This is a genomic window from Ruegeria sp. EL01, assembly GCF_900313035.1.
Lineage (GTDB): Bacteria > Pseudomonadota > Alphaproteobacteria > Rhodobacterales > Rhodobacteraceae > Ruegeria.
On sequence record NZ_OMPS01000046.1, the window covers coordinates 513,132 to 680,979 of the forward strand.

Genomic DNA, 167,848 nt, shown 5'->3' on the forward strand with positions numbered 1-167,848 from the left:
GACTTCGGCGTCAATGCGGCCACCGAGTCGACCACAACCATATTCACCGCGCCAGACCGTACCAGCGTGTCGGTGATCTCCAAAGCCTGCTCACCCGTGTCGGGCTGCGAGATCAGCAATTCATCCAGATCAACGCCCAACTTGCGCGCATATTGCGGGTCAAGCGCGTGCTCGGCGTCAACGAACGCACAGACACCGCCGCGCTTTTGCTGCTCGGCAATACAATGCAAGGTCAGCGTGGTTTTACCCGAGCTTTCCGGCCCATAAATCTCGACAATGCGGCCCATCGGCAATCCGCCGATACCCAGCGCTATGTCCAGACCCAGAGACCCGGTCGAGCTTGCCTCGATCTCTTGCTTGGTGTCGTCACCCAGCTTCATGATCGAGCCTTTACCGAACTGGCGTTCGATCTGGGCCAACGCGCTGTCGAGCGCCTTTTGCTTGTCCGCGTTTTTCTTGTCGCTCATCGTCAGAAGATCCGCCATTGTCCTGTCGCCTTCTCTTTTGTCACACCCTTGGCCGGGCGGCAATCGCTGCTTTGTTCGCCTCTTGTTCCTTATGGGACCAAAAAGAGAACATTTCAACTAAAACTTACAGACCTCACTGTTCTGCAATTGTGTTAAAGAGTCGTTTACGACAATCTGCGCATATGAGCTAAGTGATTGGGGAAGTGACAAATGCTTGTTTTCTATAAGGAACGTCTGGCTTTTTTGTCTGTCCCAAAAACCGGAAGTACCGCCTATCATTCTGCATTACGCGACCGCGCCGACCTTGTGCTGACAGGTCCGCCCGAATTGAAACATGCCCCGGTGCGTCGATATGATCGCTTCTTTCAAAACATGTTTCGCAAGATGTACGACACCGAGATGGAGATCATGGCCGTTGTCCGCGAACCTATCGATTGGCTTGGCAGCTGGTACAGGTTTCGCAGCCGGCAGGACCGCCTCGGGCACCCACATTCAACGCGCAACATAACTTTCGACGCGTTTGTCCGCGCTTACATGCAAAATCCGCGTCCTGAATTTGCAGATGTAGGCAGTCAAAGCCAGTTTTTCCGCACGCGCAGCAATGGCCTCGGGGCCAGCCATGTATTCAAGTACGAACATCAGGACAAAATCCTGAGTTTCCTGCAGGACCGCCTGAACATGGATATCACCCTGGCTCGGGAAAATGTCTCTCCTGCCCGAGACCTTTCTATAACTGATGAGACCATGCGCAGATTTCGAAACAAACACGCCGCAGAATTTGCCACGCACGACGCGGCTCAATAGCTGGATCAGCTCAGTTGTTGGAAAACCGCCTCGGTCAACTGATTGAGTGAAAATGGTTTCGGCAAGAACGTGGAATTCGCGATTTCCGGACCACTATCTCCGAATGCGCCCTCGGTATAGCCCGAAACAAAGACGACCCGCGTGTCCGGGCGCGTTTCCATTGCTTGGCGCACCCAGGTTGGCCCGTCCATGCCCGGCATGACAACATCGGTAACAAACACATCCACGTTCAAGCCCGGATCTTCCAACAGCCGCAAAGCATCTTCGGCTGACTCGGCCTCAAGCACAGTGTAGCCCTTCAATCTCAACGCGCGTGTCGCGAAAGCCCGCACCGGAGCCTCGTCCTCCACCAACAGAACAACGCCTTCGCCCTGGCCCGCGCCACGAGTATCGGGTTGTTCTTGTGCCATCGGCCCGGGTTCGGACGCAACAGCACTCACAGGAAGAAGGACAGTGAACACAGTCCCTCGGCCCGGTGCGCTATCCACAAAGATAAAGCCGCCTGTTTGTTTTACGATGCCATAGGCCGTCGACAACCCTAAACCGGTACCCTCACCTGTGCGTTTGGTCGTATAAAACGGCTCGAACACTTTTTGCAGCTTGTCCGTGGGGATCCCAATTCCTCGGTCAATCACTTTGACAGTCACATATTCCCCGGGCTGTACTGTCGCACGGTCGCGCCTGAATGGTTGTGTCAGGGTTAAAACCTCGGTTTCAATCCGAATCTCTCCCCCATCGGGCATTGCGTCACGCGCATTGACGACAAGGTTCATCAGCACTTGCTCAAGCTGGCGTTTGTCCGCCCTGACGGATTTCAGCACCGGGTCGTGGCTGAGCGTCAGTTGAACTTTTTCCCCGACCAAGCGGTTCAGCAGATGAATCAAATCCGAGATCGTATCCCTTAGATCCAGCACCTCGGGTCTGAGGGTTTGTTTGCGGGAAAAGGCCAACAGCTGACTGACCAGTGCAGCGGCCCGATTGGCGTTTTGATTGATCTGCACCAAATCACCGTAGTCCGGATCGTTTTGATCATGGCGCAGCAGCAGCAAGTCACAATGCCCGGAAATGGCCGTCAACAAATTGTTGAAATCATGCGCCACACCGCCCGCCAACTGCCCAACGGCCTGCATTTTTTGACCTTGGACAAATTGCGCCTCCAACGTTTTGAGCTCGGTTGCGTCATTCAAAACCGCAATCAGACACACCTTTCCGTCTTCAACGATCCGATTCAGGGTGACCTGAACAAAGACTTCCTTGTCATCCCGGCTGAGCCGCAGAAACTCGGAACGCTGAGTGTCTTCCTCGTTCGCCGTTCGCTTTAGCCAATCCAGTACCGGATGACCCAGGCCATGCATAATCTGGCTGATGTTCGCATCACCCAGGCGCGTGTCGCCCAACAACTTGTTTGCCAGCCGGTTGGCCTCGAGAATTGTGCCATCCGGCGCAAGACACATGATTGCAACCGGCAGGTCCGCAAAAGCTGTTCCGCCTTGTGTATTGGCGGTCTCACTCAGAGGTGACAGTGACAGGTTTTGCCCGAACCCGGATCGCGAGAATTGCGAAACCACAACTGGGACGGCGCCGTCGCGCGTTTGCACCTGGCAGATTTCACCGATTGCTGGCGCACTATCCGGAAAAATCTCTTCAACAGAGCCCGGTCTGAACCCCAACAAGCGTTCAGCCGCATCGTTCAACCCCAACACCAAGCCATTTCGACCTTTAGACAACACCGGCATCGTCAGATCTTCCCAGCTCGCTTGTTCATCCAATTGGAAACGCCAACAGAAAACGCCCTCGGCCAACATGAAGACAGAGACCGGGATTGTGTCATCACATGTCAGGATATCTTCACGTGCCCGCCCCTTTGACGCGGCCTGAGATTGCAGCCGCAACAGTATCGCTGCGGGATTGCCAAAAACTGAACGTAAGCACTGGGCCAGATTCAACCCGGTATCCGCGTGAAACCGACTGACGGCCTGAGAATTGGCAACCAGAATGTCACCATGCGAGTTTGCGATCAGGCACGGGAACTGATCCTGTTCGGCAAAAGCGGCCATGACCGCAGTGGCCTGGCGCGCAGATCGGTTGGCCAATTGCACCTGAATCACAATGCCGGCTGCGACCGCCAGCAATGACAAACTGGCGACAAGCAGCCCGCTGCTCCAATCCGGCGACAAAATCCCGGTTGCGGGGATAACGCTTAAGAAAACGGCCAGAAGAATAAGTGGCCCAAGTCGCGAAACCGGAGGGAATCTGGAAATGGACGGATTAGGAAAGAAATCTGCTGTGTCGGACATTAATGGCTCGGGACAAGGGCATCGGGATAAAACGATCTAAAAATAGTTAACACCCGCTTAAGGTATGTCAAAAATAAAAACTCTACCCTTGGTTGCTACTCACCAGATGGTTACCGCGTCAAGTGCGCGGTAAAGAATCCATCCGTCCCGTGTGTCAACAGCCACGATTTTCGAAAAACTTCCCACCAAACTGAATTGCGTTCCAGGATACCATCCACGACGGCTCTGTTTTCATCATCCAACATTGAGCAGGTCGCATATGCCAATGTCCCCTGTGCCCCGACCAACGGCATGATCTGTGTCAAAATACGTGCTTGAATTGCCGTCAGGTCCTGCAAGCGTTCTTCTGTTAATGCCCATTTGCCTGCGGGTGCACGTCTCCAAGCGCCACTCCCCGAACATGGAGCATCCCCAAGGACGATATCGAACGGGGGCGCATCGGTGACTTCTTGTGAGGTCAGGAGCGAGATTTTTGCACCGGCCCGCGCCGCCCTCGACGGCAGGTCCCGCATCCGACCCGCGTTCACGTCATGAGCATATACACTGACACCCTTTTGTGCGGCCAATGCCAGCGCTTTGCCGCCTCCACCTGCGCAATAGTCCAGAACTCGCATCCCGGACTTCAAATCAAGGGCAGCCACAACTGCCTGACTGGCTGCGTCCTGCAGTTCCACCAGACCATCGGCATAAGCGCGGCTTTGTGAAATTTTTCGCGCGCCTTCAGTCACTTCCAACGCGGTGTCGCAGGCCGGGTGTGGACAAGCCCTGATCCCGTCAGCCTCTAACGCCTGCATGGCCGCAGCCACGTCAGCCTTCAAAGAGTTCACGCGCAGATGAACCGCCGCACGGGTTTGTAGTGATTGTGCCGCCGGAATTGCCTCATCACCCAACGATGCCGAGAAACGGGGCCACAACCAGTCCGGAATATCGAAACGTTCCGCATCTGAGGTGAAATCTTCGGAGGTCTCAGACTCCTGAACAGGGGATGGTGCGTGTCGATCACCTGAAAACAGCGTCGCCAAATCCCCACGCACCGAACGAATCGCGCCGATCATCAGACCTCGCCCTGTGTTCGCGCCGCCAAGTGCAGCAAAGGAACGTTTGCAACGGACCGCATCAAAGACATGGTCGCGAACCGCCGCGCGGTCTTTTGACCCGGCAAAACGGCTGCGCCGCGCCCAACCTGTCAATGCCTTTTCAACCGGCATCCCGTCCAAAACATCATCCAGGATTTCGATCGAGGCTTGAACACGGGCTGCGGGGGTCATGTCAGTTGTCCTAGGCAGTCAGAGGCATGCAGAATAGCCCAATGAGAACGCATAACGGCGCCCCGCTGAGGGTGCCGCAAGATAAGATTCAAAAATCACATCACCCGGTAGTTTGGGCTTTCACGGGTGATCTGCACGTCGTGTACGTGGCTTTCTTTCAGGCCAGCGCCGGTGATTTTCACGAAGTTACAATTGCGACGCATCTCGTCCACGGTTGCGCAGCCGGTATAGCCCATGGCGGCACGCAATCCGCCAACCAACTGATGTACGACCGCACTGGCCGACCCCTTGTATGGCACCTGCCCTTCGATCCCCTCGGGTACCAGCTTGTCGCTGGCCGCATCCTTCTGGAAATAGCGATCTGCCGAACCACGCGCCATTGCGCCCAGGCTGCCCATGCCGCGATAGGATTTAAACGACCGGCCCTGATACAGGATGACCTCGCCCGGGCTTTCATCGGTACCCGCGATCATCGAACCGACCATGGCGCAAGACGCACCTGCCGCTATTGCCTTGGCGAAATCGCCGGAAAATTTGATGCCACCATCAGCAATCACCGGCACATCCTGCGCGGCAGAGGCGCAATCCATGATCGCCGTCAGCTGAGGTACCCCAACCCCCGCTACCATGCGCGTTGTGCAAATCGACCCCGGCCCGATGCCCACCTTGATCGCGTCTGCGCCCGCATCAATCAGCGCCCGGGTGGCTTCGCCGGTTGCGACGTTGCCTGCAATGATCTGCACTTCGTTCGAAAGGGTTTTGACCCGCGTCACGGCGTCCAACACGCCTTGTGAATGACCATGCGCAGTGTCGACGACAATGATATCGACGCCGGAATCCACGAGTTGTTCGGAGCGCTCAAACCCGGCATCCCCAACCGAGGTCGCAGCCGCAACGCGCAAACGGCCCAAACGGTCCTTGCAGGCTGTCGGGTTCAGAACAGCTTGTTCGGTATCCTTAAGCGTCAGCAGACCGGTCAGCTTGCCCTCGCCGTCTACGACCAGCAGCTTTTCGATCCGGCGTGCGCGCATCAGGCTTTTAGCCTCTTCCAGATCCGCCGGTTCCTGTAGCATGGCCAGATTGTCCGAGGTCATCATCGCCTTGACCGGCGTGTTGTCGGATGATGCAAACCGCATATCTCGGTTGGTCAGGATACCGACAACCCGGCCGTTTTCCTCGACCACCGGAAATCCCGTGAAATTGTAGCGTTCGACCAGCGCCTGCGCGTCGGCCAGCGTCTGATCCACTCGCAATGTGACAGGATTGTAGACGATGCCGGATTCAAACCGCTTCACGCGCCGTACTTCGCGCGCCTGTTCCTCGATGGTCAGGTTCTTGTGGACAACGCCAATCCCGCCCGCCTGCGCCATGGCGATGGCCATGCGCGCCTCGGTCACCGTATCCATCGCTGAGCTGAGCAACGGGATATTCATAGTGATCTCGCGCGTCACGCGCGTCGCCGTGTCAGCCGTCGCAGGCAGCACAGAAGATGCGCCTGGAACCAGGAGAACGTCGTCAAAGGTGAGTGCCTCACGAATCTGCATCATCTAACCCCATGCAAAAGCCCGTTTGGCGGTGACCCTATTACATGGATTTGACCCAAGGAAAAGCCCCCTACCCCAAGTTGTTGTTCTCTGCGGGCCAATGCCGCGCCCCAAAACGACGCAACATGTGCAAAACGTGCCGCTGAATGCCCTTTCCCTTTGGCCGCAAACTCATATGTTGCCCGGGATATGCGCGAATACAAAAGGCAGGCCGTTCATGACCACCGACCCCCTTGTTGTCTTTACCCCGTCGGGCAAACGCGGGCACTTTCCCGCTGGTACGCCGATTCTGACCGCCGCCCGCCAGTTGGGGGTCGATCTGGATTCGGTCTGTGGCGGACGCGGGATTTGCTCCAAATGCCAGATCACACCCAGCTATGGTGAGTTTCCCAAGCACGGCGTCACCGTGTCAGAAGGCGCGCTGAGCGAATGGAACGCCGTCGAACAGCGCTATGACGACAAGCGCGGCCTGAAACCCGGTCGCCGCCTAGGCTGCCAGGCTACCGTTCTGGGCGATGTGGTGATTGATGTGCCACCAGAAAGTCAGGTTCACCGGCAGGTCGTCCGCAAGGCTGCGACAGCTCGGGTAATCACCATGGATCCGGCGACCCGGCTTTACTTTGTTGTGGTTGAAGAGCCGGACATGCATTCCCCGACGGGTGATCTGGAGCGTTTGGAACGGGCCTTGCAAGAGCAATGGAAAATCGGCGCTGTGACCGCCGACCTGTCCCTGATGTCCAAGCTGCAACCAGCGCTACGCAAAGGCAAATGGGAGGTCACGGTCGCGGTTCACAAAGGTCACAAGGACACTAAGGGGCGAATCGTGGAAATCTGGCCGGGATTGCACGAAGGTGGCCTCTACGGGTTGGCGATTGACCTTGGCTCAACCACTATTGCTGCCCATCTGACCGATCTGGAAACCGGCGAGGTCAAAGCATCCTCTGGCCTGATGAACCCTCAGATCCGCTTTGGCGAAGACCTCATGAGCCGCGTTTCCTATGCCATGATGAACCCCGGCGGTGATCAGGAAATGACCAAAGCCGTGCGCCAGGCGATCAATGATCTAACCACATCCATCGCTGATGAGGCCGGGATCGACGCAGCGCTGATCGTCGAGACAGTGTTCGTTTGCAACCCGGTCATGCACCACTTGCTGTTGGGATTGGACCCGGTGGAACTGGGGCAAGCTCCGTTTGCGCTGGCCACGTCCGAAAGCATTTCCCTGCCCGCAAGTGAGATGGGCCTGACCAATATAAACCCGCGCGCGCAAGTGTACATCTTGCCTTGCATCGCCGGCCATGTCGGGGCGGATTGCGCCGCCGTGGCCCTGTCGGAGGAGCCCGGCAAGTCCGAGGATCTGGTGCTGATTGTCGACGTCGGCACCAACGCCGAAATCCTTTTGGGCAATACCACCCGCGTTTTGGCCTGTTCGTCACCCACAGGACCCGCTTTTGAGGGCGCCCAGATCAGTTCGGGCCAGCGCGCCGCCCCCGGCGCTATTGAGCGCCTGGAGATCGACCCAGTGACCAAGGAACCCCGTTTCCAGGTCATAGGGTCCGAGAAATGGTCGGATGAAGACGGCTTCGATCAGGATATCGCAACCACCGGTATCACCGGCATCTGCGGCTCAGGCATCATTGAAGCGGTGGCCGAAATGCGCATCGCGGGCCTGCTGGATGAAAGCGGCTTGATCGGTTCCGCCGAGCAAACCGGAACCACGCGCGCTGTCCCCGAAGGGCGCACGCATTCCTATCTGATCCACGACGCCAGCGCCGAAGGTGGCCCGCGCATCACGGTCACGCAGGGCGATATCCGAGCCATCCAACTGGCAAAATCGGCGCTCTATGCCGGTGCACGCCTGTTGATGGATGAGATGGAGGTCGACAAGGTTGACCGTGTCGTTCTGGCCGGCGCGTTTGGGGCGCATATTTCGACCAAACACGCCATGGTTCTGGGGATGATCCCGGACGCACCGTTGGACAAAGTCTCCAGCGCAGGAAATGCCGCCGGCACCGGGGCACGGATCGCGCTGTGTAACATTGCAGCACGATCAGAAATCGAGCAGGTCGTACGACATATCACAAAGGTCGAAACCGCCATCGAACCCAAGTTTCAGGACCATTTCGTCGCGGCAAATGCGATCCCGCACAAGACGGATACGTTCCCTGAACTATCTCAGATAGTTACGCTGCCATCGCCATCTTTCAATACCGGCGGCGACCCTGAAAAAGCTGGTCGAAGACGGCGGCGCAAAGCATAGTCTTGCCATCCGTAGGAGGACGATGTGCAGATCGCAAACGAAGAGCAGGCAGAGTTCTGGGGCAACTCACCTTCTGGCACCAAGTGGCTGACCTATGAGGACCAGCTTGACCATACGATGGCGCCGATCATTGATTTGATCCTGCAAAATGCAGACCTGAAGAGCGGCATGCGTGTTTTGGATATCGGCTGTGGAACCGGTGTCAGCAGCCTGGCCGCAGCGAGGCAAGTTGGAGCAGAAGGTCACATACTCGGGGCCGACATCTCACAGCCGTTTCTGGACCGGGCCGCGCAACGGGCCAAGGATAGCGGGCTGGACAACGTTGGTTTTCAGCGGGCAGATGCGCAAGTCACCCAATTTCCGGAAGCAGGCCGAGACGCGGCGATTTCGCGGTTCGGGGTTATGTTTTTTGAAGATGCCGTTGCGGCATTCAGAAACATTGCCCGAGCGCTGATACCGAATGGCCAGATGACATTTGCCGCCTGGGGGCCATTGGCAGACAATCCGTGGTTTCTGATACCGCATATCGCTGCCACTGATCGCTTGGGGCATCCACCCAAAGTTGACCGTTACGCACCGGGCCCGCTTGCCTTTCACGATCTGGACCATGTGACCGGGATGATGGCCACCGCCGGGTTGCAAGACGTTCGCGCGCGGGCGATCCCAATCGGGCTTAACTTCCTGGATACGATCGAAGAGACCGCCACTTTGTGCACGCGCGTCGGTCCGGCAGCGCGGGTGATCTCTCATTTCGACGGAACAAAGGAAGATGTTTCAGCAATTCAGCAGGCTGTTTGTGAAGAGTTTCAACCCTTCTTTTCCAACGCACCCGCCCTTCCGGCCGTGATCAACTTGTATCAAGCCCGTCGTGCGTCATGATGTGAAGATCAGAGTTGGAGCGGGTAGCGGGAATCGAACCCGCGCGTTCAGCTTGGGAAGCTGACAGGCTACCATTACATCATACCCGCCGCTTAGGTTTGGATATCATCGCCACCAGCCAAGGTTCAAGCCGGATCGTCTGGGTCGCGCCGCAAAATCGTCATTCAGTTCGCGCACGCAGACTGTTGATCAGGGATTGATCCAGATCCAACGCCTCGCAGGCCGCATCCAATGTGCGCGTATCCAAATGCTGAGGATCAAGGTCCACATCCTTCGAGAATGCCTTAACAACGGCGCTCATTGCGTTGATACGTCCGTATTTCTTGTTGTTTGCAGGAATGACATGCCACGGCGCTATGTTGGTCGACGTACGGGCCAACATCTCATCTACTGCAACCTCAGCCGTCTCCCATTTTTCGCGGTTGCGAAAGTCCTCATACGTCAGCTTCCACCGTTTCAGCGGATTGGTCAGTCTTTCGGTGAAGCGCCTCATCTGCTCCTCGGGGGAAATGTGAAAGTACAGCTTCACAATCCGTGTCCCGTCCTCCACCAGCATACGTTCGAAATCATTGATCTCTTGGTATGCGGCGCGCCATCGATTTTCGGGCGTAAGCTTTTCGATCCGCTCGACCAACACCCGACCATACCAACTGCGATCAAAAGCTGAAATCGCCCCGCTGGGCGGCAGACGTTCCCAGAACCGCAACAGGTAGTGGCGATTGAGATAGTAGTTTCTGGGTGCCCCAATGGGCCACACCTTGAAGCTGCGGGGGTCCAGCGCCTGGCTGATCCGGCGGATCGTACCACCCTTGCCTGCCGCGTCCCATCCTTCGAAAACGATCACGCCTTTTAGACCATGAAACAGAAAGGCCTGTTGAATGCGGGCAAGCTGCGCCTGCAGATCGGCAAGCTGGTCGAAGTATTCATGCTTTGGCAGCCGCTGTGACAGGTCGGCGTCCGACAGTTTGGGGGGGTGATGTCTTGCCATATTGGTGCCCGATCGTTGCGTATTGGATCAGGCTATTTTGCCCAAATCGGGAATCCGGGCATTGATCAGGGTCAAACGAAAAAGGCCGGGCTTGTGGCCCGGCCTCGCTTCATCATTTCAAGTAAATCAGGCGCGACGTCGACGTCCACCGCCACGACGTCCACCGCCGGTCCCTTCGGCCCCGGCTTCGCTGGGGGCTTTGTTGAATTTGATCCAAGCGCCCCCATGCGGGTCGTTGTTGGTCAACAGATTGGCGGCGCGAATGGCCTCCATCTCTTTCCCAGCACGCGGTAGGGTCGAGCCAAGACCGAACAGCTGGCAGAATGTTTCATCGTCCATATCGGCGGGCAGGATAATGCCTTTGGCTTCAACTTCGGCCTTCTTCTCGGCCAGTTTCTTGGGACCAACCGGCAAAGCCACCGGGTTCATAATAGCAGAGGTCATGCCTGCACCCATTGCCATCGGCAGGAAGGCGTTGTTGATGCCATGGCGGTTTGGCAGACCAAAGGACACGTTTGAGGCGCCGCAAGTGGTGTTTACGCCCAGTTCCTCGCGCAAGCGACGGACCAGGGCAAACACCTGCTGTCCTGCAGTTGCCATCGCACCAATGGGCATGACGAGGGGATCAACCACGATGTCATGCGCCGGGATACCAAAATCGGCGGCGCGCTCGACGATCTTCTTGGCCACTTCGAATCGAACATTAGGGTCTTCTGAAATACCCGTATCGTCGTTCGAGATCGCAACAACCGGCACGTTGTATTTCTTGACCAGCGGCAGAACCAGCTCCAGACGCTCTTCTTCGCCAGTTACCGAGTTCAGCAATGGACGGCCCTCGGCCGCCTCAAGACCCGCTTCCAGCGCACCTGGGACCGAGGAATCGACGCAGAGCGGAACGTCTACCAGCCCTTGCACCATTTCGATGATTTTGCGCATCAGCGGTGGCTCGGTCTCGTTCGGATTGGGGTTCGAGTTGTAGACAACGCCTGCGTTGATATCCAAAACGGTTGCGCCCGCTGCTACCTGGGCCAGTGCATCCTTCTCGACAGTCGAGAAATCGCCTGCTTCCAGTTCTGCGGCCAGTTTCTTACGACCTGTGGGGTTGATCCGCTCACCGATCACACAGAACGGCTCATCAAAGCCCAGAACGGCAGTTTTTGTTTTTGATTCTACGACTGTACGCGTCATGTCCGTTCCTTAAGAGTTTACAGGCTGTGCAGAGGCACCGCCGTTATTGATAGCCCAATTGGCGTTGGTCTTGATGCCGCCAAGCGGGAAGAAGTGTACTTTGGTGATGTTGAAATCCGGGTTAGCCGCTTTGTGGTTGGCCAGCTCGGTGATCACATCGGTCGGCTCGTAGGGCAGCAGCAGTTTAGAGACATCCATGGCACGCTTCTGCAGGACCTTCAGCGACGGACCAACACCACAGGCAATTGCGAATTTGATCAGCGTCTGCAGCTTGGCCGGACCCGCGATGCCGATATGGACCGGAATATCGATCCCTGCGTCCTTCAGGCTATCTGCCCATTTGATGATCGGCTTGGCCTCAAACGCAAACTGCGTGGCCAGAGCCATTTCTGCATCGGTGGTCTCAGAGAACTTTTGCTTCCAACGCAATGCGTCATCGACGTTTTTGGTCGAGCCATCCGGGTCGATGTCTTTGTTGCCTTCGGGATGTCCGGCAACATGCAGACGCTTGAAACCAGCCTTGTCAAAAAGACCTGTTTCCAGCAACTGCATTGAGCTGTCGAAATCACCATGCGGGTTTGTGACGCCGCCGGCCAGCAGCAAGGCCTGATCAACGCCCGCTTCGCCATTGTACATCGAGATCCAGTTTTCCAGCGTCGCCGCATCCTTGATGATCCGCGCCGGAAAGTGCGGCATGACCGGATAACCTTCGTCGGCGATCCGCTTGGCCGTTTTGACCATATCCTCGATCGGGGTGCCTTCGATATGGGCGATGTAGACACGCGTGCCTTCAGGCAGCAGCGCGCGGAAATCTTCGACCTTTTCAGCGGTCCGCGGCATCACCTCGATCGAATAGCCCTGCAAGAAGGCTTCGACGGTCGGGTTTACCGGGGCCTTTTCGGCCGCATCACGTTTCTTGAAGTTCAGCAAAGCCATCGCGGCCTCCCATAAAGATTTTGGGCTCATGCCCAACCGTCATTGGCAATCAGGGTCTTGATGCGATCCTGATCGTATTCCGTTTCCAGACGCACAGCTTCCGCCTCGGCAATCTCGGCGGGGTCGCCTTCAACTGCAAACGCGGCTGCCTTACGCCATTCGGCCAGATAGGCATCACTGTCCTTGGCGTTCACCTTCATTGCGGCCCGGTCGATGGCTTGCTCGAACCGTTCCTCCAGCTGCCGCTTGGCCCCACGTCGGCCTTTGCCGACGATGACCTGAGCGGGAATGTCGCGCCAGTATACGATAGTGACGTCGGGCATCGCCGTGATTCCTCCTAACCAGATGGGCTGGTTCTAAACTTCAATGTGGGCGTGGGTCGGTCGAATTTCGACACACGACGCTTATCCAGCGACGTTTTTTGCCCACGACCGGATATGGGGCTTTTAGCCAATTCCTGACAGAACACGCATATCAAAATTCTCAACGTGACTATGAAATCGGCACATAAACAAAGAAAACCCCGAACGGCATCCACCGTTCGGGGTCATTTCCTAGGGCAAAACGGCGTTAACCGAGCAGACCACCATCATCACGCGTCACTGTGATAATCGCCGAACGCGGCACTGCATCACCGCCTTCGGGCCAATGGCTGTTGCCGTCCTCGCCTGGGTGCTGAATGCCTACAAACATGGTGCGACGATCCGGGGACCAGCTTAGACCCGTGACCTCACATTCGTTCGGGCCAACCAGAAAACGCCTGATTTCACCAGTCACCGGGTCCCCTGCCAACATCTGGTTGTTGCCCTGCCCTTCAAAGTCGCCTTCGTTAGAGTACTTACCGTCCGTCTGGATCCACAGCAGGCCGTGGTTGTCGAACTTCAGCCCGTCGGGCGAGTTGAACATGTTTTCGGCATTGACGTTATCCGATCCACCATACGTATCCTGATGAACGGTTGGATTGCCAGCAAGCACATACAGATCCCAGCCGAAACCAGCGGCTGTGTGATCACCACCATCTGGACGCCAGCGCACGATCTGGCCATAGTTATTGGCTTCACGCGGGTTCGGTCCCCCTGCGGGTGTTTCATCACCGCCTGCGTTCGGCTTTAGGCCGCGGTTCTTGTTGTTGGTGAGGCAGCAATAGACCTCGGGTGCATTCGGGTTTGCCGCAACCCATTCGGGTCGATCCATGGTGGTTCCACCGACGGCCGAGGCGCCCTGACGTGTGTGCACACTGACTTCGGCTGCTGAAGCAAGGCCAGTTGTTTCGGGGGTCAGGTCCAGCCACTCACCCGTGCCATCATCGTTGAATTTGGCCACCGAAAGGGTGCCGTTTTCCAACAACGGGTTGGTATCCACACCAGGGGCATAAACACCGTCAGACACGAAGCGGTAAAGGAACTCGCCCCTCTCATCATCGCCCATGTAAACAACGATGCGACCATCGTTGTTTACGACCGATTCCGCGTTTTCGTGTTTGAAACGACCCAGTGCCGTCAGCTTACGCGGTGTAGAGTTCGGGTCTGTTGGGTCGATCTCGACAACGTAACCCGCACGGTTAGGTTCGTTGGGATCCTTGGACACATCAAAACGGTCATCGATCCTGGCCCAGCCGTAACCCCAGTCTTTGGAAGAGACGCCATACCGTTGTAGCTCAGGGCTGACCTCATGATTCTCGTCAGCGGCCGAAAAATAGCCGTTGAAGTTTTCTTCGCACGCCAAGTAGGTGCCCCAAGGCGTCATGCCATTTCCGCAGTTATTCCAAGTTCCTTTGCACGCTGTACCCGTGGGATCGGTCACCGTCTTCATCAGATCGTGACCCGCAGCGGGACCCGTTATGGTCATATCAGTTTGCGGTGTAACACGGCGGTTATAAGGGCTGTCTTTTACGATGGCCCACTTGCCATCGGTGTTGGCGATTTCGACGACGGTTACACCATGGGCCATCATGCCCTTGGCAACATCATCGTCAGATGCTGCCTTGGCATCAGGATTGTTACCCCAGAGAATATCGCGATTGGTGTATTCGTTGTTCACGACTAATAGAGTATGACCGTCATGATAGAACACATCCTGACCGTCTGTGTTGTCGCCAAACGCACGTTCCTGGCTGGCTGCGGTGCCACGGGTAGCATGGTCGAATTCAGGCGCATCAGACCACAGCGGATCCCCCCAACGCACCATGACTTCGGCTTTGTACCCCGGCGGTACAATCACTTCATCCGCAGTAGAGGTCGGAATCGCCTCAAACGAGAACCGATCCGATGCAGCGCTTGCGCCTGACGGCACAAGCGAGCCGCCAACAGCGGTGAAACTGCCCATGGCCAGAACGCCACCCAGAAAGCCGCGACGCGACAAGGCACGTTCGACTACGCGGTCAAATTCACATTCTTCGGGTCGTGGATTTACGGCTTCGTCGAATTCATCAAAGGAAAGAGGGCGCTCATCATTCATGGCAGACTCCGTATCTGGCTGTAAGCTGGTAGAGAATCCCGCAATGGGTTTCGACCAATCAGGTCGCATCCCAGTATGAACCGCATGTGACAGTTGCGTTAAATTCAAAATTGAAATCGCTTGCACGTCGGCGAAGCGCCGCCTAGGGTCGGGGTAACTTGAAAATCGGAGGGCGTGACGATGGCGCCCAAGCGTCCCAAAGGTGCGGGCGCGTTCCCGAAAGCGGTTGAAAGCCCCGCGCCGGCAAGACCCGATCCAGATGCACTGTATGCGGCGTTGGATTTGGGGACAAATAGCTGCCGCATGTTGATAGCCCAGCCCAAGGCAAGCGGGTTCCATGTGGTAGACAGCTTCTCCAAGTCCGTGCAGTTGGGTGCCGGGCTGGAACGCACCGGGCGACTGTCACGGGCGTCGATGGCGCGTACCGTACAGGCCCTTCGGATTTGCCAGCAAAAGCTAAAGCGCAACAAGGTCAAACGGATGCGTCTGGTCGCGACCGAGGCGTGCCGACGAGCGAAGAATTCGCGTGATTTCATCCGACAAGTGAAACGTGAAACCGGCCTGACACTTGAAATCATCCAGCCCGAGGAAGAAGCCCGTCTGGCCGTCATCTCATGCGCGCCGTTGGTTTCGACCAAGACCGAACAATTGCTGGTCGTGGACATTGGTGGCGGATCGACGGAGCTGGTGTGGATTGATATCTCATCTATCGCGCGCCGGGATCGCCCGGCAGCGATCATGCGGTTGCATAACGGGTTCCACACCGCCGATAGCCCCTTTCCTGCCGCCAAAGTCGTGGATTGGATCAGCGTGCCACTTGGTGTTGCAACCCTGCGGGATCAGTTCCATGACGTCGAGGATGACTCGGCCCGGTTTGCCTTGATGAGTTGGTTCTTTGAAGAAAACCTGGCCGATTTTGCACCGTACAAAGACGAGCAGGCCCGCGAAGGGTTTCAGATCGTTGGCACCAGCGGCACTGTGACGACGGTTGCGGCGTCGCATCTGGGTCTGAAACGCTATGACCGAACCAAAGTCGACGGGTTGCGCATGACCAGCGATCAGATTGACAAAGTCATACGTGGCTATCTAGAACTCGGTCCTCATGGGCGCCGCCGCGATCCGCGCATTGGTGATGACCGGCAGGCCCTGATCATGTCTGGCTCGGCCATTTTGCAGGCACTGCTGCGCTGCTGGCCCACCGACCGCCTTTCCGTGGCGGACCGGGGGCTGCGCGAAGGTCTGCTTTATGCGCAGATGAGTGCGGACGGCGTATTGGAAGACGGACCGTTTTGATGGCGAAGACACCAACTGGTAAGAACACCTCGGGTCGCGGACAACGCGATCTGAAGGTGCAAGTGAAAACGGCCCGCGGGCGCAAGCTCAGCTCGACCCGCTGGTTGCAGCGGCAGTTGAACGATCCCTATGTGAAGCGGGCGCAGACCGAAGGCTATCGGGGACGCGCAGCGTTCAAGATACTAGAACTGGATGAGAAATTTCGGTTTCTTGTGCCAGGCGCACGGGTGGTTGATCTGGGTTGTGCCCCCGGCGGCTGGTGTCAGGTTGCCGTCAAACGCGTCAACGCGCTGGGCGAGAAATCCGGCAAGAAAATCGGCACGGTTTTGGGTATCGACATGCAAGAAGTTGAGCCGGTCGCCGGGGCTGAGATTCATGTGTTGGATTTTTTGGAAGACGATGCCGATGAAAAAGTCAAAGAGTGGATGGGTGGCAAGGCCGATGTCGTGATATCCGACATGGCGGCGTCTTCATCGGGGCACAAGCAGACAGATCACTTACGGATCATGACCCTGTGCGAAACGGCAGCCTACTTTGCATTCGACGTTTTAGAAGAAGGCGGAACCTTTGTTGCAAAAGTTCTGGCCGGGGGCGCCGAAGGTGACCTGCAGAAACTGTTGAAACAGAAGTTTGACAAGGTGGCCAATGTGAAACCACCGGCATCCCGTTCGGACAGTTCGGAGAAATTTGTTGTCGCAACCGGGTTCCGTGGCTGAGATCAGTCTTCGAGAGCGATATGATCTTTGGCCAGGCGCGGTTCGCGCCATGACGCCGTGGCCATACCCTGCAACATCAGCGCCTCACCATGGTTCAGATAAACAGGTTTTCTATCGCGCAACTCGGCAATCCGCTGATCAAGCGAAACCTTCTGCTTCGTCGTTTTATCCGACATTGGTCACCTTTAAACACATTCAGAGCATCACCCTGCCCTGAAGCGTAACCATCAAATCTGCCGGGAAAATGGCCTAATACAGGCACCATGGTGCCGTGTCAGGGTTCAAGTTGCGTCGACAATTGCAGCAAGTTTGGGTCTTGTGGCAACCAGTCCAAGGCTTCCCGCAACACCTCGCGGGCAGCATCCGGCCCGCGATTTATCTGTGCCAGCTGCACCAACATGGGCCAGGCTCCGTCCCGTTGCGGGTCCAGTGTGACAACCTCGCGGAACGCCTGCTCGGCCGCCAGGGCATTCCGGAAGGTCAACGCCATACCCCCCAGCACCAGATGGGTTTCCGGGAAATCCAGCCGGTTTGAAATCGCATTTTGCCATTCGGCCATGCTCTGACCTGCCATTGCTTGCTGATCAGGTGACAGCACCTGCGTTGGAATGTTCAGGAACTCTTTAGCAGCCGAGATGCGTACATTTCGGATTGGGTCCGACAGCAATGGTTCGAGCCGCTGAACCTGCTCGGACAAATTTGCGGACCTTTGCAAAACCGCGGCATTGGCGCGAATCAACGGATCGCTTTCTTTCAGCAAAGGTGCGGTTGCCGTGGCGATCTCCGGCGAACCAAAGGGCTGCAAAAGGTAAGCCGCTGTTGCGCGAACTATTCCCGGCAGGGAAGGATCGATGGCCAGGGCAACAAGCCCCTCGGGGCTTTCAAGCTGTCCCGCCATGGCGGGGGCAAATACTGTCCCATAGTGCGCGCGCCGCTGTCGAGATTCAGGGAACCAGCCCTCAATGTAAGCGGCAGCCCAGACCTGATCTTCGCCTTGGTGGCAATCCGTGCACGCATCCTGCCCAAGGCCCAGATCGGGGCGCGGTATGCGGAAACTATGATCGCGCCGACCGTCGACGCCCATGTAGACCCGCTCGATCATGTGGCAGCTTTTGCACTGAGCACCGTCGCTCCCTTCCGGATGCTGGTGATGCGCCGTTGTGTCGTAGTCTTGAGTCGTCAAAGTAGGAAAGTCGGGGTTACCGACCGCGGAATGGCACTGCGTGCAAATGCCATTGCCTTCGGCTTTCAACGTGGCGCTGTGCGGTTCATGGCAATTCATGCACCCAACACCGCGGGCATACATCTTCGACTGCAGGAATGATCCGTAGACATAGACTTCATCCAGTATCTGCCCGTCCGGGTGATACAGACCTGGCCGAAGCAACGCGAGATTATAGGCATCATGGTAAGGCGTGCCGGGGAGCGGATTTCCACCCTCGTGCGCCTCACGGCGCGAATGACACCCGGCGCATTGTTGAATTTCGGCCTCTGTCTGCCCCCTGCCCCAACGCATCAAAAACCCCGTTTCACTCAGATCGTCAGCCGCGCCTTGCCCGCCCGCCCAGTCGATATGTGCTGAGCCCGGACCATGACAGGCCTCACACCCAACCCCAATTTCAGTTTGCTGAGATTGGTAGCTCCGCGTTTCTGGATCGTAGTTTTTCTCGTACCCTGTCGCATGGCATTCGGCGCAGCGCGCATTCCAGTTTTTGTACGGGCCCGTCCAATGCAACCCGTCATCTGGTGGCAGGTCTTCATCAGGATACAGGTGGAACCACCTTTTGGCTTCGGTATCCCAAACCACGTCGAAACTTTGCAATCGACCCGGTTTGGTTTCGAACAGGTATTGCTGCAACGGCGTGACACCGACAACTGAGTGAACAGTGTGCTCGGTAGTTGTTCCATCTTTCTCTGTAACCCGGGCGATATAGTCTTCTGCTTCGCGTGTGAACGCCACCGACATTCCGTCATGTTCAAACCGTGTGCCGTCGAAGTCAGCGACTATTGAGCCTTCATTGACCGTCGTCCAAGCCAGAGCATGATGAGACGTGGCCCAAGCCTCGGTTTCGGCCTGATGGCAGTCCGAGCATTGCTCCGATCCGACGTAATCTGGGGTCTGGGCGTTGGCGAAAGCGGGAATTTGTAAGCACAAGGCAAGCGCCACCCGCCTCATGAGGCATCTTCCTTGGCTTTGTCGCGCAATGCGATCAGGGCGCCGTTATATTCCGCCCCAAGGATCAGCATGGCGGCACAAAGGTAAAGAAAGATCAAAGCCGCCATGGCACCTGCCAGACCTGCGTAGGTGGCGCTGTAGGTGGCGAATTGGGCGATATAGATAGAGAAAACCCATCCTCCGGTCGCCCACAGGACCAAGGTCAAAAGGACCCCTGGGAGGATCTGTGTCAGTCGATGTCGCCGCGTTGGCAGGATCAAATGGGCCAGAAGAACGGTTCCCACCGGGACAGCCACGGTGAACGTCCATCGCAACCTGTCCACGGACAGCCAATCAGACACATTCACAGCCGTTTTGTCTGAAACCAGCTGAGTGTAGACTGGCAAGACGACTTCAAACGCTGCGATCGCAAGAATCGCGGCGCCGCCCATAATGACCAACGCCAAGCACAAAAGCCGCGTTTTCCAGAACGGCCAGTGGTCATAGTCGTGATAGGCTTGGTTTATTGCGACCCGCACCGCAGCAACCCCGTTTGAAGCAAAATAAACTGCCAGCAATCCCCCCAGCGTGATCACGCCAGACCCTGATCCAGCCAGAACTGCGCGTAGCTCGGAAATGATCGGGTCGGCGACATCCTTTGGCCAGGCGCCAAAGATCAGATCGATCAGTTCATCCGTCGCGTATCCCTGGGACAAGGCACCGGCCAAAGCCACCGTAAACAGGACAAAGGGAAACAGTGCCATCATCAGCGACATGGCGACATGGCTGCTCATGACGAAGCCGTTCTTGGCGTTAAAGCGACGAATGGCCATCCACAACGCTTGCACGGGAAGACCAACCGAGGGAATCACATTTCCGGTCATGATCTGACCCTATCGCGACACCCCAAAACACAGAACCCGTCAAACGCGTCACGCGGCAATAATCGACCCGACAAATATCTGACCGCATTGCATAAACTCAATTGCTTGTGCAGGATCAGGTAATCTACGCATCTTTTCACAGCGCAACGCCGCTCGCATTTCAGGGATCTGGATGACCTCGGATCAGCAAGACACATCGGATCGCACAGGGTTAAGACTTTCGGTTGTACGCGACACCTGCATTGTCGCCAGCCTTTTGGTCCTGGCCCTATATGCCGGGGCCGCCTTCCTGATCCCGCTGACTATGGCATTGTTGGTGAATGTTTTGATCATCGCCCTAAGCGACCGGGTTATTGCCCTCACCCGCGCGCCGGTGTGGTTGGCGAACATCGCCGGCGTGACAGTGGTTTTGGCCGGTTTGTTCATGATCATGTATATTCTGGGCAGTCAGGCCACCCAGTTTGCACGCTCGATCGGCACTTACGAAACACAATTTGACAGCGCGGTTGATCGCATCACCGGCTTGGTGGGCAACGATATCACCACATTCATCCGTGATAATCTGGTCAGCATTGACATGTCCTATCTGGCACGCCTGTTGCTGGGCAGCGCGACGTCCCTGCTCAACCAGTTCTTTCTGATCAGTCTTTACGTCGCGTTTTTGATGGCCGAGCGGCTGGCCTTTCGCAAGAAAATTCAGCTAGCCGCAGGCAGCCCACAAACCGGTGCCGAGTTTTCTTCGATGCTGGATGCGATATCCTTCAGCCTTCAGCGCTATGTCGGGGTTAAGACGCTCATCAGCCTGTTTACGGCCGGTATCAGTTATTCAATGTTCAAAGCTTTGGGGTTGGAATACGCCGAGACTTGGGCTGTTCTAACCTTTGCGTTGAACTTCATCCCATCAATCGGATCAATTATCGCCGTGATTTTCCCGGCAATGATCGCCCTTGTGCAATTCGACAGCATTGGCCCGTTTCTAATCATTGTTCTGGGTTGTGGTACATTGCAGTTCTTGATTGGCAACTTCTTGGATCCGGCCCTGCTGGGACGGTCGCTGAACATGTCCACGTTCCTTGTCATTCTGGCCCTGACATTCTGGACGACGGTCTGGGGGCTGATCGGCGCGTTTCTCAGCGTGCCTTTGACAGTCTGCATTCTGATCGTCTTCAGCCACGTTCCCGCATTGCGCCCCATTGCGATCCTGATGTCTTTAGATGGCAGTCTGGGCGAAGACGACAACAGGGCCTAAAGACATCGGTTGTTTGGCCAATAAATCATTCAGAAATTGTATATTTCGAATTTGACGTGTGTTAGCGTCAGGGGATCAGGCACCTCTATTTCTATTTTGAGGCTCTCGCGGACTTGAATTTTATCGCGGGGAATCGGCACCTTAGAGACGATACATAAAAATCTAATACCGCCGTCGACTAGATTTTGAACACAAGTCAGGGCCACAGGTCCGCCACTTGAGGAGCATCATATGTCACCAACAAAACCGCCCCATGACAACTGGACCAAAAAGCTGGCCACCGCAGCAATCGCAGCGTGTCTAGCCATTCCCGCGTGGGCGCAGGATCTGAAGCCCAATATCCTTGTCATCTGGGGCGATGATATCGGACAATCCAACATCTCGGCTTATACAATGGGTCTGATGGGATACCGGACCCCCAACATCGACCGCGTTGCCCGGGAAGGTATGATCTTTACCGACTATTATGGCGAACAATCCTGCACCGCAGGTCGATCGTCGTACATCATGGGTCAATCGGTGTTCCGCACGGGCCTGTCCAAAGTGGGTCTACCCGGTGCGAAAGAGGGCATGCAGATCGAGGATCCGACCATTGCTGGTCTGTTGAAAGACCACGGTTATGTCACGGGCCAATTCGGCAAAAATCATCTGGGAGATCGAGATGAACATCTACCGACAAACCACGGATTTGATGAATTTTTCGGAAATCTCTATCACCTAAACGCAGAGGAAGAACCCGAGCATGAGGATTATCCCGGCGAGGCCATTCTGCCGGATGGCAAGACCTTCCGCGAGGCCTATGGCCCGCGTGGCGTAATACGGTCTTCTGCTAGCGGCTTGATCCAAGACACCGGGCCGTTGACAAGAAAGCGGATGGAAACGGTAGACGAGGAAACGCTTGATGTCGCGATTGAGTTCATTCGCGAGGCCAACCAAAACGGAACCCCATTCTATGTCTGGTGGAATGGCACGCGGATGCACTTTCGCACGCATGTAAAAGATGAGATGCGTGCGCAGGCGAATGAAATGATCGGTCGCGTGGCGGATGAATACACTGCAGGTATGATCGAACATGACATACAGGTCGGGCAATTACTTGATTTGCTGGATGAATTGGGCATTTCGGACAACACCATCGTCCACTATTCGACGGACAATGGCCCGCATTACAACACCTGGCCGGATGCGGCCTCAACCCCGTTTTGGGGTGAGAAGAACACCAACTGGGAAGGCGGTTGGCGGGTGCCTTCAATGGTACGCTGGCCCGGTAAGATCGAGGCTGGTTCAGTCACCAACGAGATCGTGCACCACATGGATTGGTTACCAACCTATCTGGCAGTCGCTGGAGACCCGGACATCAAAGAGAAGCTGAAAACCGGATATGCCTCACCCGAAATGGGCCGGGACTACAAAGTGCATCTGGACGGGTACAACATACTGCCACTTCTGACCGGTGAAACCATCGAAAGCCCGCGTCGCGAGATTTTCTATTTCACCGATGATGGTGATCTGTCGGCACTTAGGTTTGACGATTGGAAACTAATCTTCCTGGAGCAGAAGGCCTGGGCCACACTGCGCGCTTGGATGGAACCTTTCACCGAGCTTCGCGTGCCGATCATCGTCAATCTGCGGCGTGATCCCTATGAACGCGGGTATCGCACATCGAACACCTATTATGACTGGATGATCGATCGTGTGTTCTTTCTGGTTCCGGCGCAGCAGTATGTAGGAAACTTCCTGGGCACCTTCCAGGAATTCCCGCCGCGCCAGAAAGCAGCCAGCTTCAGTCTGGATCAGGTGATGGAGAAGCTGACCACGCCCACTTCAAACTAGGGTCGCGTGATCAAGACATTCAAGGGCCGCAAGTTTAAGCGGCCCTTGGCGTATCAATAGGAGCTTGAACATGCTGCGTCTCGCCTGTGCTGTCATTGTTGCGACCGTCCCGCTGGCAACCTGGGCCGACCCGTTGCCAAGCTGGAACAACACCGAGGCCCGTAACCGGATCACGGCGTTTGTCGAGGCGGTCACGGATCCAACGAATTCCGACTATGTCACGCCGTCTGATCGGATTGCCGTGTTCGACAATGACGGGACGCTTTGGGCGGAACAGCCTGTCTATTTCCAGTTTATCTTTGCGGTGGACAGGTTGGCCGAACTGGCCCAACAGGACCCTGCGATCCTGACAACCCCGGCGCTACAAGCGGCGGCGGACGGCGATCTGGCAACGGTCTTGCAGGGCGGTCATGACGCCTTGATCGAAGTCGTGAATGCCTCACATTCCGGCACCAGCGTCGATGAGTTTCAGGCTGCGGTGGCCGACTGGCTGGACAAGTCCCAACACGCTGACACTGGTTTGCCCTACAATGAAATGACCTATCAGCCGATGGTCGAACTGTTGCGGTATCTACGCGACGAAGGGTTCAAAACCTATATCGTCTCCGGCGGTGGCATTCATTTCATGCGCGTCTTCGCCGAGGATGCCTATGGCATCCCCCCTGAACAGGTTCTGGGCACCTACGGAAACAGCGTGATCGAAGATGTTGACGGCGTTCCAACTGTCATCAAAGCCCCGGGGATAGCGTTCATCGACGACAAGGAAGGCAAGCCAATCAACATCGAACGCACGATCGGCAAGCGACCGATCTTGGCTGGTGGAAACTCCGACGGGGATTTTGCGATGATGGAATGGACAACGGCTGGCGAAGGTCCTCGATTGGGTGTTCTGATCCACCACACGGATGCAGACCGGGAATGGGCCTATGACCGCGACAGCCCGATTGGTCAACTGGTCGACGGTCTGGATAAGGGGCCCACGATGGGATGGGTCATCGTGGATATGGCGCAGGACTGGTCACGCATCTACACTGGGGCGAACTGAACGACCCCGGAGTCACCCAATCCTATGTGGACATTGCTCTTTTCCGTCTTCGTTTTTGCCCTGTATGCCACGGCGGTCGTGTTTTCCGTGCGTGCGGCACAGACCGCACGCACGCCACAGGGCGCCGTCGGTTGGGCGGTGTTTTTGTTATCAGCGCCCTTCTTTGCGGTGCCTATGTATCTGTTTCTGGGACATCACCGGTTTCGCGGCTACCGGATTGCCCGGCAGGAAAGTGAACGGGTTGTCGAAGGCATCAAGACCTTCGCCGACTATTCCAAGCCTGACCCTTCGTCGATGTCGATCAACCCTCGCCCATTTGAGTTTCTGGCTCATTTGCCCGTCTCACGTGGCAATGGCGCGCAGTTGCTGATTGATGGGCAGGCAACGTTTGACGCCATCTTTGACGCGATCGACGCCGCCAAAAGCTATGTCCTGATTCAGTTCTACATCATCCGTGACGATGCGCTGGGGCAAAAGCTGCAGGAAAAGCTGATCCAGGCCTCAAAGCGAGGCATTCACGTGCGGTTCATGACCGACGCTGTTGGAAGCTACGGCTTGCCGAAGCAATATCTGGAAACCATGCAGGAAGCCGGGATAGATGTTGCCGATCCGCGGCAACAACGCGGCCCCAATTTTCGCTTTCAGCTCAATTACCGCAATCACCGTAAAACTGTCATCATTGACGGCGAAACCGGCTTTATCGGCGGGCACAACGTAGGCGTCGAGTATCTGGGCGAAGACCCACATTTTGGTCACTGGCGTGATACTCATTTAAAGATGACCGGGCATGTGGTTCGACAACTGCAGCTCATTTTCTCTGAGGATTGGCACTGGGCCCATGACGAAGACCTGATCGACCATCTGGACTGGGCCGGCAGCGTGTCAGAGCAGGATATGAATGCCCTGCTGGTGGCGACCGGTCCCGGGGACGACACTGAAACCGGGGCGATGATGTTTTTTTCGGCCATTGCCGAGGCCAAAGAACGACTATGGATCGCATCGCCCTATTTTGTTCCGGACATCGACATCATGACGGCGCTGCAGCACGCTGCCATGCGCGGCGTAGATGTGCGTATTCTTGTCCCCGAGGTGATCGACCACCGCCTGCCCTGGTTGGCTGCTTTCGCCTACTTTGACGAAATTCGAGACTGTGGCGCACGGGTGTTTCGCTACACCGATGGCTTCATGCATCAGAAGGTTTTTGTGGTCGATGACACCTTGATGGCGGTCGGCACAACCAACCTCGACAACCGCTCTTTCCGTCTGAATTTTGAGGCGATGGCCCTGTTCTTCGACACCCGCGCCGCTCATGACGTGGAACAAATGCTGCTGGCCGATTTCGAAGCGAGTTACGAGCTGACACGGTCCCTGTCTCAGCAACCGGCCCATATCCGGTTCGGCGCCCCGTTGGCCCGTTTGTTCGCACCGATCCTCTAGGAAAAGAAGTTCTCCTGAAACACCCGTGTCATCAGCGCCACCATGTAAGCCGTCGACAATCCGAATGCCAAAAGCCCGGCCACAGCCGCAAATGAGCCAAAGATTCGCAAACCTTCCCCCAACACGATGTCGCCATAGCCAAGGGTTGTGAACGTCACCAACGAGAAATAAAGGGCCGAATTCCAATCCGCCAACACCTCAAGCAACACCCAAACAATGGCCCAGATCCAAACCTGGATCGTGTGTGTTGCGACAATGAAGGCCAGCGCAGTGGCAATCGGGCCGGCCGTGCCCATGAACAAGCCGCGTGCTGACCATTTTGCTTCCATTTTCATGATGGCCACAGTGCACCAGGTCAGCAAAAGGATCTCGATCACGATGCAAAGACCCAGAAAAGTACTGCCCCAAAAGATCTGATGCGGCAACGTCATGTTTTTACATCCTGAATTGCGGCTTCGGTTTGTCCGTGCAGAATGACCTTTGACGCCCCCAGGTACAAGCCCGACCCTGCATCAGTTTGCCTGCGGCGAATGGAACCGGATACGTGTCAGCACTGGACAGGTACGCAAACAGTTGCACATCCTACGCAGTAAGACAGGTCAGACCATGTTATTGAACATTGACAACATCCAGAAATCCTATCCGGGCGGGCGACCTGTTTTACGGGGCGTTTCGTTGACACTGGATCAGGGTCAAACGCTTGCGCTAACCGGGGAAAGTGGCAGCGGCAAAAGCACTTTGTTGAATCTGGCAGGCGCGCTGGACAGTTTTGATGAGGGCGAGATCACGCTCGATGGAAAGCAATTGTCACCATTAGATGATGCGGGTCGTGCGCAACTGCGTCGCAACAGCGTTTCGCTGGTGTTTCAGCAATTCAACCTGATACCGTCTTTGACAGTTCTCCAGAACCTGACGTTCCACGCGCGGCTCGCCGAATGTCATGATCCAGAGTGGACCCTGCACCTGGCGGACAGGCTGGGCGTGGCGGATGTGCTGGATCGGTACCCCGAAAACCTGTCTGGAGGGCAGCAACAACGGGTGGCGATCGGGCGCGCCATGGCCGTGCGCCCCAAGTTACTTTTGGCAGACGAACCCACCGGAAATCTGGACGAAACCGCCAGCGCAAACGTGCTGGACCTGATGTTGGCGCTGGTCGTAGACACCGGGGCTGCTTTGCTGCTGGTCACCCATTCGCTTGATATCGCCGCGCGGTTGGACCGTCGTGTTCATCTGGCTGGCGGGCATGTTCAGTGACGCAAACGGTCCTACAGGCCCTGCTGTCTCATTGGCGCGCGCATCGCCTACAACTTGGAACATTGCTGATCGGTATCGCGCTGGCCACGGGTCTTTGGTCGGCCGTTCAGGCCATCAACGCCGAAGCGCGGGCAAGCTATGCGCGGGCGAATGCCCAATTGGCGCTTGGACAGTTTGACGAATTGCGAAACCCCACCGGACCCATCCCTGTTTCACGCTATGTTGATCTTCGTCGCGCCGGATGGCAGGTCGCTGCTGTTTTGGAAGGTCCCTATCGGGTTGGTACGCGCCATGTGCACCTGATGGGTGTGGATATGGTGGCCTACCCGGCCCTGCCCGCCATCGTCGAAGCGGAACAGAGTGCCGTCCCCCCAAACCCAGCCGATATGCTGACCGCCCCGGGGCGCGTGCTGGCCTCGCCGGAACTGGCGCCGTTGCTGCGCGAACAGGGTGACTTGCCTCCGATACTGGAAAGCGCGGCCTTGCCGCCAGACGTTATATTGACGGATATTGGTGTCGCCGAAGTGTTGCTGGACCAGCGAGGGGAAATCTCGCGCTTGGTTATACTACCGGACCAGCCCCAGCTGGTTCCTGCCTTGTCTGACATCGCGCCGGACTTGCAGCGGTTTAGCCCCTCATCCCAAGTGGATACTGCCCAACTGACGGACAGCTTTCACTTGAACCTGTCCGCCTTTGGCATGCTGTCTTTTGCCGTCGGTTTATTCATCGTTCATGGAACCGTCGGGCTGGCATTTGCCCAGCGGCGCGGCATGATCAGAACGCTGCGCGCGCTTGGTGTGTCAATGCGCCGTTTGGTGGTGCTGATCCTGGCCGAACTGACGTTGCTTGCAGTGATCGGCGGGGCACTGGGTCTGGTACTAGGCTTCTTTATCGCTGGCGCACTGCTGCCGGATGTGGCCGCAACACTGCGCGGTTTATACGGCGCCTCGGTCAGCGGACAGATGTCCTTGCGCCCGGAATGGGCTGCAGCAGGTATTGCCATGGCGGTGGCCGGAACGCTGCTTGCCAGCGGCCAGGCGCTCTGGCGTTTGTCACACATGCCGATACTGGCCGGCCCGGGGTTGCGCGCATGGCAGGATAACGCCCCGGCGCGCCGCATGACCGCGCTGGCCGGCTTGGTTTTGATTGCGGGCGGAGTATTTGCATATCTAAGTGTCGGAGGTCTGATCGCAGGATTTGTTCTTCTTGCAGGTTTGCTCACCGGCACTGCTTTGTTACTGCCCCTGCTTTTGTCTGGTGTCCTTGCCCTGTTTGCGCGGCGCGCGCAGGGACCGGTTGCGCAATGGGTCTGGGCGGATATGCGAGCGCAATTGCCCGGCCTGTCCCTTGCGTTGATGGCGTTACTGCTGGCCCTCGCAACCAATATCGGCGTTGGAACAATGGTCTCAAGCTTTCGCCTGACCTTTGTCGGTTGGTTGGATCAGCGTTTGACCTCCGAGCTTTACGTCACAGCCGTCAACAACCAGCAAGGTCAGGAGATATCCGACTGGCTTCAGCCACGCGTCGACGCCATCCTACCGCTTCGCACTGTCGAACTGGCGCACGAAACAGGGCCGTTATTCTTGTACGGAATCGTCGATGACCCTGTATACCGGCTGCACTGGCCTTTGATCGCATCGTCAGCAGGCGTTTGGGATGATGTCATGGCCGGACGGGCTGCTTTGATCAACGAACAGCTGGCACGTCGCGCCGACCTCTGGCCCGGTGATACGCTTGAGCTTCGTCCCGGTCGCGTTCTGACCATTTCAGGCGTCTATTCCGACTATGGTAACCCAACCGGGCAAGCCATCGTTTCAATGGCACAGATGGATCAGATCGCACCGGGCACCGAAACACGTCGGTTTGGGATACGTATGCCGTCGGACAAGGCGACCGAGATGGCACAGGACTTACGAAACCAGTTTGATTTGCCCCGGCAAGCCGTGGTTCACCAGGCAGCGATGAAGGCGCAGTCACGGGCCATTTTCGAAAAAACCTTTGTTGTGACCTCAGCGCTGAATGTTCTGACCCTTGGCGTGGCCGGCTTTGCCATTCTCACCAGTCTGCTGACCTTGTGGACGCAGCGCCTGCCACACATCGCGCCTGTCTGGGCGCTGGGTCTGAACCGGACACAACTGGCCAAACTTGAACTGATGCGCAGTGTCACACTCGCCGCGCTTACGGCGTGCCTGGCCTTGCTGCTTGGGTTGGTTCTGTCCTGGGTTTTGTTGACCGTGATCAACGTACAGGCCTTTGGCTGGCGCCTGCCCATGTATGTTTTTCCGTGGGATTGGCTCTATCTGCTTGTCCTGACACTGTTGGCGGCACTTATCGCAGCAGCCCTGCCCGCGCTGCGATTACTGCGCCTGCCGCCTGCCGATTTGCTGAAGGTTTTTGCCAGTGAGCGTTAGAGCCATACTGATCGCCATTTTGTGCATGCTGCCGATTCCAAGCTGGGCGCAGGGCTATGCTGGTCTGGGCGGGTCAGCCGATGGGTTCGAAATCCCCCAGCGCGGCTATCAGTTCGAGTTTCCCAAGGACCATGGGCCACATCCCGCGTTTCGAATCGAATGGTGGTATCTCACTGCAACCCTGACGGGCGACGATGGTCGCGACTATGGTATTCAGTGGACGCTGTTCAGATCCGCATTGAAACCGTTCGAAACCGAAGGCTGGCAAAGCCCGCAAATTTGGATGGGCCATGCCGCGGTTACCACACCTGAAACCCACTACTTCGCAGAACGTTTGTCGCGTGGTGGCATTGGGCAGGCCGGGGCAACGGCACTGCCTTTTTCGGCATGGATTGATGAATGGCAGATGAGCGGGCCCAATTTTGACACCCTGACCCTCACCGCAAACGGTGAAGATTTTGGGTATGATTTGTCACTGAAAGCCCAAGGTCCATTGGTCTTTCACGGGGAAAATGGCTATTCTATAAAATCAGCCGATGGACAAGCCAGTCACTACTATTCCCAACCGTCGTACAGAGTCGAAGGCGTGCTGCACCTGCCTGAGGGAGACATGGCGGTCACTGGAAATGGATGGTTGGATCGGGAGTGGTCCTCGCAACCTCTGGCCGAGGATCAAAGCGGGTGGGATTGGTTCTCGCTCAGCTTCGATGACGGGGACAAGTTGATGGCATTTCGTCTGCGCGGAGACCGGGGTGATTTCACGTCAGCAACCTGGATCAGCACAGATGGGTCTGCCGTGGCTTTGCCGGATGGTTCCGCCAGTTTCACACCGCTGGAAACCGCACGTGTTGCAGGCCGCGACGTTCCGGTGGAGTGGCGCGTGACTGTGCCAGATCGTGGTGTCGATGTGGAAGTGTCCGCGTTGGTGCCAGATGCCTGGATGGCCACCCGTTTTGAGTATTGGGAAGGTCCTGTGGCTGTCACCGGCACCCATCAGGGGCGCGGGTATCTGGAGATGACGGGTTACTGACCGAAAGTGCCGCCGTCTGTTGTGCCAATCGGGCGCGTCCGATTTTGTTCAGAAAAAAATGCGAAGCCCAAGAGAGCTTCGCATATCAACAAAAACGTATTTGGCGGGTTTTCCCTAACGGACAACATAGACCGAGACAGTTGAATGCCGCACAACCCGTGCTGCGTTCGGTCCCAACAAATAATCCTTCAGATCTGGTTTATGAGCGCCAATCACGATCAGGTCTGAACCCGCACCTTCTGCCGTTTTCAGGATCTCTTGATACGCCGTGCCCGTCGCCACCACATGCCGTATCTTTTCATTGCGATCTGCACCCAGTGTGTTTGCGCACATCTTGGTCAGGTTGTTCTGCGCCTCTTCCAGTGCTTTGTCGTGAAAGTCAGGCTGGAAAAAGCCGGAAACCCAGCTTTCTCCAAAATCGGGAAGGACGGTGACGACATCCAACTGCGCGCCCTCAATGTCCGCCAGCGCAGCCGCCTTTTTCAGGACAGGTGCATCCAAATCTCCGTTGCTGATGTCGATGGCGCATAGAACAGAACTTGTCATGCTGGCACCTCTTGTCTGGCGGCACGGCCGCGTTGCAGGAAGGCGATCAGACCCAGCAATAGCATCGCCGGGATATAGATCAGCTGTTTCGGGGATTGGCTGGACGGCAAGCTGACCGAGGTCAGGCGCACCGCTTCATCGCCGTAGTAATCAAAGTTCCCCAGATTGTCGGCCACAGGTGTGCCAAACAAAGGTTCTTCGAGTTTGACCAACCCATCTTCGGGGACCAGCAGCAGACCCATGGCTTCGACCCGGGCAGAACCACCATCTTCGTCACCAACGGTAACGACAACAGTTGTATCGACCATTTCCAACGTATCAAAATCCGGGCCTTGGACCACCAGCCGGACCTCGGTTCCGGGCGGTGTTTCACCTATGGTTTCCTCGAACGCGGCTGGTTCAACAGTTGTAAACGGTGGTGAGATCCGGTCCATGAAGTAGTCCGGCCGGAACAGCGCAAAGGCCACAAAGATCAGGGCAATGCTTTCATAGATGCGGCTATGGGTGAGAAAGTACCCCATTGTTCCCGCCGTAAAGACAAGGATCGCTATTGTCGCAAATATGGCGACTGTTATGCCTTCCACCCACGTGACGTCGATCAACAGCAGGTCCGTGTTGAAGATAAACACAAACGGCAGCGCCACAGTTCGAAGCGAATAGAAGAAAGCGATAAACCCGGTTTTGATCGCATCCCCACCCGAGACGGCAGCCGCAGCGAAACTTGCTAAGCCCACCGGCGGCGTTACGTCCGCCATGATGCCGAAATAGAAGACGAACAAGTGCACCGCGATCAGTGGCACGATCAGGCCGCTTTGCGCCCCCAGTTCGACGACAACGCCGGCCATCAAGGAACTGACCACGATGTAGTTCGCTGTCGTTGGCAGCCCCATGCCCAGGATCAGGCTGAGTATACCAACCATTACCAGCATCAGGATCAGGTTACCTCCCGACAGGAACTCGACCAGATCGGCCATGACCTGCCCGACACCCGTCAGTGTCACCGTGCCCACAATCACGCCCGCGGTGGCCGTGGCCAATGCGATACCAATCATGTTGCGTGCGCCATCGATCATGCCCTGCCAAAGGTCGGCGACACCATCGATAAACGTGTCATACATGTTGCTCTGACCCCGGAAAATCGCCTTCAGGGGTTTCTGAGTCAACAGGATCACAAACAGCAACGCGGTGGCCCAGAAGGCCGACAAGCCCGGTGACTTCTGCTCGATCATCAGGAAGTAAACCAACACGATGATCGGCAGCAGGTAGTGCAGACCGGCTTTGTAGATATCCGCGATAACAGGCAAAGTTACTTCTTTTGCATTTGGGTCATCAGGCTCTAGATCCGGCACCTGAGCGGCCAGATACAGCAATGCCACATAGATGGCGCAGATGATAAGGCTCAGTATCAACCCCGCCGATGACGGCGCCCAACTGGTCACAGCTTCGACCGGGAATTGCGAGCCATAGCACAGCCCGGCGAAGACCAGGAAGAAGGACAGCATCCCGACAACGGTACGCGCCAGCTTTACGTCGCGGTCGCCCAGGGTGGGCATGTTCCGCTTCACCGCCTCAAGGTGCACGATATAGACCAGCGCGATGTAAGAAATCGCGGCAGGAAGGAAGGCATGCGTGATCACCTCGACATAGGAAATGCCGACATATTCCACCATCAGAAACGCCGCAGCGCCCATTACCGGCGGCATGATCTGACCGTTCACGGACGAGGCGACCTCGACCGAACCCGCCTGCTCACTGCTGAAACCAACGCGTTTCATCAGCGGGATGGTGAAGGTACCGGTGGTGACAACGTTGGCAATGGACGAACCCGAGATCAAACCGGTTGCAGCCGACCCTACGACGGCCGCTTTGGCGGGGCCGCCACGCAGGTGACCCAGCGCACCAAACGCCATCTTGATAAAGTAGTTCCCTGCCCCAGCCTTATCCAGCAAGGCCCCGAATAGAACGAAGAGGAACACGAATTTCGTCGAAACACCCAACGCAATCCCGAACACGCCCTCGGACGTGATCCACATATGGCTCATAGCCTTCTTCAGGCTGGCGCCTTTCCAGCGGATGACTTCCGGGACCCAATCGGAGGAGCCGAAGAATACATAAACCAGGAATATTGTAGCAATGATCGCCATCGCCGGGCCAAGCGCGCGGCGCGCGGCCTCGAACAGCAGGATCAAGCCACCTAAAGCAATCCATTTGTCCGTATCGTCGGCGAGACCACCAGCATCGACGATCTTGTTATAGAAAAAATAGCCATACAGCGCGACAAACGCGCCCAAAACGCCCATCATCCAGTCCTGAACGGGAATATGATCCCGCGGGCTGGATTTCAGAGCCGGATAAGCCGCAAAGGCCAGAAACATCGCAAAGGCCAGATGGAATTGACGCGCGTTGTTAACAACGCTTCCCGGCAAGACGTAATTGGAAATAGGTGAGGCCAAAACGACCTGAAAAATCGACCAGAGCGCTGCCACAATGGCCAGGAAAATCCCGACATTGCCGACCGGATTGCGTCCGCCTGCATCAGACGAGGCTACAAGTTCCTGCAGCTCTTCTTCGGATAGCGGACGATTGGATTGTGAATCGGAACTCATGACATGTCTCCCCGTCGCGGCCTTTTCGGCCTTCTAACTTGCCCGTTTGATACGGGTTTGGTGCAGGGCGCCCATGGGCACCCTGCTTCAAGTCCGGATTACTGGATCCAGCCTTTTTCTTTGTAGTACTTCTCGGCGCCCGGATGCAGCGGAGCCGACAGGCCGTCCGCGATCATTTCCTCGGGCTTGAGGTTGGCAAATGCGGGGTGCAGCTTTTTGAAGTCATCGAAGTTTTCGAAGACCGAGCTGACCACCGCGTAAACCGCATCATCCGACACGTCTGCCGACGTCACGAAGGTTGCGCCCACACCAAAGGTCTGGGTATCGCCATCAGAACCGCGATACATGCCGCCAGGAATGGTTGCGGTCCGGTAGAACGAATTGTCGTCGACCAGTTTGCTGACGGCATCGCCGCTGACGTTCACCAGAACCGAGTCACAGGCTGTGGTCGCTTCCTGGATCGAACCCGATGGGTGACCGACAGTGTAGACCATCGCGTCGATCTGGTTGTCGCACAGAGCTGCGGACTGTTCTGCCGCCTTCAGCTCGGTCGCCAGTTCGAAATCACCGGTGGTCCAACCCATTTCGCCCAACAGGACTTCCATGGTGCCGCGCTGACCGGAACCAGGGTTACCGATATTGACGCGTTTCCCCTTCAGATCCTCGAAATTGGTGACGCCGGAATCGGCACGGGCCACAACGGTAAAGGGCTCTGGGTGAACCGAGAACACGGCGCGCAGGTTTTCGAAAGGACCAGCCTCTTCGAATTTCGAGCTGCCGTTATAAGCGTGGTACTGCCAGTCGGACTGCGCCACGCCAAACTCCAGCTCGCCTTCGCGGATGGTGTTGATGTTGTAGACGGAACCGCCGGTCGATTCGACCGAGCAGCGTACGCCATGTTCCTTGCGTCCCTTGTTAACCAGGCGGCAAATCGCGCCGCCGGTCGGGTAGTAAACGCCGGTCACACCGCCGGTGCCGATAGTGATGAACTCTTCGGCATAAGCCGCCGGAGCCATCATGGCCGCGGTGACAAATGCGCCGAGGCTAAGCTTGCTGCTGTTTTTCATTTAAGAACTCCCATTTTTATTTTGCTGGTGGGGAAAAGGCTTAGACCCCTTATTCGGGGAACGCGCCGATAAGCCAGATCAGCCCGTCATGCAACGGCTGCACCTGAGTAAATTTTCCAATATCTCCCAACAATTTCGAGGTTTCATTCAGAGACACCAATTGTCAAGTCCAGCGCATCATTCATCTGCCCAAAGCAGCAAATCTGAGGAAGTTTTCAAAAGTTTCCCCGCTAATGGGCACGAGGGCGCCTTATCTGCCCTCTCACCAGCACAGGCAGCAAAGCGTCTTCGTTCAAGCGTCGGAATATTGAACCGCGCGTAGGTCCATATCAATCGCGAACAACACCCTACTACCGAAGATCCAGGGCGCCCGAACTGGTGTCAAAAAACCGAATCGAAACAATTGTTTCGAAACGCCTTTCAACGCCTGAGCTCAGGCGTTCGATGCACCCGAAATCGGTACTCTGCTCACTTATCCCGGGTTGGAATCTCGATGATTCCGAACAGGAACGCCGCAAATGCAGACTGGACCGAGATTGCTATCAAACTGAATCCTGCAGCGGTCAACCGTGTTGTCAGAGGGTTCGATATGTCGCCAAAACCAAGTAGAGCCCACTGCCCAAACGCGATGCCAAACAGAAGAAGGCCAAACAAAAGCAGCCAAAAAGCAAACAGGGCAATATTGTCGGTCGTTGCCCAGTTCCTAAGGATTTGGCTCGACCCCCCGACAGGCAACAGACCGCTGTTTGTCGCGATCATGCGTGCCAATGCTCCGAACGTCAGCAACTGGGTGCCAACGATTGTGATCAAGCAGGATGCCAGAAAGGTGTTCGTTCCAAGTTCGACAGATCCTGCTACGCGCACCGGGCCGAACATGAGAACGAGGGCTGTGATGCCGCCAATCAGTGTAAAGAACAGTCCTGGATACACAAAAAGCCATCTGGGGTTGTGCATCAGCAGGAACTTTAGGTGCCGCCACCCGTCTCGCCAGGTGCGCAAATGCGGCGGGCGACTTCTGCCATCAGGCTTGAGGGTTGTAGGTACCTCGGCAATTTTCAGGCGGCTCATCGCGGATCGGACCACCATCTCGGATGCAAATTCCATGCCGGATGTGTGCAGTTGAAGGTCCAGAATGGACTGACGCCGGAAACCGCGCATGCCACAATGAAAATCGCCGATACGGATATTAAAGAACAACCGACCGATAAAGCTCAGAACTGGATTGCCCAGATACCGGTGCAGAAACGGCATCGCGCCCTCGGCTATACCACCGCGGAATCGGTTTCCCATGACCAGATCATTTCCGGCCCGCAGTTCCTGAACAAATAACTCTAACTTGGAAAAATCATAGCTGTCGTCAGCGTCACCCATGATCACAAACGTTCCACGGGCTGCTTCGATACCGCCGGCCAATGCCGCGCCATACCCTTTTTGTTCGACATTCACGACCCTGGCCCCAAGACCTTCGGCAATCTCAATCGAACCGTCGGTGCTGCCATTGTCTGCGATCAGAACCTCGCCCCGAATGCCATCACGCGCGATGAAATCAAGCGCTTTTCGAACGCAGACCTCAATCGTTTCGGCCTCATTCAGGCACGGCATCAGGATCGTTAACTCGATCGCGTCAGACTCAACTGATGATTCTGTAACTTCTTGCTTCCCAACCAATGGAACCCACCTACTAAAAATAAAACAAATAACACTATCAGATTTACAGACAGGACATCGAAGTCAAGGACAGTCTGCAAAGGCGTAATTTTATTCACTCGGGATGAACATAAGCCAATCTACGGATACTTTGTTTAACAATTCGAAACAAGTTCGCGGAACACGATTTCCAGCAACGCCTCGCGTGTTTTGGCCGGTGGTCCCAGAGCTGGTAAACTTCGCCCTTTTGTAGATGTTGGGAAGAAGTCGATTCTGCGAAAAAGATCCGAATACAATCTCAAGAGAACAGCGCGTTGGCGTTAATCTCAAGGTTTGGTTTTGGATGAAAATGCGAATGACTCAGTGCCCAAGGAGAGGCGCGACCTCTCAAGATGCTACCACCGGGGGGCGTGAGTTCTATCACCTCTGTTTTGAACAGTATTTGCTTGTTTTCACTCACACAAACACATCAGGATCAGAACAAGAAAGTGTGGGTATGCGGAATACCGGTAAAGAAAAAACAGAGAGCAGGTTCCCCTAACTCTCTGTTTTTACCTTGGTACCCAAGGCCGGACTCGAACCGGCACGTCCGTTAGGACGGGGGATTTTGAATCCCCTGCGTCTACCATTCCGCCACTTGGGCCTCGGACACTGAATTAGCGTTCAACTCGACGAAGGTCCAGAGGCAAAAAACAACCAATACCCTGATTGTTTCTGCGACGGCGGTTGACGGTACTGCAGGTGCATGGTTTGGCTTGCACGGTCTGAGAATTGGATTTGAGTGCTTTATGTTGCGATCGTTGTACGACTGGACCATTCGGCTGGCAGAACACCCGCGTGCCCTGTGGGCACTGGCCGTCGTGGCTTTTGTCGAAAGTTCTTTTTTTCCAATTCCCCCTGACGTGCTGATGATTCCCATGATCCTGGCGCGCCCTTCGCGGGCCTGGCTGATCGCGTCGGTTGCCTTGGTGGCGTCTGTTCTGGGCGGCATGTTGGGTTATGCGATCGGGGCATTCTTCTATGACAGCATTGGCCAGCCCATTCTGGAATCCATGGGCAAAGCGCATGCCATGGAAGAGTTCAACACCCGCTTCAACGACTTTGGCTTCTGGGCTGTTCTTGCGGCCGGGATTACCCCTTTCCCCTACAAGGTCATCACCATCATGTCCGGCTGGACGGGGATGCCGCTGGGGACGTTTATCGCCACATCCATTCTGGCCCGAGCACTGCGATTCTTCTTGGTCGCTGGTTTGCTTTGGGGCTTTGGTGAACCGATCCGGGACTTTATCGAAAAGCGCCTGGGTCTGATGTTCACGTTGTTCATCATTCTGCTGTTTGGCGGATTCTTAGCGGTACGATACCTATGACAAAACGTGCGACTTACGTTGTTTTGGCTGCAGCCGGTTCTGCAGCATTGTTGCTGGCGGCCTGGAGCTTCCAGTATTTTGGCGGCTTGGCGCCCTGCAAAATGTGTATCTGGCAACGATACCCACATGGCGCGGCAGTTGCCGTCGGACTTGTTGCTCTGGCCTTGCCAAACGTTCGAATCTTGCCCCTGTTCGGCGCACTTGCTGCGGCAGTAACCTCCGGGATCGGAATCTATCATGCAGGGGTCGAGCGGGGATTCTGGGAAGGACCCAGCAGTTGTACTTCGGGCGACATCGGCGGGTTGTCTTCGCAAGAGTTGATGGAGCAGATTATGTCTGCCCCATTGGTGCGCTGCGATGATATCCCATGGGAAATGCTCGGCCTGTCGATGGCTGGATGGAATGCCCTGATTTCCGCCGGGCTGGTGCTGGTCTGGATCGCTGCCTGGCGCAGCCGCTGAACCTTACAGCTGATCCAATTCCGCGTCCCAATAGAGAAAATCGATCCAGCTCTCGTGCAAATGGTTCGGAGGGAACTTGCGGCCAATATTGCGCAACGCCTCGGCGTCGGGCTGTCGCGGTGGTTTGCGTAACGACATGCCTGCCTGACGCAAGGACTTTGACCCTTTGCGCAGGTTGCAGGGGCTGCAGGCCGCAACCACGTTTTGCCAGCTGGTCACCCCGCCTGCGGCGCGCGGCACCACGTGGTCAAACGTCAGGTCGCCTCGGCCACCGCAGTACTGACAGCAGAATTCGTCCCTCAGAAATAAATTAAAGCGCGTGAAGGCCACGCGCTTTCTGGGTTTTACATAGTCTTTCAACACAACGACCGAGGGTATTCGGATCTCGGTACTGGGACTGCGGACCACCTCGTCGTATTCGGCAACGATATCGACCCTGTCCAGCCAGGCTGCTTTGATCGCCTCCTGCCAGGGCCACAGAGACAGCGGATAATAGGACAAGGGGCGGTAATCGGCATTCAAAACCAATGCCGGGTGATGCTTGAGCGCACCTGGCTCCCTGACAAATTCGGTCCTGAAGTCTCCGTCCATGGTAGAATCGCCTCTCGCTCTCAGCTGCCCGTTTGTGACACCAGAGCGGAGAGCACCCGCCCCAGCCTTATGATGACTATATATCGTGTTAAATCTCTGACAAGCCCCGAGTTTCCACAATATGTCGAAGACTGGGTAAGCCTGTTCCGTAACAGAAGCATGACAGTTATCCACAGGTTGCATCCGATGCGGTGCTCGCGTTATGGCGGGCGCATGTCATGGTTCATTCGCTTCAACAAACCCTTTGATGTGCTGCCTCAGTTCACTGATCGCGCGAATGCCGACGCGCCACGCAGCACGCTTTCGGACTTCATAGATCTGCCCGGTGTCTATCCGGCGGGGCGGCTCGATCGCGACAGCGAAGGACTGATGTTGCTGACCGATGAAGGGCGCTTGCAAGCGCAGATTTCGGACCCGAAACACGAAATGGCCAAGACCTATTGGGTTCAGGTCGAAGGTGAGCCAGATGCCACCGCCCTCAAAGCATTGCGAGACGGGGTTGAATTGAAGGATGGCCAGACCCGCCCGGCCAAAGTGCGCGAGATAGACGAGCCGCCCATGCTGTGGCCCCGCACCCCACCGATCCGCGAACGCAAAACCGTTTCGGACAGCTGGATCGAGCTGACCTTGCGCGAAGGCAAGAACCGGCAGGTGCGCCGGATGACGGCTGCCGTTGGCCTGCCAACACTGCGGTTGATCCGATACCGGATCGGCGATTGGGCACTGGATGACCTTGCCCCCGGCCAGTGGGACAGTCTGCAAATGCCAGAACTAAAGGTCGCGCCGCAGCGCAAACGGGATCGCCGACCGCGCCGGTGACAGGTCATGGCCTGATCTGTTAGACTAACCCCATGAAACTGACGCCCGGCATACCTGCCCCAAGGGCCATTCTGGAAGCGGCGCTTTATGTCGATGATCTTGACGCGGCCGAACAGTTCTACGGAGAGGTCTTGGGCCTTGAACGCATCCAGCGTATCCCTGAACGGCATATATTTTACAAAATTGGCGACTCGGTTTTGCTGTTGTTCAACCCGGACCAAACCGAGCAACCTCCGACCAATCCGGATCTGCCAGTCCCACCGCATGGCGCCCGCGGCGCAGGCCATGTCTGCCTTGTACTGACCCGCCATGACATCGCCCTGATGCGCAAGCACCTGCTGGATTGGAACATTCCCGTGGATGCGGAGTTCGACTGGCCTGGCGGTGCACGATCCCTATATGTGCGCGACCCGGCAGGCAATTCCGTCGAATTTGCCGAAGGCTGGTTGTGGGATTGATCCGGCTTGCTTAGCCCAGGGGCTGCTTTTCACCGCCGACAACGCGGTGAATTTCGCTGGACACAATACCAACATCCGCCAGAACAGCCCGGAACGCCGCCATATGAGGCGTCGCAAAATGCGCCTCAAGCGCGGCCTGATCCTGCCATTCTTCATAAACCCGAAACCGGTTCGTATGGCCAAGAACCTGGCTGAATTCATAGGCAATGCAGCCCTGTTCCTTCAGCGTCTCAGCCACCATGATCAGCGCGGCATCACGCGCCTTTTCGACCCCGGCTTCAGCAACTTCGACAACACCAGTGACGATCAACATGGGCTCACTCCTTCAGGCTAAACCGTTTCGAGATTCTGTTCACCGGGGTGCCGTCGCGCAAGGGAACGCCATGAGCGATTGAAAAATCGCGGAATCCCATTTTTTCATAGTAACTTAACCCGGGAACATTATCTGCCCGTATCGTCGCATTGATGGTATGAAACCCCAGTGCACCTGCTGTTTTAGCCGTTTCACCAAACAACGCGCGCCCGGCGCCGCGCAACACCGGATCACGTCGGGTGAAGGTGGCAATATCGGCGCAGTCTTCGGGCAATGCCTCATTGCTGCCCAACCACTGAAACCCCGCCACGTCGCCCCGATCATCCAGCGCAACGTGACAGCAGATCTTGTCAACTCCATCCAGATAGCTTTGCACAAACAAAACCTCTGAAAACGGAATTTCATGCGCCGTAGTGCCCCCGGTGGCGATAATCTCATTGAGGATACGGCACGCCTCGGCCACGTCTTCACGCATCATTGGGCGGACGGTGATCATGGTCAGAGGCTCAGCTTGTCACGCATAAAGGCCAGCGCGACGCTCAACCCATCAGGCGCGATACCGTGACCGGTGCCTTTCATGACATGGGCGAAGACATCCTTGAATCCGGCCTCTTGCAAGGCTTCGGCGGCTTCGGGCAGCGACTGCGGCGGCACGACGTCGTCAGCGTCTCCGTGCACCAACAAAATCGGCATTCGGCTGACGACCTCATCTGCCAACATATCCGGTTCCAACAGACGGCCTGAGAAAGCGACGATCCCGGCAACCGGGTCTTCGCGCCGCGGGGCGACATGCAGGCTCATCATCGTACCTTGCGAAAAGCCGAACAAAACCACCTGCTCGGGCAATACATCTTCGTCCACCATCAAGGCATCGAGAAACGCGTCGAAATCCTCGGTCGCCATGTCCATACCACGGCGCGCCTCTTCCTCGGACGAGCCGTCGATCCATGGAATTGGAAACCACTGAAACCCATTGGGCATTCCGGGGATCTGTTCGGGTGCGTCAGGTGCCACAAACAACGTGTCGGGCAGATGCTCGCCCAACGGGTCTGCGAGCCCCAGCAGGTCGGCCCCGTTGGCGCCATAGCCGTGCACGAACACAACGACCGAGCGTGTGTCGCCCGAAACCGGCTCTTTCCGGAGCGCATTCAAAACCCGTGTCATCTGATCCCTTCTCTTTGTTTGGCCAGCCGGTAATAGGCCCACAAAACCCGGGCCGCAACCGACCGCCAGGGCGACCAGTCTTCAGCCATTTGCCGCAGTTCCTTGTCGGTGGGACGCTTGGGCAGGTCGTAAAGAACCCTGGCCGCTTCTTGCAGCGCCAGATCGCCTGGTGCGATCACATCAGCGCGGCCCAGTGAGAACATGGCGTATATCTCGGCTGTCCAAACCCCAATGCCGGGGACCTCGGTCAAAACAGCAATGACATCTGCATCAGGGAAATCCCGTAAGGCTTTGTAGTCAATTCGCGATTCGGCCAGCGCACGGGCATATCGAATCTTCTGACGGCTTAGGCCCACTGCACGCAAATCGTCATCTGTTGCCCACATAATCTTGCGCGGGCCCGTCAGCTTCGCGTCTTTCAACCGCTGCCAAATCGCGTTCGCCGACGCGACGCTGACCTGCTGACTGACAATGGCGCTGAGCAGTTGAGCGAACCCATCCGGGCGACGACGCAGGGGCAACGGGCCGGTCTGTTCCATTGCATAAGCCATGCGTGGACACGTATCAGCCAGCCATTCGGCCCCTTCGGTAACGCAATCCGGTGTTTCGATGATACGTCCGACTGTCATGCGTTCTCCGGCTTCAATGACAGCCTGCACGTTAGGCGGCTTTGTCGCATATGCAACCCGCTTGTGTGCAATCGTTTTCGCCGATACGGATATGCCCATGACAATGACCAGCTCCGCCCCGGACAATTCTCAGGCCAAGCGCAACGTCGCCGTTCTAGTGGCCGCGCAATCTGTTCTAGGTGCACAGATGCCGATGATTTTCATCGTTGGCGGGCTGGCTGGACAATCGCTGGCGACCAATCCCTGCCTCGCGACCCTGCCCATATCATTGATCGTTTTGGGATCAATGCTGGCGGCAACGCCAATCTCGGGCATTATGCAGAGATGGGGACGCAGGGTTGGGTTCCTGGTCGGCGCAACAGCGGGGGCTTTCGGCGGTTTGGTCGGTGCATATGGCCTGTTCCTCGGGTCTTTCCCGATCTTCCTTCTGGGCAGCCTGTTAACCGGCATTTACATGAGCGCACACGGGTTTTATCGATTTGCTGCAGCCGACACAGCATCGGATGAGTTTCGTCCCAAAGCGATTTCCTACGTCATGGCAGGTGGGTTGGCGGCTGCGATCATCGGACCTCAGATCGTCAAACTGACCTCAGAGGCCTATGTGATTCCCTTTTTGGGCACCTACATCGCGGTGATCGCATTGAACGTTGTCGGGTCGGGTCTGTTCTTCTTTCTCGACATCCCTACACCGCCGAAACCCACGGCAGATGCGCCCAAAGGACGGTCACGGCTGGAGCTGCTGAAGACCCCGCGTATCGCAGTGGCGATCATCTGCGCCATGGTTTCTTACGCGCTGATGAACCTTGTGATGACATCCACACCGCTGGCGGTTGTCGGGTGTGGTTTCACCGCGAATGACGCCGCCGACGTGGTGACCACCCATGTGTTGGCAATGTATGTGCCAAGCTTCTTCACCGGCCATCTGATCGCACGGTTTGGTGTCGAGAAAATCGTGGCGCTTGGCCTGGCCATCCTTGCCGGAGCCGGCGTGGTGGCCTTGCAAGGGGTCGAGCTGGCCAATTTCTTCGTGGCGCTGATCCTGTTGGGTATCGGTTGGAATTTCGGCTTTATCGGCGCAACCAGCATGTTGGCTGCCTCGCACGAAGTGCATGAGCGGGGACGGATGCAGGGTCTGAATGACCTGCTTGTGTTTGGCGGCGTCACCGTTGCGTCACTGGCCTCTGGTGGATTAATGAACTGCTCTGGCGGCTCACCGGTCGAAGGTTGGACCGCGGTGAACCTGGCGATGATTCCCCTGCTGACACTGGCAGGTGGCGCGCTGTTGTGGTTGATACTGCGCCCCGCTGATCCGGAAACCGTCTGATCACCAGCGACCGGACGCTGCCGTCCACATCAACGACAAGCGTCGACGCATCTCACCCTGTGTCAAAGCACCTGCAGCGACCCGTTCGGGCTGCGCGATAACGTGTTTCAAAATCCACTCCGCCTGCCAACCGACATATAACGCGGGCCGCGCCTGATCCGACACCGCAGCCCGGTTCGACCTGGCCTTTTCAATACGGTCCAGCGCGGATTCTGCCAATTGCTTCACGCCTGCGGACGTTCCATCGAGCAACGGAATACGTCCCCGCGCTTCGAGATCAGGGATGGCGCGGAACCAGTTCGCAACGCCTGCGCCATAACCAAAGTCCCGCACAACCTCTTCATCCGCCGCACCAAGGGCTTGCGCTGCGGCAACCAAAAGGGTGCCGCTGCTGTGATCGATATAAGCGTCAAAATGGGCCTGATCTTCGAACGGGTCGCGATAGATGTCCCATCGTCGCACGGCGACATATTCGTCCAGCTTTTCGGCCAGATGCGGCGAAAGAACCCGCGACAAGGGCGTCACCACCTCGTGCCGTCGCACCGTTGGACCTTGGGTAATTTCCTGTAACGCATCGCGCCACCACTGCAGGCGCATCTCGGCAATCATTGCCTCTTGTGTCACCCACGGGGCGCGCGCCACCTCGACATTCAGTGCGTAAATCGGGAACAGAACCGCACGCGCGGCGACCGGCGCCGCCATCGCCGCAAGAAACCGGTCCGGGTCGGCTTTGTGGACCAGAGCAGCACAGGCTTTGACGTCTTCGTCAAAGGAAACGCTCACTCTGCCGCTGCCTTCTGTGGCCCACAGTCCCGCACCAGTTTCCACTGGATCGCATCCAGCAACGCCTCGAACGAGGCATCGACTATGTTCGCACTGACGCCCACAGTAGACCAGCGCCGCCCCTGCCCGTCTTCGCTATCGATAATAACGCGCGTGACAGCTTCGGTGCCGCCCTGCGTTATCCGGACTTTGAAGTCGACCAGATGCATGTCATCCAGGATTGGGGAATACTGACCCAGATCCTTAGCCAAAGCCTTAGCCAATGCGTTCACTGGGCCCCTATCACTGCCATGCTCGTCATGAGATTCGCTGACCGACAGTTTCTTTTCCCCGTCGACCTTCACCACCACAACCGCCTCTGACAGGCTGACCATCTGGTTGTACTTGTTCTTGCGCCGCTCAACAGTGACCTTGTAGCGCTTGACCTCGAAGAACTCGGGCAGTTGGCCCAGCTCGTCCCGGGCCAGCAGTTCGAAACTGGCCTGCGCCGTGTCATAGGAATAGCCTTGGGATTCGCGCTGCTTGATCCGGTCCAGAATGCGCCCCAACGCCGGATCACCCGCTTCGACCGTCAGCCCCGCCTCGGTCAGGCGTTTGCGCAGATTTGACTGCCCGGCCTGATTAGACATCGGAATGATGCGCGCGTTGCCGACCGTGGCCGGATCGACATGTTCATAGGTTGACGGGTCCTTCAGGATCGCACTGGCATGCAACCCGGCTTTATGCGCAAAGGCCGAGGCCCCGACATAGGCTGTTTGCTTGCTCGGCACCCGGTTCAGGATATCATCCAACATCCGGCTGATCCGTGTCAGACTTGCCAGCGCTTCTTGGCTGACGCCAATGTCAAAAGTCGAGGCGTAGGGGTCTTTCAAGAGCAATGTCGGGATTAGTGAGGTCAGGTTGGCGTTGCCACAGCGTTCGCCCAACCCGTTCAATGTGCCTTGGATCTGTCGCGCCCCGGCATCAACCGCCGCCAGAGAACACGCCACCGCATTCTCAGTATCGTTATGGGTGTGGATGCCCAGCCGGCCCCCTGGAAAACCGGCGGCAACCAAGTCCGACACAATGCGCCCAACCTCGGCAGGCAAAGCGCCGCCGTTTGTGTCGCACAGCACGACCCAGCGCGCGCCCGCATCCAATGCGGCCCGGCACACCTGGACCGCGTATTCGGGATTGTCCTTGTAACCGTCAAAGAAATGCTCGGCATCAAACAGCGCCTCGCGCCCCTGCGCCACGATATGCGCGACCGAGGCGCGGACGTTCTCAACATTCTCTTCCAGCGGGATGCCAAGCGCGTGGGTGACATGGTAGTCATGCGACTTGCCCACCAGACACACGGCCTGCGTGCCAGCATTCATCACAGCGGCCAGAACATCGTCATTCTCTGCCGACCGGCCAGACCGTTTGGTCATCCCAAACGCCGTCAACCGTGCCGAGGACTTGGGCGCCGTGTCAAAAAACGCACTGTCCGTCGGGTTCGCCCCGGGCCAGCCGCCTTCGATGTAATCCACTCCCAACTCGTCCAAGGCTTGCGCGATTTGCACCTTTTCAGCAGTCGAGAACTGCACGCCCTGCGTTTGTTGCCCGTCGCGCAGGGTTGTGTCGTAAAGATAGAGGCGTTCTTTGGTCATCACACGTCTTCCAACTTGGCGGCGTCGAACCCCGCTCCGGGAACCAGTTCAACCGCATCTTTGCTCATCCGAACTTCAAGTCCAGCGGCAATATACGCGGCTTTCAGGCGATCAACCTCGGAAAAATCCTTGCTCTTCATCGCGTCAACACGTGCATTCGCCAGTATTGCGGCGTGAGATGCCAAATCCACGGCACCGGTTTCCGCCCACGCCCCCATCTCAGAAGACAACAAACCGAGGATTTGCGCGCCAGCCAAAAGCTCCGCCGCATCTCCGTTGGCGGCAAGTCGGTGCAATTCGGCAATGGCGCCTGCAGTGTTCAGGTCATCCGCCAGTGCACCGACAACCGAAGGCGCCGCGCTGGCGGCGGGCTCGATGCCCGCTGTCAGCGCCCGCCACTTGCGCAATGTCGCCTCAGCCTCGCGCGCCTTTTTCTCGGTCCAATCCATAGGCTTGCGGTAATGGGTTTGCAGGAAGACAAATCGGATCACTTCACCCGGCACGCCCTGCTCCAGCAAATCATGCACGGTGAAAAAGTTGCCCAAAGATTTGGACATCTTCTTACCCTCGACCTGCAACATCTCATTGTGCAGCCAGACATTGGCAAACTGACCCTCGGGATGGGCACATTTACTCTGGGCGATCTCGTTTTCATGGTGCGGAAACATCAGGTCGTTACCGCCGCCGTGAATATCAAAGCTGTCGCCTAACAATTCATAGCTCATGGCCGAGCATTCGATGTGCCAGCCGGGACGGCCCCGGCCCCAAGGCGACTCCCACCCAGGCAGGTCATCGGTCGACGGTTTCCAAAGCACGAAATCCATCGGGTTCTTTTTGTAGGGCGCGACTTCAACACGTGCACCGGCGATCATGTCATCGACCGAGCGACCCGACAGCTTGCCGTAATCCTCTTTCCAGGTATCGACCGCAAACAGCACATGACCTTCGGCGGCATAGGCGTGCCCTTTGGCGATCAAATCTTCGATCATGGCGACCATCTGCGCTATGTATTGCGTAGCGCGCGGCATCTCCTCCGGCTCTAAAGCGCCCAAAGCGCCCATGTCTTGCAGATACCAACCGATGGTTTCGTCCGAACGTTCCTGTACCAGTTGCTCCAAAGACCCCTCGGCCCCAGCCTGTTTCCGCGACAGCGCCGTAGCGTTGATCTTGTCGTCCACGTCGGTGAAATTGCGCACATAAGTGACGTGTTCTGCGCCGTAAACATAGCGCAACAAGCGGTAAAGCACATCGAACACCACCACTGGCCGGGCATTGCCCAGATGGGCCCGGTCATAGACGGTTGGCCCACAGACATACATCCGCACGTTATCAGGATCGATTGGCACGAAGTCTTCCTTCGTCCGTGTCCGCGTGTTGTGCAGCTTGATCGGTGTCATCGGTCGGGCTCCTAAGAAACGGCATGCGCTTCGCGCGTTGGCGCGGGCTTAGCAACTTGTCTCAGGGATGAAAACGAAAGAAACCGGCCCGCTTGAGAATTCAGCAGGTAATGCAGCAGATAATGATGCAGGTCATCGGGTTCATGGGTCTTCGAGTATCACGTGATCAATCCCAAGCCAAGACTTGAGTTCAAACACGCAGCGCGGCACTGTACCGGGCATGAGCCGAGATCACGTCAATTCTATCTGCCGCGACCTGCCGGGGGCCGAATGGTCCGACCCTTGGGGTGGCGGTCATGATGCCTGGAAAATCGGCGACAAAATGTTCGCCTGCATTGGCATCAAGAATGACGGGGTTTCAGTCAAAACACCCGATATCGAAACCGCTCAGATGCTGATTGATGCGGGTGTAGGCGTCAAAGCCCCCTATTTTCATCGCAGTTGGGTGCGCCTGCCCTTCGATGCAGACGTTGAAGAAATGCGCCATCGTCTCACCGCGTCTTATGATCTGGTACGGGCCTCGCTTACGAAAAAAGCTCAGGCAGCTTTACCGCCGCGAAGCTGATTGACAATTGCCCTTGGCTCTGCCCCATTCGCCTGAAAGATCTTCAAGGGCGTAGCAATGAAACTGTCTCAGCGCATCACTCATCTGACCGAAGGCGGCAGCGACGGGTGGGATGTCTTTTATCGTGCACGGCGCATGATCAGCGAAGGACATGCGGTGACCGAGCTGACGATTGGTGAGCATGATGTTCGAACCGATCCGTCAATTCTGGCGGCGATGGAAATCTCTGCCCGGGGCGGGCACACCGGTTATGCCATGGTGCCGGGCACAGATATGTTGCGCGACACTGTTGCTGCGCGTGTTCAGATGCGCACCGGCGTTCCGACAACCCGCAACAACGTCATGATCACACCCGGCGGTCAGGCAGCTTTGTTTGCGGCACATATGGCAGTCTGCGATCCAGGGGATGTCGGCCTGTATCTTGAACCCTATTACGCCACCTACCCTGGCACCATACGAGGCGCAGGCGCCATCGCGCGCGCGGTCCAGACCACTGCCGAAGACGCGTTCCAACCCCGCGTCGAGCCGATCGTGGCCGCAGCGGATGGGGCCGTGTCGCTGTTGATCAACTCGCCAAACAACCCAACCGGTGTGGTCTATTCCCGCCAAACGCTTGAGAATATTTCTGATCTGTGTAAGCGGCGAGATCTTTGGCTGATCTCGGACGAGGTGTATGACACTCAGGTCTGGCAAGGCGAGCACCTTTCGCCCCGCGCCCTACCCGGCATGGCTGATCGCACGTTGGTCGTCGGATCAATGTCCAAGTCCCACGCCATGACAGGCTCTCGCTGCGGGTGGATTGTTGGCCCGGAAGAGGTGATCGATCACCTAATCAATCTTGCCACGCACACCACCTATGGCGTGCCCGGTTTCATTCAGGATGCGGCAAGTTTCGCTCTGAATGCAGGCTCGATCCTGGAAGAAGACATTGCCGCCCCGTTCCAACGTCGCCGTGCTTTGGCAATGGACCTGTTGGCAACTCAGAACACTGTCGGTTTGGTCCCCGCCCAAGGCGCGATGTATTTGATGCTGGACGTCCGCGCCACCGGTCTGAGCGGTGAGGGATTTGCCAATGCCCTGTTGGATACGCATTCAATTGCCGTCATGCCGGGTGAAAGCTTTGGGAGTGCCGCTGCAGGCCACGTTCGGGTCGCAATGACCATCGATGATGATCGGTTTGCGTCTGCCTTGAAAATCTTGTGCGAATTTGCGTCAACCCTTGCTGATCGTCAGGCCGCCGAATGATCGGTCTTAGAACCGAAAGGTTGTTCGCAGGTTGAACACGTTCGAATCAAGGCCGCCATTCGTTCGGGTCACATCATTGAAGTTTTGGCGCAGTGCTTCACCGCTGATGACGAAGTTTTCACCAATCGGATAGGCAACACCAATTCCGTAAACTGCTGCTGTGTCACTGGTAACAGATGTTTCCGCGCGCGCGGCACCAACAACCACATACCCAAGCGCGCTGCCAAAATCATACCCACCGCGCAACTTCAGGCTTGTCATACTGTCCAGGCTGCCCTGACTCTCACTCAGGTTCAGGGACAAACGGTTGTATTCAAGCTCACCACCCAGAACAAAATTGCCAAAGTCCCGATCATAACCGATATGTGCGCCAAAGGCCGCGTCATCGCCGCTGGATCCACCTGGACCATCTGCATCTGCGTAACCAAAGCTGAAACCCGCATAGGCCCCTGTCCAGTCCTCTGCCAAAGCAGAACCAGCACAGAAGATCGTCACCGAGACAATCAGCGCTGAAAGAGGTTTTATGCACGTCATCAAGACAGGTCCACGCATGCTTTCGGCCGACTACCAGCCATCAGTTGAAACTTGGTTCGCAATTGTCAGATTTCAATTCAGGTCGCGCTCCGCTCCTCATTAAGTGATCGAAGTATAACAGATTTCTCCCATAGCGGGAGAAAATTTGAGTCATGTATTGCCATAAGCTTTATGCCTTCCAACGCACTGCAGGTTTTTTTGGCACTGGTCGCAAACAGGACAGATTGTGTCGTCCCCAACTGGAACAGTTTGATCCATGATTTGCGAGGTCGCATGCACAATGAAGTCTGGAAAATCCGCCTGATCAGCCGCACCATTGGTGCGGACCGTGGGCGTGCCGCGCGGGGTCGTCCGCACGTGTCGTGAAACCATCTTCTCACGACACAGTTTATCGACCGGACCTGATACATGAACAACCAAACCAGACATACCTCGCGCAGCGGCGGACGCTCTGCGCGCCGTGCAGCCCGCGCATCCGCCCTGCCCGAACACCTGCGCCCAGTGCGCCCGGGAATGGAAGGCGGAACGTACAAACCGCTGACTCAGGCACAGGTGGAACGCATCCACGAAGCCGCCCTACAAGCATTGGAAACGATTGGCCTGGCCGATGCCCCACCAAGCGGAATTGACTATCTGGTTGGTGCCGGGTGCATTTTGGGCGATGACGGTCGCATTCGGTTCCCCCGCGCCTTGGTTGAAGACACGATTGCCAAGGCCAACCGATCGATCACCTTATACAGCCGCGATGGCAAAACGGATCTAGAGCTATCGGGGCCAAAAGTGCACTATGGCACCGCCGGGGCGGCCGTCAGCATGGTCGATGTCCACGGTCGCGAGTATCGTCATTCGACTGTGCAGGATTTGCACGACGCCTCGCGGATTTGCCAGCAACTGGACAACATTCACTTTGTTCAGCGACCGATGGTCTGTCGCGATATCGCCGACAATCTCGAAATGGATTTGAACACGGTTTATGCATGTACATCAGGTACATACAAACACATCGGCACCTCGTTCACTGAACCTGATCACGTCGCACCGGCAATAGAAATGCTGCACATGATCGCTGGCGGAGAAGACAAATGGCGCGAAAGGCCGTTCATGTCGAACTCCAATTGCTTTGTGGTTCCCCCGATGAAATTCGCCACCGAAAGCTGTCAGGTGATGGAGGAATGCATCAAAGCCGGAATGCCGGTGCTGTTATTGTCTGCCGGTATGGCCGGTGCCACAGCCCCTCCCACCATCGCCGGCGCGATCACGCAAGCGACCGCTGAATGCCTTGCCGGTCTGGTTTATGTAAACGCCGTAAGTCCCGGGGCCCCGGCGGTTTTTGGCACTTGGCCCTTCGGTCTGGATCTGCGCACGGGTGCGATGTCAATCGGGTCAGGCGAGCAGGCGCTTCTCAGCGCTGGATGCGCCCAGATGCACAAGTTTTACAACCTTCCGGGCGGCGCTGCGGCCGGGGCCTCGGATTCCAAGCTGCCCGACATGCAGGCGGGTTGGGAACAAATGTGCTCGAATGTCATGGCTGGGTTAGCAGGTTTGAATATGGTCTACGAAGCAGCAGGTATGCATGCGTCGCTGTTGGGGTTCTGCTTCGAAAGCCTGATCCTCGGTGATGACCTGATCGGGCAAGCCCTGCGGTGTGTACGTGGAATTGAAGTGTCGGATGAGACTTTGGCCCTGGATCAGATCGCCGAAGTTTGCATCGGCGGTCCTGGCCACTATCTGGGCACCGATGCGACACTAAGCCGGATGCAGGCCGATTATGTCTATCCCACCTTTGGCGATCGTACATCGCCCAAAGAATGGGTTGAATTGGGCAAACCTGATTTGCTGGATAAGGCAACGGCGCGGAAGGAAGAAATCCTGTCGGCCCCTTCACCTGCGAAATTTGACCCACTGCTTGATGATGAATTGCGTCGTAGATTCAACATTCACTTACCGACGTAAGATATTGAAAAAGCGGCCCGAAAGAATTCGGGCCGCCATTCATTCTTAGCGATTACCCATTGCTGGGCGGCAGCAAGCCTGCCTCTTGCGCAACGGCGATCTCATCCGCATCCAATGCGCCATCACCGTTTGCGTCCATTGCCGAGAAGCCATCAGTATCGACTTCGGGCAATACAGCCTGAACTTCTTCGATGGTCAGAACACCGTCTCCGTTGGTGTCAGCGGTGGACTGCGCCAGTACCATTGCTGGCAGTCCAAGTACGATTGCTGAGATAACAGCCAGATTTTGCGGTTTCATTACGTTGCCTCCTGAGTGACTTTTTACGTGTTTGTGTCCGGACAGGCACCAGAGACACCTTTGATCGGCGCCACACCACCCGCCTTGATCAAATCCGCCGGTTTCGCGCCAAACTCCGCGTGTTTGGCCGAGTCGGGTCCGCAATCCCCCGCTGGACGAAATGCAGGATCGACGGTTCGGCGGTTCTTACCCGACATGTTTGCGATAATCCGGCAAGGCTCTGCTCAAATCTGCGACTCGGGCCGTACAAAAAAAGAAAGGGGGCCGAAGCCCCCTGTTAGTTTCGCCTTCCAGGCTCATTTCGTTGACCGCCCGGTATTTTTTTGCCTGCGGCCTGGACTGCGCATGGAACGAGCGCACCCGTTCCGTGAGAGAGTGGGAAAGAGCATGTATTCCGCCCCACCCTGTTCCCGACCAACACGGGCATGCCGGTCGAGTGGAGCAAAGCAATTAGGTAAGCCTCAGGCTTTGCCTTGCTCCGAGTTCGTCAGGACCGGTTTACCGAGGGATAATCCGGCCCCTACACCCCGCGTGGCAGGGTGTTTTCTTTAGCTACACCCGCTGGTAGACCCGCAGGTATTGCATTTCATGCAGGTGCCGTTGCGCACCAGCGTGTAGTTTCCGCATTCTCCGCAAGGATCGCCCTCGTAGCCCTGCATTTTGGCTTTGGTGCGCGCATCCATTCCGGTTGCAACCTCGGCCACGACAGTTGTTTCGCTTTGCACTTCGAACTGGCTTGCTGATTCTGCCATTCCGTTCACTTCGGCTTGGCCACCGTTGAACACCACCAGATCTTGCGGCAGGCGTTTACGCAGATAGCCGGTCGAACTGATTTGTTTCAGCACCTCCAAGGATTTGGTCGCCGCGCTGTCGCTTATCTCGGATACGTTTGATACGCCCTCTTCCTCACCCCGACCCAGGTCGTCGAAAGATGCCCCTTCGGGTTTCACATGGGCCAGATCGGTTCGATCCAGATACGACACCGCCAGTTCGCGGAAGATGTAATCCAGGATCGATGTCGCATTCTTGATCGAATCGTTGCCCTGCACCATCCCCGCCGGTTCGAACTTGGTGAAGGTGAAGGCGTCGACGAATTCTTCCAGCGGCACGCCATATTGCAGGCCGACCGACACAGCGATGGCAAAGTTGTTCATCATCGCCCGGAAGCCAGCGCCTTCCTTGTGCATATCGATGAAGATCTCGCCCAGCTTGCCATCTTCGAACTCACCGGTCCGCAGATACACCTTGTGACCGCCCACGATCGCCTTCTGGGTATACCCTTTGCGGCGATGGGGCAGTTTTTCGCGATGGCTGCGGATGATTTCCTTGACCACCACCTTTTCGATGACCTTTTCGGCCAGCACGACGGCTTTTTCCTGTGGCGAACCGCTTTCCAGCACTTCCGCCGCTTCGTCATCGTCCTCGACCAAAGCTGCAGCCAGTGGTTGGCTAAGTTTCGAGCCGTCGCGGTACAGCGCGTTGGCCTTCACACCCAGCGACCAGCTCAGCTCATAGGCTTTCTGACAGTCTTCGATGCTCGCGTCATTCGGCATGTTGATCGTTTTCGAGATCGCACCCGAGATGAAGCTTTGCGCCGCAGCCATCATGGTGATGTGGCTGTCAACGCCCAGGAAACGCTTGCCTTTCTTACCGCACGGGTTGGCGCAGTCGAAGATCGAATAGTGCTCTTCCTTCAGGTGCGGCGCACCTTCCAGAGTCATGGTCCCGCAGACATGGTCGTTGGCCGCGTCGATATCGGCTTTGGTAAAGCCCAAGTGGCGCAGCAGATCAAACGTCGGGTCATTCAGCTTGGTCGCCGGGATGCCCAGAACGCCAGTGCAGAAATCTTCACCCAGCGTCCACTGGTTAAAGACGAACCGAATGTCGAACGCGCTTGCCAGCGCGGCGTCCACCTTGGCCAGCTCATTCGCGCCAAAACCGTGACCAGTCAACGAGGTGTGGTTGATCCCCGGCGCGTTGCCGATGGTGCCGTGACCGACCGCGTAAGACACGATCTCTTCAATCTGAGATGAAGAATACCCCTGCTTTTCCAGCGCAGCAGGCACCGAACGGTTGATGATCTTAAAGTAACCGCCACCGGCCAGCTTCTTGAACTTCACCAGAGCAAAATCAGGCTCGATCCCGGTTGTGTCACAGTCCATCACCAGACCGATTGTGCCGGTTGGCGCGATAACGGTGGCTTGTGCGTTGCGATAGCCGTTCTTTTCACCGAGGCTCAGCGCCTCATCCCAGGCTGACATTGCCAGATCGATCAGCCGTTTGTCCGGGCAATTGCCGTGGTCCAAAGGCACGGGTTTCACAGCCAGCTTTTCGTATCCGTCAGTCACCCCTTGGGATGCCCGGCGATGGTTACGCATCACGCGCAGCATATGGTCGGCGTTGCGCTCGTAGCCTTTGAAGGGGCCCAGTTCACCGGAAATCTCAGCCGAGGTCGCATAGGCCACACCGGTCATGATCGCGGTCAGCGCACCACAGATCGCCCGGCCCTCGTCCGAGTCGTAGCTGTGCCCCATGTTCATCAACAGGCCGCCAATATTGGCATAACCCAGACCCAGGGTACGGAAATCATAAGACAATTGCGCGATTTCCTTGGACGGGAACTGCGCCATCGTCACCGAGATTTCCAGTGTCAGGGTCCACAGGCGCGAGGCGTGCATATAGTCGGCCGCCTGAAACTCATCATCCTTGAGGAAGGTCAGCAGGTTCATCGACGCCAGGTTACAGGCCGTGTCATCGAGGAACATGTATTCCGAGCAGGGGTTCGAGCCGCGAATAGCACCGTCTTCGGGGCACGTGTGCCATTCGTTGACCGTGTCGTGGAATTGAATGCCCGGATCGGCACAGGCCCATGCTGCATGGCCGACCTTTTCCCAAAGATCGCGGGCCTTGACGGTGCGGGCGACCTTGCCATTGGTGCGGTTGATCAATTCCCAATCGGCATCTTTTTTGACAGCCGTCAGGAAGGCGTTGGTCACGCGGATCGAGTTGTTCGAATTCTGACCCGAAACCGAGTTGTAGGCTTCCGAATCCCAGTCCGTATCGTAGGTCGGGAATTCGATGCTGTCGTGACCCTGCTTGGCATAATCCAGCACACGCTTGATGTAAGTCTCTGGGATCGCGACTTTTTTGGCCTCACGAATGGCGGATTTCAGCCCGTCGTTCTTCTTGGGAACATACGCATCGTCCTGCGTTCCGTCCCACGTGCGGATAGCCTCGAAAATACCGTTCAGCATCTTCTCGTGCATCTTAGATCCAGCAACAATCGAGGCTACTTTCTGCTCTTCGATCACCTTCCATTCGATGAATTTCTCGATGTCCGGGTGATCTGCATCGACGATCACCATCTTTGCGGCCCGACGGGTTGTTCCGCCGGATTTGATCGCGCCTGCAGCACGATCACCGATCTTGAGGAAACCCATCAACCCCGAAGACTTGCCACCGCCCGAAAGCGCCTCACCGTCTGCGCGCAGATGGCTGAAGTTGGTTCCAGTACCAGAGCCATATTTGAACAGGCGCGCCTCACGCACCCACAAATCCATAATACCGCCCTCATTTACCAGATCGTCGTTCACGGACTGGATGAAACACGCATGCGGCTGAGGGTGTTCGTAAGCGGATTTCGATTTGGTCAGCTTGCCGGTCTTGTAATCGACATAGTGGTGTCCCTGTGCCGGGCCGTCGATCCCATATGCCCAATGCAGACCGGTGTTGAACCACTGTGGGCTGTTCGGTGCGGCGCGTTGCGTCGCCAGCATATAGCGCATCTCATCAAAATAAGCGCGCGCGTCTTCCTCGGTCGAGAAATAGCCGCCCTTCCAGCCCCAATAGGCCCAGGCGCCCGCCAGACGATCGAACACTTGCTTGGAAGAGGTTTCGCCTTCGAATTCTGCGCCATCGACGGGAATCGAGCGCCACAGGAATTCGGGAACGTCTTTCTCTTTGACCTTCTTCAGGTTGGTCGGAACACCAGCCTTGCGAAAATACTTCTGGGCGATGACGTCGCTGGCAACCTGACTCCAGCTGGACGGAACTTCGATTTCATCTAGGCGGAAGACGATCGTGCCATCAGGATTTCGGATTTCAGAGGTCGCTGAAACAAAGTCCAGATCCTCGTATGCGTCCTGCCCCGCTTTAGTGAATTTTCTTTCAATCTTCATGTCCGCCGCCCTGGTTCTGTCAATTGTCTCGTCACGCTACTTGGGGCTTTGAAATCGCAAGCCACCCACCAGCCGAAGAAAAAGGGCGCAAAAGTCCAGTCGCTGCTGTGAACAGCGCGAAACCGACTTTACGGTTGCACTATACTTTGATGTGCTTTCCGACCCTCGCCCGATGCCTTCCCTGGTTTTTCATACCAGATGTAGTGGCAATCTCTTCGGCTCATACAATCTGGCGTAAATACCCATACAAGGTCAACGACCTTTTCAGTCATTTTTGAAATCTTTTTTGTTGACCAAACAGTCTGAGCTAGGTGCCAAATTCTGGAACCCGATTCCTCCACAGGGTCGCTCGTGGCGATTTTTCGCCGCTGACCCAAAGCTGCAACGGGAATTGCCGTTTTTACCAGCATAGTTATCAGCATTTGATCAACCGGTGTCAGACTGGCTAGGCTGGACAAGAATCATCCTGCAATGGATGCTGCGACACCCAAACTGCGCCCGAAGATGCGCAAATGATTGAGGGCTTACGAAAGGATGCAGTTGTTTCGCATTTTCCCCGCTATGGCCATGATCGTGGCCTGTACACCACAAGATGTGCCCGTTGCGTCACGCAGCGCACAGTTTGAAGAATATCCCCAAAGGCTGTTCGATACGTTTGAAATAAGTTGCTCGGGGCCTGGCGAAACATTTGAAAAGGTCGGAAGCCGAGCTTTTGAATGCAGAGAGTCCCTGCCGCCCGACGCCACGGCTTATCTGATTCTGACATATGACGGTTATCCACAAAAGCTACCGCAAAGCGTCATGCGATTGACGTCGACGAAAAACGACGCTGGCTATCGTGTCGATGCCAACCTGTTTTTTGAGGTGCCACAAAAAACCGGCCAAACCGTCAACATCCCGATAGAAAGCAAGACATTGGATGAAGCCATCAGCACCCTGTATCAGGTTGCTGGCGGTTCACCCAAATGACTTGGAGAAAGTGGTCGGGGCGGCAGGATTCGAACCTACGACCCCCTGTACCCAAAACAGGTGCGCTACCAGACTGCGCCACGCCCCGGACCGTGCGCCTTCCTAACGAGGCCGATCTGATTTGAAAAGCCCTAACAGGGCCAAATTGCCGGACCTTGCAAAAAAACTTCGTGTCGCATCTGCGTTCCCGGCTTTAATGAATATCGCGCAGCCAGTCCGGCATTGATTTCCAACACCGCAAAAACGGAATCACCCCCTTCAATCGGCGTCAGATCTCCGGGAATTGCACCTTCATGCACGTGAACCACAGTACCTGTTTTATCCAGGAAAATGATATCCAGAGGAATCAGTGTGTTCTTCATCCAAAACGCCACAGGTTGTGGAGGGCTGAACACAAACAACATGCCCGAACGGCTCGGCAATGATTCTCGGAACATCAAACCACGAGCGCGTTCTTGCGGTGTAACCGCGACTTCGACATCAAAGCGCACAAGGGCTGCATCATTTCGAAGCTCAACACGATCTGCACGACACGCCGCCAAGACATCCCCGGCCCACAGAATTGAAATCAGAGCCAGAAGTGTCAGATGTCTCGTCATGAGGAATCAGTCGTCCAGTGCGGATTCCCAGGCCAGCACTTGCGCTGCCATGCGCCCCCGCTTGCCGTTGATCACACGCATCGCCAGCGCCTCGCCAGGCTGTAGATCCGCCAGACCAGAGCGGCGCAGAACTTCGATATGCAGAAATACATCTTCGCCTCGGCCAAAGACATTGGCAAAGCCAAAGCCCTTGCCCTTGTCGAACCATTTGACCCGCGCAGCCTCGAGCGGCGCATCGGAAATAACGTCCGGATCCAGTTCGGCAAAATCCGTGAGCATCATGGTGTCGGCCTGTGCCGGAGGATCAACCGCAATCACTTCGACGGCCTGAACGCCGCGATCTGTGCGGTGCGTCATGATCTCAATGCCCGCGCCGTCGGCAACCGAACTTTGGCCAAAGTTCCGCAATACATTTACATGCAACAGAATATCTGGACCGCCATCGTCAGACACAACAAATCCGTACCCCTTTGCGGGATCGAACCATTTAACGTGTCCATGGACGCGATACATGTTGTTCAGATCTTCTGGCACGGTTTTCCCATCGCGAATATTAGCGCTTCGTTAAGGGTTTGTTGTTTATGGGAATGGCAGGCAAATTCAAGCTGAAAAAATCGTTTGATTTCTGTCTGTTGCAATTCGCGACACGTGAAAGTCATGGATTTAACCTTTCCACCTGCCATGCCGAACCCGGCTCCTTTCTTTGCCATCTGAACCGATCATGCAGACGAAATGCTCCATCGGCCCAGAATTCGATTTCCGTTGGGACCAATCTGTACCCTCCCCAAAACGGAGGGCGTGGTGGATTCGGTCCAAGTTTTGCCGTCACCTTTGCAACTTCGGCCATCAATGCGGCACGGCTGCTAAGGGGCTGCGATTGGCGAGAGGCCCACGCCCCCAATCGGCTTTTTATTGATCGTGACGCATAATATTCGTCGGCTTTGGGCCCGCTTTCACGCGTTACTATACCACGAACACGTAGCTGACGCCGCAAAGATTTCCAATGCATCACAAATGCAGCCTTGCCGGCGGCATCCAGTTCAGTTGCCTTGGTGCTCTCATAGTTGGTGTAAAAAACAAACGCTTCGGGTTCGATATCTTTCAGCAAAACCATTCGGGAATTGGGCATGCCTTCAGAATCAACGGTCGCCAACGCAATAGCATTTGGATCGTTCGATTCAGTCTCTTCGGCCTCGGCCAACCATCGGGCCGCTATTTCAAACGGATCGATGCCGGCAAAAATGCCATCGCGCTCGCTCATTTCCATCCCCTGGAACGTATTACCAAGGACCCTAAGGCGAGAACCCGCTGCGGGCAAGAGCACACGGCCTTGATGCAGCGCTACCAATGGCATAAACCAACTCAACATAACGCGAAGACAGGCGGAGAACCAAACATGGCAAATCAGTTGATGGCCGGCAAACGCGGCCTCATCATGGGACTGGCCAATGATAAATCAATCGCATGGGGTATTGCCCGCGCCTTGTCCGATGCTGGGGCCGAACTGGCCTTTTCTTACCAAGGCGACGCACTGAAGAAACGAGTCGATCCTTTGGCGGCACAATTGGGCAGCGAAATCGTCCTGCCCTGCGATGTCAGCAACGAAGAGTCGGTTGATGCGCTGTTCACCTCGCTTGAGGAAAAATGGGGTACGTTGGATTTTGTCGTTCATGCGATCGGGTTTTCCGACAAGAACGAACTTCGGGGTCGCTATGTCGACACCAGCCGCGCCAATTTCAACCTGACCATGGATGTGTCGGTCTATTCCTTCACTGCAGTGATGCAGCGGGCGGAAAAGATGATGTCGGAAGGCGGCAGCGCAATCACCCTGACCTATTATGGTGCCGAGCAGGTCATGCCACACTATAATGTCATGGGCATTGCAAAAGCAGCGCTCGAGGCGTCAGTGAAATACCTGGCCGAAGATCTGGGTAAAGACGGTATTCGCGTCAACTCGATTTCTGCCGGTCCGATCAAAACGCTGGCCGCCAGCGGCATTGGCGATTTCCGCTACATTATGAAGTGGAACGAATATAACTCGCCCCTGCGCCGCAACGTGACCATTGATGATGTGGGCAAGTCGGCGCTGTATCTGCTGTCTGACCTCAGCAGCGGCGTGACCGGTGAAAACCTGCACGTGGATTCGGGCTATCACATCGTCGGCATGAAAGCTGTCGACGCGCCGGACGTCGAGAAGGGTTGAATCCATGAGCGCCAACGACCGCCTGCCCCATGAAAAAGGCTTTCACATAAGCTGGGATCAGATTCACCGCGATTCTCGGGCTTTGGCCTGGCGCCTGGATGGGCAAGGCCCTGATGGTGGAGCGTGGCGCGCGGTAGTTGCGATCACCCGCGGCGGCATGGCCCCCGCCATGATCGTCAGTCGAGAACTGGACATTCGCACGGTCGATACGATCAGTGTTCGGTCTTATCACCATCAGGACCAAGGTCAGGCCGAAGTTCTCAAAGCGCCTGATGCAAAACTGATGGGCGATGGTGAAGGCATTCTGATCATTGACGATCTTGTCGACAGTGGAAGAACGCTGGAACTGGTTCGGGAAATGTACCCCAAAGCCCATTTCGCAACAGTTTACGCCAAACCCAAGGGCCGACCGATGGTCGACTCTTTCATTACCGAAGTCAGCCAGGACACATGGATCTTTTTCCCATGGGATATGGCCCTTCAGTATGTTCAACCGTTTCGCGGTACGGACTGACCGCTTCAAACAAAAAAAGCGTGCGGCAGGCCCGCGCTGAAATGCTCAGGGATGCCGCATGACACAAACCCGCACAGCCGCCACTTTTGCCCCTCCGGTGATGGAGGCGCGGCGTTGGTTGGACGGGGTTACCTTCCCTGCTGACCGCCCGTTGATCAATGTCAGCCAGGCCGCGCCGGTTGACCCTCCACCTTTGCCAATGCGTCAGGCCATCGCCGAATTTGCCGTCAATGAAGACAGCGCCCATCTCTATGGTCCGGTATTGGGGAACGACACATTGCGTGCCGAACTGGCAGCGCAGGTCAGCGCGCATTACGACGCGAAAATCTCAGCGGAGCAGGTTGCGATCACGTCAGGGTGCAATCAGGCTTTCTCGGCCGTGATTTCTGCCATCACGGATCAGGGGGATGAGGTCATCCTGCCAACCCCCTGGTATTTCAATCACAAAATGTGGCTGGACATGGCTGGCGTGACCGCGGCCGATCTGCCAACTGGCAATGATCTGTTGCCCGACCCGGATAAGGCGCGCGCGCTGATCACGGATAGAACGCGAGCTATTGCGTTGGTGACACCCAACAATCCGGGCGGCGTTGAATACCCGAGCGATCTGGTCCGAGCCTTCTACGATCTGTCGCGCGAGGCCGGGATTCGGCTTTTGGTGGACGAAACCTATCGCGATTTCGACAGCCGGAATGGTCCGCCTCATGATCTGTTTCAGAGCTCTGATTGGGACGAAACACTGGTTCATCTCTATTCCTTCTCGAAGGCCTACCGTCTGACCGGGCACCGCGTTGGTGCCATCGCCACCAGTACGGGGCTGCTCCGCGAAGTCGAAAAGTTCCTGGATACGGTGGCCATTTGCCCTGGTCAGATCGGCCAGTTTGCCGCCCTTTGGGGGATGCAAAACCTGTCCCAGTGGCTGGCGGGCGAGCGGGACGAGATTCTCGACCGCCGAGCAGCCATCTCAGACAGCATGCCGAAACTGACTGAAAAGGGCTGGCGCCTGTTGGGACTTGGGGCCTATTTCGCCTATCTGGAGCACCCGTTTGACATGCCATCGGACGAATTGGCGCGCCGATTGGTGGCTGATGCCGGGATTCTACTGTTGCCCGGCACCATGTTCATGCCCGATCACGACCCGGCTGGAAAACGTCAGGTGCGCATCGCTTTTGCCAATCTCGACAGGGACGGAATTGGCCTGTTGTTCGACCGTTTGCAGCAACTGTCCTTCTAAGCTTGCCCCCCGGCCACACGCATCGTATTCAGGGCCGCAACCAACGGGGCAGATACCTGCCGAAGTAAGCACGAAGAGGGCACCATGGCCGCAGGCGCGAAAAGTCTTTCGAAAACCTTTGTCTGGATTCTGATGGGCCTTTTGATGCTGGGTCTGGCCGGTTTCGGTGCCGTCAATCTTAGCGGTACGGTCCGCACCGTGGCGCAGGTTGGCAATGAAAGTGTCTCGGTCGACACCTATGTGCGCGAGTTGCAGCGTGAAATCCGCGCGGTCGAAGCGCAAACAGGCCAGCCATTGCAGATGTCGCAGGCTCGCGAACTCGGTCTGGAACAACTGGCACTGTCGCGGTTGACGGCGCTGGCTGCATTGGACAACGAAGTTGCCCAGCTTGGTATCTCGATCGGCGATGAGAACTTGCAGGAAGACATCGTTTCGATTCCCGCCTTTCAGGGCGTGAACGGAAGTTTTGATCGTGAAGCTTACCGTTTCCAACTGGAACAAGTCGGCATGACCGATTCTGAATTCGAATCCGATCTGCGCAAAGAATCCTCCAGGACGCTTGTGCAAGGCGCGGTGATCAGTGGCGTGAAGATGCCGGAAACGATGACATCCATACTGACCGACTACATTGGCGCCCGGCGCAGCTTTTCTGTCGCGACAGTCGGGGTTGATGCGCTGTCAGAGCCTGTTGCCGAACCAACAGATGCTCAGGTCCAAACTTTCTATGATGAAAACACCGACCAGTTCACCCTGCCCCGCACCAAGCGCTTGACCTATGCCATCCTGTCACCCGAAATGCTGGTGGACACGGTTGAAGTCGACGAAGAGTCTCTGCGTCGTTTGTATGATCAGCGCTCCGCAGAATTCCAGCAACCCGAACGCCGTCTGGTCGAGCGTCTGAACTTTCCAAACGAAGAGGCCGCAAATGACGCCAAGGCGCAACTTGAGGTGGGCGGCACCACGTTCGAAAAACTGGTCCAGGATCGCGAACTTGAGCTGAGCGATATCGACCTCGGCGATGTCACCCGTGACGATCTAGGCGACGCTGCAGACGTGGTGTTTGCCGCCGAAGTTGATGCCGTTGTGGGCCCGCTGCCTTCCGTGTTTGGCCCTGCCCTGTTCCGGATCAACGGAACTCTGGCCGCGAACAACGTCCCCTTTGAAGAGGCCGAACCTACCCTGCGCGAGGAACTGGCCTCGGACCGGGCCCGTCGTTTGATCGAGGCGCAGTCTGAAGACATCAACGACATGTTGGCTGGGGGTGCAACCCTCGAAGAACTGGCCAGCGAGACTGAAATGGAGCTGGGCCAAATCGACTGGACCCGCGACAGCGCCGAGCGCGTCGCAGCCTATGGCGGCTTCAGAACCGCAGCCGAAGCTGTCCGCGAGGGCGACTTCCCCGAGGTGGCCTTTTTGGAAGACGGATCGATTTTTGCCCTGCGCCTGAACGAAGAACTGCCGCAGCGTCCCGAACCGTTTGACAGCGCCCGCGACCGCGTTGCCGAAGCCTGGCGTCAATCCGAAACGAACAAAGCACTGCAAGCGCAGGCCAACGCCGCTGTGACACAGCTTGCCACAGATGGGGATTTTGCAGCAACCGGGCTGCCCTTCCGTGTGGAAAACGGTCTGACCCGTACTGCGTTTCTGGAAGACGTTCCTGCCAGCTTCATGGCTGACGTCTTTGCCATGGATCCCGGCGAGTTGCGCGTCATTGGCGGCAATGGCACTGCATTGATCGTGCGTCTGGACGATGTTCTGCCACCAGCAGAAACAGATGAATTGCGTCAGGTGCAACAGGCTTTGTCTGCTCAGATGGATCAGGCGCTGGCCCAGAACATTTTTGATGCCTATGTGCGCGATGCGCAGACCCGGGCCCGCCCGGTTATCGACCAGCAGGCGCTGAACGCCGTGCAGTCGAGCTATTAAACGAGACCGACATGGCCCTGACACCCGATTTCGACACGTTCGCGCGCGCATATGAAGCGGGCGAAAACCAGGTCGTGTACACGCGCCTTGCGGCGGATCTGGATACGCCGGTTTCGCTGATGCTCAAGCTGACGGGCGCACAGAAAGACGCCTTCATGCTGGAATCCGTCACCGGTGGCGAAGTTCGCGGGCGCTATTCGATTATCGGCATGAAGCCCGACCTGATCTGGCGTTGTGACGGCGATATCTCCGCCTTGAACCGCTCGGCCCGCTTCGACGCCGAGGCGTTTGTGCCACAAGACGGCAACCCGATGGACAATTTGCGGGCTTTGCTGGCCGAAAGCCGCATCGCCCTACCCGATGATCTACCTCAGGCAGCGGCAGGCCTGTTTGGTTACCTGGGCTATGACATGGTGCGGTTGGTGGAATATCTGCCGAATGTGAACCCGGACCCGCTGGGCTTACCAGACGCAATCATGCAGCGTCCGTCGGTCATTGCGGTTCTGGATGGCGTGAAAGGCGAAGTGACGGTTGTCTCTCCGGCGTGGGTCAGCGACGGACAGTCGGCCAAGGCTGCCTATGCCCAAGCAGCTGAACGCGTCATGGATGCAGTGCGCGATCTGGAGCGTGCAATGCCTGCCGAAACCCGCGATCTGGGCGATGCGTCCGAGGTCGCGCCTCCGGTGTCGAACTTCACCAAGTCCGGCTATATGGAAGCGGTCGAGAAGGCCAAAGAATACATTCGGGCGGGCGACATCTTTCAGGTTGTTCCGGCGCAGCGCTGGACACAGGATTTTCCACAACCGCCTTTTGCGCTTTATCGATCATTGCGACGCACCAACCCATCGCCGTTCATGTTCTATTTCAACTTCGGCGGCTTTCAGGTCGTGGGTGCAAGCCCCGAAATTCTGGTGCGCGTCTTTGGCGACGAGGTCACGATCCGTCCGATTGCAGGCACCCGTCCACGCGGTGCGACACCCGAAGAAGACAAGGCGAACGAGATTGATTTGCTGGCCGACAAAAAGGAACTGGCAGAGCATCTGATGTTGCTGGATCTGGGCCGCAACGACACTGGTCGTGTTGCCAAGATCGGTACAGTGCGCCCGACAGAAGAATTCATTATCGAGCGTTACAGCCATGTCATGCATATCGTGTCAAACGTTGTAGGCGAACTGGCCGAAGACAAAGACGCGCTGGACGCTTTCTTTGCCGGAATGCCTGCAGGCACGGTATCTGGTGCGCCGAAAGTGCGTGCGATGCAGATCATCGACGAGCTTGAACCCGAAAAGCGCGGCGTCTACGGCGGCGGTGTGGGTTATTTCAGCGCCGGTGGTGACATGGACATGTGTATCGCCCTGCGGACGGCCATTGTGAAGGATCACAAGCTGTACATTCAGGCCGGTGGTGGTGTCGTCTACGACAGTGATCCCGAGGCGGAGTATATGGAGACCGTGCATAAATCCAACGCCATCCGTCGTGCAGCAGCAGATGCGGCACGGTTCACCGGATCAGGTAACAGCTAACAAGGGGCGGCTGACCCTCAGATCGCCGCCCATTTGTTCAGTTGAAACGCGCCAGTTTTACTGAATTTCACGCATCATGACGGCCGAGATCGGTGCCATGGCCACCCGGTTTCCGCGGTCTTCTAGCCCCCATAGCAGCAAGGCCGAGATCGTTTCGGGACGCACGCGTCCCAACATGACAACTGTGCCCTCCTGACCAGCACGGAACGCCGCCTGATCAAGGAACCGGCGCATGATCTTGGGGTCCTGCCGGGCCCCGTCGATATCGCGGAACACCACGCCTGACGGGATCCCGTTACGTGCCGCCAATTTTTGGACCGTGTTCAGACCATTGTCTTGCGTAATCAGTCCACGGCCAGTCCCACCCGCGATGGCCGCAACCTGATCGGCCAGCTTTCGGTTGCCCTGAATGCCGGTCTCAACGCCTTCCAGAATGCCGACAGTTTCCGGCAGCATATCAAGCCAGACGGCCATCGAGACTTCGGCGTCTTGCGCGCTGGCCGCTTCAGGCATGTCTGCCAATGCCAGAACTTCGAACCCGGCCGCACGGTGGCGCGCCATTTTTTCTGCCGCATTCGGGTCTGAAGGGCTGATGGCAAAGCTGATCGGATAAGGAAAGTCCTGCAGCGCTTCGGCCCCAAAGGCGCCTTCATCATCAATCAAAATGATCGACATCAACGGTTTGGAGTCTGGGTTTTCAAACGGGATTGCATAGGCGTCAATCGGCGGGCCGGATACAATTTCGCTTTCGACGCCGGCCTCTTCCGTCTGGGCGCTGTCCCGCTCGGTCAGAGGGACCACTCGTTTGCCCACGATAGAGCTGTCTTCAACTGGCTGCTCACCCCCGATCTGCGGCAATGCAGCGATCCGGGGCAGTTCGCGGGGCATCGTGTCTTCGTCACCCTCGACCGCAATTGGGCTGTTTTCGAACGGGTTTTCTTCCTCAGCCTCGGTACCAACAGATGGCGTTTCGGGTGTAGGTTCCGGCTGAAGCACAGCAACCTCTTCACCCTCCGGCTCGACCAGAGGCGCAGGCGTATCGTCGATCACCAAGGGCTGCTCGTCTTCCTGCGGAACGACCAGGGCGACGCTCGGTGTCGGAGGTGCTGCCGGGGCATCTGTCACCACGGAAACTTCGGTCGATGCCGACGGTTCTGGCTGCTCCAACCCTTGGGTTGTTCCACTGACTGAGGGCTGCGAGTCAGGTGCTTCTTCAAGATCGGACAGATCCGCCAGATCATCCGATTCATCGCCAGCGGCTTTTGGCGCATGCGGGGCCAGTTCAACCAGATCAGCGTCACCCCCAGCTTCGGCAGCTTCGACCGAGGCCTCGGGTGCCTCGACTTCGGTTGCGTCAGGAGCCTGCGATGCGACAACCGGTTTGTTGGCCAACGGCGTGTTCAGTGATAAAACCGCGCCAATGATCAAAACAACGACCGTCCCAACGATCATTCCTCCGAAAAATCCGCCCATAACTGCTGCCTCTCGCCTCTTATCCTGTCCGCTCACTGTTGCGCCATCTTTTGCGACGCTGGACCTGTTGTCGCGCCAGGAACGGGATGTCCCCTTGACGCTGCCGCACAAGCCTGAGCATGTATGTCCCGATATTATACCGTGGCCAGGGCCTGCATCGCCAGCCCGAAATGCCCAAGCCGAGATAAGTGCCCACATGCTGCTGCTGATCGACAACTACGACTCGTTTACCTACAATTTGGTACATTATTTGGGCGAACTTGGTGCCGAAATGGTCATTCGCCGCAATGATGCGCTGGATGTGCAAGAAGCAATGGCCATGAATCCAGCCGGTATTCTGCTGAGCCCGGGCCCCTGTGACCCGGATCAGGCCGGAATTTGCTTGGCACTGACTCAAGCTGCGGCTGAAACGAAAACACCGCTTTTGGGCGTCTGTCTTGGACATCAGACCATTGGGCAGGTCTTTGGCGGCAAGGTTGTGCGATGCCATGAAATCGTTCACGGCAAGATGGGCATGATGCATCACACAGGCAAAGGTGTTTTTACCGGCCTGCCGACGCCGTTTGAGGCAACGCGTTATCATTCCCTGATTGTCGACCGTGACACCCTGCCCGATTGCCTGGAAATCACGGCTGAACTGGAAGACGGCACAATCATGGGGCTGCAACACAAAGAACTTCCGATGCATGGCGTCCAATTCCACCCGGAATCCATTGCATCCGAGCACGGCCATGCCTTGCTCAAGAACTTCCTGCAAGAATTGAAAGTCCCTGCATGAGTGACGCGTTAAAGCCATTGATCGGAGCAGCTTCCGATCGTCCCCTTAGCCGCGCCGAAGCTGAACAGGCTTTTGGCATTCTGTTTGATGGTCAAGCCACGCCCAGCCAGATTGGCGGGCTTTTGATGGCGATGCGGACACGGGGCGAAACGGTCGAGGAATACGCAGCAGCCGCAGCCGTCATGCGTGCCAAATGTAATGCCGTATCAGCCCCGGCTGGTGCGATGGATATCGTTGGGACCGGTGGCGATGGCAAAGGCACTCTGAACATTTCGACCGCGACGGCCTTTGTGGTTGCTGGCGCTGGTGTCACGGTGGCCAAGCATGGCAATAGAAATCTCAGTTCCAAATCAGGCGCTGCAGACGCGTTGGGTCAGATGGGTATCAACGTTATGGTCGGCCCGCAAACCGTTGAAAATGCGTTGGAAGCGGTTGGAATTGGCTTCATGATGGCGCCGATGCATCATCCCGCCATTGCCCATGTCATGCCCTCGCGGCAAGAACTGGGTACGCGCACGATTTTCAACATCCTAGGGCCGCTGACCAACCCTGCGGGCGTAAAACGTCAGTTGACCGGCGCCTTTAGTCGGGACCTGATCCGGCCAATGGCAGAAACGCTGGGCCTTTTGGGATCTGACCACGCCTGGCTGGTACACGGATCGGACGGAACAGACGAACTGACCATCACTGGCATCAGCTGGGTGGCTGCACTGGAAAGCGGAACGGTTAAAGAGGTCGAACTGCATCCCGAAGATGCTGGTCTGCCGGTGCACCCCTTCGAGGATATCCTGGGCGGTTCACCGGAAGAAAACGCCGATGCTTTCCGCGCATTGTTGGACGGCACCCCTTCGGCCTATCGTGACGCTGTTTTACTAAACGCAGCCGCCGCGTTGGTTGTGGCTGAAGCTGTAAGCGACCTGCGAGAAGGCGTTGAAGTAGCCGCTGAAAGCATCGACAGCGGAAAAGCGAAAGACAAAATCACCGCCTTGGCCCGTTTGACACAGGAAGCCGCATGACCGAAACCGTACTGGACAAAATCAAAACGTACAAACTGGAAGAAGTAGCTGCAGACAAGGCGAATAAATCGCTCGAACAACTTGAAAGCGAAGCGAAAAATGCATCCGAAGTGCGCGGTTTTGTTGACGCTTTGCAAACCGCCTCCCGCGAAGGCTACGGACTGATTGCCGAGGTCAAAAAGGCCAGCCCATCCAAGGGCTTGATCCGTCCAGACTTTGATCCGCCGGCTTTGGCCAAAGCCTATGAAGATGGCGGCGCGACCTGCCTGTCTGTGCTGACCGACACGCCTAGTTTCCAAGGCGCCAAGGATTATCTGACTCAAGCGCGTGCGGCGACGTCCTTGCCTGCGTTGCGCAAGGATTTCATGTACGACCCCTATCAGGTCGTCGAAGCCCGCGCATTGGAGGCAGATTGTATCCTGATCATCATGGCGTCGGTTGAAGATGAACAAGCCGCCGAGTTGGAACAGACCGCGTTCGATTGGGAAATGGACGTTCTGATCGAGGTCCATGATGAAGCGGAATTGGAACGCGCCGCACATCTGAAAAGCCCCCTGATTGGGATAAATAACCGCAATCTCAAGACCTTCGAAACCAGCCTTGATACAACACGGCGGTTGTCGAAACTGGTGCCGGCAGATCGGACGATCGTCTGCGAAAGCGGGCTGAACATGCCCGAAGATCTGTCCGATATCGCCCGCTATGGCGCGCGGTGCTTCCTGATCGGAGAAAGCCTGATGCGACAGGACGACGTGGCATCAGCCACACGTCATCTGCTGGCAAACCCACTGATCCCCGGAGTGATGTGATGCCACTGACCCATTTCGACGCGCAAGGTCAGGCGCATATGGTGGATGTCTCGGACAAGGCTGTCACAGATCGGGTCGCCGTCGCTGGCGGCCACATCAAGATGACCACGCAAACGTTTGATATCATTTCGGAAGGCCGCGCCAAGAAGGGCGATGTTTTGGGTATCGCGCGCCTGGCCGGGATCATGGGGGCAAAGAAAACACCTGATCTGATCCCGCTCTGCCATCCGTTGCCCGTGACCAAAGTCGCTGTGGAGCTGACACTGGACCCTGATCTTCCCGGTGTGCTGATCGAAGCCACAGTCAAGACATCCGGACAAACCGGGGTCGAAATGGAAGCTCTGACCGCCGTGTCGATCGCAGCTTTGACCGTTTATGATATGACCAAGGCTGTCGACAAATCGATGGAGATCGGCGGCATCCGGGTTCTCCTGAAAGATGGCGGAAAATCAGGACGTTACGAGGCAAAATGATTACCGTCGAAGACGCCCGCGCGCTGCTGTTCGATCTGGTCGCGCCCCTACCTTTTGAACATGTTCCGCTGGCTCAATCTGCGGGGCGTGTTTTGGCACAGGACGTCGCTGCGACCCGGGATCAGCCGCCATTCGCGGCTTCGTCCATGGATGGCTACGCGGTTCAGGCGACCGAGGTTGAACGTCATGCCATGTTCAAAGTCATTGGCGAGGCAGTCGCAGGTCAGCGGTTTGAAGGTGCTGTCGGTCCCGGCCAGGCCGTTCGCATATTTACTGGCGCCCCGGTTCCCGAAGGCGCAGATTTCATTATTATTCAAGAAGATGTGGACCGGCGTGGTGACCTGATCACCGTGAGCGACACGCCCGGACCAAAAACCAACATTCGCCCGGCAGGTGTCGATTTCACTAAGGGGACAACGATCACGGCTCCACGCTTGATCCGCGCGGAGGATGTCGCGTTGATGGCGGCGATGAACATCCCCAAAGTTCCTGTCGCGCAAAAGCCTGAAGTTGCCCTGATCTCAACAGGAAACGAACTTGTCATGCCGGGTGAAACACCCGGTCCCGATCAGATCATCGCTTCGAATACTTTTGGGCTCAAGGCTATGCTCGAAGGGCTTGGCGCCCATGTCCGTGTCCTGCCCATTGCGCAGGACACCGTGTCTTCGCTCGAAACAGCATTTGATCTGGCAAAAGGCGCGGACCTCATCGTTACGATCGGCGGTGCGTCGGTCGGAGACTATGATTTGGTTTCAGACGTCTCTCACTCTCTGGGGATGGAGCGGTCGTTCTACAAAGTGCGCATGCGCCCTGGCAAACCGTTGATGGCCGGGCGCATGGGTGATGCGGCCATGGTTGGCCTGCCGGGGAACCCAGTCAGCGCAATGGTTTGTGGTTATTTGTTTTTGGCCCCGATGGTGCGACGTATGCTGGGTCTGGATCAAACCGTCGCCTCGTTTCAGCAAGCAACCCTGTTGGACCCACTCGATGCCAATGGTCCGCGCCAGCATTATATGCGCGCCATTGTGGATCAAAACGGCATTCGCGCCTGCGCAGATCAGGACAGTTCCCTACTAAGCGTTTTGGCGCAAGCCAACGCGCTTTTGGTACGCCCGCCGCAGGATCCGGCGCAGCAAATTGGCGACACGGTGCTATACCTGCCGCTCTAGAATTATCTCAATCCAGTTGACACAAAACGTGAACATGCGTAGAACAAAAGAAAACGCATGAGCGACGAGGTGTGAGCGATGCTGACCAAGAAGCAATTGGATTTGTTGGAATTCATCCACAAACGCGTGCAGGCGGACGGTGTTCCGCCCAGTTTCGACGAAATGAAAGCCGCGCTGGACCTGCGATCGAAATCCGGCATCCACCGGTTGATCACGGCGCTGGAAGAACGCGGCTTTATTCGGCGCCTTGCGCACCGCGCGCGGGCCATCGAAATTGTGAAACTGCCCGAAAGCCTTGGCGGTAAACCAACAGCCGGGTTTAGCCCGCGCGTGATTGAAGGTGACAAACCGTCCAGCCCACGCCCTGCGAATTTCGAACCCGTCTCGGTTGATGCATTGGAACTGCCGGTCATGGGCCGGATTGCAGCTGGTGTTCCGATTGAGGCGATCAGCCATGTGTCTCACAAAGTCGCCGTTCCCGGCCCCATGGTATCTGGGCAAGGGTCTCACTACGCGCTGGAAGTTCGTGGTGACTCGATGATCGACGCCGGGATCAATGACGGCGACGTGGTTGTCATCCGAGAATCTACGGTCGCAGACAACGGCGACATCGTCGTGGCTTTGGTCGAAGATCAGGAAGCCACGCTGAAACGTTTCTTCCGCCGTGGTCAGGCCATTGCCCTGGAAGCCGCCAACCCGGCTTATGAAACCCGCGTTCTTCCCGAAGACAAGGTGAAGGTTCAAGGGCGTTTGGTCGGTCTGATCCGAACCTATTGATCCTTTTGTGACAGATGGTTCCCGGAGCTTTTTGGGGACCACAGCCGATGACCTGTCTGAGCTGCACTGGTGGTCAGTTCTCCGTCCGAAAATGCCAAGCTGCCAGTTCTGAGCAATCGATCCGGATCGTACAAGCCGCAGTTCCCGTCCAGATCAAGTGCTACTGCTGAGATGATGATCTGGTTGTCGTGGCATTCATCAAAGCCCTGCGCCGCCCGTTTTCCGGTAATGTGAATCACCTCTTTGCCGTGTAATGCGAAACGTCGGATTTTGCCTGCTTCTTCAGGCCACCTCAGCGCCGCCTGGATTTGCTCCACCCCGTCGCCATCATTCTCCAGCCAGACCCCTGCGACGAAACCGCTGCCTTTTTCTTTGCTCAAGGCCCGGCCATGTTCTGTCATGACGCCCACGAGACCTCCGGATTCGGCGATCAGGATGTCTGGCCGATGCCCTGGGTTCCACAATAGAAAGGCTAGTGCTACCGGCGCGATGCCGGCCCATCTTGCCCGTCCTTGCCACAAGGCGAGCCACAGCGCCCCCAACGCAATAAGAGGCAGGACAAACCCCATGGGGCTGACAACATATCCTTGCGCCCCATCCAACCCTGAAACCCAATCGGAGACGCCGAGGATCCAGCGCAACCCGATGCCCATCACGCTCAATGCCAAAGCTTCCAAACCGATAGGAGCCAGAAGCGCAGCAACAACCGCCGACGGAACAACAATCATGCCCATGACAGGGACCGACAGCAGGTTCGCCAGCAGTCCATAATGCGACATCGTATTGAAATGCGCCGCACCAATCGGAGCTGTGGCCAGGCCCGCAATGGCCGAGGACAACAACACTCCAATCACCGGTTTCAGCCAGTTTGGGGTGGATACGGGTCTAAAGTCGCGCAGGGCGCCAAACACGGCCACCAAGGCCGTGGTTGCTGCGAAAGACATCTGAAATCCGGGGCTAAGCAGAGATTCTGGGCGCAGGACCAACACGATCAAGGCAGCAACAGCCACGGCGCGCAGTGAAATGGCGCGGCGATCAATCAGCACCGCTCCGAACATAACGCTGACCATGACAAAGGCCCGTTCCGTCGCAACATTGCCGCCTGACAACATCAGATAGATTACCGCTGCGACCAGCGCGCACACAGCCGCCACTTTGCGTACCGGCATCCGTAGGGCAAGCGATGGGACCGCCGACAGACCGATTCGACAGGCCACGAAAACGAACCCGGTCAGCAGCCCCATGTGAAGACCGGAAATAGCCAGCAAATGAGCCAGATTCGAAGCCCTCAAATCATCCAGATTCGCCTGCCCCATACCACTGCGGTCCCCAGTGGTAACCGCCGCCGCGAAACCTCCGACTTCACCGGGAAGAATTGCGCGAACGCGCTGAGAAATCGCCATGCGCCATGCGGTGACCCGCACTCCGCCTATCCCGTCACTGGATGATGCGATCGTCGTGATTGGAACGCGCGTGTATCCAACTGCGCCGAGGCGTTGGAACCACGCGTGACGCCGGAAATCGAAACCGCCCGGCTCAACCGGGCCTTGCGGGGGTGACAGATGCGCCGTTGTCATGATGCGTTGCCCCGGCGCGATCGGAACCGCGTCACCATGAACGGAAAGCCGGATGCGCTGCGGACAGCGGCCCGCTGGTACGTCCCCTACGCGTACCTGGTCCAGCGTCAGACGCAGCGCATCCGAGGCAGACCGGTCCATAGCGACGACCCGCCCCTCGACCGGGCCATAGTACCGCCAAGACAGAACCGGCTCTGCCACCATGTGGGCGCGCGCGCCCGCCAGTATAAAACCGGCGACGATCAGCGCCCCCCCGATTGCCAACGGGCCCCATCCGGGCAACAGCACACGGCTTAGGCCAAGCAGAACCAAAACCATGCCGCACAGACCGACATAAAGCGGCCACTCAGGTTCGAACCGCAATCCGAAGTAGAGGCCGATGCCGATAGCCAGACACACCGGAGACCAGGGAAACAAATACCCGGTCTGGTTCAGCAGCGCAGCCTCGGCCCGTGCAAGAACACGCATGGTTGCCCCCGTCCTTCGGGCTCGTTAGACAGTCGCCAAACTAAGCCCATCGCGGTTACCAAAAGGTTAATCAACAAAATGTCCGATCAGGTCGTCACCCGCTTTGCCCCCTCGCCCACCGGATTTCTACATATTGGTGGCGCGCGCACAGCGCTGTTCAACTGGCTTTATGCGCGCGGCCGTGGCGGTAAATTCCTGCTGCGGATCGAGGACACAGACCGCGAACGTTCGAGCCCCGAAGCCACAGCGGCGATTTTGCAGGGCATGACGTGGCTTGGGCTGGATCACGACGGCGACGTTATCTCTCAGTTCGATGGCGCATCCCGTCATGCTGACGTGGCGCGTCACCTGCTGGCCGAAGGCAAAGCGTATAAGTGTTTCTCAACCCAGGACGAGATTGCCGCCTTCCGTGAACAGGCCCGGGCCGAAGGCAAATCCACACTGTTCCGCAGCCCGTGGCGAGACGCCGATCCAGCGACCCATCCGGATGCACCATTTGCCATTCGCATAAAGGCGCCTCAGGGCAGTGCGACGGTGATAAGGGATCAGGTTCAGGGTGACGTCACCATAAGAAATGATCAGTTGGACGACATGATCCTGCTGCGATCCGATGGCACGCCCGTTTACATGTTGGCCGTGGTGGTGGACGACCATGATATGGGCGTGACCCATGTGATCCGCGGCGACGATCACCTGAACAATGCCGCGCGCCAGATGATGATCTATGAGGCCATGGGGTGGGATGTTCCGGTCTGGGCCCATATTCCGCTAATTCACGGGCCAGACGGCAAGAAGCTTAGCAAACGTCACGGCGCATTGGGCGCGCAGGAATATCAGGCCATGGGCTATCCTGCGGCCGGTATGCGCAACTATCTGGCCCGCCTGGGCTGGAGCCACGGAGACGACGAGTTTTTCACCGATGATCAGGCCAAAGACTGGTTCGATCTGGACGGAATCGGCAAAAGCCCTGCCCGTTTCGATCTGAAAAAACTGGAAAACCTATGTGGACAGCATATCGCACTGTCTGATGATGCTGCATTGCGGCATGAGATAGAGGGTTACCTTGCCGCAGCCGACCTTCCATCGCTAACACAGACACAATCTGGTGATCTGGAACGTGCGATGTATTGCCTCAAAGATCGGGCCCGCGCTTTCCCCGAACTCCTTGAAAAAGCGCATTTTGTACTAACCGCCCGCCCTGTCACTCAGGACGAAAAAGCGGCAAAGGCGTTGAATTCTGTATCCGATGGTATACTGGATGAATTGACGCCGCAGCTGCAAAATGTTAGCTGGAGCCGGAACGAGCTGGAGGAGGCTCTGAATTCCTTTGCCGAGGCAAGGGAGATCAAGTTCGGTAAGCTGGCGGGTCCACTTCGGGCCGCATTGGCAGGCCGGGCCGTGACACCTTCGGTCTTTGACATGATGCTTGTGCTGGGACGGGATGAAACCCTGGCGCGGCTTTCTGAAGCAGCAAAGTAACCCAAGCTTCATAGTCGGGTAACGCTGCACTGCTAACACCCGGACTGCGCCCCTGCGCGCAGCCGTTGCCCGCAAGGTCAGACGGCGTCTTGACCTGCGTATGAACGAAGAAGGGACAACCATGACTGAAAGTAATAAAACAGCCACTTTGACCATTCATGGTAAAGAATATGAGTTACCGGTTCATTCGCCGACTGCCGGGCCTGATGTTGTTGACATCCGCAAGCTATACGGCCAGGCAGGGGTGTTCACCTATGACCCCGGCTTCACCTCGACCGCCAGCTGTGACAGTACCATCACCTATATTGACGGCGACAAAGGCGAACTGCTGCACCGTGGCTACCCGATTGACCAGCTTGCAGCGAAATCCCATTTCCTCGAGGTTTGCTACCTGCTGCTTTACGGTGAGCTTCCGGAAGCAAAAGCGCTCGAGACGTTTGAAACCACCATTACGCGCCACACAATGCTGCACGAGCAAATGCAGTATTTCTATCGCGGGTTCCGTCGGGACGCGCATCCAATGGCGATTATGGTGGGCGTTGTTGGGGCGATGTCGGCTTTCTACCACGACTCGACTGACATCGCGGATCCGCATCAGCGTGAGGTCGCATCGCATCGCCTAATCGCCAAGATGCCAACCATCGCGGCATGGGCTTACAAGTACCATACCGGTCAGCCCTTCGTGTATCCGCGCAATGATCTGGATTATGCCTCAAACTTCCTGCGCATGTGCTTCAGCGTTCCCGCCGAGGAATACGAGGTCAACCCGATCCTAAGCCGCGCGATGGACCGGATTTTCACCCTGCATGCCGATCACGAACAGAATGCGTCGACATCGACCGTACGTTTGGCGTCGTCTTCCGGGGCAAATCCGTTCGCCTGTGTGGCCGCCGGTATTGCCTGCCTTTGGGGACCGGCCCATGGTGGTGCCAATCAGGCGTGCCTGGAGATGCTGGAAGAAATCGGCAGCGTCGACCGTATTCCGGAATATATTAACCGCGCCAAGGACAAGGACGATCCATTCCGCCTGATGGGCTTTGGCCACCGCGTCTATAAGAACTTTGACCCGCGCGCGACAGTGATGAAGCAATCAGCGGATGAGGTTCTGGACCTGCTGGGTATCGAGAACAACCCGAAACTGCAGGTCGCCAAAGCGCTTGAAAAACAAGCCCTGGAAGACCCTTACTTTACCGAGAAGAAGCTGTTCCCGAACGTGGATTTCTACTCGGGCATCATTCTCGAAGCGATGGGCTTCCCAACCTCCATGTTCACACCAATCTTTGCGCTGTCACGCACCGTTGGTTGGGTCAGCCAGTGGAAAGAGATGATCGCGGATCCACAGAACAAGATCGGCCGTCCACGTCAGCTGTATCTGGGCGAGACGAACCGCGATTATGTCGACATCGAAAAGCGCTGATTAAAACGCATAGAACGCAAAAAGCGCCCCGGTCGTCCGGGGCGTTTTCTATTCAAACAGGCTAAGTTGATCACCGGCCTGGGGTGGTTTTGAAAACAGATCACATCTTAACGGTTCGGATTGCGTTGCCAGCCCCAGACGTTTGACCGTCAACTTGAAACGCTTGGCAATCATCTCGGCATACTCGCCCTCGCCCCGCATTCTGTGACCCCAACGCGGGTCGTATTCGCGCCCACCATGCATGTCGCGCAGGTGGGTCATGACCTTTTCAGCCCGCGCGGGTTCATGCGTTGCCAACCAGACCCGCCACAACTCAGACACTTCACGTGGCAGGCGCAGCATGATCCAGCTGGCCACATCGGCTCCCGCGTCCTTACCCGCCTCCAGCAATTGCTCCAGCTCATGATCCGTCAAGCCGGGCACGACCGGAGACGTCATGACTCGCACCGGCACACCGGCCTCGGTCAGCCGGCGTATCATCTGCAAACGTCGCTGGGGTGCCGGTGCGCGCGGTTCCATCCGCCGCGATAAACCGCTATCGAGCGTGGTCAGCGATATGCCAACGCGCACCAGCCTTCGTTGCGCCATATCGGCCAGAATATCCAAATCCCGCTCAATCAACGCGCCTTTTGTCACAATCGCTATCGGGTGATTAAACTCACTAAGCACTTCCAGGCAGGTCCTTGTGATCAATCGCGTTTTCTCGACCGGTTGATACGGATCTGTGTTGGTCCCCAGCGCGATTGGAGCAACCCGATAGCCCTTGGACGACAGTTCTTTTCGCAACACTTCGGGCGCGTTCGGTCGGGCGATCAGGCGTGTTTCAAAATCCAGCCCCGGCGACATCCCCAGGTAGGCGTGGCTTGGACGGGCAAAGCAATACACACACCCATGTTCGCACCCGCGGTAGGGATTTATCGACCGGTCGAACGGAAGATCCGGCGAGCGGTTATAGGAGATCAGGCTGCGCGCCACCTCGTCAAGTACTTCTGTCCGAAGCGGCGGCAAGTCTTCCTCGGTACACCACCCATCATCTGTCGCGACCGTTGTGTAGCGTTCGAAACGACCAACAGCATTCGATGTGGTGCCGCGACCGCGAATGTTAGACTGGTTATTCATTTTTGTTCGCTAATTGTTCTCATTCGACCATATGCCCCAGACGCGCAATCCGCAAGGCGGCGTAATTTGAAAACCGACAGAAACGAAACACGATGGAGGAAAGCTCTGCGACCGGTGTCTTTCGACACAACCTGAACCAAATGCAGGATGATCTTGCAGAAAATTCTGTCGAGTGGCCAAAGATTTTGACGTATAGGTCGGTCACGAAACCGCCGAGGTCGTAATCGTCACAGTCAGGCTGCGACGTTTTGGCCAAAACGGGACAAATGCCACCACGGGCCACAGGCCCGCACAGCTCAGGGAATGCCCTATGTCCGACGAAGAAGACATTGTCCTGTCCGAACTGAACGACGACGAACTTGTCGAACAGATGTTCGACGATCTTTATGATGGCCTGAAGGAAGAGATTGAAGAAGGTGTGAACATCCTGCTGGAACGCGGATGGACTCCCTACGACATTCTGACCAAAGCTCTGGTTGGTGGCATGACGATTGTTGGCCACGACTTCCGTGACGGCATCCTGTTCGTCCCAGAGGTTCTGTTGGCCGCCAACGCCATGAAAGGCGGGATGACGATCCTTAAACCGCTGCTGGCGGAAACCGGTGCACCCCGCGTCGGCAAAATGGTGATTGGCACGGTCAAGGGCGACATCCACGACATCGGCAAAAACCTTGTGTCGATGATGATGGAAGGTGCAGGCTTTGAAGTGGTCGATCTGGGCATCAACAACCCGGTCGAAAACTATCTGGAAGCGCTAGAGGCCGAACAGCCCGACATTCTGGGTATGTCAGCCCTGCTGACAACCACCATGCCGTACATGAAGGTCGTCATCGATACGCTGGTCGAACAAGGCGTACGGGAAGACTATATTGTTCTTGTCGGTGGCGCGCCGCTGAACGAGGAATTCGGCAAGGCCATTGGCGCAGATGCCTACTGCCGGGATGCTGCCGTAGCCGTGGAAACCGCGAAGGATTTCATGTCGCGTAGACATAATCAGCTGGCCGGCTGACCAGAACCCATACAGTTTTGAAGGGCCGCCCGTTTTGGGCGGCTTTTTTTTGTTCAACAGTTTGTGTGACCGGGATTCTCTATTGAGATTTCGATCAGCGTATCCTAACTAACCGCGAAGTTAGAGTATGTTACACCAGTTTCGAGGTTCCAGTGCCCACTACGTTTACTGCCATCTCTCTTGGCAATATTGCCGAAATCGACAGTTTCGAAGGCAACACAATAGCCGAAAACGCATCTACGCTTGTTGGTCAGACATTTGGCGCGTCGGGCAATGCCCTGCTCAACAATGCAGTAACATGGACCGCTGTTGGCACCCCAGGCTCCGTGTTTGACATGAACAACAATGTCGCAAACGACCAGTTTTCGATCGACGGCGGACCCGCGCAGACCTTCGATGGCACGTCTATTTACAATGCGACCATCACTTACATTGATGGAACCACGGCAAACATCACTGCTGTGGTCGCACAGGATGTGAATGGCAATGCCTATCTGATGCCCGAGTTTTCGGCGAACACGGATCAGGTTGCGCTTGAGGCGGGTGCTATTCGCTCCATCACTCTCAACAGTTTGAATGGGAACAATTTCTCTGGCCTGACAGCAAACCGAGAAACCTGGGATCTGGTGACCTGTTTCACGGCCGGTACATTGATCAGAACGGATCGCGGCGAGAAGGCCGTCGAACTGCTGAATGTTGGCGATCAAATTCAAACGCAGGATCACGGTCTGCAAACCCTGCGCTGGGTTGGCCAGCGCACCGTGCAGGCGCAAGGTTCTTTGGCTCCTGTGCTGATTAAAGCAGGCGCTTTGGGCAATCAGCGGGACCTATTGGTGTCGCAACAACACCGCATGCTGATAAATGACTGGCGTATCGAATTGAACACGGACCACTCGGAAGCTTTGGCCCCTGCCAAACAACTTGTGAATGGCCAAGATATCACGATTCTGCCCGGCGGGGCCGTCACATATTTCCACTTGATGTTTGATCGGCATGAACTTGTCTGGGCCGAAGGGTGCCTGAGCGAGAGCTTTCATCCCGGAATCCTGGGGTGGAACAACCTGGATGATGCGGCACGTCAGGAAATTCTATCGCTGTTTCCCGAGCTCACAGCCAACGGAATCAGCGCCTATGGTCCAACTGCGCGCCCGTTATTGGCCTCGTACGAGACACGTGCGTCGGCAGCCTGACATCAGATGTCGGTGCAAGGCTTGCCTTGACCTCGCTTTCGTTCTCTTCTGTAGGTAGCCGATTAGGAACCTAAGCCATGCAGAAAGATAACCTGCCGGATGACGCGGGGCTGACAACTGAAGGTTACACAAGCCAAGGCAACGGCAGCATCTTGTTGATCGCCTGCGGTGCATTGGCGCGCGAGATTCTGGACATCAAAAAGCGCAACGGCTGGGATCATCTGGCTTTGACCTGTCTGCCCGCTATTCTGCATGTCTATCCGGAGCGGATCACGCAAGCGGTCGAAGATGCGGTCGCAAAACACAAAGACCAATACGACCAGATCTTCGTTGTTTACGCCGATTGTGGCACGGGCGGCCTGCTGGAAAAAGCCTGTGAGCGGTTAGGCGTTGAGATGATCAAAGGCCCCCACTGTTATTCTTTTTTCGAAGGAAATCAGATTTTCGCCGAGCGTGCAGAGGATGAGACCACCGCCTTTTATCTGACGGACTTTCTTGCCCGACAATTTGATGCATTTGTCTGGAAGCCCTTAGGTTTGGACCGGCACCCAGAGCTGCTGGACATGTACTTCGGCAACTACACTAAAGTGGTTTATCAAGCGCAAACTGACGACCCGAGCCTGACGGCACGCGCGCGTGAATGTGCCGAGCGGATGGGTTTGGCGTTCGAGCGACGTTTGACAGGCTACGGTGATCTGGAGACCACGATGTCAGATTGGGCCAATCGCCCGTCTAAAACATAAAATCACGCGTTTTCCTGCGCAACGTCCCGGATGCGTTCGATCATGGATCGCAGCCCGTTTGACCGTTGTGCAGATAAGTGGTCGTTCAACCCCAAGCGCGCCAGTTCTCCGCCGGCATCAACTTTTGGAACCTCTCCAACAGGCAAACCATTGTAGAGTGATCGCAGGACGGCAATCAGTCCACGCACGATCAGGGCGTCGCTGTCTCCGTCAAACTTGAACACGCCGCCTTCGATCATCGGATGCAACCACACCTGGCTTGCACATCCGTTTACTTTTGTTGCAGGCACCTTGAACGCATCGTTCAACGGCTCCATCGCTTTACCCTGTTCGATGACATGGCGGTACCGGTCTTCCCAGTCCTCCAGAAACTCGAAATCCTCGACAATGTCTTCAAAGGCGGGCGTTGCCATGGTGCGACGATCCTTCCGTTACGGTCACATTTGTGACCTATGCCGACGATAGGCGCCTGTCCAGCCCCCGGTGTGGCTTTTCAAGGCGCGGAAATTGCGCTAACCCATTGCTTGAATTCGTGCCAAAAGCTGTGGGTCTATGCAAAAAACTCTGTCTGTTCTGTTCGTCGCCGTCTTGACCCTGTCTGCCTGCAACAGTTGGCGCGACTCGCGGGTGAATCCTTCCAACTGGTTTGGGTCCAGTACGCCTGCCCCTGTCGAAACATCGCCAGACGACGCCGACGCGCTGATCCCGCAGCAAAGCGGCAAAGTAGGACTGTTTTCACGCCCAGAAGAAGAAGACCGAAGCGTCGCGATTGCCAAGATAGATGAACTTAGGATTGATGCGACACCCACGGGCGCGATCATCTACGCATCCGGCACCGCTTTGCGCCAAGGGGCATACGACGCCCAACTGGTGCCGGTAACATCGGAAGAGAATGAAAAAAATGGCGTTATGGAATTCACGTTTCGGGTGACCTATCCGACTTACCAGACCCGGCACGGTTCAGAACGGTCCCGGATGGTGTCGGATGCTATCAACATCTCGACTCAGGACCTGCAGACCGTTCGTCTGGTTCGTGTGGTGGGTCAGCAGAACGCTTTGGAATCGCGGCGTCGCTGAGTTTCGCTATAGCGAAACGACCTGAACCGTTTGCCCTTTGGCTGCCAATGCGATTTTGCCTTCGCACAGCTTAAGGGCATCTTCCCCAAACACCTCAAAACGCCAGCCGGACATCGCGGGAAGCTCGCGTTCCCCGGCTGCGATCTGATCAAGCTCGGAACTGGTTGCGATCAGTTTTGCCGCCACACCCGAGCTTTCGGTTTTCGATTTCAGTAAGACCCGCAGCAAGTCAGACAGGGCCGGATTGACCTTCAGCTTATCGCGGCTGTTGTCAACTTTAGGCATTTGTTCCGGCGGGCAGTTCACGCCGCGCTTTACCGCCGCAAGTATTCCGTCCGCAATCGCGCCCTTGCGCGCCTCGCGCAGCAAAAGACGTGACGCCCCCAGATCGGCAGGTGATTTTGGTTTGGTCGATGCCAGTTCGATCAGCGCATCATCTTTGAACACCCGATTGCGGGGCACGTTGTTTTGCTGCGCATGTGCCTCGCGGAATTTCGCCAGTTCGCGCACCACGGCTAAAAACTTGGCCGAGTTCGTCCGTGTTTTGACGCGCTTCCACGCATCTTCAGGCTGGATATCGTATGTCGCAGGTTGGGTCAGGGTTCGCAATTCTTCGGCCACCCAATGGCTGCGACTGGTTTTTTCAAGCTCGGCCGCAAGATGTTCATAGATTCGGCGCAGATGGGTAACATCCGCCAAGGCATAGGTTTTCTGCGCTTCGGTCAGAGGGCGTCGTGACCAATCGGTGAACCGAGAGGTTTTGTCGACACCCTGCTTGCAGATCTTGCGCACCAGCGTTTCATACCCAACCTGCTCGCCAAATCCGCAGACCATGGCCGCGACCTGAGTGTCGAACAACGGCTTGGGAAACACCTCGGCCTCGACCCAGAAGATCTCCAGATCCTGCCGGGCGGCGTGGAACACTTTGACCACGTTTTCATCTCGGAACAGCGTATAGAGGGGGTCCAGTGACAGACCATCGGCCAATGGGTCGACCAAAACCGCGCTGTCTTCATCTTCTGAGGGAACCGCCAACTGCACAAGGCAGAGTTTGGAATAGTATGTCCGTTCGCGCAGAAATTCGGTATCTACTGTGATATACGGGTAGTCCGCAGCAGCCTTACAAAATTCGGCCAGCTCTTGCGTCGTCTTAAGGGTTCTCATGCGCCGTACTATTCTTGCTCTTGTTATTTGAAATTGCCCGATTTTGCCTAGTCCCGAGCGATAGAGGCGACCATAGGACGAATTCTGTGCGTGTGTAAATCACCCACGAAATATCAAGGCAACAGAACGGGTGACCTGTTGCCTTCAGCATACCGCCGCAAAACAGCCGGGTACAATTTATGCTCCCACACCAACACGCGCGCGGCCAATGTGTCTGGCGTGTCATCCGGCTCGATCCCAAGGCGTGCCTGACCCAAGATGGGACCATCATCCAGCGCAGCTGTGACCTCGTGCACTGTACACCCATGTTCCGCATCCCCAGCCTCGATCGCGCGGGCGTGGGTATGCAGGCCTTTGTATTTCGGCAGCAACGACGGGTGGATATTCAGCATGCGTCCCTGAAATTGCGACACAAACCCACCGGTCAAAACGCGCATGAAACCGGCAAGGCAAACGATGTCAGGCTCCGCATCCAGCAGCGGCTTCGCCAATTCGACCTCAAATGCCGCCCGATCACCTTTGAACGGGCGATGATCGACAACAGCAGTGGGAAGGCCCCGATCGGCCGCTTTTTTCAGCCCACCAGCCGCTGCATCATTTGACAGGACCAGACAGGCGCGCGCGGGATGATCACCAACCATGCTGTCCACCAGAGACATCATGTTTGATCCACCGCCAGAAATCAGAATGGCGACGCGTTTATGGCTCACAACAGCTTGCCTGAATAGGCAACGCCAGTGGTTTCTGTGATTTCTCCAAGCCGTGAAACGGTTTCGCCTGCATCCTGCAGCAGCTGGATCAAATCTGCAGCACGATCTTCGGCGCAGACAAGGATCATGCCGATGCCGCAGTTGAACGTCTTCAGCATCTCAGCTTCGGCGATGCCCCCGGTCTGTGCCATCCAACCAAACACAGGTGGCAGATCCCAGGCGTTCAGATCAACCTGCGCACCCGGGCCTTCGGGCAGAACGCGCGGCAGGTTTTCGGTCAGGCCGCCGCCAGTGATATGTGCCAAGGCATGCACGCCCCCTGCCCGGATTGCGGCCAGCGCAGGCTTCACGTAAAGCCGCGTTGGCGTCAGCAGAGCCTCGCCCAGCGAACCGTCGCAAAAGGGGGATGCTGAATCCCAGTCCAGCCCGGACAATTCAACCAGTTTGCGAACCAGCGAATAGCCGTTGGAATGCACCCCGTTCGAGGCCAGCCCCAGCAGCACATCGCCTGCCTGAACACCGTCCGGCAGGTCCGCGCCCCGTTCCATCGCGCCAACCGAGAACCCTGCCAGATCGAAATCTCCGTCAGGGTACATCCCCGGCATTTCGGCTGTTTCGCCACCGATCAGGGCACACCCTGATTGTGCGCAGCCCTCTGCAATGCCTTCGATGATCCGGGCGGCAGTATCTGTGTCCAGTTTGCCGGTCGCAAAGTAGTCCAGAAAAAACAGCGGCTCGGCACCCTGGCAAATCAGGTCGTTGACGCACATGGCGACCAGATCAATGCCAACGCCATCCACGACTCCGGTATCGATCGCGATGCGCAGCTTTGTTCCAACACCATCCGTGGCACCGACAAGAATTGGGTCGTTGTAACCGGCAGCCTTCAGGTCAAACAAAGCGCCAAAGCCACCTAAGCCACTCATGACACCAGGGCGATTGGTCCGCTTGGCAGCGGGCTTGATCCGATCGACCAGCGCGTTGCCTGCATCAATGTCCACACCTGCATCGGCATAGGTGATTCCGTTCTTGCCCGCTGTCATGGTCAGTCCCTCATGAGTGCTTTGCAGCGCGAGTTAGTCGATTGCGCGCGCGCATGCAACGGTCAGGCTTGACGCGGGCGTTCACCGTGATACCCAAGGCGCTCAGGCGGGCCTGTAGCTCAATTGGTTAGAGCAGAGCGCTCATAACGCTTTGGTTGGGGGTTCGAGTCCCTCCGGGCCTACCAGAATCACTGCCAGACCAAAAGCTTGGCACACGTCTACCGATTTCGGTTCCGCTAGCGTCCGATAATAATATCAGCGCACAGCCCCCCCAATCGTTCGCTTTTGGCAAGGCGCAATATGCCGCCATGCGCGCGGGCAATATCGGCCACGATCGCCAAACCAAGACCGACACCGCTGCCCTGATTCTGATTGCGGGAGGGATCGAGACGGGTGAACGGTTTGACGGCTTCCGTACGCTGATCGGCCGGAATTCCGGGGCCATCATCTTCAACGCGGATACGTAAGGATTTAGGATTGAGGGTCAGGCTGACATCTGCCTTGGTGCCGTACCGAACCGCATTCCCGATCAGGTTTTCGACCGCTCTGCGGATCGCTGTGGGACGCAGCCTTACCGTCCCCTGCCCTTCAACACTCATCAGATCGGCCTCATACCCTGCCCGTTTGGCGTCATCGACAATGTGGCGCACAAAGGCTTCGGGCTGAACCTCTTCGGTTGCGCCATCAGCCGCCCCTCGTGAGAAATCCAGAAAAGCATCCAACAGAGACTGCATTTCAGTGACATCCTGCTGCAGCGGGGCGGCCTCCTCCTCGGGCAACATCGAAAGGCCAAGTTTCAACCGCGTCAACGGCGTGCGCAGATCATGACTGACACCGGACAACATCAGGGTTCGTTGTTCCATTTGCCGCTCGATACGTGCCCGCATGTCAAGAAACGCACTGCCCGCCGCCCGCACCTCGATGGCGCCACTTGGCGCGTATGGCTCTATCCGGCCACGCCCAAACGCCTGCGCCGCATTGGCCAGGCGCGTAATTGGACGCAGTTGATTGCGCATGTACAGGAAGGATATCGAGGTCATAATGATGGCAAAAAACACCATCGTTACAATCAACTGATGCGGTGCCGCTGGTGACAGCCGCCGCCGATCAAAGGTCAGCTGCAACGTCCCAAGATGCGTCGGTAAATACAGCCGGGCCTCTTGACTGCTGGGCAAGGCAACCGCAATCAGATCAGGCAGGTTGACCCGCAAATCAGTCTCAACCTGCGGCGCAATGAAATCATACCATCGACGTCGCCCGATATCCGGTTCTTCATTTATTCCCAGAAAACGGACTTGCATCTCAAGCGCAGCCAAGTCAGGCCGAACGGCTGCCAATGCCTGTTGCTGCGTCTCGGCCTCGTCCATGGCGTCGGTGACAAGGTTGACTTCGCGCGAAGCGGCGCGGGTCATTTGCGTCGTGACATCCTCTAAGTGTTTCTGCAGGAAGGCAATTCCCACGACCAGCAGCAGCACGATGACTGGCAAAACCAGAATCAATGCCGCCCTGACATACAGGCTGCGAGGCATATAGGGTTTGAGCCATTGCGTAGACATGCGCTAAACCTAGCGGGCCGCCCCGATAAGAGGAAGAGCGCAGAATGCAGGCACCTGATGATTTCAACCCACGCCCCGGCGCAGTGGTTGAATTGCAACCTGGGCTCAGACGTATTCTGGCCCCTAATCCGTCGCCGATGACCTATCGCGGCACGAACACATATCTGTTGGGGACACGCGACATTGCTGTCATCGACCCCGGCCCGCTAAGCGACGCGCATTTATCGGCGATCCTGGGAGCACTGCAGCCCAACCAGCGGATCAGCCACATCATTGTCACGCACAGCCATCTGGACCACTCCCCACTGGCCGCACCATTGGCGACCCGGGTCGGCGCACCGATCCTTGCCTTTGGCGGCCCGGAAGCCGGTCGCAGCGCAGTGATGACTCAATTGGCCGGGCATGGGCTGGCTGGAGGTGGTGAAGGCATCGACACCGCCTTTCGCCCCGATGTCGAAATCGGCGATGGCGAGGTGATTGAGGGCGATGGCTGGAACCTCGAAGTGATCCATACACCGGGCCATCTGGGCAATCACATTGCGCTGGCATGGGGTGATGTCTGCTTTACGGCGGATCACGTTATGGGATGGGCCAGTTCGCTGGTGTCACCACCGGATGGGGATCTGACCGATTTCATGGCGGCCTGCCATAGGCTGAGAGCGCGTGACTGGTCGGTGTTTCACACGGGGCACGGCGCACCGATCACCAATCCCGCCGGTCGGCTGGATTGGTTGATTCAACACCGATTGGGGCGCGAGGCTCAGATCCTATCCGCATTAGAGAACGCTCCGGGAACTGCGCGCCAATTGGCTGAACGCATTTACACGGACACCCCACCTGCCCTACTTCCTGCCGCCGAACGCAATGTCTTTGCCCATCTCGTTGATCTGGAAGGTAAATCCCAGGTTTTCCCTACGGGTGATCTGTCTGCAGAAGCAGTCTTTAGCTGCAGTTCCTAGCCGCAAAGGTTTTTTTGAAATTCACGCGCTTCTCCTCTGGACGTGTAGAATCCGGATTGCTATACGGCGCCAACCGTTCCGGCGTAGCTCAGCGGTAGAGCAGTTGACTGTTAATCAATTGGTCGTAGGTTCGATCCCTACCGCCGGAGCCAATTTCCCTACAGACCTGTACCGTCAAACGGCTGCAATTCTGCGTCTTGAGTACGGTCTGGTTCTTTCGTGAAAAAACTTATCCGCCCCCTCTGGACGCCGTGAAATCTGATTGCTATACGGCGCCAACCGTTCCGGCGTAGCTCAGCGGTAGAGCAGTTGACTGTTAATCAATTGGTCGTAGGTTCGATCCCTACCGCCGGAGCCATTCTTCCCCTAGTTTCAAGCTTCGCCCGTCAGCGTACTTTCGAAATCTGCACGCAGGTTACGTTTCAGCACTTTTCCAGTGGCATTCAGCGGCAATGCATCGACAAACACGACCTTGTCGGGGATTTGCCATTTGGCGATTTTGCCGTCGAAGAAGGCCAGCAGCTCTTCTTCGGTTGGGTCTTCGCCTTCAGCTTTGACAGCCACCAGCAGCGGGCGCTCATCCCATTTTGGATGCGGCACACCAACTACGGCTGCCGTTGCCAATTTGGGATTCGCGACGGCGATGTTTTCCAGCTCGACCGAACTGATCCACTCCCCGCCCGATTTGATGATGTCCTTGGATCGATCGCGGATCGTCATGTAGCCGTCAGGGTCCAATGTGGCAACGTCCCCCGTGGCAAACCAACCATCCTGCAGCAATCCCTGATCCTGAAGCTGGAAATAGCTGTCCAGCACCCAATGGCCGCGCACCATCAGATCACCCTGGGTTTCGCCGTCATGAGGCAAGTCGTTTCCGTCGTCATCAACGATCTTCAGCTCTACGCCATATGGTGGACGCCCCTGATTCTCTCGCAGCGTATTCTGAGCCTCAATCGGAAGATTACGGTGCTTGGCCAACGGGTTGTTGGTGGTGCCCAAAGGGCTCATCTCGCTCATACCCCAGGCATGAACCGTGTCGACATCATAGATTTCACGGAACGTCTCAATCATTGACGGCGGACAGGCGGCACCTCCGATCACCGTGCGTTCAAGGCTGGTCAGCGTGCTGCCTGATTTCGCCGCATGCGCCAGAAGGCCCTGCCAGATTGTTGGCACGCCCATTGCCAAGGTAACACCATAGGTGTCGATCAGATTGACCAGCGCTTCGCCATGTAGTCCCGGCCCCGGTAGCACCATCCGAGAGCCCGACATCGCACAGGCGTAGGGGGAGCCCCACGCATTCACATGGAACATCGGCACAACCGGCATAACCACGTCCATTGCCGAATAGCCAATGACATCGCGTGTGTTCGACCCAAAGCTGTGCAGAACTGTCGAGCGGTGAGAATACAACACGCCCTTGGGATTGCCGGTTGTGCCCGAGGTGTAACACAGGCTGGATGCAGTGTTTTCATCAAAGCTGGGCCATTCAAACCCAGCGCTACCGGTTTCGATCAGTTCTTCGTAGAATTTGACGCCGGGGATTTGCGCCGCGACATCCTCGTCCCGCGGGCCCATCAGCACGAAATGACGAACTTCGGTCAGGTGTTCCTGCAGGGCCGCGACCAGCGGGATGAACGTTGCATCAAAAAACAGTACGCGGTCCTGCGCGTGGTTGATGATGTATGTTAGTTGCTCGGGGAACAGACGCGGATTGACGGTATGACACACGTATCCCGCACCCGACGTGGCATAGTAGATCTCAAGATGACGTCTGTTGTTCCAGGCCAACGTGCCGATTCTGTCCTGCGGCTCTAGCCCCAGCTTGGTCAGGGCAGATGCCAGTCGCCGCGCATTGGTTGCAATCTCAGACCAGTTGGTTTGTGTGGCTGTGCCGTCTGTTTCGACCGAGATGATCTCTGCCTCGCCATGGTAGCGTTCGGCATGATCAATCAGCGACGAGATCAGCAACGGCTGCGTCATCATCTGTCCCAGCATGGACATCCTCCCCATTTGTCGCGGCGGCATTTTAAGCCAGCGCGCTAATATATCTGTCATCGACACGTAGGGGTGTTGCCCTACGGGTCAATCAAGACGTTTCCTCGGGAAGAACCCTGCCAATCATTTAATTGTCTGACAATAAAGAATGCAGCTTGCCGCTACGACAAATTGTGTTTTTTAACGCTAATCGCGATGCTTCAAAACATAGCCGACCAAGGCTGAGGTAGACCCGTCTTTACCCTCGGGGGCCTCGTCCCCCTCAACAATCGGACCCAATGAGGTCGCCAGTTCCTTGCCAAGCTCGACTCCCCATTGGTCAAACGAGTTGATCCCCAACAAGACACCTTCGACAAACACCCGATGTTCATACAATGCGATGATCTGACCCAACACGAACGGTGTAAGCTTTGGATAGATCAATGTGGTCGAGGGGCGGTTCCCGAGGAAGACGCGATGACGGGATTGTCGTTCCAATTCATCGCCTTGCAGGCCTTTCTTGGCCATACGTTCGCGGGCTTCGTCCAGCGAGCGTCCGCGCATCAGAGCCTCGGATTGTGCAAGGCAATTTGCCAGTAAAAGCCGGTGGTGATGGGTCAACTCGGGTTCGTGGCCTTCGGCCGCGACCATGAACTCGCAGGGGACTACGTCGGTTCCCTGATGGATCAACTGATAGAAGGCATGTTGCCCGTTCGTGCCCGGTTCCCCCCAGACAACCGGACCAGACGGCACGGTCAAAGAACTGCCGTCCATGGCAACGGATTTGCCATTTGATTCCATTTCAAGCTGTTGAAAATAGGCGGGTAGCCGCAGCAAACGCTGATCATACGGCAAAACCGCTCGGCTGGCGTGGCCCAGAACCTGCCGGTGCCAGATGCCGACCAGTGCGAACATTACCGGTACATTCTCTGCCCACTCGGCAGACCGGAAATGCATATCCATCGCCTGTGCACCACGCAGAAAGGCATCGAACGCGTTGGATCCAATGGCGATCATCACCGGGAGGCCAACGGGACCCCAAACCGAATACCGCCCGCCGACCCAATCGGCAAAGCCAAAGACCCGCTCTTCTGGAATGCCAAAGGCCAGCGTTTTGTCCAACGCGCTGGAAACGGCTGCGAACTGCTTGGCCGAATCTCCACCACCATCGGTCATCCAGGCGCGGGCCGTGCGCGCATTGGTCATGGTTTCAATCGTGGTGAAGGTTTTCGACGCCACGATCACCAGCGTGCGTGTCGGGTCCAATTGGCGCAACGTGTCCGCAATATGCGCACCATCAACGTTCGAGACATAATGCAGCCGCGGACCATCGTGATACGGGGCAAGCGCATGGGTCGCCATGACCGGTCCCAGATCCGAGCCGCCGATGCCGATATTCACAACATCGGTGAAGCCGCCCCCTGCGCCGGCTACGGTCCCGCCGCGCACCTGTTCTGCAAAAACGCGCATGCGCTGAAGCGTCTCCCGCACATCAGGCATGACATCTTGCCCGTCAACTGTGACCGGCCCGCCGTCGAGGTTGCGCAGCGCTGTATGCAAAACCGCACGACCTTCGGTTTCGTTTATCTTTTCGCCCGCGAACATCGCTGCACGTCGGTCACCCAAATCGGCCTCGTCGCACAACCGTATCAGGCCCGAACGGGCATCCTGAGAAATCTGCGTTTTCGAATAGTCGAACAGCAGATCGCCTGTAGAGGCTGAGAAGTTTTGTGCGCGGTCTGGATCGGCATCGAACAGATCCAGAATGCGGCGATCGCTCTGCGATGCCGCCAGTGATTTTAGAGTGTCCAGTTGCATGTTCTCACTCCGCCCAGTGCACCGTAATGCCGCTCATCACCGCAGCGATCGGGGCCTCTTCGGGTGGCAGGGACATCGCCCGTTCCAACGCGTCGCGCTTTGCAGCCCCGAGTATAATCAGATGCTTCGACAATGCCCCGTCCAAAACAGGTGCTGTCAGCGTAATACGGGGTTCGGGCTGCACCTCGGTCCGGGCCACGGCCAGGGTCGGCGCATGGCTGTCGAACGCGGTTTCCAGCCCGTCCATCCCCGGGAACAGCGATGCTGTGTGCATGTCCTCCCCCATACCCAGCACCAGAACTGAAAGCGGCAGGATCGGGGCAATCAGGGATTCGATTTCGGGCAAGCCCGCGTCGGGATCCGTACCAGCCACGTAAAGCGGCACATATTGCGCCACCGAGGCGCGATTGGTCAGCAAACGATCACGGATCAATCGCTCGTTCGACCGCTCATGATCAGCAGGAACACAGCGCTCGTCCGTTGGCAAAACACGCACCCGATCCCATTGCAGATCAGCCGCACACAGACCGTCAAACACCGGACCCGGCGTCGTTCCGCCCGGAACCGCCAGCGCCACCGTTTCATCATGCAGCAATGCAGCTTCAAGCTCGCCCGCCAGTTGGTTTGCGACATCGATGGCCAGCATGTCCCGGTCAGCATAATCTTTTATTTTCATGGCTTTATTCCTTGCCAGAGGCGACCGTCACGTTTCATCAACAGCTCGGCGTCGCCGGGACCTGTGCTGCCGCTTTCATAAGGTTTGGGCACATCGCCGCGTGCTTGCCAGCCTGCAATCACAGGATCGGTCCAGGCCCAGGCAGCCTCGACCTCATCGCCGCGCATAAACAAGGTCTGGTTGCCCCGGATCACATCCATGACGAGGCGCTCGTAAGCGTCGGGTGGGTCCTGGTTTTCGGGGCCCAACGCTTCGGCAAAGCTCATGTCCAGCGGTACGTCGATCAGGCGCATGCCGCCCGGCCCCGGTTCCTTGATCGTCACTTTGAGGGTGATCCCCTCATTCGGTTGCAAGCGGATCGATAACGCATTGGCGTGACGCCCCGCCTCTTCGCCAAAAATCGAGTGTGGCGCGTCCTTGAACATCACGTTGATCACCGAAGATCTAGCCACCAGCCGTTTCCCCGTGCGCAAGTAAAACGGTGTACCCGCCCAACGCCAATTGCTGATATGGGCCTTTAACGCCACATAGCTTTCGGTGGTTGAACGCGGATTGCCCACAACCTCGCGATAGCCGAGCCCGTCTGGACCGGGTGCAAATTGCCCACGCACAATGTGATGCGGCTCTACCGGATCCAGTGCCCTGATAACTTTCAGCTTTTCATCTCGCACCGCGTCAGGATCAAACTTCGCTGGCGGCTCCATCGCGATCAGACACAGCAACTGCATCAGGTGGTTTTGCACCATGTCGCGCATCGCGCCCGAGCGTTCATAATACTCCTCGCGCCCATCGATACCGACAGTTTCGGCCACCGTAATCTGGATGTGGTCCACGTATTGGCTGTTCCATAGCGGCTCGAACAGCATGTTGCCAAATCGAACAACCATCAGGTTCTGGACGGTTTCTTTCCCAAGGTAATGATCAATACGATAGATCTGCCCTTCGTCGAAATGCGCAGCCAAAGTCGCGTTCAAGGTGCGTGCGCTGTCCAGATCATGCCCAAACGGTTTTTCGACCACAATTCTGGTATGCTTAGTGACCATGTCATGTGCCCTGATCCGTTCCGCCAAGGGGCCAAACAGACTGGGACCAACCGAGAAATAGAAGGCGCGGATGCGGTCGTCTTTCAAACGCCCGGCCAGATTCGCCCATCCGTTTTCCGACATTGCGTCCAGCGGAACATAGTTAATGCGCTGCAGAAACCCGCTAAGCGTTTCGGTGTCTTTCGATCGGTTTGGCACATGTTCGTGCAAAGATCGCGCAACGATCTCGCGGAACTTATCCGGGCTGTGATTGCCCCGTGCTGCGCCGATGATTTGCACATCGGCGGGCCACTGACCGGCGCAATACCGGCGAAACAACGCAGGCAGGATCTTGCGTTGCGCCAGATCGCCGGTGCCGCCGAAAATGACCAGATCAAATGGGTCAACAGGTATGACGCGAGAAACCATGAGTTGTCCTTACCTTGCCCCTATCCGCATGTCCAATGTTAGCGCCACCATTTTCGTATTTCTTTCTCTCATCAAAACTCTGTCAGAACCGGTGCGCCGCCCTTACTTAAACCGCAACAAACAGCTAAGTCTGTTCAACCACTTACAAGAACCGGATCCGGGAATGAAAGACAACGCACCTCAACTTGCCAATATCGGCAAGTTTCAGAACAAATTGGTGACAGCAGATGGTCAGACCCGAGCGTCAGTTGCACTGACCAACCCCGAGACGCTTTGGTTCAACACCGGCACGTTGTGCAACATTGAATGCGTGAATTGCTATATCGAAAGCAGCCCGACCAATGATGCTTTGGTTTACATCACCGCGCAGGAGGTCACCGAATACCTCGACCAGATCGAAGACCGAAACTGGCCGGTCCGCGAAATCGGGTTTACGGGTGGCGAGCCCTTTATGAACCCCGAGATGATCGAGATCACCCGCGCCGCGCTTGAGCGAGGGCATGAGATTCTGATCCTGACAAATGCAATGCTGCCCATGATGCGTCGCAAGATGCGCGAGGGATTGTTGCAGCTGCAAAAAGACTACAACGATAAGTTAGCTCTGCGCATTTCCGTCGATCATTACCGTCCCGAGTTGCATGATGACGAGCGCGGCAAAGGCAGTTTTGCAAGGACTCTGGCTGGCATGGAATGGCTGCGTGACAATGGGTTCAGGATGACTGTGGCCGGGCGCACCGTGTGGGGCGACTCAGACCGTGAAAGCCGCGAGGGATACGCTGCATTCTTTGCCGAACATGGCTTCGACATCGACGCTCATAACCCGGGTCAGACGGTTTTGTTTCCTGAAATGGATGAAACGGTCGAAGTGCCTGAGATCACAACAGCCTGCTGGGGCATCCTCAACAAATCCCCGGACGCCATTATGTGCGCTAGCGCCCGAATGGTGGTAAAACGCAAAGGTGCAGACAGCCCGGCGGTTCTTGCCTGTACGTTGCTGCCCTACTCGCCAGAATTCGAACTGGGCACCACCCTGGCCGAGGCCGAGGCGGATGTGCACCTGAACCACCCGCATTGCGCCAAGTTCTGTGTTTTGGGCGGCGCAAGTTGTTCGGGCTGACCGTCAGTTGACCCTGAATTCGCCCACTACATTGCGCCATTCCCCTGGCGCGATCATCTTTCGATGCGAAAACTTGACAGAATGCAGTGGCCCTTCAATTTCGCGCTGCCAATATTCGATGAATTCAAAAAGTTTCGGGTGGTCCGGGGCAAGATCGTAATCCTGCCAGATGAACGTGTTCAAGACGTGGATGTAGTCGGGCATATGATAGAAGAATTCCGCCGTCGTCAGCCCATATCCCTTTAGCATCAATTCGGTTTCGCTTTGCTCCATTCTGACCTCATATTCCTTGTAAGGTCTCTTCAGCGTACCACGAAATCTTTCTAATTCGTATAATAACAATATGTTACATTCCCGCGAACGCTCAATGGCGGGGCAAACCGGTTGCTTGCTTGCACCTTATGTGCCGGGTCTGATAAGGTGTATCCACAAGATATAGTCCCAGAACAATAAGCGGGCAGTTTACGTGAGCGATACGCCAGAAATCCCTGAAAACATGGATGAAACCCCACCCGAGCGCCCCGTATACGATGGCCCGACGGTCTCAATCGAATCCGAAATGCGCACGTCCTATCTGGACTATGCGATGTCAGTCATCGTGTCGCGCGCGATTCCCGACCTGCGGGACGGTCTGAAACCGGTGCATCGGCGTATCCTTTATGCAATGCATGAGACGGGAAATACCCATGACAAGTCATACCGCAAATCGGCCCGTCCGGTTGGCGATGTGATGGGTAAATACCACCCGCATGGTGACAGTGCGATTTATGACGCGCTGGTGCGGATGGCGCAGGATTTCTCGATGTCACTGCCGCTGTTGGATGGTCAGGGCAACTTTGGTTCGATGGACGGCGATAACCCGGCGGCCATGCGTTATACCGAAGTGCGCATGGACAAGCCGGCCGCGTCCCTGCTGGCCGATATCGAAAAAGACACGGTCGATTTTCAGGACAATTATGACGGCAAGGACAAGGAACCAACCGTCCTGCCCGCCCGCTTCCCGAACATGCTGGTCAATGGTGCCGGTGGTATCGCTGTTGGTATGGCGACGAACATCCCACCGCACAATCTGGGCGAAGTGATTGATGCCACGCTGGCCTTGATCGATGACCCGGATCTAACCAGCGAACAGCTGATTGATTACGTCCCCGGCCCCGACTTCCCGACCGGCGGTGTGATGCTGGGCCGGTCCGGCGCACGCAAGGCCTATCTGGAGGGTCGCGGCAGCGTCATCATCCGCTCCAAGACCCGCGTCGAGGAGATACGCAAGGATCGGTATGCGATTGTTGTCGACGAGATCCCGTATCAGGTGAACAAGGCCGCAATGATCGAAAAGATCGCTGAGGCCGTGCGCGAAAAGCGCATCGAAGGCGTCAGCCACGTACAGGACGAATCTGACCGCAATGGTGTGCGCGTCGTTGTTGAACTGAAGCGTGATGCGACACCCGAAGTTGTTCTGAACCAGCTTTTCCGCTTTTCTCCGATGCAAACCTATTTCGGTTGCAACATGTTGGCGCTGAATGGTGGGCGTCCAGAGCAATTGACGCTGCGCCGGTTCCTGACCTCGTTCATCGACTTCCGCGAAGACGTTGTAGCCCGCCGTACCGCATATCTGCTGCGTAAGGCGCGAGAACGCAGCCACATTCTATGTGGTCTGGCCGTGGCCGTAACCAATATCGATGAAATCGTTACCACAATCCGTCAATCGGCTGATGCGTCTGAAGCCCGTGAAAAGCTGATGACCCGCCGCTGGCCAGCCCAACCGATCCTGGAATACATCGCCCTGATTGACGACCCGACCCACACGGCAAACGAGGACGGTACCTATAACTTGTCTGAAACTCAGGCCCGCGCCATTCTGGAGTTGCGGCTGCAGCGCCTGACACAGATCGGCGTGAAAGAAGTCACCGACGAGTTGGAAGAACTGGCGGTTAAGATCAAGGAATACCTTGAGATTCTGGGATCTCGCGAGCGTATCATGTCGATCATTGGGGACGAGCTGCGCGAGGTTCGCGAGCAGTTTTCCGTGCCTCGCCGCACCGAAATTGTCGACTGGTCCGGCGACATGGACGACGAGGATTTGATCGAACGGGAAGACATGGTCGTCACCATCACCTCGGGCGGTTACATCAAACGTACGCCGCTGGCCGATTTCCGCGCTCAAAAGCGGGGCGGCAAGGGTTTGTCCGGAATGCAGACCAAGGAAGAGGACGTGGTTACGAACCTCTTTGTGGCAAACACTCATACTCAGCTTCTGTTCTTCACCACGGATGGGATGGTTTACAAGCTCAAGACGTGGCGCCTGCCGCAGTCCGGCCGCACCGGCAAGGGCAAGGCAATCGTCAACATCCTTCCCATCCCGACAGGTGTATCCATCGCGGCAATCATGCCGGTGGATGTCCCGGATGAAGAATGGGAAAACCTGCAGATCGTCTTTGCCACCAGCGCAGGCGATGTCCGCCGCAACCGTCTGTCAGACTTCACCAATGTCCGCCGCAACGGCAAGATCGCGATGAAACTGCCCGAGGATATTGAACTGGTAAACGCCCGTATCTGTTCCGAAGATGAAGACGTGATGCTGGTAACCAATTCCGGGCGCGCCATTCGCTTCCGCACCACGGACGTGCGGGTCTTCAACTCGCGCGAATCCACCGGTGTACGTGGCATCAAGCTGTCAAATGGTGATCGCGTCGTATCGATGTCGGTGATCCGTCATTTCGAAGCCACGCCCGAGGACCGGGCCGCCTATCTGAAGATGCGCCGCGCCGTTGCCGGATTGACGGACGAAGACTCGGGTGAGGACGAAGACGCAGCCGCAAGCAGCGATTTCAGCCAGGAAAAATACGCCGAAATGTCAGCAGTAGAAAACCTGATCCTGACCATTACATCCGGTGGTGCGGGCAAGCTGAGTTCCAGCCACGACTACCCCGTCCGCGGTCGCGGTGGCATGGGTGTCACCGCCATGGATAAAGCCATGCGTGGCGGTGAACTGGTCGCGTCGTTCCCGGTTGAGATCGATGATCAGATCATGTTGGCGACCTCTAAAGGCCAATCCATTCGCGTTCCGGTCGACGGAATCTCGTTCCGGTCCCGGTCTGCGGGGGGCGTAAAGGTCTTCAACACCGGCAAAGGCGAAGAAGTCGTCAGCGTCGCCTGGATTGCGGATCAGGGTGAGGACGACGAACCCGAGGTCTAAGTGGCTTTGCACTGATGAAACAATGGCGTCGCGTTCCAAATGCGGCGCCTTTTTTGTTCAGCTCACAAGCGTGTCCTCAATGGCCCAAAGGCGGTCCTGGCCCCAGATACTTTGTCCGGATACCCGAAAGCTGGGAACGCCCCACAACCCGATCTCCTGCAACCTATCCTGATTTTGCGCGACGCGCGTGCGCCAGTTCTGTTTGGTTAGCTCTTGCCTCGCGATGTTCCAATCCAGCCCAGCCTGCCCAACTATTTGCGCCAACCCTTTGTCCGTCGAGGCATCCAACCCCTGCGACCATACCCCTCGCAAAAACGCCGAACAGTATTCGGCCATTCGCCCTGGTGCCTCAGCATGATCAAGCAGGGCATACCCACGCTCGACTCCTGCCCCAAGCGGGTCGCAAATACGCCCGAACGGCACATCCAATCGTCTGGCCTCGCGGGCGCAATCAAGCAGGATATATGACGATTTCGCCTTGGGAACCGGCAATCCACGCATCAACATTGGTAGAACCGGGCGCAGGACCAAATCCGCACCGCTGCGTTTGGCCAAGTTCCGAACACGATCAAAGGCCAGATAAGAATAAGGACTGCGGTATGAAAAGAAGAACTCAATCGCCTGCCCTTCGGCATGGATATCCCGCAGGTCTGGCACTGGGATCAAAGGCGGCAAGTCAGCACCCAGCTCCGCGCTCTGCAAACGGTCTTCAAGATAGTGGAGCCGATCAACACCCCAGTACCATTCACCACCATAGTAAAAAGTGCCGCCCATATAATGCCCGAACGAGGACAATTGATGGTCGCCATTTGCCTTGGCGGACAACGGGTCGGCCCCTTTCCATTTGGACATATCCCCTCCCGCCCAAAGCTCCCGGCTGATGTCGGCAACGCTGCTCAGGAAATCTCCGTCCTCAAGCTTTGCTGCCAAAGCCTGTTCCGCTCGCGATACCGCATCCGGGTCTGGTTTGGTCGACGAATGCCCCGCCAGGCCGAGTTTTCGGGCCAGTCTCCTCGAATCGTCCAGCGCATTTCGGTGATGTGCCACGGGGTCTGGGACCGCATCTGTTGGCGGGCCAGAGATCAAGTACGGGCGCACAGCGATCCGGTACCTGTTCTGAAATCGCTGCAGTATCTGCGCGGTCAGATGGCAATAGGGGTCCACGGCATCGTGAAAATAATGCACCACATGCGGTTGTCGCATGACTTGCCGCTTGCCCTCATGGAAAATCCTTCGGGCGCGTAGCAATTTGCGGCTGGTCAGCGCCACGGCCAGTCGGGATTTTACATGTGTATCAAAGGACAAGGTGATCCCTCCGTTTGGGATCACCCTATTCGCATTCCGTTCAAACCCAAGCTGAAAACACGTGGATGTGACGTAACGAGATGAGCCTTACAGCTCGTAAATCCCGCCAAATTTCTGTTCCAGATAGGCAAGCAGCGGTTCCGGTCCCGGCTCGACCCCGCTGGCGCGTTGGATCACATCGCGTGGCGCGTATAACCCGCCAAAACGCTGCACGTTTTCACGCAGCCAGTCTGTTGCGCCAGTGGTGTCGCCTGCGGCCAGTTGTTCGTCCAACTGTGGCACTGCATCAGACAAGGCCTGATACAGACATCCGGAATAGACATTGCCCAGCGAATAAGTCGGGAAGTAGCCAAACAAGCCGACCGACCAGTGCACATCCTGCAAGCATCCGTTCGACGGCTTGTCGACGGCATAGCCAAAGTCAGCCGCGAACCTATCATTCCAGGCGGCTTCCAGATCGCTTACCGGCAGATCGCCAGCCATCAATGCACGTTCAAGATCAAACCGCAGCATGATGTGCAGGTTGTATTGCACTTCATCCGCCTCGGTCCGGATATAACCGTTATGGACCCGGTTCACCGTCGCGTAGAAGGCATCAGCGTCGGCAATGCCGAAATCGCCGAATGCATCATTCATTTGCCCGTAAAGCCAGCCGGTAAAGGCGCGCGAGCGGCCCAGTTGGTTTTCGTAGATCCGGCTTTGGCTTTCATGCACCCCCATCGACACGCCACTGCCCAAGGGTGTCAGCGCGTAGGTCGGGTCAATGCCTTGTTCATAGGCCGCGTGGCCGACCTCGTGGATGGTGGAGTAGAAACAGTTGAACGGATCAGTGGCACTGGTCCGCGTGGTGATCCGCACATCGGACCCACTGCCCGAGCTGAACGGGTGCACCGCCTTGTCTACACGTCCCCGGTTCAGATCATAACCAAAGGCCACCGCCAGTTTTTGCGACAGACGCATCTGATCCAGTTCATCAAACGACCCTTGCAGCGCTTGCGGTGCTGACTTGTCCAAAACAGCAGCCCGCAACGCAACCAGCCTAGGGCGCATCTGATCAAAGATGTCCGCGATCTGTCCGCCGGTGGTGTAGGGCTCATAATCCTCGACCATCGCGTCGTAGATGTTGCCGCCCTGCGCCAGCGCTGCGCCCTCTTCACGTTTAAGTGCTACAACCTCTTCCAACACAGGCAAGAAAGCGGCGACATCTTCGTCTGCGCGCGCCTGCGCCCACTTGCCTTGCGCGGCTGATGTGACCCGCGCAATGGCTTTGGCCAGATCGGCAGGCACTTTGATCGTCCGCTCATAAGACCGTCGGATTTCGCGCAGTTGTGCCTGGCCAGCCTCGCATGTCGGTTTGGCCTGATCCAGCCATGCTGCTACGCGCGGGTCAGATCGTCGCGCGTGCAGCACGGCCTCGATCGCAGCCATCTCTTCCGCGCGCTGAGGGGCTGCGCCGCGCGGCATCACTGTTTCCTGATCCCAGCCCAGCCGCCCGGCAATCTGTCCAAGGGCCGAGGTTTCGCGTTGATAGGCCATCAGGTCGTCAAATGCAGTCATCAAGTCATGCTCCACGAAGCGAGGTTGCGATAGGATAAGCGGTCAGGAAGCGTGCGCGCAGGATCAGCGCCCAGACAACAACCGCAAGGAATTGGTGGATAATGGCGATCTGCCATGGCGCGCCATAAACAACGGTCAGAATCCCAACCACGACTTGCAGCGACAGGGCTGCAAAGGCCGCGTTGAAGGCAAAACGTGTCTGCGGATGGGCGCTGGAACTGCCGCGCCGCCACACCACAATACCGAAGGCAAACAGAAAATACCCGGCACAGCGGTGGATAAACTGCACCAGACCGGGGCTTTCGAAAAAGTTTCGCCACATCGGCTCCAGCATCGTGGCATCGGGCGGTAGGATTTGCCCCCCGATCAGCGGCCAGTCGGTATAAGATCGCCCGGCGTCGATCCCGGCAACCAGCGCGCCAATGAGTATTTGTAAAAAAGCGAAATGCATCAGGCCTGTGGACAGCGAGAAGAGTTTAGCCTCTTTCGCGCGCCGCGCCTGCATCAAGTCGCGTTCGTCGCGGCCCAGTTCAAAGATGTACCACGCCAGAAAACCAAGAATGACAAAGGCCAGGCCCAGATGCGTGGCAAGACGATAGCTGGCCACAGCGGTCATCCCCTCGCCCTGCGTTACGCCGGACGCGACCATCCACCAGCCGACCGCGCCTTGCGCACCACCCAGAACGCCGGGGATCAGCAATTTGCCAGCCCATCCGGTTGGAATTTTCCGCGCAATCAGGAAACCGAAGAAGCCGATTGCCCAGACCAAACCGATCACACGGCCCAATTGGCGATGACCCCATTCCCACCAATAGATGGTTTTGAAATCTGCCAGTTCCATCCACTGGTTCTGAATCCGCCACTGGTCGATTTGTTTGTACTTGTCGAACTCAGATTGCCAGTTGGCCTCGGACATCGGAGGGATCGCCCCGGTGATCGGACGCCATTCAGTGATCGACAAGCCACTGTCCGTCAGACGGGTGAGGCCGCCCACCGCGATCATCACGACAACCAAGGCAAACAGGATCATCAACCAGACGCGAATAGCCCCGCGCGCGCCACCGCGACCTTTGTCGATCATGCCAGGCTGAACCGCCTGTTGTTTTTCTGTGTCTGAGACGTCTTCGAAGATGCTGCGCTTACCGCTCATGCCGTCCTCTTCCTGCCTTGGATTTTTTGCAAGCTAGGGCCATGGGCGACCAAGGTCCAGCCTCAGCCCCTGTCCTTCCAGCGGACCATCTGCCGCATCACCCCGTGCAGCATCTGCACATCCGCCCGCGTCATCCGCATCCGCGACCACAGATTGCGCAGGTTGACCTTCATGCTTTCGGCCTTTTCAGGGGGATAAAAGAACCCGGCCTCGTCCAACCGATCCTCGTAATGCTCGACCAGTTTTTCTACCTCAATGCCGGTGGCCCAGTCGCCTTTTCCCAGATCAGTGGACTCATGCTCCACGACGCCAGACTGGCGCATCCATTCATAAGCGGTCAGCAACACACATTGCCCCAAGTTCAACGAAGCATATTCCGGATTCACGGGAACCGAGATAATGGCGTTGGCCTTGGCGATATCCTCGTTTTCCAGCCCGGCCCGTTCGGGACCAAACAAGACCGCGACTTTCTCGCCCGCCGCAACTTTGTCAGCTGCGAGTTGCATGGCGTGTTCGGGGCTGAATACCGGTTTGGTCAACCCGCGCTGGCGAGCAGTTGTGGCAAAAACATAAGTGCGATCACCAAGCGCGCCGGACAGATCGTCAAACAGCTGCGCCTCGTCCAGCAAACGACCCGCGCCGCTGGACATGGCCACCGCCTTGGGGTTCGGCCATCCGTCCCGGGGGGCCACGATCCGCATCCGATCCAGACCAAAGTTCCACATCGCCCGCGCCGCGGCGCCGATGTTTTCGCCCATTTGCGGGCGTACAAGCACGAATGAGGGCTGGGATCTGTCGCTAGGCATCATTCACTCCAAAAGTTCCGCTTGCTCTAATCCCGTCAACACGACAGAGCAAGCCACCCTGACCGTCAAATCCCACAGCCGCAGGCATAAAAGTTTGCTTCCCCGCCGCAATCCGCTAAACCGCGCCAAAGACTGACAGCGAAGGACGCGCCAATGGACACCGCCGAGCAGCCGCAGATTTACCTGATCACGCCGCCAACCGTCGCGCTCAGCACGTTCCCGGACCAACTGGCCCGCGTTCTGGATGGGGCCGAAATAGCCTGCATCCGATTGGCGCTGGCAGGCAATGATGAAGACGCCATTTCCCGCGCTGCCGACGCCTGCCGCGAGGTCGCCCATGCGCGCGACGTGGCATTGGTGATCTCGAATCATGTTCTACTGGCGCAAAAGCTTGGTTTGGACGGGGTGCATCTGGATGACGCCGCGCGATCTGTCCGTGCGGCCCGCAAGGAACTGGGTACAGATGCCATCGTCGGCAGCTTTTGCGGCACGTCCAGCCATGATGGCATGACAGCAGGCGAAGCTGGTGTGGATTATGTGGCTTTTGGTCCGGTGGGAACGTCTTCACTGGGTGACGGTACGCTGGCCGAAAAAGACCTTTTTCAGTGGTGGTCCGAGATGATCGAGGTTCCGGTTGTGGCCGAAGGTGGTCTGACCCCGGAATTGATCCGCGATCTCAGCCCCTGCACCGATTTCTTTGGAATCGGGGATGAGATCTGGTCGAGCGATGATCCTGCGGGAGCTTTGAACGCCCTGCTGGCTAACGTGCCCTAGCCAAATAGCCACGGCTCGACTGTTAAAAACACGCCGACACCTGCAATCACCATCGAAGCCAGGATCGAAGCCCGGCCCTGTAAGCGGTGCGATCCGCCGGTGATCACGACGGATGCTGCAAAGGCCGCAAAAGCAACGGCACACAGGGCCAACACGGCCCCGCCCGCAAACCCCAATATCGCCGGAGGCAGATGGTTCGGTGGCACACCAATCTTGGTCAGGGCAAAGGTCAACGCCAGCCCCAGAAGCAGTCCGGCCGCAAAAACGGCGATCACGCGCAGGATCTGCATTCGCCGAGAGATCAGGTTCCACACCGCCAGACCAACGATCGCCAAGGACTGCGATGCGGCAGCCGCAGAAATGCTCAGGGCGTCGAGCGCTCCGGCACCCAATCCAATCACGATCCCCAGCGAGAAGAAAAGCAGTTGCATCAAAAACGGGCGCAAATTCAGCGACAGAAACACCAGCGTAAGGACAAGCAATATTGGTTTGGGGCCGCTGGTCAGAACCTCTGAGAGACCCTTGGGAACAAACGTCCGCAGGGTTTGTTCGGTGGTCAGGGCCGCCCCACCCTGAAGCGGAATCACCGGAGTCGTTTGCCCACCGATCAAGTACCCCGTGTAGGGGGCCGAGACGCGTTGCTGCTTGATAACCGCTGACCCGCTGCCATCAGGCCAAGTCAGTCGAAACCCGGAAGCACCTTCGGGCAGAGGCGCCGTCAACAACAGCTTTGAAACCCGCACCGTTTCGGGATCGCCGACAACAGGGATACTCACGCCTTCATAAGACAAAACAACCGGGCCCGCGACATCGACCTGCAAGGTTTGCATCCACGGTTTGGCGAAGGCTTTCACCTTTGGCTCTAACTCGGACGACACCAATTGGCGCAAATCCTTGTAGTGACGGTTGTCGTCAAAACCGGTCGCGCTTTGCGGATCAATTCCGGCCAGAAACGCTTCGGCATTCAGGCTGATGTCCAGAAACAAAGTGTCTGACTTTGTCCAGACTTCGACAATAGTCGGTCCCGGAGATTGCGCGAGAGCGAAGCTTGGAAGCAGGGCCACAACACTCAACACCAGAACTTTCAAACGGCTGAGGATGGCAGGTTTGAAACCATCTCTCATAAGAAACGCTCCGGGCTACAAATCAAATCATCAAACATTTGGCCCGAGTGTGTTTCCGAAACAAGGTGATCGCAAGCCCAAAGCACCGCGCAGGCGGGTCCCCACCGGGAATCTCCACGGACAGCGACTTCTCACTTGCACGGGCATCAGGGCTGCGGCATGACAGCACGATGACTCAGAACAGCGAAATCCTGTGTATCGGCTCGGTCCTGTGGGACGTGATCGGACGATCTGCCAGCGCCATGCGGCAAGGATCAGACGTACCGGGGCGGATCACCCGCCTGCCCGGCGGCGTGGCAATGAACATTGCCATGACATTGGTGCGATTTGGCATGACCCCGACCCTGTTGACCGCCATTGGCCGCGATCCCGAAGGCGATGAATTGGTCCATTCTTGCGCCCGGTTGGGCATGGTCACGGATCACATTTACCGCTCCCAAGACCTGCCAACCGATCGCTACATGGCGGTCGAAGGTGCCAATGGCTTGATCGCGGCAATTGCCGACGCTCATTCCTTGGAAGCTGCCGGTGCCAAGATTCTGCGCCCGTTGATGCACGGGCCTTTGGGGCACGAGAACACGCCTTTCGAAGGGCCGATCGCACTGGACGGCAATCTGACATTAGATTTGCTGGAAGAGATTGCGCAAAGCCCGGCATTTGCCCGTGCCGATCTGCGCGTGGCCCCCGCCTCACCCGGTAAAGCCGAGCGCCTGCAACCTTTCCTTAAACACGCCCGCGCCACGCTCTATGTAAACTTGGAAGAGGCCGGTCTGCTGTGCCAGCGCGAATTCGAAGATTCGGAAAGCGCTGCCAAAGGCTTGCTGGACCGCGGCGCATTGCGTGTGCTGGTCACCGATGGCGGCAGTTCAGCAACCGTAGGAACGGCTTCGGGCGTTCTGACGCAAACTCCGCCGTCCGTCCTTGTCACACGCGTGACAGGTGCTGGCGATACTTTCATGGCAGCCCACATCGCTGCCGAAGCCAGTGGCGAAGACAACGACACGGCTCTCAAACGCGCTCTGCATGCAGCCGCAACTTATGTTTCCGGAGAAACCCCACTGTGATCGACATTCAATATTCCGCCGAGGTCCGCACCGCCAAAGAGGCTGGCCAGCCGATCGTCGCGCTTGAAAGCACCATCATTACGCATGGCATGCCCTATCCGCAAAACATCGAAGTCGCGGCACAGGTTGAACAGGACATCCGCGATGCCGGCGCCGTTCCCGCCACCATGGCGGTGATCGAAGGCAAGCTGCATGTGGGGCTTGAGGCCGACCAGTTGAAGGCCCTTGGGCAAGCCCAAGGCGTGGCAAAAATCTCGCGCGCGGATATGGCGGCGTGCATGTCTGCAGGCGGCACCGGTGCAACAACGGTCGCGGCCACAATGATCGCCGCCAACTACGCAGGCATCGAGGTGTTTGCCACTGGCGGCATCGGCGGGGTGCATCAGGGTGCGGAGACCTCATTTGATATCTCCGCTGACCTGCACGAATTGGGTCAAACCCCTGTCACGGTGGTGGCTGCTGGCGCCAAAGCCATCCTTGACCTTGCCAAAACGCTTGAGGTTTTGGAGACGCTGGGCGTGCCAGTCATCGCACATGGTCAGGACGCGTTTCCCGCCTTCTGGTCTGCCAAGTCGCCCTACAGCGCGCCCTTGCGCATGGACAGTGCCGAAGACATCGCCCGGGCGCATGCTACCCGTCGCGCCCTTGGGTTACCGGGCGGGCAGCTGGTCGCCAATCCGATCCCGGTCGCAGATCAAATCCCGGCCGAGGAACTGGCCCCGATCATCGCATCCGCGCAAGCAGATGCGGACGCGCACAGAATTACCGGAAAGGCCGTCACACCCTACCTGTTGCAGCGGATCTACGAAAAAACCGAAGGCCGTTCATTGACGGCCAACATCGCGTTGGTGCGTAACAATGCCCGGCTGGCAGCTGCCATCGCCAAGGCGCTGGCGAAGGGCATGTAGGTCTGACCTATTGCACTAAGGCTGCGGATTGCCTACCTAAATCTGCAAACCACTCGGAACTGCAATGAACACACCCTTCGACGAAGAACCCCAACGCCGCCCTGGCCTTTTCGCACGGTTCCGTGCGTCTTTCCTGACGGGCATCGTCGTCATCGCGCCGGTGTGGCTGACGATCTGGCTGATCTGGTCCGTCGTTGGCTGGATCGACAGCGCTGTGTTGCCGCTGATCCCGCACCAGTTCCGGCCCGAGCAATATGTCGGCATCAACCTGCGCGGTGTCGGCGTCGTTTTCTTTCTGATCTTTACAGTGCTTGTTGGTTGGGTGGCCAAAGGCATTCTGGGGCGGTCGCTGATTCATTTTGGCGAACGTGTTGTAAATCGGATGCCGGTGGTTCGATCCGTCTATTCCGGCATCAAACAGATCTCGGAAACGGTATTTGCCCAGACCGAGCGGTCCTTTGAGAAAGCCTGCCTTATCCAATACCCGCGGCGCGGCATTTGGGCGATTGGGTTTGTGTCCACAACGGCCAAAGGTGAAGTCAGTCAGAAGGCGGAAACCGGTGGCGAGTTGCTGAGTATCTTTGTGCCGACGACACCAAACCCCACATCAGGGTTCCTGCTGTTCTTTCCTGCCGAAGACGTAATCTTGCTGGATATGTCGATCGAAGATGCCGCCAAATTGGTGATTTCAGCAGGGCTGGTCTATCCCAACGGCGCCGATCCGACGCAACCACCGGAAGAGTCACCCGAACATAGCGGGTAAATCCAACGTACTGGTCTGACCAAGATCGTCCTTGTGGCGAGACAGAAACCCATCTGCCGCCTCGCGTCCGGCTATCTTCAGCTTGTGCAGGATCACTGGGTTCGGCACTGTTTTTGTAGCCACGGACAGGCTGTTCATCAGCTCGTTGTCGGCGATCATGTGAACCAGAACCCGGCTCATCTCACCGGGTTTCAGCTTACCATCCTCTAGCAGGCGCTGAACAAAGTTGATCGCCCGCAATTCGCGAAACAGCGAAGAGTTGAAGCTGATCTCATTGATCCTGTTCTGGATCTGCTGAGGGGTAACCGGAAGCTCGTCCCGCTCCAGCGGGTTAATGTTGACGATCACCACATCTTCGGGAAGGGCCGCGTCGAACAATGGATACAGCGCCGGATTGCCGGTGTAGCCACCATCCCAATAGGCCTCGGTCCGTTCGGTTGCGGGGTCATAGATCTCAACCGCTTTGAACAAGCTAGGCAAACACGCCGAGGCCAGAATCGCATCCGTTGAAATCTCGTCTCCGGTGAATATTCGGATCTTGCCGCTACGCACGCATGTGGCACATACAAACAGGCTTGGCCCCTGATCCGCGCAAACTTCGTTGAAGTTGAACCGATCCACTACCGATTCCAAAGGGTTGCTATAAAACGGACCGTAGGCGTAGGGCGACACCATCCGCGACAACGCATCGCCAATGGAATACGGCACCGAATACTCCATGGCTTGTGCAATCTGCGCAGGCTCTACTCCGCGGAACCAATTGGCCATCCGCATGTCGCCAATAGCACCCATACGCTTCCAAAGACCGTCCAGCTGCGCGCGGGCGCCTTCACGGCCTGCGTGCACCATACCGGCCTTAAACGCGGCACCGTTCAGCGCCCCGGCTGAGGTTCCAGTGATGGCCGCAACCTCGATGTCTTCTTCATCCAGCAGGCGATCAAGAACCCCCCAGGTAAACGCCCCATGTGCCCCGCCGCCCTGCAATGCCAGATTGATCTTTTTCAATTGCGGCCTCCGTCACTCATTACCGAGCGCAGCTTCTAGAGCTTTCTCAAACTCATCTCTTGAAATCTCTATCGAATATCCACCATCCCATTCCTCTTCGAACTCATCTGGAGGTTCGAGGCCAATTGACAACGATCCAATAAGATTATCCTCTCCAACTCTTAAGACTTCGGGGCTGGAGCTTCTCTTCGGTGAGGCAGACGGATAGTGATTGATGGCTTCCAACATCGCACCTTCATAAGAAATCCTGAAGTACTGCAAACATGGTGTATCAACCGCAATCTCATCAACCAACTTGAAGTAGCGAAATCCAGTTTTTCTCATTCAGTTGTTTTCCCTTTCATGAGAACTCCAACGCCCAAACAAACCTTAAAGCGCCGTCCAGCCACCATCCACAGAAATGGTGGTACCCGTGATTTGCGCCGCTGCATCCGAGCACAGGAAAATGGCTGTCCCACCCAGTTGTTCAACGGTTGCAAATTCTTTTGACGGCTGACGCTCAAGCATGACGTTCTTAATCACGTCTTCGCGGCTCATGCTGTATTCCTTCATCGTGTCCGGAATCTGAGCTTCAACCAGCGGCGTCAGAACATAACCAGGGCAGATCGCGTTGCAGGTGATCGGTTCCTGAGCGGTTTCCAGCGCCACGGATTTGGTCATCCCGACCACGCCGTGCTTGGCCGCCACATAAGCTGACTTGAACGGGGATGCCGTCAGCCCGTGCGCCGAGGCAATATTCACGATCCGGCCCCAACCTGCGCTGCGCATCATCGGCAATGCAGCTGCGGTTGTGTGAAAGGTCGAGCTCATGTTGATCGCAATAATCGCGTCCCATTTGTCGACCGGGAACTGATCAATCGGCGAGACATACTGAATGCCCGCATTGTTCACTAGAATATCGCAGGCTCCGGCCGTCTCGATCAGGGCACGGCATTCGTCCCCCTTGGACATGTCGGCCTTGATGTAACGCGTGTTCGTGCCGGTTTCCGCCGCGATCTCGGCCGCCAGCGCGTGGTCTTCATCGCGATCCGTGAACGAGTTCAGAACAACATCTGCGCCAGCCTTGGCCAGTTCGCGCGCGACGCCAAGCCCGATTCCCGAATTCGATCCCGTGACGATTGCAGTTTTGCCCGACAGGGTCATGAGCGTTCTCCCTCAGCATTTGACTATGTGCACAATGCCATGCTGCACCTGCAAGGAAAACGGGGAATCATCGGGGATCAACGCCGCAACTGCAAAATCCTTGCCACCAAAAAAAACGCCCGCACGAAGCGGGCGTTAAGTTATTGAGGCAGGTTTCATACAGGCAAGAAACCTATCGAGCAGTACGTCCTTTATAAGCAATTCTGCGCCTTCGTCCAAGCTAAAAGTTTGATAATAAGAAAAATCATGGCTACGGTGAATCCCAAACAAAATAAGGCCAGAGCAGGATTGTTTCCAAAATGAGCCCCGATTTCCTCCGCCCCGTTCGTCCTTTGATTGCGGGAATCGCTTCCATTTTTGCCGCCTCGCTGGCCTCCGCAGAATCGGCCCATGGCATAGCTATGTACGGCGACCCGGCTCTACCACCGGATTTTGTGTCGTTGCCCTACGCAAATCCCGACGCGCCGAAAGGTGGAAAGGTTGTTTTTGGAAACACCGGCGGCTTTAACAGCTTGAATCCGTTTTTGCAAAAAGGCACCTCGCCGTGGCAATTGCGATTTTGGACCCATGAAAGCCTGATGGGCCGGTCCTGGGACGAACCTTTCACTCTTTACGGTCTGTTAGCCGAATCAGTTGAGACGGCACCAGACCGGTCTTGGGTCAAATTCACCCTACGGGAAGACGCCCGGTTTTCCGACGGCAGCCCGGTAACCGTTGACGATGTCATCTGGTCCTATGAAACCCTCGGCACCGAAGGTCACCTGCGGTATCGGGGATTGTGGGGCAAAATCGACAGCATAGAACAAACCGGCCCGCGTTCGGTTCGGATCACCTTCAACGAACCCGATCGGGAACTGGCCCTGATCGCGGGCCTGCGCCCAATTCTGCAAAAGGCACAATGGGACGGAAAAGACTTCGCGGATGGTCAGTTGCCGGACGTACCGATTGGCAGCGGACCCTATGTTGTCGATAGCTACGAGGCGGGTCGCTACGTAAACCTGCGCCTGAATCCTGACTATTGGGGCACCGACATTCCATTCCGGCGTGGCACTATGAATCTGGATGAAATGCGGATCGAGTTTTATGGCGACGCAACCGTTCTGTTCGAAGCATTCAAGGCCGGTGAACTGTCCGCAGTGCGCGAATTCAACGCTGACAAATGGGACAATCAATACGGCTTTCCAGCGGTCCAGCGCGGAGATGTGATCAAGACCGAGATCCCCCATGGCAAACCATCGGGCATGACCGGGTTTGTCATGAACACCCGCAAGGCCCCGTTTGATGACTGGCGTGTGCGCGAAGCCCTGACGCTGGCTTTCAATTTTGAGTTCATCAACGACACCATTACCGGCGGCGCGCAGCCGCGCATCACGTCGTATTTCTCTGGCTCGGACCTGGCGATGCAATCTGGTCCTGCGACTGGTAGGGTCGAAGAATTGCTGCTGCCGTTCGCGGATAATCTTCTGCCCGGCACGCTTGAAGGTTACGTTCCGCCCCAGGGTGACGGCTCAGCGCGAAACCGGGCTAATATTCGCAAAGCCACAAAGCTGTTGGCCGAGGCCGGGTGGACCATTCAGGGCGGCGTGTTACGCAACCAGAATGGTGACGCCTTCAAGATGACCGTGTTGCTGCAACAAGGCGACACCGATATGGCGACAGCGGTCGAAATCTATGCCCGCGCACTTGAACGTTTGGGCATTCAGGTTCTGACCGAACAGGTGGACAACGCGCAATATACTGGCCGCACCGCCGAGCTGGACTTCGATGTCACGCCATTCCGGCGCGCCATGTCACTGTCCCCTGGAAACGAGCAGCGCCTGTATTGGGGCAGCGAGAACGCCGACGCACCCGGAACGCGCAACCTGATGGGCGTTGCATCACCGGCCGTGGACGGAATGATCGACGCCATGCTCGCCTCGGAATCGCGCGAGGATTTCGTGGCCGCCACACGGGCCCTGGACCGGGTTCTGACGGCTGGCCGCTATGTGATCCCGATCTGGAGCTTTGATGTCGGACGGATCGCCCATGTCAGCACGTTGAAGTTCCCGGACACGCTGCCGATCTATGGCGACGGACCGCAATATATGCCCGAAGTGTGGTGGTACGAGGAGTAGCGCGCGCGCCCATCCCCAGATGGATCGCCTGGGGATGGTCCACGGATTCGGGCGATGCAGGCAAGGGAATGCGTCGATTCACTAAGTTTGAGGCTGAAAACCGAACGGTTTTTGTCTTCTTTCGGTGATAGCCCATTCTGTAGAAGTCATCATCGGCGGTTTTTCGGCAAAATCTGGCACATCGCGCAACAACACAAGATGTTGGGAAGTTTCCACAACGACTTCTATATATTGCCGCCTTAACCACATTCGGCGCAAATGAAAATAACTGCCAACATGCGCGCTTCAGCCTATTACAGTACGCGAAGCATGTAACCTCAATCACAATACAAATATTTATATATTTCTGACACATAAGCCTGATCGGCGCGATCCAGCCTGAACAGAATCAGGCGCGCGGACACCCATCAGAAACAAAATTTCACTCGTCTTGAGCAAAACGCGCTGCAGCGCGAAGGTTCCAAACTCAAGCCCCCAATGCCTGCGACATTTTGTCATGTCTCACGTAACGTCAACCCATTCGTACCTTGTATCTGGGGAGAGCAGTCCTGAACCCGAACAACGGAAAGCTCGCGCATGCTGAACTGGACAGATATCACGAAAGACTGGGGCGCGACCTATGAGCGCGCCAAACGCCGTTTCCCGAACCTACGCGATAGGGACATGATGCGTGTCTGCAAGGATCGTAAACGGTTCGAAGCCTACCTGGCCGAACGCCACCAACTGACGGTCAATGAGGCCCATGAAGAGGTTGAGGATTTTCTGTTTACAGAACGCCTGAACCGGGAACTTCTGGTCCCTGCATCTTAGGACAGTGATGTCACCCAAAGGATCGTCGCATCCTCATCGCTGACCGAAATCACGTTATGCCCCATGCTTCCATCGTAATAGGCGCTGTCCCCGCGGCGCATTTCAACGGGTTCATAGAACTCTGTGTACAGGCGAACAACGCCGGTTAGCACATACATGAACTCTTCGCCGTCATGGCGCACCCAGCCTTCAAACTCGTCCATTGATCGCGAACGAACACGGGCCCGATACGGCAGCATCTGCTTTTTGGTCAGCGTTTCGGCCAGCAACTCATGCTCATATGTCGTGGTGGCATGTGCGGCGCCTTCACCCATTCGGGTCACAGCCATGCGTCCGATCACCTGATCCCGCTGCGGCGGCGTGAACAGCTGCGGTACAGAGATTTCCAACCCGATCGCCAGCTTTTTAAGCGCGTCATAGGTCGGCGACATCTGCCCATTCTCGATCTTGCTCAGCGTTGATCGCGCAAGCCCCGCCTGACTGGCAGCCTGTTCCAGCGTCCAATTCCGCGCCTTGCGCAGCTCTCGCACTCTTGCGCCAAGGTCCAGCGGTTCGAGTTCCGAATGATCGCCTGCGTCGCGGGCAATACGGATAAGGGATTTGGGGTCTTGGGTGCTCATGCGCCTTTCTATAGGGCCAGCCAGCCGTGCTTGCAACGCGCCATGCACCGCGATAGCCAGTCGTCATGTTGTCGATCTTTGATCAGGGACCGCCGCCGCCCTGCCCTTCGCCCTTCAATCTGGCCGCGCATGTCCTGCGACAGGCAGATCGGTGCGCAACCAAAACCGCCTTGTCGGTACTTGGCGCGGACGGCGCCATCGACTGGACATATCGCGACCTGCAAGTGGCCATTCTTGGAACCGGAACGGGCCTGTTGAAGACCGGGCTGAGACCCGGAGACGTCGTGCTGATGCGTTTGGGCAATACAGTGGACTTTCCGATCGCCTATTTGGGGGCAATCGCCGTGGGCATCGTGCCCGTACCCACCTCATCGCAGCTGACGGAACCCGAAACCGTACGCATGATCGAAGATCTGTCACCTGCGGCTATTCTGCGAGACCCCACTGTCAGCTGCGCGTCGCATCCCCGGCAGATCGACCTGGCAGAGCTGATCGCCATGCGCGACCTGCCTCCTACCGATTATGCCATGGGTGATCCGGAGCGGTTGGCCTATGTGGTCTATACCTCGGGAACTTCAGGCAAGCCGCGCGCGGTGGCCCATGCGCATCGTGCGATCTGGGCACGGCAGATGATGGTGGATGGCTGGTACGGCCTACGAGAAGACGACAGGCTGTGCCACGCAGGCGCGTTCAACTGGACCTATACGCTGGGCACCGGGCTGATGGATCCCTGGACCATCGGCGCTACTGCTCTGATCCCTGAACCTGGCACTGAGATCTCGTCATTGCCCAGCTTGCTGCGCCAGCACCGGGCCACAATCTTTGCCGCAGCGCCCGGGGTCTATCGCAAACTGCTCTCACATCCGGATCAGATTGATCTGCCTAGCCTACGCCACGGCCTCTGCGCTGGCGAAAAACTGTCGCGCCATTTGCGCGAGCATTGGCAACACGCCACAGAAACCGAGCTATACGAAGCCTATGGCATGTCCGAATGTTCGACCTTCATCTCGTCCAGCCCGGCACATCCGGCGCGCGGTGAGGCGCTGGGACAACCACAACCGGGACGCCGGGTCGCCGTTCTAGGGCCCGATGGTCCTGTGCCACAAGGGCAAGAGGGAACAATCGCCATCCACCGGTCCGACCCGGGGCTGATGCTGACCTATCTCAATGCCCCTGACGAGGCGCAGGCGCGGATGCAAGGCGACTGGTTCCTGACCGGCGATCAGGGCGCAATGGCTGTTGATGGGCAGATCACCTATCTGGGTCGAGATGACGATATGATGAACGCAGGAGGCTACCGCGTCTCACCGGTCGAAGTCGAAGCCATCTTATCCCGCTTTCCCGGTATCACGCAGGTTGGCGCAGCAGCGGTCGAAGTCAAAGAGGACACATTTGTGATAGCTGCTTTCTACACCGGGCCCGAAAAGCTGGACGAAGGCCTGTTACGCACCTATGTGGAGGCCAACCTAGCCCGGTACAAACAACCGCGTGCCTTTGTTCATCTGACCGCATTGCCCAGTGGTGGCAACGGCAAACTCCTGCGCCGCGCCCTGCCGGCCTATTTCAAGGCGTCTACCGAATGACCCAGACCGTCAAGCTCGATATCCTGTCTGATCCGATCTGCCCGTGGTGCTATATCGGAAAGACCCATCTGGACAAAGCGCTGGCCGCCGTTCCGAATCATCCTTTCGTGATCGAATGGCACCCGTTTCAGCTGAACCCGGACATGCCGGATGCGGGTATGGATCGACGCGAATACCTGGAACGTAAGTTCGGCGGCAAGGAAGGTGCGGTGAGCGCCTACGCACCAGTGGTTGAACATGCCGAAAACGCCGGCTTGAAGATCGATTTTGAGGGCATGAAACGAACGCCCAATACGCTGGACGCACACCGCTTGATCCATTGGGCTGGCATTGAAAGCAAGCAAAACGCGGTCGTCGATGCGCTGTTCGATGCCTATTTCGTTCAGGCCCGCGACATTGGCGACCCCGAGGTGCTGGCAGATATCGCTGACGGTGCCGGAATGGATGCAGCCGTGGTCATGAAGTTGCTGAAATCAGACGCCGACCGCGAAGACATGAGCAAGCGCGATACCCACTCACGGGAAATGGGCGTCAGCTCGGTCCCGACCTTCATTGTGGCCAATCAACACGCAGTTCCCGGCGCGCAACCCCCTGAAATGTGGGCAAAAGTGATTGGCGAGATCATGTCTCAACTTGAGGCTTCCCCTGCAGAATAGCACATAGGTCTGTGCAAATTTCCGGTCTGGCGCAACCCGATCCGCCGTGATAGCGCAAACGGGTTAGGAGACCTTCATGGCAAACCGCATGTCGAAGGCGGAGTTCATTGCATTGATCGCAATGATGTTCGCCACCATTGCCTTTTCGATTGATTCAATGCTGCCCGCCCTGCCCGAGATCGGCGCGCAACTAAGCCCAGATGACATGAACCGGGCGCAACTGATCCTGACGTCGTTTGTATTGGGCATGGGGATTGGCACGTTCTTTACTGGCCCTCTGTCCGACGCGGTCGGACGCAAGCCGGTCATCTACGGCGGCGTGACCCTTTACATTCTGGCCTCGGCCGTTGCCTGGGCCAGTTCCTCGTTGGAAATGGTTTTGATTGCACGAGTGGTTCAGGGGCTTGGCGCTGCCGGACCACGCGTTGTGGCCATGGCCATCATTCGCGATCTGTACTCGGGGCGCGAAATGGCGCGGATTGTCTCGATTGCGATGCTGATCTTCACGCTGGTCCCTGCATTCGCACCTATGCTGGGCGCAGGTGTGATCGCCCTGTTCGGCTGGCCTGGAATCTTTGTGTCTTTCATCCTGTTTGCCCTGATCGTCGTTTCCTGGATGGGTATACGCTTGCCGGAATCACTTGCCCGTGAAAACCGTCGACCGATCCGCCTGCCGCTGATGATCTCTGCCACGAAAGAGATGTTTGCCCATCCTACGGTGCGCCTGTCTATTGTAGTTCAGACCCTGTGCTTGGGGATGTTGTTCACCATGTTGACCATGGTCCAACCGGTGTATGACGTGATCCATGATCGTGCCGAAAGCTTTCCGTTCTGGTTCGCGTTGGTGGCGCTGGTCGCCGGGTCGGCCAGCTTGTTGAATGCGGCCTTGGTCGTGCGTGTAGGCATGCGCCGAATGGTCACCTGGGCCCTTGGCGGGCAAATCCTGGTCACTGCAACCATAATGACCCTGAGTGCACTGCAGTTGTCGCCGGACATCTCGTTTGCTCTGTTCGTGTTCTGGCAAACCATGGTGTTTTTCATGGCCGGCGTAACACTGGGCAATCTGAATGCCATCGCGATGGAGCCTATGGGCCACATCGCAGGCATGGCAGCCTCGGTGATCGGGTCCGTATCAACTGTTCTGGCCGCTGCCATCGCAGCCCCAGTCGGCCTGTTGTTTGACGGATCCCTGACCCCCTTGACGACTAGCATTCTGATCATGTGCATCATTGCCTTCGGCTTAATGGTTCACATGGGACGGATCGAAGTCAGACTGCCTGCCTGAATTGTGCTGCGCGGCTGAATCGCGCTAACCTCTTGAGCAAGCCGAGGGGAGTCATACAATGAGCGATTATTACGATTTGGGCATCTATTCCTGTCCGGTTACAACCACGTCACCCGAAGCACAGCTCTGGTTCGATCGGGGTCTGAACTGGACATATGGCTTTAACCATGAAGAGGCCGTTGTTTGCTTTCAACGTGCTGTGGAACATGACCCGGATTGTGCCATGGCGCATTGGGGTGTCGCCTATGCGGCGGGCCCGAATTATAACCTGCCATGGGATCTGCAGGATGACCGCGGCAAGCAAAAGGCACTGGCCTTGGCCTATGACGCCGCCCAAAAGGCACTGGCGCATATGGAGCAGTGCACCGATGTCGAACAAGCGCTGATCCGCGCCCTGCCCGCACGGTATCCTCAACGTGATCCTCTCCCGGATACGCACAAATGGGATCACGATTTCGCGGACGCCATGCGTGCGACATTCGCTGCGCATCCGGATCACCTGGACCTGCGCAGCGTTTTTGTCGAAGCGTTGCTGAACCTCACGCCCTGGCAGATGTGGGATCTGAAAAGCGGTCAGCCCGCCAAAGGCGCCGCCACGCTTGAGGCGCAAGAGGCACTGGAATGGGCCATGTCCAATGATCCTGCTGCCATGTCACATCCCGGCTTGCTGCACCTTTATGTCCACCTGATGGAGATGTCACCGACACCGGAAAAGGCGCTTAAGGCTGGGGATGTGCTGCGGACACTCGTGCCCGACGCAGGGCATCTTGTGCATATGCCGACCCATATCGACGTGCTGTGTGGGCATTATCACAACGTTGTACACTGGAATGAAAAGGCAACCGAAGCCGACCTGAAGTATTATGAACGAGAAGGCGCGTTCAACATTTACACCGGCTATCGCCAGCACGATTACCACTTCACCATCTACGGCGCGCTGTTTCTGGGCCAGATGGAGCCGGCCTTACGGGCCAATCAGGGCCTCTGGGACACCACGCCCGAGGATATGCTGCGCATCGAAAGCCCACCGATGGCCGATTTTTTTGAAAGCTACATGTCCATGGGCCCCCACATCCTGATCCGATTTGGACGGTGGGAAGAGGCTAAGGCGCTTGATTTGCCCTCGGACCCCGAATTGTACTGCACCCTGACTGCAACTGTCCACTACGCGCGCGCCATTGCCTTTGCTGCCACGGATCAAGTGGCACAGGCGGAAGCGGAGGAGCAGGAATTTCTGGCTGCCATGTCAAGCGTGCCTGACTCACGCCTGTTACATAATAACCGCGTCATTGATCTTCTTGAAATCGCAAAAGAAATGCTGCGGGGCGAGATTGAATATCGCAAAGGGCATTTTGATGCGGCCTATACCCATCTACGCCGTTCGGTCGATCTCGACGACACCCTTCCATACGACGAGCCGTGGGGTTGGATGCAACCAACCCGCCACGCGCTTGGGGCGCTGTTGTTCGAACAAGGTCATGTGGCCGAGGCCGAGGCCGTTTATCGCGAGGATCTGGGACTGGGCGGAACCCTCAGCCGTGCGTCGATCCATCCAGACAATGTCTGGAGCCTGAAAGGCTTGCATGATTGCCTGAAGGCACGCGGAGAAGATATTGAGATCAAACAAATTAAACAACGCCTTGACCTTGCACTGGCACGCGCCGACCGGGCTGTTCGTGCCTCCTGCTTCTGTGCGCAAGCTGCAATGAAAGCCGCCGAATGAAGTACCTGCCTGTCCTGCTGCTTGCCGTATTCTGTGGCCCGGCCTTGGCTGATCGTCAGTCCTTTCCACCCGTTGATCAGGCTGACCGTGACCCCGCGCTTGTCGCCTTTCGCGAAGACCTATTAACCAAAGTCACCGCACGCGATACCGAGGCTGTCGTGGCCAGCGCCTGTCCTGATATCTACCTCAGCCATGGCGGCGACGGTGGGCCAGAGGAGTTGCGCGAAAACCTGACGGTCGATCCCGAAAAACTCTCCGACGAATTTCGGGATCAGGCCGATGAAATCCGCGAAAGCTATTGGGCTGCGCTGCAAGACACCCTGTCCCGACCCGGCTATTTCGACGATCAGGATGAGTTCTGGATGCCGCATCAATGGCAGATCAGTCTGCCCGCGTCCCTTGATCCGTTCACCGCTTATTTCGTCACCGGCGAGAAAGTCACGCTACGCCGGGGCCCCTCACGCAGCGAGGGCATTATCGGCCTGATCAGCCATGAGGTGGTTCTAGTCCCGGACTATCGGGACGGGGCCGAGTATCAGAAAGTGCGCCTGACGGATGGCACCTTCGGCCATATGCACAGTGACTTTTTGTGGTCTATGGTTGGCTACCGCGCCGCCCTGGTCAAATCCGAGGGCGGCGACTGGCAACTTTGCACATTTGTCTCGGGCGATTAGACCTTGGCCTTTTTCTTCTGGGCAACAACTTTCTCTGCCAGATCCCGTGCAATGGCAAAGGCACCTTTGATCTTGTCGCTGTCCCTTTTCCAATCCCGACGCACCACGATCTTGTTATCCTTGACCTTGGCCAAACCCCTCTGGGCCTGAATGAATTCAACCAACCCCTGAGGTGAGGCGAATTTGTCGTTGTGGAACTGGATCGTGGCCCCCTTCGGCCCACCGTCCAACTTGGCAATGCCCGCCCGTTTGCACATCGCCTTGATCCGCACCACCAGCATCAAGGTATTGACCTCTCTCGGCAGGCTGCCAAAACGGTCGATCAGCTCGGCAGCAAACCCTTCCAGTTCTACCTTGGTGGAAAGCGAAGACAGGCGACGATACAGGCCCAGGCGCACGTCCAGATCGGGCACATAGTCTTCGGGGATCAGAACCGGCACGCCCAGATTGATCTGCGGCGCCCATTGATCATCGGCCTCGCTGAGGCCCTCCATCTCGCCCGCCTTGATCTTGGCGATCGCCTCTTCCAGCATCGATTGATAAAGCTCATAGCCCACATCACGCATCTGACCGGACTGTTCCTCACCCAACAGGTTTCCGGCACCGCGAATATCGAGATCCTGTGAGGCCAGAGTGAACCCTGCCCCCAACGTGTCCAACGAACCCAGCACACGCAGCCGTTTTTCGGCGGTGGTGGTCAGTTTTTGGCGCGGTTTTGTCGTCAGATAGGCATAAGCACGCGTCTTGGACCGCCCAACGCGACCCCGGATCTGATAAAGCTGGGCCAACCCAAACATATCCGCGCGGTGCACGACCATGGTGTTCGCCGTGGGAATGTCCAAGCCGCTTTCCACAATCGTTGTGGCCAGCAGGACATCGTATTTCCCATCGTAGAAGGCGTTCATCCGATCATCGAGCTCGCCAGCCGCCATCTGGCCATGCGCCACCATATATGTCAGTTCCGGCAGATGTTCCTTCAGGAATTCCTCGATCTCGGGCAGATCCGAGATGCGTGGAACAACATAAAAGCTCTGCCCGCCGCGATAATGCTCGCGCAGCAGCGCCTCGCGTATCGTCACCGCGTCAAATTCGCTGACATAGGTTCGGATCGCCAGCCGGTCGATGGGCGGCGTGCCAATGATCGACAGATCACGCACACCGGTCAGGGACAGTTGCAGGGTCCGAGGGATCGGCGTTGCAGTCAGGGTCAGCACGTGGACGTCCGATCGCATTTGTTTCAGCCGCTCTTTATGGGCCACGCCAAAATGCTGTTCTTCATCGATGATCAGCAGGCCCAGATTATTGAACCGTATTCCCTTGGCCAACAGCGCGTGGGTGCCGATCACGATGTCGATCGTACCGCGCGCCATCCCGTCCCGGGTCTGTTGCGCGTCTTTTGTCGACACAAAACGGGACAGTTGACGAACCTCCATTGGGAAGCCCCGGAAACGTTCGCGAAAACTGGCCGCATGTTGCCGCGCCAACAAAGTCGTGGGTGCAATGACCGCCACTTGCACACCCGACATCGCAGCCACAAAAGCGGCGCGCATGGCAACCTCGGTTTTGCCGAACCCGACGTCACCACAGATCAAGCGATCCATCGGCGCACCTGAATGCATATCCTCCATCACCTCGGCAATGGCACGCAATTGGTCGTCAGTTTCCTGATAGGGGAACCGGGCGCTGAACTCCTCCCACGCGTGCGGCGGAGGGTCCATCACCGGCGCCTTACGCAACGCGCGTTCGGCTGCGATGCGGATCAGCTTGTCCGCCATCTCGCGGATACGTTCTTTCAGCTTGGCCTTCTTGGCCTGCCAAGCGCCGCCGCCGAGCCTGTCCAACAGCCCCTCTTCATGGCCGTATTTTGACAGCAGCTCGATGTTTTCGACCGGCAGGTACAGCTTGGATTGCTCCGCATACTCCAGCAGCAGGCATTCATGGGCAGCGCCTGCGGCGGTGACCACTTCCATGCCCATATAGCGCCCGATGCCGTGATCCACATGGACAACCAGATCGCCCGGGCTCAGCGATTGGGTTTCGGTCAGGAAATTCTCGGCCTTGCGGCGTTTCTTGGGCTGGCGGATCAACCGATCACCCAGCACATCCTGTTCCGCGATCACTGTAAGATCCGGGGTTTCAAACCCATGTTCCAGCGCCCAGACGGCCAGATGAAGACCGCGCCTGCCGATGCGGGTGCCGTCAGCGACCGGAACCGCCTCTGCCAGACCTTCATCCTCAATCAAACCCGTCAGCCGTTCCCGCGCCCCTTCCGAATAGGATGCGATCAGCACCGGACCCTTGCCCAACTTGTCCGTGATGTGACCCGCCAGCGCGCCAAACAGACTTATGCTTTCTTGTTGACGTTCGGGGGCAAAGTTTCGTCCGATCCGCCCGCCCGCATCAATCACACCTGGCCCACTGGCCTGGGGCAACGGGCTGAACTGCATCATCCGCCTGTCGCCCACTGCCTGATCCCAGGCCGCGTCATCCAGATACAACAAGGCGGGCGGTGTGGGTTTATAGACCGTGTCCATGCGCGAGCGATTTTCCAGCGCATGTTTCCGCGTCTCATACTGGTCTTCGATACTGTCCCACCGCGCCAACCGCGTTGGCGTCACCTGATCATCGACAGAAATCGTCGCGTCCGGCAGATAGTCAAACAAAGTTTCCAGCTTTTCGTGGAAGAAGGGCAGCCAATGCTCCATCCCCTGATGCTTGCGCCCGGCACTGACCGCTTCGTACAGCGGATCATCCGTCCCTGCCGCGCCGAATTCAATCCGGTAGTTCTGGCGGAACCGAGTGATCGCCGCCTCGTCCAGAATAACCTCGGACACCGGTGCCAACTCGACCACATCCAGTTTCTCGGTCGTGCGCTGTGACACGGGATCGAACCGACGGGCGCCGTCCAAAACGTCGCCGAACAGATCAAGGCGAACCGGGCCGGATTCGCCCGGCGGGAAGATATCGATGATACCGCCCCGGATTGCGTAATCTCCAGGCTCCATCACCGTTGGGCTTTGGGTAAACCCCATGCGAACGAGGAAATTCCGCAAAGCGCCCTCGTTGATGCGATGATTGACCCGGGCGGTAAATGCCGCCTCGCGCAAAACATCGCGCGCCGGAACCTTTTGCGTTGCGGCATTCAGCGTCGTCAGCAGAACAAACTGTTGCGGCATCTGGTGCACCAGCACGGCCAGCGTCGCCACACGTGCGGCCGAGATATCAGGATTGGGCGATACACGGTCATAGGGAAGACAATCCCAACCGGGGAAAACAAAGACCGGCATATCCGGTGCAAAGAAAGACAACGCCGCCCGCATCGCCTCCATCCGCTTGTCATCGCGGGCCACATGGCAAACCGGTGCGCCCGACCGCGCAATTTCGTTCAGCACAAGCTGTGCGTCAAACCCTTCAGGGGCACCGCCGACTGTTACGTGGTTCGGAGCCTTCATCGCCTTGCCTTTCAGATTTTGCTATCCCAGAACGCCGATCGAAATGTTCTGATACATGCCCCACAGCGCAGTGACCAGCACCGAGATCATGCCAATGATCTGGGTATACAGCCGACAGCGAGAAAGGGTCTTTGCAACCCGTTCCAACGTCAGTTCCTGTCGACGCAAACGCCGCGCGTGAAAAATGTTCACAAGCGTCACGAATGTCATCGGGAACATCAGCAGGAACACGGCCTGCGCAAACTCGACCCCATAAAAAAATCCCAAAGTACCAAGCCCCGTGGATACAAAGCACACGATCGCCAAAAGCAGCGTTCCTGACATATCAACGATGTTTAGCATCCGATTGGTTTGGATCCGCACGATGTCCAGCAGATCGGATTCGACCTGACCACCGACGCGACGGGCGCGGATTACAAGATCATAGGGGACGCCCATCACCCAATGGCTGGTTGACGACCAAACCACCGCCAATACGATCCAGTACCACAGATTTGAAAAGCTGCGCATGTCGATGAGTTCGAAGATCGAAGTATACCAGTTCAAACCCAACCCTTTATTCAAAATCCTCAGGGGGTTCTATCGCACCAGCGCGTCCATTGGTACCCTTGAGACCGTCGCGAATTCATGCCACCCAATGCGGCAATGTTCAAGGAGAACGAGTCATGAAACCGACCATTGCCCCTTTTCCCCTGACCCGGTTCCGGCGTGCTCGTCAATCTAAGGCCATTCGGGGGCTGGTTCGGGAAAACACTTTGACCACCGATGACTTGATCTGGCCGATCTTTGTCCGGGACGGTGAAGGTATAGAAGAGCCCGTCTCCTCGATGCCCGGTGTCATGCGCCGGTCTGTCGATCTGATCGCCAAAGCGGCGGTTGAGGCACAGGCGCTTGGCATACCAGCAATTTGCATCTTTCCCTACACGGATGCGTCGCTCAAAACCGAAGACTGCGCCGAGGCCTGGAACCCCGACAACCTGTCCAACCGGGCGACCCGAGCGATCAAGGCGGTCGCGCCAGATATCGCAGTCATGACCGATGTGGCGCTGGATCCTTACAACATCAATGGCCATGACGGCTATGTTGTCGAGGGCGAGATCGTGAATGATCAGACCGTCGAAGCCTTGGTGAAAATGACATTGGCCCAGGCCGAGGCCGGAGCCGATATCATCGGCCCGTCGGACATGATGGACGGCCGTATCGGGGAAATGCGGCGCGCGCTGGAAAGTGAGGGCCATCACAACGTGATGATCCTTAGCTATGCTGCGAAATACGCCAGCGCGTTCTACGGCCCCTTCCGTGATGCGGTTGGCGCATCAGGCGCACTGACCGGTGACAAGAAGACCTATCAGATGGACCCGGCCAATTCAGACGAGGCCATGCGGCTGATCGAGCGTGACCTGACCGAAGGCGCCGACATGGTGATGATCAAACCGGGCATGCCTTATTTGGATATCTGCCGCCGCGTGAAAGACACGTTTGGTGCACCGACCTACGCCTATCAGGTGTCTGGCGAATACGCGATGATCCAAGCGGCTGCGCAGAATGGATGGATATACTGCGAACAGGTGATGCTGGAAAGCATGATGGCCTTCAAGCGTGCCGGATGTGACGGCGTCCTGACCTATTTCGCCCCACAAGTCGCAAGGTATTTGCAAGACTAAACCGCCGACCCATCGCGGTTTTCCGCTGGTGTGCGAGGCTGCTACGCCAGCTTTTCCCGTGACATAGCGCAACAATCCGCGTAGTCTCACGGCCAAGATCGGGATCACCCGACATTTCAGGCACTTCGACAGAGATATAACAATCATGAGCAGTTCCAACTCCCCCCGACTGACGCGTCGCGGTTTTGCCCTTGGCATCACCGGTCTGACCTTTACCGCAGCCTGCGGCAACGGTGTCGGTTCGTCCAATGCCACCACGATCGACGCCCGCGTCGATGCGACGCTGAACGAAATGTACAAGCGCTACCCCAATACGGTCGAGATTTCGCAAAAGGCCACCGGCATGCTGGTTATGCCGTTGATCACCGAAGCCGGCTTTATCTTTGGTGGCGCTTACGGGCGTGGTGCGTTGCGCATTCAAGGCGCAACCGTCGATTACTATTCTGCTGTCTCTGGCAGCGCTGGTTTGCAGATCGGCGCGCAACAATACACCCATGTCCTGTTCTTCATGACTCAGGATGCGCTGAATGATTTCCGCCGCGCCAGTGGTTGGACTGCTGGTGCTGATATCGGCTATGTCGTCGATGCGACCGGCGAAACCCTGTCGACAGATACGACTACACTCCGGAGCCCGGTTCTGGCCGCCATCTTTGGGCAAGCCGGTCTCAAATTCGGTGCAACCGTAGAAGGCACCAAATACACCCGCATCATTCCGTAATTCGGGCGCAATACCTACCACTTTTCCCGCCCCGTTGCCGTGTTCATCACTGCGACGGGGTTTTGATTTTCCCCTGTCTTCATCACGTTCTTGCGCCGTTCCTCTTTCGGTCAGTGCCACCATCCACTAGTCTTTGCGACATCGAAATATGAAGAAGAATGTGGGGCACTGATGGGTCTTGTTTTTCGCTGGCTGGTACGCATCGCCTCGGGCCTGATCCTGTTGATCTTGGCTGGTGTGGGCCTTGTCTATTTTCTGGCCAGCCAATCCCTGCCGGAATACGATCAAACTCTTGAAGTTCAGGGCCTGACCGCACCGGTCGAGATTGTTCGCGATACCGCCAATGTGCCTCATATTCTTGCTGGCTCCGACCCGGATGTCTTTTTTGGTTTGGGCTATGCCCATGCTCAGGACCGCCTTTGGCAAATGACGGTAATGCGCCGCACCGCGCAGGGCCGCTTGTCCGAAGTGTTTGGCCCGCGCACTGTTCATATCGACAAACTGCTGCGCCGGTTGGATCTGTATGGGTTAGCGCATCGCTCGGTCGAGGTTCAGGACGACTACACCAAAGCTGCCCTGCGATCTTATGCGGCGGGCGTCAATGCACGCCTGGCCGAGATCAACGAAGAGGCGCTAGGTCGCGGCGCACCCGAGATGTTTCTGTTCAACACTCCGGTTTCTCCGTGGCAACCTGGCGATAGCATCGCGGCGATCAAGCTGATGGGGCTGCAACTGTCCGGGCATTTGCAGGATGAGGTTCTGCGGGCGCGTACCTCGCTTATGCTGAACAACCCTGAACGGCTTGCCGATATCCTGCCCGACGTCCCCGGTCCCGGAATAGCCGCATTGCCCGAATATGCATCGCTGTTTCCAAACCTGCCCCGCTATGCGCGCGGAACCGACATGCCTGACATCCCCCTGTCGCCCTTCCCCAAACGCGGATTGGCGGGGGCGTCTAACGCGTGGACTGCTGCTCCGTCCCGCTCGGCCAGTGGCGGCACACTACTGGCTAATGATCCCCATCTGGGGTTCACAGCTCCGGGTGTCTGGTATCTGGCGCATCTGGGGCTGGCCAAAGGTGGCGTTATCGGTGCAACAATCCCCGGTATTCCAGCCGTCATGAGCGGACGCAGCGACCAGCTTGGGTGGGGGCTGACCTCGTCGTATCTGGACGATCAGGACGTGCATATCGAGCAGTTGAACCCCGAAAATCACGAGGAATACCTGACACCGGAGGGCTACAAAGAGTTTCGCAAACGCCCCTCGATTATCCAAATCCAAGGCGAAGCACCGATCACCCTGACATTGCGCTGGACCGACAACGGCCCGGTCCTACCGGGTAGCCACTACGATCTGGAAACGATCACGCCTCCGGGACATGTGGCGTCTCTGTCATGGACCGCTCTCAGCCCGCAGGACACGTCGATGACCGCCTCAATGGCGTTGATGAATTCGGACAGCGTGGAACAGGCTATCGAAGTGGCCGAACAGTTTATCGCACCGTCGCAGAACCTGTCGTTGGTCGATACCAACACGATTGGAATGAAACTGATCGGAGCAATGCCGGGGCGTCATCTGCGCAATCAAAGCCAGGGGCGCATCCCAACCCCGGGCTGGATCGAAGCCAACCGTTGGCAAGGACGGCTGCCCTATACACAAAACCCCGAATTCGTTGCCCCTGTAGGCGGTGTTCTGGGCAACACCAACAATAAGATCATTGATCGCCCGTTTCCAAATCACGTGTCCTTTGAATGGGGCGATACGCAACGCGTCAATCGCTGGGAACGCTTGATGATGTCTCGTGAGGTTCACACCCGCGACAGCTTTATCGAGGCGCAACTGGATACGGTCAGTTTCACTGCTCGTTCATTGCTGCCGCTTATCGGGGCTGATCTGTGGTTTACCGGGGCATCCGCCCCCGAGGGCACACCAGAACGCCAGCGCCAGATTGCCTTGACGCTTTTGGCCGACTGGAATGGTGAGATGAACGAACATCTGCCAGAACCCCTGATCTATGCTGCGTGGTTGCGCGCACTGCAGACCCGTCTGATCTCGGACGAGCTTGGCCCGCTGGCTGGCGAGTTCAAACATGTCGAACCCTTGTTCATCGAACGAGTCTACCGCGACATTGACGGCGCTGCGGTCTGGTGTGATGTCCGCCAAAGCGCGCCAAAAGAGACCTGCACGGAAATGGCGCGCCTGGCGCTGGACGATGCATTGATCTGGATATCCGAGCGGTATGGCAGCGCGCTGGAATCGCTGCGCTGGGGCGATGCGCATCAGGCCACGCATGATCACCCGGTTCTGGGCGAGGTCCCGGTTTTACGTTTCTTCGTGAACATTCGCCAATCCACAAGTGGCGGCGACAACACCCTGTTGCGCGGTCGCACATCCGGCGACGGTCCTGACCCGTTCCAGAATGTGCACGGCGCAGGCTATCGCGGTGTGTATGATTTTGCCGACCCCGACAGCTCGGTCTTTATCACCGCAACGGGGCAGTCTGGCCACTTTCTGTCGCGCTATTATGACGATCAGGCGCAGCTGTGGCGGCGTGGTGAATACATCCCCATGTCACTGGATATGGATCTGGCGCGCGCAGCAGCTGTTGGTGTCACCAATCTGATCCCTCGTTAAGGCGCTCGTTCGGCAAGTCCCCGCCCCTTTTTTATCGTGTCGTGGACGCCGCCAGCCCTGTCGCCTACGATCCACTGACCGACAAACCGGTACCAGGGGACAATCATGGCCAGTATTCGGGATACAATGAACAATCTCGCACGTGACTACGCAATCGCCTGGAGCTCGGGCGATGCAAATGCTGTTGCCAGTTTCTATGCCCCAGACGGGCAGATCGCGATCAACCGTGGGGAGCCTGTTCAGGGCCACGCTGCAATCGCTGAGGTGGCGCGCGGCTTTTATAGCGAATTCCCTGATTTGGACGTCCGGTGCGACATGCTGCGGTGGGCCGGGTCTCATGCCATCTTTGTCCGGACTCTCGAAGGCCATCATTCCGAGACCGGCAACCATGTCATCACGCGGGGTTGGGAAGAATGGGAACTGACGCCGGACAATAAGGTTCAGTCTTCGTTGGGCTGGTTTGATGAAGAAGATTATCGGTCGCAGATCAACGGCAAATAGGACCTAGATTGCAGCGAACTGTGCTGCTTGTTTGTCGGTCCATAGCACTACGATTTCAAAGCCGTCTTCTGTCTGTTCTTCTGATCGCACCACGTCGTGCCGGTACAACCAGGCGCGCTTGTCACCTTCAGCAAAGGTCAGCGTCAGTGTTTCCTCGTGCCGAGCCCCTTGCAGCTTTTCCGCGACCTCAACCAGTAACTGGTTAAGTCCCTCACCTGTTACGGCCGATATGGCGAAGATTTCTGCATCCCGATCTGCCCGGGCCAATGCCGCTTCGCGTTCATCTGCGTTCAACAAGTCGATCTTGTTCCAGACTTCAAGCCGAGGACGGTGTTCATCAACGCCCAGCGAAGTGAGGATCGTCTCGACATCCGCCGCCTGAGCTTCGGTTTCATCATGGCTGATGTCCCGGACATGTACGATCAGATCAGCGCCCAGAACTTCCTCCAGCGTGGCACGGAAGGCTGCGACGAGTTCGGTCGGCAGGTTCGAAATGAACCCCACCGTGTCCGATAGGATAACCTCGGGGCCATCCGGCAATTCCACACGCCGCATTGTTGGATCCAACGTGGCAAACAGCATGTCCTTGGCCATAACCTCGGCGCCGGTCAGACGATTGAACAGTGTCGATTTACCCGCGTTCGTATAACCAACAAGCGCCACAATCGGATAAGGCACCTTGGCGCGCGCGGCACGGTGCAGCGTGCGCGTCTTGATGACTTTTTGTAACTGACGGCGCAAACGGACCAGTTGATCATCAATGGCACGGCGGTCGGCCTCGATCTGTGTTTCGCCGGGTCCGCCGACAAATCCCAATCCCCCACGCTGCCGTTCAAGGTGGGTCCAGGCCCGAACAAGGCGCGTGCGCTGATAGCTGAGGGCTGCCATCTCGACCTGCAAAACGCCTTCGCGGGTGCGGGCACGATCCGAGAAAATCTCGAGGATCAGACCGGTCCGGTCGAGGATCTTAACATTCCACGCTTTTTCGAGATTACGCTGCTGAACCGGCGTTACAGGGCCGTCGATCAGAACTAGCTCGACCTCGGCGTCATGAAACCGCTCGCCCAACTCTTCGATCTTGCCAGTGCCAAACAGCAGCCCTGGCTGGGCGCGCGGCAGGCGTACAATATCGGAACCGATCACATCCAGATCGGGCAATGCCACGGCCAATGCGACCGCTTCGGCCAGCGCCGGTTCAGGGACACGGCGCTGTTCATCTGATTTGATTTCGGGATGCAGCACCCAAGCGCGGGTGCGCGTCCTGTCATGTTCCATCAAGAGGCGTCTTCGCCCTCATACAGATTGATTGGTTGTGATGGCATGATGGTCGAAATCGCGTGTTTGTATACAAGCTGCGACTGTCCGTCGCGGCGCAACAATACGCAAAAATTATCGAACCAGGTGATCACACCCTGCAATTTGACACCATTGATCAGGAAAATCGTGACCGGGACCTTTGCTTTTCGTACATTGTTCAGGAAGGCATCCTGAAGATTCTGTCTGTCCGAAGCCATATTTTTATAAACTCGCCGTTGTTCTTGCTACGCGCTGCGGACCAACGCGCTCCCTCTGCGTGAGTATGGAGTGCCGCGCAGAGATATTCCAGATGAAAAATAAGGCAGTAAAGACCAGACGCAAGCCTTGCCTTAGTCGCGCCAAAGCGATGGTGTGATCAAAGCGACAATTGCCAGGGTCTCAAGACGACCAATAACCATGGCGGCGCATAAGGTCATTTTGGCGCTGCCGGGCAGGTCAATCAGCCGGATCGGAACATCCGTGGCCAACTCGATCAGCGGCCCGGTTGTGCTCAGCGCGGCGACGCTTAGAACCATCGCTTGTTCGAACCCGGATCCCATAGCGGCCAGCAGCAAGTTGAACACTGCCAGGGTCAGCGCCAAGAGCATCAGGAAGATCCAGGCGATAAAGGCACCACCACTTTGAATGCGTCGGTTGCCGCCACCGGCCCCGCTGATCGAAGACGGGTAGATCAGCCGATCAATCTCGCGCGCGCCATTAAGATACAAAGCGAACACACGCAGCAATTTGACGCCGCCGGCCGTTGTTGCAACGCCGCCACCGATCAGCGCCAGCCCCATCAGGATCAGGCCCGGAGTGCCGAGCCCCGATAGTTGCTGCGCATCATCCCAGTTGGCACTCTCGAACCCGGTTGTGGTCAGAAAGGCCATGACCGTGAACATCATCCCCCACAGCACCTGCAGCGCCTGCAGCGGATCGATCTGAGCGCCGATTTCGCTTACCCCAGCCAACACGCGTAGAAACAGCAAGGTGGCGACGGCCAAAACGACCATAAGGCCAATGCGAAATTCAGGATCCTTGTCCAGGCGAGAGTAACCGGTTGTGGCGGTGTCGGTCGAAAATGTCAGGCGCGATAGGGCAAAGAACATGAACAGAAAAAGGATCGCTTCGCCGGTGAAACCAGCCTGGGCGCCTTCAAGCCCGCCAACGGGCGAAATCCCGGACGTAGCCATGACCGACATCGCATGACACACCGCCGTCAGCCCGTTTTCCCCCGCAATCAGCAGCAGAACCCAGATCACAGCCGTCAGCCCGATGTAAACCGGGGTCAGGGTGCGTGTTACACGAATAAGACGCCCGCGCGGATCCACCTTTTCGCTTTGCGCAACACCGGACACGGGCCGTCCCGGCTGCCCCCGCGCGGTGACCTCGAACCCACCCAGCGACAAGGGGGCCAAAATCGCCGCCGCAGAAATCCACATCAACAAACCGCCCATCCAACCAACCAGCGCACGCCACAAATGCAAGGGGGCGGTCAGGCGGTCAGGATCGGGAAACAGATCGGCACCTGTTGTTGTTAGTGCGCTGACCATATCGAAATAGGCGTTCAAAAAGGTGGTGTTTCCAAGCGCATCATGAAACGGGACCGCCAGAAACACCGGCAGGACGGTAAAACATCCCAAAAGCACGGCCAATTGCCCCAAAGTTCCCCGTCGAGGCATACGGCTTGATGAGGCCAGTGCAATCGTGGCCACCAGAAAAAGCCCCAGAATCCCCGAGTAGAAAAAGGAACGTGATGTATCGTGATCGTCCAACGCCAACGCGTAGATCGCTGGAATCCACATCGCGAGTGCAACGCAACCCCAGATCAGCAGGAACAGGGGTAACCGCCGTAAAAGCCCGACTTTCTGTGTTCGAGCGCGCGCCATCAGAAGAAATCGATCGAGACCTGCATCAGCCGCTCAACCTCAGGCACGTCCTTGGCCATCGCGAAGATCGCAACCACGTCTTTTTCGTCGATCCGCAGGCTACCGGTCGGTCGCAGAACTTCCTCGCCTTTGCGTACCGCTCCGACCAACACACCTTCGGGAAAATCGATATCGCGCAGCTTTTGCCCCGCCATGGGCGAGGTAGACAAGACTTCGGCTTCGATCACTTCAGCCTCGGCATCGCCGATGGAATACACCTGTCTGACCCGCCCATGGCGGATATGGCGCAGGATGGAGCTGACGGTGGTAGCACGCGGATTGATGTAAGCGTCAATCCCCAGCGGACCCATCAGCGCCAGCATGCTGGGATCATTGATCAGGGCAATCGCCAACGCACAGCCTTCGGCCTTGGCGCGCACAGCCGCCAACAGGTTGGTCCGATCATCATCGGTGACGGCCAACATGGCATCTGCACGGTCGATCCCTGCCTCACTCAGCAAACCGGCATCCAAGCCATCACCATTCAGCACAATCGTCCGCTCAAGCGCCTCGGCAGCCACTTCGGCGCAATGGCGGTCGCGTTCGATAATCTTTGCTCGCACGCGGCTTTCGCGTTCTTCCAGTGTTTTGGCAACTTCAAGCCCGACATTGCCACCACCAACAATCACCACGCGATCTTGCCGTTTCTGGGACTTACCAAAAACCTCCATCGTGCGGTCGACGTCTTTGACATTGGTAAAGACATAACATTCATCACCAACAAAAAGCTGATCTTCGGATTCAGGCGCAAACAAAGTTCCGTCCCGCCGAACCCCAACCACAATAGAACTGAGTGTCGAGAACAGATCCGTCAACTGGCGCAACGGCGTGTTGACGATTGGGCAGTCTTCATCAACGCGAATGCCAAGAAGCTGCGCCTTACCTTCCATGAAAAGTTCGGTGTCAAAAGCCGCCGGCGCCGACAAGCGGCGCATCGCAGCAGCCGCAACCTCACGTTCCGGGCTGATCACCACGTCAATCGGCAGATGGTCCCGACGGTACAGATCAGAATGGATCGCTTCGAGATAGGATTTCGACCGCAACCGGGCGATCTTTCGTTGGATTGCAAAGACAGAATGGGCCATCTGACAGGTGACCATGTTCACCTCGTCCGAATGGGTCGCAGCGATGATCATATCGGCATCACGCGCCCCTGCCCGTTCAAGCACGTCCGGGTAGCTGGCGAACCCTGCAATCCCCTGAACATCCAGCGTTTCGGTCGCACGGCGCACCAGATCGGGATTGTTGTCCACCACAGTGACATCATTCAGTTCGCCCGAAAGATGCCGTGCAATCTGCCAGCCCACCTGACCCGCACCGCAAATGATGACCTTCATGTTTCTGGCCCTTCTGCCTGAAATCTTTGAATGACAGATGCCCCCAAAGCGGTCAATTGAATTGTCATACCTGCGTGACTGAGGCAAGATAACCATATGAAAACACTGCTTCGCCTACTCGTTCCTCTGATGGTGCTGTCCTCATGCGGCCCGCTTTCTCTGTACTATCGCGAGGGCGAAAGCGTCGCAAAGATGCAAAGGGAAACCACCCAATGTCAGCTCGGGGCGCTTAAGGATGCACCGGTTGCCAATCAGGTACGGCAAAGCCCGCCCACCTATTGGCCGGGGCGAACGCATTGCGACAGCAATGGTCACTGTTATCGGTCGGGTGGTTGGTGGCAGCCGGGGCAAATCTATACCGTCGATGTGAACCAAGGCTTGCGCAGCACCGTCGAAGCGCAGTGTATGGCCGCAAAAGGCTATCGCCCCGTCAGCTTGCCGCCCTGCAAACAGAACATAAAATCCAGCGTTCCGGCAGTTCGGACAACAACGCTACCGCCACTTGGTACCGCGTCCTGTTTTGTAAAATTCGACGACGGTTCATTTCAAATCATAACGCCGGGTCGGGCTGGTTAGGATTGCAGACGGGCCTGGCGTCGACGGGCCAACCACAGATGTGCGGCGACTGCCGCTGCATAGATACCAATTACCGTCGCAAGCATACCGGCGTCGCCACCGCGCCACAAAACGGCCAACAGCACTGGCGTTCCCAGTAGATTGCCCGCATTGCCCATCTGCGCCATGGCCCCATAGCTTAGCGCCTGCGCTTCGGCTGTCTCATTCAGCTCTGGCACGGCGGCAAAACTTCCGCCCTGAACCAATCCCAGTACAGCGAATAGGGCTACGCAAACCACAGCCAGTGGCAGCCCCACAAAAGCCGCGCAAAGTATGACGATCCCTAAAACAAAACCCAGATTGACCACCGCGACACATGACATGACGCTCAGTAGAAACGGGACTGCCAACCACGATAAGGCAATACCTGCCAAGGGCATAAGCCCGGCGATCGTCGCACTTAAATTCTCAGGCAAGCGTCCCGGCAAAATGGCCAGCAGCGACACAAAAGTCAGAGTATAGAAAAACCAACCGATTGCCGGAGCGGATATGAACGGCGACCGATAGGCCGTGACATGCGCATTGATCCAGGCTGAGATCCCAAATTCAACACTTCTTGAGTGCTCCAAATCGACGCGAATGCGGCAGCCGTAGATGGTCCCCGCCATCAACAGCATCAGCAATCCGTGGATCAAGAAGTAACCCGCTAAGCCGAAACGCGCGACCATCGGCAGGCCGACCCAAGCGTTCAGTGCAAATGCGACGCCGAAAAATGTGCTCCACAAAACCATGGCCGCATTGCGCGCCCGGCCCTGCGTGATCTGCGCAATCAAGGTCGGTGCGGCGACTACAATTGCCAGATGCGACAACCCCTCGATCACACGTGTGATCAGCATGACGTAAAAGCCAAGCCCGGTGGCCTGAAACAGCGACATGACTCCGCCCAAAAGAAGACCCGATATCAACAAGGTGGATGGACCGATGCGACCGGCAATCGCACCGGAAAAAGCGCCTAAGACGACCCCAATCAAGCTGACGATCGACAACAGCCAGCCGATTGCGTCCGAATGTGCAGGATATAGCTGTGATATCTCGGCAAACGGCACCGCGATCTTGGCAAATTGGGTGGCTGCGCCAAGCCCCGCGAGCCATAACAATACGACCTGAAAGAAAACGCGGTAAGACTCCGTCATGGCACGGTTCTACAAGGAACGCACGGCGTGAAGAACGCATAAATTATGTGTTACCGGCCCGAGAACCACTGACTAACCGAACCGGTGTGCCATCCGACAGATAAAGACGCTCCCACCTGATTTCACCCGCGCTGATCCGGATCCGGTCATGCACAGCCTCGGAGGTCAAAAAGGCCTTGGGATTGGGCGAGTGCTGATCCCACCATCCTTCATTGGCCAATTCAGCCTCGGCGTGGCGAATCTCATCAGTGGCGAATTGCCAAAGCGATACGCCCAGCAAGGCCTGCTGGCTGGTGTTCCAGTCACGCGCCCGACTGGCCGAATATGCCAGACACTTATGGCTGGTCTCTTCCACGAGATGCACACACTCGGTGGAACTCATGACCAGCCGTCGTAAGGCACTGTCATCTTCTCTGATGGGACCAAGGGCTGAAAACACTGCCTGTTGTGTTTCCGGTAACGGCGTTTGCGCCCCATTTTCCCATCTGGATATCGTGGTTTGATCGACCTGCAGCACCTCGGCCAGAGCCGATTGTTTCAAACCAACAGACCGACGCAATCGTTTCAGGCGCTTGCCGAAGGCTGGGTACCCTCGGGTCTGGAGCGCGTAACAGCCAATATGTGCAGGTCCTTTGTTCACACGCTTGTCCTCGTCTGACTGCTTACGACCGCTGTGATCGCCTATTGTGCGACGACGGCTGGTTGGAAACGTAATCAGGTTATCGCGGCTGATTACTCTGCCGGTTCCGGCTCATCCAGTTGCGCCACCCGTGCGCCGGATTTGTTTGACGTGACCACACCCAGCGACTTCAGTTTGCGGTGCAACGCGCTGCGTTCCATCCCGACGAAACTGGCCGTGCGGCTGATATTGCCGCCAAACCGGTTGATCTGCGTCAGCAGGTACTCTCGCTCGAACGCCTCGCGTGCTTCGCGCAATGGCAGGGTTGCCAGCGCGCCAGATAGAACCACCCGACCCGATTCTTCGGCTTTGTCCTCATCACTTGGCAATTCACGGGCTTCAATCGGACCGGTCCCATCACCCAGGATCAAGACACGTTCGATCAGGTTCTTCAGCTGCCGCACATTGCCGGGCCACGTCATGGTCTGCAACAGAGCCACAGCTTCTTCTGACAATTCGCGAACAGGCAAACCCTGAGATTCGTTGCACATTTCGATGAAGTGCTGCGCCAGAACCGGAATGTCTTCGCGTCGATCCTCCATTGACGGTACCGCGATCGGCACCACATTCAGGCGATGATAAAGTTCCTCGCGAAAGCGATCCGCTGCAATCTCGTCGTCCAGATCCCTGTTGGTTGACGATATCACCCGCAGATCGACCCGCACCTTGTCGGCGCCGCCCACCCGCTGGAACTGTTGGTCCACCAACACGCGCAGGATTTTCGACTGAGTGCCCAAGGGCATGTCGGCGACCTCATCGAAATAAACCACGCCGCCGTGAGCCTCTTCCAGCAGACCGGATTCCACGCCGCGTTCCGAGGATTCGCGCCCGAACAGGACCTCTTCCATCCTCTCCGGCTCGACCCCGGCACAATTGACCGTCACAAAGGGAAAGTTCGCCCGGTTGGAATGCGCGTGAATGTAACGCGCCGCGATTTCTTTACCGGATCCGGCCGGGCCGCTCAGCATCACGCGGCCGTTCGATTTGGTCACCTTGTCCAGCTGACTCTGCATGGCCCGGAACGAGGCAGATTTGCCGATCATATCCGAATTGCTGACCTCTTTCCGCTTAAGCGTGGCATTCTCGCGACGCAGGCGCGAGGTTTCCATCGCGCGACGGATCACCACCATCAGCTGATCGATATTAAAGGGCTTTTCGATAAAATCATATGCCCCCTGCTTGATCGCCGCCACGGCGATTTCGATATTGCCGTGCCCTGAAATGATCACCACGGGCACGTCGGGGTTATCCCGTTTCACCGCTTTCAGGATATCGATCCCATCCATCCGGCTGTCCTTCAGCCAGATATCCAGGATCAGCAACCCGGGCGGCTCAGAGTTGATCGACGACATACACTCATCCGAGTTTGCCGCCAGCCGGGTTGAATAGCCTTCGTCCTCCAGAATGTCGGACACCAGCTCGCGAATATCGCGTTCGTCATCTACGATCAGAATGTCGCTCATCTTTGGCCTGCTTTCAGTTTGTTGGTTTTAATCGCCTGCTTCTGTGGCGCCGCTGAAGGAGGTATGTTGGCCCCCGGCAAACGGATCACGGCCATCGCGCCAAAATGGTCCTGTCCGTCAAAGACGGGCGCGTCTTCCAGAGTCAGCGCGCCGCCATGTTCTTCGATAATCTTTTTGACGATGGGCAAGCCAAGGCCAGTCCCTTCGTCACGTGTTGTCACATAAGGTTCGAACAACCGCGCCCGGTCTTCAGGAAGACCGATGCCATTATCCGCAATAGTGATGATTGTACCCGCGTCATCACTGGAAACCGCCACTTTGATTTGCGGTTTCAGGTTATCAGGTGCGCCCTTTTCCTTAAGCGTTCCAATGGCTTCACCTGCGTTCTTGATCAGGTTCGTCAAGGCTTGATTCAACATCGTTGCATCCAAATCTGCCAGAATCGGCTGATCCGGCAGATGGGCATCGATCTGCACATCCGGCTGTCCCGCCTGTTGCAGCAGCACCGCCTCGCGCACCAGCCCAACGACGTTTTCCTCACGACGCTCAGGTTCTGGCATACGTGCGAATTTTGAGAACTCATCGACAATACGCCGCAAATCGTTGGTTTGCCGCACGATCACGTCGGTCATCGATTCAAGGCTGTCGCAATCTTCCTCGTCGAGTTTGCGCGAGAACTTGCGTTTGATCCGCTCAGCGCTCAGTTGGATAGGGGTGAGCGGGTTCTTGATCTCATGTGCAATACGGCGTGCAACATCGCCCCAGGCGGCCATCCGTTGCGCGCTGACCAGATCTGTCACATCGTCAAAGGCCACAACATAGCCTTCCAATCCACCGTCTTCCCCACGCCGGATCGCCATACGCACCAGCAGGTTTTCCAGTTGACCCTTTCGGGCCACCTTGACCTCACCCTGAACAGCTTCTTGTCCGCTGCTTTTCAAGTTGTCGAACAACGGCAGGAATTCTGGCACGGCAATACCAATGGCCAGTTGCTCCTCGCCCCGCGACCAGTCCAGCAGTCGCTCGGCCGAACGGTTTACGAAGGTCACGCAGCCCTCGGAATCTACACCGACAACCCCAGACGTCACCGAACTCAGAACAGAATCGAACAAGCGGCGGCGGCGTTCGATCTGACGCGTGTTTTCCAGCAAAGTATCGCGCTGGCCTTTCAACTGGCGCGTCATTTGGTTGAAGTAACGCCCCAACATGGCGATCTCGTCATCGCTGGCCTCTTCAATGACCTGCACACCTAGATCGCCGGCACCAACGCGTTGCGCAGCTGTTGTCAAACGGCCCACAGGCCGTGACAGGCGTTCCGCGAACCACATTCCCAGCGACATCGCTGCCAAAATCAGGATCAATGCAAAGCCCAGATAAAGCAGACCAAAGTTAAACAGGACCCTGCCCCGCTCACTTTCAAGCTGCTGGTAAAATCTTGCCGTTTGCTTGGTATCATCGAGCAACGTCAGCAAATCCCCGTCGACTTCACGGCTGACATAGAGATATCGGTCCAGATAAGACTGCAGCGGGACCAACGCTCGGAATTCATTGTTTTCCCAATCCGCAATAATCAGCAATCCGGTATCTGTCGACTCGACAATCTGTTCGGGTGTCGGTGGTTCGTAATTGAACAGGTAGGAACGGTCCCCACGTGAACGGATTTCGCCGCTGCCATCAATGACATATGCCTCACGCAGCCCGCGCTGAATCTGCGCCTGCCCCTGGGCCAGAACCTCGCGCAGCTCAGCATCCGAGATATAGAAATCCAGCGAACGCGCGTTGTCCAGAAAACGCGCCAGCACGGCGGCATCCTGTGTCAGGCCCTGGCGGTGCTCCAATTCATAGGCCTCGGCCGCCGTGAGTGATGAGCCAACAACCTGTCGCACACGGTCGGAAAACCATCCCTCAAGGCCGATGTTCACCGTCAGACCGGCGAAGATGGCCACCGTGACTGTCGGGACAAGCGCCAACAACGTAAATGCGCCGATCAAACGCAAATGCAGGCGTGAACCGGCAGATTTTGCGCGTCGCGCCGCGATCAGGCTGCCCACCTGGCTGAGCACAAGGGCTGCGACCACGAGGACATATACCAGATCAGCAAGCAGAATCAGTCGCAGCGTCGGAGCGGTCGCCCCAAGATCAAATGGACCAATAACTAGGTAGGTTGCCAACGCCAGCACGGGTCCCAATAGAACCAACCCCAAGGTGCCGAAGTTGCGCAGTTTTCGGGATTTTCTCCACCGATTGATCGATAGGATCATCCCGCTCTGTGCCCGGGTTGCCACCGTCTGCCCTCATCCTGATGTGCCGCTTGCGCGGCTTACCGCCATATATCGTGGTCTTTACCCGAAAGAGACCCGGATGCCACGGTTTGTGTGGCGATATTACATCAGTTTGCGTCGGCGTGTCACCTGAATATCGAGATCTGTAATCTTTTTCCGCAACGTATTCCGGTTTATCCCAAGTAAATCAGCACATTTCGCCTGATTTCCGCCCGTTGCATCCAGTGCAATTTCGATCAGCGGCGCCTCAACCTCGCGCAAAATCCGCTGGTACAGGCCTGGCGGCGGCAACATATTCCCGTGCAGATCAAAATAACGCTGCAGATGCCGGCCCACTGACGCTGACAGTTTCTCGCGTTCGCCACCACCCAGAACCGGTTCGGCCTCGGGCTGGCTGCCCAACACCATTTCGACCTCGGCTTTCGAAATCTCATCTGCCCGGCTGGTCAGGCTCAGTCGGCGGATCGCATTTTCCAACTGGCGCACATTTCCCGGCCAAGAGTATCGCCGAACCAGCTCAACCGCTTCGGGGCTGAGCCAGCGTTTCGCACCACTTTCCCGTTCTTCCCGCGCCAGAAAATGCTCAGCCAGCAGGGTGATGTCATCCACCCTCTCGCGCAGGGCCGGAACATGGATCGTGGCACCACATAGCCGGTAGTACAGATCCTGACGGATCCGGCCGTCTTCCATGCCTTCGGTCAAATCTGTCTGGCTGGTGGCCATGAAGCGGGGAACATGGTCGCCGAGTGTGTCCATCATTCGCACGATACGGGCCTGAACCTCGTCCTCGATGTCGGCGATCTCATCAATCAGCAGCGTGCCACCCCGCACCCGGGCCATGACCCGGGCTGGTCCTTCCAAATCACGCAGGTCAGCTGCCGTCGCGATGACAAACGGCAATGTGCGCCCGTCCGAGAAATCGTGAATTGCGCGTGCAATCAGGGATTTACCGGTGCCGCTTTCACCAGAGATCATCACTGACAGGTCGGTGTTCATCACCCGCGCCACCAGCCGATAGAGCGCCTGCATGACCGGTGTTCGCCCGACCAGAGGCAGCTCGTCCGGGCGTTCGCCACTATCCTCGGGGGGTTCGATATGCGACCGCTGCTTTTGGTCCAACGCCCGGGCGGTGCGCTTCATCAAGTCCGGCAGGTCGAACGGCTTTGGCAGATAATCATACGCATCCGCTTCAGCCGCCTGAATCGCCGTCATGATCGTATTCTGTGCCGAAATCACGATGACCGGCAGCCCTGGACGGTCTTTTGCTATTTTCGGTAACATTTCCAAACCGTTGCCGTCCGGCATAACAACGTCCGAGATCACAACATCACCCTTGCCTTCACCAACCCATCGCATGAGCGTGGTCAGTGACGAGGTGGCATGCACCTTGCATCCGGCGCGCGTCAGGGCCTGTGTCAGAACCGTGCGGATCGTGCGGTCGTCATCTGCTACAAGTACAGTGCCATCCATCAACTGCTCTCCTTATTGTCTTCTGTCTGATCCCGCGGCGCGCGACGCAGCGAGATTCGGAACATGGTGCGGCCCGGCACCGACTCGGCCGAAATCCATCCGTCATGATCCGAGATAATCTTGCTGACCAATGCCAGCCCCAACCCCGTGCCGTTTTCCCGGCCCGAGACAAACGGGTCGAAAATGTCGCCACGGATATCTTCCGGCAGGCCCGGGCCGTCATCTATTATCTCGATCTGCAAGGGCAGCAAATGGCCCGATCCATCGCTGCGGCGCAGGCGAAACGAATGTTCGAAATAGGTGCGCAAGCGAATGGTTCCACCTTTGAGCCCGGCCGCCTCGGACGCGTTCTTGAGCAGATTCAGAACCACTTGAAGGAACTGGTCAGGATCACCGTAGGTCAATGGCAGCGAGGGGTCGTAATCCTCGATGATTGTCATGTCAGCGCCAAAACCCAACAGCGCCGACCGGCGCGCCCGGTCCAGAACATCGTGGATATTGACAGGTTTGAAATCAGGTTGCTGCAGGTTTCCGAATTGCTCGACCTGCTCCAGCAACTTCACTATGCGGCGGCTTTCTTCTACAATTAAATCTGTTAGCTCAAGATCTTGGGGCGTAATATTCATGCTAAGAAGCTGTGCGGCGCCGGTGATCCCTGCCAGTGGGTTCTTGATCTCATGCGCCAGCATCTCGGCCATGCCGATCGCCGATTGCGCCGCTGACTTGACCGTGTTCCCCCGTGTCATCCGCCCCGCCAATTCCCGGGGTGAGATGATCATGATCATCGATCCCGGATGCCCAACTAACGGTGCAATCTGCAGGGCGCATTGCAACGGCGCACGATTGCCCGATCCTGCGTCGACGTCATTCACAAACAAGGGTGTGCCCTGTGCCCGCGCACGTAAGAACGCCTCTTCCAACGGTGAATCCACGGCAATCTGATCCCAGACCGGATGGCCAATGACCGCCTTGCGCGACGCGTTCAGAAACCCCTCGCCTGACGAATTGACGTCCGAGATCCGGTCTTCCGAGTCGATGATGAAGGCGGGAACCGGAAGCGAATTCCAGATGCTTTGGTCTGAGTTCATGCCGCTGCCTCTGCCGTATTACTCAACGCATCCCCGATCAGACGCAAAACATCGTCTGTATCGCGTGACGTTAAAACAGCGCGGCGCAACGGCGCAGGCGTGCCAGCCTCATCCATGTACCATCCCAGATGTTTGCGTGCCACGCGCAGACCCAGATCGACGCCGTAAAAGGCCAACATCGCTTGATAATGCGCCTGCACCAAATCGACCAATGCTGCACCGGTCGGGATTTCGGGCGCGTCTGTTCCATAGATGTCGTGGCAAATCTGGGCCAGAACCCAAGGCTTACCCTGCGCCCCGCGCCCGACCATGACGCCATCGGCACCGGACTGCATCAAGGCCGCGCGGGAGGCATCTGTGTCCGTGATGTCCCCGTTTGCAATTACCGGGATCGAAACCGCGTCTTTGACAGCACGAATAGCCCGCCAGTCAGCATGACCTTTGTAAAACTGGCAGCGGGTACGCCCGTGGATCGTGACCATCTGTATGCCTGCGTCCTGCGCCCGCCTCGCAACGTCTGGGGCGTTCAACAACGCATCATCCCAGCCCAACCGTGTTTTCAGCGTGATTGGCACATCTACGGCTTCGACGACAGCCTCGATCAACGTCAACGCATGGTCCGGTGTCTTCAGCAAAGCCGAGCCGGAATACCCATTTGTTACCTTCTTGGCCGGACAGCCCATGTTGATATCAATCACGCGCGCACCGCGATCTGCGACCTGTCGCGCGGCTTCGGCCATCCAATGCGCCTCACGCCCGGCCAGTTGCACGGCAGTGTTTTCTACGTCGGCCGACAGCTCTGCACGCTCGCGCACGCCCGGTTTGGCCTGCACCATCTCTTGACTGGCGACCATTTCACTGACCACCATCCCTGCGCCAAAGCGCATCACGAGATCACGGAAGGGCCGGTCCGTGATTCCGGCCATCGGCGCCAGCAGCACAGGCGGGTTCAGAACCTTGTCGGCAAGATGCAGGGTCAAAGTGCTTAATCCTTGAGCAGTTGCGATTTTGATATCGAATCCGAGACCTATGAACAACAAAATGGCGGCTCACAAGCCCGCAAAATCATCGTTCGCCTATTTTTTAGGCATAGTGACGCGGGTGATTGCCTCTGCTTTCACCGCCCCCTAAACAAAGACCAGAGCACAGGAGAGCACCCCTAACATGACAACCGCCGCCATCATCGTCGCCGCAGGACGCGGTTTGCGCGCCGGAGGGGACACCCCCAAGCAATGGCGTGAACTCGCGGGACGTCGCGTGGCAGACTGGACCCTCGACAGGTTTCGAGGTCACGTGGATCACATCGTACTGGTGCTGTCGCCTGACGATACGGCCGCATGGGACGAATTTCAGAACAGCGATCTGATTCTGACCGAGGGCGGTAACGACCGGGCCGGGTCGGTGCGTAATGGGCTGAACGCTTTGGCAGACCTGAGTGTGGAAAAAGTTCTGATCCACGACGTGGCGCGGCCTTGCGTCAACACGCGGATCATCCGGGATGTTCTTGCGGCGCTGGACATCAACGCTGCTGCAGCCCCCGGACTGGCCATAACGGATGCTCTCTGGACCGGAGAAAGCGCAGCCGTCACAGGAACACAGAACCGTTCGGGGCTTTTTGCAGCACAAACACCTCAGGGGTTTCACTATGACGCCATCGTTTCAGCGCATGCAACGCATCCCGGCGGGGCGGCGGATGATGTGGAAGTTGCGCGTGCGGCACATATCAAAGTGGCCATCGTGCAGGGTGACGCGGACAATATCAAAATCACCAGACCCGAGGATTTTGCCCGGGCGGAACGCATAATGGGGCTGAACATGGATGTAAGACTGGGCAACGGGTATGACGTGCACCGGTTTGGGGATGGGGATCATGTCATCCTCTGCGGCGTCAGGATTCCGCATGACCGCAGCCTGCAAGGCCATTCGGACGCGGATGTGGGTATGCATGCTGTGACCGATGCGATCTATGGCGCTTTGGCGCAGGGCGATATTGGCCAGCATTTCCCGCCATCGGATCCGCAATGGAAAGGGGCCGCCAGTGAGATATTCCTGCGCCATGCGGTCGATCTGTGCAAACAGATGGGCTACCGAATTTCGAATATCGATTGCACGCTGGTGTGCGAATATCCAAAGATCGGGCCTCATGCGCAGGCCATGCGGGAAGAAATGTCCAAAATCATGGGATTAAATCCCGATCAGGTCTCGGTCAAAGCCACAACTTCGGAACGTCTGGGTTTCACCGGGCGCAGCGAAGGCATCGCCTCGTCGGCCACAGCCAGTCTGGTGAGAACATGAACACTGCGCAGTTGATCGGAACCGTTTGTGGGGTCGGACACCTGCGTCCCGCACCCGGCACCTGGGGATCGCTGGCAGCACTGCCGTTGGCTTGGGTTTTGCACACAGTTGGTGGGTTCCCCTTGCTGGTGGTGGCGACATTGGTTTTGTTTTTCGCAGGCCTTTGGGCCACGCGCATCATGACAAAAGGACAGAAAGATCACGACCCGTCAGAGATCGTGATCGATGAAGTTGCAGGCCAGTTCATCGCACTTTGGGCGATCTCTTATCCGTCTTGGGCCCACGGGATCGAGATTACCGCGCTCTGGCCCGGTTGGGTGGCTGGATTTGTTCTGTTTCGGTTCTTCGACATAACCAAACTCGGCCCGGTGGGTTGGGCCGACCGCCGTGGTGATCCGATGGGCGTGATGCTGGATGATGTCATTGCCGGAGTTTTTGCCGCGATCGGCGTGCTTGTCCTGGCTGGCATTACACATGGGGTCATGGGCCTGTGAGCGCTGCCGATCTTCTCGACCGCGCCAAAGCGCGCAACGTGATGATCGCCACAGCGGAAAGCTGCACCGGCGGGATGGTCGCCGTCGCGTTGACAGACATTCCCGGTAGTTCCGCCGTGGTCGAACGCGGGTTTGTCACCTACACGAATACGGCCAAGCAGGACATGCTGGGCGTCCACGCCGAAACACTGGACGCCCATGGCGCCGTGTCGGAAGAGGTTGCGTGCGAAATGGCCGAAGGCGCGCTGCGCCATTCGCTGGCCCAACTGGCCGTGTCGATCACCGGCATCGCCGGACCGGGTGGATCCGAATTCAAGCCCGAAGGTCGCGTGTGCTTTGGACTGGCAGCCGAAGGACATCCGACGCGGGTGGAAACTATCGAATTCGGTGCACCGGGTCGTGACACCGTCCGTCGCATGGCGCGCGATCACGCACTCGAGCTGTTGTCCGAAGGTCTTTCTCTTTTCGCTTAAATTTCTGGCAACCACCCACAAACGGCGCAAATTTAATCGCCAGTTGAAAAAAGGCTGCCAAAATAGACGGTCTTTTGGGGCGATGCCTCTTTTTTCCCCGTCCGTCATTCGCTTCAACCCTGTGCACGCCACTCACGAAGCGAAAGAGGAGGACGGCCCATGAACGGAGCCGATACAGCCTGGATCATCGTCGCAACCGCGCTGGTCCTGTTCATGACATTGCCAGGTCTTGCCCTGTTTTATGGCGGCCTTGTCCGCGCCCGAAATGTGCTGAGCGTGTTCATGCATTGCTTTTCCATCGCCTGCCTGATGAGCATCTTGTGGCTGGTTGCGGGCTATTCCATCGCCTTTGGGCCGGGTGAGTCCGGTCTTTGGGGCGGTCTGGGCAAAGCCTTTCTGAACGGCGTAGACGTTGACAGCTTGTCCGGCACCCTGCCCGAGATCCTGTTTTTTGCGTTTCAGATGACCTTTGCCATCATCACCCCCGCCTTGATTGTCGGCGCATATGTAGAACGGGTTGGGTTTGGGTTCGTCCTGACCTTCTCGGGCTTGTGGATGCTGCTGTGCTACGCACCCGTGGTGCACTGGATCTGGGGCGGTGGCATGCTGACCGATGGCGGTATTCTGGGCGAAATCGGCGTCCGGGATTTCGCAGGCGGCATAGTCGTGCATGAAACGGCAGGTATTGCTGCGTTGATCATCGCAGTTGTACTTGGTCCCCGCCTCAACCGCACGACACCGCCGCACAATCCGGGCTTTGTCATGATCGGTGCAGCGATGTTGTGGGTCGGCTGGTTTGGTTTCAACGGCGGCTCGCAATTGGCAGCCGACGGAGGTGCCGCAATGGCCATGACCGTGACGCATTTGTCAGCGGCCACGGCCTCACTGACCTGGGCCTTGTGGGAGCGGGTCAGGTTTGGCAAAGCCTCGATGGTGGGCCTTGTCACCGGCACAATCGCTGGTTTGGCTTCAATCACGCCGGCCTCGGGATTTGTTGGCCCGGTCCAGGCGCTGATCATCGGTGGCGTTGCTGGCATCCTGTGTCAGGAGGGCGTGTATGTCATTCGCAATGTGCTGAAAATCGACGACACGCTGGATGTGTTTGCCGTGCACGGGGTCGGCGGTATCTTTGGTACAATTATGATCGCCCTGTTTGGTTTGGGAACCTGGACCGCGCAACTGGGCGGGCTTGTTATCGTGGGTGCCTTTACGGCAGCTGTCACAATTGTGTTGGTGAAGGTGGTTGCTCTGATCACACCGCTTCGCGTAGATGCTGAGACCGAAACAAACGGGCTCGACCTTTCAGTACACGGAGAGCGCGCCTACGATATGAGCAGCTGAGCCCACCTTGGCATGCTCGGCCCGCAAGGGCACAAGCGGACCTCTCGGGGTCCGCTTTTCTTTTGCACCATACCCTCTCGACTCTGACGTTGCGGACGGGCTATCAGCCCGCAATGCCATTCATCCAAGAGGTTTGCGCCATGATCCCCAGTTCATTTCCCGACAGCACCGAAATCGCCCGCCTGACCGCGCGGATGCTGCTGGAGATCAAGGCCGTTCACTTCAATTCCCGTGAACCCTTCACACTGTCCAGCGGATTGCCCAGCCCAACCTATATCGATTGTCGCAAGCTGATCTCCTACCCGCGCATCCGTTCGACCCTGATGGATTTCATGACAGTCACCGTCATGCGCGACGTAGGCTTCGAGGCGTTCGACAATATCGCCGGGGGCGAGACCGCTGGTATCCCCTTTGCCGCGATGGTCGCGGAACGCATGGCGCTGCCGATGACCTATGTGCGCAAGAAACCCAAAGGCTACGGTCGCAATGCCCGCATCGAAGGCACGATGGGCGAAGGCGATCGCGTCTTGCTGGTCGAGGACCTGACCACCGATGGCGGTTCAAAGCTGAGTTTCGTTGATGCGATCCGCGAAACCGGCGCGACCTGCGGCCATACGGCGGTCATTTTCTACTACGGCATCTTCCCGGAAACCGAGAAAACTCTGGGCGATCACGGGGTTCAATTACACAGCCTTTGCACTTGGTGGGATGTGCTGGCCGAGGCCAAAGCGCAGAAAGCCTTTGATCAGGAAACACTTGACGGCGTCGAAGCTTTCCTGAACGACCCGCGCGGCTGGCAACAGGCGCATAAATCGTAAATTAGGGGCTGTGAGTGGTTTGGGGATATCGGCAATTCGAATCGTCCCCATGGGCGCTTATTTAGCTATTTTGCACTTCAACCCTACCAAATGTTGCGGGAACGTGGTTCTCATGACAAGATGGGGCAATGTTATCCCCAATCGGGTGGGCAGTTATCCCGACTTACCCCCATTCATTTGCAGATAGCTTGAACCGGGGCATCACGTGTAGAACCGCCGAATGGCAGCGGGGGCAGTATGAACGAGATCAGCAGTATCGAGCAGGCAGCGGCGCAAATTCAGAACGCCGAGACCATGCCGCATTCCATTGAGGCTGAACAACAGCTTCTGGGTGCGATTCTGACCAATAACGACCTGTATGACCGGGTCGCTTCGATTATCGGGGCGGAGCATTTCTATGATCCGGTCCATTCGCGCATTTACGAGGTCGCCGCGACCCGTATCGCCAAGAACACGCTGGCCTCACCGGTCACGCTGAAGTCTTTCATGGCCGAGGATGAAGGCCTGAAGGAACTGGGCGGACCGGCCTATCTGGTCAAGTTGGCCGGTGCCTCGATCAGTGCCTTTGCGGTGCATGACTATGCCCAGATGATCTATGATCTGGCGATCCGACGCGAGCTGATCCGACTGGGCCGCGACATCTCGGACAAAGCGGCGCGTGTCGAAGTGTCGAGCGAACCCAAGGAACAGATCGTCGAGGCCGAACAGCAGCTTTATCAGCTATCCGAGCAGGGCCAGACCGAGCAGGGGTTTCAGTCCTTCCTCAAGGCGGTCACAGAAGCCGTTAACGTCACCAACGAGGCGTACCAGCGCGGTGGCGGCATGGCGGGGATCTCAACCGGTCTGGCCGATCTGGACAAGCAGTTGGGCGGGTTGCACCCGTCCGACCTGATCATTCTTGCCGGACGTCCGTCGATGGGGAAAACCTCGCTGGCGACCAACGTGGCGTTCAACGTGGCCAAGGCTTACAAACGTGGTCAAAAGCCCGACGGTAGCGAGGGCGCGATTGATGGTGGCGTCGTTGGGTTCTTCTCACTCGAGATGAGCGCCGAACAACTGGCAGGCCGTGTTCTGGCCGAAGCATCCGAGATTTCGTCGCACAAGATTCGTCAGGGTGACATGACCGAGGCCGAGTTCCGCCGTTTCGTGGACGCCGCCAAGGAATTGGAAGCCTGTCCTCTGTTTATCGACGATACCCCCGCCCTGCCGATCTCGCAGCTGGCCGCCCGTGCGCGGCGTTTGAAACGGACCCATGGGCTGGACCTGCTGGTGATCGACTATCTGCAGCTGTGCCGGGGCATGGCCGAGAACCGTGTGAACGAAATTGCCGAGATTTCGATGGGTATGAAAGCCATCGCCAAAGAGTTGCAGATTCCGGTGATCGCGTTGTCCCAGCTGTCGCGTCAGGTCGAAAACCGTGACGATAAGCGCCCGCAGTTGTCCGACCTGCGGGAATCAGGCTCGATCGAACAGGATGCCGACGTGGTGATGTTCGTATACCGCGAAGAATACTACAAAGAACGCGAAAAGCCCGGTGATCACGAGCTGGATAAGATGGAAGAGTGGAAACAGGCCATGGAACGCCTGCATGGCAAGGCCGAAGTGATTGTCGGTAAGCAGCGCCACGGCCCCATCGGTACGGTGGATCTGTCATTCGAGGCCCAGTTCACCCGCTTTGGCAACCTGATCAAGCCCTGGCAGCAAGACAGTCAAATCGAAGGGTACTGATCACCGTCAACCGGCGTATCACCAAAGCTCCGGCTTGTTCAAAGCCGGAACACAGCGCGACGGACCCGGCACAGGTGTCAGGTCCGACCCATGCAGCGATTGACCCAGCCATCCATGCGGATGGTTCAGCGGATATGGCGCAGGTACAACATCCTGAGAAACAGGCATAAACCCGGTTCTTCGGTAATATTCAGGATCTCCATAGGTCACTACAATATCGAACCCTCTTCCGCGCAGGTCATCTAACCCACAAGCGATCAATTTTTGCCCCACCCCTGCCCGCTGCCGATCTGTTCGAACGGCGACCGGCGACAACAAACAGACCCGGCGTGCATCTCCGGCAAACTCTAGCCGCGAAAAGAAGATACACCCAAGCAAGGTGCCTTTATCAAACGCGACATAGACAAACAGATCCGTATCTGGCGTCGTTGCCATCAGATCATCGACGAACCTGCGGATGATCTGCCCCTCATCGGCCCCCTCGGATGCGGCAAAAGTGCTTTGGAAAAGGTTTGGGATTTCACCTTCAAACCCTGCATATCCTTCAACGCATTTCATCGCATGTTTCTCCGATTGCAGCTCGTTTTCGTCGCGCAAACTTTAAATCACCGTATGGCTTCAACATATACCCCATAGCCGTCTACGATGCTCGCATAGGATCGGTTACTTTCCAACATGACGTGAACAACCGCCATTGCGGTCCAGTGTGACCTCGGCGGGCGCAAAACCAATGACCACCACATTCGATCAGAATGCCAATAACCAGGTAGATTAACCCCGTCTCAAGCCAGAAGTTGCTTATGACGCACGGAAATCCCCTGATAAACCGCCTCTTCCCCCTTGACCTCGAAGGCTCCGATGTCATGAACAGTGCCATGAGTACCGCACGTTTAAAAATCAACCTTCAAGCACTCGCCAGCAATTGGCGGGCTCTTGATGCGACCACCGAAGTTGAAACCGCAGCCGTGGTCAAAGCCGACGGGTATGGCCTGGGTGCCGGGCCGGTTTCGTCCACACTGGCCGAAGCAGGTGCGCGCACGTTCTTCGTGGCGGTAGCCGAAGAAGGCGCTGCCGTACGCAAGGCTGTGGGCCCCGGCCCGATGATCGGAGTTTTCTCGGGTCATATGGAGGGCGACACTGATCTGCTGCGGGCCCATGACCTGACACCGCTGATCAACTCTCCGGAACAGTTCCAGCGCCATTTGCAAGCGCTGCCCGATCATCCGTTTGGCATCCAGCTGGACAGCGGCATGAACCGTCTCGGGTTTGAGCCTGCCGATTGGGCCGAACTGCGCGGTAAGGCAGAGGCGTTGAACCCTCGCCTTGTCATGTCGCATATGGCCTGCGCGGACGAGCCGGATCATCCGATGAACCAGCAACAGCTCAGGACGTTTCGCGAGATGACCGAAGGCGTGTCAGTGCCCCGATCGCTGGCGGCAACAGGCGGCACCTTGCTGGGATCTGCGTTTCACTTTGACCTCTGCCGTCCCGGCATCGGTCTCTATGGCGGGTTGCCATTTGCAGGGGCCAAACCGGTCATCACCATTGATCTGCCAGTCATTCAGGTGCGCGCCGTCGAAGTCGGTGAAACCGTCGGCTACGGCAACACCTGGACCGCGCGACGCCCGTCACGCATCGCAACCGTCGCAGCAGGCTATGCCGACGGTCTGCATCGCGCTATCGGCGGTGGAATCGATACATTTTCGGGCGATCAGCCTTGCCCGGTCGTCGGACGTATTTCGATGGATTTGATCACCGTGGACGTCACCGATCTGCCCCACGACCCGGATCGCCTGCGTATCCTGAACGGCCATCAAACCGTGGATGACCTGGCCGAAGCCGCCGGCACCATCGGCTATGAAATCCTGACCTCGATCGGCCAACGCTATTCACGGGGTTATGTGGAATGACGCCTGTTGCAATGCTGGGTGGATTGGGCCGCGCGGTCCTGGGCTTGCTGGCCGCATTCGGGCGCGTCGCCCTGTTCGCGCTGGACGCCATTTCCCACATCATCCGCCCGCCATTCTACCCGCGAGAGTTCGGGCTGGCCCTGCTGAACATAGGTTGGCTGTCGCTGCCGGTTGTCGGCCTGACCGCGATCTTCACAGGGGGTGCCCTTGCGTTGCAGATCTACGCAGGTGGTGCCCGTTTCAATGCCGAGGCCGTGGTGCCCCAGATCGTGGCCATCGGCATGGTGCGCGAACTTGGGCCAGTGCTGGTTGGACTGATGATCGCCGCACGCGTGACCTCATCCATCGCGGCCGAGATAGCAACGATGAAAGTGACCGAACAGATCGACGCGCTTGTCACCCTCTCGACCCATCCGATGAAGTACCTCACGGCCCCGCGTGTGCTGGCGGCGGTGATCACTGTGCCCGCACTGGTCGCGGTCGGTGACGTCATCGGAATCGCCGGAGGCTACACGGTCGCCACCCAGAACCTGGGCTTCAATCCCGCGACCTACCTGAAAAACACGGTCGATTTCCTTGAACTGCGCGACATCGTCTCGTCCTTGGTCAAAGGCGCGGCATTTGGCCTGATCGCTGCCATCATGGGGTGCTACTACGGCATGTCCTCGGGTCGCGGCGCGCAGGGTGTGGGCCGCGCCACCAAAGGCTCGGTCGAGGCCGCCGCCGTGTTGATTCTGGCCGCCAACTTTGTTCTGACAGGGGTGTTCTTCTCGCTATGATCCGGATGGAGAACGTACATAAAGCCTTCGGTGACAACCACGTCCTGCAAGGCATGAACCTTGAGATTCCCAAGGGCACGTCGATGGTCATCATTGGCGGCTCGGGCACCGGAAAATCCGTGGCGCTGAAATGTATTCTGGGCCTGATCACCCCGGACAGCGGCAAAATCCTGGTCGATGGCAAAGACGCGCAATCCGGCGACCGCGACGCGTTTCTGGCCCGGTTCGGGATGTTGTTTCAGGGCGGTGCCCTGTTTGACTCCCTACCCGTCTGGCAGAATGTCGCCTTCCGCCTGCTTCGCGGCTCGCTGAAACGCCCAACGGACGAGGCACGCGAAATCGCCATCGAGAAACTGCGCCGCGTCGGCCTGAAATCCGACGTCGCTGACCGCCTGCCTGCGGAACTGTCGGGCGGCATGCAGAAACGCGTGGGCCTTGCCCGTGCCATCGCTGCCGAGCCCGAGATCATCTTTTTCGATGAGCCCACCACCGGCCTCGACCCGATCATGTCCGGCGTCATCAACGATCTGATCCGCGAAATCGTGACCGAGATGGGCGCAACCGCGATGACCATCACACACGACATGAGTTCCGTCCGCGCCATTGCCGACAACGTGGCGATGCTGCACGCAGGCGTGATCCAGTGGACCGGGTCCGTTAGTCAGATGGATGCGTCGGGTGATCCCTATATGGAACAGTTCATCAGCGGGAGTGCTGAGGGGCCGATTGAGGCGGTGCGTTGATGAGTGGCTTGAACCTTCTTGAGGTTTCTAACTTCGTCCGGCTTTTGGGCCTCGCCTATTTGACTGGCTTGGTGGTTTCCACATCAGGGATCTTTCCCATGTTTGGAAAATCTCTCGTCTCAAAAGTCAAGTTCGCCCAAGCCCAAGCTCTTATTCGCCGACAACAATTCGGTTGGGGTGCCGGTGACGTTCCAGATTCCGAGATCAAAACCAAACATATCATTCTGGCGTTTCCACTTGCGCTGTTGCTTATCGCGATGGCTTACTTTGGCTTGAGTTGGGTAAGGAACGCTCAAATCCCAGCGCTCAATATTGCACTAGGTTTTTCCTTTTTCGTTTTGGGACTGTATTTGCGTAAACAATTCTTGCGCAACTGGACGGGAAGAACATGGAAACTCGATTTTGCGTGTTTTCTGATTGGATTGTTCTTCGTGATTACCCAAGTATGAAGCCATGCTACGCCTCGCCACCCTCTCCCTCCTGATCCTCTACCCCATCGCGTGGTTTGCCCCACTGATGCGCGCAGGCCTGTTGCCAATCTTCGGGCTCAGCGAAATCAGCGTGATAACCGGCCTCCAATCCCTCTGGAAATCGGACGTCTTCCTCGCATTGGTGGTCACCGCCTTTGCCCTCTTCGCGCCATACCTCAAAACCATCGGCACCGCGCTGATCCAATGGAACCTGCTGGACCCGCGTGTTCAGCCTGTGCTGACCATTCTCGGTAAATTGGCCATGGCCGACATCTTCCTGATCGCGCTTTACATCACGCTGGCCAAGGGTATTGCCTACGCCACCATCGAAACCGCATGGGGTCTCTACCTGTTCACACTCTGTATCCTTGCGTCGATCCTTCTGGGCTACCTGACCGAGCGCCAAAGCAAGTCCAAGGACACTCCGGTTTAATCGACGCTACGGCGCGTCAGCGCCTGCCGCACCCGATGGCCCGCAGGGCCTGAGGACGCGGCGCGCCACCGGCGGTGAGGAAGGCCCGCAAGGGCTTGAAGAACCGCCCATCCTCGGGCACCAAGGGCGCCATGGCAAAGACGACAACTTTCTCCTGCTCGGCCTGCAGCGCCACACATACCCGTTGGTCCGGGCGTTGTGACGCCTGCGGTGAATGGAACACCATCGTACAGAACGCACCGCTTTCAGCGGGACCAGCCAAGAAGTCCTTGGGTGGAAAACGCGGCCAGTCCATTGTCCTGTCCGATCTTGCGACCGAAGAAGCCCCGCCACCACGCACATTATGCGGCGTGGACGAACTTGACCGTGTATTGGGGGGTGGTCTTGTGCCGGCCTCGGCCCTGTTGGTCGGCGGAGATCCGGGCATCGGCAAATCCACCCTGCTGCTGCAAGCCGCTGCGCGGTTTGCCCGCGAGGGTGTCAAAACAATCTATGTCTCGGGTGAAGAAGCCAGCGCTCAGGTTCGGATGCGCGCCCGGCGTCTGGGGCTCGAGGATGCGCCGGTGCAGCTGGCGGCCGAAACCAACCTGCGCGATATCCTGACCACGCTTGAGGCCGAAAAACCCGGCCTCGCTATTATCGATTCGATCCAGACCATGTGGGCAGACAATGTCGACAGCGCCCCAGGTTCAGTGTCACAAGTTCGCGCTGCAGCGCATGAATTGACCACGTTTGCGAAACGACACGGGGTTTCAATTATCATGGTCGGTCACGTCACCAAGGACGGTCAGATCGCGGGCCCCCGCGTCGTCGAACATATGGTCGACACCGTGCTTTATTTCGAAGGTGAGCGCGGCCACCAGTTCCGCATCCTGCGCGCCGTCAAGAACCGTTTTGGTCCGGCGGATGAGATCGGTGTGTTCGAAATGACCGGCAAGGGGTTGGCTCAAGTCACCAACCCATCCGCCCTGTTCCTGTCCGAACGCGGCACACCAAGCCCCGGGTCTGCCGTTTTCGCAGGCATTGAAGGCACGCGCCCCGTGCTGGTTGAGCTGCAAGCCCTTGTCGCCCCATCGCCGCATTCACAGCCCCGCCGCACCGTTGTGGGTTGGGACAGCGGGCGTTTGGCGATGATCCTCGCGGTGCTCGAAGCCCGCTGCGGCATCCCCTTTGCCGGGCTTGATGTGTACCTGAACGTGGCCGGCGGTCTGAAAATCAGCGAACCCGCAGCGGATCTGGCTGTGGCCGCAGCGCTACTGAGTGCCCGCGAAGACACAGCCTTGCCCGTCGATACCGTTGTTTTTGGAGAAATCTCACTATCCGGGGCACTTAGACCGGCCCCGCAGACCGAAAACAGGTTGAAAGAAGCGCAAAAACTTGGTTTCACAGCTGCAATTGCTCCGGCAGGTGGCAAAACTGGCACTGTGGCAGGTCTGACACTCACCCGACCCTCTGATTTGGTAGGGTTTGTTGGCGAAACCTTCGGAGCAGGTTAAGGTCGCGTCCTGAGGCGCACAAAAAAAGAACAGGCGAGGGCCATGGAAGGTTTTACAATTATTGACGGGGTGGTCGCCCTGATCATCGTTCTGTCGGGCCTGCTGGCCTATTCGCGCGGGTTCATGCGCGAGGTCATGGCCATCATAGGCTGGGTCGCGGCGGCCGTTCTGGCGTTCATTTTCGCACCACAAGCCGTTCCGCTGGTCAAGGAAATCCCGGTGGTCGGAGATTTCCTGCGCGACAGTTGCGAATTGTCGGTGATCACCGGTTTCGCAGCCGTCTTTGCAATTGCCCTGATCGTGGTCAGCATCTTCACACCGCTGTTTTCGTCTCTGGTGCAGCGCTCGGCGCTTGGCGGGCTGGATCAGGCCCTGGGGTTCTTCTTCGGAATCGCCCGAGGCATCTTGTTGGTGGCCATCGCCTTCTTTGTCTACGACACCGTGATGACGGGTCAGTCTTATACCATCGTTGACGAAAGCCGCTCGGCCAAAGTGTTCGAACAGTTCAGCTCGCAAATCGAAGAGCAGAACCCAGAGCAAGCTCTGGGCTGGGTGACACAACAGTATGAAGAGCTGGTGGCAAGCTGCACCGCAGGGACTGAGGCGCCTGCTGAACCGGCACCGTCCGACAGCTGATCACCCGATATCCCAAGGTTACGTTTAAGCCCGGCATCGACCGGGCTTTTTCTTACGCAATGGTCAAACGAACCCTTCACCGCCACAAACAGTGCAACGACTCGATTTCAATCCGAAACACCCGTCACAGCGGCTGCGGATCGGGTTGCCATAGACATCCCGGCTTTTGATCACCTCGCCTGTACCATTGCAGATCTGACAGGGTGCACGCCCCATGCCTTTGCACCGATGGCACCGCCGCTTGGGCGTTTCTTCTTTGCGATATGGTGGTTTGTCTTGCCACATATTTGCACTCTGCCTGCGATCATGGATTGTAAGTTGTACCAACGCATCGACATGACAGCATATATGTTTGCACATGTCACCAACCTCGTTCTGTGTCTTTGCCGAACACAAATGCGGCCTGCGGCAATAGGCGTTTGTGATCCTTTGATGACAGCGCCGCAGTTAGGCAGTATGTGGAACCCAACTCGTCACGGAATCGGAGCCACCGATCTTGTTCTTTCTGTTTTCATTTGCCATCGCGGCTATGATGTTCGCCTGGTTGGCGTCAGGAACAGCAGAAATCACACGTTATGCGCCCTTAGTGCAAATGATCCGATCCCGACGGCCGGTCAAACCTCGCGTCAAAAAATCATAGAAGTTGGAGCCCGTACATGTGTGGGATTTTGGGGATCGCAAGCCGGACACATGATGTCTTTGCGGAAATCTATGATGGGCTGTTGATGTTACAGCACCGCGGTCAGGACGCCTCGGGCATCGTGACCTACACAGGTGAGTTCTTCCGCGAAAAAAAGGCCAATGGTCTGGTCAAGGATGTCTTCAATGCGCAAGACGCCGGGACACTGCAAGGCAACGTCGGAATTGGTCATGTTCGCTATCCCACTGCCGGATCGCTCAGCGCGGCCGAAGCGCAGCCGTTTTTTGTCAACGCGCCCTACGGTATCTATCTGGTTCACAACGGCAACATCACAAATACCGCCGCTCAGCGCGAGAAGGTCACCGGCAAGTACAGTCGTCACCTGCGCACCACTTCGGACTCTGAAATCCTGCTGAACGTGATGGCCGATAAGGTGGCCGATGCGATCAAGGTCAACGGCAACGCCGACCCGATCCGCAACATCTTTGCTGGTGTCAAAATGACCATGGAGCGTGTTCAGGGCGCGTATTCGGTGATCTGTCTGGTCGCGGGCGTCGGGATGCTGGCCTTCCGCGATCCTTATGGCATCCGCCCTCTGTCGGTCGCCAAGCGTGAGGTCGACGGCGAAGGCGATGATTATGCATTTGCATCTGAAGACGTGGCCTTTGGCATCAACGGCTTTGACAAGCTGCGGGACGTCAAGCCGGGTGAGGCCATTCTGATCGATCTGGACGGCAACATGCACACGTTCCAGGCCGTCGACGGTCAGCTGACACCCTGTATCTTTGAATACGTTTATCTGGCGCGTCCGGATTCGATGCTGGACGGTGTGTCCGTTTACAAAACCCAGATGCGCATGGGCCAAACACTGGCGCGCCAAATCGAGGCCGCAGGGCTGGAGATCGACCGGATCATCCCGGTCCCCGATAGTGCCCGCCCGGTAGCATTGGAAGTCGCCAAGGCCACGGGCATCTCGTATAGAGAAGGTCTGGTCAAGAACCGCTATGTCGGACGGACCTTCATTATGCCGGGTCAGGAAGAACGCCAGAAATCCGTGCGGCGCAAGCTGAACGCGGTTCCATTGGAGTTCAAAGACCACAATGTCCTGTTAATCGACGACTCGATCGTGCGCGGCAACACAATCAAGAAGATCGTGCAGATGTGCCGCGAAGCGGGTGCCAAGAAAGTCTACATCGCCAGCGCCTCACCGCCTGTCAAATACCCCAATGTCTACGGCATCGACATGCCGACGAAACACGAGCTGATCGCAAACGGCAAAGAGATCGAAGAGATCCGCGAAGAACTGGGCGCGGACGCCCTATTCTATCAGCATCTCGACGACCTGATCTGGTCCGCCAAAGAAGGCAATCCAGAAATCGAGGCGTTTGACTGTTCGTGTTTTGATGGCGAATACATCACCGGCAGTGTCAGCCCGGATTATCTGGACAGCCTGGAAAACAGCACCCGCGTCAGCAAAAAGCGGGAAGACATGCAAGTTCCGGGCGGTTCCTGGAACGCAGCCAAACTCGCTTCGGGTTAATCAGCGGCACCAGAAACCTGCTCTGGCCGAATCGCAACGCGTCTGGATCTTGGGACCAACGGCATTTATTGCCGTTGTCGCCCTCTCGCTTGCCGGCGCCGGTAGAATTCCGCGCACGAGGCCACGCAAAATAGGACACCATTGCAAAGGGTTCCAGAATGCCCGTATCGCAAGAGATTTTGCGACGCTGCGGCAGTCTTTTGTTCCCTAACCCCGTTTGATAGCCCACGGGCGCAACCACTCACCGAAAGGGGTTGGGGCCCTGCCCTGACCGCACTTCATGTCAAACACCACTGTAAAAAGCGCGGCCACGCAAAAGGGCGCGCTGAAGAAGAATTCGGTCTCGGTTCTGGGAATATTTGGGCCGAAAGCAAACCTGCATGCCCTGATGCGCCTGTCATCGGGGCGCGTGAAAGAGGTTAAGCCCGGCAGCCGGGTCGCCTCGGGCACTGTGGTTGCCATTGATGAGCATGGCATCATGCTGCGACAAAGCGGCCAAACCAAGCGGATCGCCATCCCTGGCAGCTAATCGCGTCTTGACGCCCCGCGTGCGGCGGGTCAAACCGCAGTCATGACCGATCAGACCAAAATCGCCCTTGTCACCGGGGCCTCTCGCGGACTGGGCGCAGCCTTGGCCGAGGCGCTGGTGCCCGACTATCACGTTGTCGCCGTGGCCCGCACAACCGGCGGGCTGGAAGAGCTGGATGACCGCATTCAGGCCAAAGGTGGCTCTGCCACTCTTGCGCCGATGGACATTACGGACCCCAACGCCATGGCGACCCTGTGCCGTGGCATTCATGACCGCTGGGGCAAGATTGATCTGTGGCTGCACACCGCAATCCATACCTCGGCCCTGACGCCCGCATATTTTGTCGACCCCAAGGAATGGGCCAAGGCAATCAATACAAACGCCAATGCAACGTCGATCCTGATCCCGTATGTTGCGCCTTTGTTAGGTGAGGCTGGGCACGCCGTCTTCTTTGACGATCCCAAAGCAGGAGAAAAGTTCTACGGTATTTACGGTGCGACCAAGGCGGCCCAGATGGCCCTTGCACGCAGCTGGGCGGCCGAAACCGAGCGGACCGGACCCCGGGTTTCGATCATCGAACCTGCACCTATGCCCACGGCGGTGCGGGCCCGGTTTCATCCCGGTGAAGACCGCGATGCACTGACCAGCACGTCGGATGCAGCTGCTCAGGTCCTGGCAAAGATCTAGGAATGGCCCTTTGGGCCATTCCACCGGCGGGGATATTTTTGGCCAGATGAAGTGGCGCGTTACGCGATGTAGACACCGTTGCGACCCGCCAGATCTACAAAAAACTGCCATGCAACACGTCCTGAGCGGGCACCGCGCGTAGCCTGCCATTCAATGGCTTCGGCCCGCAGAGTTTTCGCATCGACACTGACGCCATAGGCCCCGCAATAGCGATCGATCATGGCCAGGTATTCGTCCTGATCACAGGGGTGGAAACCCAACCATAAGCCAAAGCGATCCGACAGAGAGACCTTCTCCTCGACCGCCTCGGACGGGTTGATCGCGCTGGAGCGTTCGTTTTCGATCATATCCCGGGGCATCAGGTGGCGACGATTTGAGGTGGCGTAAAACACTACATTCTCGGGCCGGCCCTCGATCCCCCCATCCAGAACCGCTTTGAGCGATTTGTAGTGTTGGTCGTCATGGCTGAACGACAGGTCATCGCAAAACAGGATGAACCGGTGCGGCGCGGCGCGCAGGTGGTTCAGCAAGCGCGCGACCGAGCCCATATCTTCGCGCTGCAGCTCCACCAGTTTCAGGTCGGGATGGTCGGCGTGCAACGTGCCGTGAACCGCCTTGACGAGGCTGGATTTCCCCATCCCCCGGGCGCCCCAGAGCAGCGCGTTGTTGGCCTTGAACCCGCTCGCGAACCGACGCGTGTTGTCCAGCAGAGTGTCCCGCGATCGATTGATGCCCACCAGCAAATCCAGATCGACCCGATTGACCTGCGCAACCGGCACCAGCCTGTCCGGGTCCACGTGCCAGACAAAAGCAGACGCTGCGTTGAAATCGGGTGCGGCCAGAGGGGCTGGCGCCATACGCTCCAACGCGTCGGCAATACGGTTCAGGGCTTGGTCGTCCATCGGCTCCTCCGGGGTATTTTGCAGGATTTCAATCATGTTCCATCCCGCACAACAAGGGCTGCGCATTAAAAAGGCGCGCCAAACAAGGGCGCGCCTGATCCAATTTTAATGAGCGATTACTTGTCGTCTTCGAAATCCTGCATCAGGTCATCGTCTGCTTCAGCTTCATCGTCATAATAGCCATCAGCACGCAGTTTTTCTTCGCGCTTCTTCTCGACACGCGCCACCAGGAAGATGGAGACCTCGTAAAGACCATAGACCACGACAAACAGGATGATCTGAGTGATCACGTCTGGAGGTGTGACCAGCGCAGCCAAGACAAGGATGCCTACCATCGCGTATTTTCGAACGCTTCCCAGACCTTCGGCACTGACTAGCCCGGCTTTGCCCATCAGGGTCAGCAACACTGGCAACTGGAAACACAGGCCAAACGCAATGATGAACTTCAGCGTGATGTCCAAGGACTCGTTGACCTTGCCAAAGAAGGTGATTTTCACGCCTTCCGTGGTTTCAGGGACAACAACGATTTCTTCGGGCACATCGCCACTTGTGGCTGACAGCAGGTTGGCGAAAATCGAGCTGACATCTGCAAAGCCCAAAAAGAACTGCATCGCCAAAGGCGTAACGACAAACTGCGCAAAGGAGGCGCCCAGCAGGAACATAAACGGTGACGCGACGAGAAAGGGCATGAAAGCACCCTTTTCAGACTTGTAGAGCCCCGGTGCCACAAAGCGCCACAACTGGTACGAGATCACCGGGAACGCCAGCGCAAACCCGAACACCATCGAAATCCGGAACAGCGTGAACAAGTATTCCTGCGGCGACGTGTATTGCAACGTCGGCGAGGGATCACCCAGTGATCGAAGCGTTGCCTCGATCGGTTGCACCAAGAATTGCAGGATCGGTTCGGCAACTGTGAACGCGACCACGATGCCAATAACAAACGCGATAACGGACCGGATCAGCCGTGTGCGCAGTTCGGCCAGGTGTTCAATCAAAGGGGCCGAGGAATCCTCGATTTCGTCGGTCTTGCTCATGTTTTGCTTTCAGTATTCAGCGCGGCTTCGGCCTCTTCTGCCTTCGCCAGTGCGTCAGCGGCTTCCTTGGCCTTGCGTTCAGCTGCGGCACGGGCCGTTGTGGCCTGAATTTTCTTGGCCTGTTCTGCCCGCTCGGCCGCGAGCTTGCCTGTTTCGCTGTCTGGGTCAAACTTGGTAGGATCGATGCTTTTGGCCATGTCTCGCGCGGCCTCTTTCACGCCGTCCATCGCGCTCCCGACCGGGTTGGTCGCAGCATTCAGGCCCTTTTTGATCTCATTCACACCGGCCTCATCAGCCGCATCGTTCATCGCCGAGCTGAATTCACGCGCCATGCCCCGCGCCTTGCCAACCCAACGGCCAACATTGCGGAACAACACCGGCAAATCTTTTGGCCCGACCACAATCAGGGCGACGACGCCGATGACCAGAAGCTCGGTCATGCCCAGATCAAACATTGGGACTTAGACCTTGTCTTTTTCGGTTTCCGGCGTGACGTCTTTGGCCAGTTCCGAGGCTTCCTGTTCGCCTTCTTCCACACCTTCTTTGACACCCTTCTTGAACGAAGTGATGCCTTTGCCGACTTCGCCCATCAACGAACTGATTTTTCCGCGTCCAAACAGGACCAGAACCACAACTGCAATGAGCAGGATGCCGGGCAGACCGATATTGTTAAGCATGTCTTTTCTCCTAGTGCGTCGACGCTACGCGCGCCGGAAATATGTTTTCGCGTTGTGTTTACGACCCAAAACGCTCTGCAGAAAGAGATCAGGGGCATTTGGTGGCCCAAAATTGATGAGATTGGGCATTTTCTAGGGGCTCGCCTTTTCCAACTGACAGGTTTATGTCAGTTGGAGGTGACTAGGTCTAGGGTATCGAAACCAAGTCAACGGAGACTCAGATGACCCACGTCGCAGAAATTGTCACATTCAAACTGGCCAATGGCACCACTTCGGAAGAGTTCGTGAAACTCAGTCAGGCCTCAGAAGATTTCGTGCGTGCAGCCCCTGGATTTGCGCACCGCCAGCTTAGCAAGGGCGAGGACGGTCAATGGACCGATTATGTAATTTGGCAGGACATGCAATCCGCGAAGGATGCCGCCGCGCAATTCCCGGAACAGGATTTTGCACCGGCCCTGATGGCCACCATACAACCCGACAGCGTTCAGATCAGACATGAGCATGTGCTATGGAATATGACATCATAACGATCAGGGCGGCGCGCCAAAGGCAGGCGTATGCGCCGTACTGATCGCCTATTCGACATCATCCAGATCCTGCGCGACGGCAAGTTACACCGCGCGCGGGACATTGCGGATCGGCTTGAGGTGTCAGTCCGCACCATTTATCGCGACATGGACACGCTGGTCGCCTCGGGCGTTCCGGTCGAGGGTGAGCGCGGCGTCGGATACATGGTGCGCGAGCAGATCACCCTACCCCCACTGAACCTGACACCGGCCGAGCTTGAGGCGCTGAACCTTGGCATGGCCATTGTGGCCGAGGCTGCCGACCCCGACCTGAAGGCGGCTGCGGGGTCACTTGCTGACAAGATCGATGCTGTGCTGCCGACACAGGTCGTAGCCGAGGCGGATACCTGGAAATTCGCCGTCTATCCCTTTGCAGATGCCGCTCGCGGGCTGGCCCATATGGCGCCGATCCGCGCAGCGATCAAATCCCGCCAAAAACTACGCTTGTCCTATTGCCGTATCGACGGTGTTTTGACGGATCGGGTCATCCGCCCCCTGCACATGGAATATTGGGGCCGGGTCTGGACACTGACCGCCTGGTGCGAATTGCGAGATGGCTTCCGCGTGTTCCGTATCGATCTGATCGAAACCGTAACGCCATTGCCCGAAGTCTTTGCGGACGAACCCGGAAAGCGGTTGAGCGACTATGACCCAACCGCCTGATGGTACGTAATTTCCTTCAATGCGTTATCAGCGACGTGGCACGATAAAGGCCGCGCCGAGATCACTTCAGGTATGGCTCGGGATCGACAGATTCAAAGCCTTTGCGCACTTCGAAATGGACATAGGCATTGTCGCCACCACGCAGCGCTGCGATCTTCTGCCCGCGCCGCACCCGATCACCCTTTTTGACGGTGATCCCTTCGACATTGGCGTACACGGTCAGCAGATCATTGGTGTGCTTAACCACAATGATTGGCACCTGATCCGCGTCTGATGTGATGGCAGCAACTGTTCCTGCCTCGGCCGCCTGAACGGACGTCCCCGGCGCAGCTGCGATATCGATGCCTTCGTTCTTACCCTTGTCATAGGTACGGATAATCTTGCCCGAGACCGGCAGAGACAACGCCCCTGACCCGGTTGAATTGCTGGGCGCCTCGGCCGTGACATCTGGCGCTTCCGCCGCCTCCACCTTTTCTTCCGGGAGCGGCTGGGTCGCGCTAGGCGGCGTCGGCGTTGGCGACCCCTGCCCGGGCTGTGTCACCTCTGTCGCAGCGGCCGGAGCAACCACTGCGGTCTGCTGCGGTGCCGCCTGGTTCTTAACGGGGATCAACAGGTACTGACCTTCCCGGATTGCGAAATCTGACCCCAGGCCATTCCATTCGGCCAGCGACTCCACAGGTACGTTGTACAGGCGGGAAATCGTATAGGCGGTTTCGCCACGTTTCACTTTGTGCCGCGTCGGCTCTGGGCCGGGTTGCACAGGCGCTGCGGTGGCTTTGGGCTTGGCGGGCTGCAGAGTCGTCGTCTGAACACCGCCGGTACCCGGTGCCTGATCAATAGCTGTGCCAGCAATCGTGGCAATGTCTACGCCGCTGGCACCACCGACCGATCGCGGCAGGGCAAGAATTTCGCCATCACGCAACCCGTCATTGGGCTGCAAGCCATTAAACCGCGCCAGCTCCCCTCCGGGCAGGCCAACACGGGTGGCTACATCGGCAACCGTATCGCCCCGGCGCGCAACGGCCACCTGGTAGTTCGGATAGGTGATAACGCCCCGCCCATCCGGCGCAGGCCGGTTTGCGGTTGCGGAATGTGCCGCCGGAGATGTCGAAAACCCGCCGACTTCGCCGCGCAGATCATAGTCCAACGGACCTTCGCACCCGGCCAGAACCGCCAGCGCGGCGACCCCAGTCGCACAGCGGCGTATCGCTGATTTGGAAACTGCTCTCATCACTTTTGTCCTCAACACCTGCCCCTGTTTTCCGGGGTTCCGGCACTCAATTCGAAACATCCTTTACGTCTCGTCCTTCCCAAGCCCCTCAAGCAGAGGCACAAAACGAACAGACGTTAATTCATCATAGTCCAGACCGTCCTCGGTGCGCGTCACTTTGATAAGCTGTTGCACCGCATCCGACTGTCCCACAGGTAACACCATGATACCCCCGATTTTAAGCTGCGCCAAGAGCGGTCCTGGCGGGTCCTCGGCAGCGGCTGTCACAATGATCCGGTCAAACGGCGCCTGCTCGGGCAAACCGTAAGACCCATCTGACAACATCGAGGTGATATTGGTCAGCCCCAATTCGCCGAACAACTTGCCGGTTTCGCTGACCAAACGCCGATGACGCTCGACCGTGTAGACGCGGCGCGCCAGCTTGGACAAGACGGCAGCCTGATACCCCGATCCGGTGCCAATCTCTAACACCGTGTCACGTGGGCGCACATCCAGGGCCTGCGTCATCAGTCCCACAACTGACGGTTGGCTGATCGTCTGACCACATGCAATCGGCAGCGGCATGTCTTCATAAGCCCGGTCCGCGAACAGGCCAGTGACGAACCGGCCCCTGTCAATCTTCTCCATCGCGGCCAGCACACGCGCATCGGTCACGCCCCGCTTGCGCAGGGCGAACAGGAACTGCATCACTGTTTCCGGGTCAAGTCCGCTCATTCGATCGACTTCAACGCCTCCAGCGTGTCATACGCTGTCAGGTCGGCACGCATCGGTGTGACCGAGATATAGCCCGCCAGATTGACAGCTGCATCGGTTCCCGGCGCGGTTGGATTATGCTGATAACCACCCTTGATCCACAAAAACCGACGCCCCGAGGGCGAGCTGTGCGGCTCAACCGAAAAGCGCGTATCCCTGCGATAGCCCTGCGACGCAACACGAGTGCCCAATACCTCATCAGCTGGAACAGGTGGAAAGTTCACGTTGTAGAACAGACGATAGTCGCCCTGCTCGGCCGGTGTGGCAACCAAAATACGACGCACCAGATCGGCGCCAAACCGCTTGGCGGCCTCGAACGGGTCGTCCAGTCTCAGATTGCGCGGTCCGAAATACTGCGACAGGGCGATTGCGGGCACACCTTGCAAAGCGGCCTCCATCGCGCCACCAATCGTCCCCGAGTACAGCGTGTTTTCGGCCGAGTTATTGCCCCGATTCACACCTGACAACACCAGATCCGGCGGGCATTCAGTCATCACATCGTGCAACCCGGCCAAAACGCAATCCGCGGGCGAGCCTTCGGCGGCAAATCGTCGGTCGCCCAGCTTTGCGACCATCATCGGGTGTGTATAGCTGATGCAATGCCCAACGCCCGATTGCTCGAATGCGGGTGCAACCACCCAAACCTCGCCGTCGGGCCCTGCCAGTTCGGCGGCAATTGCTTCGAGCGTGATCAACCCCGGAGCGTTAATCCCGTCGTCATTGGTCAAAAGAATGCGCATGCCCGATCCACCCCGCGTTTGGCCCTTGATAGACCCGCCCCCGCATTGCAGCAAGCGACGGGCCGGCACAATCTGCGGCTTTCGCGCACCACTCGGGCGCAAACTGCGGCTCAAACCCAGTCAGACCGGAAATACAAAACACTTGTCACGGCGGATGGTCAGCCACATGACCCGCCCCGGACCCGGCACAAACACGTTCGGAACCGTCGCCCTGAGGATCGAGCCGTCATAGTCCATCCGGAACTCCACAAGGCTTTCATTGCCCAAGAACCGCGCCCGTTCGACAACACCGCGCGCGGCAACCCCATCCGTGGCCGTCGGCAACGGACCCTTGCCATTCCGGTCGAAATCCAGCTTGATATGTTGCGGGCGAAAGACAATCTCGACATCTGTTCCGTCTGGAACACCCGGCGCCAGAAATTGCCCAAAGGGCGTTTCGGCCAACGCTCCGTTAACTTGCGACTTCAACACATTGACATCACTGAAGAATGATACGGCAGCTTTGTCCGCAGGGCGCGTGTACACATTGTAGGGCGCGCCTTGCTGCACGATACGTCCACGGCGCATCAAGGCAATCTCATCGGCCATGCGCATCGCTTCTTCCGGCTCGTGCGTGACCAATAGAACGGCGGCGTCTTCTTCCTTCAGAATGGCCAGCGTTTCGTCACGGATACCATCGCGCAAACGGTTATCAAGTCCCGAGAAAGGCTCGTCCATCAACATGATGCGCGGACGCGGCGCCAGCGCACGGGCCAGCGCGACACGCTGTTGCTCGCCACCCGACAGGTGATGCGGAAACCCATCGATGAAACGCATCAGATCGACCTTGGACAACAGTTCTTCCACACGGGCGCGTTTTGCGTCCTTGCTGCCCTTCAGACCGAAGGCCACGTTATTGGCCACGCTCAGATGCGGGAACAGGGCAAAGTCCTGAAACATCAAGCCGATTTCCCGCCGCTCGGGCGGCACCCGAAACACAGTGTTGCAAATCAGTTTGCCATCGGCGTAGATCTGGCCGCTTTCCTGCATTTCGACACCCGCGATCATCCGCAGCGTCGTGGATTTTCCGCAACCAGACGGGCCCAACAAACAGGTCACCTGCCCCGCTTGCACGGTCAGGGAAACATCATCCACCACGACCCGCCCGTCATACCGGGCGACCAGATTTCGAATTTCCAACCGAGGAGGAGCTGCGTTCTCTGTCACCAAGGGACCCCGTTGTGTTTCCCGATCAATTTCATCGGGCTTGGGCCGAGATAGCAATCCCGCCCCTCAGGCGCAAGCGATCAGCTTTCGGGCGCAAGGCGGCTCGGACCGTCTTGTTCCGGAAACGATCCATCGGCAGTTCTGAGGCTAAGTCGACCAGTGCCGTACACTGGACGGACGGTGGCAATGGCACGACTATGAATCATCCGCTGCTCCGCTCCTCTGCCACCACTTCGCGTAGCCATCCAGAAGCGTTTGTAGGTCGTCGAGTGACTGAGGAAACTGAGAGAAACTGTGAACGACGGACACATCCACCCAAGGCATCTTTTCATCAGTCATCAATTCCACGAACGGTTCGAACGACGCGGCTTGGTCCAGCACCGATGTCCGCAGGTTAACCCGCCAATCCGCCCCTTCAATCCGGGAATAGATGAAATTCAGGCATGACGCACAAAAGTAATGCGCCCGCTCGTTTGAATGGAGACCGCCTTTGATCACTTCGCCCGTGTAGGAGAAGCTGTCGCTTGGAAACATCGTCGTGAGAGAATACGCGCTCGCGCTGAATTTATGACAATCGCGACAATGGCACACCAAGGTCAAAAGCGGCGACGCGGTCACTTTGACCCGCACAGCACCACAAAGGCAGGCGCCTACATACGGAGGTTTGGGACATACCATCGGAGATCTCTCACTTTCTTTCGTCACTTGCAGAGCGCAAACAGACCTCGTAACAAATAAGCTCAACGATAGCGATATTGTGCGCCGCAGCCACTCTCTCTTTTGTCGGATACTGCCTAACCGTCCAATTGAACACCGCAATGACCGCTTTGAGCCCATAGCAACGAATGCTTCAGGATAACGTGAATATCAGCTTTGAAGTGCACGCCAACTTTCGTATGTACAGCGTAATCTGACCTGATTTTTAGGAACAATTGATGTATAATCCACTTGCTATTTTGGGCCTGGTATTTTTCTTAATAGTTGGAGACGTTGCATCTGCTGAAGAGGTTTATGTCACCGCGAACGGCGAAAGGGTGAACGCGCTAGATGTATTTCAAGACTGTGATGTTTGCCCAGATCTGATAGTTCTACCGTTGGGTGAGTTTCAAATGGGCTCAACTGTGCGAGAGGCGAATGCTGCGCGGTTAAGTAGTTATTTAACCACGAACCGCGACCCAACTGACTACGAATTGAAGCTCAGACAGTCCTTTTCCAACCTTGGCATCGATCCAGATCGACCTGAAGAGGGTCTAAGGCGATACTATGCAGGTGGAGACGTTGTCCAACAGGATGACCCCCAGTATTCTGTCAACCCGTTTCTACATGAAGTGCCGCCTCATCAGGTTACTATTGATCTGCCTATCGCAATGGGACGTAACGAAGTGACGCGCGAAGAATGGACTGCTTGCGTTGAAGACGGTGGCTGCGAAATGGGACAAAAGGACCTCCCACGCTCTAGCTATTCTTCGTGTAACAGTGCCTTCGATTGTGTTTCAAACCCAGATACACGCGTTAGGTTTCGCCTTCCAAATGGACCACATGCAACCCATCCACGCAGCCCGATGACTGGCATGACCTACTACGAGATGAATGACTACACGTCTTGGCTCAACAAAAAGGTGGGGGCAAATGTCTACAGGGTTCCGACTGAAGCGGAATGGGAATACGCTGCACGCGCTGGCACGACAACAAGGTATGCGCAAGGCGATAGTCTGACATTAGAGCAGGCCAATTTTTCAGTTTACCGCATCGAAGTTGTGGATGGAGAACGTGTTTGGAAACATGATTTTGGAAGTGCGAGAGAACTTTTGTCGGTAGACAACCTCGACGCTGCAAATGATTGGGGACTCCGACATATGTCCGGTAACGCCGGTGAATTCTCAAGTTCCTGCGGAGAAGGACCGCATCGCGGCTTAAAAACGTCCAGTCAATACTTGGCCGTAGACGCAGACCGCCCAGACTGCAAGCGTTCAGTGAAAGGAGGTGGGTACGCCGGAATTGCAGAGTTAGCAAGACCCGCCCGACGCGTTGCCATTTCAAGTAACCACTGGTCGCCTTGGACTGGGTTTCGTGTCGTTCGCGATTTGACCTTGGAGCAATAAAACTGCCTTTGGAGGCGCCCGTTACGGTGTCCGCCTTGTCTAAGGTTTGTGGCTGCTGTCAGCGTGAGCTGCAGCGGCGATAAATCTGACAAGGAGGAAAGCGCGGGCGGCTTTCGCTGCTATGGGGATAGTGGCTCGAGGCTTGGTTGGCGGATGCCATGACGCTTGAGGCTGACGACACCGATCCGTGCCGGCCAGCTGATCTTTCTGGGCCCATGCCGCGGGATCGTCATTTTGCTGTTGCCATTGGCCTGCTGCAACGTGGGTTTCGGTGGAGTGGCCGCAACGACTGGTCCGGTGCCTGCTGATGGTGGAACCAGGTGTGAGGGCTGGATCATGCGGCATCCTCCCAGGGTGGCGCGCGGGATCGCGGGGTCTGACCGCGGGTGAAGGTCTCGATGACCACCATTGCGCCGCCGCATTTCGGGCAAGGCTGAAGCTGGTCGSCYTCGTCA

154 protein-coding genes and 6 tRNA genes (1 of these 160 running past the window's edge) are annotated in these 167,848 nt (G+C 57.2%); 79 read left to right on the forward strand and 81 right to left on the reverse strand.

Going from position 1 to position 167,848, the window contains the following annotated elements; genetic code table 11:
- Window positions 1-485, reverse strand: the 5' end (the start) of a protein-coding gene (gene recA / locus D9K61_RS22925; protein WP_120635490.1) for a recombinase RecA. The gene continues 580 nt to the left of window position 1, outside the view; 485 of the gene's 1,065 nt are visible here — the first part of the coding sequence; the start codon lies at window positions 483-485; its stop codon lies beyond the left edge, outside the window.
- A 192-nt stretch (window positions 486-677) separates the two neighbouring features.
- Here recA and D9K61_RS22930 point away from each other — a divergent pair, with 192 nt between their 5' ends.
- Window positions 678-1,271 (forward strand): sulfotransferase family 2 domain-containing protein, encoded by a 594-nt coding sequence (locus tag D9K61_RS22930; protein ID WP_120635491.1) that lies wholly within the window; start codon window positions 678-680, stop codon window positions 1,269-1,271.
- 5 nt (window positions 1,272-1,276) lie between these two features.
- Here D9K61_RS22930 and D9K61_RS22935 read toward each other — a convergent pair whose 3' ends face one another.
- From D9K61_RS22935 to guaB, 3 genes are all read right to left on the reverse strand, one after another.
- The gene (locus tag D9K61_RS22935; RefSeq protein ID WP_120635492.1) at window positions 1,277-3,568 is read right to left on the reverse strand and encodes an ATP-binding protein; all 2,292 of its coding nucleotides are present in this window, start codon (window positions 3,566-3,568) and stop codon (window positions 1,277-1,279) included.
- 110 nt (window positions 3,569-3,678) lie between these two features.
- On the reverse strand, window positions 3,679-4,836 hold the full coding sequence (locus tag D9K61_RS22940) for an RsmB/NOP family class I SAM-dependent RNA methyltransferase (protein WP_120635493.1): 1,158 nt from the start codon (window positions 4,834-4,836) through the stop codon (window positions 3,679-3,681).
- Window positions 4,837-4,931: 95 nt separating this feature from the next.
- Window positions 4,932-6,380 (reverse strand): IMP dehydrogenase, encoded by a 1,449-nt coding sequence (guaB, locus tag D9K61_RS22945; RefSeq protein WP_120635678.1) that lies wholly within the window; start codon window positions 6,378-6,380, stop codon window positions 4,932-4,934.
- A 217-nt stretch (window positions 6,381-6,597) separates the two neighbouring features.
- Between guaB and D9K61_RS22950 the strand changes: the two genes are divergently transcribed.
- Both D9K61_RS22950 and D9K61_RS22955 read left to right on the forward strand, forming a co-directional pair.
- Window positions 6,598-8,640, forward strand: a complete 2,043-nt coding sequence (locus D9K61_RS22950) for an ASKHA domain-containing protein (protein ID WP_120635679.1) — start codon at window positions 6,598-6,600, stop codon at window positions 8,638-8,640.
- Window positions 8,641-8,664: 24 nt separating this feature from the next.
- A complete protein-coding gene (locus D9K61_RS22955; protein ID WP_120635494.1) occupies window positions 8,665-9,519 on the forward strand; it encodes a class I SAM-dependent methyltransferase in 855 nt (284 codons plus the stop codon).
- A gap of 15 nt (window positions 9,520-9,534) precedes the next feature.
- Here D9K61_RS22955 and D9K61_RS22960 read toward each other — a convergent pair.
- From D9K61_RS22960 to D9K61_RS22985, 6 genes are all read right to left on the reverse strand, one after another.
- Window positions 9,535-9,608: transfer RNA gene (locus D9K61_RS22960), tRNA-Gly, on the reverse strand.
- Window positions 9,609-9,679: 71 nt separating this feature from the next.
- On the reverse strand, window positions 9,680-10,507 hold the full coding sequence (locus D9K61_RS22965) for a polyphosphate kinase 2 family protein (RefSeq protein WP_120635495.1): 828 nt from the start codon (window positions 10,505-10,507) through the stop codon (window positions 9,680-9,682).
- Between the two features lie 126 nt (window positions 10,508-10,633).
- Window positions 10,634-11,695, reverse strand: coding sequence for a methyltetrahydrofolate cobalamin methyltransferase (locus D9K61_RS22970; RefSeq protein ID WP_120635496.1), 1,062 nt, complete (start codon window positions 11,693-11,695; stop codon window positions 10,634-10,636).
- Window positions 11,696-11,704: 9 nt separating this feature from the next.
- Window positions 11,705-12,631, reverse strand: coding sequence for a methylenetetrahydrofolate reductase (locus D9K61_RS22975; RefSeq protein ID WP_120635680.1), 927 nt, complete (start codon window positions 12,629-12,631; stop codon window positions 11,705-11,707).
- A 26-nt stretch (window positions 12,632-12,657) separates the two neighbouring features.
- The gene (locus D9K61_RS22980; RefSeq protein ID WP_120635497.1) at window positions 12,658-12,954 is read right to left on the reverse strand and encodes a virulence factor; all 297 of its coding nucleotides are present in this window, start codon (window positions 12,952-12,954) and stop codon (window positions 12,658-12,660) included.
- Window positions 12,955-13,201: 247 nt separating this feature from the next.
- Entirely contained in the window at window positions 13,202-15,088 is a 1,887-nt protein-coding gene (locus D9K61_RS22985) for a PhoX family phosphatase (protein ID WP_120635498.1), read from the reverse strand.
- A 180-nt stretch (window positions 15,089-15,268) separates the two neighbouring features.
- On the opposite strand from D9K61_RS22985, the gene D9K61_RS22990 reads away from it, so the two are divergent.
- Both D9K61_RS22990 and D9K61_RS22995 read left to right on the forward strand, forming a co-directional pair.
- Window positions 15,269-16,381 carry a Ppx/GppA phosphatase family protein gene (locus tag D9K61_RS22990; RefSeq protein ID WP_120635499.1) on the forward strand — a complete coding sequence of 371 codons (1,113 nt, stop codon included), beginning with the start codon at window positions 15,269-15,271 and terminating at the stop codon, window positions 16,379-16,381.
- The gene (locus D9K61_RS22995) at window positions 16,381-17,097 is read left to right on the forward strand and encodes an RlmE family RNA methyltransferase (RefSeq protein ID WP_120635500.1); all 717 of its coding nucleotides are present in this window, start codon (window positions 16,381-16,383) and stop codon (window positions 17,095-17,097) included. The genes D9K61_RS22990 and D9K61_RS22995 overlap by 1 nt, the downstream gene beginning before the upstream one ends.
- A gap of 2 nt (window positions 17,098-17,099) precedes the next feature.
- On the opposite strand, the gene D9K61_RS27080 is transcribed toward D9K61_RS22995, so the two are convergent.
- The 3 genes from D9K61_RS27080 to D9K61_RS23005 all read right to left on the reverse strand — a co-directional run bounded on the left by D9K61_RS27080 (window position 17,100) and on the right by D9K61_RS23005 (window position 20,136).
- Window positions 17,100-17,273 (reverse strand): hypothetical protein, encoded by a 174-nt coding sequence (locus D9K61_RS27080; protein ID WP_162947002.1) that lies wholly within the window; start codon window positions 17,271-17,273, stop codon window positions 17,100-17,102.
- Between the two features lie 98 nt (window positions 17,274-17,371).
- Entirely contained in the window at window positions 17,372-19,273 is a 1,902-nt protein-coding gene (locus tag D9K61_RS23000) for a cytochrome c3 family protein (RefSeq protein WP_120635501.1), read from the reverse strand.
- A complete protein-coding gene (locus tag D9K61_RS23005) occupies window positions 19,270-20,136 on the reverse strand; it encodes a YihY/virulence factor BrkB family protein (RefSeq protein WP_120635502.1) in 867 nt (288 codons plus the stop codon). The genes D9K61_RS23000 and D9K61_RS23005 overlap by 4 nt, the downstream gene beginning before the upstream one ends.
- A 172-nt stretch (window positions 20,137-20,308) precedes the next feature.
- Between D9K61_RS23005 and D9K61_RS23010 the strand changes: the two genes are divergently transcribed.
- The 4 genes from D9K61_RS23010 (at window position 20,309) to cls (ending at window position 25,700) form a co-directional block, all read left to right on the forward strand.
- Window positions 20,309-21,385, forward strand: a complete 1,077-nt coding sequence (locus D9K61_RS23010) for an AI-2E family transporter (RefSeq protein ID WP_120635503.1) — start codon at window positions 20,309-20,311, stop codon at window positions 21,383-21,385.
- A gap of 231 nt (window positions 21,386-21,616) precedes the next feature.
- A complete protein-coding gene (locus D9K61_RS23015; RefSeq protein ID WP_254055844.1) occupies window positions 21,617-23,218 on the forward strand; it encodes an arylsulfatase in 1,602 nt (533 codons plus the stop codon).
- Window positions 23,219-23,288: 70 nt separating this feature from the next.
- Entirely contained in the window at window positions 23,289-24,263 is a 975-nt protein-coding gene (locus D9K61_RS23020; protein ID WP_120635504.1) for an HAD family phosphatase, read from the forward strand.
- Window positions 24,264-24,287: 24 nt separating this feature from the next.
- The gene (gene cls / locus D9K61_RS23025) at window positions 24,288-25,700 is read left to right on the forward strand and encodes a cardiolipin synthase (protein WP_120635505.1); all 1,413 of its coding nucleotides are present in this window, start codon (window positions 24,288-24,290) and stop codon (window positions 25,698-25,700) included.
- On the opposite strand, the gene D9K61_RS23030 is transcribed toward cls, so the two are convergent.
- A complete protein-coding gene (locus D9K61_RS23030; protein WP_120635506.1) occupies window positions 25,697-26,131 on the reverse strand; it encodes an ion channel in 435 nt (144 codons plus the stop codon). The two genes, cls and D9K61_RS23030, sit on opposite strands and share 4 nt — an antisense overlap.
- A 175-nt stretch (window positions 26,132-26,306) precedes the next feature.
- Between D9K61_RS23030 and D9K61_RS23035 the strand changes: the two genes are divergently transcribed.
- Genes D9K61_RS23035 through D9K61_RS23045 form a run of 3 tightly spaced genes read left to right on the forward strand, consistent with a single transcriptional unit; the run spans window position 26,307 to window position 30,395 of the window.
- A complete protein-coding gene (locus D9K61_RS23035; RefSeq protein ID WP_120635507.1) occupies window positions 26,307-26,954 on the forward strand; it encodes an ABC transporter ATP-binding protein in 648 nt (215 codons plus the stop codon).
- A complete protein-coding gene (locus D9K61_RS23040) occupies window positions 26,951-29,365 on the forward strand; it encodes an ABC transporter permease (RefSeq protein ID WP_120635508.1) in 2,415 nt (804 codons plus the stop codon). Before D9K61_RS23035 ends, D9K61_RS23040 begins: the two co-directional genes overlap by 4 nt.
- Window positions 29,366-29,390: 25 nt before the next feature.
- Window positions 29,391-30,395, forward strand: a complete 1,005-nt coding sequence (locus tag D9K61_RS23045) for a lipocalin-like domain-containing protein (protein ID WP_120635509.1) — start codon at window positions 29,391-29,393, stop codon at window positions 30,393-30,395.
- A 114-nt stretch (window positions 30,396-30,509) separates the two neighbouring features.
- Here the strand turns inward: D9K61_RS23045 and D9K61_RS23050 are convergent, their stop codons facing one another.
- The 5 genes from D9K61_RS23050 to D9K61_RS23070 all read right to left on the reverse strand — a co-directional run bounded on the left by D9K61_RS23050 (window position 30,510) and on the right by D9K61_RS23070 (window position 36,904).
- Window positions 30,510-30,941 carry a universal stress protein gene (locus D9K61_RS23050; protein WP_120635510.1) on the reverse strand — a complete coding sequence of 144 codons (432 nt, stop codon included), beginning with the start codon at window positions 30,939-30,941 and terminating at the stop codon, window positions 30,510-30,512.
- Window positions 30,938-33,547 (reverse strand): TRAP transporter permease, encoded by a 2,610-nt coding sequence (locus D9K61_RS23055; RefSeq protein WP_120635511.1) that lies wholly within the window; start codon window positions 33,545-33,547, stop codon window positions 30,938-30,940. Before D9K61_RS23055 ends, D9K61_RS23050 begins: the two co-directional genes overlap by 4 nt.
- A 98-nt stretch (window positions 33,548-33,645) precedes the next feature.
- A complete protein-coding gene (locus tag D9K61_RS23060; protein ID WP_120635512.1) occupies window positions 33,646-34,614 on the reverse strand; it encodes a TAXI family TRAP transporter solute-binding subunit in 969 nt (322 codons plus the stop codon).
- A 468-nt stretch (window positions 34,615-35,082) separates the two neighbouring features.
- Window positions 35,083-36,216 (reverse strand): glycosyltransferase family 2 protein, encoded by a 1,134-nt coding sequence (locus tag D9K61_RS23065; RefSeq protein ID WP_120635682.1) that lies wholly within the window; start codon window positions 36,214-36,216, stop codon window positions 35,083-35,085.
- Window positions 36,217-36,818: 602 nt separating this feature from the next.
- Window positions 36,819-36,904: transfer RNA gene (locus tag D9K61_RS23070), tRNA-Leu, on the reverse strand.
- A 145-nt stretch (window positions 36,905-37,049) separates the two neighbouring features.
- Between D9K61_RS23070 and D9K61_RS23075 the strand changes: the two genes are divergently transcribed.
- Window positions 37,050-37,628: a YqaA family protein gene (locus D9K61_RS23075; protein ID WP_120635513.1), complete on the forward strand. Its 579-nt coding sequence runs from the start codon at window positions 37,050-37,052 to the stop codon at window positions 37,626-37,628.
- A complete protein-coding gene (locus D9K61_RS23080) occupies window positions 37,625-38,089 on the forward strand; it encodes a disulfide bond formation protein B (RefSeq protein ID WP_120635514.1) in 465 nt (154 codons plus the stop codon). Before D9K61_RS23075 ends, D9K61_RS23080 begins: the two co-directional genes overlap by 4 nt.
- Window positions 38,090-38,092: 3 nt before the next feature.
- Here the strand turns inward: D9K61_RS23080 and D9K61_RS23085 are convergent, their stop codons facing one another.
- A complete protein-coding gene (locus D9K61_RS23085; protein ID WP_120635515.1) occupies window positions 38,093-38,680 on the reverse strand; it encodes an HNH endonuclease in 588 nt (195 codons plus the stop codon).
- 213 nt (window positions 38,681-38,893) lie between these two features.
- On the opposite strand from D9K61_RS23085, the gene D9K61_RS23090 reads away from it, so the two are divergent.
- Together D9K61_RS23090 and D9K61_RS23095 are read left to right on the forward strand one after the other, a co-directional pair.
- Window positions 38,894-39,499: an rRNA large subunit pseudouridine synthase E gene (locus tag D9K61_RS23090; RefSeq protein ID WP_120635516.1), complete on the forward strand. Its 606-nt coding sequence runs from the start codon at window positions 38,894-38,896 to the stop codon at window positions 39,497-39,499.
- 32 nt (window positions 39,500-39,531) lie between these two features.
- Window positions 39,532-39,957: a VOC family protein gene (locus D9K61_RS23095; protein WP_120635517.1), complete on the forward strand. Its 426-nt coding sequence runs from the start codon at window positions 39,532-39,534 to the stop codon at window positions 39,955-39,957.
- Between the two features lie 10 nt (window positions 39,958-39,967).
- Here the strand turns inward: D9K61_RS23095 and D9K61_RS23100 are convergent, their stop codons facing one another.
- From D9K61_RS23100 to D9K61_RS23115, 4 genes are read right to left on the reverse strand one after another with little or no spacing between them, the layout of a single operon-like run.
- A complete protein-coding gene (locus tag D9K61_RS23100) occupies window positions 39,968-40,270 on the reverse strand; it encodes a putative quinol monooxygenase (protein WP_120635518.1) in 303 nt (100 codons plus the stop codon).
- 4 nt (window positions 40,271-40,274) lie between these two features.
- The gene (locus D9K61_RS23105) at window positions 40,275-40,766 is read right to left on the reverse strand and encodes a GNAT family N-acetyltransferase (protein ID WP_162947003.1); all 492 of its coding nucleotides are present in this window, start codon (window positions 40,764-40,766) and stop codon (window positions 40,275-40,277) included.
- Between the two features lie 2 nt (window positions 40,767-40,768).
- Complete coding sequence (locus D9K61_RS23110; RefSeq protein WP_120635520.1) at window positions 40,769-41,434, reverse strand: alpha/beta hydrolase; 666 nt, start codon at window positions 41,432-41,434, stop codon at window positions 40,769-40,771.
- Window positions 41,431-42,063, reverse strand: a complete 633-nt coding sequence (locus D9K61_RS23115; protein ID WP_120635683.1) for a DNA-3-methyladenine glycosylase — start codon at window positions 42,061-42,063, stop codon at window positions 41,431-41,433. Before D9K61_RS23115 ends, D9K61_RS23110 begins: the two co-directional genes overlap by 4 nt.
- Window positions 42,064-42,166: 103 nt before the next feature.
- Here D9K61_RS23115 and D9K61_RS23120 point away from each other — a divergent pair, with 103 nt between their 5' ends.
- Complete coding sequence (locus tag D9K61_RS23120; RefSeq protein WP_371688493.1) at window positions 42,167-43,387, forward strand: MFS transporter; 1,221 nt, start codon at window positions 42,167-42,169, stop codon at window positions 43,385-43,387.
- On the opposite strand, the gene D9K61_RS23125 is transcribed toward D9K61_RS23120, so the two are convergent.
- The 3 genes from D9K61_RS23125 to cysS are packed head-to-tail and all read right to left on the reverse strand — an operon-like array spanning window position 43,388 to window position 47,198.
- A complete protein-coding gene (locus D9K61_RS23125) occupies window positions 43,388-44,170 on the reverse strand; it encodes a squalene/phytoene synthase family protein (RefSeq protein WP_120635522.1) in 783 nt (260 codons plus the stop codon).
- Entirely contained in the window at window positions 44,167-45,801 is a 1,635-nt protein-coding gene (gene cimA / locus D9K61_RS23130) for a citramalate synthase (protein WP_120635523.1), read from the reverse strand. Before cimA ends, D9K61_RS23125 begins: the two co-directional genes overlap by 4 nt.
- Complete coding sequence (cysS, locus tag D9K61_RS23135; RefSeq protein ID WP_120635524.1) at window positions 45,801-47,198, reverse strand: cysteine--tRNA ligase; 1,398 nt, start codon at window positions 47,196-47,198, stop codon at window positions 45,801-45,803. The genes cimA and cysS overlap by 1 nt, the downstream gene beginning before the upstream one ends.
- A 220-nt stretch (window positions 47,199-47,418) precedes the next feature.
- On the opposite strand from cysS, the gene D9K61_RS23140 reads away from it, so the two are divergent.
- Entirely contained in the window at window positions 47,419-47,763 is a 345-nt protein-coding gene (locus tag D9K61_RS23140) for an MmcQ/YjbR family DNA-binding protein (RefSeq protein WP_120635525.1), read from the forward strand.
- 57 nt (window positions 47,764-47,820) lie between these two features.
- Window positions 47,821-49,008 carry a pyridoxal phosphate-dependent aminotransferase gene (locus tag D9K61_RS23145; protein ID WP_120635526.1) on the forward strand — a complete coding sequence of 396 codons (1,188 nt, stop codon included), beginning with the start codon at window positions 47,821-47,823 and terminating at the stop codon, window positions 49,006-49,008.
- A gap of 6 nt (window positions 49,009-49,014) precedes the next feature.
- Here D9K61_RS23145 and D9K61_RS23150 read toward each other — a convergent pair whose 3' ends face one another.
- Window positions 49,015-49,542 carry an outer membrane protein gene (locus tag D9K61_RS23150; protein WP_120635684.1) on the reverse strand — a complete coding sequence of 176 codons (528 nt, stop codon included), beginning with the start codon at window positions 49,540-49,542 and terminating at the stop codon, window positions 49,015-49,017.
- Window positions 49,543-49,950: 408 nt separating this feature from the next.
- Here D9K61_RS23150 and D9K61_RS23160 point away from each other — a divergent pair, with 408 nt between their 5' ends.
- Window positions 49,951-51,495: a trimethylamine methyltransferase family protein gene (locus tag D9K61_RS23160; protein WP_120635528.1), complete on the forward strand. Its 1,545-nt coding sequence runs from the start codon at window positions 49,951-49,953 to the stop codon at window positions 51,493-51,495.
- Between the two features lie 52 nt (window positions 51,496-51,547).
- On the opposite strand, the gene D9K61_RS23165 is transcribed toward D9K61_RS23160, so the two are convergent.
- From D9K61_RS23165 to D9K61_RS23170, 3 genes are all read right to left on the reverse strand, one after another.
- Window positions 51,548-51,793: a hypothetical protein gene (locus tag D9K61_RS23165; RefSeq protein WP_120635529.1), complete on the reverse strand. Its 246-nt coding sequence runs from the start codon at window positions 51,791-51,793 to the stop codon at window positions 51,548-51,550.
- A gap of 23 nt (window positions 51,794-51,816) precedes the next feature.
- On the reverse strand, window positions 51,817-51,990 hold the full coding sequence (locus D9K61_RS27085; protein WP_162947004.1) for a hypothetical protein: 174 nt from the start codon (window positions 51,988-51,990) through the stop codon (window positions 51,817-51,819).
- Window positions 51,991-52,341: 351 nt separating this feature from the next.
- Entirely contained in the window at window positions 52,342-55,971 is a 3,630-nt protein-coding gene (locus tag D9K61_RS23170) for a vitamin B12-dependent ribonucleotide reductase (protein ID WP_120635530.1), read from the reverse strand.
- Window positions 55,972-56,505: 534 nt separating this feature from the next.
- On the opposite strand from D9K61_RS23170, the gene D9K61_RS23175 reads away from it, so the two are divergent.
- Window positions 56,506-56,940: a hypothetical protein gene (locus tag D9K61_RS23175; RefSeq protein ID WP_120635531.1), complete on the forward strand. Its 435-nt coding sequence runs from the start codon at window positions 56,506-56,508 to the stop codon at window positions 56,938-56,940.
- Between the two features lie 11 nt (window positions 56,941-56,951).
- Here D9K61_RS23175 and D9K61_RS23180 read toward each other — a convergent pair.
- The 4 genes from D9K61_RS23180 to pdxH all read right to left on the reverse strand — a co-directional run bounded on the left by D9K61_RS23180 (window position 56,952) and on the right by pdxH (window position 58,800).
- A tRNA-Pro gene (locus tag D9K61_RS23180) sits at window positions 56,952-57,028 on the reverse strand.
- A 43-nt stretch (window positions 57,029-57,071) separates the two neighbouring features.
- Window positions 57,072-57,539 (reverse strand): DUF192 domain-containing protein, encoded by a 468-nt coding sequence (locus D9K61_RS23185; protein WP_120635532.1) that lies wholly within the window; start codon window positions 57,537-57,539, stop codon window positions 57,072-57,074.
- Window positions 57,540-57,545: 6 nt separating this feature from the next.
- Window positions 57,546-58,073 (reverse strand): cold-shock protein, encoded by a 528-nt coding sequence (locus D9K61_RS23190; RefSeq protein ID WP_120635533.1) that lies wholly within the window; start codon window positions 58,071-58,073, stop codon window positions 57,546-57,548.
- A gap of 121 nt (window positions 58,074-58,194) precedes the next feature.
- Window positions 58,195-58,800: a pyridoxamine 5'-phosphate oxidase gene (gene pdxH / locus D9K61_RS23195; RefSeq protein ID WP_120635685.1), complete on the reverse strand. Its 606-nt coding sequence runs from the start codon at window positions 58,798-58,800 to the stop codon at window positions 58,195-58,197.
- Between the two features lie 135 nt (window positions 58,801-58,935).
- Between pdxH and fabI the strand changes: the two genes are divergently transcribed.
- The 5 genes from fabI to trpE all read left to right on the forward strand — a co-directional run bounded on the left by fabI (window position 58,936) and on the right by trpE (window position 64,939).
- The gene (gene fabI, locus D9K61_RS23200; protein WP_120635534.1) at window positions 58,936-59,742 is read left to right on the forward strand and encodes an enoyl-ACP reductase FabI; all 807 of its coding nucleotides are present in this window, start codon (window positions 58,936-58,938) and stop codon (window positions 59,740-59,742) included.
- Window positions 59,743-59,746: 4 nt separating this feature from the next.
- Window positions 59,747-60,256: a xanthine phosphoribosyltransferase gene (gene gpt / locus D9K61_RS23205; protein ID WP_120635535.1), complete on the forward strand. Its 510-nt coding sequence runs from the start codon at window positions 59,747-59,749 to the stop codon at window positions 60,254-60,256.
- Window positions 60,257-60,314: 58 nt separating this feature from the next.
- Window positions 60,315-61,490, forward strand: coding sequence for an aminotransferase (locus D9K61_RS23210; protein ID WP_120635536.1), 1,176 nt, complete (start codon window positions 60,315-60,317; stop codon window positions 61,488-61,490).
- An 84-nt stretch (window positions 61,491-61,574) separates the two neighbouring features.
- Window positions 61,575-63,416, forward strand: a complete 1,842-nt coding sequence (locus D9K61_RS23215) for a peptidyl-prolyl cis-trans isomerase (protein ID WP_120635537.1) — start codon at window positions 61,575-61,577, stop codon at window positions 63,414-63,416.
- An 11-nt stretch (window positions 63,417-63,427) separates the two neighbouring features.
- Entirely contained in the window at window positions 63,428-64,939 is a 1,512-nt protein-coding gene (gene trpE / locus D9K61_RS23220) for an anthranilate synthase component I (protein ID WP_120635538.1), read from the forward strand.
- A 57-nt stretch (window positions 64,940-64,996) separates the two neighbouring features.
- Here the strand turns inward: trpE and D9K61_RS23225 are convergent, their stop codons facing one another.
- Complete coding sequence (locus D9K61_RS23225; protein ID WP_120635539.1) at window positions 64,997-66,412, reverse strand: divergent polysaccharide deacetylase family protein; 1,416 nt, start codon at window positions 66,410-66,412, stop codon at window positions 64,997-64,999.
- 196 nt (window positions 66,413-66,608) lie between these two features.
- On the opposite strand from D9K61_RS23225, the gene D9K61_RS23230 reads away from it, so the two are divergent.
- From D9K61_RS23230 to lexA, 6 genes are all read left to right on the forward strand, one after another.
- Window positions 66,609-67,190: an aminodeoxychorismate/anthranilate synthase component II gene (locus D9K61_RS23230; RefSeq protein ID WP_120635540.1), complete on the forward strand. Its 582-nt coding sequence runs from the start codon at window positions 66,609-66,611 to the stop codon at window positions 67,188-67,190.
- Window positions 67,187-68,206, forward strand: a complete 1,020-nt coding sequence (gene trpD / locus D9K61_RS23235) for an anthranilate phosphoribosyltransferase (RefSeq protein WP_120635541.1) — start codon at window positions 67,187-67,189, stop codon at window positions 68,204-68,206. Before D9K61_RS23230 ends, trpD begins: the two co-directional genes overlap by 4 nt.
- Window positions 68,203-69,015: an indole-3-glycerol phosphate synthase TrpC gene (gene trpC / locus D9K61_RS23240; RefSeq protein ID WP_120635542.1), complete on the forward strand. Its 813-nt coding sequence runs from the start codon at window positions 68,203-68,205 to the stop codon at window positions 69,013-69,015. Before trpD ends, trpC begins: the two co-directional genes overlap by 4 nt.
- Window positions 69,015-69,488: a cyclic pyranopterin monophosphate synthase MoaC gene (gene moaC / locus D9K61_RS23245; RefSeq protein ID WP_120635543.1), complete on the forward strand. Its 474-nt coding sequence runs from the start codon at window positions 69,015-69,017 to the stop codon at window positions 69,486-69,488. Before trpC ends, moaC begins: the two co-directional genes overlap by 1 nt.
- Window positions 69,485-70,657: a gephyrin-like molybdotransferase Glp gene (glp, locus tag D9K61_RS23250; protein WP_120635544.1), complete on the forward strand. Its 1,173-nt coding sequence runs from the start codon at window positions 69,485-69,487 to the stop codon at window positions 70,655-70,657. Before moaC ends, glp begins: the two co-directional genes overlap by 4 nt.
- A gap of 78 nt (window positions 70,658-70,735) precedes the next feature.
- Window positions 70,736-71,434 (forward strand): transcriptional repressor LexA, encoded by a 699-nt coding sequence (lexA, locus tag D9K61_RS23255; RefSeq protein WP_120635545.1) that lies wholly within the window; start codon window positions 70,736-70,738, stop codon window positions 71,432-71,434.
- Here lexA and D9K61_RS23260 read toward each other — a convergent pair.
- Complete coding sequence (locus D9K61_RS23260; RefSeq protein ID WP_120635546.1) at window positions 71,428-73,479, reverse strand: ComEC/Rec2 family competence protein; 2,052 nt, start codon at window positions 73,477-73,479, stop codon at window positions 71,428-71,430. The two genes, lexA and D9K61_RS23260, sit on opposite strands and share 7 nt — an antisense overlap.
- 78 nt (window positions 73,480-73,557) lie before the next feature.
- Between D9K61_RS23260 and gltX the strand changes: the two genes are divergently transcribed.
- Window positions 73,558-74,958, forward strand: coding sequence for a glutamate--tRNA ligase (gene gltX / locus D9K61_RS23265; RefSeq protein WP_120635547.1), 1,401 nt, complete (start codon window positions 73,558-73,560; stop codon window positions 74,956-74,958).
- 121 nt (window positions 74,959-75,079) lie between these two features.
- Window positions 75,080-76,375 carry a citrate synthase gene (gene gltA, locus D9K61_RS23270; protein WP_120635686.1) on the forward strand — a complete coding sequence of 432 codons (1,296 nt, stop codon included), beginning with the start codon at window positions 75,080-75,082 and terminating at the stop codon, window positions 76,373-76,375.
- 48 nt (window positions 76,376-76,423) lie between these two features.
- Here gltA and D9K61_RS23275 read toward each other — a convergent pair whose 3' ends face one another.
- Window positions 76,424-77,494, reverse strand: a complete 1,071-nt coding sequence (locus tag D9K61_RS23275; protein WP_120635548.1) for a PA0069 family radical SAM protein — start codon at window positions 77,492-77,494, stop codon at window positions 76,424-76,426.
- Between the two features lie 310 nt (window positions 77,495-77,804).
- Between D9K61_RS23275 and D9K61_RS23285 the strand changes: the two genes are divergently transcribed.
- From D9K61_RS23285 to D9K61_RS23295, 3 genes are all read left to right on the forward strand, one after another.
- A complete protein-coding gene (locus tag D9K61_RS23285; protein WP_120635550.1) occupies window positions 77,805-78,503 on the forward strand; it encodes a B12-binding domain-containing protein in 699 nt (232 codons plus the stop codon).
- A gap of 152 nt (window positions 78,504-78,655) precedes the next feature.
- Window positions 78,656-79,693 (forward strand): Hint domain-containing protein, encoded by a 1,038-nt coding sequence (locus tag D9K61_RS23290; protein ID WP_120635551.1) that lies wholly within the window; start codon window positions 78,656-78,658, stop codon window positions 79,691-79,693.
- 77 nt (window positions 79,694-79,770) lie between these two features.
- Window positions 79,771-80,436, forward strand: a complete 666-nt coding sequence (locus D9K61_RS23295) for a DUF1638 domain-containing protein (RefSeq protein WP_120635552.1) — start codon at window positions 79,771-79,773, stop codon at window positions 80,434-80,436.
- 2 nt (window positions 80,437-80,438) lie between these two features.
- On the opposite strand, the gene D9K61_RS23300 is transcribed toward D9K61_RS23295, so the two are convergent.
- Window positions 80,439-80,849 carry a SufE family protein gene (locus D9K61_RS23300; RefSeq protein ID WP_120635553.1) on the reverse strand — a complete coding sequence of 137 codons (411 nt, stop codon included), beginning with the start codon at window positions 80,847-80,849 and terminating at the stop codon, window positions 80,439-80,441.
- A gap of 139 nt (window positions 80,850-80,988) precedes the next feature.
- Here D9K61_RS23300 and D9K61_RS23305 point away from each other — a divergent pair, with 139 nt between their 5' ends.
- Window positions 80,989-81,513, forward strand: a complete 525-nt coding sequence (locus D9K61_RS23305) for a hypothetical protein (RefSeq protein WP_120635554.1) — start codon at window positions 80,989-80,991, stop codon at window positions 81,511-81,513.
- Between the two features lie 6 nt (window positions 81,514-81,519).
- Here the strand turns inward: D9K61_RS23305 and rnd are convergent, their stop codons facing one another.
- The 3 genes from rnd to purM all read right to left on the reverse strand — a co-directional run bounded on the left by rnd (window position 81,520) and on the right by purM (window position 84,430).
- A complete protein-coding gene (gene rnd / locus D9K61_RS23310; RefSeq protein ID WP_120635555.1) occupies window positions 81,520-82,677 on the reverse strand; it encodes a ribonuclease D in 1,158 nt (385 codons plus the stop codon).
- 113 nt (window positions 82,678-82,790) lie between these two features.
- Entirely contained in the window at window positions 82,791-83,387 is a 597-nt protein-coding gene (purN, locus tag D9K61_RS23315) for a phosphoribosylglycinamide formyltransferase (protein WP_120635556.1), read from the reverse strand.
- On the reverse strand, window positions 83,384-84,430 hold the full coding sequence (gene purM / locus D9K61_RS23320) for a phosphoribosylformylglycinamidine cyclo-ligase (protein ID WP_120635557.1): 1,047 nt from the start codon (window positions 84,428-84,430) through the stop codon (window positions 83,384-83,386). The genes purN and purM overlap by 4 nt, the downstream gene beginning before the upstream one ends.
- A gap of 108 nt (window positions 84,431-84,538) precedes the next feature.
- On the opposite strand from purM, the gene D9K61_RS23325 reads away from it, so the two are divergent.
- Window positions 84,539-84,615, forward strand: a tRNA-Ile gene (locus D9K61_RS23325).
- 51 nt (window positions 84,616-84,666) lie between these two features.
- Here the strand turns inward: D9K61_RS23325 and D9K61_RS23330 are convergent.
- Window positions 84,667-85,986, reverse strand: coding sequence for an ATP-binding protein (locus tag D9K61_RS23330; protein ID WP_120635558.1), 1,320 nt, complete (start codon window positions 85,984-85,986; stop codon window positions 84,667-84,669).
- A 44-nt stretch (window positions 85,987-86,030) separates the two neighbouring features.
- On the opposite strand from D9K61_RS23330, the gene D9K61_RS23335 reads away from it, so the two are divergent.
- The 3 genes from D9K61_RS23335 (at window position 86,031) to D9K61_RS23345 (ending at window position 87,303) form a co-directional block, all read left to right on the forward strand.
- Window positions 86,031-86,945, forward strand: coding sequence for an MBL fold metallo-hydrolase (locus tag D9K61_RS23335; RefSeq protein WP_120635559.1), 915 nt, complete (start codon window positions 86,031-86,033; stop codon window positions 86,943-86,945).
- A gap of 77 nt (window positions 86,946-87,022) precedes the next feature.
- Window positions 87,023-87,097 (forward strand) — tRNA-Asn (locus D9K61_RS23340).
- A gap of 131 nt (window positions 87,098-87,228) precedes the next feature.
- A tRNA-Asn gene (locus D9K61_RS23345) sits at window positions 87,229-87,303 on the forward strand.
- A gap of 14 nt (window positions 87,304-87,317) precedes the next feature.
- Here the strand turns inward: D9K61_RS23345 and D9K61_RS23350 are convergent.
- From D9K61_RS23350 to zwf, 4 genes are all read right to left on the reverse strand, one after another.
- Complete coding sequence (locus tag D9K61_RS23350) at window positions 87,318-88,943, reverse strand: long-chain-fatty-acid--CoA ligase (RefSeq protein ID WP_120635560.1); 1,626 nt, start codon at window positions 88,941-88,943, stop codon at window positions 87,318-87,320.
- Between the two features lie 186 nt (window positions 88,944-89,129).
- A complete protein-coding gene (gene pgi, locus D9K61_RS23355) occupies window positions 89,130-90,740 on the reverse strand; it encodes a glucose-6-phosphate isomerase (protein WP_120635561.1) in 1,611 nt (536 codons plus the stop codon).
- Between the two features lie 4 nt (window positions 90,741-90,744).
- Window positions 90,745-91,416 carry a 6-phosphogluconolactonase gene (pgl, locus tag D9K61_RS23360; protein WP_120635562.1) on the reverse strand — a complete coding sequence of 224 codons (672 nt, stop codon included), beginning with the start codon at window positions 91,414-91,416 and terminating at the stop codon, window positions 90,745-90,747.
- Window positions 91,413-92,867, reverse strand: a complete 1,455-nt coding sequence (zwf, locus tag D9K61_RS23365) for a glucose-6-phosphate dehydrogenase (protein WP_120635563.1) — start codon at window positions 92,865-92,867, stop codon at window positions 91,413-91,415. Before zwf ends, pgl begins: the two co-directional genes overlap by 4 nt.
- Window positions 92,868-93,030: 163 nt before the next feature.
- Here zwf and D9K61_RS23370 point away from each other — a divergent pair, with 163 nt between their 5' ends.
- Window positions 93,031-93,984, forward strand: coding sequence for a radical SAM protein (locus D9K61_RS23370; protein WP_120635687.1), 954 nt, complete (start codon window positions 93,031-93,033; stop codon window positions 93,982-93,984).
- A 3-nt stretch (window positions 93,985-93,987) separates the two neighbouring features.
- Here D9K61_RS23370 and D9K61_RS23375 read toward each other — a convergent pair whose 3' ends face one another.
- Window positions 93,988-94,257: an usg protein gene (locus D9K61_RS23375; protein ID WP_120635564.1), complete on the reverse strand. Its 270-nt coding sequence runs from the start codon at window positions 94,255-94,257 to the stop codon at window positions 93,988-93,990.
- 193 nt (window positions 94,258-94,450) lie between these two features.
- On the opposite strand from D9K61_RS23375, the gene gyrA reads away from it, so the two are divergent.
- Entirely contained in the window at window positions 94,451-97,180 is a 2,730-nt protein-coding gene (gene gyrA / locus D9K61_RS23380) for a DNA gyrase subunit A (RefSeq protein ID WP_120635565.1), read from the forward strand.
- Window positions 97,181-97,237: 57 nt separating this feature from the next.
- Here the strand turns inward: gyrA and D9K61_RS23385 are convergent, their stop codons facing one another.
- The 4 genes from D9K61_RS23385 to D9K61_RS23400 all read right to left on the reverse strand — a co-directional run bounded on the left by D9K61_RS23385 (window position 97,238) and on the right by D9K61_RS23400 (window position 101,998).
- A complete protein-coding gene (locus D9K61_RS23385) occupies window positions 97,238-98,509 on the reverse strand; it encodes a DsbA family protein (RefSeq protein ID WP_216825842.1) in 1,272 nt (423 codons plus the stop codon).
- Window positions 98,510-98,572: 63 nt separating this feature from the next.
- Window positions 98,573-100,042, reverse strand: coding sequence for a carboxypeptidase M32 (locus D9K61_RS23390; RefSeq protein WP_120635689.1), 1,470 nt, complete (start codon window positions 100,040-100,042; stop codon window positions 98,573-98,575).
- Window positions 100,043-100,046: 4 nt separating this feature from the next.
- Window positions 100,047-101,192: a heme A synthase gene (gene ctaA / locus D9K61_RS23395; RefSeq protein ID WP_120635566.1), complete on the reverse strand. Its 1,146-nt coding sequence runs from the start codon at window positions 101,190-101,192 to the stop codon at window positions 100,047-100,049.
- A 62-nt stretch (window positions 101,193-101,254) separates the two neighbouring features.
- Window positions 101,255-101,998 carry an RNA methyltransferase gene (locus D9K61_RS23400; RefSeq protein ID WP_120635690.1) on the reverse strand — a complete coding sequence of 248 codons (744 nt, stop codon included), beginning with the start codon at window positions 101,996-101,998 and terminating at the stop codon, window positions 101,255-101,257.
- Window positions 101,999-102,151: 153 nt separating this feature from the next.
- Between D9K61_RS23400 and D9K61_RS23405 the strand changes: the two genes are divergently transcribed.
- Window positions 102,152-102,772, forward strand: coding sequence for a thiamine phosphate synthase (locus D9K61_RS23405; RefSeq protein ID WP_120635567.1), 621 nt, complete (start codon window positions 102,152-102,154; stop codon window positions 102,770-102,772).
- On the opposite strand, the gene D9K61_RS23410 is transcribed toward D9K61_RS23405, so the two are convergent.
- A complete protein-coding gene (locus D9K61_RS23410) occupies window positions 102,769-103,896 on the reverse strand; it encodes a HupE/UreJ family protein (RefSeq protein WP_120635568.1) in 1,128 nt (375 codons plus the stop codon). The genes D9K61_RS23405 and D9K61_RS23410 overlap by 4 nt on opposite strands.
- A 170-nt stretch (window positions 103,897-104,066) precedes the next feature.
- Here D9K61_RS23410 and D9K61_RS23415 point away from each other — a divergent pair, with 170 nt between their 5' ends.
- The 3 genes from D9K61_RS23415 to D9K61_RS23425 all read left to right on the forward strand — a co-directional run bounded on the left by D9K61_RS23415 (window position 104,067) and on the right by D9K61_RS23425 (window position 106,631).
- On the forward strand, window positions 104,067-104,960 hold the full coding sequence (locus tag D9K61_RS23415) for a PfkB family carbohydrate kinase (RefSeq protein ID WP_120635569.1): 894 nt from the start codon (window positions 104,067-104,069) through the stop codon (window positions 104,958-104,960).
- The gene (locus D9K61_RS23420; protein ID WP_120635570.1) at window positions 104,957-105,868 is read left to right on the forward strand and encodes a pseudouridine-5'-phosphate glycosidase; all 912 of its coding nucleotides are present in this window, start codon (window positions 104,957-104,959) and stop codon (window positions 105,866-105,868) included. The genes D9K61_RS23415 and D9K61_RS23420 overlap by 4 nt, the downstream gene beginning before the upstream one ends.
- 64 nt (window positions 105,869-105,932) lie before the next feature.
- On the forward strand, window positions 105,933-106,631 hold the full coding sequence (locus D9K61_RS23425) for a DUF502 domain-containing protein (protein WP_120635571.1): 699 nt from the start codon (window positions 105,933-105,935) through the stop codon (window positions 106,629-106,631).
- Here the strand turns inward: D9K61_RS23425 and D9K61_RS23430 are convergent.
- Genes D9K61_RS23430 through D9K61_RS23440 form a run of 3 tightly spaced genes read right to left on the reverse strand, consistent with a single transcriptional unit; the run spans window position 106,611 to window position 108,779 of the window.
- Window positions 106,611-107,636: a patatin-like phospholipase family protein gene (locus D9K61_RS23430; protein WP_120635572.1), complete on the reverse strand. Its 1,026-nt coding sequence runs from the start codon at window positions 107,634-107,636 to the stop codon at window positions 106,611-106,613. The genes D9K61_RS23425 and D9K61_RS23430 overlap by 21 nt on opposite strands.
- 12 nt (window positions 107,637-107,648) lie before the next feature.
- Window positions 107,649-107,960 (reverse strand): hypothetical protein, encoded by a 312-nt coding sequence (locus D9K61_RS23435; RefSeq protein WP_120635573.1) that lies wholly within the window; start codon window positions 107,958-107,960, stop codon window positions 107,649-107,651.
- 45 nt (window positions 107,961-108,005) lie between these two features.
- On the reverse strand, window positions 108,006-108,779 hold the full coding sequence (locus tag D9K61_RS23440) for a 3-hydroxybutyrate dehydrogenase (protein WP_120635574.1): 774 nt from the start codon (window positions 108,777-108,779) through the stop codon (window positions 108,006-108,008).
- A 299-nt stretch (window positions 108,780-109,078) separates the two neighbouring features.
- Here D9K61_RS23440 and D9K61_RS23445 point away from each other — a divergent pair, with 299 nt between their 5' ends.
- Both D9K61_RS23445 and D9K61_RS23450 read left to right on the forward strand, forming a co-directional pair.
- Window positions 109,079-110,893, forward strand: coding sequence for an extracellular solute-binding protein (locus D9K61_RS23445; RefSeq protein ID WP_120635575.1), 1,815 nt, complete (start codon window positions 109,079-109,081; stop codon window positions 110,891-110,893).
- 576 nt (window positions 110,894-111,469) lie between these two features.
- Window positions 111,470-111,703, forward strand: a complete 234-nt coding sequence (locus tag D9K61_RS23450; RefSeq protein ID WP_120635576.1) for a hypothetical protein — start codon at window positions 111,470-111,472, stop codon at window positions 111,701-111,703.
- On the opposite strand, the gene D9K61_RS23455 is transcribed toward D9K61_RS23450, so the two are convergent.
- Window positions 111,700-112,323 carry a helix-turn-helix domain-containing protein gene (locus tag D9K61_RS23455; protein ID WP_120635577.1) on the reverse strand — a complete coding sequence of 208 codons (624 nt, stop codon included), beginning with the start codon at window positions 112,321-112,323 and terminating at the stop codon, window positions 111,700-111,702. The two genes, D9K61_RS23450 and D9K61_RS23455, sit on opposite strands and share 4 nt — an antisense overlap.
- A 65-nt stretch (window positions 112,324-112,388) precedes the next feature.
- On the opposite strand from D9K61_RS23455, the gene D9K61_RS23460 reads away from it, so the two are divergent.
- From D9K61_RS23460 to D9K61_RS23480, 5 genes are all read left to right on the forward strand, one after another.
- Complete coding sequence (locus D9K61_RS23460) at window positions 112,389-113,906, forward strand: class I adenylate-forming enzyme family protein (RefSeq protein WP_120635578.1); 1,518 nt, start codon at window positions 112,389-112,391, stop codon at window positions 113,904-113,906.
- Window positions 113,903-114,562 carry a DsbA family oxidoreductase gene (locus D9K61_RS23465; protein ID WP_120635579.1) on the forward strand — a complete coding sequence of 220 codons (660 nt, stop codon included), beginning with the start codon at window positions 113,903-113,905 and terminating at the stop codon, window positions 114,560-114,562. Before D9K61_RS23460 ends, D9K61_RS23465 begins: the two co-directional genes overlap by 4 nt.
- 76 nt (window positions 114,563-114,638) lie before the next feature.
- Complete coding sequence (locus D9K61_RS23470) at window positions 114,639-115,847, forward strand: multidrug effflux MFS transporter (protein WP_120635580.1); 1,209 nt, start codon at window positions 114,639-114,641, stop codon at window positions 115,845-115,847.
- 58 nt (window positions 115,848-115,905) lie between these two features.
- Window positions 115,906-117,570, forward strand: a complete 1,665-nt coding sequence (locus D9K61_RS23475; RefSeq protein ID WP_120635581.1) for a tetratricopeptide repeat protein — start codon at window positions 115,906-115,908, stop codon at window positions 117,568-117,570.
- Window positions 117,567-118,244 carry an SH3 domain-containing protein gene (locus D9K61_RS23480; protein WP_120635582.1) on the forward strand — a complete coding sequence of 226 codons (678 nt, stop codon included), beginning with the start codon at window positions 117,567-117,569 and terminating at the stop codon, window positions 118,242-118,244. Before D9K61_RS23475 ends, D9K61_RS23480 begins: the two co-directional genes overlap by 4 nt.
- Here the strand turns inward: D9K61_RS23480 and mfd are convergent.
- Window positions 118,241-121,696 carry a transcription-repair coupling factor gene (gene mfd / locus D9K61_RS23485; protein WP_120635583.1) on the reverse strand — a complete coding sequence of 1,152 codons (3,456 nt, stop codon included), beginning with the start codon at window positions 121,694-121,696 and terminating at the stop codon, window positions 118,241-118,243. The two genes, D9K61_RS23480 and mfd, sit on opposite strands and share 4 nt — an antisense overlap.
- Before the next feature lie 21 nt (window positions 121,697-121,717).
- Window positions 121,718-122,242 (reverse strand): component of SufBCD complex, encoded by a 525-nt coding sequence (locus tag D9K61_RS23490; protein ID WP_120635691.1) that lies wholly within the window; start codon window positions 122,240-122,242, stop codon window positions 121,718-121,720.
- A gap of 119 nt (window positions 122,243-122,361) precedes the next feature.
- Between D9K61_RS23490 and hemB the strand changes: the two genes are divergently transcribed.
- The 4 genes from hemB (at window position 122,362) to D9K61_RS23510 (ending at window position 127,213) form a co-directional block, all read left to right on the forward strand.
- On the forward strand, window positions 122,362-123,360 hold the full coding sequence (gene hemB, locus D9K61_RS23495) for a porphobilinogen synthase (protein WP_120635584.1): 999 nt from the start codon (window positions 122,362-122,364) through the stop codon (window positions 123,358-123,360).
- Between the two features lie 145 nt (window positions 123,361-123,505).
- The gene (locus tag D9K61_RS23500) at window positions 123,506-124,078 is read left to right on the forward strand and encodes a YSC84-related protein (protein ID WP_120635585.1); all 573 of its coding nucleotides are present in this window, start codon (window positions 123,506-123,508) and stop codon (window positions 124,076-124,078) included.
- Window positions 124,079-124,249: 171 nt separating this feature from the next.
- Window positions 124,250-126,712 (forward strand): penicillin acylase family protein, encoded by a 2,463-nt coding sequence (locus D9K61_RS23505; protein WP_120635586.1) that lies wholly within the window; start codon window positions 124,250-124,252, stop codon window positions 126,710-126,712.
- A gap of 105 nt (window positions 126,713-126,817) precedes the next feature.
- The gene (locus tag D9K61_RS23510) at window positions 126,818-127,213 is read left to right on the forward strand and encodes a nuclear transport factor 2 family protein (protein ID WP_120635587.1); all 396 of its coding nucleotides are present in this window, start codon (window positions 126,818-126,820) and stop codon (window positions 127,211-127,213) included.
- A gap of 3 nt (window positions 127,214-127,216) precedes the next feature.
- Here the strand turns inward: D9K61_RS23510 and hflX are convergent, their stop codons facing one another.
- The 4 genes from hflX to trkA form a co-directional block, all read right to left on the reverse strand.
- Complete coding sequence (hflX, locus tag D9K61_RS23515) at window positions 127,217-128,488, reverse strand: GTPase HflX (protein WP_120635588.1); 1,272 nt, start codon at window positions 128,486-128,488, stop codon at window positions 127,217-127,219.
- Window positions 128,488-128,727: an RNA chaperone Hfq gene (gene hfq, locus D9K61_RS23520; protein ID WP_005982826.1), complete on the reverse strand. Its 240-nt coding sequence runs from the start codon at window positions 128,725-128,727 to the stop codon at window positions 128,488-128,490. Before hfq ends, hflX begins: the two co-directional genes overlap by 1 nt.
- Before the next feature lie 132 nt (window positions 128,728-128,859).
- Complete coding sequence (locus D9K61_RS23525; RefSeq protein ID WP_120635589.1) at window positions 128,860-130,398, reverse strand: TrkH family potassium uptake protein; 1,539 nt, start codon at window positions 130,396-130,398, stop codon at window positions 128,860-128,862.
- Window positions 130,398-131,774 (reverse strand): Trk system potassium transporter TrkA, encoded by a 1,377-nt coding sequence (trkA, locus tag D9K61_RS23530; protein WP_120635590.1) that lies wholly within the window; start codon window positions 131,772-131,774, stop codon window positions 130,398-130,400. The genes D9K61_RS23525 and trkA overlap by 1 nt, the downstream gene beginning before the upstream one ends.
- 96 nt (window positions 131,775-131,870) lie before the next feature.
- Between trkA and D9K61_RS23535 the strand changes: the two genes are divergently transcribed.
- A complete protein-coding gene (locus tag D9K61_RS23535; protein WP_120635591.1) occupies window positions 131,871-132,350 on the forward strand; it encodes a hypothetical protein in 480 nt (159 codons plus the stop codon).
- On the opposite strand, the gene D9K61_RS23540 is transcribed toward D9K61_RS23535, so the two are convergent.
- The 7 genes from D9K61_RS23540 to dusB all read right to left on the reverse strand — a co-directional run bounded on the left by D9K61_RS23540 (window position 132,347) and on the right by dusB (window position 141,484).
- Window positions 132,347-133,522, reverse strand: coding sequence for an MFS transporter (locus D9K61_RS23540; RefSeq protein ID WP_120635592.1), 1,176 nt, complete (start codon window positions 133,520-133,522; stop codon window positions 132,347-132,349). The genes D9K61_RS23535 and D9K61_RS23540 overlap by 4 nt on opposite strands.
- A 43-nt stretch (window positions 133,523-133,565) precedes the next feature.
- Window positions 133,566-134,162 (reverse strand): helix-turn-helix domain-containing protein, encoded by a 597-nt coding sequence (locus D9K61_RS23545; RefSeq protein WP_254055845.1) that lies wholly within the window; start codon window positions 134,160-134,162, stop codon window positions 133,566-133,568.
- 92 nt (window positions 134,163-134,254) lie between these two features.
- Window positions 134,255-135,664, reverse strand: coding sequence for a sigma-54 dependent transcriptional regulator (locus D9K61_RS23550; protein ID WP_120635593.1), 1,410 nt, complete (start codon window positions 135,662-135,664; stop codon window positions 134,255-134,257).
- Window positions 135,661-137,925, reverse strand: coding sequence for a PAS domain-containing sensor histidine kinase (locus tag D9K61_RS23555; protein WP_120635594.1), 2,265 nt, complete (start codon window positions 137,923-137,925; stop codon window positions 135,661-135,663). Before D9K61_RS23555 ends, D9K61_RS23550 begins: the two co-directional genes overlap by 4 nt.
- Before the next feature lie 123 nt (window positions 137,926-138,048).
- Window positions 138,049-139,416 (reverse strand): response regulator, encoded by a 1,368-nt coding sequence (locus D9K61_RS23560; protein WP_120635595.1) that lies wholly within the window; start codon window positions 139,414-139,416, stop codon window positions 138,049-138,051.
- Window positions 139,416-140,504, reverse strand: coding sequence for a nitrogen regulation protein NR(II) (locus D9K61_RS23565; RefSeq protein ID WP_120635596.1), 1,089 nt, complete (start codon window positions 140,502-140,504; stop codon window positions 139,416-139,418). The genes D9K61_RS23560 and D9K61_RS23565 overlap by 1 nt, the downstream gene beginning before the upstream one ends.
- Window positions 140,501-141,484 carry a tRNA dihydrouridine synthase DusB gene (gene dusB, locus D9K61_RS23570; protein WP_120635693.1) on the reverse strand — a complete coding sequence of 328 codons (984 nt, stop codon included), beginning with the start codon at window positions 141,482-141,484 and terminating at the stop codon, window positions 140,501-140,503. The genes D9K61_RS23565 and dusB overlap by 4 nt, the downstream gene beginning before the upstream one ends.
- A 184-nt stretch (window positions 141,485-141,668) precedes the next feature.
- Here dusB and D9K61_RS23575 point away from each other — a divergent pair, with 184 nt between their 5' ends.
- The 6 genes from D9K61_RS23575 (at window position 141,669) to D9K61_RS23600 (ending at window position 147,653) form a co-directional block, all read left to right on the forward strand.
- Complete coding sequence (locus D9K61_RS23575) at window positions 141,669-142,799, forward strand: bifunctional 2-C-methyl-D-erythritol 4-phosphate cytidylyltransferase/2-C-methyl-D-erythritol 2,4-cyclodiphosphate synthase (RefSeq protein ID WP_120635597.1); 1,131 nt, start codon at window positions 141,669-141,671, stop codon at window positions 142,797-142,799.
- Window positions 142,796-143,293, forward strand: a complete 498-nt coding sequence (locus D9K61_RS23580) for a phosphatidylglycerophosphatase A (protein WP_120635598.1) — start codon at window positions 142,796-142,798, stop codon at window positions 143,291-143,293. The genes D9K61_RS23575 and D9K61_RS23580 overlap by 4 nt, the downstream gene beginning before the upstream one ends.
- Complete coding sequence (locus D9K61_RS23585) at window positions 143,290-143,766, forward strand: CinA family protein (protein WP_120635599.1); 477 nt, start codon at window positions 143,290-143,292, stop codon at window positions 143,764-143,766. Before D9K61_RS23580 ends, D9K61_RS23585 begins: the two co-directional genes overlap by 4 nt.
- A 159-nt stretch (window positions 143,767-143,925) precedes the next feature.
- Window positions 143,926-145,107 carry an ammonium transporter gene (locus D9K61_RS23590; RefSeq protein ID WP_120635600.1) on the forward strand — a complete coding sequence of 394 codons (1,182 nt, stop codon included), beginning with the start codon at window positions 143,926-143,928 and terminating at the stop codon, window positions 145,105-145,107.
- A gap of 140 nt (window positions 145,108-145,247) precedes the next feature.
- Window positions 145,248-145,925: an orotate phosphoribosyltransferase gene (locus D9K61_RS23595; protein WP_120635694.1), complete on the forward strand. Its 678-nt coding sequence runs from the start codon at window positions 145,248-145,250 to the stop codon at window positions 145,923-145,925.
- A gap of 237 nt (window positions 145,926-146,162) precedes the next feature.
- Complete coding sequence (locus D9K61_RS23600) at window positions 146,163-147,653, forward strand: replicative DNA helicase (RefSeq protein WP_120635601.1); 1,491 nt, start codon at window positions 146,163-146,165, stop codon at window positions 147,651-147,653.
- Between the two features lie 18 nt (window positions 147,654-147,671).
- Here the strand turns inward: D9K61_RS23600 and D9K61_RS23605 are convergent, their stop codons facing one another.
- A complete protein-coding gene (locus tag D9K61_RS23605; protein ID WP_216825843.1) occupies window positions 147,672-148,250 on the reverse strand; it encodes a GNAT family N-acetyltransferase in 579 nt (192 codons plus the stop codon).
- A 278-nt stretch (window positions 148,251-148,528) separates the two neighbouring features.
- Here D9K61_RS23605 and alr point away from each other — a divergent pair, with 278 nt between their 5' ends.
- From alr to D9K61_RS23660, 10 genes are all read left to right on the forward strand, one after another.
- Window positions 148,529-149,563 carry an alanine racemase gene (gene alr, locus D9K61_RS23610; protein WP_120635696.1) on the forward strand — a complete coding sequence of 345 codons (1,035 nt, stop codon included), beginning with the start codon at window positions 148,529-148,531 and terminating at the stop codon, window positions 149,561-149,563.
- Window positions 149,560-150,342, forward strand: a complete 783-nt coding sequence (locus D9K61_RS23615) for an ABC transporter permease (protein WP_120635602.1) — start codon at window positions 149,560-149,562, stop codon at window positions 150,340-150,342. Before alr ends, D9K61_RS23615 begins: the two co-directional genes overlap by 4 nt.
- Complete coding sequence (locus tag D9K61_RS23620; protein ID WP_120635603.1) at window positions 150,339-151,085, forward strand: ABC transporter ATP-binding protein; 747 nt, start codon at window positions 150,339-150,341, stop codon at window positions 151,083-151,085. Before D9K61_RS23615 ends, D9K61_RS23620 begins: the two co-directional genes overlap by 4 nt.
- Window positions 151,085-151,534 (forward strand): hypothetical protein, encoded by a 450-nt coding sequence (locus tag D9K61_RS23625; protein ID WP_120635604.1) that lies wholly within the window; start codon window positions 151,085-151,087, stop codon window positions 151,532-151,534. Before D9K61_RS23620 ends, D9K61_RS23625 begins: the two co-directional genes overlap by 1 nt.
- Window positions 151,535-151,538: 4 nt before the next feature.
- Window positions 151,539-151,988, forward strand: a complete 450-nt coding sequence (locus D9K61_RS23630; RefSeq protein ID WP_120635605.1) for a paraquat-inducible protein A — start codon at window positions 151,539-151,541, stop codon at window positions 151,986-151,988.
- A gap of 131 nt (window positions 151,989-152,119) precedes the next feature.
- The gene (gene radA / locus D9K61_RS23635) at window positions 152,120-153,484 is read left to right on the forward strand and encodes a DNA repair protein RadA (protein WP_120635606.1); all 1,365 of its coding nucleotides are present in this window, start codon (window positions 152,120-152,122) and stop codon (window positions 153,482-153,484) included.
- Window positions 153,485-153,526: 42 nt separating this feature from the next.
- Window positions 153,527-154,120: a CvpA family protein gene (locus D9K61_RS23640; protein ID WP_120635607.1), complete on the forward strand. Its 594-nt coding sequence runs from the start codon at window positions 153,527-153,529 to the stop codon at window positions 154,118-154,120.
- Window positions 154,121-154,776: 656 nt separating this feature from the next.
- Window positions 154,777-156,300 (forward strand): amidophosphoribosyltransferase, encoded by a 1,524-nt coding sequence (gene purF / locus D9K61_RS23650; protein WP_120635609.1) that lies wholly within the window; start codon window positions 154,777-154,779, stop codon window positions 156,298-156,300.
- A 280-nt stretch (window positions 156,301-156,580) separates the two neighbouring features.
- A complete protein-coding gene (locus D9K61_RS23655; protein WP_120635610.1) occupies window positions 156,581-156,829 on the forward strand; it encodes a hypothetical protein in 249 nt (82 codons plus the stop codon).
- Window positions 156,830-156,871: 42 nt separating this feature from the next.
- On the forward strand, window positions 156,872-157,516 hold the full coding sequence (locus D9K61_RS23660; protein WP_120635611.1) for an SDR family oxidoreductase: 645 nt from the start codon (window positions 156,872-156,874) through the stop codon (window positions 157,514-157,516).
- A 59-nt stretch (window positions 157,517-157,575) separates the two neighbouring features.
- On the opposite strand, the gene D9K61_RS23665 is transcribed toward D9K61_RS23660, so the two are convergent.
- The 4 genes from D9K61_RS23665 to D9K61_RS23680 form a co-directional block, all read right to left on the reverse strand.
- Window positions 157,576-158,418, reverse strand: a complete 843-nt coding sequence (locus D9K61_RS23665; protein ID WP_120635697.1) for an ATP-binding protein — start codon at window positions 158,416-158,418, stop codon at window positions 157,576-157,578.
- Between the two features lie 116 nt (window positions 158,419-158,534).
- Entirely contained in the window at window positions 158,535-159,455 is a 921-nt protein-coding gene (locus D9K61_RS23670; protein ID WP_120635612.1) for a twin-arginine translocase subunit TatC, read from the reverse strand.
- Window positions 159,452-159,910, reverse strand: coding sequence for a Sec-independent protein translocase protein TatB (gene tatB / locus D9K61_RS23675; RefSeq protein ID WP_120635613.1), 459 nt, complete (start codon window positions 159,908-159,910; stop codon window positions 159,452-159,454). Before tatB ends, D9K61_RS23670 begins: the two co-directional genes overlap by 4 nt.
- A 6-nt stretch (window positions 159,911-159,916) precedes the next feature.
- Window positions 159,917-160,132 carry a twin-arginine translocase TatA/TatE family subunit gene (locus tag D9K61_RS23680; protein ID WP_120635614.1) on the reverse strand — a complete coding sequence of 72 codons (216 nt, stop codon included), beginning with the start codon at window positions 160,130-160,132 and terminating at the stop codon, window positions 159,917-159,919.
- Window positions 160,133-160,353: 221 nt separating this feature from the next.
- Between D9K61_RS23680 and D9K61_RS23685 the strand changes: the two genes are divergently transcribed.
- Both D9K61_RS23685 and D9K61_RS23690 read left to right on the forward strand, forming a co-directional pair.
- Window positions 160,354-160,659: a hypothetical protein gene (locus D9K61_RS23685; protein WP_120635615.1), complete on the forward strand. Its 306-nt coding sequence runs from the start codon at window positions 160,354-160,356 to the stop codon at window positions 160,657-160,659.
- Window positions 160,660-160,689: 30 nt separating this feature from the next.
- Complete coding sequence (locus D9K61_RS23690) at window positions 160,690-161,361, forward strand: YafY family protein (protein ID WP_120635616.1); 672 nt, start codon at window positions 160,690-160,692, stop codon at window positions 161,359-161,361.
- Between the two features lie 61 nt (window positions 161,362-161,422).
- On the opposite strand, the gene D9K61_RS23695 is transcribed toward D9K61_RS23690, so the two are convergent.
- The 5 genes from D9K61_RS23695 to D9K61_RS23715 all read right to left on the reverse strand — a co-directional run bounded on the left by D9K61_RS23695 (window position 161,423) and on the right by D9K61_RS23715 (window position 166,128).
- Window positions 161,423-162,592 carry a M23 family metallopeptidase gene (locus D9K61_RS23695; protein ID WP_120635617.1) on the reverse strand — a complete coding sequence of 390 codons (1,170 nt, stop codon included), beginning with the start codon at window positions 162,590-162,592 and terminating at the stop codon, window positions 161,423-161,425.
- A 63-nt stretch (window positions 162,593-162,655) separates the two neighbouring features.
- Window positions 162,656-163,306: a protein-L-isoaspartate(D-aspartate) O-methyltransferase gene (locus D9K61_RS23700; protein WP_120635618.1), complete on the reverse strand. Its 651-nt coding sequence runs from the start codon at window positions 163,304-163,306 to the stop codon at window positions 162,656-162,658.
- The gene (surE, locus tag D9K61_RS23705; protein WP_120635698.1) at window positions 163,303-164,085 is read right to left on the reverse strand and encodes a 5'/3'-nucleotidase SurE; all 783 of its coding nucleotides are present in this window, start codon (window positions 164,083-164,085) and stop codon (window positions 163,303-163,305) included. Before surE ends, D9K61_RS23700 begins: the two co-directional genes overlap by 4 nt.
- A 120-nt stretch (window positions 164,086-164,205) precedes the next feature.
- On the reverse strand, window positions 164,206-165,291 hold the full coding sequence (locus D9K61_RS23710) for an ABC transporter ATP-binding protein (protein ID WP_254055846.1): 1,086 nt from the start codon (window positions 165,289-165,291) through the stop codon (window positions 164,206-164,208).
- Between the two features lie 195 nt (window positions 165,292-165,486).
- Complete coding sequence (locus D9K61_RS23715; RefSeq protein ID WP_371688491.1) at window positions 165,487-166,128, reverse strand: GFA family protein; 642 nt, start codon at window positions 166,126-166,128, stop codon at window positions 165,487-165,489.
- Window positions 166,129-166,226: 98 nt separating this feature from the next.
- Between D9K61_RS23715 and D9K61_RS23720 the strand changes: the two genes are divergently transcribed.
- Complete coding sequence (locus D9K61_RS23720; RefSeq protein ID WP_120635620.1) at window positions 166,227-167,393, forward strand: formylglycine-generating enzyme family protein; 1,167 nt, start codon at window positions 166,227-166,229, stop codon at window positions 167,391-167,393.
- 119 nt (window positions 167,394-167,512) lie between these two features.
- Here the strand turns inward: D9K61_RS23720 and D9K61_RS27090 are convergent, their stop codons facing one another.
- Complete coding sequence (locus D9K61_RS27090; RefSeq protein ID WP_162946747.1) at window positions 167,513-167,731, reverse strand: hypothetical protein; 219 nt, start codon at window positions 167,729-167,731, stop codon at window positions 167,513-167,515.
- Window positions 167,732-167,848: the final 117 nt, after the last annotated feature.

Coding starts and splice junctions, on each gene's coding strand:
- D9K61_RS23065 (WP_120635682.1), bottom strand. CDS start 36,216: ATGCCGTGCCTGAATGAGGCCGAAACGATTGAGGTCTGCGTTCGAAAA.
- D9K61_RS22985 (WP_120635498.1), bottom strand. CDS start 15,088: ATGAATGATGAGCGCCCTCTTTCCTTTGATGAATTCGACGAAGCCGTA.
- trkA (WP_120635590.1), bottom strand. CDS start 131,774: ATGAAGGTCATCATTTGCGGTGCGGGTCAGGTGGGCTGGCAGATTGCA.
- D9K61_RS23390 (WP_120635689.1), bottom strand. CDS start 100,042: ATGACTGCATTTGACGACCTGATGGCCTATCAACGCGAAACCTCGGCC.
- cysS (WP_120635524.1), bottom strand. CDS start 47,198: ATGACACCGATCAAGCTGCACAACACGCGGACACGGACGAAGGAAGAC.
- cls (WP_120635505.1), top strand. CDS start 24,288: ATGTGGACATTGCTCTTTTCCGTCTTCGTTTTTGCCCTGTATGCCACG.
- gpt (WP_120635535.1), top strand. CDS start 59,747: ATGAGCGCCAACGACCGCCTGCCCCATGAAAAAGGCTTTCACATAAGC.
- pgl (WP_120635562.1), bottom strand. CDS start 91,416: ATGAAAATAAAAGATTATGCTGACCGGGACATGCTGGCCATCGATGTC.
- D9K61_RS23115 (WP_120635683.1), bottom strand. CDS start 42,063: ATGACAGTCGGACGTATCATCGAAACACCGGATTGCGTTACCGAAGGG.
- D9K61_RS23665 (WP_120635697.1), bottom strand. CDS start 158,418: ATGGACGACCAAGCCCTGAACCGTATTGCCGACGCGTTGGAGCGTATG.
- D9K61_RS23225 (WP_120635539.1), bottom strand. CDS start 66,412: ATGGGCGGATTTTTCGGAGGAATGATCGTTGGGACGGTCGTTGTTTTG.
- D9K61_RS23560 (WP_120635595.1), bottom strand. CDS start 139,416: ATGGATGGCACTGTACTTGTAGCAGATGACGACCGCACGATCCGCACG.
- trpC (WP_120635542.1), top strand. CDS start 68,203: ATGACCGAAACCGTACTGGACAAAATCAAAACGTACAAACTGGAAGAA.
- gltX (WP_120635547.1), top strand. CDS start 73,558: ATGTCCGATCAGGTCGTCACCCGCTTTGCCCCCTCGCCCACCGGATTT.
- D9K61_RS23170 (WP_120635530.1), bottom strand. CDS start 55,971: ATGAAGATTGAAAGAAAATTCACTAAAGCGGGGCAGGACGCATACGAG.
- radA (WP_120635606.1), top strand. CDS start 152,120: ATGGCAAAGACGACAACTTTCTCCTGCTCGGCCTGCAGCGCCACACAT.
- D9K61_RS23100 (WP_120635518.1), bottom strand. CDS start 40,270: ATGTTGATCGTCACTGGTGTTGTCGAAGTTGCTGAAGCCGGGGTCGAA.
- D9K61_RS23105 (WP_162947003.1), bottom strand. CDS start 40,766: ATGATCACCGTCCGCCCAATGATGCGTGAAGACGTGGCCGAGGCGTGC.
- trpE (WP_120635538.1), top strand. CDS start 63,428: ATGGCCCTGACACCCGATTTCGACACGTTCGCGCGCGCATATGAAGCG.
- purF (WP_120635609.1), top strand. CDS start 154,777: ATGTGTGGGATTTTGGGGATCGCAAGCCGGACACATGATGTCTTTGCG.
- D9K61_RS23045 (WP_120635509.1), top strand. CDS start 29,391: ATGCTGCCGATTCCAAGCTGGGCGCAGGGCTATGCTGGTCTGGGCGGG.
- hflX (WP_120635588.1), bottom strand. CDS start 128,488: ATGGAACATGACAGGACGCGCACCCGCGCTTGGGTGCTGCATCCCGAA.
- mfd (WP_120635583.1), bottom strand. CDS start 121,696: ATGAAGGCTCCGAACCACGTAACAGTCGGCGGTGCCCCTGAAGGGTTT.
- D9K61_RS23445 (WP_120635575.1), top strand. CDS start 109,079: ATGAGCCCCGATTTCCTCCGCCCCGTTCGTCCTTTGATTGCGGGAATC.
- D9K61_RS23150 (WP_120635684.1), bottom strand. CDS start 49,542: ATGACGTGCATAAAACCTCTTTCAGCGCTGATTGTCTCGGTGACGATC.
- moaC (WP_120635543.1), top strand. CDS start 69,015: ATGCCACTGACCCATTTCGACGCGCAAGGTCAGGCGCATATGGTGGAT.
- D9K61_RS23275 (WP_120635548.1), bottom strand. CDS start 77,494: ATGAATAACCAGTCTAACATTCGCGGTCGCGGCACCACATCGAATGCT.
- D9K61_RS27090 (WP_162946747.1), bottom strand. CDS start 167,731: ATGATCCAGCCCTCACACCTGGTTCCACCATCAGCAGGCACCGGACCA.
- D9K61_RS23410 (WP_120635568.1), bottom strand. CDS start 103,896: ATGAGAGATGGTTTCAAACCTGCCATCCTCAGCCGTTTGAAAGTTCTG.
- D9K61_RS27080 (WP_162947002.1), bottom strand. CDS start 17,273: ATGTCGGATAAAACGACGAAGCAGAAGGTTTCGCTTGATCAGCGGATT.
- D9K61_RS22995 (WP_120635500.1), top strand. CDS start 16,381: ATGGCGAAGACACCAACTGGTAAGAACACCTCGGGTCGCGGACAACGC.
- D9K61_RS23095 (WP_120635517.1), top strand. CDS start 39,532: ATGAAACTGACGCCCGGCATACCTGCCCCAAGGGCCATTCTGGAAGCG.
- D9K61_RS27085 (WP_162947004.1), bottom strand. CDS start 51,990: ATGTCGGGTAAGAACCGCCGAACCGTCGATCCTGCATTTCGTCCAGCG.
- lexA (WP_120635545.1), top strand. CDS start 70,736: ATGCTGACCAAGAAGCAATTGGATTTGTTGGAATTCATCCACAAACGC.
- D9K61_RS23165 (WP_120635529.1), bottom strand. CDS start 51,793: ATGAAACCGCAAAATCTGGCTGTTATCTCAGCAATCGTACTTGGACTG.
- D9K61_RS23580 (WP_120635598.1), top strand. CDS start 142,796: ATGAACACTGCGCAGTTGATCGGAACCGTTTGTGGGGTCGGACACCTG.
- D9K61_RS23335 (WP_120635559.1), top strand. CDS start 86,031: ATGCAGGCACCTGATGATTTCAACCCACGCCCCGGCGCAGTGGTTGAA.
- D9K61_RS23640 (WP_120635607.1), top strand. CDS start 153,527: ATGGAAGGTTTTACAATTATTGACGGGGTGGTCGCCCTGATCATCGTT.
- D9K61_RS23140 (WP_120635525.1), top strand. CDS start 47,419: ATGAGCCGAGATCACGTCAATTCTATCTGCCGCGACCTGCCGGGGGCC.
- zwf (WP_120635563.1), bottom strand. CDS start 92,867: ATGGTTTCTCGCGTCATACCTGTTGACCCATTTGATCTGGTCATTTTC.
- D9K61_RS23540 (WP_120635592.1), bottom strand. CDS start 133,522: ATGACGGAGTCTTACCGCGTTTTCTTTCAGGTCGTATTGTTATGGCTC.
- D9K61_RS23005 (WP_120635502.1), bottom strand. CDS start 20,136: ATGACCGGAAATGTGATTCCCTCGGTTGGTCTTCCCGTGCAAGCGTTG.
- D9K61_RS23000 (WP_120635501.1), bottom strand. CDS start 19,273: ATGAGGCGGGTGGCGCTTGCCTTGTGCTTACAAATTCCCGCTTTCGCC.
- D9K61_RS23175 (WP_120635531.1), top strand. CDS start 56,506: ATGCAGTTGTTTCGCATTTTCCCCGCTATGGCCATGATCGTGGCCTGT.
- D9K61_RS22965 (WP_120635495.1), bottom strand. CDS start 10,507: ATGGCAAGACATCACCCCCCCAAACTGTCGGACGCCGACCTGTCACAG.
- D9K61_RS22970 (WP_120635496.1), bottom strand. CDS start 11,695: ATGACGCGTACAGTCGTAGAATCAAAAACAAAAACTGCCGTTCTGGGC.
- ctaA (WP_120635566.1), bottom strand. CDS start 101,192: ATGAGCGGTAAGCGCAGCATCTTCGAAGACGTCTCAGACACAGAAAAA.
- D9K61_RS23350 (WP_120635560.1), bottom strand. CDS start 88,943: ATGCTGGGACAGATGATGACGCAGCCGTTGCTGATCTCGTCGCTGATT.
- D9K61_RS23555 (WP_120635594.1), bottom strand. CDS start 137,925: ATGATCCTATCGATCAATCGGTGGAGAAAATCCCGAAAACTGCGCAAC.
- D9K61_RS23465 (WP_120635579.1), top strand. CDS start 113,903: ATGACCCAGACCGTCAAGCTCGATATCCTGTCTGATCCGATCTGCCCG.
- D9K61_RS23525 (WP_120635589.1), bottom strand. CDS start 130,398: ATGGCGCGCGCTCGAACACAGAAAGTCGGGCTTTTACGGCGGTTACCC.
- D9K61_RS23215 (WP_120635537.1), top strand. CDS start 61,575: ATGGCCGCAGGCGCGAAAAGTCTTTCGAAAACCTTTGTCTGGATTCTG.
- alr (WP_120635696.1), top strand. CDS start 148,529: ATGAGTACCGCACGTTTAAAAATCAACCTTCAAGCACTCGCCAGCAAT.
- D9K61_RS23085 (WP_120635515.1), bottom strand. CDS start 38,680: ATGGACGGAGACTTCAGGACCGAATTTGTCAGGGAGCCAGGTGCGCTC.
- hemB (WP_120635584.1), top strand. CDS start 122,362: ATGAAACCGACCATTGCCCCTTTTCCCCTGACCCGGTTCCGGCGTGCT.
- D9K61_RS23120 (WP_371688493.1), top strand. CDS start 42,167: ATGACCAGCTCCGCCCCGGACAATTCTCAGGCCAAGCGCAACGTCGCC.
- D9K61_RS23305 (WP_120635554.1), top strand. CDS start 80,989: ATGCAAAAAACTCTGTCTGTTCTGTTCGTCGCCGTCTTGACCCTGTCT.
- D9K61_RS23400 (WP_120635690.1), bottom strand. CDS start 101,998: ATGCCTAGCGACAGATCCCAGCCCTCATTCGTGCTTGTACGCCCGCAA.
- D9K61_RS23455 (WP_120635577.1), bottom strand. CDS start 112,323: ATGAGCACCCAAGACCCCAAATCCCTTATCCGTATTGCCCGCGACGCA.
- D9K61_RS23500 (WP_120635585.1), top strand. CDS start 123,506: ATGAGCAGTTCCAACTCCCCCCGACTGACGCGTCGCGGTTTTGCCCTT.
- surE (WP_120635698.1), bottom strand. CDS start 164,085: ATGCGCATTCTTTTGACCAATGACGACGGGATTAACGCTCCGGGGTTG.
- D9K61_RS23060 (WP_120635512.1), bottom strand. CDS start 34,614: ATGAAAAACAGCAGCAAGCTTAGCCTCGGCGCATTTGTCACCGCGGCC.
- D9K61_RS23055 (WP_120635511.1), bottom strand. CDS start 33,547: ATGAGTTCCGATTCACAATCCAATCGTCCGCTATCCGAAGAAGAGCTG.
- D9K61_RS22980 (WP_120635497.1), bottom strand. CDS start 12,954: ATGCCCGACGTCACTATCGTATACTGGCGCGACATTCCCGCTCAGGTC.
- D9K61_RS23405 (WP_120635567.1), top strand. CDS start 102,152: ATGGACACCGCCGAGCAGCCGCAGATTTACCTGATCACGCCGCCAACC.
- D9K61_RS23460 (WP_120635578.1), top strand. CDS start 112,389: ATGTTGTCGATCTTTGATCAGGGACCGCCGCCGCCCTGCCCTTCGCCC.
- D9K61_RS23285 (WP_120635550.1), top strand. CDS start 77,805: ATGTCCGACGAAGAAGACATTGTCCTGTCCGAACTGAACGACGACGAA.
- D9K61_RS23295 (WP_120635552.1), top strand. CDS start 79,771: ATGCAGAAAGATAACCTGCCGGATGACGCGGGGCTGACAACTGAAGGT.
- pdxH (WP_120635685.1), bottom strand. CDS start 58,800: ATGAGCGAGCGCGATGGCATTTTTGCCGGCATCGATCCGTTTGAAATA.
- D9K61_RS23020 (WP_120635504.1), top strand. CDS start 23,289: ATGCTGCGTCTCGCCTGTGCTGTCATTGTTGCGACCGTCCCGCTGGCA.
- cimA (WP_120635523.1), bottom strand. CDS start 45,801: ATGACCAAAGAACGCCTCTATCTTTACGACACAACCCTGCGCGACGGG.
- D9K61_RS23590 (WP_120635600.1), top strand. CDS start 143,926: ATGAACGGAGCCGATACAGCCTGGATCATCGTCGCAACCGCGCTGGTC.
- purM (WP_120635557.1), bottom strand. CDS start 84,430: ATGACAGCGGGCAAGAACGGAATCACCTATGCCGATGCAGGTGTGGAC.
- D9K61_RS23015 (WP_254055844.1), top strand. CDS start 21,617: ATGTCACCAACAAAACCGCCCCATGACAACTGGACCAAAAAGCTGGCC.
- D9K61_RS23535 (WP_120635591.1), top strand. CDS start 131,871: ATGAAAACACTGCTTCGCCTACTCGTTCCTCTGATGGTGCTGTCCTCA.
- D9K61_RS23035 (WP_120635507.1), top strand. CDS start 26,307: ATGTTATTGAACATTGACAACATCCAGAAATCCTATCCGGGCGGGCGA.
- D9K61_RS22930 (WP_120635491.1), top strand. CDS start 678: ATGCTTGTTTTCTATAAGGAACGTCTGGCTTTTTTGTCTGTCCCAAAA.
- D9K61_RS23510 (WP_120635587.1), top strand. CDS start 126,818: ATGGCCAGTATTCGGGATACAATGAACAATCTCGCACGTGACTACGCA.
- D9K61_RS23700 (WP_120635618.1), bottom strand. CDS start 163,306: ATGAGCGGACTTGACCCGGAAACAGTGATGCAGTTCCTGTTCGCCCTG.
- D9K61_RS23440 (WP_120635574.1), bottom strand. CDS start 108,779: ATGACCCTGTCGGGCAAAACTGCAATCGTCACGGGATCGAATTCGGGA.
- D9K61_RS23030 (WP_120635506.1), bottom strand. CDS start 26,131: ATGACGTTGCCGCATCAGATCTTTTGGGGCAGTACTTTTCTGGGTCTT.
- D9K61_RS23695 (WP_120635617.1), bottom strand. CDS start 162,592: ATGAGAGCAGTTTCCAAATCAGCGATACGCCGCTGTGCGACTGGGGTC.
- D9K61_RS22990 (WP_120635499.1), top strand. CDS start 15,269: ATGGCGCCCAAGCGTCCCAAAGGTGCGGGCGCGTTCCCGAAAGCGGTT.
- D9K61_RS23615 (WP_120635602.1), top strand. CDS start 149,560: ATGACGCCTGTTGCAATGCTGGGTGGATTGGGCCGCGCGGTCCTGGGC.
- D9K61_RS22950 (WP_120635679.1), top strand. CDS start 6,598: ATGACCACCGACCCCCTTGTTGTCTTTACCCCGTCGGGCAAACGCGGG.
- D9K61_RS23450 (WP_120635576.1), top strand. CDS start 111,470: ATGCTGAACTGGACAGATATCACGAAAGACTGGGGCGCGACCTATGAG.
- D9K61_RS23375 (WP_120635564.1), bottom strand. CDS start 94,257: ATGGAGCAAAGCGAAACCGAATTGATGCTAAAGGGATATGGGCTGACG.
- D9K61_RS23075 (WP_120635513.1), top strand. CDS start 37,050: ATGTTGCGATCGTTGTACGACTGGACCATTCGGCTGGCAGAACACCCG.
- D9K61_RS23715 (WP_371688491.1), bottom strand. CDS start 166,128: ATGGGCTCAAAGCGGTCATTGCGGTGTTCAATTGGACGGTTAGGCAGT.
- D9K61_RS23010 (WP_120635503.1), top strand. CDS start 20,309: ATGACCTCGGATCAGCAAGACACATCGGATCGCACAGGGTTAAGACTT.
- D9K61_RS23575 (WP_120635597.1), top strand. CDS start 141,669: ATGACAACCGCCGCCATCATCGTCGCCGCAGGACGCGGTTTGCGCGCC.
- D9K61_RS23620 (WP_120635603.1), top strand. CDS start 150,339: ATGATCCGGATGGAGAACGTACATAAAGCCTTCGGTGACAACCACGTC.
- D9K61_RS23480 (WP_120635582.1), top strand. CDS start 117,567: ATGAAGTACCTGCCTGTCCTGCTGCTTGCCGTATTCTGTGGCCCGGCC.
- D9K61_RS23300 (WP_120635553.1), bottom strand. CDS start 80,849: ATGGCAACGCCCGCCTTTGAAGACATTGTCGAGGATTTCGAGTTTCTG.
- D9K61_RS23660 (WP_120635611.1), top strand. CDS start 156,872: ATGACCGATCAGACCAAAATCGCCCTTGTCACCGGGGCCTCTCGCGGA.
- D9K61_RS23330 (WP_120635558.1), bottom strand. CDS start 85,986: ATGTCTACGCAATGGCTCAAACCCTATATGCCTCGCAGCCTGTATGTC.
- D9K61_RS23260 (WP_120635546.1), bottom strand. CDS start 73,479: ATGCGTGTTCTTGCACGGGCCGAGGCTGCGCTGCTGAACCAGACCGGG.
- D9K61_RS23550 (WP_120635593.1), bottom strand. CDS start 135,664: ATGAGCGACATTCTGATCGTAGATGACGAACGCGATATTCGCGAGCTG.
- D9K61_RS23655 (WP_120635610.1), top strand. CDS start 156,581: ATGTCAAACACCACTGTAAAAAGCGCGGCCACGCAAAAGGGCGCGCTG.
- D9K61_RS23090 (WP_120635516.1), top strand. CDS start 38,894: ATGTCATGGTTCATTCGCTTCAACAAACCCTTTGATGTGCTGCCTCAG.
- hfq (WP_005982826.1), bottom strand. CDS start 128,727: ATGGCTTCGGACAGACAGAATCTTCAGGATGCCTTCCTGAACAATGTA.
- D9K61_RS23565 (WP_120635596.1), bottom strand. CDS start 140,504: ATGAACTCAGACCAAAGCATCTGGAATTCGCTTCCGGTTCCCGCCTTC.
- D9K61_RS23670 (WP_120635612.1), bottom strand. CDS start 159,455: ATGAGCAAGACCGACGAAATCGAGGATTCCTCGGCCCCTTTGATTGAA.
- D9K61_RS23415 (WP_120635569.1), top strand. CDS start 104,067: ATGACTCAGAACAGCGAAATCCTGTGTATCGGCTCGGTCCTGTGGGAC.
- guaB (WP_120635678.1), bottom strand. CDS start 6,380: ATGCAGATTCGTGAGGCACTCACCTTTGACGACGTTCTCCTGGTTCCA.
- D9K61_RS23435 (WP_120635573.1), bottom strand. CDS start 107,960: ATGAGAAAAACTGGATTTCGCTACTTCAAGTTGGTTGATGAGATTGCG.
- D9K61_RS23630 (WP_120635605.1), top strand. CDS start 151,539: ATGCTACGCCTCGCCACCCTCTCCCTCCTGATCCTCTACCCCATCGCG.
- D9K61_RS23110 (WP_120635520.1), bottom strand. CDS start 41,434: ATGACACGGGTTTTGAATGCGCTCCGGAAAGAGCCGGTTTCGGGCGAC.
- rnd (WP_120635555.1), bottom strand. CDS start 82,677: ATGAGAACCCTTAAGACGACGCAAGAGCTGGCCGAATTTTGTAAGGCT.
- D9K61_RS23210 (WP_120635536.1), top strand. CDS start 60,315: ATGACACAAACCCGCACAGCCGCCACTTTTGCCCCTCCGGTGATGGAG.
- D9K61_RS23600 (WP_120635601.1), top strand. CDS start 146,163: ATGAACGAGATCAGCAGTATCGAGCAGGCAGCGGCGCAAATTCAGAAC.
- D9K61_RS23185 (WP_120635532.1), bottom strand. CDS start 57,539: ATGACGAGACATCTGACACTTCTGGCTCTGATTTCAATTCTGTGGGCC.
- D9K61_RS22940 (WP_120635493.1), bottom strand. CDS start 4,836: ATGACCCCCGCAGCCCGTGTTCAAGCCTCGATCGAAATCCTGGATGAT.
- tatB (WP_120635613.1), bottom strand. CDS start 159,910: ATGTTTGATCTGGGCATGACCGAGCTTCTGGTCATCGGCGTCGTCGCC.
- D9K61_RS23475 (WP_120635581.1), top strand. CDS start 115,906: ATGAGCGATTATTACGATTTGGGCATCTATTCCTGTCCGGTTACAACC.
- D9K61_RS23720 (WP_120635620.1), top strand. CDS start 166,227: ATGTATAATCCACTTGCTATTTTGGGCCTGGTATTTTTCTTAATAGTT.
- gltA (WP_120635686.1), top strand. CDS start 75,080: ATGACTGAAAGTAATAAAACAGCCACTTTGACCATTCATGGTAAAGAA.
- D9K61_RS23505 (WP_120635586.1), top strand. CDS start 124,250: ATGGGTCTTGTTTTTCGCTGGCTGGTACGCATCGCCTCGGGCCTGATC.
- D9K61_RS23595 (WP_120635694.1), top strand. CDS start 145,248: ATGATCCCCAGTTCATTTCCCGACAGCACCGAAATCGCCCGCCTGACC.
- D9K61_RS23425 (WP_120635571.1), top strand. CDS start 105,933: ATGAACACACCCTTCGACGAAGAACCCCAACGCCGCCCTGGCCTTTTC.
- trpD (WP_120635541.1), top strand. CDS start 67,187: ATGAGTGACGCGTTAAAGCCATTGATCGGAGCAGCTTCCGATCGTCCC.
- D9K61_RS23370 (WP_120635687.1), top strand. CDS start 93,031: ATGAAAGACAACGCACCTCAACTTGCCAATATCGGCAAGTTTCAGAAC.
- D9K61_RS23680 (WP_120635614.1), bottom strand. CDS start 160,132: ATGCTTAACAATATCGGTCTGCCCGGCATCCTGCTCATTGCAGTTGTG.
- D9K61_RS22935 (WP_120635492.1), bottom strand. CDS start 3,568: ATGTCCGACACAGCAGATTTCTTTCCTAATCCGTCCATTTCCAGATTC.
- D9K61_RS22975 (WP_120635680.1), bottom strand. CDS start 12,631: ATGGCTTTGCTGAACTTCAAGAAACGTGATGCGGCCGAAAAGGCCCCG.
- fabI (WP_120635534.1), top strand. CDS start 58,936: ATGGCAAATCAGTTGATGGCCGGCAAACGCGGCCTCATCATGGGACTG.
- D9K61_RS23145 (WP_120635526.1), top strand. CDS start 47,821: ATGAAACTGTCTCAGCGCATCACTCATCTGACCGAAGGCGGCAGCGAC.
- D9K61_RS23050 (WP_120635510.1), bottom strand. CDS start 30,941: ATGACAAGTTCTGTTCTATGCGCCATCGACATCAGCAACGGAGATTTG.
- D9K61_RS23160 (WP_120635528.1), top strand. CDS start 49,951: ATGAACAACCAAACCAGACATACCTCGCGCAGCGGCGGACGCTCTGCG.
- glp (WP_120635544.1), top strand. CDS start 69,485: ATGATTACCGTCGAAGACGCCCGCGCGCTGCTGTTCGATCTGGTCGCG.
- D9K61_RS23470 (WP_120635580.1), top strand. CDS start 114,639: ATGGCAAACCGCATGTCGAAGGCGGAGTTCATTGCATTGATCGCAATG.
- D9K61_RS23685 (WP_120635615.1), top strand. CDS start 160,354: ATGACCCACGTCGCAGAAATTGTCACATTCAAACTGGCCAATGGCACC.
- D9K61_RS23690 (WP_120635616.1), top strand. CDS start 160,690: ATGCGCCGTACTGATCGCCTATTCGACATCATCCAGATCCTGCGCGAC.
- D9K61_RS23230 (WP_120635540.1), top strand. CDS start 66,609: ATGCTGCTGCTGATCGACAACTACGACTCGTTTACCTACAATTTGGTA.
- D9K61_RS23625 (WP_120635604.1), top strand. CDS start 151,085: ATGAGTGGCTTGAACCTTCTTGAGGTTTCTAACTTCGTCCGGCTTTTG.
- pgi (WP_120635561.1), bottom strand. CDS start 90,740: ATGCAACTGGACACTCTAAAATCACTGGCGGCATCGCAGAGCGATCGC.
- D9K61_RS23080 (WP_120635514.1), top strand. CDS start 37,625: ATGACAAAACGTGCGACTTACGTTGTTTTGGCTGCAGCCGGTTCTGCA.